Origin of the sequence: Nocardioides caricicola (assembly GCF_039541135.1) — a bacterium.
GTDB lineage: Bacteria > Actinomycetota > Actinomycetes > Propionibacteriales > Nocardioidaceae > Nocardioides > Nocardioides caricicola.
The window spans coordinates 56549-281462 of sequence record NZ_BAABFQ010000003.1; the positions used below are offsets into that span (position 1 = coordinate 56549).

Annotated in this window: 230 protein-coding genes, 1 tRNA gene and 1 pseudogene (2 of these 232 cut by a window edge); 131 read left to right on the forward strand and 101 right to left on the reverse strand. The window is 71.5% G+C overall.

Features of this window, described 5'->3' with window-relative positions; translation table 11 throughout:
* From ABD875_RS01945 to ABD875_RS01985, 9 genes are all read right to left on the reverse strand, one after another.
* Nucleotides 1–392 carry the 5' portion of a sugar ABC transporter ATP-binding protein gene (locus ABD875_RS01945; RefSeq protein WP_345170783.1) on the reverse strand. It extends 1114 nt beyond the left edge of the window, so the window shows 392 of its 1506 coding nt (coding positions 1–392); it begins with the start codon at nt 390–392; its stop codon lies beyond the left edge, outside the window.
* Between the two features lie 29 nt (nt 393–421).
* Complete coding sequence (locus tag ABD875_RS01950) at nt 422–1444, reverse strand: ABC transporter permease subunit (RefSeq protein ID WP_345170784.1); 1023 nt, start codon at nt 1442–1444, stop codon at nt 422–424.
* Nucleotides 1441–2490 carry an ABC transporter permease gene (locus ABD875_RS01955; RefSeq protein WP_345170785.1) on the reverse strand — a complete coding sequence of 350 codons (1050 nt, stop codon included), beginning with the start codon at nt 2488–2490 and terminating at the stop codon, nt 1441–1443. Before ABD875_RS01955 ends, ABD875_RS01950 begins: the two co-directional genes overlap by 4 nt.
* Nucleotides 2487–4088 (reverse strand): sugar ABC transporter ATP-binding protein, encoded by a 1602-nt coding sequence (locus ABD875_RS01960; RefSeq protein ID WP_345170786.1) that lies wholly within the window; start codon nt 4086–4088, stop codon nt 2487–2489. Before ABD875_RS01960 ends, ABD875_RS01955 begins: the two co-directional genes overlap by 4 nt.
* An 84-nt stretch (nt 4089–4172) precedes the next feature.
* Nucleotides 4173–5156, reverse strand: coding sequence for an ABC transporter substrate-binding protein (locus ABD875_RS01965; protein ID WP_345170787.1), 984 nt, complete (start codon nt 5154–5156; stop codon nt 4173–4175).
* A gap of 494 nt (nt 5157–5650) precedes the next feature.
* Nucleotides 5651–6922 carry an SIR2 family protein gene (locus tag ABD875_RS01970; protein ID WP_345170788.1) on the reverse strand — a complete coding sequence of 424 codons (1272 nt, stop codon included), beginning with the start codon at nt 6920–6922 and terminating at the stop codon, nt 5651–5653.
* Between the two features lie 21 nt (nt 6923–6943).
* On the reverse strand, nt 6944–9289 hold the full coding sequence (locus ABD875_RS01975) for a lysylphosphatidylglycerol synthase domain-containing protein (protein ID WP_345170789.1): 2346 nt from the start codon (nt 9287–9289) through the stop codon (nt 6944–6946).
* Nucleotides 9282–11336 (reverse strand): phage holin family protein, encoded by a 2055-nt coding sequence (locus tag ABD875_RS01980; RefSeq protein ID WP_345170791.1) that lies wholly within the window; start codon nt 11334–11336, stop codon nt 9282–9284. Before ABD875_RS01980 ends, ABD875_RS01975 begins: the two co-directional genes overlap by 8 nt.
* Nucleotides 11337–11409: 73 nt before the next feature.
* Entirely contained in the window at nt 11410–11970 is a 561-nt protein-coding gene (locus ABD875_RS01985; RefSeq protein ID WP_345170792.1) for a P-loop NTPase family protein, read from the reverse strand.
* A gap of 47 nt (nt 11971–12017) precedes the next feature.
* On the opposite strand from ABD875_RS01985, the gene ABD875_RS01990 reads away from it, so the two are divergent.
* Together ABD875_RS01990 and ABD875_RS01995 are read left to right on the forward strand one after the other, a co-directional pair.
* Nucleotides 12018–12815: a spermidine synthase gene (locus ABD875_RS01990; RefSeq protein WP_345170793.1), complete on the forward strand. Its 798-nt coding sequence runs from the start codon at nt 12018–12020 to the stop codon at nt 12813–12815.
* A gap of 1 nt (nt 12816) precedes the next feature.
* On the forward strand, nt 12817–13956 hold the full coding sequence (locus tag ABD875_RS01995) for a DUF4185 domain-containing protein (RefSeq protein WP_345170794.1): 1140 nt from the start codon (nt 12817–12819) through the stop codon (nt 13954–13956).
* A 122-nt stretch (nt 13957–14078) separates the two neighbouring features.
* Here ABD875_RS01995 and ABD875_RS02000 read toward each other — a convergent pair whose 3' ends face one another.
* Genes ABD875_RS02000 through ABD875_RS02010 form a run of 3 tightly spaced genes read right to left on the reverse strand, consistent with a single transcriptional unit; the run spans nt 14079 to nt 17934 of the window.
* Complete coding sequence (locus tag ABD875_RS02000) at nt 14079–15638, reverse strand: long-chain-fatty-acid--CoA ligase (RefSeq protein ID WP_345172650.1); 1560 nt, start codon at nt 15636–15638, stop codon at nt 14079–14081.
* Entirely contained in the window at nt 15638–16738 is a 1101-nt protein-coding gene (locus ABD875_RS02005; protein ID WP_345170795.1) for an acyl-CoA dehydrogenase family protein, read from the reverse strand. Before ABD875_RS02005 ends, ABD875_RS02000 begins: the two co-directional genes overlap by 1 nt.
* 5 nt (nt 16739–16743) lie before the next feature.
* Nucleotides 16744–17934, reverse strand: coding sequence for an acyl-CoA dehydrogenase family protein (locus ABD875_RS02010; protein ID WP_345170796.1), 1191 nt, complete (start codon nt 17932–17934; stop codon nt 16744–16746).
* 111 nt (nt 17935–18045) lie between these two features.
* Between ABD875_RS02010 and ABD875_RS02015 the strand changes: the two genes are divergently transcribed.
* The 4 genes from ABD875_RS02015 to ABD875_RS02030 all read left to right on the forward strand — a co-directional run bounded on the left by ABD875_RS02015 (nt 18046) and on the right by ABD875_RS02030 (nt 21545).
* The gene (locus ABD875_RS02015; protein ID WP_345170797.1) at nt 18046–19215 is read left to right on the forward strand and encodes a 3-ketosteroid-9-alpha-monooxygenase, oxygenase component; all 1170 of its coding nucleotides are present in this window, start codon (nt 18046–18048) and stop codon (nt 19213–19215) included.
* On the forward strand, nt 19215–19508 hold the full coding sequence (locus ABD875_RS02020; protein WP_345170798.1) for a hypothetical protein: 294 nt from the start codon (nt 19215–19217) through the stop codon (nt 19506–19508). The genes ABD875_RS02015 and ABD875_RS02020 overlap by 1 nt, the downstream gene beginning before the upstream one ends.
* Nucleotides 19509–19512: 4 nt before the next feature.
* On the forward strand, nt 19513–20610 hold the full coding sequence (locus tag ABD875_RS02025) for a 2Fe-2S iron-sulfur cluster-binding protein (RefSeq protein ID WP_345170799.1): 1098 nt from the start codon (nt 19513–19515) through the stop codon (nt 20608–20610).
* Between the two features lie 245 nt (nt 20611–20855).
* Nucleotides 20856–21545, forward strand: coding sequence for a hypothetical protein (locus tag ABD875_RS02030; protein WP_345170800.1), 690 nt, complete (start codon nt 20856–20858; stop codon nt 21543–21545).
* A 60-nt stretch (nt 21546–21605) separates the two neighbouring features.
* Here ABD875_RS02030 and ABD875_RS02035 read toward each other — a convergent pair whose 3' ends face one another.
* The 4 genes from ABD875_RS02035 to ABD875_RS02050 all read right to left on the reverse strand — a co-directional run bounded on the left by ABD875_RS02035 (nt 21606) and on the right by ABD875_RS02050 (nt 24708).
* The gene (locus tag ABD875_RS02035; protein ID WP_345170801.1) at nt 21606–22958 is read right to left on the reverse strand and encodes a DUF2252 domain-containing protein; all 1353 of its coding nucleotides are present in this window, start codon (nt 22956–22958) and stop codon (nt 21606–21608) included.
* 102 nt (nt 22959–23060) lie between these two features.
* A complete protein-coding gene (locus ABD875_RS02040; RefSeq protein ID WP_345170802.1) occupies nt 23061–23357 on the reverse strand; it encodes a hypothetical protein in 297 nt (98 codons plus the stop codon).
* Nucleotides 23354–24025, reverse strand: a complete 672-nt coding sequence (locus ABD875_RS02045; protein ID WP_345170803.1) for an MBL fold metallo-hydrolase — start codon at nt 24023–24025, stop codon at nt 23354–23356. The genes ABD875_RS02040 and ABD875_RS02045 overlap by 4 nt, the downstream gene beginning before the upstream one ends.
* On the reverse strand, nt 24025–24708 hold the full coding sequence (locus ABD875_RS02050; RefSeq protein WP_345170804.1) for a maleylpyruvate isomerase N-terminal domain-containing protein: 684 nt from the start codon (nt 24706–24708) through the stop codon (nt 24025–24027). Before ABD875_RS02050 ends, ABD875_RS02045 begins: the two co-directional genes overlap by 1 nt.
* A 134-nt stretch (nt 24709–24842) precedes the next feature.
* Here ABD875_RS02050 and uvrA point away from each other — a divergent pair, with 134 nt between their 5' ends.
* The 3 genes from uvrA to ABD875_RS02065 all read left to right on the forward strand — a co-directional run bounded on the left by uvrA (nt 24843) and on the right by ABD875_RS02065 (nt 28902).
* Complete coding sequence (uvrA, locus tag ABD875_RS02055) at nt 24843–27890, forward strand: excinuclease ABC subunit UvrA (protein ID WP_345170805.1); 3048 nt, start codon at nt 24843–24845, stop codon at nt 27888–27890.
* Nucleotides 27891–27983: 93 nt separating this feature from the next.
* Nucleotides 27984–28412, forward strand: coding sequence for a Rieske (2Fe-2S) protein (locus ABD875_RS02060; protein ID WP_345170806.1), 429 nt, complete (start codon nt 27984–27986; stop codon nt 28410–28412).
* A 4-nt stretch (nt 28413–28416) separates the two neighbouring features.
* On the forward strand, nt 28417–28902 hold the full coding sequence (locus ABD875_RS02065) for a Rieske (2Fe-2S) protein (RefSeq protein WP_345170807.1): 486 nt from the start codon (nt 28417–28419) through the stop codon (nt 28900–28902).
* On the opposite strand, the gene ABD875_RS02070 is transcribed toward ABD875_RS02065, so the two are convergent.
* On the reverse strand, nt 28869–30161 hold the full coding sequence (locus tag ABD875_RS02070) for a tetratricopeptide repeat protein (protein ID WP_345170808.1): 1293 nt from the start codon (nt 30159–30161) through the stop codon (nt 28869–28871). The two genes, ABD875_RS02065 and ABD875_RS02070, sit on opposite strands and share 34 nt — an antisense overlap.
* Before the next feature lie 71 nt (nt 30162–30232).
* Here ABD875_RS02070 and uvrC point away from each other — a divergent pair, with 71 nt between their 5' ends.
* The 9 genes from uvrC to ABD875_RS02115 all read left to right on the forward strand — a co-directional run bounded on the left by uvrC (nt 30233) and on the right by ABD875_RS02115 (nt 38861).
* Nucleotides 30233–32206, forward strand: coding sequence for an excinuclease ABC subunit UvrC (gene uvrC / locus ABD875_RS02075; protein ID WP_345170809.1), 1974 nt, complete (start codon nt 30233–30235; stop codon nt 32204–32206).
* Nucleotides 32203–33072, forward strand: a complete 870-nt coding sequence (rapZ, locus tag ABD875_RS02080; RefSeq protein WP_345170810.1) for an RNase adapter RapZ — start codon at nt 32203–32205, stop codon at nt 33070–33072. The genes uvrC and rapZ overlap by 4 nt, the downstream gene beginning before the upstream one ends.
* A complete protein-coding gene (locus ABD875_RS02085) occupies nt 33065–34051 on the forward strand; it encodes a gluconeogenesis factor YvcK family protein (protein ID WP_345170811.1) in 987 nt (328 codons plus the stop codon). The genes rapZ and ABD875_RS02085 overlap by 8 nt, the downstream gene beginning before the upstream one ends.
* 21 nt (nt 34052–34072) lie before the next feature.
* Nucleotides 34073–35059, forward strand: a complete 987-nt coding sequence (gene whiA / locus ABD875_RS02090; RefSeq protein ID WP_345170812.1) for a DNA-binding protein WhiA — start codon at nt 34073–34075, stop codon at nt 35057–35059.
* A 142-nt stretch (nt 35060–35201) separates the two neighbouring features.
* Nucleotides 35202–36200 (forward strand): type I glyceraldehyde-3-phosphate dehydrogenase, encoded by a 999-nt coding sequence (gap, locus tag ABD875_RS02095; RefSeq protein ID WP_345170813.1) that lies wholly within the window; start codon nt 35202–35204, stop codon nt 36198–36200.
* Between the two features lie 14 nt (nt 36201–36214).
* A complete protein-coding gene (locus tag ABD875_RS02100; protein WP_345170814.1) occupies nt 36215–37414 on the forward strand; it encodes a phosphoglycerate kinase in 1200 nt (399 codons plus the stop codon).
* Between the two features lie 4 nt (nt 37415–37418).
* Nucleotides 37419–38213, forward strand: coding sequence for a triose-phosphate isomerase (gene tpiA, locus ABD875_RS02105; protein WP_345170815.1), 795 nt, complete (start codon nt 37419–37421; stop codon nt 38211–38213).
* A gap of 30 nt (nt 38214–38243) precedes the next feature.
* Nucleotides 38244–38474: a preprotein translocase subunit SecG gene (secG, locus tag ABD875_RS02110; RefSeq protein WP_345170816.1), complete on the forward strand. Its 231-nt coding sequence runs from the start codon at nt 38244–38246 to the stop codon at nt 38472–38474.
* Between the two features lie 27 nt (nt 38475–38501).
* The gene (locus tag ABD875_RS02115) at nt 38502–38861 is read left to right on the forward strand and encodes an RNA polymerase-binding protein RbpA (protein WP_345170817.1); all 360 of its coding nucleotides are present in this window, start codon (nt 38502–38504) and stop codon (nt 38859–38861) included.
* A 126-nt stretch (nt 38862–38987) separates the two neighbouring features.
* Here the strand turns inward: ABD875_RS02115 and ABD875_RS02120 are convergent, their stop codons facing one another.
* The 8 genes from ABD875_RS02120 to tkt all read right to left on the reverse strand — a co-directional run bounded on the left by ABD875_RS02120 (nt 38988) and on the right by tkt (nt 48717).
* Nucleotides 38988–39929: a methyl-accepting chemotaxis protein gene (locus tag ABD875_RS02120; RefSeq protein ID WP_345170818.1), complete on the reverse strand. Its 942-nt coding sequence runs from the start codon at nt 39927–39929 to the stop codon at nt 38988–38990.
* Nucleotides 39926–40459: a PAS domain-containing protein gene (locus tag ABD875_RS02125; protein ID WP_345170819.1), complete on the reverse strand. Its 534-nt coding sequence runs from the start codon at nt 40457–40459 to the stop codon at nt 39926–39928. The genes ABD875_RS02120 and ABD875_RS02125 overlap by 4 nt, the downstream gene beginning before the upstream one ends.
* Before the next feature lie 68 nt (nt 40460–40527).
* Nucleotides 40528–41250 (reverse strand): 6-phosphogluconolactonase, encoded by a 723-nt coding sequence (gene pgl, locus ABD875_RS02130; RefSeq protein ID WP_345170820.1) that lies wholly within the window; start codon nt 41248–41250, stop codon nt 40528–40530.
* Nucleotides 41247–42161: a glucose-6-phosphate dehydrogenase assembly protein OpcA gene (locus ABD875_RS02135; RefSeq protein ID WP_345170821.1), complete on the reverse strand. Its 915-nt coding sequence runs from the start codon at nt 42159–42161 to the stop codon at nt 41247–41249. The genes pgl and ABD875_RS02135 overlap by 4 nt, the downstream gene beginning before the upstream one ends.
* 70 nt (nt 42162–42231) lie before the next feature.
* A complete protein-coding gene (gene zwf / locus ABD875_RS02140) occupies nt 42232–43770 on the reverse strand; it encodes a glucose-6-phosphate dehydrogenase (RefSeq protein ID WP_345170822.1) in 1539 nt (512 codons plus the stop codon).
* A complete protein-coding gene (gene pgi / locus ABD875_RS02145) occupies nt 43767–45422 on the reverse strand; it encodes a glucose-6-phosphate isomerase (protein ID WP_345170823.1) in 1656 nt (551 codons plus the stop codon). Before pgi ends, zwf begins: the two co-directional genes overlap by 4 nt.
* Nucleotides 45419–46525 (reverse strand): transaldolase, encoded by a 1107-nt coding sequence (gene tal, locus ABD875_RS02150; protein ID WP_345170824.1) that lies wholly within the window; start codon nt 46523–46525, stop codon nt 45419–45421. Before tal ends, pgi begins: the two co-directional genes overlap by 4 nt.
* An 11-nt stretch (nt 46526–46536) precedes the next feature.
* On the reverse strand, nt 46537–48717 hold the full coding sequence (gene tkt, locus ABD875_RS02155; RefSeq protein ID WP_379187326.1) for a transketolase: 2181 nt from the start codon (nt 48715–48717) through the stop codon (nt 46537–46539).
* A 32-nt stretch (nt 48718–48749) separates the two neighbouring features.
* Here tkt and ABD875_RS02160 point away from each other — a divergent pair, with 32 nt between their 5' ends.
* On the forward strand, nt 48750–49694 hold the full coding sequence (locus ABD875_RS02160; RefSeq protein WP_345170826.1) for a heme o synthase: 945 nt from the start codon (nt 48750–48752) through the stop codon (nt 49692–49694).
* Nucleotides 49695–49922: 228 nt separating this feature from the next.
* Here ABD875_RS02160 and ABD875_RS02165 read toward each other — a convergent pair whose 3' ends face one another.
* The 3 genes from ABD875_RS02165 to ABD875_RS02175 are packed head-to-tail and all read right to left on the reverse strand — an operon-like array spanning nt 49923 to nt 52413.
* A complete protein-coding gene (locus tag ABD875_RS02165; RefSeq protein ID WP_345170827.1) occupies nt 49923–50804 on the reverse strand; it encodes a COX15/CtaA family protein in 882 nt (293 codons plus the stop codon).
* Entirely contained in the window at nt 50795–51565 is a 771-nt protein-coding gene (locus tag ABD875_RS02170; protein ID WP_345170828.1) for an ABC transporter permease, read from the reverse strand. Before ABD875_RS02170 ends, ABD875_RS02165 begins: the two co-directional genes overlap by 10 nt.
* Complete coding sequence (locus ABD875_RS02175; RefSeq protein ID WP_425576162.1) at nt 51562–52413, reverse strand: ABC transporter ATP-binding protein; 852 nt, start codon at nt 52411–52413, stop codon at nt 51562–51564. Before ABD875_RS02175 ends, ABD875_RS02170 begins: the two co-directional genes overlap by 4 nt.
* A 105-nt stretch (nt 52414–52518) precedes the next feature.
* On the opposite strand from ABD875_RS02175, the gene ABD875_RS02180 reads away from it, so the two are divergent.
* The 8 genes from ABD875_RS02180 to ABD875_RS02215 all read left to right on the forward strand — a co-directional run bounded on the left by ABD875_RS02180 (nt 52519) and on the right by ABD875_RS02215 (nt 59067).
* Nucleotides 52519–53196: a helix-turn-helix transcriptional regulator gene (locus tag ABD875_RS02180; protein ID WP_345170829.1), complete on the forward strand. Its 678-nt coding sequence runs from the start codon at nt 52519–52521 to the stop codon at nt 53194–53196.
* On the forward strand, nt 53193–54611 hold the full coding sequence (sufB, locus tag ABD875_RS02185) for a Fe-S cluster assembly protein SufB (RefSeq protein ID WP_345170830.1): 1419 nt from the start codon (nt 53193–53195) through the stop codon (nt 54609–54611). The genes ABD875_RS02180 and sufB overlap by 4 nt, the downstream gene beginning before the upstream one ends.
* Nucleotides 54612–54723: 112 nt before the next feature.
* Entirely contained in the window at nt 54724–55896 is a 1173-nt protein-coding gene (gene sufD / locus ABD875_RS02190; protein WP_345170831.1) for a Fe-S cluster assembly protein SufD, read from the forward strand.
* Nucleotides 55896–56231, forward strand: coding sequence for a non-heme iron oxygenase ferredoxin subunit (locus ABD875_RS02195; RefSeq protein WP_345170832.1), 336 nt, complete (start codon nt 55896–55898; stop codon nt 56229–56231). Before sufD ends, ABD875_RS02195 begins: the two co-directional genes overlap by 1 nt.
* Nucleotides 56228–56998 (forward strand): Fe-S cluster assembly ATPase SufC, encoded by a 771-nt coding sequence (gene sufC, locus ABD875_RS02200; RefSeq protein ID WP_345170833.1) that lies wholly within the window; start codon nt 56228–56230, stop codon nt 56996–56998. The genes ABD875_RS02195 and sufC overlap by 4 nt, the downstream gene beginning before the upstream one ends.
* Before the next feature lies 1 nt (nt 56999).
* On the forward strand, nt 57000–58250 hold the full coding sequence (locus tag ABD875_RS02205; RefSeq protein ID WP_345170834.1) for a cysteine desulfurase: 1251 nt from the start codon (nt 57000–57002) through the stop codon (nt 58248–58250).
* Nucleotides 58251–58253: 3 nt separating this feature from the next.
* A complete protein-coding gene (gene sufU / locus ABD875_RS02210; RefSeq protein WP_345170835.1) occupies nt 58254–58709 on the forward strand; it encodes a Fe-S cluster assembly sulfur transfer protein SufU in 456 nt (151 codons plus the stop codon).
* On the forward strand, nt 58702–59067 hold the full coding sequence (locus tag ABD875_RS02215; RefSeq protein ID WP_345170836.1) for a metal-sulfur cluster assembly factor: 366 nt from the start codon (nt 58702–58704) through the stop codon (nt 59065–59067). Before sufU ends, ABD875_RS02215 begins: the two co-directional genes overlap by 8 nt.
* A gap of 3 nt (nt 59068–59070) precedes the next feature.
* On the opposite strand, the gene ABD875_RS02220 is transcribed toward ABD875_RS02215, so the two are convergent.
* On the reverse strand, nt 59071–59577 hold the full coding sequence (locus tag ABD875_RS02220; RefSeq protein WP_345170837.1) for a hypothetical protein: 507 nt from the start codon (nt 59575–59577) through the stop codon (nt 59071–59073).
* Nucleotides 59578–59658: 81 nt separating this feature from the next.
* Here ABD875_RS02220 and ABD875_RS02225 point away from each other — a divergent pair, with 81 nt between their 5' ends.
* From ABD875_RS02225 to ABD875_RS02245, 5 genes are read left to right on the forward strand one after another with little or no spacing between them, the layout of a single operon-like run.
* Nucleotides 59659–60264, forward strand: coding sequence for an acVLRF1 family peptidyl-tRNA hydrolase (locus ABD875_RS02225; protein WP_345170838.1), 606 nt, complete (start codon nt 59659–59661; stop codon nt 60262–60264).
* Between the two features lie 36 nt (nt 60265–60300).
* Entirely contained in the window at nt 60301–60828 is a 528-nt protein-coding gene (locus tag ABD875_RS02230) for a hypothetical protein (RefSeq protein WP_345170839.1), read from the forward strand.
* A gap of 23 nt (nt 60829–60851) precedes the next feature.
* Entirely contained in the window at nt 60852–61760 is a 909-nt protein-coding gene (locus tag ABD875_RS02235) for an ABC transporter ATP-binding protein (protein ID WP_345170840.1), read from the forward strand.
* Entirely contained in the window at nt 61757–63328 is a 1572-nt protein-coding gene (locus ABD875_RS02240; protein WP_345170841.1) for an ABC transporter permease, read from the forward strand. The genes ABD875_RS02235 and ABD875_RS02240 overlap by 4 nt, the downstream gene beginning before the upstream one ends.
* 10 nt (nt 63329–63338) lie before the next feature.
* The gene (locus ABD875_RS02245) at nt 63339–64247 is read left to right on the forward strand and encodes a phosphotransferase (protein ID WP_345170842.1); all 909 of its coding nucleotides are present in this window, start codon (nt 63339–63341) and stop codon (nt 64245–64247) included.
* A gap of 158 nt (nt 64248–64405) precedes the next feature.
* On the opposite strand, the gene ypfJ is transcribed toward ABD875_RS02245, so the two are convergent.
* Nucleotides 64406–65311 (reverse strand): KPN_02809 family neutral zinc metallopeptidase, encoded by a 906-nt coding sequence (ypfJ, locus tag ABD875_RS02250; protein ID WP_345170843.1) that lies wholly within the window; start codon nt 65309–65311, stop codon nt 64406–64408.
* A gap of 54 nt (nt 65312–65365) precedes the next feature.
* Here ypfJ and ABD875_RS02255 point away from each other — a divergent pair, with 54 nt between their 5' ends.
* Both ABD875_RS02255 and ABD875_RS22585 read left to right on the forward strand, forming a co-directional pair.
* On the forward strand, nt 65366–66964 hold the full coding sequence (locus ABD875_RS02255; protein WP_345170844.1) for an ABC-F family ATP-binding cassette domain-containing protein: 1599 nt from the start codon (nt 65366–65368) through the stop codon (nt 66962–66964).
* Nucleotides 66965–66981: 17 nt separating this feature from the next.
* Nucleotides 66982–67416: a TY-Chap domain-containing protein gene (locus ABD875_RS22585; RefSeq protein ID WP_379187333.1), complete on the forward strand. Its 435-nt coding sequence runs from the start codon at nt 66982–66984 to the stop codon at nt 67414–67416.
* A gap of 394 nt (nt 67417–67810) precedes the next feature.
* On the opposite strand, the gene ABD875_RS02265 is transcribed toward ABD875_RS22585, so the two are convergent.
* From ABD875_RS02265 to ABD875_RS02280, 4 genes are read right to left on the reverse strand one after another with little or no spacing between them, the layout of a single operon-like run.
* Entirely contained in the window at nt 67811–68230 is a 420-nt protein-coding gene (locus tag ABD875_RS02265; RefSeq protein WP_345170846.1) for a hypothetical protein, read from the reverse strand.
* On the reverse strand, nt 68220–68561 hold the full coding sequence (locus tag ABD875_RS02270) for a hypothetical protein (RefSeq protein WP_345170847.1): 342 nt from the start codon (nt 68559–68561) through the stop codon (nt 68220–68222). The genes ABD875_RS02265 and ABD875_RS02270 overlap by 11 nt, the downstream gene beginning before the upstream one ends.
* A 9-nt stretch (nt 68562–68570) precedes the next feature.
* The gene (locus ABD875_RS02275) at nt 68571–69791 is read right to left on the reverse strand and encodes a WXG100 family type VII secretion target (protein ID WP_345170848.1); all 1221 of its coding nucleotides are present in this window, start codon (nt 69789–69791) and stop codon (nt 68571–68573) included.
* The gene (locus ABD875_RS02280) at nt 69788–70066 is read right to left on the reverse strand and encodes a hypothetical protein (protein WP_345170849.1); all 279 of its coding nucleotides are present in this window, start codon (nt 70064–70066) and stop codon (nt 69788–69790) included. Before ABD875_RS02280 ends, ABD875_RS02275 begins: the two co-directional genes overlap by 4 nt.
* 116 nt (nt 70067–70182) lie before the next feature.
* On the opposite strand from ABD875_RS02280, the gene ABD875_RS02285 reads away from it, so the two are divergent.
* The 4 genes from ABD875_RS02285 to ABD875_RS02300 are packed head-to-tail and all read left to right on the forward strand — an operon-like array spanning nt 70183 to nt 74346.
* Nucleotides 70183–70968 (forward strand): enoyl-CoA hydratase/isomerase family protein, encoded by a 786-nt coding sequence (locus ABD875_RS02285; RefSeq protein WP_345170850.1) that lies wholly within the window; start codon nt 70183–70185, stop codon nt 70966–70968.
* Between the two features lie 9 nt (nt 70969–70977).
* Entirely contained in the window at nt 70978–72855 is a 1878-nt protein-coding gene (locus ABD875_RS02290) for an ABC transporter ATP-binding protein (protein WP_345170851.1), read from the forward strand.
* 2 nt (nt 72856–72857) lie between these two features.
* Nucleotides 72858–73589 (forward strand): class I SAM-dependent methyltransferase, encoded by a 732-nt coding sequence (locus ABD875_RS02295; RefSeq protein ID WP_345170852.1) that lies wholly within the window; start codon nt 72858–72860, stop codon nt 73587–73589.
* A 10-nt stretch (nt 73590–73599) separates the two neighbouring features.
* A complete protein-coding gene (locus ABD875_RS02300) occupies nt 73600–74346 on the forward strand; it encodes an SDR family oxidoreductase (RefSeq protein ID WP_345170853.1) in 747 nt (248 codons plus the stop codon).
* Here ABD875_RS02300 and ABD875_RS02305 read toward each other — a convergent pair.
* Nucleotides 74232–75200 (reverse strand): SURF1 family cytochrome oxidase biogenesis protein, encoded by a 969-nt coding sequence (locus tag ABD875_RS02305; RefSeq protein WP_345170854.1) that lies wholly within the window; start codon nt 75198–75200, stop codon nt 74232–74234. The genes ABD875_RS02300 and ABD875_RS02305 overlap by 115 nt on opposite strands.
* 43 nt (nt 75201–75243) lie before the next feature.
* Between ABD875_RS02305 and moaA the strand changes: the two genes are divergently transcribed.
* The gene (moaA, locus tag ABD875_RS02310; RefSeq protein WP_345170855.1) at nt 75244–76236 is read left to right on the forward strand and encodes a GTP 3',8-cyclase MoaA; all 993 of its coding nucleotides are present in this window, start codon (nt 75244–75246) and stop codon (nt 76234–76236) included.
* Between the two features lie 21 nt (nt 76237–76257).
* On the opposite strand, the gene ABD875_RS02315 is transcribed toward moaA, so the two are convergent.
* Nucleotides 76258–76464, reverse strand: a complete 207-nt coding sequence (locus ABD875_RS02315; RefSeq protein ID WP_345170856.1) for an acetone carboxylase — start codon at nt 76462–76464, stop codon at nt 76258–76260.
* Nucleotides 76465–76602: 138 nt separating this feature from the next.
* Nucleotides 76603–76923: a DUF3099 domain-containing protein gene (locus tag ABD875_RS02320; RefSeq protein ID WP_345170857.1), complete on the reverse strand. Its 321-nt coding sequence runs from the start codon at nt 76921–76923 to the stop codon at nt 76603–76605.
* 54 nt (nt 76924–76977) lie between these two features.
* Here ABD875_RS02320 and ABD875_RS02325 point away from each other — a divergent pair, with 54 nt between their 5' ends.
* From ABD875_RS02325 to ABD875_RS02350, 6 genes are all read left to right on the forward strand, one after another.
* The gene (locus ABD875_RS02325) at nt 76978–77190 is read left to right on the forward strand and encodes a dodecin (RefSeq protein ID WP_345170858.1); all 213 of its coding nucleotides are present in this window, start codon (nt 76978–76980) and stop codon (nt 77188–77190) included.
* Between the two features lie 51 nt (nt 77191–77241).
* Nucleotides 77242–77964: a 3-oxoacyl-ACP reductase FabG gene (gene fabG, locus ABD875_RS02330; RefSeq protein WP_345172654.1), complete on the forward strand. Its 723-nt coding sequence runs from the start codon at nt 77242–77244 to the stop codon at nt 77962–77964.
* 2 nt (nt 77965–77966) lie between these two features.
* Complete coding sequence (fabI, locus tag ABD875_RS02335; RefSeq protein ID WP_345170859.1) at nt 77967–78737, forward strand: enoyl-ACP reductase FabI; 771 nt, start codon at nt 77967–77969, stop codon at nt 78735–78737.
* A gap of 43 nt (nt 78738–78780) precedes the next feature.
* Entirely contained in the window at nt 78781–79284 is a 504-nt protein-coding gene (locus tag ABD875_RS02340; RefSeq protein WP_345170860.1) for a SixA phosphatase family protein, read from the forward strand.
* A gap of 68 nt (nt 79285–79352) precedes the next feature.
* Nucleotides 79353–79949 (forward strand): hypothetical protein, encoded by a 597-nt coding sequence (locus ABD875_RS02345; RefSeq protein WP_345170861.1) that lies wholly within the window; start codon nt 79353–79355, stop codon nt 79947–79949.
* Complete coding sequence (locus ABD875_RS02350; protein ID WP_345170862.1) at nt 79937–80461, forward strand: RNA polymerase sigma factor; 525 nt, start codon at nt 79937–79939, stop codon at nt 80459–80461. The genes ABD875_RS02345 and ABD875_RS02350 overlap by 13 nt, the downstream gene beginning before the upstream one ends.
* Here the strand turns inward: ABD875_RS02350 and serB are convergent.
* Entirely contained in the window at nt 80439–81653 is a 1215-nt protein-coding gene (gene serB / locus ABD875_RS02355; RefSeq protein WP_345170863.1) for a phosphoserine phosphatase SerB, read from the reverse strand. The two genes, ABD875_RS02350 and serB, sit on opposite strands and share 23 nt — an antisense overlap.
* Nucleotides 81654–81687: 34 nt before the next feature.
* Nucleotides 81688–82434 carry a hypothetical protein gene (locus ABD875_RS02360; protein ID WP_345170864.1) on the reverse strand — a complete coding sequence of 249 codons (747 nt, stop codon included), beginning with the start codon at nt 82432–82434 and terminating at the stop codon, nt 81688–81690.
* Nucleotides 82435–82487: 53 nt separating this feature from the next.
* On the opposite strand from ABD875_RS02360, the gene ABD875_RS02365 reads away from it, so the two are divergent.
* From ABD875_RS02365 to ABD875_RS02380, 4 genes are read left to right on the forward strand one after another with little or no spacing between them, the layout of a single operon-like run.
* Entirely contained in the window at nt 82488–83282 is a 795-nt protein-coding gene (locus ABD875_RS02365; protein WP_345170865.1) for an ABC transporter ATP-binding protein, read from the forward strand.
* A gap of 9 nt (nt 83283–83291) precedes the next feature.
* A complete protein-coding gene (locus ABD875_RS02370) occupies nt 83292–83756 on the forward strand; it encodes an NfeD family protein (RefSeq protein WP_345170866.1) in 465 nt (154 codons plus the stop codon).
* Between the two features lie 9 nt (nt 83757–83765).
* Nucleotides 83766–84902 carry an SPFH domain-containing protein gene (locus tag ABD875_RS02375; RefSeq protein WP_345170867.1) on the forward strand — a complete coding sequence of 379 codons (1137 nt, stop codon included), beginning with the start codon at nt 83766–83768 and terminating at the stop codon, nt 84900–84902.
* Nucleotides 84899–85663 carry a sulfite exporter TauE/SafE family protein gene (locus ABD875_RS02380; RefSeq protein ID WP_345170868.1) on the forward strand — a complete coding sequence of 255 codons (765 nt, stop codon included), beginning with the start codon at nt 84899–84901 and terminating at the stop codon, nt 85661–85663. The genes ABD875_RS02375 and ABD875_RS02380 overlap by 4 nt, the downstream gene beginning before the upstream one ends.
* 139 nt (nt 85664–85802) lie before the next feature.
* On the opposite strand, the gene ABD875_RS02385 is transcribed toward ABD875_RS02380, so the two are convergent.
* Nucleotides 85803–86165 (reverse strand): DUF4267 domain-containing protein, encoded by a 363-nt coding sequence (locus ABD875_RS02385; RefSeq protein ID WP_345170869.1) that lies wholly within the window; start codon nt 86163–86165, stop codon nt 85803–85805.
* Nucleotides 86166–86202: 37 nt separating this feature from the next.
* Between ABD875_RS02385 and ABD875_RS02390 the strand changes: the two genes are divergently transcribed.
* The gene (locus tag ABD875_RS02390; RefSeq protein WP_345170870.1) at nt 86203–86862 is read left to right on the forward strand and encodes a nitroreductase family protein; all 660 of its coding nucleotides are present in this window, start codon (nt 86203–86205) and stop codon (nt 86860–86862) included.
* On the opposite strand, the gene ABD875_RS02395 is transcribed toward ABD875_RS02390, so the two are convergent.
* From ABD875_RS02395 to ABD875_RS02435, 9 genes are all read right to left on the reverse strand, one after another.
* Nucleotides 86852–88048 carry an acetate/propionate family kinase gene (locus ABD875_RS02395; protein ID WP_345170871.1) on the reverse strand — a complete coding sequence of 399 codons (1197 nt, stop codon included), beginning with the start codon at nt 88046–88048 and terminating at the stop codon, nt 86852–86854. The genes ABD875_RS02390 and ABD875_RS02395 overlap by 11 nt on opposite strands.
* Nucleotides 88045–90135 carry a phosphate acetyltransferase gene (pta, locus tag ABD875_RS02400; RefSeq protein ID WP_345170872.1) on the reverse strand — a complete coding sequence of 697 codons (2091 nt, stop codon included), beginning with the start codon at nt 90133–90135 and terminating at the stop codon, nt 88045–88047. The genes ABD875_RS02395 and pta overlap by 4 nt, the downstream gene beginning before the upstream one ends.
* 241 nt (nt 90136–90376) lie before the next feature.
* Nucleotides 90377–91339 carry an alpha/beta hydrolase gene (locus ABD875_RS02405; RefSeq protein ID WP_345170873.1) on the reverse strand — a complete coding sequence of 321 codons (963 nt, stop codon included), beginning with the start codon at nt 91337–91339 and terminating at the stop codon, nt 90377–90379.
* Nucleotides 91336–92004, reverse strand: a complete 669-nt coding sequence (locus ABD875_RS02410; RefSeq protein WP_345170874.1) for a glycerophosphodiester phosphodiesterase — start codon at nt 92002–92004, stop codon at nt 91336–91338. The genes ABD875_RS02405 and ABD875_RS02410 overlap by 4 nt, the downstream gene beginning before the upstream one ends.
* Complete coding sequence (locus ABD875_RS02415) at nt 92001–92720, reverse strand: gamma-glutamyl-gamma-aminobutyrate hydrolase family protein (protein ID WP_345170875.1); 720 nt, start codon at nt 92718–92720, stop codon at nt 92001–92003. The genes ABD875_RS02410 and ABD875_RS02415 overlap by 4 nt, the downstream gene beginning before the upstream one ends.
* Entirely contained in the window at nt 92717–93496 is a 780-nt protein-coding gene (locus ABD875_RS02420; protein ID WP_345170876.1) for a 3-oxoacyl-ACP reductase, read from the reverse strand. Before ABD875_RS02420 ends, ABD875_RS02415 begins: the two co-directional genes overlap by 4 nt.
* Nucleotides 93497–93543: 47 nt before the next feature.
* A complete protein-coding gene (locus ABD875_RS02425) occupies nt 93544–94902 on the reverse strand; it encodes an aldehyde dehydrogenase family protein (RefSeq protein ID WP_345170877.1) in 1359 nt (452 codons plus the stop codon).
* Nucleotides 94903–96267 carry a glutamine synthetase family protein gene (locus tag ABD875_RS02430; RefSeq protein WP_345170878.1) on the reverse strand — a complete coding sequence of 455 codons (1365 nt, stop codon included), beginning with the start codon at nt 96265–96267 and terminating at the stop codon, nt 94903–94905.
* Nucleotides 96268–96275: 8 nt separating this feature from the next.
* Nucleotides 96276–97010: a FadR/GntR family transcriptional regulator gene (locus ABD875_RS02435; RefSeq protein WP_345170879.1), complete on the reverse strand. Its 735-nt coding sequence runs from the start codon at nt 97008–97010 to the stop codon at nt 96276–96278.
* 147 nt (nt 97011–97157) lie between these two features.
* Between ABD875_RS02435 and ABD875_RS02440 the strand changes: the two genes are divergently transcribed.
* Genes ABD875_RS02440 through ABD875_RS02460 form a run of 5 tightly spaced genes read left to right on the forward strand, consistent with a single transcriptional unit; the run spans nt 97158 to nt 102864 of the window.
* A complete protein-coding gene (locus ABD875_RS02440; protein ID WP_345170880.1) occupies nt 97158–98732 on the forward strand; it encodes an amino acid permease in 1575 nt (524 codons plus the stop codon).
* 3 nt (nt 98733–98735) lie between these two features.
* Nucleotides 98736–99641 carry a phosphotransferase gene (locus ABD875_RS02445; RefSeq protein ID WP_345170881.1) on the forward strand — a complete coding sequence of 302 codons (906 nt, stop codon included), beginning with the start codon at nt 98736–98738 and terminating at the stop codon, nt 99639–99641.
* Nucleotides 99634–102012, forward strand: a complete 2379-nt coding sequence (locus tag ABD875_RS02450; protein ID WP_345170882.1) for a GcvT family protein — start codon at nt 99634–99636, stop codon at nt 102010–102012. Before ABD875_RS02445 ends, ABD875_RS02450 begins: the two co-directional genes overlap by 8 nt.
* A 51-nt stretch (nt 102013–102063) precedes the next feature.
* Nucleotides 102064–102540, forward strand: a complete 477-nt coding sequence (locus tag ABD875_RS02455; protein ID WP_345170883.1) for a hypothetical protein — start codon at nt 102064–102066, stop codon at nt 102538–102540.
* A 27-nt stretch (nt 102541–102567) separates the two neighbouring features.
* Complete coding sequence (locus tag ABD875_RS02460) at nt 102568–102864, forward strand: hypothetical protein (protein WP_345170884.1); 297 nt, start codon at nt 102568–102570, stop codon at nt 102862–102864.
* Here ABD875_RS02460 and ABD875_RS02465 read toward each other — a convergent pair whose 3' ends face one another.
* Nucleotides 102865–103947: a serine hydrolase domain-containing protein gene (locus ABD875_RS02465; protein WP_345170885.1), complete on the reverse strand. Its 1083-nt coding sequence runs from the start codon at nt 103945–103947 to the stop codon at nt 102865–102867.
* A gap of 47 nt (nt 103948–103994) precedes the next feature.
* Here ABD875_RS02465 and ABD875_RS02470 point away from each other — a divergent pair, with 47 nt between their 5' ends.
* The 3 genes from ABD875_RS02470 to ABD875_RS02480 all read left to right on the forward strand — a co-directional run bounded on the left by ABD875_RS02470 (nt 103995) and on the right by ABD875_RS02480 (nt 106689).
* On the forward strand, nt 103995–104825 hold the full coding sequence (locus tag ABD875_RS02470; RefSeq protein ID WP_345170886.1) for an SMP-30/gluconolactonase/LRE family protein: 831 nt from the start codon (nt 103995–103997) through the stop codon (nt 104823–104825).
* A 207-nt stretch (nt 104826–105032) separates the two neighbouring features.
* The gene (locus ABD875_RS02475; protein ID WP_345170887.1) at nt 105033–106088 is read left to right on the forward strand and encodes a hypothetical protein; all 1056 of its coding nucleotides are present in this window, start codon (nt 105033–105035) and stop codon (nt 106086–106088) included.
* Nucleotides 106081–106689 (forward strand): class F sortase, encoded by a 609-nt coding sequence (locus ABD875_RS02480; RefSeq protein WP_345170888.1) that lies wholly within the window; start codon nt 106081–106083, stop codon nt 106687–106689. The genes ABD875_RS02475 and ABD875_RS02480 overlap by 8 nt, the downstream gene beginning before the upstream one ends.
* On the opposite strand, the gene ABD875_RS02485 is transcribed toward ABD875_RS02480, so the two are convergent.
* The 6 genes from ABD875_RS02485 to ABD875_RS02510 all read right to left on the reverse strand — a co-directional run bounded on the left by ABD875_RS02485 (nt 106670) and on the right by ABD875_RS02510 (nt 114326).
* A complete protein-coding gene (locus tag ABD875_RS02485) occupies nt 106670–108007 on the reverse strand; it encodes a chitosanase (RefSeq protein ID WP_345170889.1) in 1338 nt (445 codons plus the stop codon). The two genes, ABD875_RS02480 and ABD875_RS02485, sit on opposite strands and share 20 nt — an antisense overlap.
* 265 nt (nt 108008–108272) lie before the next feature.
* Nucleotides 108273–109169 (reverse strand): carbohydrate ABC transporter permease, encoded by an 897-nt coding sequence (locus ABD875_RS02490; RefSeq protein ID WP_345170890.1) that lies wholly within the window; start codon nt 109167–109169, stop codon nt 108273–108275.
* Entirely contained in the window at nt 109166–110056 is an 891-nt protein-coding gene (locus tag ABD875_RS02495) for a carbohydrate ABC transporter permease (RefSeq protein WP_345170891.1), read from the reverse strand. The genes ABD875_RS02490 and ABD875_RS02495 overlap by 4 nt, the downstream gene beginning before the upstream one ends.
* A gap of 74 nt (nt 110057–110130) precedes the next feature.
* A complete protein-coding gene (locus tag ABD875_RS02500) occupies nt 110131–111507 on the reverse strand; it encodes an ABC transporter substrate-binding protein (RefSeq protein WP_345170892.1) in 1377 nt (458 codons plus the stop codon).
* A 55-nt stretch (nt 111508–111562) separates the two neighbouring features.
* Nucleotides 111563–113200 carry a glycoside hydrolase family 13 protein gene (locus ABD875_RS02505; RefSeq protein ID WP_345170893.1) on the reverse strand — a complete coding sequence of 546 codons (1638 nt, stop codon included), beginning with the start codon at nt 113198–113200 and terminating at the stop codon, nt 111563–111565.
* Between the two features lie 103 nt (nt 113201–113303).
* Nucleotides 113304–114326: a LacI family DNA-binding transcriptional regulator gene (locus ABD875_RS02510; RefSeq protein ID WP_345170894.1), complete on the reverse strand. Its 1023-nt coding sequence runs from the start codon at nt 114324–114326 to the stop codon at nt 113304–113306.
* A 146-nt stretch (nt 114327–114472) separates the two neighbouring features.
* Here ABD875_RS02510 and ABD875_RS02515 point away from each other — a divergent pair, with 146 nt between their 5' ends.
* The gene (locus ABD875_RS02515; protein ID WP_345170895.1) at nt 114473–115546 is read left to right on the forward strand and encodes a PP2C family protein-serine/threonine phosphatase; all 1074 of its coding nucleotides are present in this window, start codon (nt 114473–114475) and stop codon (nt 115544–115546) included.
* Here the strand turns inward: ABD875_RS02515 and ABD875_RS02520 are convergent.
* The gene (locus tag ABD875_RS02520; RefSeq protein ID WP_345170896.1) at nt 115489–116118 is read right to left on the reverse strand and encodes a DUF2238 domain-containing protein; all 630 of its coding nucleotides are present in this window, start codon (nt 116116–116118) and stop codon (nt 115489–115491) included. The two genes, ABD875_RS02515 and ABD875_RS02520, sit on opposite strands and share 58 nt — an antisense overlap.
* Nucleotides 116119–116217: 99 nt before the next feature.
* Between ABD875_RS02520 and ABD875_RS02525 the strand changes: the two genes are divergently transcribed.
* On the forward strand, nt 116218–117342 hold the full coding sequence (locus ABD875_RS02525; protein WP_345170898.1) for an LLM class flavin-dependent oxidoreductase: 1125 nt from the start codon (nt 116218–116220) through the stop codon (nt 117340–117342).
* On the forward strand, nt 117339–117935 hold the full coding sequence (locus ABD875_RS02530; protein WP_345170899.1) for an FMN reductase: 597 nt from the start codon (nt 117339–117341) through the stop codon (nt 117933–117935). The genes ABD875_RS02525 and ABD875_RS02530 overlap by 4 nt, the downstream gene beginning before the upstream one ends.
* Here ABD875_RS02530 and ABD875_RS02535 read toward each other — a convergent pair.
* The 3 genes from ABD875_RS02535 to ABD875_RS02545 are packed head-to-tail and all read right to left on the reverse strand — an operon-like array spanning nt 117932 to nt 120778.
* Nucleotides 117932–118960, reverse strand: a complete 1029-nt coding sequence (locus tag ABD875_RS02535) for an amidohydrolase family protein (RefSeq protein WP_345170900.1) — start codon at nt 118958–118960, stop codon at nt 117932–117934. The two genes, ABD875_RS02530 and ABD875_RS02535, sit on opposite strands and share 4 nt — an antisense overlap.
* Nucleotide 118961: 1 nt before the next feature.
* A complete protein-coding gene (locus ABD875_RS02540; RefSeq protein WP_345170901.1) occupies nt 118962–120251 on the reverse strand; it encodes a type I glutamate--ammonia ligase in 1290 nt (429 codons plus the stop codon).
* Nucleotides 120251–120778, reverse strand: a complete 528-nt coding sequence (locus tag ABD875_RS02545) for a YbhB/YbcL family Raf kinase inhibitor-like protein (RefSeq protein WP_345170902.1) — start codon at nt 120776–120778, stop codon at nt 120251–120253. The genes ABD875_RS02540 and ABD875_RS02545 overlap by 1 nt, the downstream gene beginning before the upstream one ends.
* Before the next feature lie 70 nt (nt 120779–120848).
* On the opposite strand from ABD875_RS02545, the gene cobA reads away from it, so the two are divergent.
* A complete protein-coding gene (cobA, locus tag ABD875_RS02550) occupies nt 120849–122072 on the forward strand; it encodes a uroporphyrinogen-III C-methyltransferase (RefSeq protein WP_345170903.1) in 1224 nt (407 codons plus the stop codon).
* Entirely contained in the window at nt 122069–122869 is an 801-nt protein-coding gene (locus tag ABD875_RS02555; protein WP_345170904.1) for a TrmH family RNA methyltransferase, read from the forward strand. The genes cobA and ABD875_RS02555 overlap by 4 nt, the downstream gene beginning before the upstream one ends.
* Before the next feature lie 88 nt (nt 122870–122957).
* On the opposite strand, the gene ABD875_RS02560 is transcribed toward ABD875_RS02555, so the two are convergent.
* Together ABD875_RS02560 and def are read right to left on the reverse strand one after the other, a co-directional pair.
* Entirely contained in the window at nt 122958–123461 is a 504-nt protein-coding gene (locus tag ABD875_RS02560; protein ID WP_345170905.1) for a GNAT family N-acetyltransferase, read from the reverse strand.
* Nucleotides 123458–124042: a peptide deformylase gene (gene def, locus ABD875_RS02565; RefSeq protein WP_345170906.1), complete on the reverse strand. Its 585-nt coding sequence runs from the start codon at nt 124040–124042 to the stop codon at nt 123458–123460. Before def ends, ABD875_RS02560 begins: the two co-directional genes overlap by 4 nt.
* A 75-nt stretch (nt 124043–124117) precedes the next feature.
* Between def and ABD875_RS02570 the strand changes: the two genes are divergently transcribed.
* Both ABD875_RS02570 and ABD875_RS02575 read left to right on the forward strand, forming a co-directional pair.
* Nucleotides 124118–125461: an acyl-CoA dehydrogenase family protein gene (locus tag ABD875_RS02570; protein WP_345170907.1), complete on the forward strand. Its 1344-nt coding sequence runs from the start codon at nt 124118–124120 to the stop codon at nt 125459–125461.
* Nucleotides 125461–126678 carry an acyl-CoA dehydrogenase family protein gene (locus ABD875_RS02575; protein WP_345170908.1) on the forward strand — a complete coding sequence of 406 codons (1218 nt, stop codon included), beginning with the start codon at nt 125461–125463 and terminating at the stop codon, nt 126676–126678. Before ABD875_RS02570 ends, ABD875_RS02575 begins: the two co-directional genes overlap by 1 nt.
* A 55-nt stretch (nt 126679–126733) precedes the next feature.
* Here the strand turns inward: ABD875_RS02575 and ABD875_RS02580 are convergent, their stop codons facing one another.
* The 4 genes and pseudogenes from ABD875_RS02580 to galK form a co-directional block, all read right to left on the reverse strand.
* The gene (locus ABD875_RS02580; RefSeq protein ID WP_345170909.1) at nt 126734–127567 is read right to left on the reverse strand and encodes an LLM class flavin-dependent oxidoreductase; all 834 of its coding nucleotides are present in this window, start codon (nt 127565–127567) and stop codon (nt 126734–126736) included.
* Nucleotides 127568–127630: 63 nt separating this feature from the next.
* Nucleotides 127631–128029 (reverse strand): annotated as a pseudogene (locus tag ABD875_RS02585) (AAA family ATPase); the annotation flags it as partial.
* Nucleotides 128026–128469, reverse strand: coding sequence for a hypothetical protein (locus ABD875_RS02590; protein ID WP_345170910.1), 444 nt, complete (start codon nt 128467–128469; stop codon nt 128026–128028). The pseudogene ABD875_RS02585 and the gene ABD875_RS02590, both read right to left, overlap by 4 nt.
* A 26-nt stretch (nt 128470–128495) precedes the next feature.
* Nucleotides 128496–129680 (reverse strand): galactokinase, encoded by a 1185-nt coding sequence (galK, locus tag ABD875_RS02595; protein ID WP_345170911.1) that lies wholly within the window; start codon nt 129678–129680, stop codon nt 128496–128498.
* 20 nt (nt 129681–129700) lie between these two features.
* On the opposite strand from galK, the gene ABD875_RS02600 reads away from it, so the two are divergent.
* On the forward strand, nt 129701–131137 hold the full coding sequence (locus ABD875_RS02600) for a GuaB1 family IMP dehydrogenase-related protein (protein WP_345170912.1): 1437 nt from the start codon (nt 129701–129703) through the stop codon (nt 131135–131137).
* Between the two features lies 1 nt (nt 131138).
* Here the strand turns inward: ABD875_RS02600 and ABD875_RS02605 are convergent, their stop codons facing one another.
* Genes ABD875_RS02605 through ABD875_RS02620 form a run of 4 tightly spaced genes read right to left on the reverse strand, consistent with a single transcriptional unit; the run spans nt 131139 to nt 133333 of the window.
* Nucleotides 131139–131732, reverse strand: coding sequence for a LysR family substrate-binding domain-containing protein (locus ABD875_RS02605; RefSeq protein ID WP_345170913.1), 594 nt, complete (start codon nt 131730–131732; stop codon nt 131139–131141).
* A 9-nt stretch (nt 131733–131741) separates the two neighbouring features.
* On the reverse strand, nt 131742–132005 hold the full coding sequence (locus ABD875_RS02610) for a GlsB/YeaQ/YmgE family stress response membrane protein (RefSeq protein ID WP_345170914.1): 264 nt from the start codon (nt 132003–132005) through the stop codon (nt 131742–131744).
* 20 nt (nt 132006–132025) lie between these two features.
* Nucleotides 132026–132721 (reverse strand): FAD-binding oxidoreductase, encoded by a 696-nt coding sequence (locus ABD875_RS02615; RefSeq protein ID WP_345170915.1) that lies wholly within the window; start codon nt 132719–132721, stop codon nt 132026–132028.
* Nucleotides 132722–133333 carry a sulfite oxidase-like oxidoreductase gene (locus ABD875_RS02620; RefSeq protein ID WP_345170916.1) on the reverse strand — a complete coding sequence of 204 codons (612 nt, stop codon included), beginning with the start codon at nt 133331–133333 and terminating at the stop codon, nt 132722–132724.
* A gap of 83 nt (nt 133334–133416) precedes the next feature.
* Here ABD875_RS02620 and fadD1 point away from each other — a divergent pair, with 83 nt between their 5' ends.
* Nucleotides 133417–135006 (forward strand): fatty-acid--CoA ligase FadD1, encoded by a 1590-nt coding sequence (gene fadD1, locus ABD875_RS02625; RefSeq protein WP_345170917.1) that lies wholly within the window; start codon nt 133417–133419, stop codon nt 135004–135006.
* 153 nt (nt 135007–135159) lie between these two features.
* A complete protein-coding gene (locus ABD875_RS02630) occupies nt 135160–136506 on the forward strand; it encodes an LCP family protein (protein ID WP_345170918.1) in 1347 nt (448 codons plus the stop codon).
* A 13-nt stretch (nt 136507–136519) separates the two neighbouring features.
* Here the strand turns inward: ABD875_RS02630 and ABD875_RS02635 are convergent, their stop codons facing one another.
* Nucleotides 136520–138205, reverse strand: coding sequence for a CHAP domain-containing protein (locus ABD875_RS02635; protein ID WP_345170919.1), 1686 nt, complete (start codon nt 138203–138205; stop codon nt 136520–136522).
* Between the two features lie 185 nt (nt 138206–138390).
* On the opposite strand from ABD875_RS02635, the gene ABD875_RS02640 reads away from it, so the two are divergent.
* The gene (locus ABD875_RS02640; RefSeq protein WP_345170920.1) at nt 138391–138567 is read left to right on the forward strand and encodes a hypothetical protein; all 177 of its coding nucleotides are present in this window, start codon (nt 138391–138393) and stop codon (nt 138565–138567) included.
* Nucleotides 138568–138636: 69 nt separating this feature from the next.
* On the opposite strand, the gene ABD875_RS02645 is transcribed toward ABD875_RS02640, so the two are convergent.
* Nucleotides 138637–138725: transfer RNA gene (locus tag ABD875_RS02645), tRNA-Leu, on the reverse strand.
* A gap of 102 nt (nt 138726–138827) precedes the next feature.
* On the opposite strand from ABD875_RS02645, the gene ABD875_RS02650 reads away from it, so the two are divergent.
* The gene (locus tag ABD875_RS02650; protein WP_345170922.1) at nt 138828–140138 is read left to right on the forward strand and encodes a M20/M25/M40 family metallo-hydrolase; all 1311 of its coding nucleotides are present in this window, start codon (nt 138828–138830) and stop codon (nt 140136–140138) included.
* Here the strand turns inward: ABD875_RS02650 and ABD875_RS02655 are convergent.
* The 4 genes from ABD875_RS02655 to ABD875_RS02670 all read right to left on the reverse strand — a co-directional run bounded on the left by ABD875_RS02655 (nt 140135) and on the right by ABD875_RS02670 (nt 141813).
* Nucleotides 140135–140299, reverse strand: a complete 165-nt coding sequence (locus ABD875_RS02655) for a hypothetical protein (protein ID WP_345170923.1) — start codon at nt 140297–140299, stop codon at nt 140135–140137. The genes ABD875_RS02650 and ABD875_RS02655 overlap by 4 nt on opposite strands.
* Nucleotides 140300–140305: 6 nt before the next feature.
* Entirely contained in the window at nt 140306–140521 is a 216-nt protein-coding gene (locus ABD875_RS02660; RefSeq protein ID WP_345170924.1) for a hypothetical protein, read from the reverse strand.
* Nucleotides 140522–140625: 104 nt separating this feature from the next.
* Nucleotides 140626–140853, reverse strand: coding sequence for a DUF5703 family protein (locus ABD875_RS02665; protein WP_345170925.1), 228 nt, complete (start codon nt 140851–140853; stop codon nt 140626–140628).
* 12 nt (nt 140854–140865) lie between these two features.
* Nucleotides 140866–141813 carry an aldo/keto reductase gene (locus ABD875_RS02670; RefSeq protein WP_345170926.1) on the reverse strand — a complete coding sequence of 316 codons (948 nt, stop codon included), beginning with the start codon at nt 141811–141813 and terminating at the stop codon, nt 140866–140868.
* A 74-nt stretch (nt 141814–141887) separates the two neighbouring features.
* Between ABD875_RS02670 and ABD875_RS02675 the strand changes: the two genes are divergently transcribed.
* The gene (locus ABD875_RS02675; protein WP_345170927.1) at nt 141888–142712 is read left to right on the forward strand and encodes an undecaprenyl-diphosphate phosphatase; all 825 of its coding nucleotides are present in this window, start codon (nt 141888–141890) and stop codon (nt 142710–142712) included.
* A 78-nt stretch (nt 142713–142790) separates the two neighbouring features.
* Here the strand turns inward: ABD875_RS02675 and corA are convergent, their stop codons facing one another.
* Nucleotides 142791–143762 carry a magnesium/cobalt transporter CorA gene (corA, locus tag ABD875_RS02680; RefSeq protein WP_345170928.1) on the reverse strand — a complete coding sequence of 324 codons (972 nt, stop codon included), beginning with the start codon at nt 143760–143762 and terminating at the stop codon, nt 142791–142793.
* A 32-nt stretch (nt 143763–143794) separates the two neighbouring features.
* Between corA and ABD875_RS02685 the strand changes: the two genes are divergently transcribed.
* From ABD875_RS02685 to ABD875_RS02705, 5 genes are read left to right on the forward strand one after another with little or no spacing between them, the layout of a single operon-like run.
* A complete protein-coding gene (locus ABD875_RS02685) occupies nt 143795–144538 on the forward strand; it encodes a histidine phosphatase family protein (RefSeq protein ID WP_345170930.1) in 744 nt (247 codons plus the stop codon).
* Nucleotides 144539–144548: 10 nt separating this feature from the next.
* Nucleotides 144549–145124, forward strand: coding sequence for a DUF3090 domain-containing protein (locus ABD875_RS02690; protein ID WP_345170932.1), 576 nt, complete (start codon nt 144549–144551; stop codon nt 145122–145124).
* A complete protein-coding gene (locus ABD875_RS02695) occupies nt 145121–145894 on the forward strand; it encodes an SCO1664 family protein (protein WP_345170934.1) in 774 nt (257 codons plus the stop codon). The genes ABD875_RS02690 and ABD875_RS02695 overlap by 4 nt, the downstream gene beginning before the upstream one ends.
* 24 nt (nt 145895–145918) lie before the next feature.
* Nucleotides 145919–147157 carry a cysteine--1-D-myo-inosityl 2-amino-2-deoxy-alpha-D-glucopyranoside ligase gene (gene mshC / locus ABD875_RS02700; RefSeq protein ID WP_345170936.1) on the forward strand — a complete coding sequence of 413 codons (1239 nt, stop codon included), beginning with the start codon at nt 145919–145921 and terminating at the stop codon, nt 147155–147157.
* A gap of 24 nt (nt 147158–147181) precedes the next feature.
* A complete protein-coding gene (locus tag ABD875_RS02705; RefSeq protein WP_345170938.1) occupies nt 147182–147688 on the forward strand; it encodes a hypothetical protein in 507 nt (168 codons plus the stop codon).
* Between the two features lie 130 nt (nt 147689–147818).
* On the opposite strand, the gene ABD875_RS02710 is transcribed toward ABD875_RS02705, so the two are convergent.
* Complete coding sequence (locus tag ABD875_RS02710) at nt 147819–148667, reverse strand: PAC2 family protein (RefSeq protein ID WP_345170940.1); 849 nt, start codon at nt 148665–148667, stop codon at nt 147819–147821.
* Between the two features lie 136 nt (nt 148668–148803).
* Between ABD875_RS02710 and metH the strand changes: the two genes are divergently transcribed.
* From metH to ABD875_RS02735, 5 genes are all read left to right on the forward strand, one after another.
* Nucleotides 148804–152535, forward strand: a complete 3732-nt coding sequence (metH, locus tag ABD875_RS02715; RefSeq protein ID WP_425576164.1) for a methionine synthase — start codon at nt 148804–148806, stop codon at nt 152533–152535.
* On the forward strand, nt 152528–153205 hold the full coding sequence (locus tag ABD875_RS02720; RefSeq protein WP_345170942.1) for an HAD family hydrolase: 678 nt from the start codon (nt 152528–152530) through the stop codon (nt 153203–153205). The genes metH and ABD875_RS02720 overlap by 8 nt, the downstream gene beginning before the upstream one ends.
* 124 nt (nt 153206–153329) lie before the next feature.
* Nucleotides 153330–153755, forward strand: a complete 426-nt coding sequence (locus ABD875_RS02725; protein ID WP_345170944.1) for a hypothetical protein — start codon at nt 153330–153332, stop codon at nt 153753–153755.
* 45 nt (nt 153756–153800) lie between these two features.
* Nucleotides 153801–155156 carry a sensor histidine kinase gene (locus tag ABD875_RS02730; protein ID WP_345172658.1) on the forward strand — a complete coding sequence of 452 codons (1356 nt, stop codon included), beginning with the start codon at nt 153801–153803 and terminating at the stop codon, nt 155154–155156.
* Nucleotides 155153–155779 (forward strand): response regulator, encoded by a 627-nt coding sequence (locus ABD875_RS02735; RefSeq protein WP_345170946.1) that lies wholly within the window; start codon nt 155153–155155, stop codon nt 155777–155779. Before ABD875_RS02730 ends, ABD875_RS02735 begins: the two co-directional genes overlap by 4 nt.
* An 87-nt stretch (nt 155780–155866) precedes the next feature.
* Here the strand turns inward: ABD875_RS02735 and ABD875_RS02740 are convergent, their stop codons facing one another.
* Entirely contained in the window at nt 155867–156697 is an 831-nt protein-coding gene (locus ABD875_RS02740; protein ID WP_345170948.1) for a RecB family exonuclease, read from the reverse strand.
* Between the two features lie 60 nt (nt 156698–156757).
* Here ABD875_RS02740 and ABD875_RS02745 point away from each other — a divergent pair, with 60 nt between their 5' ends.
* The 3 genes from ABD875_RS02745 (at nt 156758) to arc (ending at nt 160805) form a co-directional block, all read left to right on the forward strand.
* Complete coding sequence (locus tag ABD875_RS02745) at nt 156758–157894, forward strand: site-2 protease family protein (protein ID WP_345170950.1); 1137 nt, start codon at nt 156758–156760, stop codon at nt 157892–157894.
* 9 nt (nt 157895–157903) lie between these two features.
* A complete protein-coding gene (locus tag ABD875_RS02750; protein ID WP_345170952.1) occupies nt 157904–158866 on the forward strand; it encodes a tRNA (adenine-N1)-methyltransferase in 963 nt (320 codons plus the stop codon).
* 184 nt (nt 158867–159050) lie between these two features.
* A complete protein-coding gene (gene arc / locus ABD875_RS02755) occupies nt 159051–160805 on the forward strand; it encodes a proteasome ATPase (protein WP_345170954.1) in 1755 nt (584 codons plus the stop codon).
* Nucleotides 160806–160910: 105 nt separating this feature from the next.
* On the opposite strand, the gene ABD875_RS02760 is transcribed toward arc, so the two are convergent.
* A complete protein-coding gene (locus ABD875_RS02760; RefSeq protein WP_345170956.1) occupies nt 160911–161978 on the reverse strand; it encodes a class I SAM-dependent methyltransferase in 1068 nt (355 codons plus the stop codon).
* 128 nt (nt 161979–162106) lie between these two features.
* Here ABD875_RS02760 and ABD875_RS02765 point away from each other — a divergent pair, with 128 nt between their 5' ends.
* Entirely contained in the window at nt 162107–162817 is a 711-nt protein-coding gene (locus tag ABD875_RS02765) for a PIG-L deacetylase family protein (protein ID WP_345170958.1), read from the forward strand.
* Nucleotides 162818–162848: 31 nt separating this feature from the next.
* Entirely contained in the window at nt 162849–165674 is a 2826-nt protein-coding gene (locus ABD875_RS02770; RefSeq protein WP_345170960.1) for an ATP-binding protein, read from the forward strand.
* On the opposite strand, the gene ABD875_RS02775 is transcribed toward ABD875_RS02770, so the two are convergent.
* Together ABD875_RS02775 and ABD875_RS02780 are read right to left on the reverse strand one after the other, a co-directional pair.
* Entirely contained in the window at nt 165671–166138 is a 468-nt protein-coding gene (locus ABD875_RS02775) for an aminoacyl-tRNA deacylase (protein WP_345170962.1), read from the reverse strand. The two genes, ABD875_RS02770 and ABD875_RS02775, sit on opposite strands and share 4 nt — an antisense overlap.
* Entirely contained in the window at nt 166135–166767 is a 633-nt protein-coding gene (locus ABD875_RS02780; protein WP_345170964.1) for a class I SAM-dependent methyltransferase, read from the reverse strand. Before ABD875_RS02780 ends, ABD875_RS02775 begins: the two co-directional genes overlap by 4 nt.
* A 43-nt stretch (nt 166768–166810) precedes the next feature.
* On the opposite strand from ABD875_RS02780, the gene dop reads away from it, so the two are divergent.
* The 14 genes from dop to ABD875_RS02850 all read left to right on the forward strand — a co-directional run bounded on the left by dop (nt 166811) and on the right by ABD875_RS02850 (nt 181142).
* A complete protein-coding gene (gene dop / locus ABD875_RS02785) occupies nt 166811–168319 on the forward strand; it encodes a depupylase/deamidase Dop (protein WP_345170965.1) in 1509 nt (502 codons plus the stop codon).
* A 17-nt stretch (nt 168320–168336) separates the two neighbouring features.
* Nucleotides 168337–168534 (forward strand): ubiquitin-like protein Pup, encoded by a 198-nt coding sequence (locus tag ABD875_RS02790; protein WP_243057638.1) that lies wholly within the window; start codon nt 168337–168339, stop codon nt 168532–168534.
* Nucleotides 168535–168537: 3 nt separating this feature from the next.
* Nucleotides 168538–169383 carry a proteasome subunit beta gene (prcB, locus tag ABD875_RS02795; RefSeq protein ID WP_345170968.1) on the forward strand — a complete coding sequence of 282 codons (846 nt, stop codon included), beginning with the start codon at nt 168538–168540 and terminating at the stop codon, nt 169381–169383.
* Nucleotides 169380–170156: a proteasome subunit alpha gene (gene prcA, locus ABD875_RS02800; protein WP_345170969.1), complete on the forward strand. Its 777-nt coding sequence runs from the start codon at nt 169380–169382 to the stop codon at nt 170154–170156. Before prcB ends, prcA begins: the two co-directional genes overlap by 4 nt.
* Nucleotides 170157–170333: 177 nt before the next feature.
* Nucleotides 170334–171299, forward strand: a complete 966-nt coding sequence (locus ABD875_RS02805) for a hypothetical protein (RefSeq protein WP_345170971.1) — start codon at nt 170334–170336, stop codon at nt 171297–171299.
* A gap of 84 nt (nt 171300–171383) precedes the next feature.
* A complete protein-coding gene (gene pafA, locus ABD875_RS02810; RefSeq protein WP_345170973.1) occupies nt 171384–172745 on the forward strand; it encodes a Pup--protein ligase in 1362 nt (453 codons plus the stop codon).
* A 157-nt stretch (nt 172746–172902) separates the two neighbouring features.
* On the forward strand, nt 172903–173847 hold the full coding sequence (locus tag ABD875_RS02815; RefSeq protein ID WP_345170975.1) for an FKBP-type peptidyl-prolyl cis-trans isomerase: 945 nt from the start codon (nt 172903–172905) through the stop codon (nt 173845–173847).
* Between the two features lie 40 nt (nt 173848–173887).
* The gene (locus ABD875_RS02820) at nt 173888–174859 is read left to right on the forward strand and encodes a helix-turn-helix transcriptional regulator (protein ID WP_345170977.1); all 972 of its coding nucleotides are present in this window, start codon (nt 173888–173890) and stop codon (nt 174857–174859) included.
* Nucleotides 174856–175845, forward strand: coding sequence for a helix-turn-helix transcriptional regulator (locus ABD875_RS02825; protein WP_345170979.1), 990 nt, complete (start codon nt 174856–174858; stop codon nt 175843–175845). Before ABD875_RS02820 ends, ABD875_RS02825 begins: the two co-directional genes overlap by 4 nt.
* A gap of 56 nt (nt 175846–175901) precedes the next feature.
* Nucleotides 175902–176177: a Sec-independent protein translocase subunit TatA gene (tatA, locus tag ABD875_RS02830; RefSeq protein WP_345170981.1), complete on the forward strand. Its 276-nt coding sequence runs from the start codon at nt 175902–175904 to the stop codon at nt 176175–176177.
* A gap of 33 nt (nt 176178–176210) precedes the next feature.
* Nucleotides 176211–177047 carry a twin-arginine translocase subunit TatC gene (gene tatC, locus ABD875_RS02835; RefSeq protein WP_345170983.1) on the forward strand — a complete coding sequence of 279 codons (837 nt, stop codon included), beginning with the start codon at nt 176211–176213 and terminating at the stop codon, nt 177045–177047.
* 10 nt (nt 177048–177057) lie between these two features.
* Nucleotides 177058–177444, forward strand: a complete 387-nt coding sequence (locus ABD875_RS02840; protein ID WP_345170985.1) for a hypothetical protein — start codon at nt 177058–177060, stop codon at nt 177442–177444.
* Between the two features lie 10 nt (nt 177445–177454).
* On the forward strand, nt 177455–178321 hold the full coding sequence (locus tag ABD875_RS02845; RefSeq protein ID WP_345170987.1) for a diacylglycerol kinase: 867 nt from the start codon (nt 177455–177457) through the stop codon (nt 178319–178321).
* A gap of 10 nt (nt 178322–178331) precedes the next feature.
* Entirely contained in the window at nt 178332–181142 is a 2811-nt protein-coding gene (locus tag ABD875_RS02850) for a DEAD/DEAH box helicase (RefSeq protein ID WP_345170989.1), read from the forward strand.
* Here ABD875_RS02850 and ABD875_RS02855 read toward each other — a convergent pair.
* Nucleotides 181121–181807 carry an SDR family oxidoreductase gene (locus tag ABD875_RS02855; RefSeq protein WP_345170991.1) on the reverse strand — a complete coding sequence of 229 codons (687 nt, stop codon included), beginning with the start codon at nt 181805–181807 and terminating at the stop codon, nt 181121–181123. The two genes, ABD875_RS02850 and ABD875_RS02855, sit on opposite strands and share 22 nt — an antisense overlap.
* A gap of 44 nt (nt 181808–181851) precedes the next feature.
* On the opposite strand from ABD875_RS02855, the gene ABD875_RS02860 reads away from it, so the two are divergent.
* Entirely contained in the window at nt 181852–182985 is a 1134-nt protein-coding gene (locus ABD875_RS02860; protein ID WP_345170993.1) for an FAD-dependent oxidoreductase, read from the forward strand.
* On the opposite strand, the gene ABD875_RS02865 is transcribed toward ABD875_RS02860, so the two are convergent.
* Nucleotides 182982–183908 (reverse strand): 5'-3' exonuclease, encoded by a 927-nt coding sequence (locus tag ABD875_RS02865; RefSeq protein ID WP_345170995.1) that lies wholly within the window; start codon nt 183906–183908, stop codon nt 182982–182984. The genes ABD875_RS02860 and ABD875_RS02865 overlap by 4 nt on opposite strands.
* Before the next feature lie 37 nt (nt 183909–183945).
* On the opposite strand from ABD875_RS02865, the gene ABD875_RS02870 reads away from it, so the two are divergent.
* Nucleotides 183946–184398 carry an Lrp/AsnC family transcriptional regulator gene (locus ABD875_RS02870; RefSeq protein ID WP_345170997.1) on the forward strand — a complete coding sequence of 151 codons (453 nt, stop codon included), beginning with the start codon at nt 183946–183948 and terminating at the stop codon, nt 184396–184398.
* 107 nt (nt 184399–184505) lie between these two features.
* Here the strand turns inward: ABD875_RS02870 and ABD875_RS02875 are convergent, their stop codons facing one another.
* Nucleotides 184506–185984: a KamA family radical SAM protein gene (locus ABD875_RS02875; protein ID WP_345170999.1), complete on the reverse strand. Its 1479-nt coding sequence runs from the start codon at nt 185982–185984 to the stop codon at nt 184506–184508.
* A 72-nt stretch (nt 185985–186056) separates the two neighbouring features.
* Here ABD875_RS02875 and kdd point away from each other — a divergent pair, with 72 nt between their 5' ends.
* The 7 genes from kdd (at nt 186057) to ABD875_RS02910 (ending at nt 192969) form a co-directional block, all read left to right on the forward strand.
* The gene (gene kdd, locus ABD875_RS02880; RefSeq protein ID WP_345171001.1) at nt 186057–187103 is read left to right on the forward strand and encodes an L-erythro-3,5-diaminohexanoate dehydrogenase; all 1047 of its coding nucleotides are present in this window, start codon (nt 186057–186059) and stop codon (nt 187101–187103) included.
* Nucleotides 187100–188668, forward strand: coding sequence for a lysine 5,6-aminomutase subunit alpha (gene kamD, locus ABD875_RS02885; protein ID WP_345171003.1), 1569 nt, complete (start codon nt 187100–187102; stop codon nt 188666–188668). The genes kdd and kamD overlap by 4 nt, the downstream gene beginning before the upstream one ends.
* A complete protein-coding gene (gene kamE, locus ABD875_RS02890) occupies nt 188665–189405 on the forward strand; it encodes a lysine 5,6-aminomutase subunit beta (protein WP_345171005.1) in 741 nt (246 codons plus the stop codon). The genes kamD and kamE overlap by 4 nt, the downstream gene beginning before the upstream one ends.
* A complete protein-coding gene (gene kal / locus ABD875_RS02895; RefSeq protein WP_345171007.1) occupies nt 189405–189791 on the forward strand; it encodes a 3-aminobutyryl-CoA ammonia lyase in 387 nt (128 codons plus the stop codon). Before kamE ends, kal begins: the two co-directional genes overlap by 1 nt.
* Nucleotides 189792–190184: 393 nt before the next feature.
* Entirely contained in the window at nt 190185–191759 is a 1575-nt protein-coding gene (gene lnt / locus ABD875_RS02900; protein WP_345171010.1) for an apolipoprotein N-acyltransferase, read from the forward strand.
* Nucleotides 191756–192499: a polyprenol monophosphomannose synthase gene (locus ABD875_RS02905; RefSeq protein ID WP_345171012.1), complete on the forward strand. Its 744-nt coding sequence runs from the start codon at nt 191756–191758 to the stop codon at nt 192497–192499. The genes lnt and ABD875_RS02905 overlap by 4 nt, the downstream gene beginning before the upstream one ends.
* Nucleotides 192484–192969, forward strand: a complete 486-nt coding sequence (locus tag ABD875_RS02910) for an FxsA family protein (RefSeq protein ID WP_345171013.1) — start codon at nt 192484–192486, stop codon at nt 192967–192969. Before ABD875_RS02905 ends, ABD875_RS02910 begins: the two co-directional genes overlap by 16 nt.
* Before the next feature lie 12 nt (nt 192970–192981).
* Here ABD875_RS02910 and ABD875_RS02915 read toward each other — a convergent pair whose 3' ends face one another.
* From ABD875_RS02915 to ABD875_RS02925, 3 genes are all read right to left on the reverse strand, one after another.
* The gene (locus tag ABD875_RS02915; protein WP_345171015.1) at nt 192982–193368 is read right to left on the reverse strand and encodes an RNA polymerase-binding protein RbpA; all 387 of its coding nucleotides are present in this window, start codon (nt 193366–193368) and stop codon (nt 192982–192984) included.
* A gap of 186 nt (nt 193369–193554) precedes the next feature.
* Complete coding sequence (locus ABD875_RS02920) at nt 193555–194910, reverse strand: MFS transporter (protein WP_345171018.1); 1356 nt, start codon at nt 194908–194910, stop codon at nt 193555–193557.
* Nucleotides 194907–195707 carry a glycerophosphodiester phosphodiesterase family protein gene (locus ABD875_RS02925; RefSeq protein ID WP_345171019.1) on the reverse strand — a complete coding sequence of 267 codons (801 nt, stop codon included), beginning with the start codon at nt 195705–195707 and terminating at the stop codon, nt 194907–194909. The genes ABD875_RS02920 and ABD875_RS02925 overlap by 4 nt, the downstream gene beginning before the upstream one ends.
* Before the next feature lie 35 nt (nt 195708–195742).
* Between ABD875_RS02925 and ABD875_RS02930 the strand changes: the two genes are divergently transcribed.
* Nucleotides 195743–196015, forward strand: a complete 273-nt coding sequence (locus tag ABD875_RS02930) for a zf-TFIIB domain-containing protein (protein WP_345171021.1) — start codon at nt 195743–195745, stop codon at nt 196013–196015.
* A 134-nt stretch (nt 196016–196149) separates the two neighbouring features.
* Here ABD875_RS02930 and ABD875_RS02935 read toward each other — a convergent pair whose 3' ends face one another.
* Nucleotides 196150–197676 (reverse strand): UDP-N-acetylglucosamine 1-carboxyvinyltransferase, encoded by a 1527-nt coding sequence (locus ABD875_RS02935; protein ID WP_345171022.1) that lies wholly within the window; start codon nt 197674–197676, stop codon nt 196150–196152.
* Between the two features lie 70 nt (nt 197677–197746).
* On the opposite strand from ABD875_RS02935, the gene ABD875_RS02940 reads away from it, so the two are divergent.
* Nucleotides 197747–198763 carry a zinc-dependent alcohol dehydrogenase family protein gene (locus ABD875_RS02940; protein ID WP_345171024.1) on the forward strand — a complete coding sequence of 339 codons (1017 nt, stop codon included), beginning with the start codon at nt 197747–197749 and terminating at the stop codon, nt 198761–198763.
* Nucleotides 198764–198787: 24 nt separating this feature from the next.
* Here ABD875_RS02940 and ABD875_RS02945 read toward each other — a convergent pair whose 3' ends face one another.
* On the reverse strand, nt 198788–199192 hold the full coding sequence (locus tag ABD875_RS02945; protein WP_345171025.1) for a hypothetical protein: 405 nt from the start codon (nt 199190–199192) through the stop codon (nt 198788–198790).
* A gap of 571 nt (nt 199193–199763) precedes the next feature.
* Here ABD875_RS02945 and ABD875_RS02950 point away from each other — a divergent pair.
* On the forward strand, nt 199764–200126 hold the full coding sequence (locus ABD875_RS02950; RefSeq protein ID WP_345171027.1) for a hypothetical protein: 363 nt from the start codon (nt 199764–199766) through the stop codon (nt 200124–200126).
* 12 nt (nt 200127–200138) lie between these two features.
* Here the strand turns inward: ABD875_RS02950 and ABD875_RS02955 are convergent, their stop codons facing one another.
* On the reverse strand, nt 200139–200270 hold the full coding sequence (locus ABD875_RS02955; protein ID WP_345171029.1) for a hypothetical protein: 132 nt from the start codon (nt 200268–200270) through the stop codon (nt 200139–200141).
* A gap of 114 nt (nt 200271–200384) precedes the next feature.
* Here ABD875_RS02955 and ABD875_RS02960 point away from each other — a divergent pair, with 114 nt between their 5' ends.
* The 4 genes from ABD875_RS02960 to ABD875_RS02975 are packed head-to-tail and all read left to right on the forward strand — an operon-like array spanning nt 200385 to nt 203880.
* Nucleotides 200385–200834: a helix-turn-helix transcriptional regulator gene (locus tag ABD875_RS02960; RefSeq protein ID WP_379187375.1), complete on the forward strand. Its 450-nt coding sequence runs from the start codon at nt 200385–200387 to the stop codon at nt 200832–200834.
* Between the two features lie 5 nt (nt 200835–200839).
* Complete coding sequence (locus ABD875_RS02965) at nt 200840–201250, forward strand: VOC family protein (RefSeq protein WP_345171031.1); 411 nt, start codon at nt 200840–200842, stop codon at nt 201248–201250.
* 10 nt (nt 201251–201260) lie between these two features.
* Nucleotides 201261–201488, forward strand: coding sequence for a hypothetical protein (locus ABD875_RS02970; protein WP_345172662.1), 228 nt, complete (start codon nt 201261–201263; stop codon nt 201486–201488).
* 31 nt (nt 201489–201519) lie between these two features.
* Nucleotides 201520–203880 carry an ATP-binding cassette domain-containing protein gene (locus ABD875_RS02975; protein ID WP_345171033.1) on the forward strand — a complete coding sequence of 787 codons (2361 nt, stop codon included), beginning with the start codon at nt 201520–201522 and terminating at the stop codon, nt 203878–203880.
* Here the strand turns inward: ABD875_RS02975 and ABD875_RS02980 are convergent.
* Together ABD875_RS02980 and ABD875_RS02985 are read right to left on the reverse strand one after the other, a co-directional pair.
* Nucleotides 203843–204019 (reverse strand): hypothetical protein, encoded by a 177-nt coding sequence (locus ABD875_RS02980; protein ID WP_345171036.1) that lies wholly within the window; start codon nt 204017–204019, stop codon nt 203843–203845. The genes ABD875_RS02975 and ABD875_RS02980 overlap by 38 nt on opposite strands.
* 226 nt (nt 204020–204245) lie before the next feature.
* Nucleotides 204246–205883: a metallopeptidase domain-containing protein gene (locus tag ABD875_RS02985; RefSeq protein WP_345171038.1), complete on the reverse strand. Its 1638-nt coding sequence runs from the start codon at nt 205881–205883 to the stop codon at nt 204246–204248.
* 201 nt (nt 205884–206084) lie between these two features.
* Here ABD875_RS02985 and ABD875_RS02990 point away from each other — a divergent pair, with 201 nt between their 5' ends.
* Nucleotides 206085–206591 carry a VOC family protein gene (locus ABD875_RS02990; protein WP_345171040.1) on the forward strand — a complete coding sequence of 169 codons (507 nt, stop codon included), beginning with the start codon at nt 206085–206087 and terminating at the stop codon, nt 206589–206591.
* A gap of 198 nt (nt 206592–206789) precedes the next feature.
* On the opposite strand, the gene ABD875_RS02995 is transcribed toward ABD875_RS02990, so the two are convergent.
* Nucleotides 206790–207659, reverse strand: a complete 870-nt coding sequence (locus ABD875_RS02995) for an LLM class F420-dependent oxidoreductase (RefSeq protein WP_345171042.1) — start codon at nt 207657–207659, stop codon at nt 206790–206792.
* Between the two features lie 10 nt (nt 207660–207669).
* Nucleotides 207670–208389 carry a M50 family metallopeptidase gene (locus tag ABD875_RS03000; RefSeq protein ID WP_345171044.1) on the reverse strand — a complete coding sequence of 240 codons (720 nt, stop codon included), beginning with the start codon at nt 208387–208389 and terminating at the stop codon, nt 207670–207672.
* A 55-nt stretch (nt 208390–208444) separates the two neighbouring features.
* On the opposite strand from ABD875_RS03000, the gene ABD875_RS03005 reads away from it, so the two are divergent.
* The 5 genes from ABD875_RS03005 to ABD875_RS03025 are packed head-to-tail and all read left to right on the forward strand — an operon-like array spanning nt 208445 to nt 211689.
* Nucleotides 208445–208657, forward strand: coding sequence for a hypothetical protein (locus ABD875_RS03005; RefSeq protein ID WP_345171046.1), 213 nt, complete (start codon nt 208445–208447; stop codon nt 208655–208657).
* Nucleotides 208654–209088, forward strand: a complete 435-nt coding sequence (locus ABD875_RS03010) for a hypothetical protein (protein ID WP_345171048.1) — start codon at nt 208654–208656, stop codon at nt 209086–209088. The genes ABD875_RS03005 and ABD875_RS03010 overlap by 4 nt, the downstream gene beginning before the upstream one ends.
* Nucleotides 209089–209114: 26 nt before the next feature.
* The gene (locus tag ABD875_RS03015) at nt 209115–209951 is read left to right on the forward strand and encodes an aldo/keto reductase (RefSeq protein ID WP_345171050.1); all 837 of its coding nucleotides are present in this window, start codon (nt 209115–209117) and stop codon (nt 209949–209951) included.
* Nucleotides 209948–210991 carry an alanine racemase gene (locus tag ABD875_RS03020; RefSeq protein WP_345171052.1) on the forward strand — a complete coding sequence of 348 codons (1044 nt, stop codon included), beginning with the start codon at nt 209948–209950 and terminating at the stop codon, nt 210989–210991. Before ABD875_RS03015 ends, ABD875_RS03020 begins: the two co-directional genes overlap by 4 nt.
* Before the next feature lie 23 nt (nt 210992–211014).
* Complete coding sequence (locus ABD875_RS03025) at nt 211015–211689, forward strand: peptidylprolyl isomerase (protein WP_345171054.1); 675 nt, start codon at nt 211015–211017, stop codon at nt 211687–211689.
* On the opposite strand, the gene ABD875_RS03030 is transcribed toward ABD875_RS03025, so the two are convergent.
* Nucleotides 211690–212562 (reverse strand): oxidoreductase, encoded by an 873-nt coding sequence (locus tag ABD875_RS03030; protein ID WP_345171056.1) that lies wholly within the window; start codon nt 212560–212562, stop codon nt 211690–211692.
* Complete coding sequence (locus ABD875_RS03035) at nt 212562–213005, reverse strand: OsmC family protein (RefSeq protein WP_345171058.1); 444 nt, start codon at nt 213003–213005, stop codon at nt 212562–212564. The genes ABD875_RS03030 and ABD875_RS03035 overlap by 1 nt, the downstream gene beginning before the upstream one ends.
* 108 nt (nt 213006–213113) lie before the next feature.
* Between ABD875_RS03035 and ABD875_RS03040 the strand changes: the two genes are divergently transcribed.
* The 6 genes from ABD875_RS03040 (at nt 213114) to ABD875_RS03065 (ending at nt 217329) form a co-directional block, all read left to right on the forward strand.
* Entirely contained in the window at nt 213114–213398 is a 285-nt protein-coding gene (locus tag ABD875_RS03040) for a Fe-S cluster assembly protein HesB (RefSeq protein ID WP_345171060.1), read from the forward strand.
* Nucleotides 213399–213446: 48 nt separating this feature from the next.
* Nucleotides 213447–214442: an NADP-dependent oxidoreductase gene (locus ABD875_RS03045; protein WP_345171062.1), complete on the forward strand. Its 996-nt coding sequence runs from the start codon at nt 213447–213449 to the stop codon at nt 214440–214442.
* Between the two features lie 396 nt (nt 214443–214838).
* The gene (locus ABD875_RS03050; RefSeq protein WP_345171064.1) at nt 214839–215153 is read left to right on the forward strand and encodes a zinc metalloprotease; all 315 of its coding nucleotides are present in this window, start codon (nt 214839–214841) and stop codon (nt 215151–215153) included.
* Nucleotides 215154–215165: 12 nt separating this feature from the next.
* Nucleotides 215166–215831: a hypothetical protein gene (locus ABD875_RS03055; protein WP_345171066.1), complete on the forward strand. Its 666-nt coding sequence runs from the start codon at nt 215166–215168 to the stop codon at nt 215829–215831.
* A 213-nt stretch (nt 215832–216044) separates the two neighbouring features.
* A complete protein-coding gene (locus ABD875_RS03060) occupies nt 216045–216524 on the forward strand; it encodes a SigE family RNA polymerase sigma factor (RefSeq protein WP_345172664.1) in 480 nt (159 codons plus the stop codon).
* 22 nt (nt 216525–216546) lie between these two features.
* Nucleotides 216547–217329 carry a hypothetical protein gene (locus ABD875_RS03065; protein ID WP_345171068.1) on the forward strand — a complete coding sequence of 261 codons (783 nt, stop codon included), beginning with the start codon at nt 216547–216549 and terminating at the stop codon, nt 217327–217329.
* Here ABD875_RS03065 and ABD875_RS03070 read toward each other — a convergent pair.
* The 3 genes from ABD875_RS03070 to ABD875_RS03080 form a co-directional block, all read right to left on the reverse strand.
* On the reverse strand, nt 217319–217687 hold the full coding sequence (locus ABD875_RS03070) for a hypothetical protein (protein ID WP_345171070.1): 369 nt from the start codon (nt 217685–217687) through the stop codon (nt 217319–217321). The genes ABD875_RS03065 and ABD875_RS03070 overlap by 11 nt on opposite strands.
* Before the next feature lie 360 nt (nt 217688–218047).
* Nucleotides 218048–218554, reverse strand: a complete 507-nt coding sequence (locus ABD875_RS03075) for an RNA polymerase sigma factor (protein WP_345171072.1) — start codon at nt 218552–218554, stop codon at nt 218048–218050.
* A complete protein-coding gene (locus ABD875_RS03080; protein WP_345171074.1) occupies nt 218551–219804 on the reverse strand; it encodes a YncE family protein in 1254 nt (417 codons plus the stop codon). The genes ABD875_RS03075 and ABD875_RS03080 overlap by 4 nt, the downstream gene beginning before the upstream one ends.
* Nucleotides 219805–219880: 76 nt before the next feature.
* On the opposite strand from ABD875_RS03080, the gene ABD875_RS03085 reads away from it, so the two are divergent.
* Nucleotides 219881–220417: a hypothetical protein gene (locus ABD875_RS03085; protein ID WP_345171077.1), complete on the forward strand. Its 537-nt coding sequence runs from the start codon at nt 219881–219883 to the stop codon at nt 220415–220417.
* A gap of 21 nt (nt 220418–220438) precedes the next feature.
* Here the strand turns inward: ABD875_RS03085 and ABD875_RS03090 are convergent, their stop codons facing one another.
* Nucleotides 220439–222127, reverse strand: a complete 1689-nt coding sequence (locus ABD875_RS03090) for an aminotransferase class V-fold PLP-dependent enzyme (RefSeq protein ID WP_345171079.1) — start codon at nt 222125–222127, stop codon at nt 220439–220441.
* Nucleotides 222128–222160: 33 nt separating this feature from the next.
* Between ABD875_RS03090 and pepN the strand changes: the two genes are divergently transcribed.
* On the forward strand, nt 222161–224608 hold the full coding sequence (gene pepN / locus ABD875_RS03095; RefSeq protein WP_345171082.1) for an aminopeptidase N: 2448 nt from the start codon (nt 222161–222163) through the stop codon (nt 224606–224608).
* Nucleotides 224605–224914, forward strand: partial view of a formate dehydrogenase accessory sulfurtransferase FdhD gene (locus ABD875_RS03100; protein ID WP_345171084.1) — the 5' portion only. Its footprint extends 518 nt past the window's final position; only the first 310 of its 828 coding nucleotides appear in the window; it begins with the start codon at nt 224605–224607; its stop codon lies beyond the right edge, outside the window. The genes pepN and ABD875_RS03100 overlap by 4 nt, the downstream gene beginning before the upstream one ends.

Below are 224914 nucleotides of genomic sequence, written 5' to 3' on the forward strand. Positions count from 1 at the left end.
AGACCGAGGTCTGCGAGCACCGCGTGGGCGCGTTCGCGCATCTCCTTCCAGTCGATCAGCCCGAACCGTCGCGGCTCGGCCCCGAGCGCGATGTTCTCCGCCACCGAGATGTTCGGCAGCAGGTCGATCTCCTGGTACACCGCGCGCACGCCGGCCTCCTGCGCGTCGTGCGGCGAGCCGAAGTCCATGACCTCGCCGTCCAGCCGGAGCTCGCCGTCCGAGAGCCGCAGCGCGCCGGTGATCGCCTTGATCAACGTCGACTTGCCCGCGCCGTTCTCGCCCATCAGCGAGTGGACCTCGCCCGGGAACAGCCGGAAGTCGACGCCGTCCAGCGCCGCGTCGGCACCGAAGTACACGGTCGCGCCGGTGAGCTCGAGCAGCGGACGTTCCACTCGGCCATTATCGCCGCCTCGCGGCGTGGCTATCTTCGACGCTCCGAACGGACGACGATCACCCGCTGCACGACGATGAACATCAGGAGCATCAGCCCGATGATGATCCGGGTCCACGACTGCTCCGCACCCTGGTAGGCGATGATCGTGTTGATCGTGCCGAAGACCAGCACGCCGATCACCGAGCCGAGCACGTAACCGGTCCCGCCGGTGAGCAGGGTGCCGCCGATGACGACCGCCGCGATCACGTCGAGCTCGGTGCCGATGCCGTTGCGCGGGTAGCCGGCGCCGGAGTACGCCGTCAGCACCAGGCCGGCGAGACCACCGCACACCCCGCTGATCACGTAGACCAGGACCTTCGTCCGGGCGACGTTGAGACCCATCAGCCGCGCCGACTGCTCGTTGCCGCCCACGGCGTACACCGTCCGGCCGAACCGGGTGTACTGCATGACGAACGCGCCGATGGCGGCGACCGACAGCGCGAGGATCCCGGTCGGGGTGATGTACCAGTCCCCGAGTCGCCAGCGCGTGGTCTGCAGCCACAGCACCGACTCGTTCTCCACGCGGATCGAGGACAGGCTGACCACGAACGCGAGGCCCCGGGCGAGGAACAGCCCGGCCAGCGAGGCGATGAACGGCTGCACGTCGAAGTACTGCACGAGCACACCGATGAGCAGCCCGATCGCGGCGCCGCCGAGCAGGATCACCGGGATCACCACGGCCGCCGAGTAGCCCTCGCCGAGCAGCTTGGCGCACGAGATGCCGGTGAACGCCATCACCGACCCGACGGACAGGTCGATGCCGCCGGTCACGATCACGAACGTCATGCCGACCGCGAGGATCAGGAGGTAGGCGTAGTTCAGGAGCAGCGCGGACATGTTGAGCGGCGTCAGGAAGTTGCCGAAGTGCACCTCCGCGCCGATCAGCAGCGCCACGAAGATGATCAGCGCCGCGAAGGTCGGCATCATCGAGGAGTGCCGGTCCAGGAACGTCCGCGTGTACGCCGCCGCGCGGGCACGTGGCGCGGCCGCCGCCGTGGTGGTGGTGCTCATGCCGTGACCTCCGCATCGCTTCGGACCTCGGGGGCTTCGCTTCTGCGGATCCCGCTGGTGAGTGTTCGGCCCCACTGGTGGACGCGGGGTGACTGGATGAGCACCACGATGACGACGACGATCGCGAAGAACACCGGGCTCTGCGCGGACGAGACACCGAGGAACAGGATCGTCGAGTCCAGGGTCTGGATGATCAGGACGCCGACCACCGTGCCGGCGATCGAGAACTTGCCGCCCATCAGTGACGTCCCGCCCAGCACGACGGCGAGGATCGCGTACAGCTCGATCAGGTCTCCGGCGGCGTTGGCGTCGGCGGCGCGGATGTTCGAGCTGTAGATGATGCCCGCGATGCCGGCCAGGGTCCCGCTGGCGACGTACGCGCCGAGGATGATGCCGCGCGAGCGCACGCCGGCAAGCCGGCTGGCCTCCGGGTTGATGCCGACCGCCTCGGTGAGGACGCCGAGCGCGGTGCGCCGCTCGATCACCGCGATCGCGGCCACGGCAGCCAGCCAGATGAACATGGCGAAGGGGAGGGCGAACAGGTAGCCGGTCGCCACGAAGTTCAGCGGCTCGCTGTTGACCGTGGTGATGAAGCCGTCGGTGATCAGGAGCGCGACGCCCCGGCCGGCGAGCATCAGCACGAGTGTCGCGATGATCGGTTGGATGTCGAGCACCGCGACGAGGAAGCCGTTCCACAGCCCTAGGACCAACGACACCCCGATCCCGGCGAGGATCGCGATGAGCACGGTGCCGGTGCTGCCGGGGCTGCTGGATCCGTCGATGATCGTCAGCGTCACCGCGCCGGACACCGCCATCACGGCGCCGACGGACAGGTCGATGCCGCGGGTCGCGATCACGAGGGTCATGCCGAGCGCGACGAGCATCAGTGGCGCGCTGTTGCGCAGGATGTCGATGAGCGCGCCGTAGAGCTCGCCGTCGCGGACGGTGACCTTGATGAACTGGGGTCGGGCCACGGTGTTGATGACGATCAGCGCGACCAGCGCGAACAGCGGCCAGAACAGCCGGTGCTTCATCAGCCTCGTCACGCGACGCTCCCTTCGCTCTGGGCCCCGGCAGGGGCATCCGCCTGGCCGTCATCCTGGCCCGTCATCGGGTCGTCGCCCTGGTTGGCCATGTAGTCGATCAGTCCGTCGACGTCGACGTCGTTGGAGTCGAGGACGCCGATCTGGCGCCGGTCCCTCATCACGACGACACGCTGGGCCAATCGAAGCACCTCTTCGAGCTCGGAGGAGATGAAGATGACGGAGAGTCCCTGGCTGGACAGCTCGGCCACCTTGCGCTGGATGTCGGCCTTCGCGCCGACGTCGATGCCGCGGGTCGGCTCGTCGAGGATGATCAGCTCGGGTGCGGTCGCCAGCCACCGGGCGAGCAGCACCTTCTGCTGGTTGCCGCCCGAGAGGGTACCGGCCAGCCGGTTCGGGTCGGCCGGACGCACGCCCAGGGCCGCGATGTACTCCGCGACCACGGCGTCGTGCTCGGCGCTGCGCATCTTGCGCAGCCAGCCGCGCCGGGCCTGGATGCCCAGCACGATGTTCTCGCCGACGGTGAGGTCGGCGATGATGCCCTCCTCACGGCGGTTCTCGGACGAGAACGCGATGCGGCGGTCGATGGAGTGCCGCGGTGAGGCCAGCTTGGCGGGCTCGCCGCGCAGCTCGAACTGGCCGACGTCGGGCCGGTCGGCGCCGTAGATCAGCCGGACGAGCTCGGTGCGGCCCGAGCCGAGGAGGCCTGCGATGCCGACGACCTCCCCGTCGTACACGTCGATGTCGGCGGGGGAGAGGACGCCGCGCTTGCCGATGCCGGAGGCCCGGAGCAACGGCGCCGCGGTGCGGTCGATGGTGCGCTCCGCGCTGGTGGCGATGTCGTCGAGCTCCTCGAGCACCTTGCCGATCATCTTGGTGACCAGGTCGGAGCGCGGGAGGTCCTGGGCGAGGTACTCGCCGACGAGCTGGCCGTTGCGCAGCACGGTGATCCGGTCGGAGATGTCGTAGACCTGCTCCAGGAAGTGGCTGATGAAGATGATCGCCACGCCCTTGGCGCGCAGGTCCCGGACCACCGAGAACAGCTGCTCGACCTCGTCGCGGTCGAGGCTCGAGGTCGGCTCGTCGAGGATGAGGACCCGCGAGTCGAGCACCATGGCCCGGCTGATCGCGACCAGCTGCTGGACCGCGATCGAGTGGCTGGAGAGCAGCGTGTGGGTGTCCAGGTGGACGCCGAGGTCACTGAGGTAGCGCGCGGCCTCGCGGTGCGTCGCCCGCCAGTCGATGCCGCGCAGGCTGCGCGGCTCGTGCCCGAGCATCACGTTCTCCCCGACCGAGAGGTTCGGGCAGAGGTTGACCTCCTGGTAGACCGTGGAGATCCCGGCGGCCTGGGCGTCGGCGGTGGACCCGAAGACGCGCTCCTCGCCGGCGACGCAGATCGTGCCGCTGTCGACGGAGTAGACGCCCGTGAGCGCCTTGATCAGCGTCGACTTCCCGGCGCCGTTCTCGCCCATGATCGAGTGGACCTCGCCGGCGCGCAGCGTGAAGTCCACGTGGTCGAGCGCCAGGACGCCCGGGAACTGGATGGTGATACCGCGCATCTCGACGAGCGGTTCGGTGTCGGCATGCAGGTGCGTGGACATGGACGTCGGCGACCCTTCTGGGGAGTGCCGGCCCGCCGGAGCCTCGGATCGGCTCCGGCGGACCAGACTCGACTGGTGGTGGGATCAGTACGGACGCGAGTCGATGACCTCGGCGGCCTGCTCCTGCGTGAAGCTCTGGTCCTCGACGTACACCGTCTTCTCGACCTCCTCGCCGGCCAGGACGTCCTTGACCAGCTCGGCGGCGAGGTCACCGAGGAGCGGGTTGCACTCGACGATGAAGTTGATCTTGCCGTCGACGAGCGCCTGCATGCCGTCCTTGACCGCGTCGATCGACACGATCTTGATGTCCTCGCCCGGGACGCCGCCGGCCGCCTCGATCGCCTCGATGGCGCCGAGGGCCATGTCGTCGTTGTGGGCGTACACGAGGTCGATGCCGTCGACGCCGTACTTCTGGAGGAAGCCCTCCATGACCGTCTTGCCGCCGTCACGGGTGAACTCGCCGGTCTGGGAGTCGATCTTCTCGATCGACGATCCCGCGATCGCCTCGTCGAAGCCCTCCGCGCGGTCGTTGGCCGGCGCGGACCCGGTCGTGCCCTCGAGCACGACCATCTTGGTCGGCTCGGAGCCGAACTCGGCGGCCGCCCACTCGCCGGCCATGACGCCTTCCTTCTTGAAGTCCAGGCCGACCCAGCTCTCGTAGAGGTCCTCGGAGGCGGTGACCGTCCGGTCCTCCAGGATCACCGGGATGTCGGCGTCCGCGGCCTCCTGCAGCACGTCGTCCCAGCCGTCCTCGACGATCGGCGCGATCACGATCGCGTCGACGCCCTGGCTGATGAAGCTGCGGACAGCGCTGATCTGGGCCGCGGGGTCGTTGTCCGCGGCGTTGAAGACCAGCTCGAAGCCGTTCTCCTCGGAGAACGCCTCCTTCATGGACTCGGTGTTCGCGCTGCGCCAGCCGGACTCGGAGCCCGTCTGGGCGAAGCCGACCTTGATCGTGTCGCCGCCACCGTCGGCGCTGCCGCCGTCGGAGTCGGATGAGCCACAGCCGGTCGCGAAGAGTGCGAGGGCACCCAGCACGGCGACTCCGGTACGGAACTTCGTCTTCACTCCAAAACCTCCTGGTTGAGCCGGCCGAAGCCGACTGAGTATGGGTGATCCGGCGCTCCCGGGACTGCGCTGTTGCCGCGAATGTTAGCCCTCACATTCGGGGATCTGGCGAGAGGTTAGCGATAACATTCTGGTAACGCAATCGTTCTCAGGCGGGCAATTTCCGGACGATTTCGACCAGCGGCGTTGCGCAGCCGTTAACGATCACAATTTGGAACGAGACAATCGCGGGCGGGCGTCACCGGGCGGCGATCTGCGGACCGGGCTCCCCGGCAGGCTCAGATCCCGTGTCGTCGTCCTCGGCGGTCTCGTCGTCGTCGGCCCCTGTCGGTTTCCCCGGTGCACCGGGGAAACCCGCACTTCTCGGGCAAAGCAACGGCCGAGAAGTACTAGGAAAGCCTGAGGAGCGTGGCCCGTGGGGCTGGTGGGACGACGCGCCGGGGCCCCCGACCAGCAGAGCCAGCAGAGTCATCCAGGGCGCAGGACGCCCGCGATCAGACGGTCGGCGCGTAGATGCAGGCGAGCTCGCGGAACAGGTCCGACCAGCCCGCCGCCACCTCGCTGGCGCCCAGGGAGAGCAGCGTGAGCCGGTCGGCGGCGCGCACGGGCGCCTGGGCGAGCGCGATCACCGGAGCGCGCAGGTCCTCGCGGCGCATCGTCGACAGCAGTGCCTCGGCGACCGGCTCGCCGTCGTTCCCGGCGGCCAGGTCGGCGATCACGAGGTCGGCCCGGTCGTCGCGCAGCCAGGCGGCGGCCTCGGCGGCCGAGCCGACCTGCACCATCCGGGTGCTGCCGCCGGCGCGACCTGCCGCCTCGGCGAGCACGCTCCGGCCGAACGCGACGTCCTCGGCGCTGGAGTCGACCCACAGCACCGTCCGGCCGGCCAGGGCGGCGCCGATCTGGGCGCGCGGGTTGCTGGCATCGTGGATGGCCTCCAGCACCCGGTCGAACCCGGACCAGTCGGTGCCGCCGGCGGTGTCGTACGAGATCGTCCCGAGGCCCTCGTGACTGTGCAGGTAGCGCGCCTGGTGCGGTGCGACGTCGGGCAGCACGGCGTACGCGACCGGCGGGTCCTCGTCGCGCTGGTCGATCATCGCGAGCACCTCGGAGCGCAGCTCGTTGAGGTAGGCGTCGGTGAACGAGACGCCCAGGAACAGCACGGTGCTGGTCGCGAACAGCGAGCGCAGGAACGTCATGTACGCCGGGCTGGAGTAGAGCCGCTCGCGGTAGCCGCGCTGCGTGAAGACGACCGAGCTGCCGAGCGGCCCGACCTCGCCGTGCAGCTTGACGACGGGTGCGCCCGGGGCGTCGGGGGTCCAGTACCGCGGCTCCCACCAGCGGTGCGGCGGGTCGCGCAGGATCTGCTGGTAGGCGTCCGGCCCGGGCACCTGGCCGACGAGGAACGGGTCGAAGTTCGTCGTGAGGATCGCGTCGAAGGGGATCCCGGCGAGCAGCCGCATCCGGTCGGCGATCGCCTCCGGCTTCCCCTGCTCGGCGAGGATGTCGGCCAGGGCCGCGTCGAAGTCGGCGCCCATCGCCGTCTGCAGGATCTGCGCGGCCGCCTCGAGGTCGCGCGAGCCGCCGTTCTCGACCAGCGCCGACAGCCAGGCGGCGGTGTCGGCGTCGAGGGCGGCCTGCGCCGCGAGGCCGCGCAGCAGCATCTTCCACGCCGGGACGGCGGGCGCGGCGAACCCGGCTCCGACGAAGGCGACGCAGCGTCCCGCCACGATCTGGTCGACGAGGTGTGGGGGGACCGTGACAGTCATGCGCCGACCGTAGTGGTCGGATCAGTCGATGTAGTCGTTCTTCCGCAACCAGCGCAGCGCCCAGCCGCCGTAGATCGGGGGCAGGTACGACGTGGCGATCCGCTGGGTGACGGCGATCGCGAACGCCGGCCCGCTCGGCACGCCGACCGCGACCAGGCCGGCGGTGAGGGCCGCCTCGCCGACGCCGACGTTGCCGGGGACCGGCACCAGCGCCGAGAACAGCGCGGCCGCGCCGACCACGAACACGCACTCGCCGTAGCTCACCCCGGGCGCGAGTCCGGCGACCATGCAGGCCAGCGCGATCGCGGTGATCAGCAGGGAGGCGAGGTTGGTGCCGAACATCAGCAACGCCCGGGCCGGGCTGGCGGTGACCACCCGCATCGAGTCCCGGGTGCTGCGTACGGCGCCGAGGACCTTCTGTCGCAGCTTCGGGACCAGTGCGACCACGAGCACCGACAGCCCGACGGCGACCACGAGGATCAGCACCAGCTGGCTGAGGTCGTCGGGTCCGCTGAGCTCGACGCTCGGCACCCGGTCGACGAGCAGCAGGCCGAGCAGGACGACGAGCACGTTGCACAGCGATGCCGCGGCGGCGTCCAGCGCGACCGCGGTCACCGCGACCGCCGGGCCCTCGCCGTACCTGCGGAGGATCGAGGTGTTGAGCGCGAGCCGGCCGACCGAGGCCGAGACCGCCAGGCCGAGGGTCTTGATGCCGTACTGCAGCTGCACCATCGGCCACAGCGGCAGCCGGCTGGTCACCGCCGACATCGTCGAGATCGCGTCGACCACCGAGGTGGCCTGGGCGATCACGAGGCCGAGGATGATCCAGCCCCACTCGGCGCTCTGCCAGGTGTCGAGGACCGTCTGCCAGTCGAGGCCGATGAGCGTGCTGAGCAGGGCGTACGCCGCCACCAGGATCAGGGTGGTCTGGGCGAGGTCGCGCCAGGAGACCCGGACCAGCGGTGCCGGCGGCGGGACCGGCACGCCGGTGCGGTCGGCGATCGCGGCGCACACCGCGGGGATGGTCTCCTTCACGCCCGGTTCGGGGCGCACCTCGCGGGGGAGCACCGCCCGCTGGAGGTACGGCAGGGCGGCGGCGACCCGGTCGGCGCCCAGCTCGGCGAGCGCGGCGTCGGTGGACCGGTCCGCCCCGACCCGGACCGCGAGCGCGATCAGCAGGATCGCGACCTCGCGGGCGCGCTCGTTGTCGGTCGCCGCGACCCGGCCCTCGGCGAAGTCGGAGAGCACCGGCGAGCCGTCCGCGTCGATCCCGATCCGGTCCAGGATCAGCCGGCCGTGGACCAGTGCGGCGCCGTGGAGGCGGCCGACCGCGGCCCAGATGGCACGCAGCGTGGCGTCGTCGATGTCGGTGGCGCCGGCCAGCGACGCCGGCGGCTCGTGCAGGACCAGCAGCGCGTCGCCGTTCGCCTCGGCCGCCGCCACGAGCCCGGGAACCGCCACCCCGGCCCGACCGGCGAGCAGCGTCACCAGCGCCTCGTGCTCCACCAGCTGCAGGCGGGTGGAGTCGGGGGCGGACTGGTCGCGGTAGACCAGGCTCCGCCACCAGCGCTCGGCGCGGTGGGCGTCGGTCGCGTCGCGGCCGTAGACCTTGACGACGACCCGGCCACCGGAGGCCGCGGAGGTGCCGTGGAGGACGCGGGTGCCCCAGGTCTGCCGCTCGTCGAAGCGCAGGCCGTCGACCGGCACGTCCAGGTCGGCCAGGCTGCGGCGCACCTGCGCGAGGTCGGGGTGCCCGGCGGGCGACCCGATCAGCACCAGCGCGATCCCGGCGGCGGCCATGCCGATGCCGAGCGCCCCGATCACGTCGGTCGGACCGCCGGTGCCGATGATCCAGGCGGCGATGCACTGGACCGCGACGATCAGCGCGGTGAGCCGGCGGTAGGCCAGCACCAGCCACGGTCGCAACGCGAAGAGGACGGCCGTGGTGGCCGCGACCCGGACGGTCGGGAACGAGTCGGGGGAGGCCGAGCGGACCGGCCCCGGCGCGAGGTCCGGCCAGCCGGCGCCGACCAGGAACGACGTGACCAGGACGCCGACCACGCCGGTCGCGGCGGCGACGACAAGCGTCACCGGGAGCCGCTTGCGGTGGCGGCTGGACGCGAGCGCGAGCACGACGGCGACCCCGGCGTACAGCGCGCCGAGGGCGTACGCCGCGTCGAACAGGTTCGTGACCCAGTCGGGGACGTGGGCCGCGACCCGGCGTACGGCCGTGTCGAGGGGGCCGTCGCCGTCGGCGGCCGCGACCGTGCTGACCAGCACGACGAGCAGGCCGACGACCGCGGTGGTGAGGTCGACCGGGCGCCGTGAGGAGCCGGTGTCGTTGACGAAGAAGCGGTGGTCAGCCATCGGCACGCTCCCCGAGGCCGGTGCGGTGGCCGAGCTGTTCGAGCCAGCCGACCATCACCCGGTGCAGCGCGTCGGCGCCGACGACCATCTCGTCGGGCAGCGCCAGGTCCACCGGGTGCACGACCATGCCGCGATCCTGCCAGCCGCCGAGCCCGCCGTGGCAGCTGACCAGACCCTCGAACGCCGCGACCTCGCCGAGGTCGTCGATGAGGCTGTTCACGTAGATGTCGGGCGCCTCCGCCATGGTCGCGGCGCGCAGCAGGAACTCCGCGGCGTGGGGGCCGAACCGCGCGAGCGGGTCGACTCCGGTGACGACCCCCTCGCGCAGCCGGTGCTCCCCGGCCGGGCCGAGCGCGACCGGGCCGTGCTCGTCGGTCTCGACGCAGACGAACCCGACCCCGGGGTGCGCCACCAGGCCGGGCAGCAGCGCCGGCCAGCGGTCGGTGAGCTCCTCGAGCGTCAACCGGTGCTGCTCGCCGGCGACCCAGACGAGGCCGAGGTTGCCCGAGCCGAAGACCAGGAACTTGTCGCCGGAGCCGGGCACCTCGGTGTCGATGGCGTCGATGGTGAGCCGCGTCGACGTCCGCGCCAGGGCGCGGCCGAGGACGGTGTCGGTGCCGGCGGAGCCGGCGACCAGAGAGTTCAGGGCGCCGCTGCCCTCGTCGTTCTCCGAGGCGGCGAGTGCGGCGGACTCCGAGAGCCGGGCGACCAGCGTCGCGAGGTCCTCGCCGTACCGGTCCGCGAAGATCTCGCCCTGGCTCTGCCCGTGGTCCGACAGCACCACCAGGTGGTACTTCCGGGGCGCGACCGCGGCGACCGCCTCGAGCTGCGCGAGCACGGCGTCGATCCCGGCGAGTGCGTCCAGGGACTCCGGCTGGCTGATCCCGGCGTGGTGGGCGACGGCGTCGTAGTCCACGTAGTCGACGTACACCACGCGCCGGCCCCGCAGCATCGAGTCGGCGACCAGCGTGGTGTTGAGGTCGCGCAGCACGCCGGTGAGCGCCGCGCGCTCGAACGCGAACGCCCAGCCCCGGTGCACGCGGGGACGCACGTTGCGGCGTGTCGCGCGCGAGGCCTGGAACCGCTCGCGAGCCACCTCGCTCAACGTCCGCGACATGCTGCGGGTGAACCCGGCCGGGCGGCTGACGTACTGCGTCACGACCCGGCGCGCCTGCCTGGTCTCGCCGGTGCGGTCGACGGCGCTCATCGTCGCGTACGCCGTGGGCGCGTCGCCGGTGAAGAGGTTGCTCACCGAGACGCCGTCGTCGACGAGCAGCCCGCGGCCGTCGGTGTGCAGCGCCTCGATGACCGCGGCGTCGCCGGGCTTGTTGGCGACCAGCACCCGCCCGGTGGCCCGGTCGACCCAGCGGAACGCCGGGATCCCGTCGATCGTGCCGTGCAGCAGGCCCATCTGGCTGGCGGGCGTCGTGGCCGGGAGCTTCGGGCGCCACTCGGCCATCGCGTGGCTGCCCTCGCGGATCCAGCGGGAGAGCGTGGGCAGGGTGCCGGCGCGCACGCACCACTCGAGGACCGGGTACGGCACCCCGTCGGCCTGGACGAACACGATCCCCGGCACGTCCGGGTCGTCGAGCTCGACGACCTGGCGGCGCGCCCGCCGCAGCAGGGACGCGGTCGCGGCGTCGTCGGTCCCGGCGGTCGCGACCCAGACGAACAGTGTCGAGACCGCGGACACGATCCAGGACGCGGCGAGCGCCCACCAGATGCCGGCGTCGCCGAGGTCACCCTGCGGGGCGTAGACGACGACCCAGATCGCGAGCGCCTGCCCGAACAGCCCGACGAGCAGGGCCCCGACCCAGCCCACCCACACCGCGCCCTCGACCAGGACCACGCGGAGCACGGCGCCGCAGACCGCCACCAGCGCCGCGACGACCAGGGCCTCCTCGAACCCGTCGACGTCGAAGCCGGGCAGCACCCAGGACGCGATCACCAGGCCGAGCGCCGCCCCGACGAGGCCGAGCAGGGCACGGCCGAGGTCACCCCAGCGCAGGCGTCGGCCGCGGGGTCTCGCCGGAGCAGGACGAACCATGCGGCGACCGTAGTGCTGCCAGGCCCTCGCCGCGCCCACCCGGACCGGGTGAACCGAGGTGATCCTGCCGAGGTCACGCCAGCGGCGCGACGACCTCCGTGAGCCACCGTTCGGACTCGCGGGAGCTGGCCAGCCGCACGATCGGGAGGTCCGGCCGCTCGGCGGCGACCACGGGGATCCGCTGGTCGTAGAGGTTCCGGGTGCCGATCGCCCAGCGCACGATGTGCTCGGGGTCGGTGAAGAACGTGTGCAGCGGGCCCTCGCGGTTGCCGTTCCACAGCTCCTCGCGGCGCACCCGCCGGCGCACGGTGCGGCGTACGACGCGGGTGAGCGTGACCGGGAACGGCGGGTCGACCCAGACCAGCAGGTCGGCGCGCGCCTGGATCAGCGGGCGGGCGTAGTCGTACTGCCACTCGCACACCCAGCGGTCGCTGGCGACCAGCCGGTCGACGTCGGCCTCGAACGTCGGCATCTTCGTCCAGCCGGGCCCGTGGAACAGCGCGTCCATCTCGGTGTGCGGCAGGTCGAGCAGCGCCGCGAGCCGGCGGGCGAGCGTGCTCTTGCCGGACCCGCTCACGCCCGCGATCGCGACCCGCGACGGACGGGCGGGCAGGGGGTCGGTCGCCGAGAGCACCGCGGAATGCTACGTCCTCGGCGGCCGACAGGTGGCAGGCTCTCCCCGTGGCCCGCGCGCAGTCCTGCGAGATCGTGCCCGGGGACCGGCCCGGGACGTTCGTGCTGCGCCTCGACGGGATGAACCAGTCGCACGTCGACCTGGCTCACCCGACTCGCCTCGAGTTCGAGTACGTCCGCCGGATCGCCGACGTGCTCGACCTCGCCGAGGCGCCGGGCGCGCCGCTGCGGGTGGTGCACGTCGGCGGAGCGGCGATGACGCTGCCGCGCTACGTCGCGGCCACCCGGCCGCACTCCGCGCAGGTCGTGCTCGAGCCCGCGGCCGAGGTCACCGAGCAGGTCCGCGCGGAGCTGCCGCTGCCGCAGCGCAGCGGGATCAAGGTCCGCCCGGTCGGGGGCCGGGCGGGCATCGCCGAGCTGCGCGACGGTCACGCCCGCGTGGTGGTGCTCGACGCGTTCGCGGGCGGCCGCGTGCCCGGCGAGCTGGTCACGGCCGAGTTCTTCGCCGACGTCGCCCGCGTGCTCGACCCGGACGGGCTGTTCGTCCTCAACCTGACCGACCGCTCGCCGTTCGGCTGGACCCGGCGGGCGCTCGCCGCGCTGCGGCTGTCGTTCCCCGAGCTCCTGCTCAGCGCCGAGCCGGCCACGCTGCGCGCCAGGCGGCTCGGGAACCTCGTGGTGGTCGCCTCGCGCGCCGCCGTGCCGCTCGCCGGGCTGCGGGCGCGCTCGGCGAAGGCGGCCGCGCCGTACCGCGTGCTCGACGCGGCCCAGATGCGCGACGGCTTCGGAGGTGGCACCCCGTTCACCGTCGTCGACACCGACCCGTCCCCGCCGCCCGAGGTCTGACATGCGGTACGTCGGCCTGGTCCTGCTCGCGGCGCTGGCGCTGGGCGCGTGCGGGACTGAGGAGCGCCCCGACTCCGCGGCGCCGGCGTACCGCATCGAGCCGAGCTGCCCGCACACGGCGCAGCACCTGCAGGGCCTGACCGTCGACCAGCTGAACCGGATCGTCGCCTCCGCCGACCTGCCGGCGTGGAAGGCGGCCGACATCGGCTCGAGCGCCGAGCTGCGCGACGGCCGGATGGTGTGGGTGTTCGGCGACACCATCCGGGCCGAGGGCTTCTCTCCGCGCCTGGTCGCGAACTCGATGCTGGTCTCCGACGGCGCCTGCGTCGCGCAGCTGCGCACCGCCGACGACGGTCCGGTGATCCCCGACATCGGGCCGGACGAGGTGCACTGGCCGATGTCGGTGGTGGCGATGCCGCCGTCGCAGCAGTACGCCGGCCTGGGGATCGACGAGGTCCTCGTGGTGATGACCGCGCGCACGCAGCGCGGCACCGACAACCTCGACTTCCAGTACCTCGGCACGTCCGCGGCGGTGTTCACGCTGCAGGACGGCGGCTCACCGCAGCTGATGGAGGTCGTCGAGGTCACCCCGGACGACGAGGCGCTCGACCAGGTCAACTGGGGCGCCGCCGCGACCGTGTTCGGGCCGTGGTTCTACGTGTTCGGGACCCGCGCCACCGGACAGGAGTTCGGCCGCGAGCTGTACGTCGGCCGTTCAGCGGTCTCCGACCCCGCCAACCGCAGCCGGTGGGAGTTCTGGGACGGCCAGGCCTGGCAGGGCGAGCAGAGCCGCGCCGCTGCCGTGCTGCCGGCCCGCGGCGGCGTGTCCCAGACGCTGTCGGTCGACCACCTCGACGGGCAGTGGGTCGCGGTGTCGAAGCGGGACGGCGACCTCGGCGACTTCGTCTACGTCTGGACCGCGCCGGAGCCTTACGGCCCCTGGACCCCGAAGAAGGGCATCGCCGCTCCGGCCGGGTTCGACACCGGTGAGCTCAAGTACGCACCGCTCGCGCACCCCGAGGTGCCGCTCGCCAACGGCAAGCTGCTGGTCTCGATCTCGCGCAACACCACCGACCCGCAGCAGCTGTTCGAGGATCCGGAGGTCGGGCTGCCGGAGTTCGCCGAGGTGGAGCGACCGTAGGGGCTGGGGCGCTGTCGCAGGTTCACCATGGTGCCCTGGTGAACCGTCACCTCCCATGGCGTGCAGGCCATGGGAAGCGCAGGTTCGCCCGCATCCCCTGGTGAACCTGGGACGACCTCAGCTCACCCCGAGTACGCCGTCCCGCGCGGCTCGCGCGTCCACAGCACCCCGTCACCGGCGACCGGGCCCTCGGCGGCGAGGGACCGCTTGAGCACCTTGTTGGTGGCGGTGCGCGGCAGCGTGTCGACGACCCGGACGTAGCGCGGCCAGGCCTTGGGGGACAGGTCGGGCTGGTCGGCGAGGAAGACCTCGAGACCGGCGGGGTCCAGGGACCCACGGACCACGAGCGCGGCCATCACCTGGTCGCCGACCGACTCGTCGGGCACGGCGTACACCGCGGCCTCGTCGACCGCAGGATGGCGTAGCAGGATCCGCTCGATCGGGGCGGCGCCGAGGTTCTCGCCGTCGACACGCAGCCAGTCCGCGGTGCGACCGGCGAAGTACACGAAGCCGTCGGCGTCGCGGTAGGCGAGGTCGCCGGACCAGTACATCCCGCCGCGCATCCGCTCGGACTCGGCGTCGGGATCGTTGTAGTAGCCGGCGAACGCGCCGGCCCCGGTCGTGTTCACGAGCTCGCCGGTCGCCTCGTCGCCGTTGAGCAGGGCGCCCGACGGGGAGAACACGGCGTCCGGCGTCTCCTGCATGGTCTGGGGGTCCAGGACCTTGACCCCGTCGACGGGTCGGCCGAGCGAGCCGGGCGGCATCCCCGGCACCCGCTGCACGATGACGGCGTTCTCGGTCGAGGAGTAGGAGTCGACGACCACGCAGCCGAAGCGGCGTCCGAACGCCTCGATGTCGCGCTCGTTTGCCTCGTTGCCGAACACCAGTCGCAGCGGGTTGTCGGCGTCGTCGGGGCGCTCGGGCGTGGCCATCACGTAGGTCAACGGCTTGCCGACGTAGTTCGCGTACGTCGCGCCGTAGCGGCGCACGTCGGGCAGGAAGCCGGAGGCCGAGAACCTCGGCGCCAGCGCGATCGCAGCGCCCGCGGCGAGCGCCGGACCCCAGCCGGCCATGATCGCGTTGGAGTGGAACATCGGCATCGACAGGTAGGCGACGTCGTCGGCCCCGAGCCCGAAGCGCTCCGAGAGGAACTGTCCCGGGTGCGCGACCTTCGCCTGGGTGACGTTCACGGCCTTGGGCTCGCCCGAGGTGCCGGACGTGAAGATCAGCATCAGCAGGTCGTCCGGCTCGACCTCGACGTCGGGGATCCCGGCCGCGCGGTGCTCGGCCACCAGTCCGGCCCAGTCGGGGGAGTCGATCGGGATCACGGGCACGTCGACCTCGGACAGCAGGTCGGCGTGCGTGCTGTCGGTGACGACCACCTGCACGTCGGCGCGGCGTACGTCGGCCGCGAGCGCCGCGCCGCGCCGGGTCGGGTTGAGGCCGACCACCACCTGGCCGCCCAGGGCGGCGCCCCCGAGTAGGAACGCGAAGTCCGGGACGTTCTCGAGCAGCACCCCCACGTGCGGCGGCCGGTCGGGGTCGAGGAGGGTCCCGAGCAGGGCCGAGCGGACGCACGACTCCTGGACCACCTCGGCCCAGGTCCAGGCGGCGCGCTCGAACAGCAGCCCCCGGGTGTCGTCGTCGGCCCGCGCGAGCAGCTGCTCGCGCACGGTCGGCATCATGCGGGCTCGGCGGCCAGGATCCGTCCGACGTTCAGCGCCTGCTCGGTCGCGCCACCGTTGAGGAACTCGAAGCGCTTGCCGCTGGTGAAGTAGCGGTGCGCCTCGCCGTCGAGGTCGATGCCGACGCCGCCGTGCACGTGCACCGTGGTGTGCGCGAGCCGGTGGCCGGCGTCGGCCGCCCACAGCTTGGCGATCGCGACCTCGCTGTCGGCCGGCAGTCCCTCGTCGAGCCGCCACGCGGCCTGCCACAGCGTGAGCCGCTGCCCGAGCACGTCGATGTAGCCGTCGGCGAGCCGCTGCGAGACCGCCTGGAACGTGCCGATCGGGCGTCCGAACTGCTCGCGGGTCTTCGCGTACGACGACGTCAGGCGCAGCGCCCCCTCGGTGATGCCGAGCTGCTCGGCCGCGCCGCACAGCACCAACAGCTGGCGCAGCCGCGCGTCGGCGCCGGCGAGCTCGCGGTCGGGACCGAGCCGGGCGCCGTCGAGGTCGAGCCGGGCCACGCCGTCGCCGTCGGAGTACGTCTGGGTGACGACCGTGACGCCTTCGTCGCCGGGCTCGACGAGGAAGACGCTGACGCCCGCGGGGGTCTCGGCCGGCACCAGGAACAGGTCGGCGTACGGGCCGGCCGGGACGACGGCCTTGCTCCCGGTCAGCCGGAAGCCGTCGCCGTCGGGCGTGGCGACCGTGGTGGGCCGCACCGGGGCCCACGCGCGGTCCTCCGCGACCGCGGCGGTCAGGACGGTCGCGCCGGAGGCCGCGCCCGGCAACCACCGCTGCTTCTGCTCGTCCGAGCCGAGCTCGGCGATCACGCGGGCCGCGGGGCCGTGGAACGCCAGTGGCACAGGTGCGACGGTGCGGCCGACCTCGACCAGCACCCGGCACAGCTCGATGAGGCCGAGGCCGGCGCCGTCGTACTGCTCGGGAAGCGCCAGTCCGAGCAGCCCGGAGGAGCCGAGCTCGGCCCACAGGTCGCGGTCGAACCGGTCGCCCGCGGCCTCGACGGCCTTGAGCCGGTCGTTGGTCACGCGGTCCGCGAGGATGCTCGCGGCCAGCTCGGCCGCCTCGTCCTGTTCCTGGGTGAACCGGAAGTCCATGTCGTTCAGCTCCTCTTCGCCGCGGGGAGGCCGAGGCCGACGTACCCGATGATGTCGCGCTGGATCTCGTTGGTGCCGCCGCCGAACGTCATCACGAGGGCGGAGCGGTAGAAGCGCTCGAGGCGGCCCTGGAGGACCGCGCCCTCCGACGCGCCGGTGATGCCGGCGGTGGGGCCGACGATCTCCATGAGCGAGCGGTACACCTCGGTGGCCAGCTCGGAGCCGTAGATCTTCGTCGCCGATGCCTCGGCCGGGGACAGCGCGACGCCGGCGTCCGCGTCGGCGGCGAGCTTCCAGTTGATCAGCCGCAGGGCCTCGGTGCGCGCGTGCGCCCGGCCGAGCGCGATCTGCACCCACTCGGCGTCGATCACCCGCTGGCCGTCCGGGTTCTTGGTCTCCTGCGCCCAGCGGCGGACCATGTCGATCGAGTACGTCAGCGGCGCGGCGGAGGTGAGCGCGACCCGCTCGTGGTTGAGCTGGTTCGTCATCAACGCCCAGCCGCCGTTGAGCTCGCCGACCAGGTTGGACGCCGGCACCCGCACGTTCTCGTAGTACGTCGCACTCGTGCTCACGCCCGCGACGGTGTGCACCGGCGTGTAGGAGAACCCGGGGGCGTCCGCCGGCACCAGGATCATCGAGAGGCCCTTGTGGCGCGGCAGGTCCGGGTCGGTGCGGCAGGCCATCCAGATCCAGTCGGCGTACTGGATGAGCGACGTCCACATCTTCTGGCCGTTGATGACCCACTCGTCACCCTCGCGGACCGCGCGGGTCTTGAGCGAAGCCAGGTCGGTGCCGGAACCCGGCTCGGAGTAGCCGATCGAGAAGTGCAGCTCGCCCTTGAGGATCCGCGGCAGGAAGTAGTCCTTCTGCTCGTCGCTGCCGTAGCGCATGATCGTCGGCCCGACCGTGTTGAGCGTCAGGTAGGGGATCGGCACGCCGGCGACGGCGGCCACGTCGGTGAAGATCAGCTGCTCCACCATCGAGCGGTTCTGCCCGCCGTACTCCGTCGGCCAGCCGATGCCCAGCCAGCCATCGGTCCCGAGCTGGCGGATCACGGACTTGTACACCGCGTCGTCACCGAACTCGCCGGTCGCCGCGGCCAGACCGGCCTTCACCTCGGGCGTGACCAGCGCGGCGAAGTACTCCCGCAGCTCCTCGCGCAGCTTCTCCTGCTCCGGTGTCAGGGCGATGTGCATGGGGCACTCTGCTTTCGTTGGGCTTTCGTTGGCTTGGTCTCGCGTGCTGGAATCCCGGCCACGAAAACTATAACCTGTTCTCGTTTTGGTCCACCGACGCTGGAGGCAGTGATGAGCGACACCCAGGTTCGAGCTCTCGACCAGGGGACCGCGCCCGAGCGGTTCGCCCGGGGGTGGCACTGCATCGGGATGGCCGACTCCTTCCGCGACGGCAAGCCGCACGGCATCACGGCGTTCGGCGGCAAGCTCGTCGTCTGGGCGGACACCCAGGGCGAGCTCAACGTGCTCGACGGCTACTGCCGGCACATGGGCGGCGACCTGACCCAGGGCGAGGTGAAGGGCGACGAGATCGCCTGCCCGTTCCACGACTGGCGCTGGGGCGGCGACGGCAAGTGCAAGCAGATCCCGTACGCCCGGCGGGTCCCGCTGCGGGCGCGCACCCAGCGCTACGAGACCGCGATCGTCAACGACCAGCTGCTGATCTGGCACGACGTCGAGGGCTCCAAGGCCGACTACGACATCCTGCCTCCGCAGCTGCCCGGGCTCGCCGAGGGCGAGTACACCGACTGGGTCTGGGTCTCCGAGGAGATCGAGGGGTCGAACTGCCGCGAGCTGATCGACAACGTGGTCGACATGGCCCACTTCTACTACGTGCACTTCGCGTTCCCGACCAGCTTCCGCAACGTCTTCGAGGGCACCCAGGCGACCCAGTTCATGGAGTCGAAGGGCCGCCCCGACAAGACCGGCGGGTACGGCGACGCCGAGCTGTTCCTCAAGTCGGAGGCCACGTACTACGGGCCGTCGTACATGATCAACTGGCTCGACACCGACTACAAGGGCTTCAACACCGAGGTCGTGCTGGTGAACTGCCACGTGCCGACCGGCCCGGACTCCTTCCGGCTGCAGTACGGCATCACCGTGAAGCGGCCGGAGGGGCTCGACGAGAAGACCGCGAACTTCATCGCGAAGAAGTACGCCGACATGTTCGGCAGCGGCTTCCTGCAGGACGTGCACATCTGGAAGAACAAGGTGCCGGTCCAGAACCCGCTGCTGTGCGAGGAGGACGGGCCCGTCTACCAGCTGCGCCGGTGGTACGAGCAGTTCTACGTCGACCAGGCCGACGTGGTCCCGGAGATGGTGGACCGCTTCGAGTTCGAGGTCGACACCACCAAGGCCAACGAGTTCTGGCAGGAGGAGGTCGCGGACAACCTGCGCAAGAAGGCCGAGGAGGACGCGTCGGACGACGCGACCGAGACTCCGCAGATGATGTCGGGGACCTGATGGCCTCGTTCGTCCCGACCAGCGCCGACACGCTCGAGGACCAGCGGCTCTACACCTCCGCTCGGCTGGTGGAGGTCGCCTGCCTGGACTGCCTCGCGAAGGTCGGCGTGAAGAAGAACAGCGAGCACCACACGTCGATCCAGTGGACCGGCGAGGCCCGGCAGGCGTGCCCGGAGCTGGGTCGCCGCGGCAACGGCAGGGAGAGCCACCCGGCCTGCCCGCGGCTCATGGCGAGCATCGAGGCCGCCGTACGAGAGGGTCAGGTGTCCATCGGAGCCGAGGACGGTTACTGAGCAGATGTCGGAAGACAGCTATGAGCTCAAGGTCGTGGACGTGGTCGAGGAGACCGCGGACGCGCACTCGATCTCCTTCGAGGTGCCCGCGGGCGCCGAGGAGCAGTTCGCGTACAAGCCGGGGCAGTTCCTGACCCTCGCCGTGCCCTCCGACCAGACGGGCGTGGCCGCGCGCTGCTACTCGTTGTCGAGCAGCCCGGTCGGGGGAGGTCCGCTCACGATCACCGTGAAGCGGACCGCCGAGGGCTACGCGTCGAACTGGGTGTGCGACAACGTCCGCGAGGGCGACTCGGTGCGGGTGCTGCCGCCGAGCGGGATCTTCACGCCGGCGTCGTTGAGCGCGGACCTGCTGCTGTTCGCCGGAGGCAGCGGGATCACGCCGATCATCTCGATCACGCGCACCGCGCTCCAGCAGGGGACCGGACGGATCGTGCTGTTCTACGCGAACCGCGACGAGAGGTCCGTGATCTTCGCCGCCGAGCTCACCCGGCTCGCCGCCGAGAACCCGGACCGGCTGGTCGTCGTGCACTGGCTCGAGTCGGTGCAGGGGCTGCCGAGCCAGGACCAGATGAAGGCGTTCGCCTCGAGCTTCACGTCGTACGACGCGTTCGTGTGCGGGCCCGCGCCCTTCATGAAGATGACGATCGCCGCGCTCAAGGAGCTGGAGTTCCCGCGCGAGCGGCGCCACCAGGAGAAGTTCGTCTCCCTCGGCGGCAACCCCTTCGGCGACCTGCACGACAAGGAGGTCGCCGAGCACGAGATCGAGGACGCCGAGCGCGACCTGGAGGACACCGATCCCGCGCCGGGCTCGGACCAGCCCCAGGGCCCGGTCCGGCTCGAGGTCGAGCTCGACGGTGAGAACTACGCCTTCGACGACTGGGCGCCGGGCACCAAGATGCTCGACCACCTCGAGTCGAAGGGCGTGAAGGCGCCGTACTCCTGCCGTGAGGGGGAGTGCTCGGCTTGCGCGATCCGACTGCTCGAGGGCGAGGTGAAGATGCTCCACAACGACGTCCTGGACGCCGACGACCTCGAGGAGGGCATCCGGCTCGGGTGCCAGTCGGTGCCGGTGACCGACGTCGTGAAGGTGACCTACCACTGACCGTGCGCGAGGCGCGGATCCGAATTAAAGAGGTCTCTGGTCCAGACCAGCGCATGTTTATGGGTCACGATGGTGAGAAGCAGAGCGCCAGCGGGGAGGGTCCCGGGCAACGAGGTTGCACGTGAGTCGAGCCTGCCGGTGATCAACCCAGGTCCCCCAATCGCCGACGATGCACATGTCGGAACGAAGGCGGAGCGATGATTCTCGGATTGTGCTTGATCAGCATGGCCCTCCTGGGGTGGGCCGTGGCTGTCGTGGCGACCCGTCCGGCCGGGCGGGACGACGACCGGCGACTGCGCCAGGTCTACCGCAACCCCGAGCTGGCCAACCTGCTCGACGTCGAGAACCTCCTGCGCGCTGAAGGCGTCCCCGCCGAGACCGTCACCCGGGTGATGCGCCGCGCCCAGCGGCGCCGGCTCAGTGCGCGGACCATGTGGCGCTGGATCGACGCGCACAGTGCGGGGCGGCTGGTCGCGGTGGTCGACGCCGGGCTGTCCGAGGACACGCTGCTGGACCACCTCGACGCGGGCACCGCGCCCGAGTGGCGCTCGATCAGCGTGTTCGCCGATCTCTCGACCGAGACCCTGCCCGCGGGCATGCCGCTCGACGAGCTGGTCGACCTCGACGCCGTTCCCGCCTTCGAGGACCTGACGTTCCCGGGCCTCGACGACTGGACGACGCAGCCCGACGAGGAGCTGGCCGGCTTCGACGCCCTGCCGCCGATCGCCGACCCCGGGTTCGGGCCGTTCACCCCGGACGAGGCGCTGCGCGAGGCCGCCCGGGCGCGCGCGGAGGACACCGAGCAGCCCGAGCAGCCCGAGCAGCCCGAGCACGCCGACGAGGGCGAGCGCGCGGTCGCGCCACCCGAGGCCGAGCAGACCACCACCGACCGCAAGGACCAGGAGGGAGGGGGCGGCTGGCCCGCAGTCGCCTGACTCCGTGCGCGTCGGCCCGCCACCCGTTCTGCCGGGGGCGGGTCGACATGTGTCCGGGGCCTACTCCGTCTCGAAGATCGCCTCGACCCGTCCGTCCTCGATCGCCTGGACGAGCGCATGATGGTCGGCGACGGTCTGGGTGGCGTAGCGCGCCGCGAACTCGCCGATCGCGTCGTCGAAGCGCGCCGAGGAGCCGAGGTAGCCGGCGATCGCCGACGCCGAGCCGCTGTTGGCGTGCGCGCGGGCGAGCGCCTTGCCGCAGAACTCGGCGTACCGGGTCATCCGGAGGACGTCGCCGGTGAGCGTGACCGAGAGCTTCATGTCGCGCAGCTGGCGGATGTAGAAGTGCCGGCCGTTCGGACCGGTGCCCCAGCCGAGGAACAGGTCGCTGGCCGGCTGCATGAGGCGCTGGCCGACCACGACGCGGTGGCCCTCGTTGACCTGGACCGGGATCGTGGACGCGTCCTCGGCGTACGGCGCCAGCACGGAGCGGCTCGCCTCCTTCACCTGCAGCAGCAACGGCCGGTCCGCGTTGTCGCGCAGGAGCACCACGAAGCAGCGGGTGCCGACGCTGCCGACCCCGACGACCTTGACCGCGACGTCCTCGACCTCGTAGCGGTCGAAGAGCACCCGGCGGTCGTCGTCGAGGGAGGCCCGGTACGACGCCACGAACGGGCCGACGGTCTCCGGCGTCACCTCGTCGAGGTGGAAGATCAGCGGCGGCTGGTCCTTGATGCCGCGCCCGCCGCCAGCGTCGCGGATCAGCTTGGGGAACAGGTCCTCGGCCACCCGCCGGCGGGCCTTCTTCAACAGGTCCGTCCGGGCGGAGCGGGCCGCCTTGTCGGGCGCATCCGCGATCAGCCGCTCCAGGTCGATCCGGTCGTACCAGATCTCGAGCGGTGACATCGCCGCCATCTCGGTGATCCGCTCCCGGTAGGACCGCACCGCCGTGACCGCGATCGCGCGCGCCTGGTCGTCGTCCAGGCGCACGTCCTGCGAGGCGACCACGAAGCTGGCGGCGAGCCGCTTCACGTCCCACTCCCACGGCCCGGGCATCGTCTCGTCGAAGTCGTTGAGGCCGAAGACCACGTGCCGCTCCGGGGTGGCGAAGAGCCCGAAGTTCATCAGGTGGCAGTCGCCGGACGCCTGGACCCGCAGCCCCGTGGTGGGTACGGCGCCCAGGTCGGCCGCCATCACCGACGCCGAGCCGCGCAGGAACGCGAACGGGCTGGCCGCCATCCGGCCGAACCGGATCGGGACCAGGTCGGGGAGCCGGTCGGCGTTCGCGGCGTTGAGGACCCCGACCGGGTCGGGGCGGTCGGGCGCCGGCGTCCAGTCGCCGTGGCTGCTGCGGCTGATGGCCGAGCGCCTCGACCGGCCGTCCGCGCGCTCCTCGTCGGTCGTCGTCCTCATGTCCGCATCCTCGTCCCACGAGGTCGCCGGTGCCGCCGAATGGTCACAAACCGCACGTCCGGGGCCTGGAATCATGCGGTTGGTGACCATTCCGCGCGGTCGTCAGCCGCGGTCGGCCTCCGCCAGCCGCAGCCCGAGCCGCACCGCCCAGGCGATGATCGGCACCAGGATCACAAGGAACCCCGCGCCGGCGAGCGCCGCGCCGGCGAGGCTGAGGCGCAGGTCGCCCTCGGTGCCGGGCCACCCCATGTGCCAGTCCGCGTCCGAGCTGCCGTCGGACCGGTAGCCGAACCAGGTGTCCGGGGTGTGCGGGAACTGCCAGAAGAAGACCGCGGCCCCCACGGCCAGCAGGCCGAGACCGACGAGGAACAGCAGCTGGACGACGCGCCGTTCGCTCACCAGCCCCGCTCCCGCCACTCGGCCAGCGACGGCCGCTCGGCGCCGAGCGTCGAGTCGTTGCCGTGCCCGGGGTAGAACCAGGTGTCGTCGGGGAGCCGGTCGAAGATCTTCGTCGAGACCTCGTCGATGAGCTGGGCGAACGCGGCGGCGTCGCCGAACGTGTTGCCGACGCCGCCGGGGAAGAGCGAGTCGCCGGTCCACAGGTGCGGGTGGCCGTCGGGGTCGTCGTACAGCAGCGCGATCGAGCCGGGGGTGTGGCCGGCGATCGGGATCACCTCGAGCGTGCAGGAGCCGACCGACACGGTGTCCCCGGCGCCCAGCGGGCGCGCGACGGGGACGCCGGTCTGCTCGGTGATCGCCTCCGCGTCCGGTACGCCGGCGACGACCGCCGCGCCGGTCGCCGCGACCACGTCGGCGAGCGCGCGGTGGTGGTCCCAGTGCTGGTGGGTCGTGATCACCGAGCTGAGGCCGGCGTCGCCGATGAGCGGCAGCAGCGTGGCCGACGCGTCGGCGGCGTCGATCAGGACCTGCTCGCCGGTGTCGCGGCACCTCAGCAGGTAGCAGTTGTTCGACATCTGGTCGTCGACGGCCACCTTGGTGATCGTCAGGTGCGCGAGGTCGCGCACGTCCGCGGGGCCGCCGGGGGAGACCTCTCCGGTGTAGCTCATCAGATCGCTCCGATCGTCGGTACGTCGCCGTCATCGCTGTGCAGGCCCGCGCCGCCGCCGCGTCCGGTGACCCACCAGCCCAGGTCCGCGACGGCACCGCGCACGGTCGGACCGCCGCTGCCGGACTCCCAGCGGCGGTCGAGGTCGGTGGGTACGGCGACGAACGCCGCCTGGCCCGGGCGCTCGACCGCGCTGTCCAGGAGCGACGCGCTGAAGTCGGCGCTCCAGTCCGCGTGCGTGTAGCCGGCGTCGAGGTCGGCGTGGTGGATCTCCACCTCACGCAGCCGCATCGTCGGCACCATCGCAGCGGGGAACCGGCGACCGCCGGGGGTCCGCTCGAGCTCGGCGTCCCAGGCATCCTCGGGAACCGAGGCGATCGCGTCGGTCAGCGACGTGCACGCCGCCAGCAGCCGGTCCCGGACGACCGCGGGCTCCTGGCCGGCCAGGTCGTCGATGTCGCCGTCGCGGGCCTCGTCGGAGGCGTACATCGTGGCCGGCTCTCCGTCGGCGAGCCCGGCCAGCGCTCCGGCGAGCCCCTCGGCGTTCAGCGCGAGGTGGGACAGCACGTGGGCGCGGGTCCAGCCGGGCAGGCGGCTGGGCTCGGCGTACTGAGCGTCGCTCAACCCGTCGGCGGTGCGCACGAGGCGTCGGGTCGCTTCGGTGAGATCCAGGGGCTCGGCCATGCGTCCATCCTGCCGGATCGGGCACTGTCGGTGGTGCGTGAGATCGTGGGGAACACGGGCGCGCGATGGTTGGTTGTGACTGGTCTGCGCCGGTTACGATGGCGAACACCTGTTCGAAACGAGGGGACTACGCAGTGGCGGACCAGCTCATCATCCGAGGCGCTCGGGAGCACAACCTCAAGGACGTGTCGCTGGACCTTCCACGGGACTCCCTGATCGTGTTCACCGGCCTCTCGGGCTCCGGGAAGTCCTCGCTCGCCTTCGACACGATCTTCGCGGAGGGCCAGCGCCGCTACGTCGAGTCGCTGTCGGCGTACGCCCGCCAGTTCCTCGGCCAGATGGACAAGCCCGACGTCGACTTCATCGAGGGCCTCTCGCCCGCGGTGTCGATCGACCAGAAGTCCACGTCGAAGAACCCGCGCTCGACGGTCGGCACCATCACCGAGGTCTACGACTACCTCCGCCTGCTCTACGCACGCGCCGGCCGCCCGCACTGCCCCACGTGCGGCGCCCCGATCGAGCGCCAGACGCCCCAGCAGATCGTCGACAAGGTGCTCTCGCTCGAGGAGGGTCGGCGCTTCCAGGTGCTGGCGCCGGTGATCCGCGGCCGCAAGGGGGAGTACGTCGAGCTCTTCAAGCAGCTCCAGACCCAGGGCTTCTCCCGCGCCCGGGTCAACGGCGAGACCTACTCGCTGGACGAGCCGCCCAAGCTCGACAAGCAGAAGAAGCACACCATCGAGGTCGTGGTCGACCGGCTCGCGGTCAAGGAGTCCTCGAAGCGGCGGCTCACCGACTCCGTTGAGACCGCGCTGCAGCTCGCCGGCGGGCTGGTGCTGTTCGACTTCGTCGACCTCGACGCCAAGGACCCGGCTCGCGAGATGAAGTTCAGCGAGAAGATGGCGTGCCCCAACGACCACACCATCGACACCGACGAGCTCGAGCCGCGCTCGTTCTCGTTCAACTCGCCGTTCGGCGCCTGCCCGACCTGCCATGGCCTGGGGACCCGCCTCGAGGTCGACCCCGAGCTCGTGGTGCCGAACCCGCAGGCGACGCTCGGCGAGGGCGCGATCCAGCCCTGGAGCCAGGCACACGTCGCGGACTACTTCCTCCGCCTGATGGGCGCGCTCGGCGACGAGCTCGGCTTCGACCTGAACACCCCGTGGGAGGACCTCCCGGCCAAGGGCCAGAAGGCGATCCTCAACGGCCACCCGACCAAGGTCCACGTGGTCACCCGCAACCGGTACGGCCGCCAGCGTGCCTACTACGCCGAGTTCGAGGGCGTCAGCGCCTACATCGCGCGCCGGCACCACGAGGCGGAGTCCGACACCAGCCGCGAGCGGTTCGAGGGCTTCATGCGCGAGGTGCCGTGCCCCGCCTGCGGCGGCAGCCGCCTCAAGCCCGTGTCGATGTCGGTCACGCTCGGTGCGTCGCTGCAGGACGGCGGCAAGAACATCGCCGAGGTCTGCGCGATGCCGATCAACGAGACCGCCGACTACCTGCGCAACCTCGACCTGTCCGCCCGGGAGCGCCAGATCGGCGAGCGGGTCCTGAAGGAGATCCAGGAGCGGCTGAACTTCTTGCTCGACGTCGGTCTCGACTACCTCTCGCTGGACCGGCCGTCCGGGTCCCTGTCCGGCGGCGAGGCGCAGCGGATCCGGCTGGCCACCCAGATCGGCGCCGGCCTGGTGGGCGTGCTCTACGTCCTCGATGAGCCCTCGATCGGGCTCCACCAGCGCGACAACCACCGCCTGATCGAGACCCTGGTCCGGCTCAAGGACCTCGGCAACACGCTGATCGTCGTCGAGCACGACGAGGACACCATCCGCGTGGCCGACTGGGTGGTCGACATCGGCCCCGGCGCCGGCGAGCACGGCGGCCAGGTCGTCCACAGCGGCAGCGTCGAGGGCCTGCTGAGCCACCGCGACTCGATGACCGGGCAGTACCTCTCCGGGCGCCGGGAGATCGCGGTGCCGGAGATCCGCCGTCCGCGCACCAAGGGCCGTGAGCTCACCGTGCACGGCGCGCGCGAGAACAATCTCAAGAACGTCGACGTCTCGTTCCCGCTGGGCATGTTCGTCGCGGTCACCGGGGTGTCCGGCTCGGGCAAGTCCACGCTGGTCAACGACATCCTCTACACGTCGCTGGCCAAGCAGATCTACAACGCCCGCGCCGTCCCGGGCCGGCACCAGAAGATCACCGGTCTCGAGCACGTCGACAAGGTCATCCACGTCGACCAGTCGCCGATCGGGCGCACCCCGCGGTCGAACCCCGCCACCTACACCGGCGTCTTCGACCACATCCGCAAGCTCTTCGCCTCCACTCCTGAGGCGAAGATGCGCGGCTACCTCCAGGGCCGGTTCTCGTTCAACGTCAAGGGCGGGCGCTGCGAGGCGTGCTCCGGTGACGGCACGATCAAGATCGAGATGAACTTCCTCCCCGACGTCTACGTCCCGTGCGAGGTGTGCCACGGGGCGCGCTACAACCGCGAGACCCTCGAGGTGCACTACAAGGGCAAGACCATCGCCGAGGTGCTGGACATGCCGATCGAGGAGGCCGCCGAGTTCTTCGCCGCGGTCCCGGCGATCGCGCGGCACATGAAGACGCTGGTCGAGGTCGGCCTCGGCTACGTCCGGCTGGGTCAGCCCGCGACCACCCTGTCCGGAGGTGAGGCCCAGCGGGTCAAGCTCTCCTCGGAGCTGCAGAAGCGGTCGACGGGTCGCACCGTGTACGTCCTCGACGAGCCGACCACCGGCCTGCACTTCGAGGACATCCGCAAGCTGCTGCTGGTGCTCGGCCGGCTGGTCGACCAGGGCAACACCGTCCTCGTGATCGAGCACAACCTCGACGTCATCAAGACCGCCGACTGGCTGGTCGACATGGGGCCGGAAGGTGGCTCGCGCGGCGGCACCGTGGTCGCCGAGGGCACGCCGGAGACGGTCGCGGCCACGCCCGCCAGCTACACCGGTCAGTTCCTCGCGCCGTTGCTGGAGGGTCGGGCGGCACGGCAGTCGGCACCGAAGTCCGCCGCGAAGGCGGCTGCCGCGAAGGCTCCGGCGAAGAAGGCCGCAGCGAAGAAGGCCGCGGCGAAGAAGGCTCCGGCGAAGAAGGCGGCGGCGAAGAAGGCGGCGACCACGAAGGCCGTGAGCAAGAAGTCGGCGACCAAGACGGTGTCAGCGCGCTGACTCTCGCAGCGAACTCACATCCGGTCGAACCAGGACGGCTGCTCATCCGTTTGTAGGGTGAATGTTCAAGGACCCCTGCTGAGAGGAAGCACCGTGAGCCGCGACGGCATCACCAGGAGGAACGCCCTGACCGGGGCCGCGACCGCCGGAGTGGCCCTGCCACTGCTCGCCGCCTGCGGAGGCGGTGACGACGACACCACGGCGAACGACCCGGGGGCCAGCGCGGGGACACCGGGGGAGGTGCTCGCCTCGACCTCCGAGATCCCGGTCGGCGGCGGGGAGATCTTCGAGGACCAGAGCGTGGTCGTGACCCAGCCGACCGAGGGTGAGTTCAAGTGCTTCTCGGCGATCTGCACCCACCAGGGCTGCCTGGTCTCGAGCGTCAAGGACGGCGCGATCAACTGCACGTGCCACGGCAGCTCGTTCTCGATCGAGGACGGCTCCGTGCTCGGCGGCCCGGCGCCGTCGGCGCTCTCGAGCGTCGACGTGACCGTCGAGGGCGACGACATCTCGATCGCCTGACGCGATGACGACCCGGGCCAGCAGAAGGGCGACGCTCGCCGGCGCCGCCGGAGTGCCGCTGCTCGCGGCGTGCGGCGGCGAGAGCGATCCGCCGGCATCGACCCCGACCGCGAGCAGCTCGCCCGAGCCCACGGCGCCCACATCGCCCACGTCGTCGGCACCCGAGCCCACGAAGAGCCAGCGGCCGGTCGAGTCGCTGGTCGCGGTCTCGGAGGTGCCGGTCGGGGGTGGCCGGGTCCTGCCGGACGAGGAGCTCGTGGTCACGCAGCCGTCGGAGGGCGTGTTCCGCGCGTTCTCGGCGATCTGCACCCACCGGGGCTGCGTGGTGTCGCAGGTCTCAGGCGGTGCGATCGGCTGTCCGTGCCACGGCAGCCGGTTCTCGATCGAGGACGGAGCGGTGCTCGCCGGACCGGCGAGCCAGGCGCTGCGGTCGGTCGCGGTGGAGGCGACCGGTGGTCAGGTGATCCGCGCGGCCGGCCGGCACTCCTGACGCCACCGCTCGTCGCGCGGCGAGCGGCGCCGGTCGATCCGCTCGTCCAGCACGGCGCGGGCCTCGTCGAAGCGATCCGCCCGCAGCAGGGCCGCGATCCGGGCCTCCTCGACGATCTCGCGCTGCGCGTCCGACCCGCCGAGACGGCGCACCCGCGGCATGAGCACCGCCAGGGCGTCCGCGGCTGCCGAACAGCTCCCGGCCGCCATCAGCCCGAGCGCCGAGGCCAGGGGTGCGACCACCTCCCGCTGGGTGGGGTGCGGCTGCCTCCCCGCCCACGCCTCGAGCCGCGCGAGAGCGGCCCGGTCGTCGGTGGCGAGGAGCGCGATGGCGGCGTGCAGCGCCAGGAACGGCGTGGCCGGCCGCTCGAGCGTGTCCACCCCGGCCAGGTCCGCCACGGCGGCCATGGCCGGGACCGCGTCTGCGTCCGGCGTGATCGCCCAGCGGAACAGCAGCGACCCGCTGTCGACCAGGGCACGGCACCCGAGCCCGTGCTCGGGCCGCAGCTGCGCGTCGTAGCGCCGGCGTACCGCGGCGAGGTCCCCGAGCGAGAGCTCGTGCAGCGCGGCGTGCCACGAGAAGTGACTGAGGCTCTCGATCGACGCGCCGTCGCCGGTCACCCAGCCGTCCATCCACGCGAGCCCGGCCTCGTGGTCGCCGGTCTCGTAGTGCGCGTGCGCACGTGCGTGCGCGGAGTGCCCGGCCCCGGGCTCCTCGGCCAGTGACCGGCAGGAGAGCTCCATCGCCTCGTCGAACCGGCCCTGCTCCTGACGGACGAACGCGAGCAGCCCGGTGAACCACCAGTCGTCGCCGTACGCCGGGACCGCCCGTTCGACGATCGCCCACGCCTCTTCGGGCACCTCGGTCACACCGGCGAACGCGATCGTGGGGACCGCCGTCGAGAGCAGCACGGCGTCGCGGGGGTACTCCCGCAGGTGCTGCACCAGCCGCTGCGAGTCCCCGCGCAGGTGAGCGGCGACGGCCAGGACGTGGCTGCGCTCCCGCTCGGTGGACCGGGCCGAGTGCTGCAGCGCGTCGCGCATCCGGCCCTGGATGTCCACCGCCGCGCAGAGCTCGTGGCCGAGCAGTGCCAGCGTGGCGTGGCCGAGCGCGAACGTGGGGTCGAGCGCGACCGAGGACGCGACGGCCTGCTCGGCGCCGGCGCGCAGCCGCAGCAGGTCGGTGACGCCGCGGTTGTAGGCGGCTCCGGCGGCAGGACTGCAGGTGAGCGCGTAGCCGTACGGGTCGCGACAAGACATGTAAACACACTAGATCACTCGACAATGCCCGTGGTGGATCTGGTGTCGGTGCCGGACCGTAGGGTTGTGGCGTGCCATCGCCCGCGTCGTACCGGCCCGAACCGGGGTCGATCCCGACCCAGCCGGGTGTCTACCGGTTCCGCGACCCGAAGGGCCGTGTCGTCTACGTCGGCAAGGCCAAGAACCTCCGCGCGCGGCTCTCGTCGTACTTCCAGGACCTCGGCAACCTGCACGCCCGCACAGCCACGATGGTGACGACCGCGGCGAGTGTCGAGTGGACGGTGGTGAAGACCGAGGTCGAGGCGCTCCAGCTGGAGTACTCCTGGATCAAGGAGTTCGACCCGCGCTTCAACGTGAAGTACCGCGACGACAAGTCCTACCCCTGGCTGGCGGTGACGGTCGGCGAGGAGTACCCGCGGGTCATGGTCGGACGCGGCGCCAAGCGGAAGGGCACCCGCTACTTCGGTCCGTACAGCCACGCGTGGGCGATCCGCGAGACCGTCGACCTGCTGCTCCGGGTCTTCCCGATGCGCTCGTGCAGCAACGGCGTTTTCAAGCGCTCGGCGCAGATCGGTCGGCCCTGCCTGCTCGGCTACATCGACAAGTGCTCGGCACCCTGCGTCGGGAAGGTGTCGGCCGACGAGCACCGCGCGATCGTCGACGACTTCTGTGACTTCATGGCCGGGCAGACCACGGCGTTCGTGCGGCGCATCGAGAAGGAGATGTACGCCGCGTCCGACGCCCTCGACTTCGAGAAGGCGGCGCGGCTGCGCGACGACCTCGGCGCGCTGAACAAGGCGCTCGAGAAGCAGGCGGTGGTGCTCGGCGACGGCACCGACGCCGACGTGATCGCGCTGGCCGAGGACCCGCTCGAGGTCGCGGTGCAGATCTTCTACGTGCGCGGTGGCCGGATCCGCGGCCAGCGCGGCTGGGTCGCCGACCGGGTCGACGAGGGCGACACCGCTCAGCTCGTCGACGACTTCCTGCTCCAGCTGTACGCCGGCGCCGGTCCCGACGAGATCCCGCGGGAGATCCTCGTCCCGGCGCTTCCACCGGACCATGCGACGTACGAGCACCTCCTCAGCGACCTGCGCGGCTCGAAGGTCGCGATCCGCATCCCGCAGCGCGGGGACAAGCGCGCCCTGCAGGAGACCGTGGCCCAGAACGCCAAGCAGTCGCTGATGCTCCACAAGACCAAGCGGGCCAGCGACCTCACCACCCGCAACCAGGCGCTGGAGGAGATCCAGGAGGCGCTCGGGCTCGACGAGGTGCCGCTGCGCATCGAGTGCTACGACGTGTCGAACCTCCAGGGCACCGAGGTCGTCGCCTCGATGGTGGTCTTCGAGGACGGCCTGGCGCGCAAGAGCGAGTACCGGCGCTTCGTGATCCGTGGCGTGGAGGGCCAGAACGACGTCGCCTCGATGCACGAGGTGATCACCCGCCGGTTCCGCCGGTTGCTGGACGAGCAGGGCGCGAGCGAGTCCGTCGTGACCGAGAACGGCCCGATGCTGGTCGACCCCGAGACGGGCCGCCCCCGGAAGTTCGCCTACGCACCCGGGCTGGTCGTCGTCGACGGCGGCCCGCCGCAGGTCGCGGCCGCCCAGCGCGCGCTGGCCGAGCTCGGCATCGTCGACATCCCCGTGTGCGGCCTCGCGAAGCGGCTCGAGGAGGTCTGGCTTCCCGACCAGGAGGACCCGGTCATCCTGGCCCGGTCGAGCGAGGGCCTCTACCTGCTGCAGCGGATCCGCGACGAGGCGCACCGGTTCGCGATCACCCACCACCGGTCGCGCCGGTCCAAGACCATGGTCGAGAGCCTGCTCGACGACATCCCCGGGCTCGGCGAGGTGCGCCGCAAGACCCTGCTCAAGCACTTCGGGTCCTTGAAGAAGCTCCGGGCGGCGACCGTCGAGGAGCTCGCCCAGGTTCCCGGGATCGGGCCGGCCACCGCGACCGCGATCAAGGATGCGGTCGCGCAGGAGAAGAGCAAGACTGGCCCCGCCATCGTCAGCATCAACACCGCCACCGGCGAGATCGAGGAATCATGAGTGGGGAGCGTCACGGGGAGCTCGTGGTCGTCACCGGCATGACCGGAGCCGGGCGGAGCACGGCCGCCAAGGAGCTGGAGGACCTCGGCTTCTACGTCGTCGACAACATGCCGCCGAGCCTGCTGCGCGAGGTCGTGCGGCTGGTCGACGAGAGCCGCGGGACCGAGCAGCCGATCGCGGTCGTCGTCGACGTGCGCTCGGGGTCGTTCTTCCAGTCCCTCCAGGCCAACCTCGCCCAGGGCGCGACCGGCCGGCACGCCACGCTGCTGTTCCTGGACTGCGCCGACGACGTCCTCGTCCGACGCCAGGACGCCGCCCGGCGCCCGCACCCGCTGCAGGGCAGCGGCCGCCTCCTCGACGGGCTGATCCGCGAGCGCGAGGTGCTCGCCGACCTGCGCAGCGACGCCGACCTCGTCATCGACACGTCGTCGCTGAACGTGCACCAGCTCACCGACAAGATCGCCGAGGCCTTCGGCACGCCGGACGCCATGCGCCTCAAGGTCACGGTCACCAGCTTCGGGTTCAAGTACGGCATCCCGGTCGACGCGGACTTCGTCGCCGACATGCGCTTCCTGCCGAACCCGTTCTGGATCCCGGAGCTCAAGCCCCACACCGGCCGCGACCGCGACGTGGCGACGTACGTCATGGAGCAGGTGGGTGCGGCCGAGTTCCTCGACGGGTACGTCCCGGTCCTGGAGGGCGTCGCCGAGGGCTACCTGCGCGAGGGCAAGCGGTTCATGACCGTCGCGGTCGGCTGCACCGGCGGCAAGCACCGCAGCGTTGCGATGACCGAGGAGATCGCACGACGGCTCCTGGCGTCGGGGTACGACGTCCAGGCGACCCACCGGGACCTGGGGCGTGAGTGAGGCCCTGAGGCCCTCGGACCGCGCCCAGTCCGTCGTCGCGTTCGGCGGTGGACACGGGCTGGCGGCCTCGCTGGGGGCACTGCGCCTGCTCGTCCACGACCTCGAGGTCGACGACCTCACGGCCGTCGTGACCGTCGCCGACAACGGTGGCTCGTCCGGCCGGCTGCGCACGGAGTTCGGCGTGCTGCCGCCCGGCGACCTGCGGATGGCGCTGGCGGCGCTGTGCGGCGACCACCAGTGGGGAGACACCTGGGCGCGAGTGCTGCAGCACCGGTTCGCGGGCCAGGGTGAGATCCGCGGGCACACGATCGGCAACCTGTTGATCGTGGGGCTGTGGGAGCAGCTCGGTGACCCGGTCGCCGCGCTCGACTGGGTGGGGCGGCTCCTGGGCACCAGCGGCCGGGTGCTGCCGATGGCCCTCACCCCGATCGACATCACCGCCCAGGTGCGCGGCGTGGACCCGGCCGATCCCGATGCGCTGACGGCGGTGCGCGGGCAGGTCGAGGTGGCGACGACCGACGGCATCATCACCTCGATCGCGCTGGAGCCCGCCGACCCGGCGCCGTGCCCGGAGGCGATCGACGCCGTCCACGCCGCGGACTGGGTCGTGCTCGGCCCGGGGTCGTGGTTCACGTCGGTGATCCCGCACCTCATGGTTCCGGCGCTCCGGGAGGCGATCGTCACCAGCGACGCCCGCGTGGTGGTGACCCTCAACCTCGAGGAGCAGGCGGGGGAGACGCCGGGCTTCGGTGCGGCCGACCACCTCGCCGTGCTCGCCGAGCACGCACCCGACCTGCGGGTGCACACCGTGCTCGCCGACACCGAGAGCGCTCGCGACGGGCTGGAGGAGCTGCGCAGCCTCGCGCGGGCGCTCGGTGCCGAGCTGGTCCTGGCCGACGTGGCACGAGGGGACGGCACTCCCCGGCACGACCCGGTGAAGCTCGCGGCGGCGTACTCCTCCATCATGGGCGGTCGTTGACGAGCGTGAAAGGATCGGCGCATGGCGATGACAGCACAGGTGAAGGCAGAGCTGTCGAGCACCCAGATCACCAAGACGTGCTGCCGCAAGGCTGAGGTGGCCACGATGCTGCGGTTCGCCGGTGGCCTGCACATCGTGAGCGGCAAGATCGTCGTGGAGGCGGAGTTCGACACCGGTGCCGCGGCCCGTCGGCTGCGCACCAACATCGCCGAGGTCTACGGCCACCAGTCCGACGTCGTGATGGTGCAGGGCAACGGGATCCGCAAGGGCAGCCGCTACATCGTCCGCGTGGTCAAGGACGGCGAGGCCCTGGCCCGGCAGACCGGTCTGCTCGACCAGCGCGGCCGTCCGGTGCGCGGCCTCCCGCCCGCCGTCGTGTCCGGTGGCGGTTGCGACGCCGTGGCCGCCTGGCGCGGCGCGTTCCTCGCGCACGGCTCGCTGACCGAGCCGGGCCGCTCGTCGGCGCTGGAGGTCACCTGTCCCGGTCCCGAGGCCGCGCTCGCCCTCGTCGGTGTCGCACGCCGGCTGGGCATCCACGCCAAGGCCCGCGAGGTCCGGGGCGTCGACCGGGTCGTGATCCGCGACGGCGACGCGATCGGCCAGCTGCTCACCCGGCTCGGCGCGCACGAGTCGCTGATGGCCTGGGAGGAGCGGCGGATGCGCCGCGAGGTCCGCGCCACGGCGAACCGGCTCGCGAACTTCGACGACGCCAACCTGCGGCGCTCGGCCCGCGCCGCGGTCGCCGCCGGCGCCCGCGTCGACCGAGCCATGGAGATCCTCGGCGAGGACGTGCCCGACCACCTGCGGATGGCCGGCGAGCTCCGGCTCGAGCACAAGCAGGCCTCGCTCGAGGAGCTCGGCCAGCTGCACGACCCGGTGCTCACCAAGGACGCGATCGCCGGTCGCATCCGGCGCTTGCTCGCCATGGCCGACAAGCGCGCCGAGGAGCTGGGCATCCCGGACACCGAGGCCTCACTGACCCCGGAGATGCTCGCCGACGAGGGCTGACCGGGAGGACATAGGTCCTCTTCTGGCAGTCGTTCGTCGGTTACCCGTACGTAGGCCGGGATGCGGGGTGAGTCTGCGCCCGGTGGGCTATAGGGTCGACACGTTCCCCAAGCAGATCCGATCGAGAAGCATGGAGCCAGCTGTGACTGTTCGAGTAGGTATCAACGGATTCGGCCGGATCGGCCGCAACTTCTACCGCGCGGTCCGCGCTTCGGGCCTCGACATCGAGATCGTCGCCGTCAACGACCTGACGGACAACAAGGCTCTCGCGCCGCTGCTCAAGTTCGACTCGATCCTCGGTCGCCTGGACGCCGACGTCACGCACACCGAGGACGAGATCCGCGTGGGTGACAAGGTCGTGAAGACCTTCGCCGAGCGCGACCCCGCCAACCTCAAGTGGGCCGACCTGGGTGTCGACGTGGTCGTCGAGTCGACCGGCTTCTTCACCGACGCCACCAAGGCCCGCGCGCACGTCGACAACGGCGGCGCCAAGAAGGTCATCATCTCCGCGCCGGCGTCCAACGAGGACGTCACCGTGGTCATGGGCGTCAACCACACGTCGTACGACCCGTCCGCGCACACCGTGATCTCGAACGCGTCGTGCACCACCAACTGCCTGGCGCCGATGGCGAAGGCGCTGCACGAGGGCCTGGGCATCAACAAGGGCCTGATGACCACGATCCACGCCTACACCGCGGACCAGAACCTCCAGGACAACATCCACAAGGACCCGCGTCGCGCCCGCGCCGCGGCCCTGAACATGGTCCCGACCTCGACCGGCGCCGCGAAGGCGATCGGCCTGGTGCTGCCCGAGCTCAAGGGCAAGCTCGACGGCTACGCCATGCGGGTCCCGACCCCGACCGGCTCCGCCACCGACCTCACCTTCGAGGCGTCGCGCGAGACGTCGGTCGACGAGGTCAACGAGATCGTCAAGGCCGCCGCCGACGGCAAGTTCCTCAAGTACTCGACCGACCCGCTGGTGTCCACCGACATCGTCACCGACCCGGCGTCCTGCATCTTCGACGCCCCGCTCACCAAGGTGATCGGCAACCAGGTCAAGGTGCTCGGCTGGTACGACAACGAGTGGGGCTACTCCAACCGCCTCGCGGACCTGATCGTCTACATCGGCGAGACCCTCTGATCGTCGACCCGAAGATGAGTGAGTACGCCGGCCTGGGGGACGTCGCCGGGAAGCGCGTCCTGGTCCGTTCCGACCTGAACGTGCCGCTCGACGGCACCACGATCACCGACGACAAGCGGATCCGGGCGAGTGTCCCGACCATCCAGGCGCTGGCCGACGCCGGCGCCCGGGTGGTCGTCACCGCCCACCTCGGCCGCCCGAAGGGCGCGCCCGAGGACCGCTACTCCCTCCGGCCGGTGGCTGCTCGCCTCGGTGAGCTGCTCGGCACGGACGTCGCGTTCGCGACCGACACGGTCGGCGAGAGCGCGCGGGAGACCGTGGCGGGACTGGCCGACGGCCAGGTCGCGGTGCTGGAGAACGTCCGGTTCAACCCGGGGGAGACCAGCAAGGACGAGGCGGAGCGGGGCGCGTTCGCCGACCAGCTCGCCGAGCTCGCTGACGCGTTCGTCTCCGACGGCTTCGGCGTGGTCCACCGCAAGCAGGCGTCGGTGTACGACGTCGCCCAGCGGCTCCCGCACGCGATGGGTGGCCTGGTGTCGGCGGAGATCGACGTGCTCCGCCGGCTCACCGAGTCACCGGAGCGCCCGTACGTCGTCGTGCTCGGCGGGTCGAAGGTGTCCGACAAGCTCGGCGTGATCGACAACCTGCTCGGCAAGGCCGACAAGCTGCTGATCGGTGGCGGCATGGTGTTCACGTTCCTCAAGGCCCAGGGCCACGAGGTCGGCAAGAGCCTCCTCGAGGAGGACCAGCTCGACACCTGCCGCAGCTACCTGCAGCGGGCCGAGGAGTCCGGCGTCGAGATCGTGCTGCCCACCGACATCGTGGTGGACACCGAGTTCCCGTCGGGCGACCGGACCCCGCAGCCCCGCGTCGTACCGGCTGACGGCATCCCGGCCGACAGCCTCGGTCTGGACATCGGTCCGGACTCGGGTGCGGCGTTCGCTGCCGCACTCGCCGACGCCAAGACCGTGTTCTGGAACGGCCCGATGGGCGTGTTCGAGGTCGACGAGTTCGCCGGTGGCACGCGCGCCGTGGCGGAGGCGTTGACGAAGGTCGACGGCCTCTCGGTCGTCGGCGGCGGTGACTCCGCCGCCGCGACCGTGCGCCTCGGGTTCGCGGAGTCGTCATTCGGTCACATCTCGACCGGCGGCGGCGCGAGCCTGGAGTACCTCGAGGGCAAGGAGCTCCCGGGCATCAAGGTCTTGGAGGACTGACTGCATGGCGTCGTCTCGCACCCCGCTGATGGCGGGCAACTGGAAGATGAACCTGAACCACCAGGAAGCGGTGGTGCTGACCCAGAAGCTCGCGTTCACCCTGTCGGACAAGAAGCACGACTACGCCAAGGCCGAGGTCGTCGTGCTGCCGCCGTTCACGGACCTGCGCTCGGTGCAGACCCTGGTGGACGGCGACCGCCTCTCGCTCAAGTACGGCGCCCAGGACGTCTCCGAGCACGACGCCGGCGCCTACACCGGCGAGATCTCGGCGAGCATGCTCGCCAAGCTCGGCTGCTCGTACGTCGTCGTGGGTCACAGCGAGCGCCGGCAGTACCACGGTGAGACCGACGCGGTCGTGAACACCAAGGCGCACAAGGCGCTCGCGGCCGGCATGACGCCGATCGTGTGCGTCGGCGAGGGCCTGGAGATCCGGCAGGCCGGCACCCACGTCCCGCACTGCGTCGAGCAGGTCGTGGGCTCGCTCGCGGGCTTCACCGCCGAGCAGGTGGGCGGGCTCGTCATCGCGTACGAGCCCGTGTGGGCGATCGGCACCGGCGAGGTCGCGACTCCCGACGACGCGCAGGAGGTCTGCGCGGCGATCCGGGCCTGGGTCCGCGAGACGCACGGCGACGCCGCGGCGGACGCCGTACGCATCCAGTACGGCGGCTCGGTGAAGGCGTCCAACGTCGCCGGGATCATGGCGCAGCCCGACGTCGACGGGTGTCTCGTCGGGGGCGCGAGCCTGCAGGTGGACGAGTTCGGCGGCATTTGCCGGTTCTACGACATGCCGATCATCTGATCCGCACGCGACTGACGTAGGCTTCCGGCTGTGGAACTGCTCTTCACCATCGTGCTCATGATCACCAGTGGTCTGATGATCCTTCTCGTGCTCCTGCACAAGGGCCGCGGCGGCGGCCTCTCGGACATGTTCGGGGGTGGCGTCTCCAGCTCGCTCGGCGGTTCGTCCGTCGCGGAGCGGAACCTCGACCGGCTCACGGTCGGCATCGGCGTCATCTGGTTTGCCTGCGTGATCGCCCTCGGGCTTCTTCTCGCGTACTGACAAGTCTTTTCGAAAGGGAACCGTTCGGTGGCTGGTGGAGGAAACGCTATTCGGGGTAGCCGGGTCGGTGCCGGCCCGATGGGCGAGGCGGAGCGCGGCGAGGCCGCACCGCGCCAGGCGGTGACGTACTTCTGCGCCCACGAGCACCGCTCGGTGATCGCGTTCTCGATCGAGGCCACCGTGCCGGAGTCGTGGGACTGCCCGAAGTGCGGTCTCCCGGCGAGCATGGACTCGGACAACCCGCCGCCGGCGCCGAAGATCGAGCCGTACAAGACGCACCTCGCCTACGTGAAGGAGCGCCGCTCCGACCAGGAGGCGGCCGACATCCTCGACGAGGCGCTGCAGCTGCTCCGCTCGCGCCGCAAGTCCGGCGACATCATCTTCTGACGTCGGACCGAGACCTCTGAGGCCTCGATCGAGGATTCTGGTCGTCGCGTTGACCGGAAGTCACGATTCGACTGACCGGAAGTCACGATTCGACTGACCGGAAGTCACGATTCGACGTGGTGTGGCTCAGCCCTCGCGCATCTCGGCCAGGAGGTCGGTGACCTCGACGCGCAGCCGCTCGGCCATCTCGGCGAGGCCCTGGCTGTCGATGGTGGGGTCGTGCACGCCGTCGACCGCGATGGTGACCGCGTCGACCATCGGGGACATCTCCTCGACGGTCGCCTCGACCGATGACATCGCGGCGCCGCTGGCGCCGGCGACCTCCTGCATCGTGTCGACCTGCCGGGTGATCCGCTCGGTCGAGTCGGCCGTCGAGTCGGCGAGCGACTTCACCTCCGACGCCACCACGGCGAACCCGAGGCCCGCGTCCCCGGCACGGGCCGCCTCGATCGTGGCGTTGAGGGCGAGCAGGCGGGTCTGCTTGGCGATCGCGGAGATGACCTGCACGACCTCGTGGATCTGCTGGGCGGCGTCGCGGACCTCGCGGACGGCGGCACCCGCTGTCTCGGCCTCGGTGCCCGCCCGGTGGGCCGCGTCGGCGAGACCCGACGAGGTCGCGCTCAGCTCGGAGGCGGCTGCCGCCATCTGCTCGGCGACGGCGCCGACGGTCTGCTCGAGACGCTCGGCGAGCTGGCACCGGCGCGCCGCAGCGGCCTCGAGGTCGGACTGGGCCTCCGCCATCGCGTCCGTCGCGCCGTTGATCGCCTCGGCACCGGAGCGGAACACCCCCGTCGTGCCGGCGAGCAGGAACCGCCGGTGGAACCGTCCTTCGGCGGCGGCCTGCAGCGAGGCGCTGGACTCGCGCACGTAGCCGTCGGTGCGGTCCAGCATCTTGTTGACCGCCCGGCGCACGTCGAGGACGTCGGCCAGGTGCTCGGTGCCGGGCACGTTGGCGACCCGCACCTCCAGATCGCCCTCGGCGGCGGCGTTGCAGACGCGGAGCAGCTCCGCGAACGCGGCTGCGTACGCGTCGTGGTCGGTACCGGGTGCCGCGGAGCGGCGGATCATGCCGCGACGCCGTTCGTGAGGTCCCAGATGAAGCGCTCGTAGGTGAGGCCCTGCTCGTCGAGGATCCGCTGCAGCAGCGTCACGCCGGCCTCGGCGGCGTCGCCGGCGCGGGTGTGCCGCGCCTCCTCGTCGAGGAGCCGGCGATAGAGCGGGCGCAGCTGTGCGACGACCGCCGCGTCGGCCTTGCGCCGGCTCGAGTGATAGCCCACGACCCGGCCAGTGGCGTCGAAGCTGGGCGTCACGTGCGCGAGCACCCAGTAGTGGGCGCCGTCGGCGGCGAGGTTGACGACGTACGCGAAGATCTCGTGCCCGCGCGTCACCGTCGACCAGAGCAGGTGGAAGACGCCGCGCGGCATCTCCGGGTGCCGGATCACGTTGTGCGGCTGGCCGAGCAGGTCCACCTCGGTCATCGCGCAGATGTCGCAGAAGACGTCGTTCGCGTAGGTGATCCTGCCCTTGAGGTCGGTCTTGGTGACGATCACGTCGTCGATGCCGAGATGCCGCTCCACACCGGTCGGTTCAGGCTTCATGCCCCCTGGATCGGACCGGCTGGTACGTACCTGAGATCCCGGGACGAAGTCGGGACCAAAGTCCCTGTCTAGAGCTGCGAGGCGGCCTCGCGGTCGAGGAACCAGATCGTCTCCTCGCGGCCGCTCACTCCGGCGGCGGGGATCTCGTGCACGTCCGCGCCGCCGAGCGCGGAGGCGACGGCCGGCGCCTTGCCGGACCCGGCGACCAGGAACCACACCGACCGGGAACGGTTCAGCGCCGCGAGGGTGAGGCTGATCCGCTCCGGCGGCGGCTTCGGCGACCCGGTCACGCCGACCGCGACCTCGTCGGTCACGTCGAGCTGCGGGAAGCCGGGGAACAGCGAGGCGATGTGCCCGTCCGGACCGATGCCGAGCATCATCACGTCGAACTCGCCGCTGCCGTGCTCGCGCAGGGTGGCGGCGTACGCCGCGGCGCCCGCGTCCACGTCGGCCGCGTCCGCCGTCGACGGCATCGGGTGGATCTGGGTGGCGCCGACCGCGTCCAGGAAGGCCGCACGGGCCTGGCCGACGTTGCGGTCGGGCGAGTCGGGCGCCACGAACCGCTCGTCGCCGAACCAGACGACCACCTTGCTCCAGTCGACCTCGGAGGCCGCGGAGAGCCGGGCGAGCTCGCGGTGGATGTCCTCGGCGATCGTCCCGCCGGTCAGCGAGATCTGCGGCACCCGTCCAGCGGACTGGATGTCGGCCAGCCGGGTGAGCAGCTCACCGGCCACCGCGGTCGCCAGGGCGGAGGAGGTCTCGTGGACCTCGACCCGGGGCTCGGTGCTCACTTCTTCTTCCCTTCCATCGCCACCAGTCGGCGAGTGGTCTCGGCGTACACGTCGTCCTCGTCCAGGCGACGCAGCTCCTCGGCGAGCAGCTCGGGCAGGTCGCGCCGCTTGAGCGCGACCGGACGGTCCGGGCGGTCGGGGACGGAGAACACCGCGAGCTTCCCGTCGGGGCGTGAGATCCGCGCGTCTCCCTGGTTGGTGTGCAGCACCACCTCGGTGATGCCGGGCCCCTGGGAGTTCTTGCGCTCCACCGGGATCCTGAGCCGGTCGACCAGCCACGCGGCCAGCAGGTCCGCGCTGGGGCTGATCCGCTCGGCCGTGACCGACGCGCTGGTCACCTTCACCGGGCGCTGGTCGAGGATCGCCGCGAGCAGCGCCCGCCACGGCGTGAGCCGTGTCCAGGCGAGGTCGGTGTTGCCGGGCGTGTACACCCGGCACTGGTGGTGGATCGCCGTGGTCTTGCCGCGCGTGGCGCTCGCCGCGTCAGTGATGCGGCGCTGGGCGAGGCGCCCGAGCGGGTCGCCGGCCGGGTCCTCGGGCGGGTGGTTGGGCCACCAGATCGCGACGGGGGAGTCCGGCAGCAGCAGGGGGAGCACGACGCTCTCGGCGTGCTTGACCACCTCGCCGCTCAGGCGGATGACCGCGGTCTCGCCGCTCCAGCCGGACCCGGTGCCGACCTGGGCGTTGATCTGCGCGGCACCGCGGCCGTCACCGAGGACCACGCCGAGCACGCGGGCGGGGTGCTCGTGCGAGGCTGCCCGGGCGGCCTTCATGGCGTCGTCGGCGTCATCCTCGTCGACGACGATGATCAGCGTCATCACCATGCCCATCGCGGGTGAGCCGGCCCGGGCGCGGGCCCGGGTGAACTCGGCCGCGATCTGGGAGGCGTTGGTGTCCAGCAGCTCGATCATGTCGAGGTCCCCTCAACGGTGCGGGTCGGAGAAGAGCAGCGGGGGAGACTCGAAGTCTCGAGGGGTGCCATCACGGCCGCCTCCAGGTCCGGCCGTCACGGGCCAGCATCTCGTCGGCCGACGCCGGCCCCCAGCCGCCGGAGGGGTACGGGTCCGGCTTGCTCTTGCCCTTGGCGTCCTGTTTCGCCCAGTGGGCCAGGATCGGGTCGAGGATCTTCCAGGACAGCTCGACCTCCTCGTGCCGCGGGAACAGCGGCGGGTCGCCGAGCAGGACGTCCAGGATCAGCCGCTCGTAGGCCTCAGGCGACTCCTCGGTGAACGAGCCGCCGTAGACGAAGTCCATGTTCACGTCGCGGATCTCCATCTGCGTCCCGGGCACCTTCGACCCGAACCGCAGGGTGACGCCCTCGTCGGGCTGGACCCGGATCACGAGCGCGTTCTGGGTGAGCTCCTCGACCGAGGACGCGGCGAAGGGCTGGTGGGGCGCACGCTTGAACACCAGGGCCACCTCGGTGACCCGGCGGCCGAGCCGCTTGCCGGTGCGCAGGTAGAACGGCACGCCCGCCCAGCGCCGCGTCGCGACGTTGAGTGTGACCGCGGCGTACGTCTCGGTGGTCGAGGACTTCTTGATGCCGTCCTCGTCCAGGAAGCCGCCGACCTTCTCACCGCCGGCCCAGCCGGCGGCGTACTGCCCGCGGGCGGTGGTCTTGTCGAGCCGTGCCGGGAGCTGGACGCTGGCGAGGACCTTCTCCTTCTCGATGCGCACGTTCTCGGCGTCGAAGGAGACCGGCTCCTCCATCGCGACCAGGCACATCAGCTGGAGGAGGTGGTTCTGGATGACGTCGCGGGCGGCCCCGATGCCGTCGTAGTAGCCGGCGCGGCCACCGATGCCGACGTCCTCGGCCATCGTGATCTGCACGTGGTCGACGTAGGTGTTGTTCCAGATCGGCTCGAACATCTCGTTCGCGAAGCGCAGCGCCAGGATGTTCTGCACCGTCTCCTTGCCGAGGTAGTGGTCGATCCGGAACACCGATCCGGGCGGGAAGACCTCGCCCAGCGTGGTGTTCAGCTCGCGGGCCGACTCGAGGTCGTGACCGAACGGCTTCTCCACGACGACCCGGCGCCACGAGCCCTCGCGCGGCGTCGAGAGCCCGTGCTCCTGGAGCTGGTGGACGACGTTGCCGAAGAACCCGGGCGGGATGGCGAGGTAGAACGCGTGGTTGCCGCCGGTGCCGCGCTCCTCGTCGAGCTCCTCGATCGTCCGGCGCAGCTGGTCGAACGCGTGGTCGTCGTCGAAGTCGCCGGGGACGAAGCGGAAGCCCTCCGCGAGCTGCTTCCACACCTCTTCGCGGAACTCGGTGCGGGCGTGGGCCTTCACCGAGTCGTGGACGATCTGGGCGAAGTCCTGGTCAGCCCAGTCGCGGCGGGCGAAGCCGACCAGGCTGAAGCCTGGCGGCAGCAGGCCGCGGTTCGCGAGGTCGTAGATCGCCGGCATGATCTTCTTGCGCGACAGGTCTCCGGTCACGCCGAACAGCACCATGCCGCAGGGGCCGGCGATGCGCGGCAGCCGCCGGTCGCGGGGATCACGTAGCGGGTTGGGGTGGGTCATCGGGTCCGCTGCTCCTGGTAGTAGGCGATCAGTGCCCGGGTCGACGGGTCCTGGGCGGCCAGCGCGTCCTCGTCCCCGGCGATCGCGGGCCCGACCTTCTGGGCCAGCTGCTTGCCGAGCTCGACGCCCCACTGGTCGAAGCTGTCGATGCCCCAGACGACGCCCTGCACGAACGTCAGGTGCTCGTACAGCGCCACCAGCTGACCGAGCACCGACGGCGACAGCTCGGGCGCCATGATCGAGGTGGTCGGCCGGTTGCCGGGGAACACCCGGGCCGGCACCACGGCCTCGTCGGTGCCCTCGGCGCGCACCTCCTCGGCCGTCTTGCCGAACGCCAGCGCGCTGGTCTGCGCGAGGAAGTTGGCGAGGAAGAGCTCGTGGACGTCGGTGGCGCCGTCCTTCAGGTCGTACGGCGGGTTCGCCACCGCGATGAAGTCGGCCGGGATGAGCCGGGTGCCCTGGTGGATCAGCTGGTAGAACGCGTGCTGCCCGTTGGTGCCGGGCTCGCCCCAGAAGATCTCACCGGTTCCGGTGGTGACCGGCGAGCCGTCCCACCGCACGCCCTTGCCGTTGGACTCCATGGTCAGCTGCTGGAGGTACGCCGGGAACCGGTGCAGCAGCTGGGCGTAGGGGAGGACCGCGTGGCTCTCGGCGCCCAGGAAGTTCGTGTACCAGACGTTCAGCAGACCCATCAGCAGCGGCACGTTGCGCGCTGCCTCGGTCGTGCGGAAGTGCTCGTCGATCGCGTGGAAGCCCGCCAGCAGCTCGCCGAACCGCTCCGGCCCGATCGCGACCACGAGCGAGGTCCCGATCGCCGAGTCCATCGAGTACCGGCCGCCGACCCAGTCCCAGAATCCGAACGCGTTGGCCGGGTCGATCCCGAACTCCGCGACCTTGTCGAGCGCCGTGGACACCGCGACGAAGTGCCGCGCCACGGCGTCGGCGGCGTCGTGCCCGGCGAGGCCGTCGAGCAGCCAGGCCTTGCAGAGCCGGGCGTTCGTCAGCGTCTCCAGGGTGCCGAACGTCTTGCTGGACACGATGAACAGCGTGGTCGCGGGGTCCAGGCCGGCCAGCGTGGTCGCGGCGTCGGTCGGGTCGATGTTGCTGATGAAGCGGCACTCGAGCCCGTCCTGGCGGTACGGCGTGAGCGCTTCGTAGGCCATCACCGGCCCGAGGTCGGAGCCGCCGATGCCGATGTTCACGACCGTGTGGATCCGCTGCCCCGTGACCCCGGTCCAGGCGCCGGTGCGGACCTTCTCGGCGAACGCGTAGACGCGCTCCAGCACGTCGTGCACGTCGGTCACGACGTCTTGACCGTCGACCTCGAGCGACGCGTCGCGTGGCAGCCGGAGCGCGGTGTGCAGCACCGCGCGGTCCTCGGTGACGTTGATGTGCTCACCGCGGAACATCGCGTCCCGGCGGGCCTCGACGCCGACCTCGTCGGCGAGCGCGAGCAGCGCGTCGAGCACCTCGCCGTCCAGCAACGACTTCGACAGGTCGACGTGGAGGTCCGCGGCGCTGAAGGTCAGCCGCGCGACCCGGTCGGGGTCGTCGGCGAACCACCGCCGCAGGTCGGGCGCGAAGCCCTCGGCGAGGGCGCGCAGCCGCGCCCACGCCGCCGTCGATACGGGGTCGACGGGTGAGTCCGTCACTGCTTGGCCGCCGCCATCTGGCCCTCGACGGTCTCGAGCAGCTCGACCCAGGACTTCTTGAACTTGTCGACGCCCTCGGTCTCGAGGACCACGAGCACGTCCTCGAAGTCGACGCCGACCGCGGCCAGCTGGTCGAACACGGCCTGCGCCTCGGCGACCTTGCCGGTCACCTGGTCGCCCTTCAGCTCGCCGTGGTCGGCGAACGCCTCGAGGGTCTTCTCGGGCATCGTGTTCACGGTGTCCGCGACGACCAGGTCGGAGACGTAGAGGGTGTCGGAGTAGTCCGGGTTCTTCACGCCGGTGGAGGCCCAGAGCGGGCGCTGGGCGTGCGCGCCGGCCTCGGCGAGCACCCGCCAGCGGTCGCTGGCGTGCACCTCCTCGAACGCGCCGTACGCCAGGCGGGCGTTGGCGACCGCGGCCTTGCCGCGCAGCCCGAGCGCCTCGTCGGTGCCGATCGCCTCGAGCCGGGGGTCGATCTCGGTGTCCACGCGCGAGACGAAGAACGACGCCACCGACTGGATCGTGCTGAGGTCCAGGCCGGCGTCGCGCGCCGCCTCGAGGCCGGAGAGGTAGGCGTCCATGACCTCGCGGTAGCGCTGGGTGCCGAAGATCAGCGTCACGTTCACGCTGATGCCCTGCGCGATCGCTGCGGTGATCGCGGGCAGGCCCTCCTTGGTGGCGGGGATCTTGATCAGCACGTTCGGCCGGTCGACCGCTGTCCAGAGCGCCTGCGCCGAGCCGATGGTGCCCTCGGTGTCGTTGGCCAGGGTCGGCTCGACCTCGATCGACACGCGGCCGTCGGACGTCGTGGACTCGAAGACGGGCTTCATGATGTCGCAGGCGTTGCGGACGTCCTCGGTGGTGAGCTCGAAGACGACGCGGTCGACGTCCTCGCCCTTGTCGACGAGCTGGCGGACCTGCTCGTCGTAGCGCTCGCCGTTCGCGATCGCCGAGGCGAAGATCGTCGGGTTCGTGGTCACGCCGACGACGTGCTTGGTCGCGATCAGGTCGGCGAGGTTGCCGGTCTCGATGCGCTCGCGCGACAGGTCGTCGAGCCAGATCGAGACACCTGCGTCGGACAGGGCCTTCAGTCGGTCACTCATGGAGTTCCTCTCTAGCTGGTGGCTGCGGCGATCGAGTCGTGCGCGGCCGCGACGACGGCCTCGGCGGTGATGCCGTACTCCTGGTAGATCCGGGCGAAGTCGGCGGAGGCGCCGTACTTGTCGATGGAGACGATCCGGCCGTGGTCGCCGACGTACTCGCGCCAGCCCTGCTTCACGCCCGCCTCGACCGAGACCCGGGCCTTGACGATCGGCGGGATCACGGTGTCGCGGTACGACTGGTCCTGGGCCTCGAACCACTCGAGGCACGGCATCGACACGACGCGCGCCTTCACGCCGGCCTCGGCGAGCTGCTTGCGCGCCTCCACGGCGACCTGGACCTCCGAGCCGGTGGCCATCAGGACGACGTCGGGGCGGCCGCCCTCGGCGTCGATCAGCACGTAGCCACCGCGGTGGACATCGCTGGTCTCCGCGAAGCCCTCGGCCCCGCGCGGGAAGACCGGCACGTTCTGCCGGGTCAGCGCGAGCGCCGCCGGGCGGTCGGTGTGGAGCAGGAGCGCGTGCCAGCAGGCCGCGGTCTCGTTGGCGTCGGCGGGGCGGATGACGTCGAGGCCGGGCATCGCGCGCAGCGCGGCGAGGTGCTCGATCGGCTGGTGGGTCGGGCCGTCCTCGCCGAGGCCGATCGAGTCGTGGGTCCAGACGTAGGTGACGGGCAGCTGGCTCAGCGCCGCCACGCGGACGGCACCGCGCATGTAGTCGGAGAACGTGAGGAACGTCCCGCCGAACACGCGGGTGAGCTCCTGCGAGGCGATGCCGTTCATGATCGCGCCCATGCCGTGCTCGCGGATGCCGAAGTGCAGCACGCGGCCCTGGAAGGGGTCGGCCGGCCACTCCTCGACGCCGCCGCCTGCGGGGAGGAACGACGGGACGCCCTTGATCGTGGTGTTGTTGGAGCCGGCGAGGTCGGCGGACCCGCCCCACAGCTCGGGCATCAGCGGCGCGATCGCGTTGATCACCTGGCCGGACGCCGAGCGGGTGGCCACGCCCTTCTCGCTCGCCTCGAAGACCGGCAGCGCATCGCCGAGGCCCTCGGGCAGCGTGCGCGCCTTCAGCCGGTGCAGCAAGGTGGCGCGCTCGGGGTTGGCGGTGGCCCAGGCGTCGTACTCCTTGTCCCAGGCGGCGCCCCACTCGGCACCACGCTCGGCGAGGGCCCGGGTGTGCGCGATGACGTCGTCCGGCACCTCGAAGGTCTGGTCCGGGTCCCACCCGAGGACCTTCTTGGTCGCCGCGACCTCCTCGGCCCCGAGGGCGCTGCCGTGCGCCGCCTCGGTGCCCTGCGCGTTCGGCGCGGGCCAGGCGATGACCGTGTCGAGCACGATGAGCGACGGCTTGTCGGTCACCGCGCCGGCCGCCGTGACGGCGTCGTACAGCGCGGGGACGTCCTCGACGTACTCCGTGCCGCCGTTGGTCCAGTCGACCGTCTGCACGTGCCAGCCGTAGGCCTCGTAGCGCGCGGCGACGTCCTCGGTGAACGCGATGTCGGTGTCGCCCTCGATGGAGATCCGGTTGCGGTCGTAGATGACCGTGAGGTTGCCGAGCTGCTGGGTGCCCGCGATGGAGCTCGCCTCGCCGCTCACGCCCTCCTGGAGGTCGCCGTCGGAGGCGAGGACGTAGACGTGGTGGTCGAAGAGGCTCGAGCCGGGCGCGGCGTCGGGGTCGAGGAGCCCGTGCACCCGCCGGGCGGACATCGCCATGCCGACGGCGTTCGCGACGCCCTGGCCGAGCGGACCGGTCGTGACCTCGACGCCGGCGGTGTGGTGGAGCTCGGGGTGGCCCGGGGTCTTCGAGCCCCACGTCCGCAGCGCCTTCAGGTCGTCGAGCTCGAGGCCGAAGCCGCCGAGGTAGAGCTGCGTGTAGAGCGTGATGCTCGAGTGCCCGCAGGAGAGCACGAAGCGGTCGCGGGCGATCCACCGCGGGTCGGCGGGGTCGTGGCGCATGACCTTCTGGAACAGCAGGTACGCCGCCGGGGCCAGGCTCATCGCCGTTCCGGGGTGCCCGTTCCCGACCTTCTGGACGGCGTCCATGGCGAGGACTCGGGCCGTGTCCACCGCCTTCTGGTCGAGCTCGGTCCAGTCCAGCGCAGAGGTCTTGCTCACAGGGTTCCTTTCGGGTGGATCAGGCGATGCCGAGCCTACCCACCTCTGGCGATAGACTCGGCATCGTCCACCGGCCATGAACCGGTACCCACTCGCGCTCGAGGAACCTCGTGACCTACGTCGGCCAGTCGGCTTCTGCTGCCCAGCAGCCCGCGGCCGAACGAGCGACCGTCAAGGACGTCGTCGCCGCGTACGTCGGCCTCACCAAGCCGCGGGTCATCGAGCTGCTGCTCCTGACGACCGTCCCGGTGATGTTCTTCGCCGCCGGCGGGGTCCCGGACCTCGGCCTGGTGGTCGCGACCGTGCTCGGCGGGACGTTCTCCGCGGGCTCGGCGTCGGTCTTCAACTGCGTCTACGACCGCGACATCGACGAGCAGATGCGGCGTACCCGCCGCCGGGCGATCCCGCGGCACATCGTGTCGCCGCGCGCCGCGCTGGTCTTCGGCTTCGCGCTGGGGATCCTCTCGACGGTGATCCTCTACGTCTGGGTCAACCCGCTCTCCGCACTCCTGGCGGTCGCCGCGAACGCGTTCTACGTCTTCGTCTACACGATGCTGCTCAAGCGTCGTACGACCCAGAACATCGTCTGGGGCGGGCTCGCGGGCTGCTTCCCGGCGCTGATCGGCTGGACGGCGGTCACCGGTTCGCTCTCGTGGGTGCCCGTGGTGCTGTTCATGGTGGTGTTCTTCTGGACGCCGCCGCACACGTGGGCGCTCGCGCTGCGCTACCGCGAGGACTACGCGAACGTCGATGTCCCGATGCTGCCGGTCGTGAAGCCGGCCGCCGAGGTCGGCAAGCAGATCGTGATCTACAGCTGGGTGATGGTCGCGACCTCGCTGCTGCTCTGGCCGGTCGCCGACACGAGCCTGTTCTACCCGGCCGCCGCGGTGGTCCTGGGCGCCGTGTTCCTCATCGAGGCGCACCGGATGTGGAACCGCGCGAAGGGCACCGAGAACCTCGCCGTGATCCAGCCGATGCGGCTGTTCCACTCCTCGAACCTCTACCTCTCGCTGCTGTTCGTCGCGGTCGCGATCGACCCGCTGCTCAAGCGCTGAGAAAAAAAGTTCGCCGGTCGGTGCAACCGATCGGCCCGTCGCCGCGTCTGAAGGATGACGGCGGCCAGCCCGTCCACGGGGGTATGGGCGGCCGCCGTCTCTCTTTGTCCCGGGTGCGGCGGTCGCAGGTTCACCAAGGGATGCAGGCGAGCCGGCACTTCCCACGGCGTGCAGACCCTGGGAAGTGCGGGTTCAGCACCATCCCATGGTGAACCTGCCGCGGCCCGCTCAGCGCGCAGGCTCGCGGACCTGGATCAGCGCCCAGGCCACCGTGGCCGCCACGAGCGCGGCGCCGAGCATGTGGAACCCGACCAGCACGACCGGCAGGTCGGTGAAGTACTGCACGAAGCCGATCAGGCCCTGCGCCAGCTCGACGACGAGCAGCACCCACACGGCGCGAATCGTCGCGGCTGGCTGCCGGGTGGCCATCGCCGCGAGCAGCAGCCCGATGGTGAGGCCGAGGAGCAGGAACACCAGGTCGGCGTGCACCTGGCTCCACTGGAGCGGGTCGAGGCCGTTGCGCTTGGCGTCCGCGTCACCCGCGTGCGGGCCCGATCCGGTGACGATCGTGCCGACGTACAGGACTGCCCAGGCGGAGACGAACGTCGCCCAGCCCAGGACGACGAGCGGTCCGCGAGGGGCTTCACCGGGTGCCGGGCGGTCGATCCGCTGGAGGAACAGCATCGAGACGCAGATGATGGCCATCGAGGACAGCAGGTGGAACGAGACGACCCACGGGTTCAGGTCGGTGAGGACCGTGATGCCACCGATGATCGCCTGCGCGGGGATGCCCAGACCCATCACGAACGCGATCGTGCGCAGGTCGCGCCGGCCGGACTGCCACGCCGCGAGGAACGTCCCGACCGCGACCGCCACCAGGACGTAGGTCAGCAGCCGGTTGCCGAACTCGATCGCCGCATTCACGCTGTAGGCGCCGTGCGGGGTGAACGACTCCTCGGTGCACCGCGGCCAGGTCGGGCAGCCGAGCCCCGACCCGGTCAGGCGGACGACGCCGCCGGTGACGACGATGCCGATGTTCGCGACGATCGAGGCCCAGGCCCAGCCCCGGATCCACTCGTGCTGGCGCCGCAGCCGCTCCGTCACTCCCACTTGAAGGTCCTCGCCGTCAGGGTGGTGCCGACGACCGCCCAGGCCGCCAGGACGCCGAGGTCGCGCCAGGCGACCTCGCCGTCGATGAACGCCGTGCGCATCGCCTCGCCGAGGGCGCCCGACGGGAGCCACCGGACGATCGGCCCGAACGCGCCGTACGCGCCCAGAGGGAGCACGACGGCGCCGCCGGCCATCAGCAGCAGGTAGATGAGGTTCGCGACCGCGAGGGTCGCCTCCGCGCGGAAGACGCCGGCGACGAAGAGCCCCAGGGAGGCGAACGCCGCGGTCCCGAACGCGATCGCCAGCGCGACGCCGAGCACCTCGGGCTCGGGGGTCCAGCCCAGCAGCTGGCCGACGGCACCGATGACGATCACCTGCAGCAGCTGCACCAGCAGCAGGGCGCCGACCTTGCCGGCCAGCAGCCCGGAGCGCGGCAGCGGCGAGGCGCCGAGGCGCTTGATCACGCCGTAGCGGCGCTCGAAGCCGGTCGCGATCGCGAGCGAGGTGAACGACGTGGACATCACGGCCAGCGCGATGACCCCCGGCGTGAAGATGTCGACCAGCGGCTGGTCGGTGTCCAGGTCGAGCGAGAGGTGCTCGCCCGCGGTCACCCCGCCGATCAGCACGATCACGGGGATCACCACGGCGAGCAGCAGCTGCTCGCCGTTGCGCAGCATCAGCCGCGACTCCATGCGCGCCTGCGCGAGCACCTGGCGCGAGAGCGGCGCGGCGCCGGGCTTCGGGGTGAAGGTCTCGCTCACTGCTGGAGCTCCCGTCCGGTGAGCTCGAGGAAGACGTCCTCGAGCGTGCGCGAGCCGAAGCTGATCGACCGCACGCCCACGCCGTGGTCGGTGCTCCACCGGTCCACCGAGGCGCGCAGCGCGGCCTCGGCGTCGGCCGGGAGCTCCTGGTCGACGACGAGCCGCACGGTCGCCGAGGTGCCGCGCGTCAGCTCCTCGGGCGTGCCCGAGGCGATCAGCCGGCCGTGGTCGATGATGTGGATCTGGTCGGCGAGGCGTTCGGCCTCCTCCATGTAGTGGGTCGTGAGCACCACGGTGACGCCGTCGTGGCGGAGCTCCTCGAGGAGCTCCCACGTGGTCCGGCGCGCGGCCGGGTCCATGCCGGCGGTCGGCTCGTCGACGAACACGATCTCCGGCCGCCCGACCAGTGCCATCGCCAGGCCGAGCCGCTGCTGCTGGCCACCGGAGAGGCGGCGGTACGGCGTCTTGCCGCAGTCGCCGAGACCCAGGCGCTCGGCGAGCATGTCCGTGTCCAGCGGGTTCGCGTGCAGCTGCGCGACGTGCTCGAGCATCTCCATCGCGCGCACCCCGCTCCAGGCGCCGCCGGACTGCAGCATCACGCCGATGCGGGGGAGCAGCGCGCGGCGGTCGCGGGTCGGGTCCAGCCCGAGCACCCGGACCGTGCCCTGCTGGGGCTTGCGGTAGCCCTCGCAGGTCTCGAGGGTGGTGGTCTTGCCGGCGCCGTTGGGGCCGAGCACGGCGGTGATCGTGGCGCGCTCGACGGTTAGGGACAGACCGTCGACGGCGAGCTTGTCGCCGTACCTCATCACCAACCCGTCGACGGACACGGCAGGGGAGGCGTCGGGCACGCCCGTCAGTGTAGGGAGGAGCCGCGTGTGGCCCGGCTCACGCCCCGATCCGGGTAAGGGTTGCCTTCCTTGAACGGTCCGGATCAATAACGGCACACTGGTGTTGTGGAATTCGCCGAGGTGCACGACCAGACCACGCGTCAGCGTGTGGCCCGGTCGATCCTCGTCAACGGCCCGTCCACCGCGGCGGCGCTCGCCGAGCGTCTCGACCTGACGCCCGCGGCGGTCCGCCGGCACCTCGACCAGCTGCTCGAGGACGGGGCCGTGGAGGCCCGGGAGCCGCGGAGCCAGGCACACCGTGGTCGCGGACGTCCCGCCAAGGTCTTCGCGCTGACCGAGTTCGGTCGCGACGGCTTCGACCAGCAGTACGACGACCTCGCCGCCCAGGCGCTCCGCTTCCTGGCGGAGACCGGGGGCGAGGAGGCGGTCCGGGAATTCGCAGCCCGCCGGGCGGCGTTCATCGGAGAGAGGTTCGAGAGCGTCCGCGCGGAGCACCCCGAGCTCGGGGCAGCGGAGGTCCTGGCCAGGATCTTCAGCGACGAGGGGTACGCCGCGTCCGTTCGCGACCTCCCTGTCGTCGGCGAGCAGCTGTGCCAGCAGCACTGCCCGGTCGCCCACGTCGCCCACGAGTTCCCCCAGCTGTGCGAGGCCGAGACCGAGGCGATCAGCAAGGTCCTCGGCCGCCACGTCCAGCGGCTGGCCACGATCGCCCACGGCGACGGGGTCTGCACCACCTGCATTCCGAGCACACCCATCGAGAAGAAGGAGCGGGTCAGCTCATGACCTCCATCGAAGAGCTCAACCCGGAGCTTCAGGGCATCGGTCGGTACGACTTCGGCTGGGCCGACACGGACGTCGCCGGTGCGACCGCGAAGCGTGGTCTCAACGAGGACGTCGTCCGCGACATCTCCTCGAAGAAGAGCGAGCCGCAATGGATGCTCGACCTGCGCCTGAAGGGGCTCAAGCTCTTCGGCCGCAAGCCGATGCCGAACTGGGGCTCGGACCTGTCGGGGATCGACTTCGACAACATCAAGTACTTCGTCCGCTCGAGCGAGAAGCAGGCGACCTCGTGGGAGGACCTTCCCGAGGACATCAAGAACACCTACGACAAGCTCGGCATCCCGGAGGCGGAGAAGCAGCGCCTGGTCGCCGGTGTCGCCGCGCAGTACGAGTCCGAGGTCGTCTACCACTCGATCCGTGAGGACCTCGAGGAGAAGGGCGTCCTCTTCCTCGACACCGACACCGCGCTCAAGGAGCAGCCGGAGCTGTTCCAGGAGTACTTCGGCACCGTGATCCCGGTCGGCGACAACAAGTTCGCCGCGCTGAACACCGCGGTGTGGTCGGGCGGCTCGTTCATCTACGTGCCGAAGGGTGTCCACGTCGACATCCCGCTGCAGGCGTACTTCCGGATCAACACCGAGAACATGGGCCAGTTCGAGCGGACCCTGATCATCGTCGACGAGGGTGCCTACGTGCACTACGTCGAGGGCTGCACGGCGCCGATCTACAGCTCGGACTCGCTGCACTCCGCGGTCGTCGAGATCATCGTGAAGAAGGGCGGCCGGTGCCGCTACACGACGATCCAGAACTGGTCGAACAACGTGTACAACCTGGTCACCAAGCGCGCGGTCTGCGAGGCCGGCGCGACCATGGAGTGGGTCGACGGCAACATCGGCTCGAAGGTCACGATGAAGTACCCCGCCGTCTACCTCATGGGCGAGCACGCCAAGGGCGAGACGCTGTCGATCGCGTTCGCCGGCGAGGGCCAGCACCAGGACGCCGGCGCCAAGATGGTGCACGCGGCCCCGCACACCTCGTCCTCGATCCTGTCGAAGTCCGTCGCCCGCGGCGGCGGGCGGACGTCGTACCGCGGCCTGATCCAGGTCAACGAGGGAGCCCACGGCTCGAAGTCGAACGTGCTCTGCGACGCGCTCCTCGTCGACCAGATCTCGCGCTCGGACACCTACCCCTACGTCGACATCCGCGAGGACGACGTGTCGATGGGCCACGAGGCGAGCGTGTCGAAGGTCTCCGACGACCAGCTCTTCTACCTCATGTCGCGCGGCATGGAGGAGGACGAGGCGATGGCGATGATCGTCCGTGGCTTCGTCGAGCCGATCGCGAAGGAGCTCCCGATGGAGTACGCGCTCGAGCTCAACCGGCTCATCGAGCTCCAGATGGAGGGGGCAGTGGGCTAGCGCGTCGTCGCTTCGCTCCGCCGCGCCGGCCCCCTCTCTCGATTCGCGGGGAACTCGCTTCTCCGCCTTCCGCACGTAGTTTTAGAAAGTAGACGTAGTAGTGACTTCGACTGTGACTGACAACGCGCTCGAGAGCGCGGCGTCCGCCCTGGAGCTCGGCGCGGGTTTCAGCCACCTGAACCCGCCCCCGTCGTACGACCTGGCGGACCACCCGCTCCCCAACGGGCGCGAGGAGATCTGGCGCTTCACGCCGCTCAAGCGGCTGCGCGGGATCCTCGACGGCGAGGCGTCCACCGCCGCGCTGACGTGGGAGACCACGCTGCCCGCCGGCGTGACGCTGACCGAGATCTCCGACGCCGAGGCGCGCGAGATCGGCGAGCTCGCCCCGAACGACCGTCCGTCGGCCCTGGCCGCGGCGAACGCGAAGGCGCTGCTGCTCGACGTCCCGGCGGACGCCGAGATCTCCGAGCCGATCGTGCTGCGGCTGCGCGGCGACTCGGTCGAGGACCTCGTGTGGGGCCGGCTCATCGTGCGGGTCGGGCGGCACGCCCAGGCAACCGTCGCGATCGTGCACACCGGCTCGGCCCGCTACGCCGCGATCACGACCGTGCTCGTCGGTGACGGCGCGGCCGCGAACGTGCTGTCGCTGCAGGACTGGGACGACGACGCGGTGCACCTCGGTCGCGACGCCATCCGGGTCGGCCGCGACGCCACGGTCAAGCACACGTCGGTCAGCTTCGGCGGCGACGTCGTCCGGATGCACGCCAACGTCGAGTACGCCGGCCCCGGCGGCGAGGCCGAGCTCCTCGGGCTGTACTTCGCCGACGCCGGCCAGCACCTCGAGCACCGCCTGTTCGCCGACCACACGGCCCCGAAGACCAAGAGCCACGTGGTCTACAAGGGCGCGCTGCAGGGCGAGGGTGCGCACACCGTCTGGATCGGCAACGTGCTGATCCGCAAGGTCGCCGAGGGCATCGAGACCTACGAGGAGAACCGCAACCTGGTCCTCTCCGACGGCTGCCAGGCCGACTCGGTGCCGAACCTCGAGATCGAGACCGGTGAGATCGAGGGCGCGGGCCACGCGTCCGCGACCGCCCGCTTCGACGACGAGCAGCTGTTCTACCTGCGTTCGCGCGGCGTCTCGGAGAAGGAGGCGCGCCGCCTGGTCGTGCACGGCTTCTTCAACGACCTGATCCGCAAGGTCGGCATCCCGATGATCGAGGAGCAGCTGCTCTCGACCGTCGAGGTCGAGCTCGCGAAGAACGTCCTGAAGGACCTCGACTGATGGGCTTCGAGCGGGCCTGCGCGGTCTCCGACGTGCCCGCCGACGAGGCGCTCGGCGTCACGGTCGGCGAGTACGACGTGGCGATCGCGGGTCACGACGGCGAGTACTTCGCCCTCCAGGACCTCTGCTCCCACGCTGCCGTCGCGCTGAGCGAGGGCGAGGTCGAGGACTGCACCGTCGAGTGCTGGCTGCACGGCTCGCGCTTCGACCTCCGGACCGGCAAGCCGACCGGCCTGCCGGCCACCGAACCGGTCGCCACCTTCCCCCTGGAAGTGCGCGGCGACGACATCTACGTAGACATCACCACCACGCTGAACGGAGTCACCCCATCATGAGCAAGCTGGAGATCAAGGACCTGCAGGTCTCGGTCGACACCGAGGACGGTCCCAAGGAGATCCTCAAGGGCGTGACGCTGACCATCGAGGACGGCGAGACGCACGCGATCATGGGCCCGAACGGCTCGGGGAAGTCGACCCTGGCGTACTCCATCGCGGGTCACCCCAAGTACACGATCACCGGTGGCTCGGTGAAGCTCGACGGCGAGGACGTCCTCGAGATGTCGGTCGACGAGCGGGCCCGCGCCGGCCTGTTCCTCGCGATGCAGTACCCCGTCGAGGTCCCCGGCGTCTCGGTGTCGAACTTCCTGCGCACGGCGAAGACCGCGCTCGACGGTGAGGCCCCGAAGCTGCGCACCTGGGTCAAGGACGTCAACGCCGCGCTCGAGCAGATGAACCTCGACCCGACGTTCGGCACCCGCTCGGTCAACGAGGGGTTCTCCGGCGGTGAGAAGAAGCGCCACGAGATCGCCCAGCTCGAGCTGCTCGACCCGAAGGTCGCGATCCTCGACGAGACCGACTCCGGCCTCGACATCGACGCGCTCAAGGTCGTCTCGGACGGCGTGAACCGGTTCCGTGCCCGCGAGGGCAAGGGCGTCCTGCTGATCACGCACTACACCCGGATCCTGCGCTACATCCAGCCCGACCGCGTCCACGTGTTCGTCAACGGCAAGGTCGCCGAGTCCGGCGGCCCCGAGCTCGCGGAAGAGCTCGAGGCCAACGGCTACGAGCGCTTCCTCCCGTCGACCACGCAGGCGGCGGTCTGACATGACCACGCTGCAGCTGCCCGGACTGCTCCCCGAGCTGGAGGTGATCCGCGCCGACTTCCCGATCCTGTCGCGGACCGCCCCGGGCGGCCTGCCGCTGGTGTACCTCGACAGCGCGAACACCTCGCAGAAGCCGCAGGTCGTCATCGACACGATGGTCGACCACCTCGAGCGGCACAACGCGAACGTCGCGCGCGCGATGCACCTGCTGGGCGCCGAGGCCACCGAGGCGTTCGAGGGCGCCCGCGACAAGGTCGCGACGTTCCTGAACGCGCCCTCGCGCAACGAGGTGGTGTTCACGAAGAACGCCACGGAGGCGCTGAACCTGCTGGCCCGCACGATCGAGCTCGGCCCCGGCGACAACGTCGTCATCACCGAGATGGAGCACCACTCGAACATCGTGTCCTGGCAGCTCGCCTGCGAGCGGTCCGGGGCGGAGCTGCGGTGGTTCGGACTGACCGACGACGGCCGGCTCGACCTGTCGAACGCCGACCAGCTGGTCGACGAGAACACCAAGGTGGTCTCGTTCACCTGGGTCTCCAACATGCTCGGCACGATCAACCCGGTCACCGACCTGGTCGCGCGGGCCAAGGCGGTTGGCGCCTACTCGGTGATCGACGCCTCCCAGGCGGCTCCGCAGCTGCCGGTCGACGTCGCCGCCACCGGCTGCGACTTCCTGGTGTTCACCGGCCACAAGGTCGTCGGGCCGACCGGTATCGGCGTGCTGTGGGGACGCGAGGAGCTGCTCAACGAGCTCCCGCCCTTCCACGGCGGCGGCGAGATGATCGAGACCGTCACGATGGCCCGGTCGACGTACGCCAAGGCGCCGCACCGCTTCGAGGCGGGTACGCCGCCGATCGTCGAGGCGGTCGGTCTCGGTGCGGCCGTGGACTACCTCTCCCACGTCGGCATGGACGCGATCCACCGGCACGAGCAGGCGATCACGGCCTACGCGCTCGAGGGCCTGGCCACCATCCCCGGCCTGACCGTGCTCGGCCCGCTCGACGCCGCGTCGCGCGGGGGAGCGATCTCGTTCGAGCTCGAAGGCGTGCACCCGCACGACATCGCGCAGGTGCTGGACTCGCGCGGCATCGCCGTGCGCGCCGGGCACCACTGCGCGAAGCCCGCGCACGCCCGGTTCGGGGTGCAGAGCTCGACGCGGATGTCGTCGTACCTCTACACGACGCCCGCGGAGATCGACGCGATGGTCGAGGGCCTGGAATACACCCGCTCGTACTTCAAGTTGGGTTGATTGATGACACAAGAGCTCGACGCGCTGTACCAGGAGATCATCCTGGACCACTACAAGAACCCCCACAACAAGGGCCTGCGCGACCCCTTCGAGGCCGAGGTGCACCACGTGAACCCGACCTGTGGTGACGAGGTGACGCTGCGCGTCCACGTCGCCGACGGCAAGGTCGCGGACGTGTCGTACGACGCCGTCGGATGCTCGATCTCGCAGGCCTCGGCGTCGGTGCTCACCGACCTCGTCATCGGCAAGCCCGTGGACGAGGCGATGTCGATCCACGAGGAGTTCCTGACCCTGATGCAGGGCAAGGGCACGGTGGAGCCCGACGAGGACGTGCTCGAGGACGGCATCGCGTTCGCGGGCGTGGCCAAGTTCCCGGCCCGCGTGAAGTGCGCACTACTGTCGTGGATGGCCTGGAAGGACGCCACGGCCCGATCTCTGGAGGAGACCTCTCATGGCTGACCACAGCGACCTGCCCGACGTGCCCGAGGCCACCGGTGGCGGCGTGTCCACGGTCTCGATCGAGGACGTCACCGAGGCGATGAAGGACGTCGTCGACCCCGAGCTCGGCATCAACGTCGTCGACCTCGGCCTGGTGTACGGCGTGCACGTCGACGAGAGCTCGAACTGTGTGATCGACATGACGCTGACCTCCGCGGCCTGCCCGCTGACCGACGTGATCCAGGACCAGACCAACGGCGCTCTCGAGGGCCTGGTCAACGACGTCGCGATCAACTGGGTCTGGATGCCGCCGTGGGGCCCCGACAAGATCACCCCCGACGGCCGCGAGCAGCTGCGCGCCCTCGGCTTCAACGTCTGAGGGTCAGTCCGAGCACTTCGGGCCGACGTCGGCCACGGCCCGGTAGGTGAAGTCCCTGCCGTCGCCGCGGACGACGATCTCTGCCGTCGCCGTGCGGCACGAGCCGTACACGCGGAAGTCGAACGGGAAGTTGAGCAGCTCGTCGCTGCCGTCGCGCGAGAACGTGCCGTACCGCTCGCCGTAGTTGTCGCTCTGGTCGAGCACCACGGAGTACGACACGATCCTCGCGGCTGTCGCGGGGGAGTCGTAGCTCTCGGGAACGACGCAGTAGGTGCGGTCGCCGAGGTCGGTGACACCGAGCTCGGCCTTCAGCCTCGGCGCTCCCGCCTCGACCGCCCGGAACGCGACGTACTGCTGCTGCGCCGGGTCCGCCTCGCCGCAGGTGACGCCGAAGGGCACCGGCGTGCTCGTGGCCGTGTTCGGGGCCGTCGAAGGAGCGTCCCCGTCGCCGGAGCAGGCGCCGAGCGCGAGGGTCGCCACGGCCGCGGCGAGGATCGGGGTGGGCTTCACGCGGCCCTTCTACCCGCTGCCCGCGGTGCATACGCCTGACCAGAAGTCTCGATTCGACGGGGAGGCCGCTAGCGTCGGGGCATGCCCGTGTTCGTTCCAGCTGAGCGGTTCGAGCGGTGGGTCGTGAACTTCCAGGGACGGCACGGGGAGACCGGGCTGGGTGTGGTCGACGGCGCGCTGACGGGCTCGGCTGCGGACGGGTCGACGTTCAGCGCCTGGCTGCCGTTCGACCGACGGTACGACGGCCTCCCGGACCCGGCGGCGTTCCGGGAGCGGATGATCGTCCCCGACGACTGGGGCGTGCTGCTGGTGCGCAAGGGCGGGTTCGCGGTGGCGCGGCTCGCGGGCACGCGCACGGCCGAGAGCAAGGTCGGCCAGCGTCACGTGCAGGGGCGGACCAAGGCGGGCGGACAGAGCCAGCAGCGGTTCGCCCGGCGACGCGACAACCAGGCGCGGCAGGCCTACGAGGCCGCCGCCGACCACGCCGCCAGGATCCTGGCGGGCCTCAGCGGTCCGCTGGTCACCGGAGGAGACCACGCGGCGGTCGACGAGGTGCTGACCGACGCCCGGCTGAGGCACGCGCGGCCGGCCGGCCTCTGGCTCGCCGTGCCTGACCCGAGGCGAGGCGTCCTCGAGGAGGCCGTGCGGGACGCGTGCTCCGCGCTCGTGGACGTCCACAACGCCTAGTCGCAACCGAACCGTCGCAGGAGACGTCACCCCACCATGACCATCACGAATCTCGGCGTGACGACGGCGCTCATGTGCGCCCTGACCCTGTCCGGCTGCTCCGGCAGCGACGACTCCCACGCGGACCAGGACGCAAGCCCCATCCCGGCCGAGTCGCCGACGACGACCACGGAGCTGCTCAGCTACACCAAGGGCGGGTCCCCGGGTGTGGAGGTCCAGAGCAGCGCCGACGCCCAGGAGCTCGCGGGTGCGCCCGCGGACTTCCAGGAGTTCGTCGGCACGCTGGCCGACGACCTCGCCCAGGAGTCGACCTGCGAGGACGGCTTCGTCGGCGTGACCGTCCAGGTCGTGCGCACCGACGGCTTCGCGCGCGGCGGCGTGAACGACTGCGGCGGGTACGCCGCGCTGTGGGTGAAGGTCGACGGGACCTGGCAGGAGGTCGCGGGCAGCCAGGACGTGTGGGAGTGCGTCGTGCTCGAGGACCACGCGATCCCGAGCGACGTCGCGGGAACCGAGTGCTACGACCCGGAGACCAACGACGTGCGCACCTACGAGCAAGCCTGACCGCGGAGTACTACCGTCGAGATGTGACCGACGAACACGTGATCGACATCCGTGGACTGGTGAAGCGGTTCGGCAGCTTCCGGGCCCTCGACGGCCTCGACCTCGACGTCGGGCCGGGTGAGGTGCATGGCTTCCTGGGGCCGAACGGCGCCGGCAAGTCGACCACCATCCGTGTCCTCCTCGGCCTGCTCCGCAGCGACGGCGGCGAGGTACGGCTCTTCGGCGGCGACCCGTGGAGCCAGGCCGCCGAGCTGCACCGGCGGCTCGCCTACGTCCCCGGTGACGTGAACCTGTGGCCGAACCTCACCGGCGGCGAGGTCATCGACCTGCTCGGCAGCCTCCGGGGCGGGACGGCAGACGCTCGTCGTGCGGAGCTCATCGACGCCTTCGAGCTCGACCCGACCAAGAAGGGTCGCGCCTACTCGAAGGGCAACCGGCAGAAGGTCGCGCTCGTCGCGGCGCTCGCCTCCGACGTCGACCTGCTCGTGCTCGACGAGCCGACATCCGGCCTGGACCCGCTGATGGAGGAGGTCTTCCAGCGGTACGTCGACGAGTTCCGGGACCGCGGCCACGCGGTGCTTCTCAGCAGCCACATCCTCGCCGAGGTCGAGCAGCTCTGCGACCGGGTCAGCATCATTCGCGCCGGCCAGGTCGTCGAGTCCGGGACGCTCGCGGACCTGCGGCACCTGACCCGTACCTCCATCTCCGCCGAGCTCGAGAGGGCACCCAGCGGACTCGACGCGCTGGAGGGGATCCACGACCTGGTCATCGAGGGCACCCGGGTGCGGTTCCAGGTAGACACCGCGCGCCTCGACCCGGCTCTGCAGGCGATCCTTCCGGCCGGCGTCCGCAGTCTCACGAGCCAGCCGCCGACGCTCGAGGAGCTGTTCCTCCGCCACTACGGCGACAACCTCGAGTCAACGCCGGCATGACCGGCACCGGCACGTTCCTCTGGACGTTCCTCAAGCGCGACACGTGGATGCTGCTGTGGTGGATCCTCGGCGCCGCCGGGCTCTACATCGTCACCTGCTACTCGATCGACCAGCTGTACACCACGCAGCAGCAGTACGACGAGGCGGCCGCGAGCATGGAGAACAACGCCGCGTTCATCGCGATGGCCGGCCCGCCGCGGGCGCTCGACACGCTCGGCGGGCAGACCGCCTGGCAGAGCACCGCGTTCGGCGCGATCCTCGTCGGTTTGATGAGCATGTTCGTCATCGGCCGGCACACCCGCGCCGAAGAGGAGAGCGGTCGCGACGAGCTGCTCCGGGCGTCGGCCGTGAGCCGCTACGCGCCGACCACCGCGGCCGTCCTGGTCGCGGCCGTCGCGAACCTGCTCGTCGGGCTGCTCGTCTCGGTCTCGCTGACGGCGTACGGTCTGGCCGCCGCCGACTCCTTCGGTCTCGGTCTCGGCGCGACCGCGGTCGGCTGGTTCTTCACCGCCACCGCGCTGATCGCGATGCAGCTCACCGCGAGCACCCGGTCCGCGTACGGCATCGCCGGCCTGGTGATCTCCGGGTCCTACCTGCTCCGCGCGGTCGGCGACGTGGGGAACGGCGTGCTGAGCTGGTGCTCCCCGATCGGGTGGTACCAGGCGATGCACCAGTTCTCCGGCCTGCGCTGGTGGCCGCTGGTACTGCTCCTCGGGGGCGCCGGCGTCGCTCTCGCCGCGGCGTACGCGCTGTTCGGCCGTCGCGACTACGGGTCCGGCATCATCGCCACGCGGCCCGGTCGGCCGCGCGCCCGCCGGGGGCTGCTCACGGGCGAGGGGCTCGCGTGGTCGCTGCAGCGCGGTGCCGTCCTCGGTTGGGCCGGCGGGCTGTTCTTCGGTGGCCTCGCGTACGGCGCAATCGGCGACGACGTGAAGGCGCTGATCGGCGACTCCCAGACCTCGCAAGACCTCTTCGTGCAGGCCGGCGACGACCTGGTGACCGGGTTCTACGGCACGTCGATCCTGATGCTCGCCGTGATCTGTGCGGGCTTCACGATCGCCTCGGCGCTGCGACCGCGCGCCGAGGAGGAGAACGGCCACCTCGAGGTCGCGCTGGCCACCGCGCTCCCGAGGACCCGGTGGCTGCTCGGCCACGTGCTGGCGACCGTCGTCGGCACCGTCGTGGTGCTGGCGGTGGCCGGGCTGGGGCTCGGCGCCGGTTACCTGCTCGTCACCGGCGACGGCGACGTGGCGTGGTCGTTCACCTGGCCGTCCCTGCAGTACGTCGGGCCGGTGCTGGTGCTGAGCGGCTTCGCCCGACTGCTGTTCGGCCTGGTGCCGAGGTGGACGGCGCTCGCCTGGGTGCCGCTGGCGTTCTCGGCCGTGGTGATGTTGTTCGGCGAGCTGTTCCAGATGCCGCAGTGGCTGATGGACGTGTCACCCTTCGAGCACCTGCCGATGGTGCCGGCCGAGGACTTCGCCTGGGAACCGGTGATCGCACTGGTCGCGGTCGCGCTCGCCCTGAGTGTCGCGGGCCAGATCGCGTTCCGCAGGCGCGACGTGCACTAGCGTGCGAGCCATGTGGCAGCCCGAACCCGGGTGGCTGGCGCTCCCGGCAGGCTCGAGTGCCTCCACCGTCGGAGTCTGGCGCACCTCGCTCGGCGATCAGCCCGTGGTCGTGAAGCGGCTCGCCGCGCCCCTCGAGGACGACCAGGCCGAGCTCAGCCAGCCCCGTCACTTCGCCTACTGGCGCCGATCCGCCGAGGTCCTGCTCAGCGGGATCGTCGCCGAGACCCCTGGCCTGCGCGCGCCCACGGGTGCAGCCGTGGACGAGGACGTCGAGGGCATCACGCTGACTGAGGAGTGGGTCGAGGACGCCGCCACCAGCGGGCTGTTCGTCGCCCACGCCCTCGGCCGCTTCGCCGGCGCCCAGCTGACGCCGATGCCGTGGCTCGCGCGCAACCAGCTCCGCGACCGGATGGACCGCGTCGAACGGCGCGGTGGCTGGCCGACCCTGGCCCGGACGACCGTCGCAGACGTCGCCGACGTCCTGTGGAGCCGGCGTACCGAGATGCTGGCCCGCGCCGACGCGCTGGTGCAGGTCCCGCAGCACGGCGACCCGACGCCGGCGAACCTGCGCGGCCGCGACGGTGACGACGTCATCGCCGTCGACTGGGCGATGCTCGGGACCGGTCCGGTCGGGGCGGACCTGGGCTACTACGCGCTGGCCGCGCGCGAGGAGCTCGAGCCGCTGCTCGACGCCTACCTGATGGGACTCCCGGACGGGGTGGCCACCCGCGACGAGGTCACGCTCGGCGCGCGGATCACTGCGGTCTACACAGTGCTCAACCGGGCGGAGTGGGCGCTGGCGCGGGTCGCCGGGGGAGAGGGTGCCCTGGCCGGGAAGTACCGGCACCCGTCGGTCGCCCCGCACCTGCGGGCGCTGCAGCGGCAGTTCCCGCACCTCGAGGCGCTGCTCGGGCTCTAGCCGGTGCCCGGATCGAGCCCGCGGCGCATGGTCGCGAACCCGACTCACGGCCGCGCCACGACGGCGACGGTGCGAGCCGGGCCTCAGGAATGGTCACCAACCGCAGGTGGGAGCGTGTCCGATCTGCGGTTGGTGACCATTCCGTGCATGCCCAGCGCCTAGACCGAGCCCGCGGCGAAGGTGTCGCAGTCGCGCAGCGAGCGGTTCTCGTAGCCGGTCCGGAACCACGCCACCCGCTGCTCCGCCGACCCGTGTGTGAACGAGTCGGGGTCCACAGACCCGCCGCCGGACGACTGGATCCGGTCGTCGCCGACCGCCTCCGCCGCCTCGATCGCCTGCTCGATGTCCTCCTGGGTGAGCTGGGTGATGAGCACGTTGCCGTCCTCGTCCTCCGTCGTGGTCGCGGCGCGGGCCCACATGCCGGCGTAGCAGTCGGCCTGCAGCTCGAGCCGGACGGCGTCGCTCTGCGGGCCCTGCTGGGTCTTCACGCGGCCCATCGTCCCCATGAGGTTCTGGATGTGGTGGCCGTACTCGTGGGCGAGCACGTACGGCTCGACGAACCCGCCGTCGGGGCCGCCGAGCTGGCGCTCGAGGACCTCGTCGAAGAACGTCGTGTCGAGGTAGATCGTCTGGTCGGCCGGGCAGTAGAACGGCCCGACGTCGGCGGAGGCCTGCCCGCACCCGGTCTGGACGCCGCCGGTGAACGTCCGCAGCTCCTGCTCGGGCTCGAACTCGGGCAGGGTGTCGGACCAGAAGTCGTAGAGCGAGTTCTCCACCGCGACCCGCGCGCAGTCGACGTCGTCGTTCGCGTCCGCGCCGGTCTTGCAGTGCTCGTAGCGGTCGGTGTCGGACATCCGCGAGGTGTCGAAGGCCCCGCCGGAGTCCCCGCCGCCGAGGAACATCGACGCCACCACGATCACGACGACGATGATCAGGCCGGTGATGCCGCCGCCTGCGGCGAGCCCGCCGGGGATGGGCATGCCCGATCCACCACCGCGGGCCCCCGAGCGGCCCGCGTCGCCCATCCGTCGGGTGTTGAGCCGCGCCTTGGGGTTGAACCGCATGCATCCCTCCTCGATGTCAGAGAGGACGCTACCCACCCCTACGATTGCCCAGTCATGATCACCGCTCAGCAGCTCGAGGTCCGCGCCGGCGCCCGCCTCCTCATGGAGAACGTCAGCTTTCGGGTCGCAGCCGGTGACAAGGTCGGCCTGGTCGGCCGCAACGGCGCCGGGAAGACCACGCTCACCAAGATCCTCGCCGGCGAGGCACTGCCCGCGTCGGGCACGGTCCAGGCCACCGGAGAGGTCGGCTACCTCCCGCAGGACCCGCGGATCGGCAACCCCGAGGTGATCGCCCGCGACCGGATCCTCTCCGCGCGCGGCCTCGACGACGTCGTACGACGCCTCCGCCAGGCCGAGACGGAGATGGGCAGCGACGACCTGGCGGTCCGGGACAAGGCGATGCGCCGCTACGAGCGCGCCGACTCCGAGCTGCACGCGAGCGGCGGGTACGCCGCGGAGTCCGAGGCCGCGACGATCGCGCACAGCCTCGGGATCGAGGACCGCATCCTCGCCCAGCCGCTCAAGACACTGTCCGGCGGCCAGCGACGACGCGTCGAGCTGGCCCGGATCCTGTTCTCGGGCGCGGAGACGTTGCTGCTCGACGAGCCGACCAACCACCTCGACGCCGACTCGATCGTGTGGCTGCGCGCGTTCCTGAAGGCGCACAAGGGCGGGCTGATCGTGATCAGCCACGACAACGAGCTGCTCGAGGCGACCGTCAACCGGGTCCTGCATCTCGACGCCAACCGTGCCGAGATCGACGTCTACAACATGGGCTGGAAGGCGTACCTCACCCAGCGCGAGACCGACGAGAAGCGCCGCAAGCGTGAGCGGATGAACGCCGAGAACAAGGCCAAGACGCTCACCGACCAGGCCAACCGGATGCGGGCGAAGGCCAGCAAGGCCCAGGCCGCGCAGTCGATGCTCAAGCGCGCCGAGAAGCTGGTCGCCGGCATCGAGGCCGAGCGCCAGTCCGACAAGGTCGCCCGGATCAAGTTCCCCGCGCCGGCGCCATGCGGCAAGACCCCGCTCACCGCGGAGGAGCTGTCCAAGTCGTACGGCTCGCTCGAGGTCTTCACCGACGTCGACCTCGCGATCGACAAGGGCTCGCGCGTCGTGATCCTCGGCCTCAACGGCGCGGGCAAGACGACCCTGATGCGGATCCTGGCGGGTGTCGACCAGCCGGACACCGGGAAGGTCGTCCCGGGCCACGGGCTGAAGATCGGCTACTACGCCCAGGAGCACGAGACCCTGGACGTCACGCGCACCGTGCTCGAGAACATGCAGAGCGCCGCGCCGCAGCTCACCGACACCGAGGCCCGCTCGGTGCTGGGGTCGTTCCTGTTCTCCGGCGAGGACGCCCACAAGCCCGCGAAGGTGCTGTCCGGCGGCGAGAAGACCCGGCTCGCGCTGGCGTCCCTGGTCGTCTCCAGCGCGAACGTGCTGCTGCTGGACGAGCCCACCAACAACCTCGACCCGGCGTCTCGCGAGGAGGTGCTGGCCGCGATCCGCACCTACGAGGGCGCGATCATCCTCATCACCCACGACGAGGGCGCGGTGCACGCGCTCGAGCCGGACCGCGTGCTGATCCTCCCCGACGGCGTCGAGGACCTCTGGAACGCCGAGTACGCCGACCTGGTGTCGCTGGCCTGACGGGTACGGTCAGGCACGTGGACGACGTCGAAGGCTCCCTCAGGGAGGAGATCGCCGCACTCGGCGAACGCGAGAGCGTGGTCCTCGGCGAGCCGGCGGGCGAGCCCGGCCCGCCGCGGGGCCTGCTCCGCCGCCGTACGCCGCCACCTCCGACGCGCTACGTGCAGTACCTCCGTCATGACGGCACGTTGTTCGGCGAGTGCGTCGGCTCGTGCGACCACTTCGGCGGCACCTGGCCGGTGACCGACGAGCAGCACGCCGCCCTGCGCGAGCTCGGCTGGCTCGCGCCCGGCGATGACGACCCGACCGAGACCGATCCCGGTGTCGGGAACTACTGGTGGACCGACCCGTCGGGCTCGGACGTCGCCACGGCGGCACGGCTGGGGGCCGGCGCGCTCGAGGTGCTCGGTGTCGAGCCAGCGACACTGACGTACGTGAGGAACCGCCGGTAGACCTCGGTGTTCGTGGCCGGCTCGAACGCCCCCGCCGCCAGCAGGTGCACGCCGAGGGGACCGTCGATCGCGGTGAGCAGGACGCCGTCTCCGCTGATCTGCCAGGCGAAGTCGGCGCCGAGGGTGGCCAGGACCTCGCGGCGTACGTCGACGTCCGTGCCGAGGAGCGCGGCGACCAGGTCTCCATCCATCGGCAGCGGGCTCGGCGCCTGGGCGTGCTTGCGGGGCCGGAGCCGGGTCAACCGGACCAGTGCGGCGGGGACCAGGTTCGGCGCCTCCTGCACCTCCTCGTGGACCCCGTCGTGGACGCCGAGCAGCAGCGTGCAGGAGTCGGAGCCAACGGTCAGCCGGTGGGTCAGCCGGGTGTCACGGCCGGCGACGACGAGGTCGAGGATCATGAGGGCCGCCAGGACGCCGCCGCGCGACCCATGGTGTCGCTGAGGTCGAGGTAGCGCGACGTCGGCACCGTCGCGGTGAGGGTGTGGCCGACGTCGTCGACCGCCGTGAACCACTGCTCCATGGTCAGTGCCTCGCCCGTCGGACCCACGTGGTGGGCGAGCCGCCGCCCGCCCGGGTGGCCGGCCACGGCGACCCGTTCGAGGTCGATCACGAGGTAGCGATCGAGCGTCCGCCCGAGCACCACGTCGGTGCCGGCCTGCCACTCGGAGAACGACAGTCCGCCGCAGGCGACGCTCGTCACGACGAGGTTGGCGCGGAACCCGCCGTGCTCGGGCTCCGCGGCGACGAGACGGGTGCCGACGGCCGGCTCCGTCACCACCTCCCAGCCGTCGGGAGCCGTCAGCTCAGACGACACGGGCGTCGCTCCGGCGGCGGTACCACTGCGGCTGCAGGGCCGAGGGAACGGGGAGCGGGAGCATCGTCCATGCCGCGATGAGCAGCAGCCCGGCCAGGACGGCGAGGCCGAGGACCACGGCCGCGGCCTCGGCGTCCTCGAGGAGGACCAGGAGACCGCCGAGCACCAGGACCACCGCGATCAGCGGACGGACGACGAGGACGGCCCGCCGGGTGAGCGCGCCCGCGCCGGGGTCGGCCCAGGCGCGGGCGAGGGACGAGCGGCCCCGCCGCTGCCAGACGTTGTGCCCGGCGAGGGCCAGCCCGCCGAGGATCATCACCAGCGCTGCCACGTCGCCTCCTCAGTCCCAGAACGTCACGGCGTCCGCGACGTTCCCGGCGGTGTCACCCGTCCAGTCTGCGGCCGCGCTGCCGGCGTCCCCGATGAAGTCCACGGCGGCGTCGGTCGCGTCGCCGACACCGCCCATGACCGCCTGACCGAACTCGCTGCCCACGAAGCCTCCGGCCGCGCCGCCGATGAGGCCACCGGCGACGCCGCCGATCGCGGTGCCGAGGCCGGGACAGATGGCGGTGCCGATGGCGCCACCGAGGTAGGCGCCGCCCTGCGCCCCGGCCCAGGCGCCGGCCGCCGTCGATACGCCCACGGTCGTCGCCCGGGCTCCGCGCTCCGCGTCGCTCAGGGACGGGTCGTCGGCGTCTGCCTGCCACTGGTTCCAGCCCGCGAAGCCGGCGGTCGCGACGGAGCCGAACCGGCCCGCCCAGCGGCCGGCGTTCGTCCACGCGTTGCGGGCGCCGGCTTGGTACGGCCCGGCGTGGAAGCTGCGACCGGGGGTGAGACCGGCCCGGAAGCGGTCGGCGAAGGTGAGCCCCCGGGTCGTGCCGAACGCGCCGTTGATCCGCGGCTGGAAGCGGCCGTACCGAGCGGAGACCATGTAGGTGCTGGCCGCACCGAAGGTGAGCCCGCCCAGGCCGAGCAGGTAGGAGCCGATGTCGTCGCCGTCGGCGAAGTCGGACGGCAGCAGCCCGAGCCGCTCCAGCAGGTTCTCGACGAAGCCGTCGCCGGTCGAGGCGGAGATCCGGTCGCCGAGCCGTGAGTGCGCCTCGCTCTCCTTGGTACGGGCACCTGCGGCGATCTCGACGGCCTCGTTCCACGCCGCGACCCGGTCGTTGAACGCGTCGACCTGCCCTTGGCTCATCGCGTCCGGAGGCGTCGGCGCGATGACGTCCGTCCCGTTCACCGCGATGCCGCCGGCCGCGGCGCTCGCGCGAGCCGAAGCCATCCGGTCCTGCACCACGGTGAGCTCGCCCGCGAAGTCGGTGAGCGCGTCCTCGATGACCTCGACCCGGTCGGACAGCGTCTGCAGGTCGTCGATCAGGGCGTCGACCCTCGTCTCGAACGCGGCGCCCGCCTGGCCGCTCCAGGACCCGGCCGCCTGGGACCGGGCGCTGCGGGCCGAGGTCTCGGCGTCGGCGATCGCGGTGCGGACCCCGGCAGCGCTGGACGCCGCGGCCGTGCACGCCGCGGGATCGCCGTGCACGCGGGTGTCGAGGACGTCGCTCACGGGGTGAACTCCCCGGCGACGGCGCCGTCGGTGGCGACGAACATGGCGCTGACCGCGCCGGTGCTCTCCGCCAGGGACCCGAGCTCGCTGCCCAGGCCGGCGACCGCCGTCGCGAGCGAGGTCAGGGCGGCCGCGAGCTCGCTGGTGGACACGCCGGCGTCGGGGGCGACGTCGAGGTCGGGGGCGTGGCCGAACAGGTCGCTGCCGGCGGCATCGAGCGTCGCCCCGACCTGGGTCAGGTCCTCCGGCTCGATCCGGAGCTCTGCGTGCGACACGTCCACCCCTCGCGTGGTCCGACACCTCGTCTCGTGGTGAGACCTCTACCCGGGCGCTCACCGCGTCGAAACCACCCTCTGCGCGCGGTGTCCGTCCCGGGTTCTAGGGTTCGGCCATGGACGCCCAGACCCTCGAGACCGCCGGACTGCAGTACGACGTGGCCGGCCCGATCGCCACGATCACGCTCGACCGCCCCGCCGTGCGCAACGCCCAGACACCGGCCATGTGGCGCGCGCTGGCTGCGCTGGGGACCGAGATCCCCGACGACGTCCGCGTCGTGGTGGTCAAGGGCGCCGGCTCGACCTTCTCGGCCGGTCTCGACCGCGCCATGCTCGACCCGGCCACCACCGGTGAGGAGTCGGTGGCCGGCCTGCTCGGGCGCAGCGACGAGGAGATCTCCGCGGCCATCGACGACTTCCAGCAGGGGTTCACGTTCCTGCGCGACCCGCGCTTCGTGTCGGTCGCTGCGGTCCAGGGCTACGCGATCGGTGCCGGGTTCCAGCTGGCGCTGTCGTGCGACCTGCGGATCGTCGCCGACGACGTGCAGTTCTCGATGAAGGAGTCCGCGCTGGGCCTGGTCCCGGACCTCACGGGAACAAAGCCGCTGGTCGAGTGCGTTGGCTATGCCAGGGCGCTGGAGATCTGCGCGACCGCCCGGATGGTCGGGGCCGACGAGGCCGTGGGCATCGGGCTCGCGCTCACCGCCGTACCGGCCGACCAGCTCGAGGCGACGGTGGCCGACCTCGCAGCGGCCCTGACCGCGCCGCTGCCCGGCGCGGTCCGCGAGACCAAGGCGCTGCTGCAGGGAGCCTCCGACCGGAGCCTCGACGAGCAGCGTCGGCTGGAGCGGGAGGCGCAGATCCGCCGGTTCCGGGAGCTCGCGGCACTGATGGGACAGTAGGGAGACCGGATGTCGGGGATGCAAGGAGCGGGCGCCGCGTGGCGCCACCTGCGCTCGGACCGCAGCGTGGTCCACAACCGGATCGAGCCCGGCACGGTCCGTCGCGTCCTCGGCTTCGCCCGGCCGCACCGGCGGCTGATCTCGTTCTTCCTGGTCCTCACGGTCATCGACGCCGGCCTGGTGGTCGTGTCGCCGCTGCTCGCGCAGCGCATCATCGACGACGGCATCATCGGCGAGGACCGCCAGCTGATCGTGGTGCTCGCGCTCGCCATGGCGGGGGTGGCGCTCGTCAGCGCGCTGCTGTCGGTGGGCGTGGGCTGGCTCTCCTCGCGGATCGGCGAGGGGCTCATCTTCGACCTCCGCACCCAGGTCTTCGGCCACGTGCAGCGCCAGTCGCTCGCGTTCTTCACCCGCACCCAGACCGGTGCGCTCGTGTCCCGGCTCAACAACGACGTCATCGGCGCCCAGCGGGCGTTCACCTCGACCCTGTCCAGCACGGTCGCCAGCACGATCTCGGTGCTCGTGGTCGGCGTCGCGATGGTGGCGCTGAGCTGGCAGGTCACCCTGCTCTGCCTGGCGATCTTCCCGCTGATGCTGCTCAGCTCGCGCTGGGTGAGCGCGCGGCTGGCCGGCCTCACACGCGAGCAGATGGACGGCAACGCCGACATGGGCAACGCGATGACCGAGCGGTTCAACGTCGGCGGCGCAATGCTGCTGAAGCTGTTCGGTCGCCGCGCCGACGAGGACGCGCTGTTCGCCACGAAGGCCGCGACCGTGCGCGACCTCGGGGTGCGCATCTCGCTGCTCACCCGCATCTTCGCGGCCACGATGATGATGGTCCCGGCGCTCGCCACCGCCCTGGTGTACGGCGTCGGCGGGTTGCTGGTCATCGACGACGCCCTCACCGTCGGCACCCTGGTCGCGCTCGCGACGCTGCTGCTGCGGCTGCTCGGCCCGCTCCAGAGCCTGTCCAACGTCCGCATCGACGTGATGACCGCGTTGGTCAGCTTCGAGCGGGTCTTCGAGGTGCTCGACCTGCCCTCGCTGATCCAGGAGAAGCCCGACGCCGTCGCCGTGCCACCCCACGCGTCGCGGCTCGAGTTCGACCACGTCGCGTTCAGCTACCCCCGGGCCGACGAGATCTCCCTCGCCTCGCTCGAGACGGTCGCGCGGGTCGAGTCCCGCGACTCCGGGCCGGTGCTGACCGACATCAGCTTCACCGCCGAGCCCGGCCAGATGGTCGCGCTGGTGGGACCGTCCGGCGCCGGCAAGACGACGATCACCCACCTGGTGGCCCGGTTGTACGACGTGAGCGGCGGCGCGGTCCGCGTCGGCGGCCGCGACGTACGCGACGTGACGCTGCAGTCCCTGGAGGACGCCGTCGGCTACGTCACCCAGGACGCGCACATGTTCCACGACACCATCCGGGCGAACCTGCTCTACGCGCGCCCGGGCGCGAGCGACCAGGAGATCTGGGCCGCGCTCGACGCCGCGCAGATCGCCCCGTTGCTGCGCAACCTGCCCGACGGGCTGGACACCGTGGTCGGCGACCGCGGCTACCGCCTGTCCGGGGGCGAGCGGCAGCGGCTCGCGATCGCCCGGCTGCTGCTCAAGGCACCGGCGATCGTCGTGCTCGACGAGGCCACCGCCCACCTCGACAGCGAGTCCGAGGCCGCGGTCCAGCGCGCGCTCGACGCCGCCCTCGAGGGGCGCACGTCCCTGGTCATCGCGCACCGGCTCTCGACGGTCCGCGACGCCGACCAGATCCTCGTGATCGACGACGGCCGGGTCGTGCAGCGCGGCACGCACGCGAGCCTGCTGGCCGAGGGCGGGCTGTACGCCGACCTCTACCGCACCCAGTTCGTGGTGGACCAGGCCCCGGTCTGAGCATGGACCGCTCGCAGAGCTTCGGGGACGCCGCGGAGGACTACCATCGGTTCCGGCCGGGCTACCCGGCCGAGGTCGCCGACCTCGTGCTCGGCCACGCGGTGGGCCCGGTCCGGCGCGCTCTCGAGATCGGCGCGGGCACCGGCAAGGCGACCCGGCTGTTCGCCGGGCGCGGGGTGCACGTGACCGCGGTCGAGCCCGATCCCGGGATGCGGGACGTGCTCGAGGCCGAGACGGCGGACCTCCCGGTGACGGTGCTGCCTGCCACGTTCGAGGACGTCGACCCCGGGGCGGTCGGCCCGGTCGACCTCTGCTTCGCGGCCGCGGCGTTCCACTGGACCGATCCCGCGACCCGCTGGCAGCGCGTGGCGGCGTTGCTGCGCCCGGGCGGTGTCGTGGCGGTGTTCGGCGCGCGGACCGAGCTCGCCGATCCCGGGCTCGCCGCCGCGGTCGCCGCGGTCGAGGCGGAGATCGACGCGGAGGTCCCGGGCCTGGAGGCGGCGTACGCCGGACCGGGTGACCTGCCCGAGTTCGAGGCCGTCGACCTCACCGTGGTGCCGCGGCGCTCGACGTACGACGCCGACGCGTACGTCCGCCACCTCGCGACCGTGTCGGCGTACCTCGTCCTGGACCCGGCCGAGCGCGACGAGGCCCTGAACCAGGTGCGGGCCCTGCTGCCCGCCCGCCTGGAGCTCGTCCAGGACGTGCGCATCCAGCTGGCCAGGCGCGCCTAGGGTTGGCGGCATGGACCTCGACCTGACCGACCGCGTCTTCCTCGTGACCGGTGGCGCCCGCGGGCTCGGGCGCGCGACCGCCGACGTGCTCGTGGCCGAGGGCGCCCGGGTGGTGCTCTCCGGCCGGACGGAGGAGACCCTCGACCCGGCACGCGGCGAGTCCGTCGAGACCGTGGTCGCCGACAACGCCGACCCGGCGACACCGGGCCGGCTGATCGCGGCGGCCCAGGACCGGTGGGGTCGTCTCGACGGGGCGCTGATCAGCGTCGGCGGACCACCTCCCGGCTCCGTGGCCGGCACCACCGACGAGCAGTGGACGGCGGCCTTCGAATCGGTCTTCCTCGGTGCGGTGCGGCTCGGCCGTGAGATCGGGGCCGCCCTGCCGGCAGGTGGGGCGATCGCGTACGTCCTCTCGTCGAGCGTGCGCGCCCCGCTCGCCAACCTGGCGATCTCGAACGGGCTCCGACCGGGCCTGGCCATGGTCGCGAAGACCCTCGCCGACGAGCTCGGCCCGGCGGGCGTGCGGGTGAACGGCCTGCTGCCGGGCCGCATCGGCACCGAACGGGTGGCCGAGCTGGACGCGTCGACCGGCGACGAGGCGGCCGCGCGGGAGGCGGCGACGCGGACGATCCCGCTCAGGCGCTACGGCGAGCCGGCGGAGTTCGGCCGGGTGGCGGCGTTCCTGCTGTCGCCGGCCTCGTCGTTCGTCTCGGGCTCGATGCTGCCCGTCGACGGCGGCATGCTGCGCGCCCTCTGATCCCGCTCCGCCTGGTACGCCGCCTGGTAGGCCGCGCGCACCTTCTGCTTGTGCGCGTTCTTCGCCGCGCGCCGCTGCTTGCGCTCGGAGACGACCCGGTCGGGCTCGTCCGAGGTCTCGTCGGTGCGGCGCCCGGTGCGCCACTCGTCGAACGCGAGGTAGCAGAACCCGAAGACCGCGAGAATGCCGAAGAACCACCACTGCAGGCCGTAGAAGAAGTGCGGCCCGTTGTTCAGCTCGGGCAACTCGACCGGCTCGAGGTCCGCCGCGGGTTCGCCGTCCTCGGTCTTGAGCTGGACGAAGCCGCCGTACACGGGCTCCCCGATGGCCTCGCCGATCTCGCTGCTGGAGATGGCGCGGGTCGAGTGGTCGTCGACGGCGGTGCTGTCGCCGGTCGCGTCGGCGCGGACCCAGCCCTCGACGGTGACCTCACCCTCGGGCGGCTCGGGCAGGTCGGTGGGGCTGGTGCCCTGGTTCTCCGACGGCATCCAGCCGCGATCCACGAGCAGCGCGGTCCCGTTCGCGGTGACCAGCGGGACGACGGCGTCCACGCCCGACTGCCCGTCGCGGGTGCGGTAGCGCACGACCACGGTGTTCGGGACGTCGTACGTGCCGGTGGCGGTCACGAGCCGCCACTCGTCGTCCTCGGCGACGCCCCCGCCGGGGGAGAGCACCTCGTCGACCGGCGTGGCGGCGCGATCCTCGTTCGCCCGGATGACGGCGTTGCTGTCCTTCTTGTCCTCCAGGCGACCGAACTGCCACTCGCCGAGCCACCAGCTGGCGTAGCAGAGCAGGCCGACGACCAGCGCGAAGAGCACCCACCGCCGGCTCAGCAGGAACCTGAACGAACGCACGCCACAGGCTATCCGCCGCCCACCGTCGGCCTAGACTGCAGGGGTGCAGACGAGGAAGCTCGAGGACCGCTACGGCCGGGTCGCCACCGACCTCCGGGTGTCGCTGACCGACCGCTGCAACCTGCGCTGCTCCTACTGCATGCCCGCCGAGGGTCTCGACTGGCTGCCCGACGACACCGTGCTGAGCGACGACGAGGTGGTCCGGCTGGTCCGGATCGGGGTCGAGCTGCTCGGCGTCCGCGAGGTGCGGTTCACCGGCGGTGAGCCGCTGGTGCGCCGTGGTCTCGTCGACATCGTGCGGCGTACCAGCGCCCTCGGTGTCGAGACGTCGCTGACCACGAACGCGCTCGGGCTGGCCCGGATGGCGCACGCCCTCGCGGAGGCCGGGCTCGACCGGGTGAACGTCAGCCTGGACAGCATCCGCCGGGAGTCGTTCAAGGAGATCACCCGGCGCGACCGGCTCGCCGACGTGATCGCAGGGCTCGCGGCCGCCCAGGAGGCCGGTCTCGGTCCGGTGAAGGTGAACGCCGTCCTGATGCGCGGCATCAACGACGGCCAGGCGCCCGAGCTGCTGCGCTGGGCGATCGGCGAGGGCTACGAGCTGCGCTTCATCGAGCAGATGCCGCTGGACGCGCAGCACCGGTGGAGTCGCGACGGGATGATCACCGCGGACGAGATCTTCGCCCACCTCGAGCGCGAGTTCACGCTCTCGCCGGCCGAGGAGCCTCGGGGCAGCGCGCCCGCCGAGCTGTTCCTGGTCGACGGGGGACCGGCGACGGTCGGCGTGATCGCCAGCGTGACGCGGCCGTTCTGCGGCGACTGCGACCGGGTCCGGCTGACCGCCGACGGCCAGGTCCGCAACTGCCTGTTCGCCCGCGAGGAGTCCGACCTGCGCGCCGCACTGCGTTCCGGTGCCACAGACGACGAGATCGCCGGGCGCTGGGTCACCGCGATGGCCGGCAAGCGCGCCGGCCACGGCATCGACGACCCGACGTTCCTCCAGCCCGACCGCCCGATGTCGGCGATCGGCGGCTGAGCGGGGGATCGACCCCAGGGCTCAGGCGTGCGGTACGACGTCCTTCAGGAACTGCCGCGCGCCGAGGAAGTCCGACAGCGACTGCTTGTGCTCGTCGCACGCCAGCCAGACCTTGCGGCGGTCGGGGGTGTGCACCTTGGGGTTGTTCCAGAGCAGCTCCCACGCCGCCGGCGTGGTGCAGCCCTTGGCCGAGCAGACCTCGACCTCCGGGCCTTCGTTCTCGGTCATGCGGACCTTCCTGGAGTGCACGTGTCGCGACATGCGTGGTGCCGGACAGCCACGGGGGAAGCCGTCCGGCACCACGGCGTACCGGAACGGGGGAGACCCGGCACGCGCGGCGATTCTGTCACGGGCCCTGATCGTGGCCTAGGAGCCCGGTGGACGCTCGCCGGCGGTTCCCGGGCCGAGCATCCGGCCCGCCGCGCCCTCCTGGAGGTCGAACCCGTCGTCCTTGGACGCGACCGCGTTGGCCATGACGACGGCGACGTACGGCAGCAGGACCGCGGCGGCGACGAGGGACCACCGCAGCCAGCCCGAGGCGACGATCGCGCCCAGGAAGCACGCCGTCCGGATGACCATCGAGAAGAGGTAGCGCCGCTGGCGCGCCCAGATCTCGTCCTGCCGGTTGGAGGACGCCGTGGTGATCCGCACCGCCTCGTCGCGGTCGCGACGCAGGTCCCGGGCCATTGGTCCATCGTACGTCGCTAGGGTGAGCCCTCCACGACCGGATCAGGAGACATCATGACCAACCGCACCTACCGCGTCACGGAGATCGTCGGCACCTCGCCCGAGGGCATCGACGCCGCCATCCGCAACGGCGTCGAGCGCGCCGGCAAGACGCTCCGCCACCTCGACTGGTTCGAGGTCACCCAGGTCCGTGGCCAGATCAAGGACGGCGCGGTCGAGCACTTCCAGGTGGGCATGAAGGTCGGGTTCCGGCTCGAGGACGACTGAGCCTTTTCGGCGTACTGAGGGGTAATCGCTAGCGTCGCGGACGTGAGCCCCGTGGACACCACAGCACCCGAGCCCAGGTCGGTCCTCGTGACCGGCGGCAACCGCGGCATCGGCCGCGCGATCGCCGAGGCGTTCATCGCCAACGGCGACCAGGTCGCGGTCACCACGCGCAGCGGTGGGGCGCCCGACGGAGCGCTCGACGTCCGGTGCGACATCACCGACCCGGCGCAGGTCGACGCGGCGTTCGCCGAGATCGAGGCCGCGCACGGTCCGGTCGAGGTCCTGGTGGCGAACGCCGGCATCACCGCCGACACGCTGCTGCTGCGGATGTCGGACGACGATTGGTCGTCGGTGATCGACACCAACCTCACCGGCTCCTTCCGGCTCGCCAAGCGGGCCTCGAAGGGGATGCTGCGCCTGAAGCGCGGCCGGATCGTCTTCATCTCGTCGGTCGTCGGCCTGCTCGGCTCGGCGGGCCAGGTCAACTACGCCGCCTCCAAGGCCGGCCTGGTGGGCATGGCCCGGTCGATCGCACGCGAGCTCGGCTCCCGGTCGATCACCGCGAACGTCGTCGCACCCGGCTTCATCGAGACCGACATGACCGGGGTGCTCACCGACGACCAGAAGGCCGCGATCCTCGCGCAGGTCCCGCTCGGGCGGTACGGCGCGGTGGAGGAGATCGCGGAGACGGTGCTGTGGCTGACCGGCCCCGGCGCGGCGTACGTCACCGGGGCCGTGATCCCGGTCGACGGTGGACTCGGAATGGGGCACTGATCATGGGCATTCTCGACGGCAAGCGGATCCTCGTCGCTGGCGTGACGATGGACAGCTCGATCGGCTTCGCGACCGCGAAGGTCGCGCAGGAGCAGGGCGCGACCGTGCTGATCTCCAACTTCGGGCGGGCGCTCGGCATCACCCGCCGGATCGCCAAGCGGCTGCCGGTCGAGCCGCCGGTGCTCGAGCTCGACGTCACCGACGACGACCACCTGGCCGGCCTCGAGGCGCAGGTGCGCGAGCACGTCGATGGTCTCGACGGGGTCGTCCACTCCATCGCGTACGGCAACCCCGAGACGCTGCTCGGCGGCAAGTTCCTGACCGGGCCGTGGCCGGACGTCGCGCAGGCGGTGCAGGTGTCGGCGTACTCCCTCAAGTCGCTCGCCGAGGCCTGCCGGCCGCTGATGGGTCCCGGCGGCTCGATCGTCGGGCTGACGTTCGACGCGACGGTCGCGTGGCCCGCGTACGACTGGATGGGTGTGGCGAAGGCCGCGCTGGAGTCGACCTCGCGCTACCTCGCCCGCGACCTCGGTCCGCACGGCATCCGGTCGAACCTGGTCTCCGCCGGGCCGCTCAAGACGCTCGCTGCCAAGGCGATCCCCGGCTTCGAGGACCTGGACACGATGTGGAGCGACCGCGCGCCGCTGGGCTGGGACAACGCCGACCACGAACCGACCGCGAAGGCGGTCTGCGCCCTGCTGTCGGACCTGTTCCCGGCGACCACCGGCGAGATCGTCCACGTCGACGGCGGGCTCCACGCGATGGGTGCCTGACCCGGGTCCTGACAGCGCGCCCGGAGGCTGGGACCATGTGCCGGTGAGCAGACTCGTGGTGATGCGGCACGCGAAGGCCGAGCAGGCCGGGCCCACCGACTTCGACCGCCCGCTGGCGCCGCGTGGCCACCGCGACGCTGCCGACGCCGGAGCCTGGTTCGCGCGGCAGGGCCTGGTGCCCGACCACGCGCTCGTCTCCGCCGCCCTGCGCACGCGCGAGACCTGGGAGTCGGTGGCCGAGGGCGCCTCGTGGACGCTGGAGCCCGACCTCGACCGGAGTCTGTACGCCGCCGGGCCGGAGACCGCCCTCGACCTGATCCGGCTCGTCCCGGACTCCGTCTCGACGCTCGTCGTGATCGGCCACAACCCCACGATGGCGTCGCTGGCCCAGCTGCTCGACGACGGCGACGCGGACGCCGAGCTGACCCAGCAGCTGTTCAGCGGCTACCCGACCAGCGCCGCGGCCGTGTTCGAGCACGACGGGCCGTGGACCGACCTCCGCGAGGGTGGAGCCCGGTTGGTGGCCTTCCACGTCGGCCGGGAGTGAGCTGGACGCTTCCCCGCGTGCCGGACATGTAGGGGGTGTCAGCGCCACCTCCCGAGAGGAAGTCCGCCATGGATCTCGACCAGCTGCTCGACGAGTCCGCACCGCCCGTCACGCCGCCGACCCCGCACCTGGAGCGGGAGCTGCACGCGCTGGTCGCCGCGACCGAGCCGGAGAACCGCCGCTGGCCCCGCCGCGTGACGGTGGCCGCCGGCGTGGCCGCCGGGGTCATGGGCCTGGGCGCCGCGGCGACCGCTGCTGGCGTCCTGCCGGGCTGGCCGTCGTTCTCGACGTCGTCCGGGCAGACCTGCACTGTCGAGGTGTGGGCCGAGGAGCTCGCCCCCGGTGACGGCGAGCCGGTCTCCGCCACGTTCACCGAGGCGGAGCGCGCGGCGACGTTGACGGCCGCCCGCGCCTACCTCGCCGACTTCGACTACGCCGCGGTCGACCGCGCCCAGGCGATCGCCTGGTGGCAGGACGAGGAGCGCCGGGTGCGCGCGGCCCAGGACGACCCGGCGGAGCGTCAGCCCCGGCTGACCGGTGACGACCTGGAGGTCACCGCGGTGTCGCGGTGGGTGATCGACCGCCTCCGGTCCCACCTGGCCGGCCAGGGCCTGGACGTGCGGGCGGTCATGGTCGGCACCAGCACGACCGGGTGCATGCTGTGACGCCGCGCGACCGGGCCGCGGTGCGCGACGCGCTGCGGAGCACGTCGCCTGACCTGCTCGCCTACCTCGAGCGACGCGTCAGCGTCCGCGAGGACGCCGCCGACCTCCTCGGCGAGGTCCTGCTCCAGGCCTGGCGGCGGCACACCAGCCTCCCCGCCGAGCCGACGCGCCAGCGGATGTGGCTGTTCACCATCGCCGCCCACGTGCTCGCCAACCACCGCCGCTCGATCCGCCGGCGCACCTCGCTCGCCGAGCGGCTGCGCGCCGAGGTCGCCACGACGCCGCCGGCGTCGGACCCGGCCGAACGGCACGCCGTCCGCGACGCCGTCCTGCGCCTGCACGACGCGCAGCGCGAGCTGGTCATGCTCATCCACTGGGACGGCTTCACGATCGTCGAGGCCGCGGAGCTGCTCGGCCTCAACGCCTCCACCGCGAGGAGTCGGTACGCCGCCGCGCGCGAGACGCTCAAGCGGGCCTTGGAGGAGCCCCTCAGACAGGCGGCCGAGGCGTGACGATGCCGGCCTCGGCGTCGGCGGCCTCGATCTCCTCGCGGGAGATGCCGAGCAGGTACATGATCGCGTCGAGGTAGGGCACGTTCACCGACGTGTCCGCGGCGTCGCGGACCAGCGGCTTGGCGTTGTAGGCGATGCCGAGACCCGCAGCGTTGAGCATGTCGAGGTCGTTGGCGCCGTCCCCGATGGCGATGACCGCAGCCTCGGCCACCCCGATCTCGGCCGCGAACTCGCGCAGCGCGGCCGCCTTGCCGGCCCGGTCCACGACCGGCCCGACGATCCGGCCCGTGAGCCGGCCGTCGACGATCTCGAGCTCGTTGGCGCGGGCGAAGTGGATGCCGAGGTCCGCGGCCAGCCGGTCGGTGATCTGGCTGAAGCCGCCGGAGACGATCGCGAACCGGTAGCCGAGGCGGCGCAGCGTCCGGACCATGGTGCGCGCACCCGGGGCGAGCACGATGGCGTCGTACACCTCGTCGAGCGCGGACGCCGGCACCCCTTCGAGCAGGGTGACCCGGCGGCGCAGCGACTCCTCGAAGTCGATCTCGCCGCGCATCGCCGCCTCGGTGATCTCGGCGACCTCGGGCTCGAAGCCGGCGTGCGCGGCGAGCATCTCGATGACCTCGCCCTGGATCAGCGTGGAGTCGACGTCCATGACGATCAGCCGGGTGCCGCGGCGCATCAGGGAGGCGGGTTGGACGGCGATGTCGATGGCCTGCCGGGACGCCTCGGCGGCCAGGACCGTGCGCAGCGCCTCGGTCGACGCCCCCGAGACGTGCAGGTCGATGGCGGTGATGGGGTAGCGCGCCATCCGCTCGATGCGGTCGATGTTGGCGCCGGCATCGGCGATCCGTCCGGCCACCGCGGCCATCGCGGCGGCGTTCAGCGGGCTGCCGATGACGGTGACGTGCGAGCGACCCGCGCCGCGCGCCTTGTTGTCACCGACGCCCTGCTCGACGTCGACGCTCATCCCGAGCGCCGACGCGGTGGACTGCACGGCCTCGATGATCCGCGGCACGTGTCGGGGAGCGGTCACGAGGACGCCGAGGATCAGCTTGCCGCGCAGCACGATCTGCTCGATGTCCAGCACCTCGACGCCGGCGCTCGACAGTGCGCCGAACACGGCCGACGTCACGCCCGGGCGGTCGCTGCCGGTCAGCGTGATGAGCAGGGTCTCGGGCTTGGCGGGAGTCATGACACCCGGAAGGCTAGTCGTGCGGCGCCCGAGGTCATGCCGGAGGCCACACCTCGGGCGAGCACGCAGCGGTCAGGGCGCGGCGCCCCGCGCGGTCCAGCGGCGTCAGCGCGGACCGCCTCCGCTCGATCTCGTACGACGACAGCGCGCCGCCGTCGTCCTCCAGTGCGAGCGCGACGATCTCGGTGGCCTGCAGGCCGCGCGCGGCCAGCTCGACACACCGGCCCGGGACGCCCGGCGGCGCCGCGAGCGGCTCGCGGTGGCGCAGGTTCATCAGCCGGTCGGCGACCTCGGGCCGCCACTGCGCGACGTCGAGCCCGGCCAGGGCGTTGGCCGACTCGACCAGGGCGGAGCGGAGCTCCCGGTCGGCCTCGCCGACGTCCGGCAGCTGACGACGCTCGGCGGGGATCGCCCGCCACGCGATCGCCGCCCCGGTGCGCTGCGGCACCAGGCCGAGACCGGTCCCGGCGACGACCACCGCCTCGCCCTCCTCGAGCGCCTCCGCGTTGAACTCCCGGGGACCTCCCAGGCCGAGCGGGTCACCCTCGGCCGGGAACGCCGCACCCACGTACGACGCACCCAGGGACCGCAGCCGGGCCAGTCCCGCGACCAGTGTCTCGGTGCCCTCCGCGCCCGGCAGCCCGGCGACGACGTGGGTCGCGTCCGGCCCCAGGACGGCGTCGAGCAGGAGGTCGGTGACGACGTGTCCGCGCAGCCAGGACGTGCCCCACCAGGCGAGGCGGGCAGCGGCGGGGAGGTGGCCCGAGGCGAGGTCCGTCACGGCGGGTGAGGATACGCCGAAGGCGACGATCACCGTCTCGATAGGGTGACCGCATGAGCGCCGTGATCGACTTCGCCGAGGTGACCATCCGGCGCGGTCAGGCCACGCTGCTGGACCGGGTGAGCTGGCGGGTCGGGCCCGACGACCGGTGGGTGATCCTCGGCCCGAACGGCGCCGGGAAGACCACGCTGCTGCAGGTCGCCTCCGCGCAGATCCACCCGACCTCGGGTGTCGCAGGCATCCTGGACGAGGTGCTCGGCACCGTCGACGTCTTCGACCTCCGCCCTCGCATCGGCGTCACCAGCGCCGCGCTGGCCGAGCGGATCCCGCGCAGCGAGCGGGTCCACGACGTCGTCGTGTCGGCGTCGTACGGCGTGGTCGGGCGCTGGCGCGAGGCGTACGACGACCTCGACCACGAGCGCGCCTCCCAACTGCTGACCGAGGTCGGCGCGCTCCACCTCGCCGACCGGACGTTCGGCACCCTCAGCGAGGGCGAGCGCAAGCGGGTCCAGATCGCCCGCGCGCTGATGGCGGACCCGGAGCTGTTGCTGCTCGACGAGCCCGCGGCCGGGCTCGACCTCGGCGGCCGCGAGGACCTCGTCTCCACGATGTCGGTGCTGGCGCAGGATCCCGCGTCGCCGGCCACCGTGCTGGTGTCCCACCACGTCGAGGAGATCCCGCCGGGGTTCACGCACGCGCTGCTGCTCCGCAAGGGCGCCGTGGTGGCCGCCGGGCCCATCGACGAGGTCATCACCGAGACCAACCTCTCCGCGACGTTCGCGATGCCGCTGCGCCTCGACCACGAGGACGGACGCTGGAGCGCCCGTCGGCGAACACGGCACCGCTAGGGTCGTGGCATGGACTGGCTGAGCGAGCACGCCTGGGCGGTGTGGCTGGGTCTGGCTGCGCTGCTCGGCATGGCCGAGCTGGTCAGCCTGGACCTCGTCCTCGCGATGCTGGCCGTGGGCGCGCTGGCCGGCGCCGTGAGTGCGGCCCTGGGCGCCGGCGTGCCGGTCCAGGTGATCATCGCCGGGCTCACGGCGGTCGCGATGCTCTGGCTCGTGCGCCCGTCACTGGTCGCGCGGCTGCACCAGGGACCCGACCTGGTGCTCGGCACCGGCAAGCTCGTCGGCCAGCGGGCCGTCGTCACGCGGCGGATCACCGGCCTGGAGGCCGGGCAGATCAAGCTCGGCGGCGAGACCTGGACGGCCGCGCCGTACGACGAGCACGAGGCGATCGAGGTCGGCGCGACCGTGGAGGTCTTCGAGATCCGCGGCGCGACCGCGTACGTCCACCCCCTGCCCGAGCTCGGCCAGAGTTAGGAGATTCCCGTGCCCCTGGTGCTACTGATCCTGGCGGTCCTGCTGCTGCTGTTCGTGGTGGTGCTGCTCGCGAAGACCGTGCGGATCATCCCGCAGGCGCGGGCGGGCGTCGTCGAGCGCTTCGGCAAGTACCTCAAGACGCTCCCGGCCGGCCTCAACATCGTCGTGCCGTTCGTGGACAAGGTCCGCTACCTCATCGACCTGCGTGAGCAGGTCGTCAGCTTCCCGCCGCAGCCGGTGATCACCGAGGACAACCTCGTGGTCTCCATCGACACCGTCATCTACTTCCAGGTGACCGACCCGATCGCGGCGACGTACGAGATCGCCAACTACATCCAGGCCGTCGAGCAGCTCACGATGACCACGCTGCGCAACATCGTCGGCGGCATGGACCTCGAGCAGACGCTGACCAGCCGCGAGGAGATCAACAACGGCCTGCGCGGCGTGCTCGACGAGGCGACCGGCAAGTGGGGCATCCGCGTCAACCGCGTCGAGATCAAGGGCATCGACCCGCCGCCGTCGATCAAGGACGCGATGGAGAAGCAGATGCGCGCCGACCGTGACAAGCGCGCGCTGATCCTGACGGCCGAGGGCCAGCGGCAGTCGGCGATCCTCACCGCGGAGGGCAACAAGCAGTCCGCGATCCTGAACGCCGAGGGACAGCGCGAGTCGCAGATCCTGAGCGCCCAGGGTGACCGGGAGGCCGCGATCCTGCGGGCCCAGGGTGAGGGACAGGCCATTCAGACCGTCTTCCAGGCGATCCACGACGGCCAGCCGGACCAGTCGCTGCTGGCGTACCAGTACCTCCAGATGATGCCGAAGATCGCCGAGGGCGACGCGAACAAGGTCTGGATCGTGCCCAGCGAGATCGGCAAGGCGCTCGAGGGCCTGGGGTCGACGATGACCAACCTGCAGGGCATCCCGAAGGAGGTCGACGGCCCGCTCAAGCGTGTGGACATGGGCCCGTCCGAGCCGCAGGAGCCGAAGACCGACTCCGAGCTGCGCCAGACCAGTGCCGCGGTCGAAGCGGCGATCGCCGAGGCGGCGGACGCGGCCAACCCGGGCAGGACCACCAAGGCGACGAGCACGCCGCCCACCGGGACCGATCCCGCGATCGACCCGGGCGAGGTGCCTCCCGCTCAGTGAGTGTCTTCGAAGTCGTCGCGATCCTGCTCGCCGGGGTCGCGGCGGGCACCATCAACACCGTGGTGGGGTCGGGAACGCTGATCACGTTCCCGACCCTGCTGGCGTTCGGCGTACCCCCGGTCACCGCGAACGTGTCCAACACCGTCGGCCTCGTCCCCGGGTCGGTGTCCGGGGCGATCGGCTACCGCCGGGAGCTGTCGGGGCAGCGGTCGCGGGTGCTGCGGCTGAGCGTCGCCTCGCTGCTGGGCGGCGCAGCGGGCGCCGTCCTGCTGCTGGTCCTGCCCGACGACGCGTTCGCCGCGATCGTCCCGGCGCTGATCGTGCTGGGCCTCGTGCTGGTCGTGTTCCAGCCGCGGATCTCGGGCTGGGTGGCAAGACGGCACGACGCGACCGGCGGCATGCCGTACCACGGCACCTGGTGGGTGTGGCCGGGCGTCGCGGTCACCGGTGTGTACGGCGGCTACTTCGGCGCGGCCCAGGGCGTGCTGCTGATGGCGGTGCTCGGCACCGGCGTCGACGAGGACCTGCAGCGGCTGAACGCGGTGAAGAACGTCCTCGCGGCGATCGTCAACGCGGTCGCCGGCGTGATCTTCATCGTGGTCGCCGACGTCGACTGGTGGATCGTGCTCCTGATCGGCGTCGGGTCCGTCATCGGCGGGCAGATCGGCGCGACCGTCGGGCGCCGGCTGCCCAGCACCGTGCTGCGCGTGGTGATCGTGCTGGTCGGGCTCGTGGCGCTGACGGTGTTCCTGCTGAGCTGAGTCGCTCGCTCGGGCGTCGTCCCAGGTTCACCAGGGGATGACGTCGAACCGGCACTTCCCATGGCCTGCACGCCGTGGGAGGTGCAGGTTCACCTGGATACCATGGTGAACCTGCGACAGCTGCAGCCGAGCTGCCCCGCTACTTCGAGCGCTTGACCAGAGCCAGCAGCCCGGAGCCGATGGCGCCGACGGCAGGGCCGAGGAGCGTGTAGGCGGTCTTCTTCGAGACCGAGCCGTCCTTGAGCGCCAGGTAGGCCGTCGCGGCGTCCGCGGCGTCGACCGCCACGCCCACGGCGATGACGCCCCGGCGGGTGCGACCACCGGCGAACAGGGTGATCAGGCCGAGGGCGATCTCGCGCGCACCGAAGAGCCGGACGACGTACGGCACCTGCGGGTTGGACACCGCGTCGAGCTGCAAGGTCTTGGTCGCGGAGTCGGGCTTGGCGAGCGCCAGGGCGCCGACGGCGATGCGGCCGATGGACAGTCCGAGGACAGGGTTCATGGGCTGGAGGCTATCGGTCTCGTGGGAGGCTCGGGACATGGATCTGTACGACGTCATGCGCACGACCCCCGCGGTCCGCGAGTTCACCGGCGACCCGCTGCCCGACGAGACCCTGCACCGGATCCTCGACCACGCCCGGTTCGCGCCCAGCGGCGGCAACCGGCAGGGGACCCGGGTGATCGTCGTCCGGGACCAGGCGACCCGGCAGCGGCTGGCCGAGCTGAACCTGCCGGCGGCCCGGCGCTACGTCGCGCAGATCAAGGCGGGCCAGAGCCCGTTCAACCCGCTGGAGCCGCCGATCCCGACGCCGGAGGAGATCGCGGCGACCGACGTCGGCGAGCGGTTCACCAGTCCGGTGCTGACCGCCGGCGCCGTGCTGGTCGTCTGCGTGGACCTCTCGGTCGTGGCGGCGATGGACCAGGACCTCGATCGGATCGGGCTCATCAGCGGCGCGTCGGTCTACCCGCTGGTGTGGAACGTGCTGCTCGCGGCCCGCAACGAGGGCTTCGGCGGCACGATCACGACGATGGCGGTCGCGGAGGAGCCGGCCGTCAAGGAGCTGCTCGGGATCCCCGAGCAGTACGCCGTCGCCGCCGTGCTGCCGCTGGGCAAGCCGGCCCAGGAGGTGACGAAGCTGCGCCGCAACGCCGTCGAGGAGTTCGTCACGCGCGAGCGCTTCGACGGGCCTACCTTCTGACGACCTCGAGCGCCTCGCGGGCGATCTGCCACTCCTCGTTGGTGGGCACGACGAACACCGCGACCTCGCTGTCGTCGGTCGAGATGCGGAACGGGCCCTCGGCCTCGGCCCGGTTCGCCTCCACGTCGATGCGGATGCCGAGCCGCTCGAGTCCCGCGAGCGTCCGCTCGCGCACGTTCGCGGCGCGCTCACCGATCCCGGCGGTGAACGCGATCGCGTCGACCTCGCCGAGCGCGGCGTAGTAGGCGCCGACGTACTTGCGCAGCCGGTAGCAGTACACCTCGAACGTCAAGGCCGCCCGCGCCGCACCCGCGGCGAGGTCGCGCTCGAGCTCGCGGAAGTCGCTGTGGCCGGAGAGCCCCTTGATCCCGGACTCCCGGTTCAGCGCCCGGTCGATCTCGTCGAGCGACCAGCCGAGCTCCCGGTGCAGGTGCGCGTGGAGGGCTGGGTCGAGGTCGCCGGACCGGGTGCCCATCACGAGCCCCTCGAGCGGCGTCATCCCCATCGACGTGTCGACCGAGCGGCCACCCGCGACCGCAGACGCGGAGGCGCCGTTGCCGAGGTGCAGCACGATCACGTTCACCGACTCCGCCGGCCGGCCGAGCAGCCGGGCGGTCTCGCCCGCCACGAACTTGTGGGACGTCCCGTGGAAGCCGTAGCGGCGGATGCCGTGCTCCTCGCGCCAGTCCAGCGGCACCGCATAGGTGTACGCCGCCTCCGGCATCGTCTGGTGGAACGCGGTGTCGAACACCGCGACCTGCGGCACGTCCGCGAACAGCTTGCGAGCGACCGCGAGCCCCTCCAGGTTGGCCGGGTTGTGCAACGGCGCCAGCGGCACCAGCTCCTCGACGGCGCTCACCAGCTCGTCGTCCACCAGCGTCGGTGCCGAGAAGCGCTCCCCGCCGTGCACGACCCGGTGCCCGACCGCGGCGAGCGCGCTGGCGTCCAGGGCGGGTCCGTGCTCGTCGAACGCCTTCAGCGCGGCCTCCAGCGCGGCCTCGTGGGAGGGGAGCGCGAGCTCGCTGCGGTGCTTCTCGCCGTCGGGGCCGGTGTGGGTCAGGATCCCGTCGTCGCCGCCGACCCGCTCCGCGACGCCCACCGCCTGCGTCTCACCGGTCTCACCGTCGACGAGGCTGTACTTCAACGATGACGAGCCGGCGTTGACGACCAGGACCAGGCTGCTCATGCGCCGGCCTCCTTCAGCTGCTGGGCCTGGATCGCGGTGATCGCGACCGTGTTGACGATGTCGCGGACGGTGGCACCGCGCGAGAGGTCGTTGACGGGCTTGCGCAGCCCCTGGAGGACCGGGCCGATCGCCACCGCGCCCGCGGAGCGCTGGACGGCCTTGTAGGTGTTGTTGCCGGTGTTGAGGTCGGGGAAGACGAACACGGTCGCCCGGCCGGCCACGGGGGAGTCCGGCAGCTTGGTGCGCGCGACCGCGGGGTCGATCGCCGCGTCGTACTGGATCGGGCCCTCGACCAGCAGGTGCGGCGCCCGTGCGTGGACCAGCTCGGTCGCAGCCGAGACCTTCTCGACGTCGCTGCCGGTGCCGGAGGTGCCCGTGGAGTACGACAGCATCGCGACCCGGGGCTCGACGCCGAACGCGGCCGCGGTGGCGGCGGACGAGATCGCGATGTCCGCGAGCTGCTCGGCCGTGGGGTCCGGGTTGACCGCGCAGTCGCCGTACACGAGCACCTGGTGCTGCAGGCACATGAAGAAGACCGACGAGACCACCGAGACGCCCGGGAGGGTCTTCACGACCTCGAGCGAGGGGCGGATGGTGTGCGCCGTCGTGTGCGCCGCTCCGGAAACCATGCCGTCGGCCTCGCCGAGCTCGACCATGAGCGTGCCGAAGTACGACACGTCGCGCACCACGTCGTGGGCGTACGCCCGCTCGGTGCCCTTGTGCTTGCGGCGCTGGTAGTACTCCTCGGCGAACCGCTCGGTGAGCTCGCTGTCGGCCGGGTCGACGAGGTTCGCCGCGGACACGTCGACCCCGAGGCCGGCTGCCTGGGCATTGATCCGGATCGGGTCGCCGAGGAGCGTCAGGTCGGCGACGCCGCGGCGGAGCAGGATGTCGGCGGCCTGGAGGACGCGGTCGTCGTCTCCTTCAGGCAGCACGATGTGCTGGCGGTCGGACGCGGCCGTGTGGAGCAGCTGGTGCTCGAACATCAGCGGCGTGACCGCGGTCGTGTGCGAGACGTCGAGGAGGTCGAGGAGCGCGTCGCCGCCGATGTGCTCGGCGAACAGCGCGAGCGCCGCGGTGATCTTGCGCGGTGACATCGACGTGAGCCGGCCGCGGATCGCGGTGAGCGCCGACGAGGTCTCGTGCGTGCCCAGGTCGGTGGCGATGATCGGCAGGGTCGTGCCGGTGCCCTCGAGCAGGCGCGTCACCTGTGGGGGCAGCTCGATGCCGCCGTTGAGGATGATCCCGGTGACCTGCGGGAAGCTCGCCGAGTGGTGCGCCATGAGCACGCCGAGCACGACCTCCGGACGGTCCCCGGCGGTCACCACGGCGGCGCCCTCGAAGAGCCGGTCGAGGACGTTCGGCATCGTCATGCCGGCGACCAGCACGCCCATCGCCTCCCGGTCGAGCAGGGCCGGGTCGCCGATCAGCAGGCGTCCGTCGATCAACGGGACCATGTCGGCGAGCAACGGCGCGGACAGGAGCGGCACCTCCGGCAGCGCGTACGCCGGCACGCCCGGACGGGTCAGCGCCTCCACCACGGCGCCGAGGTCGGGATGGGTGACCCGGTTGGCGGCCACGGCGAACAGCGTCGCGTGGTTCTCCGCGATCGTTCCCGCGGCGATGTCGACGAGCGTGGCGAGCTCGGCCGGGGTCCGGCCGGCGCTGTTGAGGACCAGCAGTACCGGCGCGCTGAGGTTGGCCGCGATCCGGGCGTTGTAGGCGGCCTCGGTGGGCGTGCCGACGTCGGTGTAGTCGGAGCCGACGATGACCACGGCGTCCGCCCGGTCCGCGACCCGGTGGTATCGCTCGACGATCGTGTCGAGTGCTGCGACCGGGTCGGCGTGCACGTCGTCGTAGGTGACGCCGGTGCACTCGTCGTAGGGGAGCGAGGTGGCTTCGTGGGCGATCAGCAGGTCCAGGACGAAGTCCCGCTCACCGCGGGCGGTCTGGCTGTCGCGCCGCACGATCGGCCGGAACACCTCGACGCGCTCCACGCGACGCGACAGGGCATCGAGCACACCGAGGGCGACGGCGGACTTCCCGGCCGAACCCTCCAGGGAGGCGACGTACACGCTCGTCCGCATGGGTCGAGCCTAGAGGTCGGGTGCGTGGACTTCGGGACCGAGTGGGGTAACCCATCCGTCCGTCTCGCCGGTGCCGGAACCGCCCCACTCGTCGCACGTCCACCCCGACGGCCGCGCTCCGACGCGGACCCCGCTCGGTCCGCCCGCACAGGAACGCGGCGGTGCGACGGTCACTTGTTCGGCGCCGTCCACGTCGGTGAACGTCCCGCACGGTGACGTCGCCCGATGGGTCCGCCGCCCGTCAGCCCACATACGTTGTCAGCCAGCGGTCGAGCTCGGCGTACGCCTTCTTGCGCGGGCCTTCCCGAGACAGCACGACGTCGTGGCGCGCGCCCTCGATGGCGACATAGGTGACGTGGCTGCCGAGCGCGGTCGCCCACTGCCGGATCTGGGGGACCTCGAGCACGATGTCGTAGTCGTGCGCCTCCTGGCCCATCGCCTTGGGCCACTTGGTCCCGGTCGATGAGAGCACGAGAACCGGGCAGCCGACCTCGAGGCCCCGGTGCAGCTCGTCGTGCCCGAGGCGGATCGCGCGCAGCCACCCGAACGTGACGGGGAACGAGTCGAGCGGCTTCCAGTCGGTGTTGAACATCCACTCACCGTCGTGGTCGACGTGCAGGCTGCGGCCGTAGACGCCGTCGACGGTCCGGGGGATCTGCCGGGTCGGCTGCCGGGCGCCGACCTGCTTGATCACCGAGGTGCCGAGCCCCTGGACCAGGCGGCCGCCCTGCATGTCGAGCCACGGCGAGTTCAGGGCCATCCCGGCGATCCGTGGCTTGCGCTCGTTCGCCCACAGCGACGCGATCAGCCCGCCGGTCGAGTGAGCACTCAGCACGACGTGGTCGTGCCGGTCGCGCTCGGTGACCCGGTCGAAGGCTGCGTCGATGTCGGGGAAGTGTTGGCGCAGGTCGGTGACGTAGTTCGGCGTCTGGTGCGGGCGCAGCGAACGGCCGTACTTGCGCAGGTCGACGGCGTAGAAGTCGTAGCCGCGCTCGTTCCACCACTCGGCGTACGGGGTCTGGAAGAAGTAGTCGCAGAAGCCGTGGACGTGCAGCACGGCCTTGGAGGTCGGCTGCGCCGCGCGGCGTACGACGAGTGTCGCGACGACCGGCCCTTCCTCGTCGGGAGGCAACGAGATCGTCTCGGCCAGGTAGGGCTCGCCCAGGACATCCGGGACGAGCTCGTCGAAGGCTCCGGTCCTCATGGCGAAAGTCTGTCAGTTCGACGGAGCCTGAGGGCGATCTCGGGCTGGTTCGTGGTCACGAGCCACGCGCGGCCGGGGCGCGTCCAGTAGGCGAGGGCGTGCGGCGTGTCGACCGTCCAGACGACCAGCGGCAGCCGGTGCCGGCGGGCGAAGCGGCGCACGCGGATCCGGGCCAGCCAGTGGTGCGCGACGACGACGTTGGCACCCGAGAGGTGGTAGCGCACGCCGGGGAACAGCTCCGTGCTGAGGATCCGGAGGCTGTCCCAGAGGCGAGAACGGCGCACGCCGCGGCCGAGCGAGAGCCCGACCTCGAGGGGATGGCCCTCGGCGTCGGCCCAGTCGCGGACCGCGCGGACGGCGTCGTCGTGCAGCGTCGTCACCAGCAGGTCGTCGGTGCCGAGGCGCTCGACGGCGCGTGCGACGACCGGCACCTCGTCGCCCTCGAACTTGAGGTCGAGGTGGGCCTTGGCGCGACCGGCGAGCAGGTCGAGCGCCTCGTCGTACGTCAGGACGCCGGCAGGCGCTTCGTCGACCGGGTCGTGGTGCAGGATCAGCGCGCCGTCCGCGCAGCGCTGGACGTCGAACTCTACGTAGTCGGCGCCCAGCGCGATCGCGGCCTCGATGTCGGCCGTCGTCAGGCAGCGATGGGCGGAGACCAGGGTCATCGTGCGGCGTACGACGCTGCCGCGCGGACCAGGCCCGCGAGCAGGCCGACGTCCGCCGCGGTCTCGGGGTGCCACTGCACCCCGACGCAGAACCGTTCGCCTGGCCCGTCGTGACTGAGCTCCATGGCCTCAAGCGTGCCATCCGCGGCGTGCGCGGAGGCGATGAAGCCGGGGTGTGTCCGCACCGACTGGTGGTGGTGGCAGCGCACGGAGAGCCGCTCGCCGACCAGATCGGCCAGTCGGGTCCCCGCCACCGTGGCCACCGCGATCTCCCCGAACGCGTCGGCGCCGGGGGAGTGGTCCTCGTGGTGGACGAGGTCGGGCACGTGCTGGTCGAGCACGCCGCCCGCGCGCACGGCCATCACCTGCATGCCACGACAGACGCCGAGCACCGGAAGGCCGGTCGCGTCCGCGGCGTCGAGCAGCGCGGTCTCCCACGCGTCCCGGTCCGGCCGCCAGCTCGCGGTCCGCGGGTGGGCGTCCGCGCCGTACCGCCCCGGGTCGACGTCCGCCCCGCCACTGATCACCAACCCGTCGAGGCGGGCGGCGAGCACCGCCGCGCCGTCCGGGTCGGACGGCGGCAGCAGCACCGGCACGCCACCCGCGGCCTCGACGGCGGCGGCGTACTGCGCCGGCAGGACGTCGGCACGCTGGCGCCACACCCCCCAGGCCGCCTCCTCGCGGTAGGTGGTGAGTCCGATCAGCGGAGCGCTCACAGCGGCGTGACGTACGCCCCGGAGATGCCGCCGTCGACGAGGAACGTGTTGGCGGTCATGAAGGACGAGTCGTCGGACGCCAGGAACAGGACAGCGGCCGCCATCTCCTCGGGCTCGCCGAAGCGGCCCATCGGCACGTGCACGAGGCGCCGCGCCGCGCGCTCCTCGTCCTTGGCGAACAGCTCCTGGAGCAGCGGGGTGTTCACCGGGCCGGGGCACAGCGCGTTGACGCGCACGCCCTGGCGGGCGAACTGCACGCCGAGCTCGCGCGACATCGAGAGCACACCGCCCTTGGAGGCGGAGTAGGAGATCTGCGACGTCGCGGCGCCCATGACCGCGACGAACGACGCGGTGTTGATGATCGAGCCCTTGCCCTGCTCGAGCATGTAGGGCAGCGCGGCCTTGCAGCACAGGTACACCGACGTCAGGTTGACCTCCTGCACCTTGCGCCAGGCGTCCAGGTCGGTGTCGAGGATCGAGTCGTCCTCCGGCGGGCTGATGCCGGCGTTGTTGAACGCGATGTCGACCGAGCCGTAGGTGTCCTTGGCGGTCTTGAACAGCGCGTCGACCTCGTCCTTCGAGGTCACGTCGACGTGCACGTACGTCGCGACGTCCGCTCCGCCGAGCTCCTCGACCAGCTCCGCGCCCCGGGCGTCGTCGATGTCGCCGATCACGACCTTCGCGCCCTCGGCGGCGAAGCGCCGTACGGTCGCCAGGCCGATGCCCGAGCAGCCGCCGGTGATGACCGCGACCCGGTCCTGGATGCGTCCTGCCACGTTGGTGCCTCTCTTGTTCGGTACTTCTCAGGTGTTCCGCGGGTCGGTCAGTGAGCGAAGAACACGTTCTTCAGCTCGGAGAACGACTGCGGCGCGTCGGGGCCGAGCTCGCGGCCGAGGCCGGACTGCTTGTAGCCGCCGAACGGCGTCCAGTAGCGGACCGACGAGTGCGAGTTCACGCTCAGGTTCCCGGCCTCGACGGCGCGGGCGACGCGCAGCCCGCGGCCGAGGTCGTTGGTGAAGATCGAGCCCGACAGGCCGTACTCGGTGTCGTTGGCGAGCTCCACGGCGTGCGCCTCGTCGTCGAACGGCATCACCGCGACCACCGGTCCGAACACCTCCTCACGCCAGATCCGGGTGGCCGGGTCGTCGACCGTGACGACCGACGGCGGCACCCAGAACCCGTCGCCGCCGGGTGTCGAGCCCGCGAACGCCACCTCGACCTCGTCGAGGTACGCCGTCACGCTCGCCTTCTGCTGGGCGGAGATCAACGGGCCCATCTCCGACGCCTCGTCGCTCGGGTCGAGCACGCGGAGCCCGGTCACCGCCGGCTCCAGCTTCGACACGAACTCGTCGTACGCCGACCGCTCGACGAGGATGCGCGACCGGGCACAGCAGTCCTGGCCGGCGTTGTCGAAGACGGCGTACGGCGCGCTCGCGGCCGCGGCGTCGATGTCGGCGTCGGCGAACACGATGTTCGCGCTCTTGCCGCCGAGCTCGAGCGTCACCCGCTTCACCTGGTCGGCGCAGCCGCGCATGATCCGCTTGCCGACCTCGGTCGAGCCGGTGAAGCACACCTTCCGCACCAGCGGGTGCGTCACGAACCGCTCACCGACGACCGACCCCTTGCCCGGGACCACCGTCAGCACGTGCTCGGGCAGCCCGGCCTCGAGCGCGAGCTCCCCGAGGCGGATCGCGGTCAGCGGCGTCAGCTCGGCGGGCTTGAGCACGACGGTGTTGCCGGCCGCCAGCGCGGGTGCGAAACCCCATCCCGCGATGGGCATGGGGAAGTTCCAGGGGACGATGATCCCGACCACGCCGAGCGGCTCGTAGAACGTCACGTCCATGCCGCCGGCGACCGGGATCTGCCGGCCGAACAGGCGCTCAGGAGCGCCGGCGTAGTAGTTCAGGCAGTCCCGGACGTTGCCGGCCTCCCAGCGCGCGTTGCCCCAGGTGTGGCCGGCGTTGCGCACCTCGAGCTCGGCGAGCTCGTCGACGTGCGCGTCGACGACCGCGGCGAAGCGGCGCAGGACGGCCGCTCGCTCGCCCGGTGGCATCGCCCGCCAGGCCGGGAACGCCGCGTGGGCGGCCTCGATCGCGGCGTCCGCCTCGGCCAGGCCCGCTTCCGGGACCTCGGCGACGGGCAGGGCGGTTGCGGGGTTGACGACGGTGAAGACCTCGGTCACTTACAGCCTCTCGAATCCGCGGTGGAGCTCCCAGTCGGTCACGGCGGCGTTGTACGCCGCCAGCTCGACGTCGGCCATGTTGGCGTAGTGGTCGACGACCTCGTCGCCCAGGGTCGCCCGCGCGATCGCCGACGAGGAGAACGCCTCGCGGGCCTCCTGCATCGTGTGCGGGACCTTCGGCCGGCCGGAGGTGTAGGCGTTGCCCTCCAGCGGCGGCTCGAGCTCGAGCTCGTTCTCGATGCCGTGGAGCCCACCGGCCACCATCGCGGCCAGCGCGAGGTAGGGGTTCACGTCCGCGCCCGGGATCCGGTTCTCCATCCGTGCGCCGGCGCCGTGCCCCACCAGGCGCACCGCGCAGGTGCGGTTGTCGAGACCCCACGCGATCGTGGTCGGCGCGAACGACCCGTCGGCGAAGCGCTTGTAGGAGTTGATGTTCGGGGCGTAGAGCAGCGTGAAGTCCGCGACCGTCGCGAGGATGCCGGCGACGAACTGGTCGTAGAGCGGCGTGCGGGCGCCGTCCTTCCAGAAGAGCAGCTCACCGTCCTGGCCGCGCAGCGACAGGTGGATGTGGCAGGAGCTGCCCTCGCGCTCGTTGTACTTCGCCATGAACGTGATCGCCTTGCCCTGGTGGGCGGCGATCTCCTTGGCGACGTTCTTGTAGACCGCGTGGTTGTCGGCGGTGGTCAGCGCATCGGCGTACAGGAACCCGACCTCGTGCTGGCCGAAGTTGCACTCGCCCTTCGCGCCCTCGACGTCGAGCCCGGCCGCGTACATCGTGTTGCGGATCTCCCGCAGCAGCGGCTCGACCCGGGAGGTCCCGAGGATCGAGTAGTCGACGTTGTACTGGTTGACCGGCCGCAGGTCGCGGTAGCCGGCGTCGTGGGCGGCCTCGTACGTCGTGTCGAACGCGATGAACTCCAGCTCCGTGCCTGCCAGCGCCTGCCAGCCGCGCTCGGCGACCCGGTCGAGCTGCGAGGTCAGGATCGTCCGCGGCGACTGGACGACGGGAGAGTGGTCGGGCCAGACCAGGTCGCACTGCACCATCGCGGTCGCGGGCAGGTGGGACAGCAGCCGGATCGTGCGCTCGTCGAGCACGAACTCCATGTCGCCGTAGCCCTTCTCCCAGGAGGAGATCGCGTAGCCGTCGACCGTGTTCATCTCGACGTCGACGGCGAGCAGGTAGTTGCAGCCCTCGGTGCCGTGCGGCACGACGACGTCCTTGAAGTACTGGCCGTGCAGGCGCTTGCCCTGGAGACGGCCCTGCATGTCGGTGAACGCGACGATGACCGTGTCGACCTTCGCGGTCCCGATCAGGTCGAGCAGCCGTTCCATGGTCAGGTGGCGGTTGTTGCGCAGCTCGGTCACCCGTTCTCCTATCCCAGCAGGCCGCGCAGGAGCGCGGCCGTGTCGTCGCAGTGCTCTTCCATGACGGTGCGGGCCCGCGCCGGCCGGCCGGTGAGGATCGCCTTCACCAAGGCGGCGTGCTGGCGGTCCGAGTGGGCGATGTTGGTGCCGAGCACCGGGATCGCGAGCAGCATCTCGTGCAGCGTGGCCTGCACAGAGGTGACCGCCTCGACGGTCCGTGCCGAGCCCGAGAGCGACGCCACGGTGAGGTGGAACCGCGAGTCGGCCTGCCGGTGCTCGGCCGGCTTGCGTGCGGCTGCGACGGCCGCGTGCGCGGCCTCCAGCTGCTCGCGCCCGTCGTCGTCCAGAGTCGCGCCAGCGGCGAGGTACGCCGCTCCAGGCTCCACGATCCGGCGGAACTCCAGCGCGTCGAGCCACTCCGCACGCCGCTCTGCGGAGATCCGCGCGGCCGCCCGCGCCGAGGGGGAGCGCGGCTTCAGCGTCACGATCGTGCCGCCGTTGCGCCCGCGTGTCGTCTCCACCAGCCCGGCCTCGCGGAGCGCCGCGATCGCCTCACGCAGCGTCGGCCGGGAGACGCCGAGCATCACCGCCAGGTCACGCTCGGCCGGAAGCGTCGTGCCGAGCGGGTAGACGCCGAGCCGGATCGCGGTGGCCAGCTGCTCCACGCACGCCTCGAACGCGTGGTGTCCCCGCACCGGGCGCAGCACCGCCTCCGGGAGGCGATGGTCGGGGGAAGCGGTCACGGGCCCATCCTTCGGACGCGACCGACCGGGTGTCAATCGCTAATGGTCTGAGTTCATACCATTTTTCTCGGCGAGTATTTACAGCCCGGCAGGGCGGGTCTAGCGTCCGGTTCACATTCGCACGATCGCCCCCGGAAGGTGTGACGCATGCCCGAAGCACACGAGCCCATCCCGGCTCATCTCAGCGCGGACGAGCAGCATCTGGCGAAACTCGGGTACAAGCAGGAGCTCTCCCGGACCTGGTCCGGATTCTCGAACTTCGCGATCTCGTTCTCGATCATCTCGATCCTCGCCGGCTGCCTGACGACGTACGGCGCAGGAATCGCGAACGGCGGCCCGGTCTCGATCTCGTGGTCCTGGCCGATCATCTCGATCTTCATCCTGATCATCGGTTTCACCATGTCGGAGCTGGTCTCCGCGATGCCGACCTCCGGTGGCATCTACTACTGGTCATCGAAGCTGGGTGGACCCGCAGCGGGCTTCTTCACCGGCTGGCTGAACCTGATCGGCCTGATCGCCGTCACCGCCTCGGTGGCCTACGGATGCGCGACCTTCTTCAACCTCACGTTCCTGGCGTGGGGCTGGATGGACGAGTTCTCGCTGAACGCCGTCTTCGTCACCTTCCTGGTGATCCTCGCGCTGATCACGCTGATCAACATCTTCTCCAGCCACCTGCTGGCGCTCATCAACAACGTGTCGGTGTGGTGGCACGTGGTCGGTGCAGCGGTGCTCGTCGCCGTGCTGATCTTCGTCCCGGACAACCACCTGAGCGTGTCGCAGGTGTTCACCGACCGGGTGAACCTCTCCGGGTGGGACGACGGGTCGACGAGCAGCTTCGTGTACTTCTTCGTGATCATCCCGTTCGGGTTCATCCTCACGCAGTACACGATCACCGGGTTCGACGCCTCGGTGCACCTGTCCGAGGAGACCCAGGGCGCCGCGAAGACGGCCGCGCGGGGTCTCTGGCAGTCCATCTTCTACTCCGCCGTCGGCGGCTACATCCTGCTCCTGGCGGTCACCTTCGCGATCCCCCAGGTGGACGGGCAGCCGGACTACGCGAACATCCCCGCGGGCGGCGTGGCCTACATCTTCGACGCGGCTCTCGGGGCCAACCTGGCCGGGCTGCTGCTGTTCATCTCGTCGTCGGCACAGCTCTTCTGCGCGACCGCCTGCCTGACCTCGACGTCGCGCATGATGTTCGCCTTCAGCCGCGACCGCGCCGTCCCCGGCTCACGCCTCTGGTCGCAGGTCAACGCGCAGCGGACGCCCGCCAACGCCGTGATCTTCGCGGCGATCCTCGGCGCGATCATCACGTTGCCGGCGTTGAAGTCCGTCAACGGCATCCCGACGGCCTTCTACGCCGTCACCTCGGTCTCGGTCATCGGTCTCTACTTCTCCTTCGCGATCCCGATCTACCTGCGGTGGCGGGCCGGCGACGCGTTCGAGGTCGGCAGCTGGAACAACGGCAGCAAGTACAAGTGGATGAACCTGATCGCGGTGATCGAGATCGCCGTGGTCGGCGTGATGCTGATGCTCCCGACGTCGCCGTTCGGCGCACCGTGGCGCGAGGAGTTCGACTGGGCGGCGGTGAACTACGCCCCGATCATGGTGCTCGGCGTGCTCCTCCTCCTCACCATCTGGTGGTTCGCGTCCGCACGCACCTGGTTCAAGGGACCGGTCAAGACGATCGATCCGGCGGTCGTCGAGGCGTTCGACGACTGACGGGTGACGGACGCGCCTGCCCTGGACCGCCTCGCCTGCCTGGCGGGGCGGTCCTGGCGCGTCGACGACCTGCCCGGTGGTCTCACCAACCGCAACTACCGCGTTCGCACCGACGACGGCGAGCTCGACGTGGTGGTCCGCTGGGCGCTCGGCGACGCGACGCTGCTCGGGATCGACCGTGACGCCGAGGCCGCGAACACCGCGATCGCCGGCGCGGCCGGGGTCGGTGCCGAGGTCCTGGAGTACCGGCCCGAGCTGTCCCTGCTGGTGATCACCTACCTCCAGGGAGCGTCCCTCGAGGACACCGACTTCGCCGATCCCGGGGTCCTCACCCGGGCGGCCGACGCGAGCCGCCGGCTGCACCAGGGTCCGCGGTTCACGAACGACTTCGACATGTTCAGCAGGCAGGCGTCGTACCTGCGCACCGTGCGGGCGAACGGCTATCCGCTGCCGGCCGGCTACGACGACCACGCCGACGCGTGGAACGACGTCCGGCAGGCCCTCCAGGCGTCGCCGCGCCGGACGGTGCCCTGCAACAACGACCTGCTCGCCGCGAACTTCATCGACGACGGGGAGCGGGTCTGGCTGATCGACTACGAGTACTCCGGCAACAACGACCCGTGCTTCGAGCTCGGCAACACCTCCACCGAGTGCGGCTTCTCGGCCGAGCAGGTCGACGCGTACGTCGAGGCCTACTTCGGCATCCCGACCCGTGCGGACCTCGCACGGGTGCGGCTGCAGGCTCTCTGCAGCGAGTACGGATGGTCGCTGTGGGGCTTCATCCAGGCGGCGGCCAGCCCGATCGAGTACGACTTCACCGGCTGGGGCACCGAGCGGTTCGAGAAGGCCGTGGCGACCTTCCGGGGGCCGGGATTCCGGCGGCTGCTGGAGGACGTCGTCGATGGCTGACCTCCCTTCCCGCGCCCAGGTCGTGATCGTCGGGGGCGGCGTGATCGGTACGTCGGTGGCGTACCACCTCACCAAGCTCGGGTGGACCGACGTGCTGCTGCTCGAGCAGGGCACGCTGTCGTGCGGGACGACCTGGCACGCGGCCGGGTTGGTCGGCCCGCTGCGGGCGTCGGAGAGCGGCACCCGGCTCGTGCAGTACTCCGCGGAGCTGTACGCCTCGCTCGAGGCCGAGACCGGCCTGTCGACCGGCTACAACAACGTGGGCGGCGTCGTCGTCGCTCGGACCGAGGAGCGGATGGTGCAGCTGCGGCGTACCGCCGCGAACGCTGTCGCCTACGACCTCCCGTGCGAGCTGGTGTCCCCCGAGCGGGCGCAGGAGCTGTGGCCGCCGATGCGCGTCGACGACCTGCTCGGCGCGATCTGGCTGCCCGGTGACGGCAAGGTCAACCCGACCGACCTCACCCAGTCGCTGGCGAAGGGGGCGCGGCAGCGCGGCGCCCGGATCGCCGAGCGCGTGCGGGTCACCGGCTTCACGACCGCCGCGGGACGGGTGACCGGTGTCGACACCGTCCAGGGCCACGTCGAGGCCGAGGTCGTGGTGAACTGCGCGGGCCAGTGGGCCAAGGCGCTGGGGGACCTGGTGGGTGTGACCGTGCCGCTGCACTCGGCCGAGCACTTCTACGTCGTGACCGAGCAGGTCGCCGGCACCCGCCCGGACCTGCCGATCATGCGCGACCCGGACGGCTGGACCTACTTCAAGGAGGAAACCGGCGGCCTCGTGGTCGGCGGCTTCGAGCCCGAGGCCAAGCCGTGGCGCTCGCCCGACGACCTGCCGTACCCCTTCGAGTTCCAACTCCTGGAGGAGGACTGGGACCACTTCTCGGTGCTGATGGACCAGGCGCTGCTGAGGATTCCCGCTCTGGAGGAGACGGGGATCCGGAAGTTCTACAACGGACCGGAGTCGTTCACGCCCGACAACCAGTTCCTGCTCGGTGAGGCGCCCGAGCTGGCGGGCTTCTTCGTCGGTGCCGGCTTCAACTCCGTCGGCATCGCGTCCGCGGGCGGCGCGGGACGGGCGCTGGCCGAGTGGATCGTCGCCGGGGAGCCGCAGGACGACCTCGTCGGCGTGGACGTGCGCCGGTTCGCGCCGTTCCACAACGACAACCGTTGGCTCCGCGCCCGGGTCGCGGAGGTGCTCGGCCTGCACTACGCCGTCCCGTGGCCCAACCGCGAGCTGGAGTCCGCGCGGCCGCAGCGCACCTCGCCGTTGCACGGACGGCTCGCCGCGGCCGGCGCGGTGTTCGGCTCCCGGATGGGCTGGGAGCGGCCGAACGTCTTCGGCGCCGGGCTGGAGTACTCCTGGGACAAGCCGTCCTGGCTGCCGTGGTCGGCCGCCGAGCAGGTCGCGTGCCGCACCGACGTCGCGGTGTTCGACCAGACGTCCTTCTCCAAGTACGTCGTGTCCGGGCCGTCCGCCCTCGCCGGACTCCAGTGGGTGTGCGCGGCGGACGTCGACGTGGAGGTCGGCGGCTGCGTCTACACGCCCTTCCTCAACGAGCGCGGGACCTACGAGGCCGACCTCACGGTCACCAGGACCGGCGCCGACTCGTTCCTGCTCGTCTCGAGCTCGGCGACGACGATCCGCGACCTCGACTGGCTCGCCCGGCACGGCGTCCCGGCAGTCGACGTCACCGAGGAGCACGCCGTCCTCGGCGTGATGGGGCCGCGGTCGCGCGCGCTCCTGGCCTCGCTGTCTCCGGACGACTGGGAGGACTTCGCGTTCGCCACCTCGCGGGAGGTGACCGTCGCCGGCGTCCGGCTTCGCGCCACCCGGATGACGTACGTCGGCGAGCTCGGGTGGGAGCTGATGGTGCCGGTGGCGGACGCCCCTGCGGTCTACGACGCGCTCGACGGGACCGACGCCGGCTACTACGCGATCGAGTCGCTGCGGCTGGAGAAGGGCTACCGCGCCTTCGGCCGGGAGCTGACCCCGGACTACGGCCCGGTCGAGGCGGGACTGGTGTTCGCGACCGCGCTGGACCGTGGCAAGGACTTCCTCGGCAGAAGGGCGCTGCTCGAGCACCGCGAGGCGCTGCGCGCCGGCGGACCGCGCCGACGGCTGGTCTCCCTGGTCGTGGAGTCGCCCGACCCGATGCTCTGGGGCGGCGAGCTGGTCGTGCGCGACGGCGCGCCCGTCGGCCAGGTCACCAGCGCGGCGTGGGGCGAGACCGTCGGGTCCTGCGTCGCGCTCGCCTACCTGCGCCACGACGGCCCGGTCACGGCGGACTGGCTGGCCGCCGGCGGCTTCGAGGTCGACGTCGCGGGGGAGCGGTACGCCGCTCGCGCGTCGCTCAAGGCGCCGCTCGCCTGACCCGAGCCCGGTGTCGCGCCCGGTGTCGGTGGGCGTCCCTACGGTGGGCGCATGACCCCATCGCAGCACGACTTCGACTTCATCTTCGGGCGCTGGACGGTCCGCAACCGCAAGCTGCGCGACGTCACCGACCCGGCGTGCACCGAGTGGGTCGAGTTCGACGCGTCCAGCGAGGTGGGGCCGATCCTGGGCGGGATCGGGCACACCGACGAGATGACGGTGCCGGAGCCCGCGGACGGTCCGCCGTTCGTGGGCTTCACGCTGCGCCTGTTCGACCCGGCCGAGGAGACCTGGCGGATCTGGTGGAGCTCGAGCCGCTTCCCCGGCGTGCTCGACACCCCCGTCGTCGGCCGGTTCGCGGACGGGCACGGGGTCTTCGAGTCCTCCGACACGATCGGCGGTCGACCGGCACAGGTCCGCTTCGAGTGGCGTGCGGACCCCGATCGGCCGCACTGGCAGCAGTCGTTTTCCTACGACGGCGGTGCATCGTGGACGATGACCTGGGAGATGCAGTTCACCAGGGCCTGACCGGGCCCGTGACCACGGGAGTGCGCCATGGTGGCGAGCCGTTCCGCCCGCCAGCGCAAGGCGGCGGTGGAGGCCGGTCCGCTGTCGACGGTCAGGATCGACCTCGACAGCGCGGAGCAGTTCGCCTACAAGGTCACCTGCACCACGTGCACCGCCAAGGGCCACCGGAAGTGGTCGACGTACCGCGCGGGCGCCGACAACGGCTACCTGGCGGCGATGGACCGGTGGATCTTCCACCTCGTCGAGAAGCACCCCGGCGCCGAGGCGCCGTGCTTGGCGTACCTCGAGGCCGCGCAGCAGCGCCTGCACGAGCGGCGCTCGTAGTCAGAGCGGCGGCAGCCCGAGCACCTCGCGCACCGCGCCTTCGAGGCGGTCGCCCCGGTCGTGGGTGCCCACGTGGCCGGTGAGGAACGCGGCGGCGTACCGCCCGGTCTCGCACCACCAGCCGAAGCTGCCGCCGGTGCCGCCCATGCCGTAGCCGTCGGGGTCGAGATCGACGCCGAGGCCCCACTCGCGGTCGCCGCCACCGACCACGAGGTCCGGTTCCGGCCCGGAGCCCCGGGTCAGCTCCTGCATCACCTCGGGGCCCAGCAGCCGGCCGTGGGCGAGCGCGACGTAGAGCTCGGCGACCGCCCGGGCCGTGCCGTGGCCGTTCACGGCCGGGACCTCGGCACGCCGCCAGCGCTCGCCGTTGACGACCTCGGGGTCGCGGACGCCGGGTGGGTTGCTGATCGCCGGCTGGTAGAGCGGGGGATAGCCCTGTTGCGAGGCCTCGAAGTCGTCACCGAAGCCGGTGAGATCAGCGACCCGCGCGAGCTCTGCGTCTCCCAGTCCGATGTGGAAGTCGATGCCGTTCGGGCCGCACACCTCCTCGCGGAGGAAGCGGCCCAGCGTGCGCCCGTCGACCGCGCGCACGACCTGGCCGAGCGGGTGCCCGTAGAACAGGGCGGACTCGCCCTGCGCGGTGCCCGGCGGCCACGACGGCTGCTGCTCGGCGAGCAGCGAGCACATCAGGTCCCAGTCGTAGAACGCCTCGGTCGGCGCCGCGGCGTCCAGTGCGACCAGGCCGGACCGGTGCGACAGCGCCTCGCGCACGCTCGTCTCGGTCGTGAGCTCGGGCCAGTACCGCTGCAGCGGGTCGTCGAGACCGACGCGCCCGCGGTCGACGAGGGTGAGCACCGCGAGCGCGGCGAACGGCTTGGTCACCGAGTACGGCATCACCAGCGTGTCCCGCTCCCACGACCGCGTGTGCGTGGCGTCGGCGTACCCGCCCCAGAGGTCGACCAGCCACGCGCCGTCGTGCCAGACCGCGAACGCCGCGCCCGTCCCCGGCTGCTCGGCGAGCACCTCGGCGAACACGTCCCGGACGCCCGCGAACGGCGCGGCCGCAGAGCCCTGGATCTCCACGTGGGTCCTCCCGATGAGTTGCGGCCGCCAGTCTGGTCCATCTCGGCATGACGGCACACGTGCTTTACGACGGGCTGGCCATGGGCGAGTCGCCCCGTTGGCACGACGGCGCTCTGTGGGTCTGTGACTGGCTGGCCGGTGAGGTGCGCACGATCGACGACGCCGGCCGCAGCAGCGTCGTGCGCCGGATCGAGGGCCTGCCGTTCTCGGTCGACTGGCTGCCCGACGGCCGGGAGGTCTACACGACGAACACCGGGGTGGTCGTCGGGGTGGTCGCCGGGGTGGACCTCGCGCCGTACGGCGGGAGTGGGCGGCCCTGGAACGAGATCGTGGTGGATCCCGCGGGACGCGTGTACGTGAACATGCCCGGCTCGATGCCGGGGGAGGAGCCGCGGCCCGGGATCGCGGCCGTGATCACCCCCGACGGTGTGACCCGGGACGTGGCCGAGGACCTGTGGTTCCCGAACGGCATGGCGGTCACGCCCGACGGCCTCACGCTGATCGTCGCGGAGTCGCACGCGCAGCGGCTGACCGCGTTCACGATCACCGACGACGGCTCGCTCACGGACCGACGGGTGTGGGCGGAGCTCGGGCCCGGTGCGGCGCCGGACGGCATCTGCCTCGATGCGAACGGAGCGGTCTGGTACGCCGACGTCCCGAACCGGCACTGCCGTCGCGTCGCCGAGGGCGGGCAGGTGCTCGACACCGTCGAGGTCGACCGCGGCTGCTTCGCGTGCATGCTCGGAGGCCCCGACGGCCGCACGCTGTTCATCGTGGCCACCGACTGGGAGCGGCTCGACTGGCAGCGCGGCGGTGGCGACCGGACCGGACAGGTACTGACGTTCCGTGCCTCGTCGCCTCGGGCGGGCCGCCCTTAGGGTGCAGCGGTCCAGCCGACGGACCTCGATGCAAGGGATGTCCAACGAACCTCCGGGGTCGGGGTTACGTGTGATCTCGCGGTGGTCCAGACCGGCGTGAGAAGCCGCCTCCGACGGGCAACACAGAGGTCATCACACAGTGCGCGACGGATGTGGGGACGGACGTCGGTCACTCGGAACCATGACCACGAACGGAGTGTGTTGAGCATGTCTCGGACTCAGTACGGACTCGCGATCGCCTCGGCGGCGACGCTCGCCTCGCTCTCCTGCGGGGCACTGATGGGCGCAGCGGTCGCTGACCCCGGCGGCGTTCCGCACCAGGGTGACCATGGCAAGCACCTGGGCCAGGTCAAGCACGGTGACAAGGACGACAAGGACGACAAGGGCGACAAGGGCCCCAAGAAGGACAAGGGCGGCCAGGGACACGGCCAGGGACACGGCCACGCGAACGGCCACGCCCACGCCCCCGGCCAGCAGGCCTCGCCCGGCAACCAGGGCAACGGGAACGGCCAGGGCAACGGCAACGGTCAGGGCAACGGCCAGGGCAACCAGGGCGGCGACCTCAGCGACCCGCCGGGCAACAACGGCACGGTGAAGATCGCCGCACCGACCGACGCGGTCGGCCACCCGAGCAACAACCCGCACCCGGGCTGCACGGTCGTCGTGGAGTGGTTCGGCTTCGACGCCGGCGACGACGTCGTCTCGACGGTGAGCTTCGCCCCGCAGGCGCCGACGTCCGACGCGACCATCGGCGGTGCCAGCCCGTCGTCGGTCTTCGTCGGTGGTGACGCCGCATCCGGCGGCACCGACCTCGACGGCCGCCAGGCCTACACGCTCACGTTCACCGGCGAGCCGCACCCCAAGCAGGGTTACCACGTGAAGCTCACGGTCGCGACGCCGCACTCCCTCGGCAACGACACGAAGTCCAAGGTCTTCTGGGTCGAGCCGTGCGCAACCACGCCGACCGCGAAGACGCCGGGCACCACCTCGCACGCGGCTCCTCCGGCACCCCCGAAGACGACCTCGCAGCAGGGTGCGAGCAGCTACTCCATCTCGGTCCCGGGCTCGACGACCACGACCACCACGACCACGAACTCCGAGCGGGAGGACAGCGACACCCCGGTCCCGACCGCGGTCGACGCGGGCGACGGGTCCCAGGTGCTCCCGGAGTGGGCGCGCTCGCCGCTGCCGCTCGCGGTCGTAGGCGGCGGGCTCGTCCTGGTGGCGGCGGCGCTCGCGCGTCGCAGCCGGGCCGGTGCCTGACGCGCGTTCGCTCGCGCTCGCGGCCGCCGGCTCCCTGCTGGCGGCCGCGGGAGCGGTGGTGTGGCTGACCAACGGCGACGCCGTGTCGATGACGGCCGACCCCGCCGCGCGAGCGACGACCCCACCCCCGATCGGCACGACTGCGCTGCCGGTCCGTGCTGAGCCGGAGCCGGGCTCGCCGCGGCGGGTGCTGATCCCGGCCCTCGACGTCAGCGCGCCCGTCGTACCCGTCAAGGCACCGGACCGCACGCTCGTGCCGCCGGCCGACCCCAGCCGGCTCGGCTGGTGGGCCGACGGCGCCAAGCCGGGCGCGGGCGAGGGCAGCGCGCTCATCGCCGGGCACACCGTCCACACGGGCGGTGGGGCGCTGGACGACCTCGAGGAGCTCGACGCCGGCGACGAGGTCGTGGTGCGCACGGACCAGGGACGGGTGCGCTACGTCGTCGACCGGGTCCGGATCTACTCCAAGGGCCGGATCGCCGACGACGCCACGCAGCTCTTCAGCCAGGACTCACCCGGGCGGCTGGTGCTGATCACGTGCGAGGACTGGGACGGCTCGCGCTACCTCAGCAACGTCGTGGTCACCGCGACGCCCGCTTGATGTGGAAGCGGTCGCCGTACACGTGCCAGGTGAGCGGCGGCCGGAGCGTGAGGTTGCGTTCCCGGAGGAAGCGTCGTTGGGCGGTGTCGATCCGTGAGGTGTCCTCGTGCGCGGACTCCTGCTTCATCACGCGGGTGCGGGCGTCGAGGAACGCGTCCAGGAAGGCGACCTCCGATCCGCCCTCGGCGGGTGTCCGGGCGTGGCGCAGCGCGGCCCGCCTGATCCCGCCGAAGCTGGACGCGTCACCGCCGGGTCCGTGCATGACGATCGCGTCGTAGTAGACGAACTGGCCGAGCGTGCGCAGCCCGTCCTGCTTCGCCCGGCGTACAGCAGGGTCGAAGTACACCCGGTCCCGCTCGGCGTCCTGGGCCCGCCGGAAGGCCGCGTCCCGCGCGGCCGTGTGCCAGGCGCGGACGAACGCGCGGCCGAGTCCCCGGTGGGAGTCGGTGCCGTTCACGCGTTCCAGCGCCGGGATGAAGCGCGCGAGCGGGTTGTCGGGCCGGGCGTCGGTGTAGCGGCGTACGACGACGAGCATGTCGCCGGTGCCGGAGCAGAAGCCGATGATCCCGCCGGTGTAGCCGCGACCGTCACCGATGTCCTCCAGGTAGGTGTACTGCCGGCGCCACCGCAGCGTGGAGTTCTCCGCGCTCGAGACCAGCTGCATGGCGATGTCCTTGCGGTCCGGCCGGTCCAGGCCTGGTGCGACGCGCGCCGACCTCAGGTCGAGGGAGTCGGACCAGTACGGCAGGTCCGCGCCCGCGTCCACGACGTCCTGGGCGGTCGTGCCGTCGACCCGGTCGTCGTGCGCGATGTCGAAGGCGGTGTCGACCGAGACCGGCAGGTCCGCCTCACGGGGGTCGGTGGTGAGGCGCGGGCCGTGGGAGGTGACCATCACGGTCTGCCCGTCGCTCGCGGGCACGAGGACGAAGATCCCGCCCGGATCCTCCTGGGGGTCGTTGAGGTTCCAGCGCAGCGTGCCGCGCGATGTCTCGTCGCAGCCTTGGGAGTAGAGACCCTCGGTCCTGTCGCAGTCGGTCAGATCCGGCCGCGCGAGCGTGCCGATCGTGACCGTCACGGAGTCGCCGTAGTCGGTCTCAGTCCGGCCGTAGCGCAGGTCGGCGCCGACCGCGTCGTCGTCGAACCCGTCGAACCAGTCAGCGGTCGCGGTCGTGGCCAGCTCCGGGGTGCCGACGTGCTCCGCCGCGACGTACGCGAGCGCCTGCGGCGTGATCGCGGCCCGGTCGTCGTCGCAGCCGGTGACGAGGCCGGTGACGAGGGCGCCGGCGAGCAGCAGGATCCCGAGACCGGCGCGGAGCATGTCGTCACGGTAGCCCGCGGCCGTCGAGGTGCTGGTCGAGGGCGCGGAATGGTCACCAACCGCAGGTGGGAGCGCTCCAGATCTGCGGTTGGTGACCATTCCGCGCGTCGGTCCGCCACGTCGGTCTGCCCGTCGGCCGCCGGCTGGCCGGAGCCGACTCCCCGTGAACGGCGGAGCCCCGAGGGCCATCGAATGGTCACCAACCGCAGGTGGGAGCGCTCCAGATCTGCGGTTGGTGACCATTCCTGCGGGGTCGCGCCCGCGCTCAGCCCTTCACCGCGCCGTCCAGCCCGCCGCGCAGGAACAGCCGCTGGAACACCAGGAAGAACGCGATCGGCAGCGCGCAGGAGATCAGCAGCGCCGCCATCATCACGTCGAGCTCGGTCACGCCGGCGAGCCGCGGCAGCCGGACCGAGAGCGGCTGCTTGGCGGGGTCGGGCAGGACGACCAGCGGCCAGATGAAGTCCTTCCAGGCCGCGAGCACCGCGAAGACCGAGACCACCCCGAGGACCGGCCGCGACATCGGGAGCACGACGTACCAGAACAGCCGGAAGTCGCCGCAGCCGTCGACCCGCGCCGCCTGGATGACCTCGCGCGGGAGGTTGTCGAAGAACCGCTTCACGAGCGCGATGTTGAACGCGCTGGCTCCGGCCGGCAGGAACGCGCCCCAGTACGTGTTCACGAGGTTCCAGTGCGTGAACGGCATGTCGAGGACCGTCAGGTAGAGCGGCACCAGCAGCACGACGGCCGGGACGAACATGGTCGCGAGCACCAGCCCGTACAGCACCCGGCCGTAGCGCGGTCGCAGGATCGACAGCGCGTAGCCACCGGTCACGGCGACGAGCATCTGCACCGCCCACGAGCCGAACGCGATGACGACCGTGTTCCAGAAGTAGAGCTTCAGGTCGATGTCGACCCACGCGGTGCGCAGGTTCGCCCAGTCGACACCGTTGGGCCAGAGCTCGAGCGGGTGGCGCAGCGTGTCCTGCGTCGGCGTGATCGCAGACTTCGCCAGCCACAGGATCGGCCCGAGGCAGACCAGCACCAAGAACAGCAGGACCAGGCCGTTGAGCAGCGTCCGGCCGACCTTGAACAGCGGGCGGCCGCGCTCGTACTCCGACGTGATCCCGCGCGACTCCGCGGCACTCCTCCGGGCGCTCACTCGGACCACCGCCGGGTCAGCCGGAAGTACACCAGCGACAGCAGCGCCAGGGTGAGGGCGAGCATCAGGCTCAGCGCGGTCGCCTTGCCGTAGTCGCCGCCCGTCGTGTTCTGGAACGCGTAGCGGTAGACGAGCAGCAGCACGGTCAGCGTGGAGTTGTTCGGCCCGCCGTCGGTGAAGAGGTACGGCTCGAGGAACACCTGCGCCGTCCCGATGATCTGCAGGATCAGCGTGATCAGCATGATCCCGCGCAGGTGCGGCAACGTGACGTGCCAGACCTTGCCGAGTACGCCGGCGCCGTCGACCTCCGCGGCGTCGTACTGCTCGGGCGGCACCGACACGAGCGCGGCGAGGTAGATGATCACCGTGCCGCCGGCGGCCGCCCAGGTCGCCTCGATGACCAGTGACGGCATCGCCCAGGCGGGATCCTCGAGCCAGGGCACCGGCCCGAGCCCGACCTTGCCGAGGATCGAGTTGAACACGCCGGTCGGCTCGGCGTCGTAGAAGAACCGCCACAGCAGCACGGCGACTGCGGGCGGGATCACGACGGGGAGGTAGGCCAGGAGCGAGTACAGCCCGCGGGCGCGGCGTACGTCGCTCATGATCACGGCGAGGATCAACGGCACCGGGTAGCCGAACACCAGCGCGAGCAGCGCGAACCACAGCGTGTTCTGCACAGCCGTCGACAGCAGCGGGTCCTCGAGGACCGCGCGGAAGTTGTCGAGGCCGACGAACTCGGGGTCGGTGACCAGGTTCGTCTGCTGGACGCTCATGATCACCGACCGGACGATCGGCCACCACGAGAAGAGCCCGAAGACCAGCAGCATCGGCAGCAGGAAGACCAGCGTGCTGGCCGACCCACGGGCACGGGTCAGGAGCGAGGACATGAAGACCTTTCGGGACACAGGGGTCGAGGCCGGCCGGCGCGCTCGAGGATGACGCGCCGGCCGGCCCCCACCGGTCAGGAGTCGAGCAGTGCCTGGGCCTGGCCCTGCGCGTCGGCGAGGAGCGCGGCGATGTCCGCGTTCTCGTCGGTGAGCACCTTCTGCACGACGGCGTCGAGGATCGCGTACAGCTCCTGGGTGTGGCTGGACGGCTCCGGGATCAGGTTCTGGTCGAAGATGCCCTCGCGGAACGACGACATCTGGTCCTGGGGGACGTTCACGTACGGCGCGATCGCGTCCTGCACGCCCTGCCAGGTCGGCTCGTCGAAGATCGGCAGCGTCGGGGTCCCGATCGGCTGGTCGCTCTCGGCCAGCACCTTCGCGTCGGCCTCGGCGGCGGCGGGGTCGTAGTTCTTCTTCTCGCGGTAGAAGTCGTTCCACAGCACGGCCGCGGCCTGCTCCTCGTCGCTGGCCTTGGCGCTGACCGCCGCGACGGAGCCGCCGCCGAGGACTCCGGCGTCCGGGCTGTCCGAGAGCGGCAGCACGGCGAGGCCGTAGCTGTCCGGGTCGACCTGGTTGGTCGTGACCAGCGCGTTGTAGACGTCCGAGCCGGACATGTACATGCCGACCTTGCCGGCGGCGAACGCCTCGTTGATCGTGCCCCACTCGAAGTTCGTGTTCTTGCCCATCGAGTCGTCCTCCCACCGCATGTCGTGCAGCATCTGCAGACCCTCGGCGGTGGCCGGGTTGTCGACGGTCGCGGTGGTGCCGTCCTCCGACTGCAGGCGGCCGCCGAGCGTGTAGGTCAGCGTGGTCAGCATCCAGCCGCCGGTGTTGTTGGCGCTCATCTGGACGTAGCCGGCCTGGCCGGTGGCCTCCGCGATCGCGTCGGCGTCCTCACGTACCTCGTCCCACGTGGTCGGCGGCGAGTCCGGGTCCAGCCCGGCCTCCTCGAACAGGTGGCGGTTGTAGTGCAGGCCGACGCCGTACACGTCGGTCGGGAGGCCGTAGATCTTGCCGTCCGTGCCGGTCGCGGCGGCGAGCACGCTGGGGTTGAACTCGTCGGCGTACGGCAGCTCGTTGACGTACTCGGTCACGTCGGCGATCTGCTGCCGCTCGGCAAGGCCCTTGGTGTCGGTGAACGGCACCCGGAACGTCGTCGGCAGGGTGTCGCCCGCGAGCTGGGTGGAGAACGTCTCGGCGCTCCACTCCCACTCGACCGGCTCGACGACGATGTCGGGGTTCGCCTTCATGAACTCCTCGGCGAGCTTGTTGACGGCGTCGATGGTGCCCTGCTCGTCGCCGGGCCGCCAGCCCTCGACGGTGATGGACACCTTGCCGTCGTTCTCGCTGTCGTCTCCGTCGCTGCCGCACGCGGCCGCGAGCACCGAGACGGAGGCGAGGGATGCGATGGTCGCCAGCGCGGTCAGGCCGCGCCGCCGGTGGTTCCTCATGGTTGCTCCTAGGTGGTGTTGCGGTTCGGGTCGGGTGCCTGGACCCCGGGTCGTGTCAGGTGAGCTGCAGCCAGGCGCTGGCGTCGGCGGGCAGGCGTCCTCCTTCCAGCGGCACGCTGGCGAGCCAGGTCTGCGCGGGAGACGGCAGGTCGAGCGGACCGTCCGAGAAGTTGGTGACGTGCACGAAGCCCTCACCCCGGCGGAAGGCGATGGCCTCCGGGCCGAGGTCGAGCCACTCGAGGCCGCCGTCGCCGAGCTCCGGGCGCTCGTGGCGCAGCCGGAGCGCGGCGCGGTAGAGCGCCAGCATCGAGCCGGAGTCGGCGGACTGCGCCGCGGCGGTGAGCCCGGCCCAGTCGCCGGGCTGGGGGAGCCAGGTGTCGACGGGTACGCCGCTGAAGCCGTACGGCGGTGTCGTCCCCGACCACGGGAAGGGCACGCGACAGCCGTCGCGACCGGGGTCGACCCCGCCGGAGCGGGCGTGCATCGGGTCGTCGATCCGGTCGAGCGGGATATCTGCCTCCGGCAGCCCGAGCTCCTCGCCCTGGAAGAGGTAGTAGGCGCCCGGCAGCGCCATCGCGAGCAGTGCCGCCGCGCGCGCCCGCCGGGTGCCGAGCGCGAGGTCGGTCGGCGTGCCGAAGCGCTTGGTCTCGAACGCGAACGCCGTGTCCTCACGCCCGTAGCGCGTCACGGGCCGGGTGACGTCGTGGTTCGACAGCACCCAGGTGGCAGGCGCCCCGACCCGGTCGTGCACCTCGAGCGTCTGCCGGATCGACTGGTCGAGGGCCTTCGCGTCCCACGGCGAGGCCATGAAGTCGAAGTTGAACGCCGAGTGCAGCACCCCCGGGCGCAGGTAGCGCGCGAAGCGCTCCGCGTCCGGCAGCCAGATCTCGCCGATCAGCACCCGGTCGGGCCCGTAGGACTCGGCGATCCGGCGCCAGCCGCGGTAGATGCCCTGCAGGTCCTCGCGGTCGACGTACGGGTGCTCTCCCGGGTCGTGCGGCGGGTCGACCTCGGGCAGGTCGGCATCCTTGGCGAGCAGGGCGGCGGAGTCGATCCGGATGCCCGCGACGCCGCGGTCGAACCAGAACCGCAGGATGTCCTCGTGCTCGGCGACCACGTCGGGGTGGCCCCAGTTCAGGTCCGGCTGGCCGGGGGAGAACAGGTGGAGGTACCACTGCTCGGGTCCGTCCGGGCCGACCACCCGCGACCAGGCCGGGCCCCCGAACTCCGAGACCCAGCCGTTGGGTGCGCGCTCGCCGTCCGCACCGCCGCCGTCGCGGAACCAGAACCGCTCCCGCTCCGGCGAGCCCGGCCCGGCGGCCAGCGCTGCCTGGAACCACGCGTGCCGCTCCGACACGTGGTTGGGGACCACGTCGATGATCGTGCGGATCCCGAGCGCGAGCGCGTCGGCGATCAGGCCCTCGGCCTCGGCGAGGTCGCCGAAGGCCGGCTCGATGGCGCGGTAGTCGGCGACGTCGTAGCCGCCGTCGGCCATCGGCGAGGGGTACCACGGGGTGAACCAGAGGGCGTCGACCCCGAGGTCGGCCAGGTAGGGGAGCCGGGCCCGGACGCCGGCGAGGTCACCGGTGCCGTCGCCGCTGGCGTCGGCGAAGCTGCGCGGGTAGACCTGGTAGATCGCGGCGCTCCGCCACCAGTCGGCGTCCCGCCGAGGGTCGTGCTGGTCGGTGCTCACGCGTGCAGGCCTCGTTCCCGGTTGCGGTGACCGTCACGGGGGTGACGGCGCCGGGAACGCTAAGAGCGCTTGCAGTGCACTGCAAGAACCTGACAGTGAGTAATTATCTTGCAGATCTTGCACCGGCAGACGCCGCGTTTGCAGGACGCGTGGACCGCCTGACGACCAGCTCGGGCTCGAAGAGCAGCTCGTCGGCGGGCGCCTCCTCGCCACGGATCTGGGCCAGCAGCGCAGCCACCGCGGCGCGGCCCATCGCCTCGATGGGCTGGCGGACGGTCGTCAGCGGCGGCTCCACCGAGGACATGAACGCGGAGTCGTCGTACCCGACGACCGACACGTCCTCGGGCACCCGCAGGCCGGAGCGGCGCACGGCCCGGATCGCGCCCAGTGCCAGCGGGTCGCTGGCGCAGACGAGCGCGGTCGCGCCGCGACCGACCAGCGTGGACGCCGTGGCCTGGCCGCTCTGCAGGGAGAACTGGCTGTGCCCCACCATCGCGTCCGGGAGGTCGAGGAGCGCCCGTGCGGCGGCGAGCTTGCGCACCGACGGCTCGTGGTCGCGCGGGCCGAGGACCAGGCCGATCCGCTCGTGCCCGAGCGCCTGGAGGTGCTCCAGCGCCTGCTCCATCGCGCTCGCGTCGTCGCAGACCACGCTCGGGAACGGGAGCCGGTCGATGCCGGCGTTGAGCAGCACCACGGGGAGCTTGCGCCGGGCGAGCCGGTCGTAGTGCGCGTGGTCGGCCTCGGTCTGGCTGTACTGGCCGCCCGCGAAGATGATGCCGGCGACCTGCTGCTGCTCGAGCAGCATGTCGACGTACCCGGCCTCCGCGCCGGCCTCGTTGATCTGCGTGCACAGCACCGGCGTCAGCCCGTTCTGCGACAGCAGCGCGCCCACCACCTCGGCGAGCGCCGGGAAGATCGGGTTCGACAGCTCCGGGAGCACCAGGCCCACCAGGCGGGCCCGCTCGCCCCGGAGCTTGGTCGGCCGCTCGTAGCCGAGCACGTCGAGCGCCGTCAGCACGGTCTCCCGGGTCGCCTCCGAGACCCCGGGCTTGCTGTTCAGCACCCGGCTCACCGTCGCCTCGCTGACGCCGGCCCGGGCGGCCACCTCGGCCAGTCGTCGGGTCATGGCGGCAATCTAGCCGACTCAGACGTGCAAGAAGCCGACAAATCCGAGCAGGCGGCCGTCAGGATGGCTGCAAGCCGGGCCGGGATCACCGGCGGCCGTTACCGAACCGTGTCCTGATCTGCCGTGGCCCTGGATAGTCTCCCCGGGTGGCGCGAGGGTTCTTGGGCGATCGCGCGGCCGCGTGGCGTACCGGGAGCCGGGAGAGCCAGGCGTTCGCGTTGGGCCTGCTGCTGGTCGGGGTGACGCTGTCGCTCGCGGTCTCCCTCGGCAACTACGACCTGATGCCGCTGACGGCGTACTTCGTCTGGCTGCTGATCGGGATGCTGCTGCTCCGGTTCGTGCCGCTGCTCGTGCTGAGCGGCTGGACGCTCGCCTGCGCTGTCGGTGCGTCCCTCGCCGACGGCCCGCTCACGGTGGTCCGCATCGTCGCGATCCTCTCGATGGTGGTCGGTGTCGCACTGCTGCTCTACCAGTCGCGCCGCCAGCGCAGCGGGCTGCCCGGGTCCCTGGGCGAGGCGATGCTCGCGGACCTGCGCGACCGGCTCCAAGCCCAGGGGCGGGTTCCCGCGCTGCCCGAGAGCTGGCAGTGCCAGACGGCGATGCTCGCCGCCCACGGCGCGGGGTACGCCGGGGACTTCCTCGTGGCCGACCTCGACGAGGACCGGCGCCACCTCGAGATGATCCTGGTCGACGTGTGCGGCAAGGGCGTCGACGCGGCGACCCAGGCCCTGCAGTTCGCCGGCGCCTTGGGCGGGCTGATCGGTGCGCTGCCCCCGGTCGCGCTGATGGAGGCCGCGAACGGCTTCCTGCTGCGGCAGTTCTCCGACGACTCGTTCGCCACGGCGGTCCACGTGTTCCTCGACCTCGAGACCGGCGGCTACTCGATCGTCAGCGCCGGCCACCCGCCGGCCCTGCACTGGTCGACGGACGCGGGGACGTGGCAGATCGACAACGCCCGCGGCACCGCGCTCGGCATCATGAACCGCCCCGAGCTGCACGCCAGCACCGGCGTGCTGGCGCCCGGTGAGGCGCTGCTGTTCTACACCGACGGCGTGGTGGAGTCGCGCAGCGCGGACCTGGACGAGGGCATCGAGTGGCTGCGTCGTACCGCCGAGCGCGCGATCGGCGACGGCTTCCCGGGCGCGGCCCGCCGGATCGTGCGTCAGGTCCCGCGGGGCGATGACGACCGGGCAGTGCTGATCCTGTCCCGCGACGACTGAACCCGGGCGACCACCAGCCCGGCGACGAGCGCACCGAGCGTGCCGAGCGTCTCGTCGCCGAGCGTGTCCTCGTACGCCGTCTCGATCTCGGTGCCGTGGCGGATGAACGTCCACCACTCGCCGAGCTCCCAGCCGATCGCCAGGATCGCTCCCAGCCCGCAGACCACCAGCACGACGGCCCACCGGGGGCGCACGGGGCCGCAGATGAGCAGCCCGATGCCGGTCAGCAGCAGGAACCAGTTGAAGAAGTGGTTGAAGTCGTCCCACCACACCAGCGAGTCGTAGAGATCCAGGCTGTTGCCGGTCACGTCGACGAGGAACGGCAGCATGATCAGCGTGAACGCGCCGTACGGCGCAGTGCTCCAGAGCCCGGCGGGGCGCGGCGTACGCCGCCGGGCCGCCAGCCACCAGATCGCCGGCGCAAGCAGCATCAGCAGGGGATAGGCGATCAGCCGCGCGCCGAACGCCTTGTCGGCGAACCGCTCGATGCCGGGCGCCCACTCCGCGACGGCCAGCTGGCCCACGGTGAGCGCGATCACGAGGACGGGGACCCACCACGGCACGCGCTTCACGCGAGGATGGTGGCAGGAATAGCCGGGACGTGCGCACGGTTGTGCGGGTCGTACGGAATTCAACTAACGCGACAACGTAGCGAAGGACAGTGAGCGGACATGCAGATCGGCATCTTCACCGTCGGTGATGTGACGCCGGACCCGACCACCGGGCGTACTCCCTCGGAGCACGAGCGGATCAAGGCGACGGTCGAGATCGCGAAGAAGGCCGAGGAGATCGGCCTGGACGTGTTCGCGACCGGCGAGCACCACAACCCGCCGTTCATCGCGTCCAACCCGACCGCGACGCTGGCCTACATCGGCGCCCAGACCGAGAACATCATCCTGTCGACCGCGACCACCCTGATCACGACCACCGACCCGGTGCTGATCGCGGAGGACTACGCGAAGATCCAGCACCTGACCGACGGCCGCGTCGACCTGATGATGGGTCGCGGCAACACCGGTCCGGTCTACCCGTGGTTCGGCAAGGACATCCGCGAGGGCATCAACCTCGCCATCGAGAACTACGCGCTGCTGCGCCGGCTCTGGACCGAGGACGTCGTGAACTGGGAGGGCCGGTTCCGTACGCCGCTGCAGGGCTACACCTCGACCCCGCGGCCGCTGGACGGCGTCGCGCCGTTCGTGTGGCACGGCTCGATCCGCAGCCCCGAGATCGCCGAGCAGGCGGCGTACTACGGCGACGGGTTCTTCCACAACCACATCTTCTGGCCGGCCGGGCACACCAAGCAGATGGTCGACCTCTACCGGCGCCGCTTCGAGCACTACGGCCACGGCCCGGCGGACACCGCGATCGTCGGTCTCGGCGGCCAGTTCTTCATGCGGAAGAACAGCCAGGACGCGATCGACGAGTTCCGCCCGTACTTCGACAACGCGCCGGTCTACGGCCACGGCCCGTCCCTGGAGGACTTCTCCGAGGCGACGCCGCTGACCGTGGGCTCGCCGCAGCAGGTCCTGGAGCGGACGCTGTCGTTCCGTGACTACGCGGGCCACTACCAGCGTCAGCTGTTCCTGGTCGACCACGCCGGGCTCCCGCTCAAGACCGTGCTCGAGCAGCTCGACCTGCTCGGCGAGATCCTCCCGGAGATGCGCAAGGGCTTCGCCGAGGGCCGCCCCGCTCACATCCCCGAGGCCCCCACCCACGCGTCCCTGGTCGCCGCCGCCGGCGGCGCCAAGGACACCACCATCCACGCCGTCGACGACGTGACAGGAGTATCCGTATGACCCGCATCGCCGTCATCAGTGCCGGCCTCAGCGTCCCGTCCTCGACCCGGCTGCTCGCCGACCGGCTGGCCGAGGCCACCGTCGCCGCGATCCAGCACCCGGTCGAGGTCGACGTGGTCGAGCTGCGCCCGCTGGCCCACCCGCTCGCCGACCACCTGCTCACCGGCTTCCCTTCCGGTGAGCTCGCCGAGGCGATCGAGACGGTCCGGCTGGCGGACGCGCTGATCGTGGTGACGCCGGTGTTCTCCGCGTCGTACTCGGGTCTGTTCAAGACGTTCTTCGACGTCCTCGAGACCGACACGCTCGCCGGCGTCCCGGTGCTGATCGCCGCGACCGCCGGCACCGCCCGGCACTCGCTGGTGCTCGAGCACGCGCTCCGTCCGCTGTTCAGCTACCTGCACGCGGTCGTCGTCCCGACCGGGGTCTTCGCGGCCAGCGAGGACTTCGGCGAGGCGGGCCTCCAGACCCGCATCGACCGGGCCGCCGGCGAGCTGGCGACGCTGCTCGGCGGCGCGCCGCGCCAGCGGGCCCGCACGGTGGAGGACGAGTTCGCGGACCCGACGCCGTTCGAGGATCTGCTCCGCGGCGCTTAGAGCCCGTAGATGCGGCGCGCGTTGCCGGCGGCGATCATGTCGGCGACGCGCGCTGCGTCGTCCTCGGGCCAGTCCGCGAGGGCGGCGGCCATCGCGCGCCGCCACAGGTGCGCGCCCAGGTAGTGGAGCTCGGGAAGCCCGTAGGCGTCGGAGGAGTACAGCTGCTTGCCGAACGGCGCCAGCTCCATGGCCTCGCCGACCAGCTGCACCGACCGGTCACCGAGGTGGTTGACGGCGAGCCCGACGTCGAACGAGACGTGCTCGAAGGCCTGCGCGAGGTAGCCGGCGTTGCGGTGGTACGGGTAGCAGTGCAGGAGCAGGATCGGCACGTCGACCGCTCGGATCAGCGGCAGCAGGTGCAGCGGGTCGGCGCTGCGCAGGTCGAGGTCGCGGTCACCGAGGCCCGTGTGCACCTGGATCGGCAGCCCGCGCTCGGCCGCCTCGTGCACGCCGAACGCGACCAGGACGGGGTCGACGACCCGGCTGCCCGACGCTCGCGCGGCCGCCGCGACGTCCGCGTCCCCGGGCCGCGACCAGTCGATGTCGAGACCGCAGCGGTACGCCGCGATCGTCTTGGTGGCCACGACGTCGGCGGCCGCGAGCCGCTCGCGGAACGCCCCGGGCACGTCGGTCTCCCCGAGCACCTGCTCGAGGGCCAGCTCGAGGCGCAGCACCTCCGAGCGAGGCTCGGGGTCGGTGACGAGGCCAGGGGTGAGGCCGGTGTCCACGATCCAGTGGGCGACACCGGCGGCGTCGAGGAACGTCGCCACGAGCTCGTCGTACGGCGTCGCCGCGCGCGCCTCCCAGTAGGCGTCCGCGGAAGCGTGGGGCTCGAGGCCGAGCAGCGGTGCGCACCAGCGTCGTACCGCCATGCCCAGCGGTAGGTCGAAGCCGGACGTCACCGGGCCCGTCGAACCCTCGTTGAGTGCCTGCTCGAACGACGCCCGGTCGCCGGGCTCGGTGAACCAGCCGTGCACGTGGTGGTCGACGAGCCGCACGGTCCGGAGGTGCTCGTCGAGGGACACCTCAGCAGCTCCAGGCCAGGCGCAGCGCCTCGGCGGTCTCGGCGAGCGGCAGTGACCCGAACACCTCGACCTCGCGACGTCGCACCGCGGCGACCCCCGCGACGACCGGCGCACCCAGCACGTCGCGGGCGAGCTCCGACGCCTCTAGGGCGTCGACGGCCTCGGCCTGGGTCGCCGGCAGCTGCGGCAGCTCCCGGCCGGACTCGCTGGGGTGGACGTCCACGGCGGCGTCGAGAGCCAGCTCGTGCCGCACGCCGTGCGCGGCGCTGCCGAGGAGGGCCGCGACCGCGAGGTAGGGGTTCGCGCTCGGGTCGACGACCTTCAGCTCCAGGTTCGCGCCGTGCGCGCTGTCCGGGCCGCCCGCGACGAGCCGGACCGCGGCCTCGCGGTTCTCCAGCCCCCAGCAGACCGCCGCACCCGCCCAGTTGCCGGGCACGAGCCTGCGGAGCGAGAGCGCCGAACCGGCGTACACGGCGAGGAGACCGGGGAGCGCGGCGAGGATCCCCGCGACCGCGGCCTCGCCGGTCGGGGTCAGGCCGTGTGGGCCGGGGCCGTCGCCGAGGACGGGTCGGCCGTCCGCGCCGGTGAGCGAGAGGTGGAGGTGCGCGCCGTTGCCCGCCTCGCCGGCGAACGGCAGCGGCGAGAACGACACCTGGAGCCCGTGCCGGGCCGCGACCCGGCCGAGCAGGATGCGGGCGAGGAGCACGTCGTCGGCGGCAGTCACCGGGTCGCTCGGCGACAGCGAGACCTCGAGCTGGTCCTGGCCGTACTCCATGTGCAGCTGCTCGATGCCGAGGCCGGCGCGCTCCGCGGCGACCGTGAGGTCGACGAGCAGCGCCGACCGCTCGAGCGAGGTGCGCACGCCGTACGGCGCCCAGGGCCCCGTCGAGGCGTGCCCGCCGTCGGCGGAGAGCAGCGTGCACTCGAGCTCGGCGCCGACGCGCGCCTCGAGCCCGGCGCTCCGGGCGGCGGCGACGGCGCGCTCCAGGACGCCGCGCCCGCACATCGGCGAGCGCTCACCGCCTTGGAGGTAGAGGTCGCCGGGCGCCCACCCGACGCCGTCCTCCACGGTGCGCACCTGCCCGCGGTCGATCCGGATCCGGTTGTCGCCGACCACGCCCAGCTCGGGCGTGAACGCGATCGAGCCGTCGACGCAGAACACGCTCCACGACGGCGAGGCGCCCATGCCGACGGTGTGGAACGCGTCGAGACGCGCGGCCGGGACGTACTTCGCCCGGGCCACGCCCGCCATGTCGACGATCGAGCCGCCGACGACCGCCAGGTCGGCCACTAGTGCTGGTAGGTGCCGTGCAGGATCGCGCGGCCGGCGGTCTTGAAGGCCAGGTTGAAGGACACGACGGCGGGCGACGCGTCGGAGTCGACGCCGAGCGACTCCTCCTTCACGGCATGGACGACGAAGAAGTAGCGGTGCACCTGGTCGCCCTCCGGAGGAGCGGCGCCCATGAACGCCTTCGGACCGCCGTCGTTGCGGCACATGAACGCGTTGCCGGGCAGGCTCGCGCCCTCCGCGCCGGCGCCGGCGTCCAGGGAGGTCACGTCGGCCGGGAGGTCGACGAGCACCCAGTGCCAGAAGCCGCTCGGCGTCGGTGCGTCGGGGTCGAAGCAGGTGACGGTGAAGCTCTTGGTGCCCTCCGGGGCACCGGACCAGGACAGCTGAGGTGAGGTGTTCCCGAGCGCCGCGACCTGGTCGTCCTTCAGCGGCTGGCCGTCGGACACGTCCGCGCTGGTCACCGTGAACGAGGGCACGGCGGGGAGCAGGTCGTACGGGTTGGGAGTCACCGGACGGTCGAGTGTCATGGCTCCCAACGTAGTCCGGTGGGTGAGCCCGCGTCACCGACCCGAGGTGCGTGCCCGGGATGATGTGCGGATGGACGAGTTCCCGACGTACCCCTCCGGCCTGCGACTCACCGGCCGGCGCGTCGTCATGGTCGGCGGTGGCCACGTGGCGCAGCGCCGGGTCCCGCAGCTCATCGCCGTCGGCGCCGACGTGCACGTGGTCTCGCCCGAGGTGACGCCCGCGATCGAGGGCATGGCCGGCGCGGGTGAGGTGACCTGGCACCGGCGCGGGTTCGAGGACGCCGACCTGGACGGCACCTGGTACGTCATCGCCGCGACCGACGACGACGCCGTGAACGAGCAGGTCTCCGCGTCCGCCGAGTCCCGCCGGATCTTCTGCGTGCGCTCCGACGACGCCACCCGCGCGACCGCGTGGACGCCGGCGGTCGGCCGGCACGACGGCGTCACGGTCGGCGTGCTGAGCCAGCGGGAGCCGCGTCGTTCCGCCGCGGTGCGCGACGAGATCCTGGAGAGCCTGCGCGAGGGCACCCTGGCCGCGCGGCACCAGCGCGACCGGACGCCGGGCGTCGTGCTCGTCGGCGGGGGACCGGGCCACCCGGACCTGATCTCCGTGGCCGGGCGCAAGGCGCTGATGGACGCCGACGTGGTGGTCGCCGACCGGCTGGCGCCGCGGGAGCTGCTGGGCGACCTGCCGGCCGACATCGAGCTGATCGACGTGGCCAAGCTGCCGCGCGGCCGGTCGGCGCTGCAGGAGGAGATCAACCGGGTCATCGTCGAGCGGGCGCTGGCCGGCAAGCAGGTGGTGCGCTTCAAGGGCGGCGACAACTTCGTGTTCGGCCGCGGCTACGAGGAGGTCATCGCCTGCCGCGAGGCCGGCGTACCGGTCACGGTCATCCCCGGACTGACCAGCCCGGTCGCCGTACCCGCCGTGGCCGGGATCCCCGTGACCCACCGTGGCGTCGCGCACGAGTTCACCGTGATCTCCGGCCACCTGCCTCCGGGGCACCCGGAGTCGCTCACGAACTGGTCGGCCGTCGCCGCCCAGACCGGCACCGTGGTGCTGATGATGGCGGTGGAGAACGCGCCCGCGATCGCGGCGGCGCTGATGGCGGGTGGCCGGCCGGCCTCGACCCCGGTCGCGGTCGTCTGCGACGGGACGATGCCGGGGGAGCGGACCGTGCTCGCGACGCTCGAAGAGCTGGAGACGGCGCTCGTCGAGAACGGCGTGCGGCCGCCCGCGATCATCGTGGTCGGCGAGGTCGTCGCGGTCGCGCACCCCACGGCGTTCTCGTGAACCTGGTCCCGCTCGAGGACCCGGCCGACCCGCGGCTCGCGGACTACCGCGACCTGCGCGACGTCCAGCTGCGCAAGAGCCTCGAGACCGAGCACGGGATGTTCCTGGCCGAGGGCGAGAAGGTGATCCGTCGCGCGGTGTCCGCCGGGTTCGCGCCCCGCTCCTTCCTCATGGCGCCGCGCTGGGTCGACGGCCTGGCCGACGTCCTCTCGGCGACGGACGCGCCCTGCTACGTGCTCCCCGAGGAGCTGGCGTCCGAGGTCGCCGGTTTCCACGTGCACCGCGGCGCCCTGGCCTCGCTCAACCGCACGCCGCTCCCGCCGGTCGCCGAGGTGCTGGCCGGCGCGCGGTCCGTGCTGGTGCTGGAGGACCTCGTCGACCACACGAACGTCGGGGCCGTCTTCCGCTCCGGAGCCGCCCTCGGCTTCGACGCCGTGCTGCTCGCGCCGCGCTGTGCCGACCCGCTCTACCGCCGCTCGATCAAGGTCGCGATGGGCGCGGTGTTCACGCTGCCGTGGACCCGCCTGCCCGACTGGGCCGACGCCCTGCCCTCGCTGTCGGCCCTCGGGTTCACGACGGTCGCCCTGACCCTCGCCGACGACGCGACGCCCATCGAGGACGCGGTCGCCGGGCTCGACCGGGTCGCGCTGGTGCTCGGCTCGGAGGGCCACGGCCTCTCCGGGCGCTGGGAGCAGAGCGCGGACCGGCGCGCGATCATCCCGATGCGGGAGGGGATCGACTCCCTCAACGTCGCCGCCGCGTCCGCGGTCGCCTGCTACGTCACCGCGCGCCGCTGACCCCTGCGGTGCGCGGAATGGTCACCAACCGCACGTTGGGAGCGCTCCGATCTGCGGTTGGTGACCATTCCGTGCGCTGAGCAGCCGCTCAGACGGCCATCTCGAAGATCAGCTCGAGGCCGTCCTCGTCGTCCCACTGCTCGCCGTTGCGGACGAACGGGTACTGCCCGACCAGGGCCAGCGACGCCTCGTTCTCGGGGGAGACGGTCGCGCGCAGGGTCCGCACGGACGGCTCGCTGCGCGCGTGCTCGATGGCCAGCTCGAGGGCAGCGCGGGCATAGCCCCGCCGGCGGTACGCCGGATCGACGGCGTACCCGACCTCCACCATGCCGTCGGCGTCCGGAGCGCCGTGGAAGCCGGACTGACCGACCGCGACATCGAGCGCGTCGTCCCACAGGACGCCCGTGATCCAGGGCAGGTCGTCCGGCGTCTCGACCGCCTGCCGGGCGCGGTACTGCCAGACCCACGAGCAGTCCTCGGACACGAACCACTCCGTCAGCGGCACCGGCGAGTGTGCGTTCGCGACCGCGAGGTCACCGGCGGCGAGACCGGCGAGGGCCTCGGGGGAGAGCCTGACGATCCGGACGGTCACGCGGGCCACTCGGGCGGGTACTGGTCCGCGGTCTTCTCCTGGAGCTTCTGCAGCTTCTTGCGCTGCTTGGTGGGCAGCCGGTCGCCGAACACGGTGCCGAGGGTGTGGTCGGTCTCGTGCTGCAGGCAGCGCGCCAGCAGGCCGTCGCCCGCGAACGACACCGGCTCGCCGTCGAGACCGGTGCCGGTCACGCTCGCGTAGTCGGGCCGCGCGCACTCGATGAACGCGCCGGGGAACGACAGGCAGCCCTCATCGCCGTCGTCGAGGTGCCGGTCCTTGCCCTCCGGCAGGGTCAGGACGGGGTTGCACACGACGCCGACGGTCCGCTCACCGGACTCGTCGGGGCAGTCGAAGACGAACATCGCGACGTCCTCGCCGATCTGGCACGCGGCCAGCCCGACGCCGTCCGCGGCGTACATCGTCGCGACCATGTCGGCGGCGAGCGCGCGCAGCGCGTCGTCGTACGTCGTCACCCGCTGCTGCGGGCGGTGCATCACCGGCGTCCCCCAGCGGGTCATCGGTCGCACCGTGCCGCCCGTGGGCAGCGGGCCGTGTGGGGCGTGGTCGGGCTCATCGGGCATGGCGCGATCCTAGAAGGCAGTCGCTGTGACCGGTCCCACGGAGTCAATGTTGTAACTCGGAGTTACAGTTTGGGCATGGCTCAGACAAGACACGGGTTGGCCTCGACCGAACGCCGCGACCCGATCGGGTACGCCGTCGCGGCACTCAACCGGCTCGCGCAGAGCGACGTCCTCGACCGGCTGCGCGCGCGCAAGCAGACCGAGCAGGCCGTGTACGTCGCCACGCGCAGCGGGTTCAAGGCGATCACCGCGGCCGGCCGGACGTTCGCCCGGTCGGGCGCTGCGGGGGAGCCGGGCACCCGGCCCCAGCCCGCGCGCACCTCGGGCGTCTTCGACCTCACCCCGACCGAGGACGAGCAGATGCTCGTCGACGTCGTGACCGAGCTGGCCCACGAGGTGCTCCGACCGGCCGCCGCGGAGGCCGACGAGGCCTGCGCCGTGCCGGAGCCGGTGCAGAAGGCCGCGCTCGAGGTCGGGCTGCCGGTCCTCGGCGTCCCCGAGGCGCTCGGCGGCATCTCCGAGGAGCGCTCGGCGATGGCCGGGACGCTGGTCGCCGAGGCACTGTCGAAGGGCGACATGGGGCTGGCGGTCGCACTGCTCGCCCCCGGCTCCGTCGCCACGGCGCTGAGCCTGTGGGGCACCGATGCCCAGCAGCAGACCTACCTGCCGGCGTTCACCGGTGACGACGTCGCGGCCGCCGCGCTCGCGCTCGCCGAGCCCGCCGTCCTCTTCGACGCCATGTCGCCCGGGACGACCGCGGAGCGCACCGCCGACGGCTACGTCCTGAACGGCGTGAAGTCCGCCGTACCGCGGGGCGACCAGGCCGAGCTCTTCGTCGTCGGCGCCCAGCTCGACGGGCAGCCGGTGCTGTTCCTCGTCGAGTCCGGTTCCGCCGGGCTCACCGTCGCGGCCGACCCCTCGATGGGTGTCCGCGCCGCCGGGCTGAGCCGGCTCGAGCTCGACGGCGTCACGGTGCCGGCCGATGCGGTGCTGGGCGCGACCGACGGCACGACGTACGCCGAGTGCGTGCGGCTGTCCCGGCTCGCCTGGTGCGCGCTGGCCGTCGGCACGGGACAGGCGGTGCTCGACTACGTGACGCCGTACGTCAAGGAGCGCCAGGCGTTCGGTGAGCCGATCGCCCACCGTCAGTCGGTGGCGTTCATGGTCGCCGACATGGCGACCGAGCTGCAGGCGATGCGCCTGCTGACCTGGAAGGCGGCGTCTCGCGCGGCGGCCGGCAAGGACTTCTCCCGCGAGGTCGCGCTGGCGCGCTCGGTGTGCGCCGAGAAGGGCATGCGGATCGGCCTCGACGGCGTCCAGCTGCTCGGTGGCCACGGGTTCGTCAAGGAGCACCCGGTCGAGCGGTGGTACCGCGACCTCCGGGCAATCGGTCTCATGGAAGGTGCGGTGCTGGTCTGATGGCGATCTACCTGGACGACCCGAAGAAGTTCAAGGGCCTGGTCGGGCAGGCCCACCAGCTCGCGATGAACGCGCTGCGGCCGATCTCGCGCAAGTACGACAAGGCCGAGCACGCCTACCCGCAGGAGCTCGACATGCTCGCCGCGATGATCGACGGCGTGTCCGAGTCGGGCGCGAGCCAGGGAGCGGGCGCCGCCGGCGTGAAGCGCGACACGGCGGCCGAGGACGACGGCACGGTCAAGAACGGCACCAACCTCGCCTCGGTGATGTCGATCGCCGAGATGTGCTGGGGCGACGTCGGGCTGCTGCTCTCGATGCCGCGCCAGGGTCTGGGCAACTCCGCGATCGCCTCCGTCGCCGACGCGGAGCAGCAGGAGCGCTTCGCCGGTGCCTGGGCGGCGATGGCGATCACCGAGCCCGGCACGGGATCGGACTCCGCCAACATCACCACGACCGCGGTGCTGGACGGTGACGAGTACGTCATCAACGGCGAGAAGATCTTCGTGACCTCCGGCGAGCGCGCCGACGCGGTCGTCGTGTGGGCCACCCTCGACCGGTCGCTGGGCCGCGCCGCGATCAAGTCGTTCGTCGTCCCGAAGGGCACGCCCGGGATGACCGTCGAGCGCCTCGAGCACAAGCTCGGGATCAAGGCGTCCGACACCGCCACGATCATCTTCGACAACTGCCGGGTCCCGGCGGCGAACCTGCTGGGCTCACCGGAGATCGACACCAAGCAGGGCTTCGCGGGTGCGATGGCGACGTTCGACAACACGCGCCCGCTGGTCGCCGCCATGGCGGTGGGCTGCGCGCGCGCCGCGCTCGACCTCACCCGCGAGCTCCTGGAGCAGGCCGGCGTCGAGGTCGACTACGACCGTCCCGCACTGACGCAGTCGGCGGCCGCGGCGAAGTTCCTGCAGATGGAGGCCGACTGGGAGGCCGCGCACCTGCTGATGCTCCAGGCCGCCTGGCTGGCCGACAACCGCAAGCCCAACTCGCTGGAGGCCTCGATGGCCAAGGCGAAGGCCGGCCGAGTCGGCTCCGACATCACGCTCTCGTGCGTGGAGCTCGCCGGCACGCTCGGGTACGCCGAGGGCGAGCTGCTCGAGAAGTGGGCCCGTGACTCCAAGATCCTCGACATCTTCGAGGGCACCCAGCAGGTGCAGCAGCTGATCATCGCCCGGAGGGTGCTCGGCCTGAGCAGCTCCGAGCTCAAGTGAGCAGCGGCCCGGCGAGCCGCGAGCCGAGACGCGTCGGAACCCAGTACCTGACGGGCTACACCAGGACGGGCGCCAGCCGTGCCAGGTCGTCGGGGCGCCTGAGGTCGGGCGGGGCCAGGAACACCGCGTCGACGCCCTGTGCCGCGAGCGCGCCGTAGCGGCTCCGCGTGCCGTCCTCGACGTCGAGGACGGTGATCTTCACGTCGGTGCCCGCGACGGCGGCGAGAGCCCGGTCGACGTACCGCGTGCTGACGTTCACGGCGTCGGCCATCCGCGCGCCGATCGACAGGGTCCGGGCGCCGGCACCGCCGAGGATGATCGGGATGTCGTGCACGGGGCGGGGGTAGCAGGTCGTCTCGGGCAGGTCGCCCTTCGCCTTCGTGCCCGGGGCCCAGAGATCCCGCATCGTCGTGATCGCGGACTCGACGGCATCGAGCCGGGCGGCGGGCGGCGGGAAGGGCAGGCCGTACGCCGCGTGCTCCCGCTGCCACCAGCCGGCGCCGAGTCCCACGAAGGCGCGGCCGCCGCTGAGCGCATCGAGCGTGGCGGCGGCCTTCGCGGTCACGCCTGCCGGCCGGAACGTCACCGGCGTGACGAGGGTGCCGAGCTCGAGGCCGGTGTCGAGGCCCGCCAGCAGGCCGAGGGTCACCCAGGGCTCGGGGATCGGCTCCCACGCGCGCTCGACCTGCGGGATCTGGATCAGGTGGTCCATCAGCGCGATCCCCGCGAAGCCCACCTCGTCGGCGGCGAGGACGATCCCGGTCAGCCACGGCACCGGGTCCTCGCCCCACGGGAACCTGCTCACCTGCAGCACGAACCGGAGTCCCTGGGAGCTCCGCCGCTCGAGGGTCGTGTGCCCCAGGACGCGCTCCTGAGCGTGCTCAGGCACACGACCCGTCTCGACGCGGTGCACCACGTCCCAGCCGGTGAGCTCGACCGCCTGCACCCCCTCCAGCTGCCTCGCCAGCGCGGTGGCCGGGACCGGCCGGCTCCGCTCGCGGTTGCGCGCCCGGCATACCTCGGCGGGTGTGTCGAGGAGGACGACGACCGCCGGCAGACCGGCCGCACGGGCCGCCGTCAGCCAGCGGTCGCGGCGTACGTCGTCGAGGCCGAGCGTGTCGACGACCGTGGTCAGGCCGCGGCCGAGCCGGGCGTCGACGATCCGCTCCAGCAGCGCGAACGCGTCGCCGGACGCCTCCAGGTCGTGCGGACCGCGGCCGACCGCGCCACGCAGCGCGTCGGAGGAGACGACCTCGGCCGGCGAGTAGCGGCCGGCCGCCCACGTGGACTTGCCCGAACCGGACGCGCCGACGAGGACGACCAGCGCGGGGTCGGGAAGCGGCTCGCTCAGCCCTGCCCCGGTGACTTCTTGGCGGGGGCCTTCTTGGCCGGCGCCTTCTTCGCTGGGGCCTTCTTCGCCGGCAGCTTCGCGCTCGGCGTCGTCGCCTTCTTCGCGGGCGCCTTCTTCGCGGGGGCCTTCTTCGGCGGCGCCTTCTTGGCCGGCGCCTTCTTCGCGACCACCCGGGCGACGTCGATCGGCGTCACCTCCGCGGTCCTTTCGACCGGCGGGGGAGCCTGGGTCACCGGCGGCACCGGACGCCGGTTGGACGCCCCGGTGACCTTGTCGGACGCCGTCTTGGCCACCGAGCCGGCGACCATCTTGCCGACCGCCAGCGCGCCCTTGGCCTGCTCAGCCGCCTTGCCAGCGGCACCTGCCGGATCCTTGATCACACCCTTCACGGTGCCGACGACGGTGTCCTGGATCTTCTGAAGCGGGCTCTTCTGGGCCATGGACCGATTCAAGCACGCCCTGCCAGCTACGACACCAGGGCAGCCGCGGGACCGGGCTCCGCCCGCAGGTGCTGAGGCGCGCGGAAGCCGGCGCCGGCGAAGGCGAGGTCGATCGCCTGCACGACGGCGTCGAGCCGGTCGACGGGGACCAGCGCGATGGACGAGCCGCCGAAGCCCCCACCGGTCATCCGAGCGCCGATCGCCCCGGCCTCGACCGCGGTGGTGACCGCGACGTCGAGCTCGTCGCACGAGATCTCGAAGTCGTCACGCATCGACACGTGCGACTCGCGCATCAGGGTGCCGACGGCTGCCCAGTCGTGCTCGGCCAGCGCGTCGCCGGCGGCAGCCACCCGCTGGTTCTCGGTGACGACGTGCGTCGCGCGGCTGCGGATCCGCTCGTCGGTGATCGAGGAGACGTCCTCGAGGCTCGCCTGCCGCAGGGACCTCAGCCCGAGCTCGGCGGCGGCCTGCTCGCAGTCGGCGCGGCGGGCGGCGTACCCGCCGTCGACCAGCGCGTGCGACACCCGGGTGTCGGTGACCAGCAGCGCGAGCGATGCCTGCTCCAGCGGGAGGGCCACCGCGCGCGTGCTGTGGTCGTCGAAGTCGATCAGCAGAGCGGCCCCGTCGGCGGCCAGCAGCGAGATCGTCTGGTCCATCCCGCCGGTGGGCGCGCCGGCCACCTCGGTCTCGGCGCGGACACAGGCGTCGACGAGGCGGCGGCGTACGTCGTCGTCGAGCTCGACACCGGTCAGGCCGCACACCGCGACCGCGACGGAGCACTCCAGCGCGGCCGAGCTGGACAGGCCGGCTCCGGTCGGCACGGTGCCGTGCACGAGCACGTCCATGCCCGGCACGTCGAAGCCGTCCTCGCGCATCGCCCAGAGCACGCCCGCGACGTAGGTCGCCCAGCCGCTGACCTCGCCGGGTCCGAGCGCGTCGACGCTGCCACTCCACGCGGACTCCTGCTCCGCGCTGGCGATCCGGACCTGGCCGTCCGTCCGGGGCGCGACCGCGGCGTACGTCGCGTGCGGCAGGGCGAGCGGCAGCACCAGGCCGCGGTTGTAGTCGGTGTGCTCGCCGATCAGGTTGACCCGGCCGGGCGCGCGGGCGACCAGGGTGGGCTCGGCGCCGTACGCCTCCGCGAACGCCGTGCGGACCTCGTCCGCCAGCTCTGCAGGGACCCCGGGATGAACGAACGACGTGGCAGACACAGGACGTAGACTCGCACGACGTGCAGTTCCTCAACGCGAACGTCCCGGCCCACGACCTGACCTACGACGACGTCTTCATGGTGCCGCGGCACTCCGAGGTCGCCAGCAGGTACGACGTCGACCTGGCCACCGCCGACGGCACCGGGGCCACGATCCCGCTCGTCGTGGCGAACATGACCGCGATCGCCGGCAAGCGGATGGCCGAGACCATCGCTCGCCGCGGGGGCCTGGCCGTGATCCCGCAGGACATCCCGACCTCCGTGGTCGCCGAGGTCGTGCAGTTCGTGAAGTCGCGACACCTCGTCTTCGACACCCCCATCGAGCTGACCCCGCACCAGACCGTCGCCGAGGCCCTGTCGCTGATCCCCAAGCGGGCCCACCGGGCCGCGGTCGTGGTCTCCGAGGGGCGTCCGGTCGGCGTGGTCTCCGAGGCGGACTGCGTGGAGGTCGACCGGTTCGCCCAGGTCCAGCACGTCATGCGGCCGCCCGCCGTCGTGCTCGCGGCCGACGCCGACCCGCGCGCGGCGTTCGACGCCCTGGACCGTGCGCACGCCCAGGTGGCCGTCGCGGTCGACGCCGACGGCGCGCTCGTCGGGGTGCTGACCCGCACGGGCGCGCTGCGCGCGACGCTGTACCAGCCGGCCGTGGACGCGACGGGTGGCCTGCGAGTCGCGGCCGCCGTCGGGGTGAACGGCGAGGTCGGGACCCGCGCCAAGGAGCTGCTCGACGCCGGTGTCGACTGCCTGGTCGTCGACACGGCGCACGGTGACCAGGAGCGGATGATCGAGGCGCTCGGCGTCGTCCGCGGCCTCGACCCGCAGGTCCCGGTCGCCGCCGGCAACATCGTCTCCGCGGAGGGCACCCGCGCGCTCATCGAGGCCGGGGCCGACATCGTCAAGGTCGGGGTCGGCCCGGGCGCGATGTGCACGACCCGGATGATGACCGGCGTCGGCCGTCCGCAGTTCTCCGCGGTGCTCGAGTGCGCCGAGGCGGCGGCGGCGCTCGGCAAGCACGTGTGGGCCGACGGGGGAGTCCGGCACCCGCGCGACGTCGCCCTCGCGCTCGCCGCGGGCGCGTCGGCGGTGATGATCGGGTCGTGGTTCGCGGGCACGCACGAATCGCCCGGCGACCTGATGCTCGACGCCGACGGCCGCGCCTACAAGGTGTCGTTCGGTATGGCCTCGGCCCGCGCGGTCGCGAACCGGACGAGCGCCGAGTCGGCGTACGACCGGGCGCGCAAGGGTCTCTACGAGGAGGGCATCTCCTCGTCGCGGATGTACCTCGACCCCGCCCGACCGGGCGTCGAGGACCTCGTCGACCAGATCTGCTCGGGCGTCCGCTCCGCGTGCACGTACGCCGGCGCCCGCTCGCTGGCCGAGCTGCGTGAGCGCGCCGTGGTCGGCGTCCAGTCTGCGGCCGGGTTCCACGAGGGCCGGCCGCTGTCGACGAGCTGGTAGCTCAGGAGCGCGAGCTGCGCTCCGAGCGGCCGCGCACGATCCCGATGAACCGCTGCACCCAGGGGTCCTCGTTGTCGATGCGCCAGGCGAGGCCGATGGTGGTCGGCTCCAGGTCGGTGACGACCCGGTAGGTGACGTCCTTGCGGTTGTGCAGCCGCGCGATCGACATGGGGACGATTGCGACGCCCGTGCCCGAGGCGACCACCTCGACCGCGTCCTTGACCGACATCTCCGGCCAGGCCAGCTGGTCGGCGTCCGGCGTCCAGCCCGATCGGTGCGGGAGCACGAGCTGCTCGTCGGCGAGGTCCGTGAGCGCCACCTCGTCGGTGAGCGTGAGCAGGTGCTCGACGCCCATCACCGCGACGGGGAGCTCCTCGTAGAGCGGGATGCAGTGCAGGCCGTCCCGGTCGATCGGCAGCCGGACCAGCGCCATGTCGAGGCGGCCCTCCCGGATGCCGACCTCCTGGTCCTCCTCGGTGACGGGAACCAGCTCGAGCGGGTCGCGCGCGAAGCGCTCGCGCCAGATGCGCGCCCACTTGTCCGGGGTCGCCCCGGTGACGAACCCGACGTCGAAGTGCCCGTAGGCACTACTCATGGGCCGAGCTCACGCTGCCGTGGAGCGGGCCGCGTACCAACGCCACCCGGCGGTCACGATGATCGCGCCGACCAGGGAGCCGATGATGCCCGATGCGCGGAGGTCCAGACCGTCCCCGCTCAGCAGGCTGATCAGCAGCCCGCCGACGAACGAGCCGACCAGGCCCGCGACGATCGCCAGCGTCCAGTCGATGCCCTTCCCGCCCTTGCCGAGGATGAGCTGTGCGCCGGCACCGATGACCATGCCGAACAGGATGATTCCCAGGATGAGCATGTCGTGATCCTAGGGGTAGGTCAGCCGGTCTCGCCGAACTGCTCCACCCGGATCGCGTCCGTGTCGAGCCCGGTGTCCTCCAGCAGCCGGGTCGCGAACGACGCGAACCCGACCGATCCGCACACGTAGGCGCGCTCCGCGCCCGCGACGTACGGCGCGAGCTCGTCGGGGTACGGCGGCGCGGCGACGCGGCCGTCGAGGTTCTCCCGGGTCAGCGCGATGAACGCGCCGTACCGCTGCAGCTCGGCGGCGTACGGGAGCTCGTCCCAGGTGCGGGCGACGACCACGATGCGCAGCTTGTCCTGGAGGCCGAGCCGCCGGGCGTAGCGGGCCATCGCGACGAGCGGCACGACGCCGGAGCCTCCACCGATGCAGACCGCGGGCACGTCGCCCTCCCAGACGAACCAGCCGCCGATCGGGCCGCGCAGCTCGAGCACGTCGCCGACCTCGGCGACGTCGTGGAGGAAGCCGGAGACCTCGCCGCCGGGCAGGCACTCGACCATCAGCTCGAGCAGCGGGTCGTCGGGGTCGGACGCGACGGAGTAGGAGCGCTGGGCCGTGTAGCCGTCGGGCGCACGCAGCCGCACGACGTAGTGCTGGCCGGGCAGGTGGTCGACCCGGTCGTCGACGTGGAGACGCAGCCGCACCAGGCGGTCGGTGGGGTGCTCGATCTCGATGATCGTGCCCGTGGTCCAACCGCCGGCCGGGGCGGCCACCTACGGATCCCCTTGGTAGCGCTGCTCGAGCCAGGGGTCACCCCGGTCGTGGTAGCCGTTCTGCTCCCAGAAGCCGGGCCGGTCGCGCTCCATGAGCTCGAGCCGGGTCACCCACTTCGCGGACTTCCAGAAGTACAGGTGCGGCACCAGCAGCCGGACGGGGCCGCCGTGACCGGTGGGCAGCGGCTTGCCGTCGACGGACCACACGACCCACGCCTTGCCCCCGGTGACGTCCTCCAGGGGCAGGTTGGTCGTGTAGCCGGTCGTCGAGTGCGCCATCACGAACTTCGCTGCGTCCGTCGGCCGGGCGGCGTCGAGGAGCGTGTCGACGCTGACGCCGGTGAACGTCATGTCGAACTTCGACCACGTGGTCACGCAGTGGATGTCGCCGACGTACGACGAGCCCGGCATCGCCTGGACGTCGGACCAGGTCCAGGACTGCGGGCTCTCGACCGCGCCGTCGACGGTCATCCGCCAGGCGTCGAGGTCGAGCCGGGGCGTCGCCTCCGCGGTGAGCGTCGGCCACGCGCTGCCGGCGTCGTACTGACCGGGCGGCAGCCGGTCGGGGCGGGACGGTCGGCGCCGGCCGAGGAAGCCGCGAGTCACTGGCACGGGACAAGTATGACGGAGATTCATACTGGAACACGTTCTAGAAATGCCGTAGGTTGACGCGCGTCAACTATGAGGGAGGCGACGTGGCCGAGACCGTCCAGCAGCTGCTGCGCGAGCGCGCGGAGGACGACAACACCGGGGTCAGGTACGGCGATCAGAGCTGGACCTGGCGCGAGCACGTGGCCGAGTCCTCTGCCGTCGCCGCGGCGTTGATCGGCCTGGCCGACCCGGATCGGCCCCTGCACGTCGGCACCCTTCTCGGGAACACTCCCGACATGCTGCGCGCGATGGCGGCGGGGGCGCTCGGCGGCTACACGCTGTGCGGGATCAACAACACCCGGCGCGGCGACGGCCTGCTCGCCGACATCCGGCGGGCCGAGTGCCAGCTCCTGGTCACCGACGCGGAGCACCGTCCGCTGCTCGACGGCCTCGATCTGGCCAGCGTCCGGGTCCTCGACACCTCGACCGACGAGTGGGCCCAGCTGGTCGCCGAGGCGGGCGAGCTGACGCCGTACCGCGAGGTCGAGGCGATGGACACGTTCATGATGATCTTCACCTCGGGCACCAGCGGCGACCCGAAGGCCGTGCAGGTCAACCACCTGATGGTGCTGTTCTCCGGCCTCAACCTCCAGGGCCGCTTCGGCCTCGGCGCCGACGACGTCTGCTACGTCGCGATGCCGCTCTTCCACTCGAACGCGGTCGTCGCGGGCTGGAGCCCCGCGGTCTGCGGCGGGTCGACGATCGTTCCGGCCAAGTTCAGCGCCTCGGGGTTCCTCGCCGACGTCCGGAAGTACGGCGTCACCTACATGAACTACGTCGGCAAGCCGCTGGCCTACGTGCTCGCCACCCCCGAGCAGCCCGACGACGCCGACAACACGCTGCGCGTGGCGTTCGGCAATGAGGCGAGCGACCGCGACATCGACGAGTTCAGCCGGCGGTTCGGCTGCGACGTCTGGGACGGCTTCGGCTCGACCGAGCTCGCGGTGATCATCACGCGTGAGCCGGGCACGCCCAAGGGCTCGATCGGCAAGGGCTTCGACGGCGTCGCGATCTACGACCCGGAGACCGTGACCGAGTGCGCGGTCGCGGTCTTCGACGAGAACGGCGCGCTCGCGAACGCCGACCAGGCGGTGGGCGAGCTCGTCAACACCCAGGGCGCCGGGTACTTCAACGGCTACTACAACGACGACGCCGCCAACGACGAGCGAATGCGGCACGGCATGTACTGGTCCGGCGACCTCGCCTACCGCGACGCCGACGGCTGGATCTACCTCGCCGGCCGGACCGCCGACTGGATGCGCGTGGACGGCGAGAACCTTGCCGCCGCCCCGATCGAGCGGATCCTGCAGCGGCTCGACGCGGTCAACCGGGTCGCGGTCTACGCCGTGCCGGACGAGAACGTCGGCGACCAGGTGATGGCCGCGATCGTGCTCCAGGACGACGCGACACTCACCCCGGCCGAGCTCGAGGAGTTCCTCGCCGCCCAGCCCGACCTGTCCGCCAAGGCCTGGCCGCGGTTCGTCCGGCTGGCGCCGGACCTCCCGAGCACCGCAACCAACAAGGTGCTGAAGCGTGAGCTCGCTGCCGAGGGCCCCACGCCCGGCAACGGCGTGCTCTGGACCCGCGCGGCACGCGGGACGGCGTACTCGCCAGAAGCCACGATTCCCGCCTGACTAGGGGTAGCCTCACCCCCGATATCGACGGGGAAGGGTGCGCACATGTCGACGTCGGTGCAGACGGCTGCGCCCCCAGCGCGCCCTCGGCACCGTGCACCCAAGCCCGTCCGGACGTTCCGGCGAGCGAGGACGCTCGCAGGTGCGCTCGGGGTGACCGTGCTCGGCGCGGTCCTGCCGGGCGCGGGCTACCTGTGGACCCGGCGCCGGCTCGGCTGGCTGGTGCTGCTGCCGTTCCTCGCCGCGGCAGGCCTGGCGGCGTACTACTTCGCGGACGTGCAGCACGCCGCCGAGCTCGCCTTCGACCCCGCCCGGCTCCGGGTGACGGCGGTGGTCCTCGGCGTCGGGTACGTCGTGTGGGCCTTCACCGTCGTGACGACCTACGCCATGGCGCGCCCGCCCGGGATGAACCGGCTCGAGAAGAGCCTGGGCGTGCTCGTGGTGACCCTGCTCTGCATCCTGGTCGCCGTGCCGGCCGTGAAGAGCGTGCGGATCTCGACGTCGCAGGCCGACTTCGTCGCCACGGTGTTCGACGACGAGCAGACCCAGACCATCCCCACCGGGGTGACCGAGGAGGACCCCTGGGCGGGCCAGGACCGCGTGAACGTGCTGCTGCTCGGGGGCGACGGCGGCGTCGGCCGGACCGGTATCCGCACCGACACGATGATCCTGCTCAGCATGGACACCCAGACCGGCAAGTCGGTGATGTTCAGCCTGCCGCGCAACATGATGAACGCGCAGTTCCCGGAGGACAGCCCGCTGCACGACGTGTTCCCGTACGGCTTCAGCGGTGAGGGCGACCCGGGCACCTGGATGCTGAACGCCGTCTACAAGACCGTGCCGGAGCTCTACCCGGGCATCCTGGGCAAGTCCGAGAACGAGGGCGCCGACGCGATCAAGCAGGCCGTGGCCGGGAGCCTGGGGACGAACGTCGACTACTACCTGCTGATCAACCTGATGGGCTTTCAGCAGCTCGTCGACGCGATCGGCGGCGTGACGGTCAACGTCAACGAGCCGGTCGCGATCAACGGCAACACCGACCTGGGCATCCCGCCGACCGGCTACATCGAGCCGGGTCCCGACCAGCACCTCGACGGCTTCCACGCGCTGTGGTTCTCGCGCGGCCGGTGGGGCTCCGACGACTACGAGCGGATGCTGCGGCAGCGCTGCATGGTCGACGCGATCATCGACGAGGCCGACCCGCTCAACGTGCTGCGCCGCTACGAGGACCTCGCCAAGGCGGGGGAGGAGATCCTCCGCACCGACATCCCGCGCAAGCTGATGCCGGCGTTCGTCGACCTCGCGCTGAAGGTCAAGGAGAAGAAGGTGAAGTCGGTCGCCTTCGTCAGCTCCGACAAGTTCTTCTCCGGCGACCCGGACTTCACCTGGATGCAGTCCGTGGTTGCCAAGGCGCTCGGGCCGAAGCAGGGCGGCCGGAAGGACGACCCGGGCACCGCGGTGAAGACCGAGGACGCCTGCGGCTACCACCCGGAGGCCTGAGCCCGGCGGCGCCTCAGCCGATCCGGACCTGCCGGGTGTAGACCCCGCGGTTGACCGCATCGGTGCCGTCGTACCGGACGGTCAGCGTGCGCACGCCCTCGGTGAGGCCGACCAGCGTGACCCGCGCCCGGCCCTTGGTGAGCTCGACCGTCTGGACCGTGCCGCCGTAGCGGATCACGACCGGGCCGGTGACCTCGTCGAGCCCGGAGGCGGTGACGGTGACCACGACGCGCAGCCGGTGCCGCTTGGCGACGGTCTCGACCGAGATCTTCGGGTCGGTCTTGATCCGCGGCGTCGTCGGCGTGGTCACGGAGGTCTCGGTGTAGCCCGGGCGGGTCAGCGTGAGCCGCGCGGAGAGCTTCGAGCCGAGGTCGACGTTGGTGATCCGGTAGTCGGCACCGGTCGCGACCGGGATGCCGTTGCGCAGCCACTCGACCGTGACGTCCGCGTCGGCCGGCGTGAACACACCCGGGTCGACGGTGAGCACCTCGTTGAGCTCGGGGGTGCCGAGCAGGTGCGGAGCGGTGACGATCGCGAAGGTGCCCGGAGCGACCGGCGCGGTCGGGGCGCTGGCGGCGCGGACCGGGTCGTAGCCGGGACGGCGCCCGATGACCTCGGCGGTGATGACACGCGAGACCAGGTCCGGGCCGAGCGCGAGCGAGGTGCCGGTGGCGCCGGCGATCGCCTGGCCGTCGGCGTACCACTGCACGTCGAGCGTGGGCTCCGGGACCCACGTTCCCGTGTCCACCTGGAGGGTGGAGTCGACCTTGACGGTGCCGGAGATCGTGGGTGCGGTCGTGTTGCGCAGCTGGCCCGGCAGCACGGCCTCGGTCGGGGCGGAGACCGCGGAGCGCGTGGGGTAGCCGAGCTGGGTGGCGGTGGTCCTGACCGTCAGCCGCTGACCGAGCCGGGCGCGGTTGAGCTGCAGGGTGGCGCCGTCGGCCTTGCGCAGCGGCGTTCCGTCGGCGAACCACTGGTAGGAGATGTTCACCGACGACGGCCGCCAGCTGCCGGGCGTCGCGGTGAGCGCCGCGCCGACCTTGGCGATGCCGGTGATCACCGGTGCCTCGGTGTTGGTGAGGGGCTTGTCGTTGAAGTGGACGAACCCGGTGGGCCAGTTGCCGCTGCTACGGGTCACCACGGCCCAGGAGAAGTCGCCGCCCCAGCTGTCCTGGCTGATGATGATCTCGTCGGGGGAGACGACCTCCTCGACGTACGCGACGTGGCCAGCGGACCCGGCCGGGCCGTGGTTGGCCTTCCACCACGCGACCGCGCCGATGCGCGGGGTGTCGTCGGTGATGCTCGCCATCGACGTGCCCCAGTAGGTCGCGTTGCCGCCACCGGACCAGGGCCGCTCGTTGGGCATCCCGCTGCGCACCATCCGGTACGCCGCGTAGTTGGTGCAGTTGTGGCCGGAGTACATCCGCCAGTACATCTTGTCGCTCGCCTGCGCGTAGCCGGCGTTGCCGTAGCCCGCCTCGCGGCAGGCGGCGTAGCCCATGCAGAGGTACGAGCTGCGCTTGAAGACCGCCGACGGCTCCCGCTTGACGTAGGTCTTGCCGGGCCGGGGCTTCTCGTCGGCCGCAGCACCGGGCGCGGCCGCGCTCGCCGGGGCCGGAGCCGTCGCCAGGAGACCCACGACCAGCAGCCCCGAGAGGGCGCTGGTGAGGGAGGCGAGGACACGGTTCCGCGACGGCACGGGTGGGAGTCTAGGGACAATTGAACGTTCGTGGGATAGTTGTGACAGAAAATGTCAAACATTTCCCTCGGCGTGTCGCGAACTAATTACACCGGTGTCATTCCCGTGTCGCAGGTGTCTTCGGCTGGCGGGGTCGTCACCATGAGGCCTGGAGGCGGCGAATTCTCGACGCGAGGGAGACGGACATGGCGGACAACAGCGGGGCTGCAGCCGGCGGGGCGATCTACGGGTTCGGGCTCTTCGGCGCCTGGGTGTACTTCTGGCAGCAGGCCGACGGGTTCTGGGACCACGTGGTCGGCATCCTCGAGGGCGTCGTCTGGCCGGCGATCATGGTCTACGACCTGTTCTCGTACCTGAACTGACCCGGCGTCCGGCACCTGGCTGCTGGAACGAGAAAGACCCCCTCGAGAGGGGGCCTTCTGGGGTGTTGCTGGTGTCCGAGGGGGGACTTGAACCCCCACGCCCTAATACGGGCACTAGCACCTCAAGCTAGCGCGTCTGCCAATTCCGCCACCCGGACGAGTGCGGTGGAACACTAGCAAAGGGTTGGCCGAACCTCCGCATCGGGAGGGGTCTTGCGGCCGGACCTGGCCTTTGCGGGATCCGGTGACATGCTGGGCACATGAGCGAGGCCCACCCGCACGCGCAGCCCGACGCCGAGGTCGTCGAGCTGTGCCGCGAGCTGATCCGGATCGACACGTCCAACTACGGCGACCAGGACGGCCCCGGTGAGCGCAAGGCGGCGGAGTACGTCGCCACCCTCCTCGACGAGGTCGGGATCGAGTCCCGGCTCTACGAGTCGGAGCCCGGCCGCACCTCGGTGGTGGCGCAGTGGGGTGGTCGCGAGGGCGACGGGCTGCTGCTGCACGGCCACCTGGACGTCGTACCGGCCGCCGCCGAGGACTGGCAGGTCGACCCGTTCTCCGGTGAGGTCCAGGACGGCTACGTGTGGGGCCGCGGCGCGGTCGACATGAAGGACTTCGACGCGATGCTGCTGTCGGTCGTGCGCGACCGGCAGCGGACCGGCCGGGTGCCGGAGCGGCCGATCACGCTCTGCTTCACCGCCGACGAGGAGGCCGGCGGCCACAAGGGCGCGCAGGTGCTCGTGGAGCAGCACGCCGAGGAGCTCGAGGGCTGCACCGAGGCGGTCGGCGAGGTGGGTGGCTTCAGCGCCACCGTCCGCGGCCGCCGGATGTATCTCATCGAGGCGGCCGAGAAGGGCATGGCGTGGGTCCGGCTCACCGCCCGCGGCCGCGCCGGGCACGGCTCGATGATCAACGACGACAACGCGGTGTCGACGCTGGCCGCCGCCGTCGCCCGCATCGGGGCCCACGACTGGCCGGTCCGGCTGACACCGACGATGCGCACGCTGCTCGCCTCGGTGGGTGAGCTGGCCGGCGAGGAGGCGACGCCGGAGAACGCCGAGGCACTGGTCACCGAGTTCGGCGGCGCCGCCCGGATGATGGGCGCGGTCATCCGCAACACCTGCAACCCGACCATGCTCGGCGCGGGCTACAAGGTGAACGTGATCCCCACCGAGGCCACCGCCCACGTCGACGGCCGCTTCCTGCCGGGCTACGAGGACGAGTTCTTCGCGACTCTGGCCGAGCTCGTCGGTGACGACATCGAGATGGACTACGTGTCCAACCAGCCGCCCTGGGAGACGCCGTACGACGGCGAGCTGGTCGACTCGATGACACGCGCCATCCTCGCCGAGGACCCCGACGGCATCGTCGCGCCGTACCTGATGAGCGGCGGCACCGACGCCAAGCACTTCCGCAAGCTCGGCATGCGCTCCTACGGCTTCGCACCGCTGCGGCTGCCTGCCGACCTCGACTTCACCGCGCTGTTCCACGGCGTCGACGAGCGGGTCCCGGTCGACGCCCTCGAGTTCGGCGCGCGGGTCTTCGACCGGTTCCTCGACCGGGTCTAGCGGGTCAGCCCGCCGATTCCGGCGACCGGCCGGTCGCCTCGCGGGCACGTCCAGACCGCGCGGCCGTCGACGACCTTGGCCGCCATCGGGTGGTTGTCCGGGTGCTCGGGGCACCGCGGCCAGTTGCTCGGCAGGTGGTGGGCCGGCAGCTCCTCGACCATGAACTCCTACACCTGCTCGGCGAGCATCGCGACCTGCTCCGCCTCGGGCAGGGCGGTGTCGACCCAGATGCCCATCCCCGAGCCGCCGGCCGACCACAAGGTGGCTGACTCCGCCGTCGGATGGTCCTGCCAGTCCGCTGCCTCGACCCGCGGCGTCGGCATGCCGGTCTGGTCGAGGTCGCGGGCGATCGGTGCGAACGCGCGGCCGAGGTGGAGGCTCATCTCTCGCTCATCGGGCGCGGCGTGCACGGAATGGTCACCAACCGCATGTTGGGAGCGCTCCGATCTGCGGTTGGTGACCATTCCGCATCATCGGAGGCCACCGGCTACAGGTAGAAGCTCGGCCGCAGCTGCCGGATGATCTTGCGCCGCAGGATGACCCGGCGGGTGCCGTCGGGGCCGATCCGCACCCGGTCCAGCTCCCAGCCGCCGTGCTCGGCGCGCTCGACGAGCAGCTTGGTGACGACGCTGCGCGGGTACTCGCGCGAGAACGTCACCTTCTCGAACTCCCACTCCACTCCACGAGCGGGTGGGCGGCGGGTGGCACGGCTCATCGGCGGTTCCCTTCAGTCGGCCGACACGTCGTCGAGGGCGGCGTTGATCTCCTCGGGCAGGCTGAGCTCCTCGACCCCGAGCGCGGCCTTGAGCTGGGCGGCGGTGCGGGCGCCGAGGATCGGCGCGGTGACCCCGGGCCGGTCGCGGACCCAGGTGAGCGCGACCTCGAGCGCGGACCAGCCGAGGCCGTCCGCGGCCCGGGCGACCGCCTCGACGATGCCCGAGGCGCGCTCGTCGAGGTAGGGGCTGACGAAGTTCGCGAAGTGCGAGGACGCCGCGCGCGAGTCCGACGGGGTCCCGGTGCGGTACTTCCCGGTCAGCACCCCGCGCCCGAGCGGGGACCAAGGGAGCACCCCGAGGCCGAGCGCGGCGGCGGCGGGCAGCACCTCGTGCTCCACGGCGCGGTTGAGCAGGGAGTACTCCACCTGGGTGCACGCCAGGGGCGTGCGGCCGGGCACCGCCCGCTGCCAGGTAGCGGCCTGAGCGGTCTGCCACCCGGTGTAGTTCGAGATGCCGACGTACGACGCCCGCCCGCTCTGGACGGCGGTGTCGAGCGCGGCGAGGGTCTCCTCGATCGGCGTCTCGTCGGTCCAGATGTGCACCTGCCACAGATCGACGTGGTCGACACCGAGGCGGCGCAGCGACGCGTCGAGCGTGCTGAGCAGGTGGCCGCGCGAGGTGTTGTACGAGCGCCCGCCCCGCACCGCGCTGATCCCGGCCTTGGTCGCGAGCACGATGTCGTCACGCGCCACGACGTCACCGATCAGGGTGCCGATCAGCTCCTCCGACGCGCCGTTGCCGTACCCGGCCGCGGTGTCGACGAGGGTCCCGCCGGCTTCTGCGAACGAGACCAGCTGGTCCCGTGCCTCGTGCTCGTCGGTGTCACGCCCCCAGGTCATCGTGCCGAGACCGAGGCGGGACACCGTGAGGCCGGTGCTGCCGACACGCCGTTGCTGCATGGCGACAAGGTAGTCGGCGACACCACACCGGGTCGTCGAGGCGCGCTGGGAGTCCGACCGTAGAGTGACCGACCGTGGTGGACTACCTGCAGGCCGTCGTGCTCGGCATCATCCAGGGCCTGACCGAGTTCCTCCCGATCTCCAGCAGCGCTCACCTGCGGATCCTGCCCGAGACGTTCGGCTGGGGAGACCCGGGCGCCGCGTTCACGGCGGTGATCCAGATCGGCACCGAGCTCGCGGTGCTGCTGTACTTCCGCAAGGACATCTGGCGGATCGCCTCGATGTGGCTGAAGTCCCTGGTGCGCCCGGAGTACCGCGGCCACATCGACGCCCGGATGGGCTGGTTCGTCATCATCGGCTCGCTGCCGATCGTCGTCCTCGGCATCGCGCTGAAGGACTTCATCGAGGAGGACTTCCGCAGCCTCTGGATCATCGGCGTGACGCTGATCGTCGGCGGCATCGTCCTCGGCATCGCCGACCGGGTCGGGCGGACCGAGAAGACGCTCAAGAGCTTCACGCTGCGCGACGCGATCCTCATGGGTCTCGCGCAGGCGTGCGCGCTGATCCCGGGCGTGTCGCGCTCGGGTGCCACGCTCTCGATGGGCCGGTTCCTCGGCTACGAGCGCGAGACCGCCACCCGCTACGCCTTCCTGCTGGCGATCCCGGCCGTCATCGGTGCGGGCGTGTTCGAGCTCAAGGAGGTGCCGAACGGCGACAACCTCTACGGCTGGGGCCCGACCATCGTCGCGACCGTGGTGTCGTTCCTCATCGGGTACGCCGCGATCGCGTGGCTGCTGCGCTTCGTCTCGACGCACTCGTTCACGCCGTTCGTGCTCTACCGCATCGCGCTCGGCGCCGGCACCCTGCTGCTCGTCGCCACCGGCGTGATCGCCGCGTAGGGCTCCACCGCCCGCCGGCCACGATGCCCATCAGCTGCAGCGAGTGCGCCCAGCCCGGTCTTCGGGTCGGTCTGGCCGTCAGAGCCAGCCGGACTTCTTGAACACCACCCACAGCCCACCGGCCACGATGCCCATCAGCAGCAGCGAGAACGGGTAGCCGTAGGTCCACCCGAGCTCCGGCATGTGCTCGAAGTTCATGCCGTAGATCCCGGCGATCAGGGTCGGGACCACGATGATCGCGGCACCGGCCGAGATCTTGCGCATGTCGTCGTTCTGCTGGACCGAGATCTGCGCGACATGGGCGTCGAAGGCGGTGGAGAGCAGGCCGTCGAGTGAGTCGACGGTCTCCGCGACCCGAGCCAGGTGGTCGGCCACGTCCCGGAAGAACGGCGCGGCGTCCTGGTGCACGCCCGCCACGGTGCCGGCGACGAACCTGCCCAGCGGCTCACGCAGCGGCATCACCGCACGGCGCACCTCGGCGATCTCTCGCTTGAGGGTGTAGATGCGGGCAGAGTCGTTGGTCCGGTCGGGAGAGAAGACCGAGGTCTCGATCTCGTCCACGTCGATGACCAGCTCGTCGGCGACGGCGAGGTAGCCGTCGACCACCCGGTCGAAGATGGAGTAGAGCACCCCACCCGGACCGTGCCGCAGGACCTTGGGGGTCGACTCCAGCTGGGTCCGGGCGCTGTGCAGCTCGTTGCCCTGCCCGTGCCGGACCGTGACGACGAAGTCGTGGCCGGCGAAGATCGAGATCTCGCCCGTCTCGACGGCGTCCTGCTCGTCGACGTACCAGAGCGTCTTGAGCACCAGGAAGAACATGTGCTCGTAGCGCTCGAGCTTCGGCCGCTGGTGCGCCTTGACGGCGTCCTCGACCGCGAGCGGGTGCAGGCCGAAGACGTCCGCGACCTCCGCGATCTCCTGCTGCGACGGGTCGGACAGGCCGACCCAGACGAAGTCACCGGGCTCGCTGGTCTGAGTCCGCAGCGACCTGCAGTCGCCGCCGGCCTCGACGCGCGAGCCGTCCCGGTACAGCGCGGAGTCGACGATCACGGGCTCACCGTAGTCCCACTACAGTCCAGCGCATGGCAACCGTGATCCTGGTCCGACACGGCCGGACCACGGCCAACGCCGCCGGCACCCTCGCCGGCCGGCTTCCCGGTGTGAAGCTCGACGAGACCGGGCTGGCCCAGGCGGTCCGCGCAGGGGAGCGGCTCGTGCCGGTCCCGCTGGCCGCCGTCGTGAGCAGCCCGCTCGAGCGCTGCAAGCAGACCGCGCGCGAGATCGTCCGGCCTCGCAGTGAGCGGATCGCGGTCGGGACGGACCGCGGGATCACCGAGTGCGACTACGGCGACTGGCAGGGCCGGCCGCTCAAGGAGCTCGGCAAGGAGAAGCTCTGGTCGACGGTCCAGGCGCAGCCGTCCGCGGCGACGTTCCCCGGCGGGGAGTCGATGACCGCGATGCAGGCCCGCGCGGTCTCCGCCGTACGTCGTCGCGACGCCGCGGTCGAGGAGGAGCACGGTCCCGGGGCGGTCTGGGTCGCGGTCAGCCACGGCGACATCATCAAGTCGGTGCTCGCCGACGCGCTCGGCATGCACCTCGACCTGTTCCAGCGGCTGAACGTGGACCCGGCGTCGATCTCGATCATCCGCTACACCGCATCGCGGCCGTACGTCCTCGCGACCAACACCCACGCCGGCGACCTGTCGTGGCTGGCGCCGCCTCCGGCGAAGAAGCGGTCCCGCGGCCGTACGTCCACCTCCGCCGCCGGCCCCGCCGCCGTCGACGCCGTGGTCGGCGGCGGAGCCGGTCCATCGGCGACCGCCTAGGGTGAGTGGCATGCCGATCGTTCACGGATTCGACCCGCCGGAGCGGTTCGTCACGGGCACCGTCGGGCCGCCCGGACAGCGCACGTTCTTCCTCCAGGCCCGCACCGGCGTGCGCGTGGTCAGCGTCTCGGTGGAGAAGGAGCAGGTGCAGGTCCTCGCGGCGCGGATCGACGAGCTGCTGGACGAGGTGATGACGAGCGGACAGACCGACGCGATGATCCCAGCGGTCGCGCCGCTCGGGCTCGAGGACGCCGATCCGCTCGAGCAGCCGATCGAGGAGGAGTTCCGCGCCGGGACCATGACGCTGTCGTGGGACCCCGACGACGAGCGCGTGGTCATCGAGGTGTTCCCGTACACCGAGGCCGCCGTCGTCAGCCCCGAGCAGATCGACGAGGAGTTCGAGGAGCCGGAGCCCGACGAGGTGCTGCTGGTGCGGCTCCCGGCCGGCCCCGCGCGGGCGTTCGTGAAGCGCGCCGCGCAGGTCCTCGACGCCGGTCGCCCGAGCTGCCCGTTCTGCGGCGGCCCGATCGACCCCGACGGGCACCTCTGCGTGCGAGCCAACGGCTTCCGGCGCCGCGATCCGTGACCGCCGACCGCTCCATCGACCTGGTGGAGGGCGAGCTCGTCCTCCACGGCCGGATCATGCCCGCGTCGAACGCGACGTTCATCGGTGAGATCGACGGCCTCCAGGTCGTCTACAAGCCGGTCGCGGGGGAGCGGCCGCTGTGGGACTTCCCGGACGGGACCCTCGCCGACCGCGAGCGTGCGGCGTACCTCGTCTCCGAGGCGTCCGGCTGGGACGTCGTGCCCGAGACGTGGCTGCGCGGCGGGCCGCACGGGCCGGGCATGGTGCAGCGCTGGCAGGAGCCGGCCGAGGACGACGTCGCGGTGACGCTGGTCGCCGAGGGCGAGGTGCCGGACGGGTGGCGCCACGTGTTCGACGGGTACGACGCCCACGACCAGCCGGTGTCGCTGATCCACGAGGACTCCGCACCGTTGCGCCGGATGGCGGTGCTCGACGTCGTCATCAACAACGCCGACCGCAAGGGCGGGCACGTGCTTGCGATGACCGGTGGCCACCGGTACGGCGTCGACCACGGCGTCACGTTCCACTCCGACCACAAGCTCCGCACCGTGCTGTGGGGCTGGCTGGGGGAGTCGCTGACCACCGAGGAGGTCGCCGTCGTCCGCTCGATCGCCGCGGAGGCGCGCGGGGCGCTGGGCGACGCGCTGGCCGGGCACCTCACCGACGCGGAGATCGAGGCACTCGTGCGCCGGTGCACCCGGCTGGCCGACCGGGCCGAGATGCCCGCGCCGCGCGGCGAGTGGCCGGCGGTCCCGTGGCCCCCGTTCTGAGGACCGCCCACTAGGCTCTCGACCATGCGAGCCTGGCCCTCCCCGGAGATCCCGACCCTTCCCGTCACCGGGCCCGCCGTGGTGCTGCACGACACTCCCTCCGGTGGTCCGGTCACGACCGCACCGGACGGGCCGGCGCGGCTCTACGTCTGCGGGATCACGCCGTACGACGCGACCCACCTGGGGCACGCCGCGACGTACGTCGCCTTCGACCTGTTGAACCGCGCCTGGCGCAACGCCGGCCACGACGTCACCTACGTGCAGAACGTGACCGACGTCGACGACCCGCTGCTGGAGCGCGCAGAGAAGGTCCACGTCGACTGGGTGGAGCTCGCCGAGCGCGAGACCGAGCTGTTCCGCCAGGACATGACCGCGCTGCGGGTGCTCCCGCCGGCGCACTACGTCGGCGCGGTCGAGTCGATCCCGCTGGTGATCGAGCTGATCCAGCGGCTCGAGGCCGCGGGGTCGGTCTACCGGGTCGAGGACGACCTGTACTTCTCCGTGACCGCGGACCCGGCGTTCGGCGCCGAGTCGGGGTGGAACCGCGAGCAGATGCTCGAGATCTTCCCGGAGCGCGGCGGCGACCCGGACCGTGCCGGCAAGAAGGACCCCCTGGACTGTGTCGTGTGGCGCGGCCGGCGTGAGGGCGAGCCGTCGTGGGAGAGCCCCTGGGGCGAGGGCCGCCCGGGCTGGCACATCGAGTGCGCGGCGATCGCCATGCACCACCTCGGCGGCGCCTTCGACGTGCAGGGCGGCGGGAGCGACCTGGTGTTCCCGCACCACGAGATGTGCGCCGGCCACGCCCAGGTCGCCGAGCCGGGCACGCCGTTCGCGAAGGTCTACAGCCACGGCGGGATGGTCGGGTACGACGGCGAGAAGATGTCGAAGTCACGCGGCAACCTGGTCTTCGTGTCCGCGCTGCGCAACAGCGACGTCGACCCGATGGCCATCCGGCTCGCGCTGCTGCGCCACCACTACCGGGCCGACTGGGAGTGGACGGACGCGGAGCTGTGGGCCGCCGTCGACGATGTCGACCGGTGGCGCCGTGCACTCGCGGTCGGAGCCGGGGCCCCCGCGCTCCCGGTCGCCGAGGCCGTCCTCGCCGCCCTGGCCGCCGACCTCGACGCCCCGACCGCGGTCGCCGCGGTGGACGCATGGGTGGACGCGACGCTCGGCACCGACGGCCTCGCCGACACCAGCGACCCGGACGCAGCCGTCACGATGATGGCCGTCCTCGACGCCGCCCTCGGGCTCGCGCTCTAGCCGATGCGCGGACATCCGCGGAGGGTGGACGAGGCGGCTGTCGGGCTGTCCACGGTCCGGATCCGCACCCGGATCTCGGCGTACGTGTACGGCAACATCCTGGTGCTGACCGCGATCGCGACCTGCACGCCGCACATGGTCGAGACCGGCTTCGCCGCCCTCGCGGTCGCGGCGACCACGGTCACGACGTACATCGCGCACGTCTTCGCGCACTTCGTCGCCGAGCAGGTGGGTCACGGCGCCGGGGAGCACGAGAGCGACCAGGACGAGCTGCGCGACGCGCTCCCGATCATCTCGTCGGGCTCCGTGCCGACGCTGATCTTCCTGATCCCGCCGCTCTTCGACACCGAGGGCACCGCACTGTGGACGCTGCTCGCCGCCGGTGTCGTGCTGCTCAGGCTCGCGAGCATGGGCGCGCTGGTCGCGCACCTGAACGGCGAGCTGCCCTCCGCCCGGGCCCACTGGTGGGGGATCGGCGTCGCCTTCGTCGGGCTCGTGATCGTGGTGCTGAAGGTGTGGATCGCGCACTGACGCGCTCAACCATCCGGTTGCGCTCGGCGCGCGGAATGGTCACCAACCGCACGTTCTGGCCCCCACATCGTGCGGTTGGTGACCATTCCGCGCGGTCATCAACCGACCGACGACCCGACCGAGCGACCGGTCAGCCGTCCTCCTGGCGGCGCTTGAGGTACCGCTCGAACTCCCGCGCGATCGCCTCACCCGACGCCTCGGGCAGGTCGGTGGTGTCGCGGGTCTCCTCGAGCGCGCGGACGTAGTCGGCGACGTCCTCGTCCTCCTCGGCGAGCTCGTCGACGCCGCGCTCCCAGGCGCGGGCGTCCTCGGGCAGGTCGCCGAGCGGGATGCTGGTCTGCAGCAGGTCCTCGAGCTGGCCGATCAGCGCCAGGGTCGCCTTCGGGCACGGCGGCTGCGCGACGTAGTGGGGGACCGCGGCCCAGTACGACACCGCGGGGATGTCGAGCAGCGAGCACGCGTCCTGGAAGACGCCGACGATGCCGGTGGGGCCTTCGTACGTCGACAGCTCGAGCTTGAGCCGGTCCACGAGCTCGGGCTCGGTGGCGGTCCCGGTCACCGGGATCGGGCGCGTGTGAGGGGTGTCGGCGAGCAGCGCGCCGAGAGTGATCACCAGCTCACCGCCGAGGTCGTCGCAGGCCGCGAGCAGCTCGGCGCAGAACTGCCGCCAGCGCATGTTCGGCTCGATGCCGCGCACGAGGATGACGTCGCGGTCGAGGTCGGGGGGAGAGGCGATCGCGATCTGGGTGCTCGGCCAGGTGATCCGGCGGTGGCCGTTGTCGTCGGTGCCGACCATCGGGCGGTTCACCTGGAAGTCGTAGAAGTCCTCGGGATCGACCGCGCCGACGACCCGCGCGCCCCAGACCCGGATCAGGTGGTCGACCACCGAGCTGGCGGCGTCCGCGGCGTCGTTCCAACCCTCGAACGCGGCGATGACGACGGGCTCCACCAGGTCAGGGACGTCCTCCAGCTCGATCACTCCCTCAGCCTAGTCCGGCGCTGGGATTTCTCCCCGTGGGACGCTCGGTGTCACGATCTGGGAAACCGGTCCAGCAATTGGACGCAGTTCTTACGCTGGACAGGTCGCCCACCCGGGGTGACCCGAGAGGAGTCGTGTGTCCCCCTCGCCCGATCTGCGCCCCGACCTCACCGACGAGCTGACCCGTTCCCTGGAGGAGCGGATCATGGTGCTCGACGGCGCGATGGGCACCGCGATCCAGCGCGACCGGCCCGACGAGGCCGGCTACCGCGGTGAGCGGTTCGCGGACTGGCCGAGCGACCTCGTCGGCAACAACGACCTGCTCACGCTGACCCAGCCGGAGATCATCGCCGGCATCCACCGCGAGTACCTCGAGGCCGGCGCCGACATCATCGAGACGAACACGTTCAACGCGAACGCGATCTCGCTGGCCGACTACGGCATGCAGGACCTCGCCTACGAGCTCAACTACGAGGCCGCCCGGCTCGCGCGCCGGGAGGCCGACCGGGCCAGCACTCCCGAGCGGCCGCGGTACGTCGGCGGCGCGCTCGGTCCGACCACGCGGACCGCGTCCATCTCCCCGGACGTCAACGACCCGGCCGCCCGCAACGTGTCGTACGACCAGCTGGTCGCGGCGTACCTCGAGGCGGCCCGCGGCCTCGTGGACGGCGGCGCAGACCTGCTGTTCATCGAGACGATCTTCGACACCCTCAACGCCAAGGCCGCGATCTTCGCCGTCGAGACGCTGTTCGAGGAGTACGGCCGCCGCTGGCCGGTGATCGTCTCCGGCACGATCACCGACGCCTCCGGGCGCACCCTGTCGGGCCAGGTCACCGAGGCGTTCTGGGACTCCGTGCGGCACGTCCGCCCGCTGCTCGTCGGCCTGAACTGCGCGCTCGGCGCCAAGGAGATGCGGCCGTACATCGCCGAGCTCTCGCGCATCGCCGACACGTTCGTGTCCTGCTACCCGAACGCCGGCCTCCCCAACGCGTTCGGCGAGTACGACGAGGCCCCGGAGGAGACCGCGGCGATCATCGCCGAGTTCGCGCAGAGCGGCTTCGTGAACCTCGTCGGCGGCTGCTGCGGCACCACGCCCGACCACATCGCCGCCATCGGGCGGGCCGTCGAGGGCGCCGAGCGGCGCGCGGTCCCCGAGGTCCGGGACGCGATGCGGCTGTCGGGGCTGGAGCCGTTCACGGTCGACGAGGACAGCCTGTTCGTGAACGTCGGCGAGCGCACCAACATCACCGGGTCCGCACGGTTCCGCAACCTCATCAAGGCCGGCGACTACGACACGGCGCTCACGGTCGCCGCCCAGCAGGTCGAGAACGGCGCGCAGGTCATCGACGTCAACATGGACGAGGGCATGATCGACGGCGTCGCGGCGATGGACCGGTTCCTGAAGCTGGTCGCCAGCGAGCCTGACATCTCCCGCGTCCCGGTGATGGTCGACTCCTCGAAGTGGGAGGTCATCGAGGCCGGCCTGAAGAACGTCCAGGGCAAGCCGATCGTCAACTCGATCTCCATGAAGGAGGGCGAGGAGAAGTTCCGCGAGCAGGCGCGCCTGTGTCGCAAGTACGGCGCGGCCGCGGTCGTGATGGCGTTCGACGAGGACGGCCAGGCCGACAACCTGGAGCGCCGGATCGCGATCTGCGAGCGGGCCTACCGGATCCTCGTCGACGAGGTCGGGTTCCCGCCCGAGGACATCATCTTCGACCCGAACGTGTTCGCCGTCGCGACCGGCATCGAGGAGCACGCGTCGTACGGACGCGACTTCATCGAGGCGACCCGCTGGATCAAGCAGAACCTCCCGGGCGCCAAGGTGTCCGGAGGCATCTCGAACGTGAGCTTCTCGTTCCGCGGCAACAACCCGGTCCGCGAGGCGATCCACGCGGTGTTCCTGTTCCACGCCATCGAGGCCGGGCTCGACATGGGCATCGTCAACGCCGGCGCCCTGATCCCGTACACCGAGGTCGAGCCGGAGCTGCGCGAGCGGATCGAGGACGTCGTCCTCAACCGGCGCCCCGACGCGGCCGAACGGCTGCTCGAGATCGCCGAGGAGCACAACCGGGCCGGCGAGGTCGTCGAGGCCGAGGCGGAGGAGTGGCGCTCGCTGCCCGTCGGCGAGCGGATCACGCACGCCCTAGTCAAGGGCATCGACGCGCACGTCGAGGCCGACACCGAGGAGCTGCGCCGGGAGATCGCCGGCCGCGGTGGCCGCCCGATCGAGGTGATCGAGGGACCGCTGATGGACGGCATGAACGTCGTCGGCGACCTGTTCGGCGCCGGCAAGATGTTCCTGCCCCAGGTCGTGAAGTCCGCGCGGGTGATGAAGAAGGCGGTCGCCTACCTGATCCCGTTCATCGAGCAGGAGAAGGTCGACAACCCCGAGTACGCCACCGCCAAGGACACCAACGGCACGATCGTGATGGCGACCGTCAAGGGCGACGTCCACGACATCGGCAAGAACATCGTCGGCGTGGTGCTGCAGTGCAACAACTTCGAGGTGATCGACCTCGGCGTGATGGTGCCGGCGCAGAAGATCCTGGACACCGCCGCCGAGATCGGAGCAGACGCCATCGGCCTGTCCGGGCTGATCACCCCGTCGCTCGACGAGATGGTGAACGTCGCCTCCGAGATGCAGCGCCAGGGCTTCGAGATCCCGCTGCTCATCGGCGGGGCCACCACCTCGCGGGCGCACACCGCGGTGAAGGTCGACGGCAAGTACGACGCCCCGGTGGTGTGGGTCAAGGACGCCTCGCGGTCCGTCCCGGTCCTGGCGACCCTCCTGAACGACGCGCAGCGGCCGAAGCTGCTCGCCGAGGTCAAGGCCGACTACGACTCGCTGCGCGAGCGGCACGCCGCCAAGCACGACCGGCCGATGCTGTCGTACGAGCAGGCGCGTGCGAACCGGACGACCGTCGAGTGGGACGGCTACGTCCCGCCGGCGCCGAAAACTCCCGGCACCCACGTCCTGTCCGGCTACGACCTGGCAGAGCTGCGCGACTACATCGACTGGCAGCCGTTCTTCAACGCCTGGGAGATGAAGGGCAAGTTCCCCGACATCCTCAACAACCCGGCCACCAGCGAGGCCGCGCGCCCGTTGTTCGACGACGCGCAGCGGATGCTGGACCGGATCATCGAGGAGAAGTGGCTGACCGCGAACGCGGTCTTCGGCTTCTTCCCGGCCAACGCCGTCGGTGACGACATCGAGGTGTACGCCGACGACGCGCGCACCGAGGTGCTCACGACGCTCCGCCACCTGCGCCAGCAGGGGGAGCACCGCGACGGCGTGCCCAACCGGTCCCTGGCCGACTACGTGGCGCCCCGCGACAGCGGGCTCGCGGACCACGTCGGCGCCTTCGCCGTGACCGCCGGACTGGGCGCCGAGGACCGCATCCTGGCGTTCAAGGCGGAGCACGACGACTACTCGGCGATCATGCTCGAGGCCCTGGCCGACCGGCTCGCGGAGGCGTTCGCCGAGCGGCTCCACCAGCGGGTCCGCACCGAGTTCTGGGGCTACCAGCCCGACGAGGAGCTCGACAACGACGCACTGATCGCGGAGAAGTACCGCGGCATCCGGCCCGCCCCCGGCTACCCGGCCTGTCCCGAGCACACCGAGAAGCTCACCCTGTGGGAGCTGCTCGACGTCCAGGGCTCGACGGGCATCGAGCTCACCGAGAGCATGGCGATGTGGCCCGGCGCCGCGGTGTCGGGCTGGTACTTCTCCCACCCGCAGTCCCAGTACTTCGTCGTCGGCCGGCTCGGCCGCGACCAGGTCGCCGACTACGCCGAGCGCAAGGGCTGGAGCCTCGCCGAGGCCGAGCGCTGGCTCTCACCCAACCTCGGCTACGACCCCGATGACTGAGCCGTCCGAGGGCCTGCCGAAGGCCGTCCTCTGGGACATGGACGGCACGCTCGTCGACACCGAGCCGTACTGGATCGCCACGGAGTTCGAGCTCGCGGAGCGGTACGGCGGCACCTGGAGCGAGGCGCACGCGCTGAACCTAGTCGGCAACGAGCTCACCGTGTCGGCGGCGTACATCCGCGAGCACATGGGGATCGACCTGGAGGTCGACGAGATCGTCCAGGCCCTGCTCGACGGCGTCGTCCAGAAGGTGGCGGAGAACGTGCCGTGGCGACCCGGGGCCGTCGATCTCGTCCAGCGCACCCGGGACGCAGGGATCCCGTGCGCGCTGGTCACGATGTCGTACGACCGTTTCGTCGCGCCGATCCTTGCCCAGCTGCCACCCGAGACGTTCCGCGTCGTCGTCACCGGCGACCGTGTGGCGCAGGGCAAGCCGCACCCGGAGCCGTACCTCACCGCCGCCGCCGCGCTCGGCCTCGACCCGGCGGAGTGCCTGGCGATCGAGGACTCCAACACCGGCGCGAAGTCCGCGGAGGCCGCAGGCTGCCTGGTCCTGGTGGTGGAGAACCACGTGCCGGTGATCCCGACCGAGCGGCGGGTCTTCGCCGACACCCTCGACGGCATCGACCTGGCCGCGGTCTGGGCCGAGCAGGACCGGTCGACGGACTAGGACGTGTGGACCGGAGGTACTAGGACCACCGGACAATGGTGGCCCGCCCTTGCCATGGCCCAAGATTGAGTCATCAAGGGGGAGCAAGTTCCACCTGGATGTTCTCAGGAAGCGGTATTCACTCATGTTCGTCCGACGCGGCCCCGCCATCGTGCTCAGTCTTGTACTGGGTGCAGCGGCCCTCGCCAGTGCTCCTGCTCTGGCGAGTGATGGCGGGGCGGCGAAGGACAACGGACCTGCGACCGAGCGCGACTCCTGCGGACCGGGCACCTCGACCCGAGCCAAGCTCAAGGTCGACGTGGCCGACGGCAACAGCTCCCGCCTCGTCGTCACCGGGGCGGTCTGGAGCGACGACGCCGACGTCTGGACCTGGCGCATCAAGCACAACGGCTACGTCAGCGACGACGGCCGTGCGCGGGGCAGCGAGGAGACCGACCTCAGCTTCCGCGTGATCCGGACCATGATCAACTGGGACGGCACCGACGACGTGGTCTTCCGCGCCGAGAACCTGCGCACCGGCGAGGTCTGCCGGGCGGCCCTCCCGTACTGAGGCCCTATCCTGTCCGGACCAGAGCGAAAGGTCCGACGGTTGAAGGTGCTCCGTAGCCCGGTAGCAGTGTTCCTGGTCGTCGGGATCCTCACGGCAGCAGGCATCATCGTCGGCACCAACATCCTCGCCGACCGCGCCGCCGCGGACGAGGCGATCGCTGAAGCGCGCGCCACGACCCAGCTGCTCGCGCAGTCGGTCGTCGCGCCGGAGTTCCCGGCCGAGCTCATCCACCTGCGCGAGAAGAACCTCGAGCGGTTCGGGCGCCCGCTCGACCGCTTCGACCAAGAGGTCTCCGACCGATTGCTCAACACCGACCGGCCGTTTCGCATCAACGTGTGGTCGGAGGACGGCCGGCTCATCTACTCGAGTCAGCTCGACGTGCTCCAGGACACCCTGGCCGGCCACGAACGGCTCGAGCTCGACGACGCGCAGCGCAAGGTCCTGGCCGAGGGTGGCGTCGGGTCCGAGATCGCCGACCCGAGCCGGCCCGAGGACCTCGCCGCGGCCGAGGGCACCGGCGGGATGGTCCGGATCTACACCCGGTTCGTGACCACCGCAGGCAAGTCGTCCGACCCGGCGAAGCAGGAGGACGCCGGGAAGCCGGTGCTGTTCGAGGCGTACTTCCCGGTCGCCGACCTCACCGACCGGCAGACCCAGATCTTCTCGTCGTTCCGCTGGATCACCGCGGCCGCGGTCGGCCTGCTCATGCTGCTGGCGACGGTCCTGCTGATCGGGCTGACCCGGCAGCTGCGCCGGGCGTCTGCCGAGCGTGAGCGGCTGTTGCGCTCCGCCATCGACGCCTCCGACGCCGAACGTCGGCGGATCGCCCGCGACCTCCATGACAGCGTGGTCCAGGACCTCGCCGGCTCGGCGTTCGCCGTCAGCGCGATCGCGCGCAACCCGACGACGCCAGAGGAGTCACGCGAAACGCTCGATGACGCCGGCACCTCCTTGCGGACCAGCCTGAAGTCGCTGCGCTCGCTGCTCGCCGAGATCCACCCGCCGGACCTGCACGCCGTCGGCCTGCCCGCGGCCCTCTCCGACCTGATCGCCCCGGCCGGCACCGCCGGCATCCAGGCGTCGGTCAGCGTGGAGGGCGCGGAGACGATGGCCGACGACAAGGCCGCATTGGTGTGGCGGGTAGCCCAGGAGGCGGTACGCAACGCGATCCGGCACTCCGGAGCCTCGACCCTGGCCGTCACCGTCAACGCGGACGGGCGGCGGCTGACCCTCGAGGTCGTCGACGACGGGGTCGGGTTCGACCCGGCCGCGGTCGCCGACCCCCACAGCTACGGGTTGCGCGGCCTGCGCAGCCTGGTCGTCGACAGCGGCGGCACCCTGGAGGTGCGTTCTGCCCCTGGAGAAGGAACGACCGTGCGCATGGAGGTGGATGCCCAATGACCCCGACACCGATCCGAGTGGTCCTGGTCGACGATCACGCGGTGATCCGCACCGGCCTCGAGCAGCTGCTCGGCAGCACCGACGACATCGAGGTGGTCGGGGCCGCCGCGAACGGCGCCGAGGCGCTCGAGGTCGTACGCCGGATCCGTCCCGACGTGGTCCTCATGGATCTCCAGATGCCCGAGGTCGACGGCGTCGCCGCGACCCGGTCGATCATGAGCGAGGACCTCGGCGTCGACGTCCTGGTGCTGACCTCGTTCTCCGACAGCGAGCGGATCATCGCCGCGCTCGACGCCGGAGCGGTCGGCTACCTGCTCAAGGATGCCGACCCGGAGGACGTCCTGCAGGGCATCCGCGCGGTCAGCCGGGGCGAGTCCCCGATCCATCCCAAGGCCGCCCGCGCGCTGCTCGGCGTCCGCGCCGGGTCCAGCCAGGTGCAGCTCACCAGTCGTGAGACCGAGGTGCTCACGCTCGTGCGCGAGGGCCTGGCGAACAAGCAGATCGCCCGCCGTCTCGACATCAGCGAGCGCACGGTGAAGGCGCACCTGACGTCGGCGTTCGCCCGCATCGGCGTCTCCGACCGCACCCAGGCCGCGCTCTGGGCCGAGCGCAACGGTCTCTGACCGCCCCGACCTGGCACGGAATGGTCACCAACCGCACGTTGGGAGCCTTCCCACCTGCGGTTGGTGACCATTCCGTGCGCTGAGCGGCTACTCCGGCAGCGGCGGGGGAGTGCCGCCCCAGGCCGGGCAGATCGCCTGGTGGGCGCACCAGTCGCACTGGCGTCCGGGGCTCGGGCGCCAGTCGCCTTCGTCGGCCGCGAGCCGGATCGCCCGCCAGATCGCCTCGACCTTGCGCTCGGTGGCCAGCAGGTCGCGCTCGTCGGGGACGTAGCGCAGGATCTCGCCGTTGCCGAGGTACACCAGCTGCAGCATCGCGGGCACGACCCCACGGGTGCGCCAGATCACCAGCGCGTAGAACTTCATCTGGAACAGCGCCTTGGCCTCGAACATCTCGCCGGGCGAGCGGCCGGTCTTGTAGTCCACCACCCGGATCGCGCCGTCGGGCGCCACGTCGATGCGGTCGACGAAGCCACGCAGCAGGAGCTTGGACTCGAGGAGCGTCTCGACGTACAGCTCGCGCTCGGCCGGCTCGAGGCGACTCGGGTCCTCGAGCGTGAAGTAGCGGTCCAGCACCTCGCGGCACGACGCCAGCCACTCGTCGGTCGCGGGCATCGCCGCGAGCTCCGGCACCTGCTCGACCAGCACGTCCCACGCAGGCGCGAGCATGCCGCCGGCCCGCTCCGGAGTGCGCTCGGCCGCCGGTAGGTCGAAGAGGTCCTCCAACACCTTGTGGACGACCGTCCCGCGCACGGCGTCCGGGGACGGAGGCTCGGGCAGCCGGTCGATGGTGCGGTAGCGGTAGAGCAGCGGGCAGCTGAGGAAGTCGCCCGCCCGGCTCGGGGAGAGCGCGCCCAGCACGTCGACGCCGTCGACGGGGGTGCCGAGGCGCTCGGCCGGGGACTCCTGCTGCACGCTCACGCCTTCACCCTAGGCGAGCGCACGGACAGCGTTCCGCAGGCCGTCGGCTAGCCTCGAACCGTGCCCGAACAACCGACCCGGCCTCGCCCCGCGGGCACGATCAAGATCGGCACGATCGCCGGCAGCGACGTCCTCGTGTCGTCGTCGTGGTTCCTCGTCGCCGGCCTGATCGCGATCATCATCGCGCCGGCCGTGGAGAACGCCCAGCCGGGGCTCGGTGCGTGGAAGTACCTCGCCGGCTTCGCGTTCGCGGTGATCCTCTACCTCTCCGTGCTGCTCCACGAGGCGTCCCACGCGATCATGGCGCGGCGCTACGGCTTCCCGGTCTCGTCGATCACGCTGCACTTCCTCGGCGGCATGACCGCCATCGAGGGGGAGGCGCGGACAGCGCGCCAGGAGTTCTTCATCGCCGTCGTCGGGCCGCTGACGTCGATCGCAGTCGGCCTGCTCGCCCTGCTCGTGCGGCCGTTCACCCCCGACGGGCTGCTGCTGATGGCGGTGGACGGCCTCGCCGGCGCCAACCTCCTCGTCGGCGCCCTCAACCTCGTGCCCGGCCTGCCGCTCGACGGCGGCCGGGTCCTCAAGTCGCTGGTCTGGAAGGTCGGCGGGGACCCCCACCGAGGGACGCTCGTCGCCGGCTGGGGCGGCCGGGTGACCGCCGTCGCGGTGATGGCGTGGCCGCTGCTCCAGGGCCGGCTGCTGGACGACGAGCCGGACATCCTCGACTTCGCGCTGGCGTTCATCGTGGCGGCCTTCCTCTGGTCGGGCTCCACGGCGGCGATGGCGTCGGCCCGGATGCGGCGCCGGCTGCCGGACCTCGTGGCCCGCCGCCTGGTCCGCCCCGCGCTCGCCGTACCCGGGGACCTGCCGCTCGCGGAGGCGGTACGTCGGGCGCAGGAAGCCGGCGCCGGGAGCATCGTGACCGCGACGTCGGCGGGGGAGCCGGTCGGGATCGTGAACGAGGCCGCGCTCGCGGCGATGCCGGAGGACCGCCGGCCGTGGGTGCAGGTGTCGTCGGTCGCGCGGACGCTGGAAACGGGGCTGCGGCTGCCGGCCGACATCCACGGCGACGACCTGGTGATGGCGATCAGCCGCACGCCGGCGACGGAGTACCTCCTCGTCGAGGCCGACGGCTCGGTGCTCGGGGTGCTCTCGACGGCCGACGTGGATAGGGCGTTCCGCGGGGCCGACCACTAGAGTTCCGGGGTGTCTGAGAGCCCCGAGGTAGCCCCCGATGTCCCCGCCGAGGCCTGGTCCGGTGTCCACCGGGGCCCGCTCCGTCCCGGCGAGTGGATCCGGCTGGTCGACCAGAAGGGGCGGCGCCACAACTTCGAGCTGGTGCCCGGCAAGCGCTTCTTCTCCAACCGCGGACACATCGAGCACGACGAGCTGATCGGCCGCGAGGAGGGCTTCACCGTCACCTCGTCGGCCGGGGGCGAGTACCTCTGCTTCCGCCCGCTGCTCTCGGAGTTCGTCGTCTCGATGCCGCGCGGCGCCGCGGTCGTCTACCCCAAGGACGCCGCACAGATCGTCGCGCTCGCCGACATCTTCCCCGGCGCGCACGTCGTCGAGGCGGGCGTCGGCTCCGGCGCCCTCACCTGCTCGCTGCTGCGCGCTGTCGGGCCCTACGGCCGGGTGTCGTCGTACGAGCGCCGCGAGGAGTTCGCCGAGGTCGCACGCAAGAACGTCCACCAGTTCTTCGGCGCCCCCGAGGGCGAGACCCATCCCGCGTGGCAGCTGACCCTCGGCGACCTCGCCGAGGCGCTGCCCGCGTCCGGCGAGCGCGCCGACCGCGTCATCCTCGACATGCTCGCGCCCTGGGACTGCCTCGACGCCACGGCCGACGCCCTGCGCCCCGGTGGCATCGTCTGCGCGTACGTCGCGACGACCACGCAGCTGTCGAAGTTCGTAGAGACCGTCCGCGTCCACGGCGGCTTCACCGAGCCGCAGGCCTGGGAGTCCCTGGTGCGCGACTGGCACGTCGAGGGTCTCGCCGTCCGCCCCGGCCACAAGATGATCGGCCACACCGCGTTCCTGGTCACCGCACGCCGGATGGCCCCCGGCCAGAAGCCGCCGCTCAAGAAGCGCCGGCCGGCTCCCGGCGCCTACGGACCCGACTACACCGGTCCGCGGCCGGCGGGGATCCCGGTCGACGAGGTGGCCGAGTAGCTCAACTGCGTGGTTGCGGACCTGGTGCGGAATGGTCACCAACCGCATGAATTCCGGGCTCCGGCATGCGGTTGGTGACCATTCCGTGCAGGTCCGTGCGTCCAAATCGTGATCAACACCGCGAAATGAGCCCTTCCCTCCCCGGGTCTCGCGGGTAGGGTCGATCGGACAGGAGGTGGCGCTGATGTCGACATCGGAAGGCGTGTCCGGCTCGGGGGGTCGCAGCCCCGAGGAGCTCGCGAGCCAGGTCCGACTCCTGGAGGCCGAGGTCTCAGACCTCCGCCGCCGGTTGAGTGACGGGCCTCCGGGTTCGCGCGGTCTCGAGCTCCGGCTGGCAGACGCCCAGCGCTCGCTGGCCGGCCTGACGTCGCAGAACGAGCGCCTGGCGCAGACCCTGCGCGAGGCGCGCGACCAGATCCTCAAGCTCAAGGAGGAGGTCGACCGGCTGGCCCAGCCGCCGGCCGGCTTCGGCACGTTCCTCGCCCGCAACGACGACGAGTCGATCGACGTGTTCACCGGTGGCCGCAAGCTCCGCGTGAACGTCAGCCCCAATGTCGACGTCGACGGGCTGCAGCGTGGCCAGGAGGTCATGCTCAACGAGGCCCTCAACGTCGTGGCGGCGCTCGAGTTCGAGCAGGTCGGCGAGGTCGTGATGTTCAAGGAGCTGCTCGCCGACGGCGAGCGCGCCCTGGTCATCGCGAACGCCGACGAGGAGCGCGTCGTCCGTATCGCCGAGCCCCTGCTCGGCGACACGATCCGTGCCGGCGACTCGCTGCTGCTGGACTCCCGCGCCGGCTACGTCTACGAGAAGGTCCCGAAGTCCGAGGTCGAGGAGCTCGTCCTCGAAGAGGTCCCGGACATCGCCTACGAGTCCATCGGCGGCCTGAGTGGCCAGATCGAGCAGATCCGCGACGCCGTGGAGCTGCCGTACCTCCACCCCGAGCTCTTCAAGGAGCACCAGCTCAAGCCCCCGAAGGGCGTGCTCCTCTACGGTCCTCCCGGCTGTGGCAAGACGCTGATCGCCAAGGCGGTCGCGAACTCCCTGGCGAAGAAGGTCAGCGAGAAGACCGGCCAGGAGGGGAAGTCCTACTTCCTCAACATCAAGGGACCCGAGCTCCTCAACAAGTACGTCGGCGAGACCGAGCGTCACATCCGTCTTGTGTTCCAGCGGGCGCGCGAGAAGGCCAGCGGCGGTACGCCGGTCATCGTGTTCTTCGACGAGATGGACTCCCTGTTCCGCACCCGCGGCTCCGGTGTCTCCTCCGACGTCGAGAACACCATCGTCCCGCAGCTGCTGAGCGAGATCGACGGCGTCGAGCTGCTCGAGAACGTCCTCGTGATCGGCGCGTCCAACCGCGAGGACATGATCGACCCCGCGATCCTGCGGCCCGGCCGGCTGGACGTGAAGATCAAGATCGAGCGTCCGGACGCCGAGTCGGCGCGCGACATCTTCAGCAAGTACCTCACCACCTCGCTGCCGCTGCACGCCGACGACGTCGCCGAGTTCGGTGGTGACCGGGAGGCGACCGTCGCCGGAATGATCCGGGCCACGGTCGAGCGGATGTACACCGAGACGGAGGAGAACCGCTTCCTCGAGGTCACCTACGCCAACGGCGACAAGGAGGTCCTGTACTTCAAGGACTTCAACTCGGGCGCGATGATCCAGAACATCGTCGACCGCGCCAAGAAGATGGCGATCAAGGACTTCCTCGACCACGACCAGCACGGCCTGCGGGTCTCGCACCTGCTCCAGGCGTGCGTGGACGAGTTCAAGGAGAACGAGGACCTCCCGAACACCACGAACCCCGACGACTGGGCCCGCATCTCCGGCAAGAAGGGCGAGCGGATCGTGTTCATCCGCACGCTCATCACCGGCAAGCAGGGCACCGAGCCGGGCCGATCCATCGACACGGTCTCGAACACCGGTCAGTACCTCTGACCCCGGGTCCCACACGGGGCTCGAGGGGCACGGTTTGGTCACCAACCGCACGTGGGAGCGTGCCCAACCTGCGGTTGGTGACCATTCCGCAACCCTGCGCCCGACTCAGGGCCGTGCCTCGATCACGAGGTTGCCGACCGACGCGGCCGCGACCCGCGCCGAGGAGAAGCCCGCCTCGACGAACGCCGCGGTGAGCTTGGCGGGGCCGGCCTGGGCGCCGAGCGCGGCGCCGCCGTCGGCGATGCTGTGCGGCACGCACAGGCACGAGCTCGCCGCGTAGAACGGCAGGGCGACCGGGTTGAGGAGGTTGTCCTCGAGCCGGTCCTCGGCGTACGGCTCGACCGCGAAGGCGACACCGCCGGGCGCCAGGAGGGACCGGGCGTGCGCGAGCACGCCCACCGGGTCGCCCATGTCGTGGACGGCGTCGAAGAAGCAGACGAGGTCGAAGGCGCCGTCGTACGCCGACGCGTCACCGACCTCGAACCGCACCCGGTCGGCCACGCCGGCGCCCTGGGCCGCGACCCGGGCCCGGCGCACGGACTCCTCGTGGGAGTCGATGCCGACGAACGTCGACCGCGGGAACGCCTCGGCCATCAGGATGGTCGCGGTGCCGAGGCCGCAGCCGACGTCGGCGACCCGGATGCCGCGCTCCAGCCGCTCGACGAGGCCGTCGACGCCCGGCAGCCACTCGGCGACCAGGGAGTTGCGGTACGCCACGCTGTAGAAGCGGTCGACACCGGTGTAGAGCCGCGGGTCGTGGTCGTGCCAGGCGACGCCGTCCCCGGTCACGTAGGCGTTCGCCAGCTTGTCGGTCGCCGCCCACACCGCCGCGATCACCTCGTACGTCGCTGCCGCGAAGGCCGGGCCGGTCTCGTCGGCCAGGACCATGGCGGCCTCGGCGGTGAGCGAGAACGAGGCGGTGGCGGCGTCGTACTGCACGTAGCCGGCGGCGGCCTGGGCGCTGAGCCACTCGCGCAGGTACCGCTCGGCGAGCCCGGAGCGCTCGGCGAGCTGCGCGCTGGTGACGGCGTCGACCGACGCCAGGGTGCGCCACAGGCCGAGCCGGTCGCCGAGGTACACGAGCACGGCGTTGTAGGCGGCGGCCTGGTCGACGGCGACCTTGCCGTAGAACTCCTCGACGGCGGTCGGGTCGATCTCGGTCTGGATGGTCATGGGGATCCTCTCGGTGGTCCGGCGCCGGGGTGGCGCCGTGGTCCACCGACGTTCCCGCGGCGGGCTGTCGCGCGACTGTCACCGCGACGTGACAGGGCGATGACAGCGGATCCGGGCACGCTGTCCCCATGATCGAACTCAGCGACCTCGGCACCGTGCTCACCGTGTGGGCCCATCCCGACGACGAGACGTACCTGGTCGGCGGCCTGGCCGCGGTCCGGCTGGACTCGGGCGCCCGGACGGTCTGCGTCACCGCCACCCGGGGCGAGGCGGCCGACCCGGATGCCTCGCCGGGGGAGCGGGTGGCGCTCGGCGCCCTGCGTACCCGCGAGCTGGACCGGGCCCTGGCGCTGCTCGGCGTGCACGAGCACCACTGGTTGGACTACCCGGACGGCCGGTGCGCGGAGGTCGACCCGGGCGAGGCCGCCGCCCGGCTGGCCTGCGTTCTGGACGACGTCCGGCCCGACACGGTCATCACGTTCGGCCCCGACGGGTTCACCGGCCACCCGGACCACCGGGCCGTCAGCGGCTGGGTCGACCGCGCGCTGACGCTCTCGTCGCTGCGACCGCTGCTGCTGCACCCGGTCGCGGTCGAGCCGGCGGTCGACCCCGCGCTCGACGAGGACTTCGGGGTGTTCGAGCTCGGCCGGCCCCGCATCTGCACCTCGGACGAGCTGGCCCTGAGCGTGCCGCTGGCGGGAGCGGCGCTGGACCGCAAGGTCGAGGCGCTGCTCGCCCAGGAGTCCCAGACCGCCGGGCTGGTCTCGGCGGTCGGCCACGAGCGGTTCCGGGCCTGGGTCGCGACCGAGCGCTTCGCCGTACCTCTGCAAACCGCGTGACGGCCACGCCGTGCTGCGGCACAGTGCGAGCATGCTCGCCGTCGACCTGCTGGGGCCGCTCGCGCTCCGGGTCGACGGCGCGCCGGTCGCCGTCCCGGGCCGGCAGCGCCGGGTGCTGCTCGCGCTGCTGGCTCTGGCCGGCGGCCGGCCGGTCGGCGTCGGGCGGCTGATCGACGCACTGTGGGAGGACGCGCCGCCGGAGAACGCCGAGCAGGCGCTCTACAACCACGTGTCCCGGCTGCGCGGGCACCTGCGTCCCCACGGCGACCGGCTCGAACGGGTCGCGGCGGGCTACCGGTTGCGGCTGGAGCCCGGCGAGCTCGACGTCGACTTCGTCCGCGGCCTCGCCGGCTCCGACCCGGCCGGGGCGCTGGCCCAGTGGCGTGGTGCGGCCCTCGAGGAGTTCCGCAGCGTGCCCGACCTGGAGATCGAGTCTGTCGCCCTGGACGAGCTCCGGTTGCGCCTCGTCGACGACGTGCTCGAGCAGCGCCTCGTCGCAGGCGACGGCTCGGTGACGGCCGACGCCCGGGCGGCCGCAGCCGCAGCGCCGCTGCGGGAGCGGACGGCGCAGCTGCTGGTCCGGGCGCTCGCCGCCGACGGGCGCGCCGCGGAGGCGCTGGCCGAGGCGGCGACTTACCGCCGTCGCCTTGCCGACGAGACCGGGCTGGACCCCAGCCCCGAGCTGGCCGTCCTGGAGCAACAGGTCGCGGCCGGGCCGCTCCGGCACCGGGTCGCCCGCCCGACCGGGCCGCTCGTCGGGCGCACCCTTGAGCGCGAGGACGTGCTGCGCCTGCTGGCCGACAACGCGACGGTCACCGTCACCGGGCCCGGCGGTGTCGGCAAGACCCGCCTCGCCCTCGAGATCGCGGCCGAGCTCAGTGCGTCGGGCGAGGAGGACGTCGCGGTCGTGGCGCTCGCGGCCGTCGACCGGGCCGACCGGCTCTGCCAGGCGATCGCCTCGACCCTGGGGCTCCGGACGAGCGGCCACGTGGCCGCCGCCGACGTCGCCGCGGCGCTGGCGCACCGGCGCCTGCTGCTGGTGCTGGACAACTGCGAGCACCTCGCCGACGGCTGTCGCGACGTGGTGGCGACGGTACGGCAGGCCGCGCCCGGCGTCCGGGTGCTCGCCACCTCGCGGGTGACCCTCCACGTGCCGGGGGAGTACGTCGTGCGGCTCCAGCCGTTCTCGGTGCCCCGCGACGTCGGCGACCTGGCCTCGCTGCGCCGGCAGCCGGCGGTCCGGGCGTTCGTCGAGCACGCCCGGCGCCGGCTCCCGGACTTCGACGTCCAGGAGGCGGACGCCGCAGACGTCGTCGAGGTGCTCCGGCGCCTCGACGGACTGCCCTTGGGGATCGAGCTGGCCGCCCGCCAGGTGAGCGTCATGCCGGTCCGGGAGGTACGCCGGCGCCTCGACCGGGCCCTCGACCTCGCGACCGGCCGCGCCGGCGCGGACGACGCGCGGCAGCGCACCCTGCGGGCCACGATCGACTCGTCGTACCAGCTGCTCGCACCGGCCGAGCGGGCGCTCCTGCTCGCCCTGGCGCCGTTCCCCGGTGGCGTCGACCTGGCGACCGTCGAATCGATCGCGCCGGGGCCGGACGACCCCGTCGACCTGCTGCACCGGCTGGTGGACGCCTCGCTCCTCAGCGCCGATCCCGTGTGGGGGCGGTACCGCCTGCTGTACACGGTCCGCGGGTTCCTCCTCGACGAGCTCGCCGGCACCGGTGGGCTGGACGCCGCGCAGGAGGTTTTCGTCGCGCGCTGCGTCGCGCTGGCCGAGGAGCTCGGCGACGCGGCGATCGGGCCCGACGAGGTGGCCGCGGACCGTCGGCTGCGCACCGAGCTCGACAACCTGCGCGCCGCCTGGGACCTCGCCGCCGCCCGCGGTGACCACGATGCGCGGATCCAGATGACGACGGCGCTCGGTGACGCGATGACGTGGCGCGACCTCCGCGAGCTCTGGGCCTGGGCGCGGGAGCTGGCCGGGGACCCGGCGATCGCGGCTCATCCGCGGCTCGCCGAGGTGCTCGGGACCGCCGCCGAGGCGGCGCGGCTCGTCGGCGACCTCGACGAGGCGGCCCGCCTGGCCGACGCGACCATGGCCGCGGTCGGTCCGGACGCCGGGGCGGCCTACCTCGCCTGGTCGGTGCGCGGGTCGGTGGCGCACTTCCGCGGCGACTTCACCGCCGCCCGCGACCACTGGGTCCGCGCCGGCGAGAGCCGCGGCCGGACCGCGGGCGCCTGGCTCGCCTCGGCCGCCCTCGCGTCGTCGTACGGCGGTGACGGGGCGACCGCGCGGACGCTCCTCGACCGCGCGCACGCCGCCGACGAGCGCACCCGGTGCCCGTCCCAGATCGCGTTCGCGACGTACGTCGAGGGCGAGCTGCGGGTGACGCGCGAGCCCGAGGAGTCGATCCCGTTCTACGTCGAGGCGATCGCGACCGCACGGGGCTGCGGTGCGCGTTTCGTCGAGGGCGTCGCGGGCGTCGCGCTCGCGTCGGCGCGGGAACGTGCGGGGGACGTCTCGGGCGCCGCGGCCCAGTACGCCGAGCTCCTGACCTCGTGGCAGCGCAGCGGGCACTCCACCCAGCTGTGGACGACCGCGCGCAACGCCGCCGGGCTGCTGGCTCGCGCCGGCCGTCGGCACACGGCGGCGCTGGCCCTGGTCTGCGCCGACCTGCAGCCGGGCGCGGCCGCGGTCAGTCCGGCGATCGCGCGGCACAGCGGCCGGCAGTTCGTGCCGCTGACCGACCTCGTGGCCGCCGAGGAGGTCGCCGGTCTCCGCGCCGAGGTCGCCCGGCTGTCGCCGGCTGGTGTGCTCGACCTGCTGCGGCAGGAGCTGGCCGGGATCGGCTAGGGGTCGCTCACCTCGGTGACGTCGGCGACCGTCGCACCCAGCGCCGCGACCAGCTCGCCGGAGTCGACGGTGAACGCGACGCCGTGCGCGCCGGCGCCGATGCTGACCCGGCCGCCGATCGACGCGTCCGCGATCACCGGCAGCGGCGTACTGCTGCCCAGTGGCGTGATCGTCCCGCGCACGTAGCCGGTGACGTCGTACGCCGCGTCCGCGCTCGGCATCGACAGCCGGTTCACGCCCAGCAGCGCCCGCAGCTTCGGCCAGGCGATCTCGCGGTCGCCGGGCACCAGCACGAAGCGGTGGTCGCCCTCGGACACGCGCACCACCATGGTCTTCAGGAGCTGGTGCGGCTCGATCCCGCGCGCTGCGGCCGCCTCCTCGAGCGAGCGGACCGGGCCGTGCCGGGTGACGGTGTGGGCCAGGCCGAGCTCCCGCGCGGCCGCCACCGCGCGCTCCTCGCTCACGCGGCCTCCACCGCGCGGTAGACGCCGCGGTAGACGTAGCCCCACGGGTGGCTCAGCGCCGGACCGGGCAGGTACTCGGCCCGCAGGGCGACCTCGGTGAGACCGGCGGCCTCGACCAGCGCGGGGACGTCCCTGCTGAGGTGGCAGCCCCCTGCGACCGTGCGCTGCAGGGGGTCGAGACGGCGCTGCCAGCGGGCGACGCGCTCGTCGGAGGAGAGTCCGTGCTCGAGGAGGTGCAGCGTGCCGCCCGGTGCCAGGACCCGGCGCACCTCGGCGAGGGCGAGGGCAGGGTCCGGGATCGTGCAGAGCGTGAACGTGGTCAGCACGGCGTCGTACCGGCCGTCCGGGGCGGACAGCCGCTGACCGTCCAGGCCGACGCGCTCGACCGGCACCCGGGCGCGCTCGCGCCGGCCCGCGGACATGGTCCAGCCGACGTCCGACGGCTCGACGGCGTCGACGGCGGTGACCTCGGGCGGGTAGAGGTCGGTGTTGAGCCCGCTGCCGTACCCGAGCTCGAGCACGCGCCCCGACAGCCCGGCCACGGCGGCGGTCCGCAGCCGCATCACCGGGGCCGTCGACAGGCTGCGGTCGGCCAGGTGCGGCACGACGCGATCGGTCCACATGCCCATGGGTCGAGGCTACTGCGCTGACCGCTCGCGTACGCTCGGGAACATGAGTGTGCGGCGGGTGATGGGGACCGAAGTGGAGTACGGCATCGCCGTGCAGGGCCAGCCGCTGGCCAACCCGATGGTCGCCTCCTCGCAGGTCGTCAACGCGTACGCGTCGGCGACCGTGAAGGCGCGCCGCGCGCGCTGGGACTTCGAGGAGGAGTCACCGCTGCGCGACGCCCGCGGCTTCGACATGTCGCGCCAGGTCGCCGACCCGACCCAGCTGACCGACGAGGACCTCGGGCTCGCGAACGTGATCCTCACCAACGGCGCGCGGCTGTACGTCGACCACGCCCACCCGGAGTACTCCACGCCGGAGGTCACCAACCCGCTCGACATCGTGCGGTGGGACAAGGCGGGGGAGCAGGTGATGCTCGACGCGCAGCGCCGGGCCAGCCAGCTGCCGGGCGGCGCCCCGATCGCGCTGTACAAGAACAACACCGACAACAAGGGCGCGTCGTACGGCGCCCACGAGAACTACCTGATGCGGCGCTCGACGCCGTTCGGCGACATCGTGCGGCACCTGACGCCGTTCTTCGTCAGCCGGCAGGTCGTCTGCGGGGCCGGCCGGGTCGGGATCGGGCAGGACGGGCGCGAGCACGGCTTCCAGGTCAGCCAGCGCGCCGACTTCTTCGAGGTCGAGGTCGGGCTGGAGACGACGCTCAAGCGTCCGATCATCAACACCCGCGACGAGCCGCACGCGGACCCGGAGCGGTACCGGCGCCTGCACGTGATCATCGGCGACGCGAACCTGGCCGAGGTGTCGACGTACCTCAAGGTCGGCACGACCGCCCTGGTGCTCGCGATGATCGAGGAGCGCTTCATCACCGGGGACCTCAGCATCGAGGGCCCCGTGGCCGGACTGCGCGCGATCTCGCACGATCCCACGCTCCGGCAGACCGTCACGCTGCACGACGGCCGGAAGCTGACCGCCATCCAGCTGCAGCTGGAGTACCTCGACCTCGCGCGGAAGTTCGTCGAAGACCGGTACGGCGCCGACGCGGACGCCCAGACGGTCGACGTGCTGGCCCGGTGGGAGTCGGTCCTCGACCGGCTCGAGCGGGACCCGATGCTCTGCGCCGGCGAGCTCGACTGGGTGGCGAAGCTGAAGCTGCTCGAGCAGTACCGCCAGCGCGACGGCCTGTCGTGGGACGACGCGAAGCTGCAGCTGATCGACCTGCAGTACTCCGACATCCGCCCCGAGAAGGGCCTCTACCACCGGCTGGTCGCCGGCGGCCGGATCGAGCGGCTGCTCGACGACGCCGCGATCGAGGACGCCATGCACGACCCGCCGGAGGACACCCGGGCCTACTTCCGCGGCCGCTGCCTCGAGAAGTACGCCGAGCACGTCGCCGCCGCCTCCTGGGACTCGGTGATCTTCGACCTGCCCGGGCGGGAGTCGCTGCAGCGGGTCCCGACGATCGACCCGCTGCGCGGCAGCAAGGCGCACGTCGGCGAGCTGCTGGACCGCAGTGAGACGGCGGAGGCCCTTTTCACCGCTCTCACCCGGTGAGTGGCTAGGGTCGTCCCATGGCACAGGAGCAGAAGCAGCCGCGCAAGGGCTCGGAGACCGAGGAGGCCGTCGAGACGGCCCCCGAGACCGACGTCGCCGAGCGCAAGGAAGCGCTCGACAGCGACATCGACGACATCCTCGACGAGATCGACGACGTGCTCGAGACCAACGCCGAGGACTTCGTGAAGTCGTTCATCCAGAAGGGCGGGGAGTAGGCCTTGGGCGACCCGCGACTCCCGGCCGCTTTCCTGCAGCCGGGCACCTCGTCGTTCAGCGACTTCCTCGCCGAGCAGGCGCCCGACCTGCTGCCGGGGCGCCGCGCCGTTCCCCAGGGCCACGCGGGCGACCTGGCGCCGCACGGCACCACGATCGTCGCGGCGACGTTCCCCGGCGGTGTGGTGATGGCCGGTGACCGGCGCGCCACGATGGGCAACATCATCGCCCAGCGCGACATCGAGAAGGTCTTCCCGGCCGACGAGTACTCCGCGGTCGGCATCGCCGGCACCGCCGGGCTCGCGGTGGAGATGGTGCGGCTGTTCCAGACCGAGCTCGAGCACTACGAGAAGATCGAGGGCACCACGCTCTCGATGGACGGCAAGGCCAACCGGCTCGCGACGCTGATCCGCTCGAACCTGGGCATGGCGATGCAGGGCCTGGCCGTCGTACCCCTGTTCGCGGGGTTCGACCTCACGACCGACCAGGGCCGGATCTTCAGCTACGACGTGACCGGCGGCCGCTACGAGGAGACCGCGTTCCACTCGGTCGGCTCCGGCTCGCTGTTCGCCCGCGGGTCGTTGAAGAAGCTCTACCGCGAGGACCTCGACGCGACCGGCTGCGTGACCGCGGTCGTGCAGGCGCTGTACGACGCCGCCGACGACGACTCGGCGACCGGGGGACCGGACCTGACCCGGCGGATCTTCCCCGTCGTGCAGGTGATCACCGCCGACGGCGGTCGCCGGATGCCCGACGCCGAGGTCGCCGCGATCGCCGACATCGTGATCGCCGGCCGGATGCAGCGCCCCGACGGCCCGGCCGCGCCGCTGACCGGAGGTGACGCGCGATGAGCATGCCGTTCTACGTCTCGCCCGAGCAGCTGATGAAGGACCGGGCGGACTTCGCCCGCAAGGGGATCGCCCGGGGCCGGTCGGTGGTGGCCGTGCAGTATGCCGACGGCGTGCTGTTCGTCTCCGAGAACCCGTCCCAGGCGCTGCACAAGGTCTCCGAGATCTACGACCGGATCGCGTTCGCCGCGGTCGGCCGCTACAACGAGTTCGAGAACCTGCGCATCGCCGGAGTCCGTCTCGCCGACATGCGCGGCTACGCCTACGACCGGCGCGACGTCACCGGCCGCGGTCTCGCGAACGCCTACGCCCAGACCCTCGGCACGATCTTCTCCAGTGGCGGCGAGAAGCCGTACGAGGTCGAGCTGTTCGTCGCCGAGATCGGCGACTCGCCCGCCGACGACCAGCTCTACCGGTTGACGTACGACGGCCAGGTCGCCGACGAGCACGGCTACGCCGTGATGGGCGGCGCCGCGGACGTCGTCGCCACGCACCTGGAGGAGCACTACACCGAGGGCGCGACGCTCGAGGCGGCGGTCCGGCTCGCGGTCTCCGCGCTCGGCCACTCCGAGTCCGACGACCGGGTCATCCCCGTCGAGGACCTCGAGGTCGCCGTCCTGGACCGCACCCGCACCCAGCCCCGCAAGTTCAGCCGGCTCAGCCCGGCCCGGCTCCAGGCGCTGCTCGGTGAGCGCGGCGCGTCGACGTCGGCCCCCGATGTCGCCGACGCCGCTGCCCCGCCGTCCGCCGAACCGCCCATCGCGCCGCCCGGCTGAGGCTGGCTGCGCCGACTGTCTGACGTTGCACGGAATGGTCACCAACCGCACCCGGGAGCGCTCCCGTCCTGCGGTTGGTGACCATTCCGCGTCAACAGGTCGGTTCCGAGACGTCCCCATCCACAGCCCAGCCTGGCGCCATTTCGTCGCGGCCGGATCGGACGCAGGGTCTGGGGCATGGAAACGCATGCCGACGACCCGTTCCGGGGCGAGATCCGACTGGCCAGCCATCGACGAGTCAGCCATGGTCTTGGTCTGCGGATCCGGAGCGACCTCTCTGCCGACGAGGAGTTCGAACGCGAGCTTCGCGCGTACCTCCTCGTCCTCCCACCGTCCGCGGTGTTCACGCACCTCACTGCCGCGCGGCTGCTGGGCTGGCAGCTGCCGAAGCTTCCCGAGCAGGTCCCGGTGTTCGTCGCCGTCGACCAAGAAGCGCCCCGACCGCGACGGCACGGACTCATCGTGTCCCGCCTCGTCCGCGAGCGGCGGCCCGTCCGCCGCGTCGGACTGCCGGTCGAAGCCGCGGAGGAGGTTCTCCTTCGATCCGCCCGGGACCTGGGCCTCCTGGACCTGGTCGTTCTCGTCGACTCGGCGCTGCGGTGCGGTGACCTCGACCCGCGCCGCATGGAGGAACTTCTGGCGAGCGGGCGCCCCGGCGTCCGGATGCTCCGCGAGGCATGGCGTCGCGCTACCGGACGCGCCGAGTCTGGCGGAGAGACGCTGCTGCAGCAGTTCCACGTCGTGATGGAGGTCCCGTTCACGGCACAGGCCGAGATCCACGACGACCGCGGGCGGTTCCTGGGCCGAGCGGACCTCCTGGTCGCGGGCACGACGATGCTTCACGAGTACGACGGCGCCCACCACCGCGACCAACGGCAACACCGTTCCGACCTACGTCGAGATCGCCGCCTCACCAATGCCGACTACACCCGGCGCGGGTTCGTCCTGGACGACCTGATCAACCACGCCGGCGTGGTGATGCACGAGATCGACCGTGCGCTGGGTCGTCCGCACGACCTTCGCCGCCTCTGGCGCTGGCAGGCTCTCGTCGCCAACTCGCTGTACTCAGAGACCGGCCGGGAGCGGATGATGAACCGCTGGCGACGGCAGAACGGAATCATCGATTGGTCACGAACCGCATGATCGGGCGCCGATTTCCTGCGGTTGGTGACCAAACCGCGACCTCAGTAGCCGCGCGGGCGACCAACCTGCGCCTAGTCTGAGGACGTGGACCGGCGGATCTTCGGCATCGAGAACGAGTACGGCGTGACGTGCACGTTCAAAGGCCAGCGACGCCTGAGCCCGGACGAGGTGGCGCGCTACCTGTTCCGCAAGGTGGTCAGCTGGGGTCGCAGCAGCAACGTCTTCCTGCGCAACGGCGCCCGGCTGTACCTCGACGTCGGCAGCCATCCGGAGTACGCCACGCCCGAGTGCGACGACGTCGTCGAACTGGTGACGCACGACAAGGCGGGGGAGAGGGTCCTCGAGGGACTGCTCCTGGACGCCGAGCAGCGGCTGCACGACGAGGGCATCGCCGGCGAGATCTACCTGTTCAAGAACAACACCGACTCTGCGGGCAACTCCTATGGCTGCCACGAGAACTACCTCGTCGGCCGGGCGGGGGAGTTCTCCCGGCTCGCCGACGTGCTGATCCCGTTCCTGGTGACCCGACAGATCATCGTCGGCGCGGGCAAGATCACCCAGACGCCGCGGGGTGCCAGCTACAGCGTCTCCCAGCGCGCCGAGCACATCTGGGAGGGCGTCTCCAGCGCCACCACCCGCAGCCGGCCGATCATCAACACCCGCGACGAGCCGCACGCCGACGCGGAGAAGTACCGCCGCCTGCACGTGATCGTCGGCGACAGCAACATGAGCGAGACGACCACGATGCTCAAGGTCGCCAGCTGCGACCTGGTGCTGCGGATGATCGAGGAGGGCGTGGTGATGCGCGACCTCACGATGGAGAACCCGATCCGCGCGATCCGCGAGATCTCCCACGACGTCACCGGCCGCCGCAAGATCCGGCTCGCGAACGGCCGCGAGGCCAGCGCGCTCGACATCCAGCAGGAGTACCTCCAGAAGGCGCGTGACTTCGTCGACCGCCGCGAGATCAGTACGCCGACCATCGAGGCCGCCCTCGACCTGTGGGAGCGCGGGCTGAAGGCCGTCGAGGCCGACGACCTGAGCCTGGTCGACCGCGAGATCGACTGGGTCATCAAGTGGAAGCTGATCGAGCAGTACCGCGCCAAGCACGGGCTGCCCCTCGGCCACCCGCGGATCGCGCAGCTGGACCTCGCCTACCACGACATCCACCGCGGCCGGGGGCTGTACTACCTGCTCGAGAAGCGCGGCATGGTCGCCCGGGTCACCACCGACCTGAAGATCTTCGAGGCGAAGTCGGTCCCGCCCCAGACCACGCGCGCCCGGCTGCGTGGCGAATTCATCCGCAAGGCGCAGGAACGCCGGCGCGACTTCACCGTCGACTGGGTGCACCTCAAGCTCAACGACCAGGCCCAGCGCACCGTGCTGTGCAAGGACCCGTTCCGGGCCCACGACGAACGGGTGCAGCGCCTGATCGACGGCATGTGACCCCCACGGAATGGTCACCAACCGCATGCCGGCAGGCTGCGGACATGCGGTTGGTGACCATTCCGTGACCCGACAGGGCCCACCTCACAGCGCGCACTCAGGCACGCCGGATAGTGTGGCCGCGCTGTCCCAGCACCCGACTGTGAAGGTTGAACCTGTGTCTCGACGTCTCCGACGCCTCCCGCTGCTCCTCGTCCCCGCGCTGCTCGCGACCTCCCTGGCCGCCTGCGGCAGCGACTCGGGCGGCGCCAGCGACTCCTCCGGCAGTGACGACGCGCTGCACGGCATCGTCATCACCGGTGACATCGGGTCGGCGCCGGAGGTCGAGTGGAACGGCGAGCTCGAGACCGACGAGACCGAGACCACGGTCGTGACCGAGGGCGACGGCGACGAGGTCGTCGAGGGCGACCAGGTCCAGGCCAACCTGTGGGTCGGCAACGGCACGACGCAGGAGCAGGCCTACAGCACATACGACGAGGGCGGTACCGCGGAGACCGTGCGCGCCAGCGAGGACCTGAGCCCGGTCTTCAAGGAGGCCGTGCTCGGCCAGACGCTCGGCTCCCGGGTGGCGGTGACCACGACCGCCGCGGAGGCGTTCGGCGAGGCCGGCAACCCGAACATGGGCATCGGCAACAAGGACACCGTCCTGATCATCGTCGACCTCATGGAGATCTACGAGCCGCCGACACCGAAGGACGTCCCGGCCTCGGAGATGCCAAAGGTCGTGGAGGAGAAGGGCAAGCCGGTCGGCCTCGACTTCACCGGCCTCCCGGAGCCCAAGGCCGACGACGACCTCAAGCGCACGGTCATCGAGGAGGGTGACGGCGAGGAGGTCACCACCGAGATGACCATCAAGGTCAACTACCTCGGCTCGACGTACAAGGCCAAGGAGCCGTTCGACGAGAGCTACAGCGCCGAGCCGGTCGAGTTCGCGCTCACCGGGGTCGTCCAGGGCTGGACCTACGGCCTCGAGGGCGTCAAGGTCGGCAGCCGCGTGCTGCTGGCGATCCCGCCGGCGCTCGGGTACGGCGCCACCGAGCAGGAGAACATCCCGGCGAACAGCACGCTGTACTTCGTCGTCGACGTCATCTCCGCCAAGTAGCAACGCAGAACACCTAGCAAGAAGCACGGGGATCAGCAGCATGGCGGTGCAGAAGAGTGAGCGCCTGCTCAACCTGCTCATCATGCTGCTGGTCCAGCGCCACTACGTCTCGAAGGACCGGATCCGCGCGATCCTCTACCCGGACTCCAGCTCCGAGGCCTTCGAGAAGATGTTCGAGCGCGACAAGGAGGAGCTGCGCAGCCTCGGCGTGCCGATCGAGGTGGGCAACATGGACGCCTACTTCGACGACGAGCCGGGCTACCGGATCCGTCCCGACGAGTTCGCGCTCCCGGACATCTCCCTGACCGCGGACGAGGCCCAGGTGATCGGCCTCGCGACCCGGGTCTGGGAGCACGCCCGCCTCGCCGAGGCCACCACCGAGGCGGTGCGCAAGCTGACCGCGCTCGGCGTCCCGCTCGACGTCAGCGCCCTCGACATCGCCCAGCCCCGGCTGAGCGCGGACGAGCCGTCGTTCGATGTCTTCTGGGAGGCCACCCAGGAGCGCACGCCGGTCGAGTTCCAGTACCGCCGCGCCGGCGCCACCACCACCTCCACGCGGCACCTCCAGCCCTGGGGCGTGGTCCGCTACTCCGGCCGCTGGTACGTCGTCGGCCTCGACACCGACCGCGGCGAGGAGCGGGTGTTCCGGCTGTCGCGGGTCCAGGGCGAGGCGCGCAAGGTCGGCCAGCCCGGCTCGTACGACGTACCGCCCGGCACCGATGTCCGCGCCACGACCCTCCGCCTCGCCCCGTCGCCGCCCACCGGGCGCGCCGTGGTGCTGGTCCGCGCCGGCGCCGGCCTGGCCCTGCGCCGCGATGCCGAGTCCGTCGAGCCGGGCGTGCCCGGCCCCGACGAGCTCACCGCATGGGACCGGGTCGTGATCAACCGCGGCGGCCCCGGCGCAGCCGACGAGCTGCTCGGCTACGGGGCCGACGTCTACGTCGAGGAGCCCGCGTCGCTGCGTCAGCACGTCGTCGAGCGGCTCTCCCAGGTCATGGAGGGCGCCTCGTGAGCGCGGCCGCGTCGTCCGGGGCGAAGGACCAGGTCGCCCGGCTGCTGACGCTGGTCCCGTTCCTGCACGCGCACGGTCAGGTCCGCGTCGACGACGCCGCCGCGGCGCTGGGCATCGAGCCCGAGCAGCTGCTCAGCGACCTGAAGGTGCTGCTCATGTGCGGGCTGCCGGGCGGCTATCCCGACGACCTCATCGACGTCGACCTCGACGCGCTCGAGGGTCCGGAGGCCGATGGTGTCATCCGGGTGTCGAACGCCGACTACCTCGCTCGACCGCTGCGCCTCACCCCGACCGAGGCGACCGCGATCATCGTCGCGCTGCGCGCCCTGCGCAGCGGGGCGACCGACGAGACCCGCGAGGTCGTCGACCGCGCGCTGTCGAAGCTCGAGGCGGCCGCTGCGGGTGGCGTCACGCCACCGCAGATCGACCCCGGGGACGACTCGGTCGACGCGGAGCGCGCCCGGCTCGCCGCCCGGCTGCAGGACGCGGCCGACCGTGGCGTGCAGGTGGCGATCACCTACTTCGTGCCGTCGCGCGACGACGAGTCGGAGCGGGTCGTCGACCCCCGCGGGCTGGTCACCGCGCACGGCTTCACCTACCTCGACGCGTGGTGTCACAGCGCCGAGGCCCCGCGGCTGTTCCGGCTCGACCGGATCCGCAGCGCCGAGGTCACCGACCAGCCGGTCGTGACCAGCGCCGAAGGGCCCCGCGACCTGGCCGACGGGCTGTTCACGCAGGCGGACGAGACCACGCTCGTCACCCTCCGTCTCGAGCGCGACGCCCGCTGGATCGTCGAGTACTACCCGGTCGAGGAGGTCCGCTCCCGTCGCGGCGGGGTGCTCGAGGTGGACCTGCGGATCGCCGACGAGCGGTGGCTGCAGCGGCTGCTGCTGCGCCTCGCGCCGCACGCGCGGGTGATCAGTCCACCCGAGTACGACGAGATGTTCACCTCGGCGGTCCGGGACACGCTCCGGCTCTACCGGTGACGCGGCGTACTATGGACACGCCCCTACAGACAGATGAGGTCACGATGCTCTACCCCATGATCGGAATGCCCCAGGGAGCCGAATGGCTGGTGATCCTGGCCATCGTGATCCTGGTCTTCGGTGCGGCCAAGCTGCCCGACCTGGCTCGGGGGACCGGCCAGGCGCTGCGGATCTTCAAGTCCGAGACCAAGGGTCTGCGCGACGACGACGAGAAGGACGCGCAGTCGACGCCGCCGCCGGCCCCGCCGGTCACCGGTGAGCTGCCGCCCGCGACGCCGCCGCAGCAGACGAGCCCGGTCGAGGACCACCAGACCGACAAGCACAACGGCTGAGCCCGCCGGGCCAGTCCGCTCCTCCTGCCGAACGTGGCGATTCGAGGTCTTCTCCGGCTGTTCTCCGGCGCCCCCGTCCATCCGGTCGGCGCCGACGGCCGGATGGCGCTGTCCGACCACCTGCGTGAGCTGCGCGCCCGGATCCTGAAGATCGCGCTCACCATCACGGTGGCGCTGATCGTCGCGCTGTTCTTCTTCGACCAGCTGTTCGACTTCGTCTACGGCCCGTACGAGCAGGCTCAGGAGCAGCTGCCCGAGGGCGCCAGCTTCGCGACCACCAGCGGCGCCGGCGGCGGCCTGACGCTCTACCTGAAGCTCTGCGGGTTCGCGGCGCTGGTCGGCACCAGCCCGATCTGGCTCTACCAGATCTGGGCATTCATCATGCCCGGCCTGCACCCCAGCGAGAAGCGCTGGACGGCGATCTTCGTCGCCGTCGCCACGCCGCTGTTCGGGGTCGGCCTGCTGCTCGGCTTCGTCACCCTGCCCAAGGGCCTCGAGGTGCTGATCGGGCTCAACCCCGACGGCGTCACCAACCTCGTCGACTTCAACGAGTACCTCACGTTCTTCACCCGCACCCTGCTCGTCTTCGGCATCGCCTTCGAGATCCCGGTCTTCGTGTTCATGCTGAACCGCGCCGGCGTCGTCTCCGGCAAGACGCTGGCCCGCTACCGCGCCTGGACGATCATCGGCATCTTCCTGTTCGCCGCGGTCGCGACGCCGTCGACGGACCCGTTCACGATGACGTTCATGGCGGTCCCGATGGTGGTCCTCTACTTCATCTCCGAGGTGATGGCCCGCATCCACGACCGCCGCAAGGTGGAGCGGAACCCGTTCGCCGGCCTCAGCCCCGACGAGGCGTCCCCGCTGTGATGCCGCTGTGATGCCCGTCGACCCGTTCGACCTCCCGGAGTGGCTCGGCGAGAGCGACGTCGAGTGGACCGCCGAGGGCGGCCTGCGGACCGGCCACTACGTCCCCGGCACCCTGAGCGCCGAGGGCCACGGACACGTCGCCTGCGACCTGCTCGCGATCGACGAGGCCTGGCCCGCCCCCGTGGCCGACGACCAGGTCCGCCACGACGCGCACCAGGCGTGGCGGCACGGCCAGGTGCTGCTCGTCGAGGTGGGGGAGCGGCTCACCCTCGCCGTGCCGGGCACCCGGTTCACCGCCGACCTCGTGCTGGACGCGATGGCCCGGCTCGCCAAGGCCGTCGGCGCCTCGGCCGACCACTACTCCGTCCGCCTGCGCATCGGCACCACGAAGCCCTAGTGTTCGCCGCGTGACGATCGCGCTGCTGACCAACCCCACCGCCGGCAAGGGCAGGGGTGCGCACGCGCGCGACACCGCCCTGGCCCGGCTCCGGGCCGCGGGCCGCGACGTCACGAGCATGGAGGGCCGCGACGCCGACGAGGCGCTCGACCTGGCCCGCCAGGCGGTCGCCGACGGCGTGGAGGCGCTGGTGGCGGTGGGCGGGGACGGGATGGTCCACCTGGCCGTCCAGGCCGTCGCCGGGACCGGCGTCCCGCTGGGCATCGTCCCCTGCGGGACCGGCAACGACGTCGCGCGCTACTTCGACCTGCCCCGCAAGGACCCCGCCGCCGCAGCCGACCGGGTCCTCGCCGGCGAGCAGCGGGTGATCGACCTCGCGCGCAGCGGGACCAAGTACTTCGTCACCGTGCTCGCCGCGGGCTTCGACGCGATCGTGAACGAGCGCGCCAACCGGATGACGTGGCCCAGGGGGCAGATGCGCTACAACATCGCCACGCTCGCCGAGCTCCGCACGTTCGAGCCGCTCCCGTACACCCTCGACCTCGACGGCGAGACGGTGTCGCTCGACGCGATGCTGGTCGCGGTCGGCAACGGCCCGTCGTTCGGCGGCGGGCTACGGATCACCGAGGGCGCCCTCCTCGACGACGGGCTGCTGGACGTGGTCATCATCAAGCCGATGAGCAAGCCCGCCCTGATCAAGACCTATCCCAAGCTCTTCAAGGGCACCCACGTCACGCACCCGCAGTACCAGCACCACCGGGTCCGCAGCGTCACGGTGGCGGCTCCCGGGATCGTGTCGTACGCCGACGGCGAGCGGTTCGGCGCGCTGCCCCTCACGGTGGAGTGCGCTCCCGGGGCGCTCACGGTCCTCACGTAGGTTTGTGTCCATGAGCACCGCGGACGAGCAGGACCTGTCCCCGTCCGAGCGGTACGCCGACTTCCGGAAGGGCCGCAAGCACCCCGTGCTGCGGGGGTTCCGGAGCCTCTACGACTTCCCGCTCGACGACTTCCAGGTCCGTGGCTGCGAGGCCATCGAGGAGGGCCGCGGCGTCCTCGTGGCCGCCCCGACCGGATCCGGCAAGACCATCGTCGGCGAGTTCGCCGTCCACCTCGCGCTCGAGACCGGGCGCAAGTGCTTCTACACGACGCCGATCAAGGCGCTGTCCAACCAGAAGTACAACGACCTGGTCGCGCGCTACGGACCCGAGAAGGTCGGCCTGCTGACCGGCGACAACGTCGTGAACGGCGAGGCGCCGATCGTGGTCATGACCACCGAGGTGCTGCGCAACATGCTGTACGCCGGCTCGCGCACCCTGCTCGGGCTGGGCTTCGTCGTCATGGACGAGGTGCACTACCTCGCCGACCGCTCCCGGGGCGCGGTGTGGGAGGAGGTCATCATCCACCTGTCCGAGTCGGTGTCGGTGATCTCGCTGTCGGCCACCGTCTCCAACGCCGAGGAGTTCGGCGAGTGGCTCGCGACCGTCCGCGGCGACACCGACACCATCGTCGAGGAGCGCCGTCCGGTCCCGCTGTACCAGCACGTGATGGTCGGCCGCCGGCTGCTCGACCTGTTCGCCTCGTCCGACGTCGACGCGGCCGCCGGCTTCGTCAAGGAGGGCGCCCCGGTCAACGACGAGCTGATCAAGATCGCCCGCGACGACTGGGCGAGCACTCGGATGCGCGACCGGCGCTCGCCGCGCGACCGCAACCGGCGGGCCACCAACAAGTACAACGTCGGCAACGGCCGGCGCGTGTGGATTCCGAGCCGCGTCGACGTGATCGACCGGCTCGACCGCGAGGGCCTGCTCCCGGCGATCGTGTTCATCTTCAGCCGCGTGGGCTGCGATGCGGCGGTCACCCAGTGCCTCAACGCGAACGTCCGGCTGACCACGCCCGAGGAGCGCGACGAGATCTACGCGTTCGTCCAGGACGCCTGCAAGTCGCTCCCCGCGGCCGACCTCGAGGTCCTCGGCTACCACGACTTCCTCGACGGGATGACCCGCGGCGTCGCGGCCCACCACGCCGGGATGCTGCCCAAGTTCAAGGAGTGCGTGGAGGCGCTGTTCGTCCGCGGACTCTGCAAGGTCGTGTTCGCGACCGAGACCCTCGCGCTCGGCATCAACATGCCGGCGCGCACCGTGGTGATCGAGAAGCTCGACAAGTGGAACGGCGAGACGCACGCCTCGATCACGCCGGGGGAGTACACCCAGCTCACCGGCCGTGCCGGGCGCCGCGGTCTCGACGTCGAGGGCCACGGGGTCGTCCTCTGGCAACCGGGCATCAACCCGCGCGAGGTGGCCGGCCTCGCCTCCACCCGGACCTACCCGCTGCGCTCGTCGTTCCGCCCGTCGTACAACATGGCGGTCAACCTGGTGCACCAGTTCGGCCGGTCGACCTCGCGCGAGCTCCTGGAGCAGTCGTTCGCCCAGTTCCAGGCCGACAAGGCCGTCGTCGGGCTCGCCCGCCAGCTCCGCAAGAGCGAGGAGGCGCTGGCCGGCTACCGCGAGGCCGCGACCTGCCACCTCGGCGACTTCATGGAGTACGCCGATCTCCGCCGACGCATCAACGAGGCCGAGAAGGGCGCCAGCCGCGCGCGCCGGGCCGACCGCCGCGAGGAGGCGCTGGAGTCGCTGCGTCACCTCAAGCCGGGCGACGTGATCCAGGTGCCGACCGGCAAGTTCGCCGGGTACGCCGTCGTGATCGACCCGGCCTGGTCACCGGACGGTCCGCGGCCCTACGTCGTGACCGCGGACCGGCAGGCGCGGCGGCTCGCGATGATCGACTTCCCCGAGCCGGTGGTGGCGCTGGGCAAGCTGCGGATCCCCAAGAACTTCAACGGCCGCAACCCCCAGATGCGCCGGGACCTGGCCTCCGCGCTGCGGTCGCGCACCCACGACCTGGCGCCCCCTCCGCCCGGCACGTCGAAGCAGCCCGCCCGCCGGGACCCGGCGCGGACGCACGCCGACGACGTCGTCGCCGGGCTCCGCGCGGAGCTGAAGGCGCACCCCTGCCACGACTGCCCGGAGCGCGAGGACCACGCGCGGTGGGCGGAGCGGTACTTCAAGCTCGACCGCGACGCCCAGACGCTCAAGCGGCGGGTCGAGCAGCGGACCAACACCGTCGCGCGGCAGTTCGACCGGGTCTGCGAGGTGCTGACCGCGCTGGACTACCTCGACGGCGACTCCGTCACCGAGCGGGGCGGGCGGCTGCGCCGGATCTACTCCGAGCTCGACCTGGTGGCGGCCGAGTCGATGCGGCTCGGGCTGTGGGACGACCTGTCGCCGTCCGGGCTGGCCGCGGCGCTCTCCACGCTCGTCTACGAGTCCCGCCGGCCCGACGACGCGTCCGCGCCGCGGATCCCGGGCGGCGAGGGCGTGCGCGACGTCATCGCCGAGATGGTCCGGCTCTGGGGCAGCCTCGACGCGCTCGAGCGGGACCACAAGCTCGACTTCCTGCGCCAGCCCGACCTCGGCTTCGCCTGGGTGGCGTACCGCTGGGCCGAGGGCGACGACCTCAACAGCGTCCTGGACGCCAGCGACATGGCGGCCGGTGACTTCGTGCGCAACACCAAGCAGCTCATCGACCTCGCCGGGCAGGTCGCGGACGCCGCGGGCGACTCGCCGCTGCGCGAGACCGCGCGCGAGGTCGTGAAGCGGCTGCGCCGGGGCGCGGTGGTCTACTCGGCGCTGGAGGACTGACCTGCAGACTGGCCCGGGGACTGAACGGCGTCCTCGACCGGCTGGTCGCCGTTGACGAGGTTCCACTGCTTCCCGACCGTGGTCGGCACGTCCAGGACGGCGGCGACCACCGCCGCCACGTCCGCGCGGGTGACGTCGCCGCGCGCGACGTCCGGGCCGAGAGCAACCTTCCCGGTGGCCGGGTCGTCGGTGAGCCGTCCGGGCCGGATGATCGTCCACGCCAGCCCGCTGTCACGCAGCGCCGCGTCGGCGTCGCGCTTGGCCTCGACGTAGGCGCGCCAGACGTCGCCGGTGTCGGCGGGCAGCGGGTCGTCGACGTTGATCGCGGAGATCTGGACGAACCGGTCGATGCCGGCCTGCTTCGCGCCGTCGATCGACTTGAGGGAGCCCTCGAGGTCGACGGTCCGCTTGCGCTCGATGTTGCCGTCCGGGCCGCCGCCGGCGGCGAACACGACCGCCCCGCAGCCCTCGAACGCGGCCGCGAACGCGCTGGCGTCCTGCTTCTCGATGTCGAGGAGGCGGACCTCCGCGCCACGTTCCTCGAGCTCGGCGCGGTACTCCTCCTTCCGCACCAGCGCCACCGCGTCGTGGTCGGCGCGGCGAAGCACGTGGATGAGCTGACGGGCCACCTGGCCGTGGCCCCCGACGATCGCTACTCGAGTCATGCAATCCACCGTACGGACGCGCCCTGACGGCGTACCGTCCCTCCATGGGAGACCTCGAGACCGACCTCCTCGTCATCGGCGCCGGGCCCTACGCGTACGCCGCGGCGGCCTACGCCGGCGACCGGGGCATCGCCACGACCGTCGTCGGCAAGCCGCTGTCCTTCTGGCGCGAGCAGATGCCGGCCGACATGTACCTGCGCTCCGGCCCCGACTGGTACCTCGACGCCAACCGCGAGCACACGTTCGAGGCGTACTTCGAGGACCGTGGCCTGGACCCCGCCGACCACGACCCGATCCCGATCGGGGTCTGGCTGGACCACGCGGACTGGTTCGCGGCGCAGAAGGGGCTGGAGGTCGACCAGCGCCTGGTCTCCGACGTCACCCAGCCGGACGGCAGGTTCGTCGCGGCGATGGAGGACGGCAGCTCCATCTCGGCCGCCAAGGTCCTCGCCGCGCCGGGGGTCGGGTTCTTCGCGCAGCTGCCCGACTGGCACGTGCGCGTCCCGGAGGACCGCCGTACCCACACCGTCGAGCGGGTCGGCTTCGACGACCTCGCGGGCGCCCGGGTCGCCGTGATCGGCGGCCGGCAGAGCGCCTACGAGTGGGCCGCGCTGCTCTGCGACCACGGCGCCGAGAAGGTCGACGTCGTGCACCGGCACCCGAAGCCGGCGTTCGAGAAGGTCAGCTGGGGCTTCGTCGACGCCTACGTCGACCAGACGCTCGCGCACCGCGGGTGGTGGCGCGGCCTCGCGCCCGAGCAGCGCACCGGCATCGCCCAGGAGTTCTGGGAGGTCGGTCGGCTGACGCTGGAGCACTGGCTGGTCCCGCGGCTGCGGCCCGACGTCGTGACGACCCACGCGGAGTGCTCGGTGACCGAGGTGACGGGGGAGGGGCCGGTAACGCTCACGCTCTCGGACGGGTCGGAGCTCGCGGTCGACCACGTCGTGTTCGCGTCCGGCTACAAGCCGGACATCGACCGGGTGCCGTACCTCGCCGGCGTCCGCGAGCAGGTTGCGGCGACCGACGGCTTCCCGGACCTGTCCGAGGGGTTCGAGACCAGCCTGCCGGGCCTCTACACGGTCGGCTTCCTCGCGACCCGCGACTTCGGGCCGTTCTACGGCTTCACGAAGGGCTGCCCGTCGGCGGCGAAGATCGTGGTCGACGAGATGCTGCGCTAGGAGCAGATCACTTCCGTGAGCCGCTGCACCGGGCTCTCGATCCCGAAGCGGTGGCCGAGCTCGGCGACCTTGGCCAGGTCACGCGGCTCACGCGGGAGGCGCGTGTCAGGTGAGCCGAGGTCGATGTCGCGCGCGACGGCGACCACGGTCGGCGCGACCTCGAGGTACGCCGCGGCAGCCTTGATCTTCCCGCGCGGGCCTGGCCCCAGGTCGGCGTCCGGGTCGAGCGAGGCCGCGATGATGCCGTCCATGTCGCCGAAGCGGCCGAGCAGCGTGGCGGCGGTCTTCTCGCCGATCCCGGCGACCCCCGGCAACCCGTCCGACGCGTCGCCGCGCAGCGTCGCGAAGTCGGCGTACTGACGGGCGTCGATGCCGTACTTCTCCCGCACCCAGTCGTTGGTCACCCGCTCGTGCTTGCCGACTCCGCGGGCGATGTAGAGCACCCGCACGTCGCGCTCGTCGTCGACCAGCTGGAACAGGTCGCGGTCGCCCGTCACGATGTCGACCGGCTGCTGCGCCTGCGCCGCGAACGAGCCGATCACGTCGTCGGCCTCGTAGCCGTCCTTGCCCACCACGCAGATCCCGAACGCCTCCAGCACGTCGAGGATGATCGGGATCTGCACCTCGAGCGGGTGCGGGACCTCCTCGACGTCCGGCGCGTCCGCGCGCTCCTGGACCACCCGGTGGCCCTTGTACGACGGCAGCAGGTCAACGCGCCACTGCGGGCGCCAGTCGTTGTCCCAGCAGCAGACCAGGTCGGTGGGCCGGTAGTCGGCGACCAGCCGGGAGATGAAGTCGAGCAGCCCGCGCACCGCGTTCACCGGCGTACCGTCGGGGCCCTTGATCTCCGGCACGCCGAAGAACGCGCGGAAGTACATCGAGGCGGTGTCGAGAAGCATCAGGCGTCCGGGCGGCTGTGTCACGAGCCGCATCCTGCCACGCAACGCTAATGTCTCCTCCGTGACTCAGTCCGAACTCGAAGGCACCGACCGGAAGATCCTCGAGCTGCTCGCCCACGACGGCCGGATGTCGTTCACCGACCTCGGCAAGGCGACCGGGCTGTCCACCTCGGCGGTCCACCAGCGCGTGAAGCGGCTCGAGTCGCGCGGGCTGATCACCGGGTACGGCGCCACCATCGACCACGAGCAGCTCGGTCTGCCGCTGACGGCGTTCATCTCGATCCGCCCGATCGACCCGTCGCAGCCCGACGACTCGCCCGAGCGGGTGCGCGAGATCCCCGAGATCGAGTCCTGCTGGTCGGTCGCGGGCGACGAGTCCTACATCCTCAAGGTGCGGGTGGCCTCGCCGCTCGCGCTCGAGGACCTGCTGGCCCGGATCCGCGCCGCGGCCAACGTCTCCACGCGCACGACCATCGTGCTGTCGACGCCGTACGAGGGCCGGCCGGTCAGCTGACGCTCGTCAACCGGATGGTTGCGGACATGATGCGGAATGGTCACCAACCGCATCATTTCGGGCCGCAGACGTGCGGTTGGTGACCATTCCGCACGTCCCGGCGCCGATCACCAGGCCTGCAGGGCCGCCGTCCGCCGCGACGCCTCGGCCACCTCGGCGGCCTTGAGCGCGGAGTTGTCGAGGTCGGAGTGCTCGGCCCACCAGCGCTGCCCGGACTCCGGGAGGGTGTGGATCGGGTCGTAGTACTCGTAGGTCCGCGACAGCGCGTCGGCCGACTCGGCCTCGATCGAGGTGCGGTAGTTCTTCGTCCAGTAGGAGATGCCGCGCTCGCGGTCGTAGTCGGCGAGCTGGTGCACCCAGCGCTTGCCGACGAACGGCACGTCGCAGACGATCCGCGGCGTCGCGAAGCCCGGCAGGTAGCCCATGATGTGGTGCTGCAGCCGCTGCGCGTCGGCGACCGAGACCCGCCAGTGCTCCGAGAACGGGATCATGTCGCACATGTAGAAGTAGTACGGCATGATCTGCGCGCCATCGAGCAGCCGGAAGCACAGGTCGAGCAGCGCGTGCGGGTCGGCGTTGACGCCGTTGAGCAGCACGCCCTGGTTGCGTACGTCGCGCACGCCCGCCTCGAGCATCGCCCGGGCGGCGTCGGCCACGAGCGGGGTGATCGAGTTCGCGTGGTTGGCGTGGGTGTGGATCGCGAGCGAGACGCCGCGCGAGCGGGCGACGCCAGCGACCCGCGTCATGCCCTCGACGACGTCGTCCTGCAGCCAGTGCTGGGGGAGTCCGACCAGCGCCTTGGTGGCGAGACGGATGTCGCGGATGTTCTCCACCTCGAGCACCGACATGAGGAACGCCTCGAGCCGGGGCCACGGCATGTTCGCGACGTCGCCGCCCGAGACGACCACGTCGCGCACCTGCGGCGTACGGCGCAGGTAGTCGAGCATGTCGCCGAGCCGGTCGTTCGGCTTGCCGACGAACTTGAGCTTGTCGATGACCGCGGTCGAGTTGCCGACCAGGTCCATGCGGGTGCAGTGGCCGCAGTACTGCGGGCAGGTCGGGAGCAGCTCGGCGAGCACCTTGGTGGGGTAGCGGTGCGTCAGCCCCTCGGCCACCCACATGTCGTGCTCGTGCAGGGAGTCACGCGTCGCGTGCGGGTGCGAGGACCAGTCCGTGCGCCGGTCGGAGAACACCGGGATCATGTAGTGACGGACCGGGTCGGCGTAGAACGCCTCGGTCAGCGAGCCCGGACCGGAGGGACCGCCTTGATCCATGGCGTGAGGGACCATCGTGTTCATCATCTGCGGCGGCACCAGCATCGACATGGTGGCGCGCTCGGCCTGGTCGCGCTCGAGGTCGGCGTAGAACCGCTCGTCGACCAGGTCTCCGAGCAGCTCGCGCAGCTGCTTGACGTTCTTGATGCAGTGCGCCCGCTGCCACTGCACGGACGCCCACTCCTCGGCGGTGACGTCCTTCCAGCCCGGGAACCGGGTCCAGTCGGGCTCGACCAGCTCGGCCCGCGAGTACGGGTACGGCTGACCGGTCTCACCCTCGACAAGGGCAGCGATGGAGGTCTCGATGCTCATTCCTCCACTGTAGGCGGCGATTCTCCGGCTTGTCGAATGCCACGCCGCAGATTCTTTCGTTAGGATGCGATTGTGCGAGACATTCACAGCGACCCGATCGGCCTGCACCGCGTCCTCGACGACGCCCAACGCCTCCCGCAGGCCGCGGACCGTCTCGACACCCGCCGCGAGCTGTGGCCCGACGAGGTCCGGATCCGGGTGGAGCGCCTCAACCTCGACGCGGCGTCGTACCGCCAGCTCGAGCGCAAGCACGGGGGAGCGGGCCAGGTGGATGGACCGGCGATCCGGGCCGAGGTCCTCGAGATCGTCAGCACCCGCGGCAAGATGCAGAACCCCGAGACCGGATCCGGCGGCATGCTCGTCGGCACCGTCGAGGAGGTCGGTCCCGACTCGCCGCTGGGACTGGAGGTCGGTGACCGCGTGGCGACGCTGGTCTCGCTCACGCTCACGCCGCTGGTCATCGAGGACGGCCTGGCGCGCTGGGACGGCCTGGGGGAGCAGGTCCCGTGCGACGGGTACGCCGTGCTGTTCGGCCGCTCCATCGCCGCGGTGCTGCCCGACGACCTGCCCGCCGAGCTGAGCCTGGCGGTCATGGACGTCTGCGGCGCCCCGGCCCTCACCGCGCGCGTCGTGGAGCAGTATGCCGACCCGGTCGTCGCCGTGATCGGCGGCGCCGGCAAGTCCGGCTCCCTGAGCCTCGCGGCCGCGCGGGCAGCCGGCGCGAAGCACACGATCGGCGTCGTGCCGCACGAGGCCGAGGCCGCGCTCCTGCGCGAGGCGGGCATCGCCGACGAGGTCGTCATCGCCGACGCCCGCAACCCGATCGGGCTCCGCGACGCCGTCACGGCGGCCGGTGGCCCCGCCGACGTCACCGTCGTCTGCGTCGACGTCCCCGGCTGCGAGGGCGGCGCGATCCTCGCCACCGCCGACCGCGGCACCGTCATCTTCTTCTCCATGGCCACGTCGTTCTCCGCCGCGGCCCTGGGCGCCGAGGGCCTGGCCGCCGACGTCACCATGCTCGTCGGCACCGGATACACGCCCGGCCACGCGGCGTACTCCCTCGAGCTCCTGCGCGACAGCGACGGCGTACGCCGCCTGTTCGAGAGGCGGCTCGGATGAGCACCGGCAAGCTCGACCTCGACCCTCAGACCGTCAAGCAGGCGCGGGCGCTGGCCCGCAAGGCCGGTCGCCCGATCGTCACGCTGGCGAAGAAGCACACGACCGTCGCCGTCGAGCGCGCCACGCTGCGGCTCGCCGGCCTCGAGGGCGCCGACGCCGAGGGCACGCCCTGGGTCAACCGGCTTCTCGACGTCGTGCGCGCCGACACCGGCCTCGAGCACGGCGTCGCGCTGCCGGTCTGGGACGCGCTGCTGCGGGGCGAGGCCGACGACCTGTCGACGCTGGCGCAGAAGGCGTCCGCCGGCTCGGTGACGTTCCGCCTCCCCGAGGGCAAGGACGCCGAGCGCGCCCGCAAGGCCTCGGCCCGCCAGGTCGGCCGCGGCATCAAGCGGATCGACGCCCGCCGGGTCGAGCGAGACCGGATGATCAAGCGGTACGGCGACGCACCGCGCCAGCCGTGGATCTACCTGATCGTCGCGACCGGCGACATCTACGAGGACATCCCGCAGGCCCAGCAGGCCGCGCGCGAGGGCGCCGACGTGATCGCGGTGATCCGCTCGACCGGCCAGAGCCTGCTGGACTTCGTCCCCGAGGGCGCGACCCGCGAGGGCTTCGCCGGGACCTACGCCACCCAGGAGAACTTCCGGCTGATGCGCGCCGCGCTGGACGAGTCCAGCAAGGAGCTCGGCCGCTACGTCCGGCTGACCAACTACGCCTCCGGGCTCTGCATGCCCGAGATCGCTGCGCTGGCGGGCATGGAACGTCTCGACATGATGCTCAACGACTCGATGTACGGGATCCTGTTCCGCGACATCAACCCGATCCGCACGTTCGTCGACCAGCGGTTCAGCCGCCAGGTCCACGCCCGCGCCGGGATCATCATCAACACCGGCGAGGACAACTACCTCACGACCGCCGACGCGGTCGAGGCGGCGCACACGGTCACGACCAGCCAGCTGCTCAACGAGTACTTCGCCAAGGAGGCCGGGCTCGAGGACTGGCAGCTCGGTCTCGGGCACGCGTTCGAGATCGACCCCGCCGTCCCTGACTCGTTCCGCCTCGAGCTCGCGCACGCGATGCTGGCCCGCGACCTGTTCCCGAAGGCGCCGCTGAAGTGGATGCCGCCGACGCGGCACATGACCGGCGACGTGTTCCAGGGCTACCTGCTCGACGGGTTCTTCAACCTGGTCGGCGCGCTCACCGGGCAGGGCATCCTGCTCGTCGGGATGATGACCGAGGCCGTCGTGACGCCGTGGCTGTCCGACCGCGACCTCGCCCTGCAGAACGTCCGCTACGTGATGAACGCGGCCGGCAACCTGCACGAGGACTTCCGCCCCGCCCCGGACGGCTTCATCGCCAACCGGGCGCGGCAGGTCCTCGGGGAGTCGATCGACCTCCTCGACCAGATCCTCGACCACGAGCACGGCCTGCTGGACGCGATCGCGGACGGCACGTTCGGACTGATGAAGCGGCCCCAGGACGCCGGCAAGGGACTGGACGGGGTGGCGAAGAAGTCGAGCGCCTACTACAACCCCGCCAGCGAGATCCTCGAGGACAAGGCATGAGCGACATCATCCGGCCGTACGGCGACACCACCGGCGACGGCATGGTGCAGGTGAGCTTCACGCTCCCGATCCCGCACTCCAAGGTCGCCGAGGGCGCGGCCGCCCAGCTCGCCAACAAGATGGGCATCGACCCCGCGATGGTCGTGCATGCCAAGCCGATGGGGCCGGACTTCACGTTCTTCGTCGTCTACGGGCGGGTCAACCACCTCGTCGACGTCTCCCAGGTCGAGGTCGTCGAGCGCGACTACCCGCTGCTCACCCCCAAGGAGGCGAACGCCGCCATCAAGCGGGCGCTGCGCCGCCGGCTCACGGTGGTCGGCGCCTGCATCGGCACCGACGCGCACACGGTCGGCATCGACGCGATCCTCAACATCAAGGGCTTCGCGGGCGAGAAGGGCCTCGAGTACTACCGCGAGCTCAAGGTCGTGAACCTCGGCGCCCAGGTGTCGGTGCCCCAGCTCGTCGAGCGCGCGCGGGCCGAGAAGGCCGACGCCGTGCTCGTCTCCCAGGTCGTCACCCAGCGCGACGCGCACCTGCTCAACACCCGCGAGATGTCGGCGGCGTTCCGGGAGTCCTACCCGGCCGACAAGCGCCCGTTGCTGATCGTCGGTGGGCCCCGCTTCGACGAGGGCGCCGCCGCGGACCTCGGCGTCGACCGGGTCTTCGGCCGCGGCACGACCCCCGGCGAGGTCGCGTCGTACCTCGTCCACCAGCTCGTCGAGAGGAAGGCTTCGTGATGGCAGCCGAGGTCGGAACCGTGGTCACGCACCGGCGCTACGTGCCGTACTCCCACGCCCACTACGCCGGCAACCTGGTCGACGGCGCCTACAGCCTGGGGCTCTTCGGCGACGTCGCCACCGAGATGTGCATCCGCACCGACGGCGACGAGGGCCTGTTCGCGTCGTACTCCGACGTCCAGTTCCGGGCGCCGGTCCGCGCCGGCGACGTGCTGGAGATCCGGTGCGAGCTGACCCGGGTCGGCACCCGCTCGCGGGTCATGGACTTCGCGGTGTACGTCGTCGCGCGGGGCGCTGCGACCGACGAGCGGCCCGGCGCCGCCGAGGTCCTGGCCGAGCCGATCCTGGCCACGTCCGCCACCGGGACGGTCGTCGTCCCGGCCTGAGCCGGGCCACCCCGTCGGCGCGTCTCGCACGACACGCCGCCGTCGCGCGAATTTTACGCGTCGTCTCCGGCGAGGACGGTCCCCGTGACCTGCGACGATGCGCGTTTGCGCAGGTCACGAGGCGCTTGACAGCCGACCTCCGCACGTTTCACCCTGTCCCGTCTGCTCACGCAGATCGAGGGCTGCGACCGATGTCCGATCCGCACCTCGGCGGGTGTACGCCACCACCCGGCCGGCGTGTTCTCGGCCACGGAACGCACCACGAGAGCTGACACGGAAAGGGTTCGCGTCCCCTAGACAACAGCCCGGTCCCGGCAACCAGCCGGTCCCGAGCTGGCACGAAGGGCGCGGACCCTTCCGCGTTCTCCACCGCCCGACCGGTATTTTCAACACGTGCCGCTCCGTCTCCTCCTCGCCCTCGCCTCCGGCGTGCTGCTGGCCCTCGCGTTCGAGCCGGTGGCGGCCCCGATGGTGATCCCGTTCGCGGTGGCCGGCTTCGTGCTCTGCTGCCGCGGGCAGCGGTTCCGCGCCGGGCTGCTCACCGGGCTGGCCTTCGGGATCGGCTTCGAGTTCGTGCTGCTCTTCTGGATGCGCACCGTCGGCCCCGACGCCTGGATCGGGCTCTCGCTCTGGCAGTCGCTGTTCTTCGCGGTCCTGGGCGCGGTCACCGCCGTGCTGACCCGCCACCGGCTCTGGCCGCTGTGGGTCGCCGCGGCCTGGGTGACGACCGAGCTCACCTACACCAGCTGGCCGTTCAGCGGCATGCCCTGGGGCCGCCTCGGCTTCGCGGTCGCCGACACGCCGTTGGCCGACGCACTGCCGTGGATCGGCAGCACGCTGGTCAGCTTCCTGCTGGCGCTGAGCGGCACCGTGCTCGCCTGGATCGTCGTCGCGCGCGAGCGCGAGCGCTGGATCGCGGCGGCCGTCCTGGGAGCGCTGGCGGTCGTGGCCCTGGTGCCCGCGCTGGTCCCGTGGGACGGCGACCGGTCGGGTGAGATCACCGTCGCCGCGATCCAGGGCGACGTGCCCGGCAACGGCGACAACATCCTGTACGACCACCGCCAGGTCACGCAGAACCTCGTCGACGTCACGGGCCGGCTGGCCGACGACGTCGAGGCCGGCGACGAGGAGCTGCCGGACTTCGTGCTCTGGCCCGAGAACTCCACGGCCGTCGACCCGTTCCGCGACGCCCAGATCAACGCCAACATCCGGTCCGCCAGCGCAGCGATCGGCGTACCGATCCTGGTCGGGGCGATCGTGGACGCAGGGCCCGACCACGTCCTGAACCAGGGCATCGTCTGGGACCCGGTCACCGGCGCGGGGGAGCGCTACACCAAGCACCACCCGGTCGTCTTCGGCGAGTACATCCCGTTCCGCCGCTACCTCGACAGCCTGCAGATCGGTCGCCTCACGATGGTCGGGCGCGACATGCTGGCCGGCACCCGCGAGGAGCCGCTGCGGATCGCCGGCACCGAGATCGCCGACTCCATCTGCTTCGACGTCGCCTACGACGACGCCATCTACGCCCAGGTCCGCAACGGCGCCGAGCTGCTGACCGTGCAGACCAGCAACGCGACGTTCATCCACACCGACCAGATCGACCAGCAGTTCGCGATCACCCGGCTGCGCGCCATCGAGACCGGGCGCTGGCTCGTGGTCGCGTCGACGAACGGCATCTCGGGCGTGATCGCACCGGACGGCAGCGTGGTCGCCGCGGCCGAGCCGCGCACCCAGGCGGCTCTGGTGGAGACCGTCGGGCTGTCGACCAGCATCACGCCGGCGGTCCGGCTGGGCGCGTGGCCCGGGCGGTTCCTCATCGCGCTCGCCGCCGTTGGCCTCCTCGTCACCCTGCTGTCGTCCGGCGTCCCGTATGGTCGGCGCCGGAACCGGCACCAGGCCGAGGACGACGGCCGGCCCGGCGCCGAGGTCCCCCTGGTCGCCACGGCGAACGAAGGGACGAACGGGTGAGCTTGGGACGGGTGGTCGTCGTGATCCCGACCTACAACGAGGCGAGTAACCTCGAGTGGATCGTGGGTCGGCTGCGCGCCGCGCAGCCCGACGTCGACGTCCTCGTCGTGGACGACGGCTCTCCCGACGGCACCGGCGCGATCGCCGACCGGCTCGCTGCCGCCGACTCCGCCGTCTCGGTGCTGCACCGGACCGCCAAGGCCGGCCTCGGGGCGGCGTACCTGCACGGCTTCCAGGTCGCGCTCGACGCGGGGTACGACGTGATCGGCGAGATGGACGCAGACGGCTCGCACCAGCCCGAGCAGCTCGGCCGGCTGCTGGACGCACTCGGCAGCGCCGACCTCGTGATCGGGTCGCGCTGGGTGCCCGGCGGGTCGGTGGTCAACTGGCCGCGCCGGCGCGAGGCGCTCTCGCGCGGCGGCAACCTCTATGTCCGGATGCTGCTCGGGATCAAGGTCCGCGACGCGACCGCCGGCTACCGGCTGTTCCGGCGCACCACCCTGGAGAAGATCGACCTGGCCTCGGTGGAGTCGACCGGCTACGTCTTCCAGACCGACATGGTCGCGCGCACCCTCGCGGCCGGGCTCACGGTCCGGGAGGTGCCGATCGAGTTCGTCGAGCGGGTCCGCGGCGACTCCAAGATGAGCGGAGCGGTCGCGACCGAGTCGCTCAAGCGGATCACCGCGTGGGGGCTGCGTGAACGCGCCGCCCAGGTGCGCCGGGCGTGGGGGCGACGCTGATGGCGCGCCGGCGCCGGTCGCTGCTGCCGGCCCTGCTGTTCACGGTGTTCATCATCGTGCCGATCATCGAGATCTACGTGATCATCCAGGTCGGCCAGGTGATCGGCGCCTGGTGGACGGTGGTGCTGCTCGTGGTCGACAGCATCTTCGGCTCGTGGCTGATCAAGCACGAGGGCGGACGCGCCTGGCGCGGGCTGCGCGAGGCGATCGAGGATGGGCGGATGCCCGCGACCGAGCTCGCCGACGGTGCGCTGATCCTGGTCGGCGGCACCCTGATGCTGGCCCCGGGCTTCGTCACCGACGGGTTCGGCATCCTGCTGATCCTGCCGTTCACCCGGCCGCTGTTCCGGCGGCTGCTGGCCGCGGTCGTCGCGAGCCGGATCACGGTCCTGGACGTGAATCGCCCCGGACCTCAGGGCCCTGGTCAGGGCCCGGTGGTCCGGGGCGAGGTCATCGACGAGGAGGAGTGACGCCGTCGGGCGTCAGGAGACCTTCTTCGCCTTCTTCTGGTTCGCGCGGTGCAGGTGCGCGGGACCGATCTCGCCGCCGCGCAGCAGCTCGAGGCGCTCCTTGAGGATGTCCTCGAGCTCCTTCTCCGAGCGCCGCTCCAGCAGCATGTCCCAGTGGGTGCGAGCCGGCTTCTCGGCCTTCACCTCGGGCACGATGCCCGAGACGCTCAGCGCCTCGGCGCCGCAGCGCGGGCACTCCCACACCGCCGGGACGTCGGCCTCGACCGACATCGTGATCTCGAACTCGTGTGCCTGCGGACAGCGGTAACCAACCTGCTGACGAGCGGCGAACTCGATGCCGCGCTCGTCCTCAAAACTCTGGCCCCCGAGCCGCGCTCCACGCAGTGTGCGCTCTGCCATGAGCCACCTCCCGAATCTGTTCCCCCGGATAGTCGGACCTGCAGCGCACGAACATCGAGAACATGTGCGCTGGAATCAAGACGACGTCTACCCGTCTTGATGACGTCTCAACCTGTTCAACGGTACTGGCGGGGACAAGATTCCGAGAATCGCCAACGTGGGTCACACCACAGTCTCAGGAGACTCTCAGACCACGCTCGGCAACGGGTTCCCGGCCTCCTCGATGCCGCGCCGGGCGTCGACCCTCAGCAGGAGCACGATCCCGACCACGAACAGCAGCATCAGCGCCAGCAGCGCCGGCCGGTAGGAGTCGGCCCACTGGTGGACCAGGCCGAACACCAGCGTGCCGATCCAGCTCGTCCCGCGCTCGCACGCCTGGTACAGCGAGAAGTACTCCGCCTCGCGGCCGCGGGGGATGAGCTGGCTGTAGAACGACCGGGACAGCGCCTGGGTGCCGCCCAGCACCACCCCGATGGCCACCGCGAGGAGCAGGAACAGGGGGAGGTTCTCGTTCGGGACCAGCCAGCCCCCGACGACCACGACCAGCCAGATGAACAGCCCGGCGAGGATCACCCGGTAGGCGCCACGGACCTGGGCGACCCGGCCGAACAGCAGGGCGCCGCCGATGCCGACGAACTGGACCACCAGGAACGCCAGCAGCACGGTGCTCTTCTCGAACCCGAGCTCCTTCTCGCCGTACACGGAGGCCGCGTAGATCACGGTCTGGATGCCGTCGTTGTAGAAGAGGTAGGCGACCAGGAACGTCAGCGTGACCGGGTAGCGCCGCAGGTCCTTGAGCGTGCGCCAGAGCTGGCCGAAGCTGGCCTGCACCAGTCCGCCCTGCTCCGTGACCGGGTTCACCGGCGGGCGCGAGCGGATGCCGCGCACCGGGATGATCGTGAACACCGCCCACCAGATGCCGGCGGACAGCAGGCTGATCCTCACCGCGAGCTCGGTGTTGTCGCTCATCACGGTGAGCAGCACGAAGTTCGCCGCCAGCAGCAGGCCGCCACCGAGGTAGCCGAGCGCCCAGCCGCGCGAGGACACCCGGTCCCGGTCGTCGGGGTCGGCGACCTCGACCAGCAGGGCGTCGTACACGACCAGGCTGGCGCCGAGGCAGAGCGTGGCGAGCACCAGCAGCACCGCCCCGAGCTGCCAGTTCGACCCGGCGACCAGGAACATCAGCGCGGCCATCAGGCTGCCCGCCCAGGCGAAGCCACCGAGCAGGCGGGGCTTGCGACCGCTGCGGTCGGCGACGGCGCCGACGATCGGGAGCACCAGCGCGGACAGGATCGTCGAGGCGGTGACGAGGTAGAAGACCAGCGAGCCGGCCGAGACGTCGAGACCGAGCACGTGCAGGTCGGTCGTGCACTTGTAGCCGGCGTCCTCGTCGGTCGAGCGGCCGCAGGCGGCCTGCTCGGCGACGGCGGTGAGGTACGGCGCGAACAGCACCGCCGCGGTCGTGGTGACGAAGGCGCTGTTGGCCCAGTCGTACCAGTACCAGGCCTTCTGCTCGTGGACCTGCTCCGTGGTGGCCGTCATCGCCCACCCCTCCACTGACCGCGCTCGACCAGCACGTCCTTGAGCAGGTCGGTGCGGTCGGTGAACAGCCCGTCGACGCCCCGCTCGAGCAGCTCCCGCATCTCGGCGGGGTCGTCGATCGTCCAGACGTGCACGTGCCGCCCGGCCGCGTGCGCCCGCCGTACGAACCCCGGGGTGACGACCCGCACCCGCCCGCGCCGGTGCGGGACCTGGTAGGCCTGGAACCGGCCGAAGCGCCCGAACCAGGCGGGCAGCAGCCGGCAGAGCGCGACCTCGTACGGCGCCGCCGACGTGGGGACCCGGCCGCTGGTGTGGGCGCGAAAGCGGCGCAGCCGGCGCGCCGAGAAGGACCCGACCAGCACCCGGTCCCACGCCTGGCGGGCCGCGACGAAGTCGGCGAGCGCGCGGACCGCGCCGTCGGACTTGAGGTCGATGTTGAAGCGCGCGTCCGGGAACGCGTCGAACAGCTCGGCGAGCGACGGGACGGCCTCGCGGCCGCCGACCAGCGCGCCGCGCACCTCGGCGTGGCTGAGCCGTGCGATCTCGCCGGCGCGGTCGGTCACGCGGTCCAGGACGGAGTCGTGGAACGCGAGCAGCACCCCGTCGCGGGTCACGTGCACGTCGGTCTCGAGGTAGTCGTAGCCGAGCTCCACGGCGTGCCGGAACGCCGCCAGCGTGTTCTCCAGGCCCTCGATCTCCGGGTGGTACGCGCCGCCGCGGTGGGCGTAGGCGAGGACGGAGCCGGGTCGGTCGAGCAGCGTGTCCAGAAAGGGGAACCCGGTCCGCGGCGAGGTCACTGGTGCAGTATCAACCACGCCGGTAGCGTCGAAGCATGGAGACCATGTCCTGTCCTGCTTGTGGCGCCGAGATGGCCACCCGCCCGCTCGCGGCCTCCCTGGGGGAGGGGTCCGTCAGCCAGTGTCCCGACGGCCACGGGGTGTTCCTCGCCCGTGCCGACCTGGGTGACCTGATCGAGGCCGAGAACGACTGGCACCGCCACGCCGGCCAGCACACCGCGCCGATGCCGCGGATCACCGCCGACATGACCGCCCCGCCCGCCGCCAAGGCCCCGCCGCGGGCGTGGGTGGAGACCCTGTTCGAGTAGCGGACGCGGGCCGGCCGGGCTGCTGGTGCCATGCTGCGGTTTGGTCACCAACCGCATGATTTCGGGCCTCAGGGCCCCGGTTGGTGACCAAACCGCAGGCCGATAATCGGACGCGCCCGCTCGGACCGGTGCGCTCAGATGTCGCGGAACGTCTCGATCGAGGCGCCGAGCTGGTTCAGCCGCTCGGCGAGGTCCTCGTAGCCGCGGTGGATGACGTACGTCGAGCGCAGCACGGAGGTGCCCTTGGAGGCGAGCATCGCCAGCAGGATCACCACGGCGGGGCGCAGCGCCGGCGGGCAGACCAGCTCGGTGCCGGTGAACGACACCGGGCCCTCGATCATCACGCGGTGCGGGTCGAGCAGCTTGACCTTGGCACCGAGCTTGTTCAGGTCGGTGAGGTAGATCGCGCGGTTCTCGTAGACCCAGTCGTGCAGCAGCGTCTGGCCCTCGGCGACCGCGGCGATCACCGCGAAGAACGGCAGGTTGTCGATGTTGAGGCCCGGGAACGGCATCGGGTGGATCTTGTCCAGCGGCGCGTGCAGCTTCGACGGTCGCGTGGTGAGGTCCACCAGGCGGGTGTGGCCGTTGAGGGCGACGTACTCGTCCGAGCGGTCGTACTGGAAGCCCATCTCCTCGAGCAGCGCGAGCTCGATCTCGAGGAACTCGATCGGCACCCGGCGGATCGTGATCGACGACTGGGTGACGATCGCGGCCGCCAGCAGCGACATCGCCTCGATCGGGTCCTCGCTCGGCGCGTAGTCCACGTCGACGTCGATGTCCGCGCAGCCGGTCACCGTGAGCGTGGTGGTGCCGACGCCCTCGACGGTGACGCCGAGCCGCTGCAGGTAGAAGCACAGGTCCTGGACCATGTAGTTCGACGAGGCGTTGCGGATCACCGTGGTGCCCGGGTGCAGCGCGGCGGCCATCAGCGCGTTCTCGGTGACGGTGTCGCCGCGCTCGGTGAGCACGATCGGCCGGCCCGGCTCGATCGCCCGGTTGACCTGCGCGTGGTAGCTGCCGTCGGTGGCCTTCACCTCGAGCCCGAACGGGCGGAGCGCGGCCATGTGCGGCTCCACGGTGCGGGTGCCGAGGTCGCAGCCACCGGCGTACGGCAGCTCGAAGACGTCGGCGCGGTGCAGCAGCGGGCCGAGGAACATGATGATCGAGCGGGTACGGCGGGCCGCCTCGGCGTCGACGTGGTCGAGGTCGAGCTCCTTCGGCGGGATGATCTCGAGGTCGTTGTCGTCGTTGAGCCACCGGCACTGCACACCGAGGCTGGTGAGCACCTCGAGGAGGCGGTTGACCTCCTCGATGCGCGCGACCTTGCGCAGGGTGGTGCGGCCGCGGTTGAGCAGGGTGGCGCACAGCAGGGCGACGCCGGCGTTCTTGGAGGTCTTGACGTCGATCTCGCCCGACAGCGTGGTCGGGCCGTTGACGCGCAGGTGGGTGGGACCGGCGCCGAGAGCGACGATCTCTGAGTCCAGAGCGGCACCGATCCGGGCGATCATCTCCAGCGAGAGGTTCTGGTGACCCTTCTCGATCCGGTTGATCGCGCTCTGGCTGGTGCCCAGGAGATCCGCGAGCTGGTGCTGGGTGAGCCCGCGGTGCTTGCGGGCGTCGCGAATGAGGTTCCCGATGCGATTCTTGTATCCCTCAGTCATACCGCCACGGTAACTCACATATGAGATAAAGCAACTTCGCCCGGGCGGGGTGTCGTGCCAGGATGGCGCCATGCGCGCAACGACGATCCACGGTACCCGCGACATCCGCGTCTCCGAGGTCCCGGACCCGGTCATCACCGCTCCGACCGACGCGATCGTGAAGGTTGTCGCCGGCTGCATCTGTGGCTCGGACCTGTGGCCGTATCGCGGCGAGAACCCGATCACTGCGGGGGACACGATCGGCCACGAGTGCGTCGGGATCGTCGAGGAGGTCGGCGCCGAGGTGCGCTCGTTCCGGCCCGGCGACTTCGTCGTCGTCCCGTTCGACCACTGCGACAACACCTGCCGGCACTGCCAGAACGGTGCCCAGAACGCCTGCGACAACCTCGGGTTCACCGCCAGCGGCCAGGCTGAGTACACCCGCGTGAACCAGGCCGACGGCAGCCTGGTGAAGACCGACGGCGTGCCCGACGCGTCCCTGCTGGCCTCGGTCCTGACGATCTCCGACGTGATGCCGACCGGCTGGCACGCCGCGGTCTCCGCAGGCGTACGGCCGGGCGGTACGGCGGTCGTGGTCGGCGACGGCGCGGTCGGGCTGTGCGGGGTGCTCGCCGCCTCGATGCTCGGCGCCGAGACGATCGTGGCCATGTCGCGGCACGAGCCGCGCCAGCAGGTCGCGCGGAGGTTCGGCGCCACCCACGTCGTCGCCGAGCGCGGCGAGGCCGGTGTCGAGGCGGTGCTCGAGCTCACCGGGGGAGTGGGGGCCGACGCCGTGCTCGAGTGCGTCGGGACCGACGCCTCCATGGACACGGCGTTCCGGGTGGCCCGCCCGGGCTCGACGGTCGGGATGGTCGGCGTGCCGCACGGCGTGGAGCTCCCGCTGCGCCGGATGTTCACCCAGAACATCGGGCTGGCCGGCGGGATGGCGCCGACGCGCAAGTACATGCCCGAACTGCTGGCGAAGGTGCTCGACGGCAGCATCGAGCCCGGCCTGGTGTTCGACAGCACGCTCCCGCTGGAGCAGGTCGCCGACGGCTACCGCGCGATGGACGAGCGCCGGGCGATCAAGGTCCTGATCGAGCCCTGAGCGAGCCCTGAGGGTGGTAGGGGCTCAGTCGCGGCTGCCGGCGGCGTACATCCCGGTGCCGGCGAGCAGCACGGCGCCGGCGATGACCTCGGACAGGAACACGACCTGCGGGTTGTCGAGGAAGACGCCGAAGAGCACGAGCAGGATGCCGCAGATGCCGAGCAGGCCGAGCACCGGCTGCTTCGGGAGTGCCGTGCGCAGCGCCAGCGCGCAGACGACGACGATGGTGGCGATGAACCCGTCGCGGTAGCCGGCCCACATGCCCACGGCGTCGATCGGGTAGAGCATCCAGGTCGCGAGGATGAGGCCGATCCCGGCCGACAGCACCAGCACCCAGCCCAGCGGGCCGACGACGTGCACGGGCTCGGCGGGGGTGATCGTGGTCGAGGTCGCCGGGAGGTGGGAGCCGGTCTTCACGGGAGTCGCCATGAGCGGAATCGTAGTGGGTCCGCGCCGCCGCTGGGCGCACGGGACGGAGGCCGGGTAGCGGGTAGGTCGACGGTCGCCCGGAACAGCCCGTGCTCAAGCGGGTTGGCGACCGTCGACCCAGTCGGCTGAAGCGTGGATCACGCTTCTTCCGACGCTCCGGATGGGGGTCGGTGAGGTGCGAGTGGTGTCAGACGGCGACCAGGTCGGCCGACCGAGCCGGCATGCGTGCCGGCACACAGTCGCAGGTGTCTCCGCACGCAAGGTAGGTGTGGAGGGCATGCCCGCACTGTGGGCATGGCATGTCGTGCGACAAGTGCACCGTGTTCGTCTGGACGGTGTCCCACATGGCTCTACCTCCTCTCGCGCCTCGGATGAAGCCCCCCATGCGGTTCGGTCATCGCTCGACGAGCGGTCCGAACCTCGCTTGTGACGGTAGGGACGCCAGCGACCGTTGGGGTGCGAACCGGCACGAATGACCCGCCCGGGGCATGGGGGAGTAGCCCGATCGGGCCAGGGGGTCGCGTGTGCCCGTTCGTCGGACGGGGCTCGGGTGCCTTGCCATGCTGTGCGGGTGCATCCGACGACCCGGCTCGCGGCCGGACTCCTGAGCTGTGTGCTCCTCGTGGCGCTGCCGACCGGCTGCTCCGACGACGGCTGCTCCGGCCGGGCCTATCACCCCGACCTCGGCGCGGACGGCTCGGAGACGCCCATCCAGGCGCTCGACGTCTGGCTCAGCACGCACGAGGGGCTCTCCGAGCCTCCCGTCGAGGACTGGGTCGTGCAGGACTCCGGGGACCCCGCCGCCACCGAGGTGGAGATCACCAACGAGTCCGGCGACGGCTGGTACGTCACCGTGGCGCGCACCGACCAGGGTGGCTGGGTCGTGAGTGCCGCGACCGACGACGCCGAGGGCTGCGCGGACGAGCTGGACTGACCGGCGCGTCGGTCAGGACGCCTGGAGCGGGTGGCAGTCGCAGGTGTCGCCGCAGGGCAGGTAGGTGTGCGGCGCGTGCCCGCAGTGCAGGCAGGGCAGGTCGTGCGTCAGGTGCACCACGTTGTCCGTGACGGTGTCCCACATGGTGCTCCTCCTTCGGTTGCTGTCACTTCCGGTCCTGCCAGACAGGAGTGCTGTCCGGCGTGATGAATACATCGGCAGGGAGAGCGGCGACTTGAGTCATGGCACGATCCAGCTGTGAGCACCACGCCAGCCTCGGAGCAGCGCCGACGCGAGCTGGTGCTGCTGCGCCGGGTGCGCGACCGGATGGACCGCGAGTACGCGCAGCCGCTCGACGTCGAGGCGCTCGCGCGCGGGGTGCACCTCTCGGCCGGCCACCTGAGCCGCGCGTTCAAGGCGGCGTACGGCGAGTCGCCGTACAGCTACCTGATGACCCGGCGCATCGAGCGGGCGATGGCGCTGCTGCGCCGCGGCGACCTGAGCGTCACCGACGTGTGCTTCGAGGTCGGCTGCCAGTCGCTGGGGACGTTCAGCACCCGGTTCACCGAGCTGGTCGGCATGCCGCCGAGCGAGTACAAGCGCCAGGCCCAGCAGGGCGCACCCGGACTGCCGCAGTGCGTCGTCAAGCAGGTCACGAGACCGGTCAGGAATCGAGAAGCGCCCGCCGGCGACCCGCTACTAGCGTGAGCCGCATGAACCTCACCATCCACACCGCCGCACTCCCGCACGAGGATCCCGAGGCGTCGCTCGCGTTCTACCGCGACGCGCTGGGCTTCGAGGTCCGCACCGACGTCGGCAGCGGCACGATGCGCTGGATCACCGTGGGACCGCCGAACCAGCCCGAGACGTGCATCCTGCTCGGCCCGCCGGCTCCCGACCCCGGCGTGACCGACGCCGAGCGCGCGCTGATCGCCGACATGATGGCCAAGGGCACCTACGGCTGGATCATGCTCGCCAGCGACGACCTCGACGCGACGTTCGACAAGGTCCAGGCCACGAACGCGGAGGTCGTCCAGGAGCCGACGGACCAGCCGTACGGCATCCGCGACTGCGCCTTCCGCGACCCGGCCGGCAACATGGTCCGCATCCAGCAGGCGGGCTGACGTGAAGACGATGACGTGCCGCCAGATGGGCGGCCCCTGCGACCAGGCCTTCCAGGGCGAGAAGGCCGACGACGTGATCAACCAGCAGGACCAGCACCTCAAGGACATGGTCGCCGCCGGCGACGAGACGCACGTGCCGGCCAACAACGACATGCGCGGCCGCTGGAAGCACCCCATCAAGGGGATGGGCTGGTACAAGGACACCAAGAAGGCGTTCGCCGCGCTTCCCGACGACTAGCCAGAAGATCGGACATGGAGACAATTCCCGCATGACGACGCACGCCGCCGACAGCCATGACCTGATCCGCGTGCAGGGCGCCCGCGTGAACAACCTGCAGGACGTCAGTGTCGAGATCCCCAAACGCCGGCTGACGGTGTTCACCGGGGTGTCGGGGTCCGGCAAGAGCTCGCTGGTGTTCGGCACGATCGCGGCGGAGTCGCAGCGGTTGATCAACGAGACCTACAGCGCGTTCGTCCAGGGCTTCATGCCCTCGCTGGCCCGCCCCGAGGTCGACCACCTCGAGGGGCTCACGACGGCGATCATCGTCGACCAGGAGCGGATGGGCGCGAACCCGCGCTCGACGGTGGGCACCGCGACCGACGCCAACGCGATGCTCCGGATCCTCTTCAGCCGCCTCGGCGACCCCTACGTCGGTCCGCCCACGGCGTACTCGTTCAACGTCCCGACCCGCAAGGCCAGCGGGATGATGACGACCGAGAAGGGTGGCCGCACCGAGCGGAAGGTCGCCAAGCAGGAGGTCTACCTCGGCGGCATGTGCCCGCGCTGCGAGGGCATGGGCAAGGTCAACGACATCGACCTGACGGCTCTGTACGACGCGGAGAAGTCGCTCAACGAGGGCGCGCTGACGGTGCCCGGCTACTCCATGGACGGGTGGTACGGCCGGCTCTTCGAGGGCATGGGCCTACCGATGGACAAGCCGATCAAGTCCTTCACCAAGAAGCAGCTCGAGACGATGCTGTGGTCGGAGCCGACCAAGATCAAGGTCGAGGGCGTCAACCTCACGTTCACCGGCATGATCCCGCAGATCCAGAAGTCCATGCTGTCCAAGGACCCGGAGGCGATGCAGCCGCACATCCGGCGCTTCGTCGAGCGGGCGGTGACCTTCCAGGTCTGCCCGGACTGCGACGGCACCCGGCTCACGCCGGAGGCGCGCGCGTCCAAGATCCACGGCAAGTCGATCGCCGACCTGTGCGCGATGCAGATCAGCGACCTCGCCGACTGGGTCCGCGGGCTCGACGAGCCGTCGGTGGCGCCGCTGCTCAAGGGGCTGCTGCACCTGCTCGACTCGTTCTCCGAGATCGGCCTGGGCTACCTGTCGCTCGACCGGCCGGCGGGGACTCTGTCCGGGGGAGAGGCACAGCGCACCAAGATGATCCGGCACCTCGGCTCGTCGCTCACCGACGTGACGTACGTCTTCGACGAGCCCACGATCGGCCTCCACCCGCACGACATCGAGCGGATGAACCAGCTGTTGCTCCAGCTGCGCGACAAGGGCAACACCGTGCTGGTCGTCGAGCACAAGCCGGAGACGATCGCGATCGCCGACCATGTGATCGACATCGGCCCGGCCGCGGGCGCCGGGGGAGGCACGATCTGCTTCGAGGGGGAGCTCGCGGGGCTGCGCAAGAGCGGCACGATCACCGGACAGCACCTCGACGACCGCGCCTCGCTCAAGGAGACCCTCCGAACGGCGACCGGGCAGATCGAGGTCCGCGGCGCCAGTACGCACAACCTGCGCGACGTCGACGTGGACGTCCCGCTCGGCGTCCTCACCGTCGTCACCGGCGTCGCGGGCTCGGGCAAGAGCTCGCTGATCCACGGCTCGCTCGCCGGCCGCGACGAGGTCATCGTCATCGACCAGGGCGCGATCAAGGGCTCACGGCGCAGCAACCCGGCGACGTACACCGGACTCCTCGAGCCGATCCGCAAGGCGTTTGCGAAGGCCAACGGTGTGAAGCCGGCGCTGTTCAGCGCGAACTCCGAGGGCGCCTGCTCGACCTGCAACGGCGCGGGCGTGATCTTCACCGAGCTCGGCCCGATGGCGACCGTGGAGTCGCCGTGCGAGGAGTGCGAGGGCCGGCGCTTCAACGCCGAGGTGCTCACGCACACGCTGGGCGGCAAGGACATCGCCGAGGTGCACGAGATGTCGGTGACCGAGGCGCTCGGGCACTTCAGCGACGGCGAGGCGAAGGTCCCCGCGGCCGTGAAGATCCTGGAGCGGCTCGTCGACGTCGGGCTCGGCTACATCACGCTCGGCCAGCCGCTGACGACGCTCTCGGGCGGCGAGCGGCAGCGCCTCAAGCTCTGCGTGCAGATGGGCGAGAAGGGCGACGTCTACATCCTCGACGAGCCGACGACCGGGCTCCACCTCGCCGACGTCGAGAACCTGCTCGGCCTCCTGGACCGCCTGGTCGACGCCGGCAAGTCGGTCATCGTCATCGAGCACCACCAGGCCGTGATGGCGCACGCCGACTGGATCATCGACCTCGGCCCGGGCGCCGGCCACGACGGCGGGAAGGTCGTGTTCGAGGGAACGCCGGCTCAGCTGGTCGCGGCGAAGAAGAAGACGCTCACCGGGCAGCACCTGGCGGCGTACGTCGCCGGATGATCCGCATCGCGGCGAACAGCGTCACGAACAGCGCCAGGCCGACCATGACCCAGTCGCCGTCGGCGATGTTGAGCCCGAGGAAGTAGAGCCCGAGCAGCAGCACGATGACCCAGCCCCACGGCACCTCTCTCTGGCTCATGCGGTGAAACTACACCGGTGTCGGGAGCCGGTCGGCATGCGGAATGGTCACCAACCGCATCCCTGGAGCGCTCCCACGTGCGGTTCGTGACCATTCGTCGCGCAGCACACACCCTCCGGCACGCTCCGCCACACCGCCGATAACTGACATTATGTCATGTAGTGGAACCGGAAGTTCGCCCCAGAGACCGACCGGAGGCCCGCCCTCTGCTCCATGCTGGACCCACCTAGCGGCGCGGCCGCGGCACCCGGACCGTCACCGTCCGGCTCGCCGCTGCCGGCGTGCCGGCCTCGACCCGGAACGTCGCCGACTGACGCAGCCGGACCGTCGCCCGCGCGATGCCATCGGCCGCCGTCGTCGCGCTGCGCACCGTCCGCCACCCGTCGGCGCTCCAGCGCTGGAAGCTGACCAGGCTGCCCGGCACGGCCACCTCCGTCTCCGACCGCACCGAGGCGGTGAGCGTGACCCAGCCGTTGCGGTGGACCCGGTTCGGTCCGCTGAGCGTGACCGTACGGACCGGGTCCGGAACGGGCGCCGACGCTCCCCCGGCGATCGTGACGACCGCGCCGTCGGCGTCCTGGCTGACGGTGGTGACCGACAGGGTCCCGGTCCCGGTCGTGAACGTCATACCGGGTCGCAGCGCGCGGTCGTAGTCGTAGGCGTCGGACGCCTGCGGCGTCGCGTCGAGGTGGTAGCTGCCGTGGTCGCGGTACGCCGACGGGTCCTCGCGGTACAGCAGCACGCCCATCGAGGGCTTCCACGCGTTCACCGTCGCGACCGCGTCGCGCCCGGTGGCCGTGCGGTACTCGACGTAGTACGTCTCGCCGTTGGTGTCGGTGAGCCGGAGACCCCGGCCCGCCGCGGTGGCGTCCGACAGCGGCGGGATCGTGACGGTCGCGGGTCCCACGACCGGACGGATCGCGGCCGGGTCCAGGCCGAGGTCGTCGAGGTGCGGGGTGTTGAGGTTGCCCTCGCCGTACGTCTCCCCCGAGTAGCCCATCACGTCGAGGAGGTCCTCGTAGCGCCACCGGGCGCAGCTCGCGCCGTAGCCGCTGCCGTCCCACACCCCGTCCTGGGCACCGCTGCAGCGCAGCGCGCTCGCGTGCGCCAGGCCGAGGTTGTGACCGAGCTCGTGCGCGTACAGGGACTGGTTGCTGTCGGAGACGAACGTCGCGTTCCAGGCGGCGTCCAGCGCGCCGAGCGTGCCGTAGCCGTAGTCGCATCCGTCGGACTCCGACGAGCCGGGCGGCGCGACGAGCATGAGGTAGCGGCCCGGGCCGACCACGTCGACGCCCTGGTCCGCGAACCGCTCGATCGCCTCGTTCCACATCGCCGAGGTCTCGCCGCACGGGTGCTCGGAGACGTACTTCCCGACGGTCCCGCCGAACTCGAACTGCACGAGGCCGCCGGTCTGGCTGGCCCAGTAGCTGCTGGCGTCGGCGAGGTCGGCCTGGACCGACTGGACGGAGTTCGTGTTGTCCTCGAGCGTGAAGCCGTCCGGCGACACGATCGCGACGTACACCGAGCGCTCGAGGTCCGCAGGAGCCGGTACGACGCGCGCCGCCCGCACGGTCCTGGCGGCGACCGCCTGGCCGTCGCTCACCTCGGCGGCCACCTGCTGGCCGGGCACCAGGTCGAGGTCCGCGGCGATCGGCAGGAAGCCGTCGGTGGTGGCGAGCAGCAGCTCGGTGTCGTCCACTCCCCTGGCCCCGTGCGGCGCCTCGCGGACGACCTCGGTGACGGTGCCGGTGACGGTCGTGAAACCCGGGATGCGATTTTCGTCGGTCGCCTGGGCAGCGGCGGAGAGCCCCACCGGCGCGCCGAGCGCGACCGTGAGTGCAGCAGCGACGAGTGCGCGCGTCACCAGGGCTCCATTCCGTTGGCTGCGTCCGAGGTCTCCGGACGTGTCGCCACTCCGTTGGCGACCAGTTGCTGTCTGACCTCATCGGCAACGGCGCTGCGAACCTGTGCCGAAACGCGCCCGTTCCTCCCGCTCCGGGCCGACACGGACCGACACCGGACGCGGGCGCTGGCGCGCCGGTCAGCCGCGGGCTACGGTCGCGCCATGAGCGCTCCCGATGCCGCCGCCCTCGCCGCGATCGACGCCGAGCGGACCCGGATCCGCGACACCTACCTGGTGCCCGAGGAGTCCCGGCCGGCGTCGTCGGCGCGCGGCGTCCACCACGTCGCCATCGTGGTCGCCGACGTCGAGACGACCGTGCGCTTCTACCAGGAGCTGCTGGAGTTCCCGCTGACCGAGCTCTTCGAGAACCGGGACTACCCCGGCTCGAACCACTTCTTCTTCGACATCGGCAACGGCAACCTCATCGCCTTCTTCGACTTCCCCGGCCTCGGCGTCGGGCCGTACGCCGAGGTGCTCGGCGGCCTGCACCACCTGGCGATCTCGGTCGAGCCCGAGAAGTGGGAGCACCTCAAGAGCAAGCTCGACGCCGCCGGCGTGGAGTACCTGCACGAGAGCGGTACGTCGATCTACTTCCGCGACCCCGACGGCACCCGGGTCGAGCTGATCTCCGACCCGCTCGGCGAGATGTACGGCACCAAGGTTCTCTGACCATTCGTGCGGCCCGGTGGTGCGGAATGGTCACCAACCGCGTGTTTCGTTGCCCGGAACGTGCGGTTGGTGACCATTCCGTGCACGCGGCCGGGGCGAGACGGGCCCGGCGAGGCGTCGGTCCGTTGAGCGCGACGAATGGTCACCAACCGCAGCCGGGAGCGTTCCCAATCTGCGGTTGGTGACCATTCCGCGTCCCTAGAGGTCCGCCAGCCGCGGCAGCACCCGGTCGCAGACGTCGTGCGTCCAGCCGGCCGGGTCGTCGACCATCGGCGCCAGCGTGATCAGCTCGATCCCGACCGCGGCGAACTCCGCCATCGACGCCACGAAGGCGTCGGTGTCCTCCAGCGGGTCGGTCGTCACGATCATCGTCTTCTCGATCGTGTCGTAGTCGCGGCCCACGTCGTCGCAGTGCCGGCGCAGCACGTCCAGCTTGTGCCGGATGGTCTCCGGGCTCTCGCCGAACACGTTGCAGGCGTCGGCGTGCTGCGCGACCAGGCGCAGCGTCTTCCGCTCACCACTCCCCCCGATCAGGATCGGGGGGTGCGGCCGCTGCACCGGCGGCGGGACGTTGACGGTCTCGGCGAGCCGGTAGTGACGGCCGGCGTACGGGCCCTCCTCGTCCGACCACATCTGCTTCACGACCTCCAGCGTCTCCTCGAGCCGCTCGAACCGTTCGCTCATCGGCGGGAACGGCACGCCGAGTCCCTCGTGCTCACGGTCGTACCAGGCCGCGCCGATGCCGAGCATCGCGCGGCCCTGCGACAGGACGTCGAGAGTCGTCACGATCTTGGCGAGCAGGCCCGGATGGCGGTACGTCGCGCCGGTCACGAGCAGGCCGAGCCGGACGTTCGAGGTCTGGGCGGCGAGGTAGCCCAGGGTCGTGTAGCCCTCCAGCATCGGCTCGGCCGGGCCGCCGAGGTCCTCCATCTGGAAGTAGTGGTCCATCACGGTGAACCACGCGGCGCCGCCCTGGTCCGCCGCCCGGGCGGTCGCGGTCAGCCGGTCGAGGAGCGTGGACTCCCAGTCGGGGTGGGTGAAGTTCGCGTAGTGGATGCCGATGCGCACGCGTTCGACCCTACGCGGCGGCCCACAACCACCGGCCGCCCACGACCAGGCACCCGGCGGTGACCAGCAGGAAGATCCCGACCCACACCAGGCCGGGCACGTGCGTGAGCCGAGCCAGCTGGTCCGCGTCCGACGTCCGGGCGCCACCGGTCCGGCGCAGCGACTGCAGCTCGAGCACCGGTCGCGGCGCCGCGATCAGCAGGAACCACGTCCCGGCGTACGCCGCCAGCGACTGCACCGCCGCGCTCCCCCACCAGCTGACCGCGAACACCGCGGCACCGGCCACGCCCACGGCGTACAACCCGTAGAAGTTGCGGATCTGCACGAGCAGCAGCGCCAACAGGAGCACGGCCAGCCACAGCACCGCGAGCGCGTGCTCCCGGTGCAGGAGGTGCGCCGCGCCGAGGCCGAGCAGCGCCGGCCCGACGTACCCGGCGAATGCCGTGGCCACCATGCCCAGCCCGGTCGGACGGCCCCGCGACACGGTCACGCCGGAGGTGTCGGAGTGCAGCCGGATCCCGGCCAGCCGGCGCCCGCTCAGCAGCGCGGCGACACCGTGCGCGCCCTCGTGGGCGATCGTGACGACGTGGCGCCCGACCCGCCACGTCCACGGCAGCACGACGACCAGGGCGGCGACCACCGCGGTCAGCACCACCTCCTGCTGCGACGGCGGCGGCTGGGTGCCGGTGACGTCGTCCCAGATGGAGGACAGGACGTCGGTGGCGCTCACGAGCGAAGCCTGCCCGACGCGCGTGCATCGTCGGGTGACCGGGTACGCCCCCGTCATGACTGACGAGAAGATGGAAGCCATCCAGAACGTGGTCGACCGCGTGACCTCCTGGCAGGACGGCGCACCCGAGGGGACCGTCGAGGCCGAGCTGCGCAAGGGGTTCGGCGAGGTCGGCGTGGAGGTGTCGGACGACGACACCCGCAAGCTGGCCGACGCGATCGAGTCCGAGCACGGAGCCGTGTCGGCCGAGCGCGTCCTCGCCGGATGACCGGTCCGGACGACGCCCACCAGAGGCCGGCCGGGGTCTCCGACGCGACCGTCGAGGCGCTCGGCCGGCTCTCCGAGGCGCTGGAGGCCGTCGAGGTCGCCCGCGGTCACCTCTATGCGTTCCACCGGCTCTCGGGCACGGCCGACCTCACGCTGGGCGACGCGGTCGCGAAGCTCCGGCACGCCGGCCACACCGACCTCGCCGACCGCATCGCGCGGGAGCTCGTCGGCCGCAACGTGCTGGCCGGGCGCTGGACGTTCCAGGTCGTCGAGGAGTACGACGACGGCTACTACGCCGACTTCCGCGAGCTCGAGCAGCTCGCCCGCGACGAGCTCGTCGAGGGCCGGCGCCACCTGTACGAGGCCGAGATGAAGGAGGACCGGCGTACCCCCGGCGAGGACGGGCACGCCGCGAAGCCCGCCGATATCTGAGCGGGACGCCTGGGTACGTTGGGCCCATGGCGATCCCGACCCACCTCCTCAACGACGGCACCGAGCTTCCCGCGATCGGGTTCGGCACCTACCCCCTGCGTGGCGACGACGGCGTCGCGGCGATCCAGAGCGCGATCGAGAGCGGCTACCGCCTGATCGACACTGCGGTGAACTACGAGAACGAGACCGAGGTCGGCGAGGCGATCCGCCGCGCCGGCGTCGACCGCGACGCGCTGGTCGTCGCCAGCAAGATCCCCGGCCGCCACCACGCGTACGACGACGCGATCGCCAGCGTCCACGGCTCGCTCGAGCGCCTCGGTGTCGAGCGCATCGACCTCCAGCTCATCCACTGGCCGAACCCGTCGGTCGGGCAGTACGTCGAGGCGTGGCGTGCCCTGGTCGACCTGCAGAAGCAGGGCCTGGTCCGCTCCATCGGCGTCTCCAACTTCAGCGCGGAGCACCTCGAGACGATCATCGACGACAGCGGCGTGACCCCGGCGGTCAACCAGATCGAGCTGCACCCCTACTTCCCGCAGTCGGTGATGCGCGACGTCAACGAGAAGTACGGCATCCGCACCGAGTCGTGGAGTCCGCTGGGCAAGCGCCAGGCGCCGTTCACCGAGGCGCCGGTCGCCCAGGCCGCGGACCGCCTCGGCGTCACGCCCGGGCAGGTGATCCTGCGCTGGCAGGTCCAGCTCGGCTCGGTCCCGATCCCGAAGTCCGCGACCCCCGAGCGGCAGCGGCAGAACCTCGACGTGTTCGGCTTCGAGCTCACCGACGACGAGGTCAGCGCCATCACCGCGCTCGGCCGTCCCGACGGCCGCCTCTTCGGCGGTGACCCGGACACCCACGAGGAGATGTGAGCACGCCGCCGACGCCGTACCTCCGCGTCGACGTCGCCCGGCTCAGGTCGAACATCGAGAGCGCGGCCGCGCGCGCGGCCGCGGCGGGAGTGACGCTGCGACCGCACGTGAAGACCCACAAGTGCCTCGAGATCGCGCGGATGCAGGTCGAGGCCGGCGCGTCCGGCATCACGGTCGCGACCATCGGCGAGGCCGAGGTCTTCGCCGAGGCCGGGTTCGACGACGTGTTCATCGCCTACCCACTGTGGGTCGACGACGCCGCAGCCGAGCGGCTGCGCACCCTCGCCGACCGGGCCCGCGTCACGATCGGCGTGGACTCCCCCGCGGGTGCCGCGAACGCCGGCCGGAGGCTCGGGGACCGCGTGTCGGCGCTGGTCGAGGTCGACTCCGGCCACCACCGCAGCGGCGGGCCGCCGGAGCGGGCCGCCGACGTCGCGCGGGCCGGGGTCGAGGTCCGCGGCGTGTTCACCTTCCCGGGTCACAGCTACGCGCCGGGCGGGCGGGCCGCGGCCGCCCAGGACGAGGCGCGCGCCCTGACCGTCGCCGCCGGCGCGCTGCGCGCGGCCGGCATCGAGCCCCGCGTCGTCAGCGGCGGGTCGACCCCGAGCCTCGCCGCGTCCGACACCGATGTGCTGACCGAGCTCCGGCCGGGCGTGTACGTCGTCAACGACGCCCAGCAGTGGGAGCTCGGCACCGTCGGCCCCGAGCACGTCGCGCTGACCTGCCGCGCCACGGTGGTCAGCCACGCGGGCGGCCGGCTGGTGCTCGACAGCGGCAGCAAGGTCCTGGGTGCGGACCGGGCGACCTACGCCAGCGGCCACGGCCGGCTCCTCGAGCACCCCGAGGCGCGCGTCGTGCAGCTCTCCGAGCACCACGCCGTGGTCGACCTCGCCGGCGCCCCGCTGCCTGCGCTCGGCAGCCAGGTCGACGTCGTCCCGAACCACGTCTGCAACGCCGTGAACCTGGTCGACGACCTCTGGGCGGACGGCGGCGACGGCCTCGTGCGGTGGCCGGTGGCCGGGCGCGGGCGCAACTCCTGAGCCCGCTCCCCTACGATCTCCGCATGCTCGTGCGCACCCCGCTGCTCGCCCTGACCACCGTGCTCGCCCTCGCCGGCTGCTCCGGCAGCGACGAGTCGTCGGACGCCTCGGCGAGCGACCCCGCGCCCACGACCGGTATCGACTGTGTCTACCCCAGCGACAACCAGGGCGCCGCCAAGGACGTGGACCCGCCCGCAGAGCTCGCCCCGGAGACCGGCACCGTCGAGGTCACGCTGGCGACGTCCGCGGGCGACATCGGCCTGGAGCTGGATGCCGACGCAGCTCCCTGCACGGTCCACTCGTTCGTGTCCCTCGCCGAGCAGGGCTACTTCGACGACACCACGTGCCACCGGCTGACCACGCCGGAGTCCGGGATCTCGGTGCTCCAGTGCGGCGACCCGACCGGCACCGGCGGAGGCGGCCCGGGGTACTCGTTCGAGGACGAGCTCACCGGCGACGAGACCTACCCCGCCGGCACGCTCGCGATGGCGAACGCCGGCCCGGACACCAACGGCTCGCAGTTCTTCATCGTGTACGGCGACACCGAGCTGCGTCCGGACTACACCGTGTTCGGCTCCGTGGACGAGGACGGCCTGGCGGTCGTCGAGGAGATCGGCGCGGCCGGCACCGACACTGGTGCGCCGGACGGCGCGCCGGCCACCCCCGTCGAGATCGAGTCGGCGACCGTCGTCGACTGACTAGAGCGGGAACGTCGTCCCGGTCAGCTCCTCCGAGCGCTCCCACAGCCCGCGCGCCAGGCCGGCGTCGCGGGCCGTGGCGCTCCGGTCCACCTCGGTCGGCCAGCCGCGCATCTCGAGGAAGCCGTCCGGGCCGATGTAGGTGTTCCCGGGCAGGTCCGTCGTCGCGGCGTACAGCGTCGTCAGGGCGCCCCGCTCGACCGGCATGCCGGCGAGCTTGTGGCCCCACGAGCCGACCCAGGTCTTGAACCGGTTGCCGGTGTTGCCGGTGATCGCGGTCGCCGTGGAGCCCGGGTGGGCGCCCACCGCGCGGACCGGCGAGCCGGCCGCCCGCAGCCGGCGGTCGAGCTCGAGCAGGAACAGCAGGTTGGCGAGCTTGGAGGCGCGGTAGGCCGCGAACGGCTTGTACGGCCGGCGCTCCCAGTGCAGGTCGTCGAGGTCAACCTCGCCGCGGGCGTGCGCGTCGGACGAGACCACCACGACCCGGTCCGTGATCGACGGCAGCAGCAGGTTCGTGAGGGCGAAGTGGCCCAGGTGGTTGGTGCCGAGCTGGGTCTCGAACCCGTCGACGGTGCGGCCGTACGGCACCGCCATCACCCCGGCGTTGTTCACGAGCACGTCGAGCGTCCCCACGCCGTCGGCGAACTCGCGGACCGACGACAGGTCCGCGATGTCGAGCCGGCGCACCTCGACCGCGCCGCTCATCGAGCGCGCCGCAGCCGTGCCCTTCTCGGTGTTGCGCACCGCGAGCACGACGTCAGCTCCGGCGGCCGCCAGCGCCCGGGCGGTCTCGAGCCCGAGACCACTGCTCGCGCCGGTGACCACGAACCGGCGTCCGTCCTGGCGGGCCGGAGCCCAACCGCGGTTGCCCATCAGGCCTCGACGTACTCGACCGGGCCGCCGACCTGGACCGTGCGGCTGACCGTGCAGAGCCGGTCCCGGGACTGCGCGATCGACCGCGGCAGCACCTCGCGGGCCCGGTCGCCGTCCTCGCCCTCGGGGAACCGGACCTCGAACGTCACCTTGAGGTCGACCATCCGGTTGCCGTGCTCGTCGCGGATCTTGTTGCCCTCGGCCCGGACGTCGAACGACGTCGCCTCGGCCCGCTTGCCGGTGATCAGGTCGACGTCGATCGCGCTGCAGCCCGCGATCGCCGCGAGCAGCAGCTCGACCGGCGTGAAGTCCGGGTCACCACCCGAGCCGATCGGGAGCACGCCCCCGCGCCGGTTCGTCGCCTTGTAGCGGCCCTCCCCCATCTTGGTGAGGTCGACCTGGCGCAAGGTGTCGGGCGTCTCCGGGCTGGTGGGGATCGTCATGCGCACAGCGTGCCAGACGGCCGACACGCCCGGGATCGGCTCCCGGTTGTCTCGATCCACTCGATTTGTCACGGTGGAAGGGACAACGGACAGCTACGGAAGGCGAGCATGCTCACCCTCACCGAGAACGCCAGTGCCATCGTCAACGAGATCACCTCGCAGCCCGGGGTCGCCGAGACTGCGGGGCTCCGCATCACCGCAGAGCCGGGCCCGGAGCCCGCGTTCGCGATCTCCGCGGCCAACGAGGCCGGACCCGGCGACCAGGTCGTCGAGCAGTCGGGCGCGACCGTGTACGTCGAGTCGTCGGCGGCCGAGCTCCTCGACGACAAGATCCTCGACGCCGCCGTGGACCCCACCGGCAAGGTCGAGTTCGCGCTCGCCTTGCAGGGCTGAGGCCCGGGGCCGACCAGGCGGTTCGGGAGGCTTTGGCAGGATCGCGGCATGACGACCGCACGCGAGATCCACCTGGCCTCCCGACCGCAGGGGTGGCCGACGCCCGAGAACTTCCGGAGCATCGAGACCACCCTTCCCGACCCGGGACCGGACGAAGTCCTCGTGCGGAACACGTTCATGTCGGTCGATCCCTACATGCGCGGCCGGATGAACGACGTGAAGTCCTACGTGCCACCGTTCGAGCTCGACGCGGTGATGGACGGCGGCGCGGTCGGCGAGGTCGTCGCGTCCGGCAGCCCCGACCTCGCGGTCGGCGATACCGTCCTGCACCAGGCCGGGTGGCGCACGCACGCGCTCCTCCCCGCTAGGGCCGTCCGGCGGGTCGACGTCTCACAGGTGCCGGCCTCGGCGTACCTCGGCGCCCTCGGGATGCCCGGGATGACGGCGTACGTCGGCCTCACCCGGATCGCTGAGATGAAGGAGGGCGACACCGTCTTCATCTCCGGCGCGGCCGGCGCGGTCGGCTCCGCCGCCGGGCAGATGGCCAGGCAGCTCGGTGCCGCGAAGGTGATCGGCTCCGCCGGTGGTCCGGAGAAGTGCGCGTGGCTGACCGACGAGCTCGGCTTCGACGTCGCCCTCGACTACAAGGCCGCTCCGATCGGCAAGCAGCTGCGCGAGCACTCCCCCGTCGACGTGTACTTCGACAACGTCGGCGGCGACCACCTCGAGGCCGCGATCTTCGCGATGGCCGACTTCGGGCGCATCACCGCTTGCGGCGCGATCGCCGAGTACAACGCCGCGGCGCCGTCGCCCGGCCCGCGGAACATGATGATGTTCGTCAGCAAGCGGCTCACCCTGCGCGGCTTCATCGTCACCGACCACGGTGACGTGGCGTCGGAGTTCTACCGGACCGCCGGCGCCTGGGTCGCCGATGGCTCGCTGCGCTGGCGCGAGACGGTCGTCGACGGCATCGACAACGCCGTCGACGCGTTCCTGGGCCTACACCGTGGCGACAACACCGGCAAGATGCTGGTGCGCCTGTAGTCGGACGTCGCGGGCATCTGTGGCATTTCCGACGCCTCACGACATCACTCCTTGAGCAACCAGCGGTGGCCCGCGGGTGCTCCGAGCGAAGCCATCCGGGTTTCGCCCTGCTGCACATCTCAAGGAGTACGCGTGAGACAACATCTCTACCCAGTGGCCGTACTGGTCCTGGCCTCGGCGATATCGATGCCGCTGGCCAGGGCCGAGTTCGGATCCACCGCCGCAGGTTCCTCGCCCGCGAACCAGGTCAGCCTGGCCGACAACTAGCATCACCGTGTCGACTTCTTCGACACCACGACCGACGTCGGTAACGCGATCCAGTGGGCGCTCAACAACCAGTTCCCCCGCTTCGACTTCACCTGGCAGTACGTCGACGGGAGCGGCTACGACGTGCGCGTGAGCGACTCCGGCTACGGCGACAACGGCGCGATCGCCTGGGTGAACTGCCCGAGCGGAGCAACGGAGACGGGAAGCAACCCGAACCGAACGTGCTACGGGCAACGGCTCAACTGGAACACCTACTCGGGCTACGCGTCCACGTGGAACACGACGTACGGAGCTCGATACGTCGCCTGCCGCGAGCTCGGACACACCATCGGGCTCCGCCACACAGCGCAGACCGGATCATGCCTGCGCTCGCAGACGCCGAACAGCGCGACCACCAACACCTACTCGGGCCAGGACGTCACCCAGGTCCTCAACCACTACTGAAGGAGAGACACCATGAATCATCCCTATCTCCTCCGCAACGTGGCGGTGACCCTGGTGGCCGGGGGCATGGTCGCGACGAGCTGGACCATCGCCGCCAGCCACGAGAGCAGCAGTGATGCTCCGACGGTGGTCGACCCCTGGAGCCTCCTGGCCGTGGAAGGCGTCGAGTCGGAGCGCTACGCCAGCCTCGACTCGATGGTCGACTCCGGCAACGTCTCGATTCTCGGGACGGTGCGGTCGGTGTCGGCCGGGCGCGCGTACTCGGACTCCGAGGACGGCGAGACGCAGACGCTGCAGCTGGTGGACGTCGAGGTCGCCGTCGACGATGTCCTCGCCGGTTCCCCGACCGGGACCCTGGTGACGGTCGAGTTCGGGCCCTACCCGCTCGAGGATCTCGACACCAGCATCGCCGGTCTCCAGGCGCTGTTGGGCGAGCAGTCTGTGTACGTGCTGCGCCGCAAGGGTTCGGGCGCCCCCACCGAAGGGGTCGCGCCCGATCGTGCCGAGTACGCCCGCGGCGTCTACCGGACGGTGAGCAGCCAGGGCCTTCTCGACGACCAGGACGGGACGACGACAGCCCCGCTCGCCGACATCCATCTCCAGGAGAACGCGTTCCTCTCAGACCTGGTCGACCGACCGTTCGACGAGGCGGTCGCCGCAGTCGACCACGCCGGCTGACGAGCAGTCCGTGCGCGCCGTCGTCGACCGTGGCCGGTTCGGCGACGGCGCGTGCAGCGATCAGGAACAGCCATCAGGAACGGTGTCGCGCGTGACTGCGTCGAACAGGTGGGAACCATTTGGCGAGAACGTGGCTACTAGTAGGCATGAGCGGATTCGTGGACCGAAGGAGGTGCCGACATCGCTTCTCGTGACGACCTCGACTCCTTTCTGATCTCGCGCCAGTCCGCCTTGCTGCGTTACGGCTACGTCCTCACCGGCGACTCCTCCGCGGCCCAGGACCTCGTCCAGAGCGCGTTCGTCGAGGTGTACCGGCGGTGGCGCACCATCGATCCGTCCGGTGCCGAGGCCTACACGCGACGCGTGATGACCCGTCAGGCCTGGCGTGCGGCGAAGGCACACCGGCCGACGACTCCCCTGGAGTCGATCGAGCTCGCATCGGCGCCGGCACCCGACGTCGAGGGTGCGCACGACGTGCGGCTGGCGGTGCGTCGGCTCAGCCCCGACCGACGCATGGACATCGTGCTCAGGTACTGGCTCGGGCTCACCGAACGTCAGACCGCATCAGCCCTGGGCTGCTCGGTCGGAACCGTCAAGAGCCGCACCAGCCGCGCCATGAGCGACCTCAGGGGCCTTCTCGACCACCCGAGAGACCATGCCGACCTTCCCACCAGCCGACACGCCGAGCAGTGACTCAGGCCGCTAGGAGCAGACCATGAACGATCTCGAGCACGACCTCGCGCGGCACTTCGACGATCTCGCCGCGGATGCACCTGACGCCGACCCGAGCGCGGTGGCCAACGCCCGAACCAGCGGTGAGCGCCTTCGGAGACGTCGAGCCCTGGGCATCGGTTCCGGTGCCCTGGCGCTCGGGCTGGGGACGATGCTCGTGCTGACCCAGCTGTCGGGAGACGTCTCGTCCGATGACTCACTTCGTAGCGACCCGCTCCCGACAACCGCCGTCGAGTCCTCGCCCGGCGCGAAGGCCGCCGCAGCCGGCACCGCGTGGGACCGCCTCGCACCGAGCGGGGGCGCGCTCGAGGTCGAGCGGTACGCCACCATCGTCGAGCTCTTCGGGGCCGCACCGCTCGTGGTGCACGGCAGCGTGAGTGCCGTCGAGCTCGGGCCGGTCATCGACGACCCGCAGAGTGACGAGGCCTACCGCGACATCTTCCTGACGCTGACGCCGAGCGACTCCGGGGAAGCGGCCACCCCCGCTCCGGTGACGGTGCAGCTCGGTCCGTTCTTCGGGAGGGAGGCCAGCGACTGGGTCACGTCCATGTCGAGCGGCCCCGGCGCGGTGATCGGCGACGAGACCCTCTGGGCGCTGCGGGCACGAGCTGACGGTCCGACGTACCGGCCCCTGACCAGCGACAGCGTGTTCGTCAGGACGGGAGACCGTGTGCTGACGCCACTGGCCGCCGGAACGTCGATCGAGCGGCAGTCCCGCTCCACCTCCTGGACACAGCTGCTCCAGGCCGCCGGCATCACGGAGTGACGAACCCGACGCCGCAGCACAGGTACGTCCGCTCCCCCATCGACCAGCGCCAGGGAAGACTGACCGCCGAGATGGGCGCACCGGCCTCCCGGTCGATCATGGCGCCGATGGCGAACGGGTTGCATCCGGAGAAGAAGTTCCCCGCCTCCAGGTAGCGAAGCAGCGCGGTCGCCAGCTGCGCCTCGCCGACACTCAGGTCGGCGGTGTCCGATGACACGACGTCGACGATGACGATGCCGACGCCACCGGGGCGCACGGCGGAACGGACGGCACGGACGTGTGCGTCGCTGATCCGCTCGGGCCCGTCGTCAGAGCCAGCGACGAAGCTCAGGTGCTGGTCGATCAGCTGGGTGAGCACGTTGCACGAGACGACGACATCGAATGTGTCCTCGGCTAGAGCCCCTGGAGCGAGCAGGTCGACGCTGTCCACGTGCACGGAGCCAGGGCCGATGCCATGGCGCCTGAGCGCTACATCGACCGCCCCAGGGGTCGATGTCCAGCAGGTGGAGCTCATGGCCGGCCGCGATCAGCGGGCGCACGTCGACGTCGTTGAGGTTTCCCGCCCCGAGAATCGCGATGGTCCCGGGTGGCCGGCCGTGGACCGCCGCCAGCACCAGGGCAGTGACCCGTGACCGATGACCGGCATAGTCGGACCACAGGTGCTCGCTCGCGCGGTTCAGCTCGACCTGGAGCTGCCTGCGTCGCACCAGCTCCACGCTCACGATGCACCGTCCGTCCCGGTGGCCGCCAAGCGCTCCCGAAGCCGCTCCCTGGCCCGGCGTACACGCATCGACGCCGCCTTCGGGGCGATCTCTCCCACCCGGAAGCCGGCGGCCAAGAGGCGGAGCACCTGCTGGTCACCGTTGCTGAGTGCCCGGATCGCCCGTTCGAGGTCGTACAGGCCGACCGCGGACCGCGCGGGGTCATGCGAGATGGCACTGTCTCGGAGCGCGGCAGCCGCCAGCGCCCCCACCAGCTTGCCGTCGGTGGCCAGGCGTCGCTCGGCGTTGCGGACGTGACCGATGGCGATGGCGTAGGTGAACGCTCGGAGCCTGCGCACCGAAACGTCGTCGACCGGTGCCGCCGGTCGCTTCCCCCACAGGGTCAGCAGCGTCTCGCTCGCCAGGTCGTCGGCCACGTCGGCCGGCAGTCGCGCACGGATGAAGCGCACGAGGCGCGCCCGGATCTCGGCGTAGAAGGCCTCCAGCGCCGCCCCGTCGGTCATCGCAGGGCTGCGACCAGGTCCTTGCGGACCACCCCGTTGCGCACCCGCTGCGGGTGGTCGCCCACCGGCACGGTCTTCACGATCTTCTCGGTGCGGTACGAGATCTTCGCGACCTCGTCGGTGCCGCTCCAGGAGATGTAGCAGTACTTGCCGTCCCAGCTCGGGGTGACCCAGTACGGCTTGCCGTCCGCCTTCTTCAGCAACGGCCCGCGACGGAGCGTGTCGGCGTCCACCACGGTCGCGTAGTCGGACATGGTGCCCGCCACACAGATCTTGGTGCCGTCCGGGTTCATCGCGATCCCGTGGTGCGCGGAGTCGAGGAGGTACTGCTCACGCGGCATGTCGGGCACCAGGTTCGGCAGCTGCTTGACCCGGGTGATCTTCCCCGTCGCGCGGTCCATCTGGACGAAGCCGTGCATGAAGGACAGCTGGAAGTAGACGCTCTGGTCGTCGGGTGACAGCGTCATCGGGCGTACGGCGGTGCTGGTGTCCTCCATGCCCGCCTCGTCGAGCGCGGCTCGCAGGTCGTAGGTGCGCAGCACCTCGAACGTCTCCGCGTCGACGATCTGGAAGCGGCGCTCCTGCTTGGTCGGGTCGAGCGCCGGGTCGTCGAGCGGGCTGTAGACCATGCCGATGCTCGCGTGGATGATCCGCTTGCCGCCGTCGATGTAGACGTTCTCGTGCGGCGAGCCGCCGGAAGGGAACCGGCCGACCTCCTTGCCGTCGCGGACCCGCAGCACGTGCACGACGTTCGCGGTCGAGGCGCTGACGACCACGTGCCGGCCGTCGGGCGAGATCGCCATGTGGTCGGACCTGACCCCGTCGACCTGGAAGCGCCAGACGATCTCCTTCGTCCTCAGGCTGATCGCCACGACGTCGGCGAACGACGGTCGCGAGACGACGAGCAGCCGCCCGTCGGGCGAGGAGTACATGTCGTCGACGTACTGGTCGTGGCCCTCGCCGATCAGCGCGCGGATCGCCAGGAAGTAGGCGAGGCGGTAGGGGTCGGTGGCGATCTCCTGGACCCGCTCGTCCTTGTCGGGGACGACGTCGATCCGTGCGAGCCGCTCGAAGGTGCCGGGTGCCAGGACGTCGGCGGTGCCGGCCCAGTTGTTGCCCACGAACACCACCCGGCGCAGGTCCGGACCGGGCGCCAGCACGGCGCGCTGGTCGCGGAGGTTCGGCCGGTCCGGGTCGGCGGCGGCAGGCCCGGCCGGTGCCATCGCCAGGGCCATGACGACGGCCAGCATGCTGATCAGGGTCCTCACACGTCGGGAACGAGTCGAGGGGGTTTGCGGTTACGCGCCCGGTGGCACGCTGCCGCCCATGAAGAGACTCGGACCGGTCGTCGTCGCGGCCGCCGCGCTGCTCCTGGTCGCGGCCCCCGCGCAGGCCCAGGAGGTCACCATCGCCGACCCCCAGGGCGACTCCCGGCCGGCGGCGCTGGACATCATCTCGGTGACGGCCCGCAACCTCGACAAGTCCGTGGTCGCCACGATGACGTTCCCGTCGACCACCGACAGCAGCGACATCATCGTGAGCGTCGACCCGCGGGGCGGCACCGGCGTACGGATGGTGAGCAGGTTCCAGCCGGCCGGCCTCGGCACCACCAAGAACTACGTGCTGCGCAAGGCGTTCCCGGACCGCGGTCACAGCAACAAGCGGGTCGCCTGTCGCGGCCTGAAGTTCCGCGAGGGCATGAGCGACGCCGGCCCGACCATCACGCTGCGGATGCCGTCGACGTGCCTGAACGACGGCAACTACGGTGCGCTCCGGTTCGCAGTGCTGATCGAGCGCGGACCCGGCGACGCCGACTGGGCGCCCGGCACGGGCGGGTCGACCGCCTGGGTCCCCCGCGGCTGACCGGCCCCGCCGGTCTCGGGATCAGTCCAGGCAGGAAGCCGGGAGGTCGAACCACCGCAGGTGCTCGAAGTCGGCGCTGACGTGGCCCGGGTGCGAGCTCAGGTCCGGCTCGGGCGCCGCGGCGAGGATCGCCGCGCCCTCGCGCAGGTGCACGGCGAGCAGGTCCTCTCCCCCGGTGGCCCGGTTCGACGGCATCGACACGCGGCCGCCGGCGTACGAGACGTCGCGCAGGCTCAGGCGCGGGGTGACCACGCCGTCGCGATGGCGCCAGAGGCCGGAGTCCGGCTCGAAGCGGTAGTCACCGAGCAGCTTCCAGCCGTCGCGCGCGACCAGGCGCACCGCCTCGATGAGGTAGTCGACGACCGCGTCGGAGACGAAGTAGTTGAAGTTGATCCGCACCCACCCGGGCTTGATGCCCTCACAGCCACCGGTGATCTCGCGCTCGAACTCGTGCGAGCGGTCGATGTCGATGCCGAGCAGCCGGTGGCCGTACGGGCCGGCGCACGAGCAGCCGCCGCGCGACTGGATGCCGAAGAGGTCGTTGAGCAGCGCGACCACGTAGTTGTGGTGGAGGTAGCGCCCGGACGGCGACCGGACGATGAACGAGACGATCGAGAGGCGCTCCGCGTCGAGGTTGCCGAGCAGCTCGATCCTCGGCTCCGCGCGCCACGCTCCGACCGCACGCCGCAGGTGCCGCTCCTCCTGCTCGCGGATCGTGTCGGTGCCGACAGCCTGCTTGAGCTGGAACACCAGGCCCGCGCGGATCGACTCGATGATGGCGGGCGTCCCGCCCTCCTCGCGGTGGGTCGGGTCGGCGAGGTAGGCGTGGTCGTCGTCGTTGACGTACGACACGGTGCCGCCGCCGGGCACGTCCGGCACCCGGTTGGCGAACAACTCGCGGCGCGCGGCCAGCACGCCCGGCGTCGATGGCCCGCCGATGAACTTGTGGGTCGAGAGGAACACCGCGTCCTTGTACGACAGCGGACGGCCCTCGACGGCACGCATCGTGATGTCGACGTACGGCGCCGCCGCGGCGAAGTCCCAGAAGCTGAGGGCGCCGTGCTCGTGCAGCAGCTCGGCGATCGCGGCCGTGTCGGACACGATGCCGGTGACGTTGGAAGCAGCCGAGAACGACCCGATCTTCAGCGGGCGGTCGGCGTACTTCTCCAGCTGCTCGGCGAGGTCGCCGAGGTCCACGCCGCCCTCGATGTCCTGGCGGATCGTCACGACGTCGGCGATCGACTCGCGCCACGGGAGCTCGTTGGAGTGGTGCTCGTAGGGGCCGATGAACACCACCGGGCGCTGCGCCGGCGGGATCCGCTCGGTCAGCGCGTGCGCGTCGTCGAGCACCGACGGGACCCGCAGGCCGAGCACCCCGATCAACTTCGCGATCGCACCCGTGCACCCCGATCCGGCGAACAGCACGACGGTGTCGTCGTCGCCGCCGAGCGCCTCGTGGATGATCGCGCGGGCGTCCTCGCGCAGCCGAGTCGTCTGGAGCCCGGTACCGCTGGACTCGGTGTGCGTGTTGGCGTAGCTCGGCAGCACCTCGTCGCGGATGAAGTCCTCGATGAAGCCCAGGGCGCGACCCGAGGCGGTGTAGTCGGCGTACGTCACCCGACGGGGCCCGTACGGCGTCTCCATGACGTGGTCCTCACCGATCACCGACTCGCGGATCAGGGCGAGGAGCGCCTGCTTCCCCTCCTCCACGTGCCCACGATAGGCCCGGATTAGGGTGGCCGCGTGACCAGCCCCTACCAGAGTCTCCAGCACACCGAGGCCCTCGCCAGGTTCGACCTCCTCACCGTCGAGGAGTACGACGTCCGCCTCGACCTGGCGAGCGACGAGAGCACCTTCGGCTCGGTGACCACGATCCGGTTCCGCAGCGCCGGCGGGCCGACGTTCGTCGACCTGAAGCCGGTCCGGGTCAACGAGATCCGGTTCAACGGCACGGTGCTGGACCCGGACCTGCTGGAGCGCGGGCGGCTGCCACTGGACACCCTCGCCGGGGACAACGAGCTGGTCGTGGACGCCGTGATGCCGTTCCGCAACGACGGCGAGGGGCTGCACCGCAGCGTCGACCCGGCCGACGGGAAGAGCTACGTCTACGGCATGTCGTTCATGGACGCCGCGCCCACGATCTTCGCGTGCTTCGACCAGCCCGACCTGAAGGCGCCGTACACGTTCCACGTGCGCGCACCCGAGGACTGGGTCGTGATTGGCAACGCGCCCGGGGCCAACCCCGAGAAGGGCGTCTGGGAGTTCGAGCGCACCCAGCCGCTGTCGACGTACTTCGTGACGCTGGTGGCCGGGCCGTACCACCTGATCCGCGACGAGCACGACGGGATCCCGCTGGGGCTGTCCGCGCGGAAGAGCATCGCGAAGGACCTCGACGCCGACGCGGACGAGCTGTTCACGATGACCAAGCAGTGCTTCGACGAGTTCCACCGGCTGTTCGGGATCCGCTACCCGTTCGGCGACTACCACCAGGCGTTCGTGCCGGAGTTCAACGCCGGCGCCATGGAGAACCCCGGCTGCGTCACGTTCCGGGACCCGCTCGTCTTCTCGTCCCGGGTCACCCGCGGGATGCGGATCGCCCGAGCGACGACGCTCGCCCACGAGATGGCGCACCAGTGGTTCGGCAACATCGTCACGCCGAAGTGGTGGGACGACCTGTGGCTCAACGAGTCGTTCGCCGAGTACATGGGGAACCGGGTCACCGCCGACGTCACGCAGTACGACGACGTCTGGTCCGACATGGCCTACGCCCGCCGGCAGTGGGGCCTGGTCGCCGACCAGCGCCCGAGCACGCACCCCGTCGCGGGCAACGGTGCCTTCGACGCGTCGGCGGCGCTGCAGGACTTCGACGGCATCTCCTACGCCAAGGGCTCTGCCGTGCTCAAGCAGCTCAACGCCTCGCTCGGCGACGAGGTCTTCTTCGCGGGCGCGATCGACCACTTCACGCGGGCCCGGTTCGGGAACGCGACCATGCACGACCTGTTCGAGAGCTGGGAGCGGGCCGGGGCGGGCGACCTGTCGTCGTTCACCTCCAACTGGCTCCGCACCGCCGGTCCCGACGCGCTGGTGCTGGACCGTGCCGCCGGCGTGATCCGGCGTACTCCCCCGGCCGACCACCCGGCCGAGCGGACCCACACGTTCCGCGCCGCCGTCGCGGTCGACGGGACCTGGGAGGACCGGACGGTCGAGGTCAGCGGCCCGGAGACGCCGTTCGTGGTACCCGAGGGCGCGCCGGTGGTCATCGACGCGTACGACGAGACCTGGGCCGTCGCCCAGGCCGACGCGACCACCGTGCGCTCGCTGGTGCCCCTGCTCGCCGACGTCAAGGACGCGCACCTGCGCGCGGGCGTGTGGAACAACGTCCGCAGCTCGCTGCACAACGCGGCGATCGACCCCGCGGACGTGCTCGACCTGGTCGTCGCCAGCCCGCCCGTCGAGGACCCCGAGGACACGATGCGCCGGACCTGGACGTGGGTGTTCTCCCGGGTCGTCCCGCTCGCACCGTCCGGCGCCGCCGCGCGGGTCCACGCGGCTGCGCTCGAGGCGATGGTCGCGGCCACGCCAGGCTCCGAGCGCCAGCTCGCCGCGCTCCGCGCGGCGATCCGCTCGGCCGACGACGAGGCGATCCTGCGCGGCTGGCTCGCCGTGCCCCCGGTCGGCATCGACATGGACCTCGACCTCCGCTGGAAGGTGCTGGTCCAGCTGGCCGCGATCGGCGCGGCCGACCGCGACGAGCTGCAGCGCGCGCTCGACGCGGAGCCGACCGCCCGCTCGCGTGTCGAGCACACGCTCGCGGTCGCGTCGCTGCCCGACGCCGAGGCGAAGGCCTGGGCGTGGGCGCGGTTCACCGGAGAGGTCAGCGTGCCCAACTACGAGCTCGAGGCCGCCGGCCTCGGCATGTGGCAGGGCGGCCAGGAGGACGTGACCGCGCCGTACGTCGACCGGTACTTCGCCGACCTGCCGGGGACGGTCGCCGTGCGCAGCGGCTGGGTGCTCGCCGACGCCGCCGAGTTCTTCTTCCCGCGCACCGTGCTGTCGGAGGACGTGCTCGTGCGGACCCGGGCGATGGCCGACGACGCGTCGCTGGACCTGTCGGTGCGCCGGCGCCTGGTGGACCAGGCCGACGACCTGGCGCGCAAGCTCGCCGTACGCAAGGCGTTCCCGCACTCGTGACGTCGGACCGTGCCCGTCGTCCCGGACCCACGGTCCGGGTGCGGGTGCACGAGATCACGCCTTCCGCGGCGCGCCGCCCGGAGGACCGGCTGGCCACCGAGGAGCCGCTGGAGATCCGGCTGGCGTGGCCGGGCGCGGCGGCGCGTCGGGTGTGGGTCACGATGCGGACGCCGGGGCACGACTTCGAGCTCGCGGCCGGGTGGCTCGTGCACGAGGGGCTGGCGTCCCCCGCCGCCATCCACGGCGTCGCGTACTGCACCGACGCGGACCTCACGCCCGAGCAGGAGTTCAACGTCGTCACGGTGA

What these genes read in the sequence shown, in the direction of transcription:
- ABD875_RS02135 (WP_345170821.1), bottom strand. Translation starts at nt 42,161, where the DNA reads ATGATCGAGCTGCTGGACACCAACGCCTCCCAGATCGCGGCCGAGTTC.
- ABD875_RS02770 (WP_345170960.1), top strand. Translation starts at nt 162,849, where the DNA reads ATGCTCGCCGTCGACCTGCTGGGGCCGCTCGCGCTCCGGGTCGACGGC.
- ABD875_RS03055 (WP_345171066.1), top strand. Translation starts at nt 215,166, where the DNA reads ATGAATCATCCCTATCTCCTCCGCAACGTGGCGGTGACCCTGGTGGCC.
- tkt (WP_379187326.1), bottom strand. Translation starts at nt 48,717, where the DNA reads ATGGCCGGTGGACGATGCCGAGTCTATCGCCAGAGGTGGGTAGGCTCG.
- ABD875_RS02760 (WP_345170956.1), bottom strand. Translation starts at nt 161,978, where the DNA reads ATGACCATCCAGACCGAGATCGACCCGACCGCCGTCGAGGAGTTCTAC.
- ABD875_RS02005 (WP_345170795.1), bottom strand. Translation starts at nt 16,738, where the DNA reads ATGGACTTCCGGTTCACCCAGGAACAGGACGAGGCGGCCGAGCTGGCC.
- ABD875_RS02735 (WP_345170946.1), top strand. Translation starts at nt 155,153, where the DNA reads ATGACCCCGACACCGATCCGAGTGGTCCTGGTCGACGATCACGCGGTG.
- ABD875_RS02475 (WP_345170887.1), top strand. Translation starts at nt 105,033, where the DNA reads ATGTCTCGGACTCAGTACGGACTCGCGATCGCCTCGGCGGCGACGCTC.
- ABD875_RS01980 (WP_345170791.1), bottom strand. Translation starts at nt 11,336, where the DNA reads ATGGTTCGTCCTGCTCCGGCGAGACCCCGCGGCCGACGCCTGCGCTGG.
- ABD875_RS02545 (WP_345170902.1), bottom strand. Translation starts at nt 120,778, where the DNA reads ATGACACTCGACCGTCCGGTGACTCCCAACCCGTACGACCTGCTCCCC.
- ABD875_RS02390 (WP_345170870.1), top strand. Translation starts at nt 86,203, where the DNA reads ATGGATCTGTACGACGTCATGCGCACGACCCCCGCGGTCCGCGAGTTC.
- ABD875_RS03080 (WP_345171074.1), bottom strand. Translation starts at nt 219,804, where the DNA reads ATGCTGGCCGTCGTCATGGCCCTGGCGATGGCACCGGCCGGGCCTGCC.
- kamD (WP_345171003.1), top strand. Translation starts at nt 187,100, where the DNA reads ATGAGCACCGGCAAGCTCGACCTCGACCCTCAGACCGTCAAGCAGGCG.
- ABD875_RS02780 (WP_345170964.1), bottom strand. Translation starts at nt 166,767, where the DNA reads ATGGGCATGTGGACCGATCGCGTCGTGCCGCACCTGGCCGACCGCAGC.
- tal (WP_345170824.1), bottom strand. Translation starts at nt 46,525, where the DNA reads ATGAGTGACCGACTGAAGGCCCTGTCCGACGCAGGTGTCTCGATCTGG.
- ABD875_RS02495 (WP_345170891.1), bottom strand. Translation starts at nt 110,056, where the DNA reads ATGTCCTCGCTCCTGACCCGTGCCCGTGGGTCGGCCAGCACGCTGGTC.
- ABD875_RS02765 (WP_345170958.1), top strand. Translation starts at nt 162,107, where the DNA reads ATGATCGAACTCAGCGACCTCGGCACCGTGCTCACCGTGTGGGCCCAT.
- ABD875_RS02240 (WP_345170841.1), top strand. Translation starts at nt 61,757, where the DNA reads ATGACCGGCACCGGCACGTTCCTCTGGACGTTCCTCAAGCGCGACACG.
- ABD875_RS02570 (WP_345170907.1), top strand. Translation starts at nt 124,118, where the DNA reads ATGGCTCAGACAAGACACGGGTTGGCCTCGACCGAACGCCGCGACCCG.
- ABD875_RS02725 (WP_345170944.1), top strand. Translation starts at nt 153,330, where the DNA reads ATGTTCGTCCGACGCGGCCCCGCCATCGTGCTCAGTCTTGTACTGGGT.
- ABD875_RS02285 (WP_345170850.1), top strand. Translation starts at nt 70,183, where the DNA reads ATGGACGCCCAGACCCTCGAGACCGCCGGACTGCAGTACGACGTGGCC.
- ABD875_RS02980 (WP_345171036.1), bottom strand. Translation starts at nt 204,019, where the DNA reads ATGAGCCAGAGAGAGGTGCCGTGGGGCTGGGTCATCGTGCTGCTGCTC.
- ABD875_RS01950 (WP_345170784.1), bottom strand. Translation starts at nt 1,444, where the DNA reads ATGAGCACCACCACCACGGCGGCGGCCGCGCCACGTGCCCGCGCGGCG.
- ABD875_RS02860 (WP_345170993.1), top strand. Translation starts at nt 181,852, where the DNA reads ATGGGAGACCTCGAGACCGACCTCCTCGTCATCGGCGCCGGGCCCTAC.
- def (WP_345170906.1), bottom strand. Translation starts at nt 124,042, where the DNA reads ATGCCCGATGAGCCCGACCACGCCCCACACGGCCCGCTGCCCACGGGC.
- ABD875_RS02460 (WP_345170884.1), top strand. Translation starts at nt 102,568, where the DNA reads ATGGTGGCGAGCCGTTCCGCCCGCCAGCGCAAGGCGGCGGTGGAGGCC.
- ABD875_RS02820 (WP_345170977.1), top strand. Translation starts at nt 173,888, where the DNA reads ATGGCGGTGCAGAAGAGTGAGCGCCTGCTCAACCTGCTCATCATGCTG.
- ABD875_RS03045 (WP_345171062.1), top strand. Translation starts at nt 213,447, where the DNA reads ATGACGACCGCACGCGAGATCCACCTGGCCTCCCGACCGCAGGGGTGG.
- ABD875_RS02205 (WP_345170834.1), top strand. Translation starts at nt 57,000, where the DNA reads ATGACCACGCTGCAGCTGCCCGGACTGCTCCCCGAGCTGGAGGTGATC.
- ABD875_RS02590 (WP_345170910.1), bottom strand. Translation starts at nt 128,469, where the DNA reads ATGGCCCAGAAGAGCCCGCTTCAGAAGATCCAGGACACCGTCGTCGGC.
- ABD875_RS02025 (WP_345170799.1), top strand. Translation starts at nt 19,513, where the DNA reads ATGTCGGAAGACAGCTATGAGCTCAAGGTCGTGGACGTGGTCGAGGAG.
- ABD875_RS02655 (WP_345170923.1), bottom strand. Translation starts at nt 140,299, where the DNA reads ATGGTCGAGGAGCTGCCGGCCCACCACCTGCCGAGCAACTGGCCGCGG.
- ABD875_RS02805 (WP_345170971.1), top strand. Translation starts at nt 170,334, where the DNA reads ATGGAAACGCATGCCGACGACCCGTTCCGGGGCGAGATCCGACTGGCC.
- ABD875_RS02070 (WP_345170808.1), bottom strand. Translation starts at nt 30,161, where the DNA reads ATGTCTTGTCGCGACCCGTACGGCTACGCGCTCACCTGCAGTCCTGCC.
- ABD875_RS02940 (WP_345171024.1), top strand. Translation starts at nt 197,747, where the DNA reads ATGCGCGCAACGACGATCCACGGTACCCGCGACATCCGCGTCTCCGAG.
- ABD875_RS02935 (WP_345171022.1), bottom strand. Translation starts at nt 197,676, where the DNA reads ATGACTGAGGGATACAAGAATCGCATCGGGAACCTCATTCGCGACGCC.
- ABD875_RS02685 (WP_345170930.1), top strand. Translation starts at nt 143,795, where the DNA reads ATGGCAACCGTGATCCTGGTCCGACACGGCCGGACCACGGCCAACGCC.
- ABD875_RS02405 (WP_345170873.1), bottom strand. Translation starts at nt 91,339, where the DNA reads ATGAGGACCGGAGCCTTCGACGAGCTCGTCCCGGATGTCCTGGGCGAG.
- ABD875_RS02530 (WP_345170899.1), top strand. Translation starts at nt 117,339, where the DNA reads ATGACCCGCATCGCCGTCATCAGTGCCGGCCTCAGCGTCCCGTCCTCG.
- dop (WP_345170965.1), top strand. Translation starts at nt 166,811, where the DNA reads ATGAGTGTGCGGCGGGTGATGGGGACCGAAGTGGAGTACGGCATCGCC.
- ABD875_RS02470 (WP_345170886.1), top strand. Translation starts at nt 103,995, where the DNA reads ATGACGGCACACGTGCTTTACGACGGGCTGGCCATGGGCGAGTCGCCC.
- ABD875_RS03030 (WP_345171056.1), bottom strand. Translation starts at nt 212,562, where the DNA reads ATGGGCAACCGCGGTTGGGCTCCGGCCCGCCAGGACGGACGCCGGTTC.
- ABD875_RS02015 (WP_345170797.1), top strand. Translation starts at nt 18,046, where the DNA reads ATGAGCGACACCCAGGTTCGAGCTCTCGACCAGGGGACCGCGCCCGAG.
- ABD875_RS02945 (WP_345171025.1), bottom strand. Translation starts at nt 199,192, where the DNA reads ATGGCGACTCCCGTGAAGACCGGCTCCCACCTCCCGGCGACCTCGACC.
- ABD875_RS02215 (WP_345170836.1), top strand. Translation starts at nt 58,702, where the DNA reads ATGGCTGACCACAGCGACCTGCCCGACGTGCCCGAGGCCACCGGTGGC.
- kamE (WP_345171005.1), top strand. Translation starts at nt 188,665, where the DNA reads ATGAGCGACATCATCCGGCCGTACGGCGACACCACCGGCGACGGCATG.
- ABD875_RS02050 (WP_345170804.1), bottom strand. Translation starts at nt 24,708, where the DNA reads ATGGCCGAGCCCCTGGATCTCACCGAAGCGACCCGACGCCTCGTGCGC.
- pta (WP_345170872.1), bottom strand. Translation starts at nt 90,135, where the DNA reads ATGCGGACGAGCGTGTACGTCGCCTCCCTGGAGGGTTCGGCCGGGAAG.
- zwf (WP_345170822.1), bottom strand. Translation starts at nt 43,770, where the DNA reads ATGACCCACCCCAACCCGCTACGTGATCCCCGCGACCGGCGGCTGCCG.
- ABD875_RS02300 (WP_345170853.1), top strand. Translation starts at nt 73,600, where the DNA reads ATGGACCTCGACCTGACCGACCGCGTCTTCCTCGTGACCGGTGGCGCC.
- ABD875_RS02035 (WP_345170801.1), bottom strand. Translation starts at nt 22,958, where the DNA reads ATGAGGACGACGACCGACGAGGAGCGCGCGGACGGCCGGTCGAGGCGC.
- ABD875_RS02230 (WP_345170839.1), top strand. Translation starts at nt 60,301, where the DNA reads ATGACCATCACGAATCTCGGCGTGACGACGGCGCTCATGTGCGCCCTG.
- ABD875_RS02225 (WP_345170838.1), top strand. Translation starts at nt 59,659, where the DNA reads ATGCCCGTGTTCGTTCCAGCTGAGCGGTTCGAGCGGTGGGTCGTGAAC.
- ABD875_RS02525 (WP_345170898.1), top strand. Translation starts at nt 116,218, where the DNA reads ATGCAGATCGGCATCTTCACCGTCGGTGATGTGACGCCGGACCCGACC.
- ABD875_RS02315 (WP_345170856.1), bottom strand. Translation starts at nt 76,464, where the DNA reads ATGACCGAGAACGAAGGCCCGGAGGTCGAGGTCTGCTCGGCCAAGGGC.
- ABD875_RS02045 (WP_345170803.1), bottom strand. Translation starts at nt 24,025, where the DNA reads ATGAGCTACACCGGAGAGGTCTCCCCCGGCGGCCCCGCGGACGTGCGC.
- ABD875_RS02665 (WP_345170925.1), bottom strand. Translation starts at nt 140,853, where the DNA reads ATGAGCCGTGCCACCCGCCGCCCACCCGCTCGTGGAGTGGAGTGGGAG.
- ABD875_RS03065 (WP_345171068.1), top strand. Translation starts at nt 216,547, where the DNA reads ATGAACGATCTCGAGCACGACCTCGCGCGGCACTTCGACGATCTCGCC.
- ABD875_RS03040 (WP_345171060.1), top strand. Translation starts at nt 213,114, where the DNA reads ATGCTCACCCTCACCGAGAACGCCAGTGCCATCGTCAACGAGATCACC.
- ABD875_RS03005 (WP_345171046.1), top strand. Translation starts at nt 208,445, where the DNA reads ATGACTGACGAGAAGATGGAAGCCATCCAGAACGTGGTCGACCGCGTG.
- ABD875_RS01960 (WP_345170786.1), bottom strand. Translation starts at nt 4,088, where the DNA reads ATGTCCACGCACCTGCATGCCGACACCGAACCGCTCGTCGAGATGCGC.
- ABD875_RS02065 (WP_345170807.1), top strand. Translation starts at nt 28,417, where the DNA reads ATGACGACCCGGGCCAGCAGAAGGGCGACGCTCGCCGGCGCCGCCGGA.
- ABD875_RS02875 (WP_345170999.1), bottom strand. Translation starts at nt 185,984, where the DNA reads ATGAGCATCGAGACCTCCATCGCTGCCCTTGTCGAGGGTGAGACCGGT.
- prcA (WP_345170969.1), top strand. Translation starts at nt 169,380, where the DNA reads ATGAGCATGCCGTTCTACGTCTCGCCCGAGCAGCTGATGAAGGACCGG.
- ABD875_RS02575 (WP_345170908.1), top strand. Translation starts at nt 125,461, where the DNA reads ATGGCGATCTACCTGGACGACCCGAAGAAGTTCAAGGGCCTGGTCGGG.
- ypfJ (WP_345170843.1), bottom strand. Translation starts at nt 65,311, where the DNA reads ATGCGGTTCAACCCCAAGGCGCGGCTCAACACCCGACGGATGGGCGAC.
- sufU (WP_345170835.1), top strand. Translation starts at nt 58,254, where the DNA reads ATGACACAAGAGCTCGACGCGCTGTACCAGGAGATCATCCTGGACCAC.
- mshC (WP_345170936.1), top strand. Translation starts at nt 145,919, where the DNA reads ATGCGAGCCTGGCCCTCCCCGGAGATCCCGACCCTTCCCGTCACCGGG.
- ABD875_RS02990 (WP_345171040.1), top strand. Translation starts at nt 206,085, where the DNA reads ATGAGCGCTCCCGATGCCGCCGCCCTCGCCGCGATCGACGCCGAGCGG.
- ABD875_RS02365 (WP_345170865.1), top strand. Translation starts at nt 82,488, where the DNA reads ATGAGCGCCGTGATCGACTTCGCCGAGGTGACCATCCGGCGCGGTCAG.
- ABD875_RS02610 (WP_345170914.1), bottom strand. Translation starts at nt 132,005, where the DNA reads ATGCTCATCCTGGGAATCATCCTGTTCGGCATGGTCATCGGTGCCGGC.
- ABD875_RS02320 (WP_345170857.1), bottom strand. Translation starts at nt 76,923, where the DNA reads ATGGCCCGGGACCTGCGTCGCGACCGCGACGAGGCGGTGCGGATCACC.
- ABD875_RS02455 (WP_345170883.1), top strand. Translation starts at nt 102,064, where the DNA reads ATGACCCCATCGCAGCACGACTTCGACTTCATCTTCGGGCGCTGGACG.
- ABD875_RS02345 (WP_345170861.1), top strand. Translation starts at nt 79,353, where the DNA reads ATGGATCTCGACCAGCTGCTCGACGAGTCCGCACCGCCCGTCACGCCG.
- ABD875_RS02955 (WP_345171029.1), bottom strand. Translation starts at nt 200,270, where the DNA reads ATGTGGGACACCGTCACGGACAACGTGGTGCACCTGACGCACGACCTG.
- sufB (WP_345170830.1), top strand. Translation starts at nt 53,193, where the DNA reads ATGACCTCCATCGAAGAGCTCAACCCGGAGCTTCAGGGCATCGGTCGG.
- ABD875_RS03075 (WP_345171072.1), bottom strand. Translation starts at nt 218,554, where the DNA reads ATGACCGACGGGGCGGCGCTGGAGGCCTTCTACGCCGAGATCCGGGCG.
- ABD875_RS02100 (WP_345170814.1), top strand. Translation starts at nt 36,215, where the DNA reads ATGAGTGAGTACGCCGGCCTGGGGGACGTCGCCGGGAAGCGCGTCCTG.
- ABD875_RS01970 (WP_345170788.1), bottom strand. Translation starts at nt 6,922, where the DNA reads ATGACTGTCACGGTCCCCCCACACCTCGTCGACCAGATCGTGGCGGGA.
- ABD875_RS02670 (WP_345170926.1), bottom strand. Translation starts at nt 141,813, where the DNA reads ATGCAGCAACGGCGTGTCGGCAGCACCGGCCTCACGGTGTCCCGCCTC.
- cobA (WP_345170903.1), top strand. Translation starts at nt 120,849, where the DNA reads ATGGACGAGTTCCCGACGTACCCCTCCGGCCTGCGACTCACCGGCCGG.
- ABD875_RS03085 (WP_345171077.1), top strand. Translation starts at nt 219,881, where the DNA reads ATGAAGAGACTCGGACCGGTCGTCGTCGCGGCCGCCGCGCTGCTCCTG.
- ABD875_RS02120 (WP_345170818.1), bottom strand. Translation starts at nt 39,929, where the DNA reads ATGATCCGCCGCTCCGCGGCACCCGGTACCGACCACGACGCGTACGCA.
- ABD875_RS02295 (WP_345170852.1), top strand. Translation starts at nt 72,858, where the DNA reads ATGGACCGCTCGCAGAGCTTCGGGGACGCCGCGGAGGACTACCATCGG.
- ABD875_RS02395 (WP_345170871.1), bottom strand. Translation starts at nt 88,048, where the DNA reads ATGAGCAGCCTGGTCCTGGTCGTCAACGCCGGCTCGTCATCGTTGAAG.
- ABD875_RS02245 (WP_345170842.1), top strand. Translation starts at nt 63,339, where the DNA reads ATGTGGCAGCCCGAACCCGGGTGGCTGGCGCTCCCGGCAGGCTCGAGT.
- ABD875_RS02440 (WP_345170880.1), top strand. Translation starts at nt 97,158, where the DNA reads ATGCCCGAAGCACACGAGCCCATCCCGGCTCATCTCAGCGCGGACGAG.
- ABD875_RS02325 (WP_345170858.1), top strand. Translation starts at nt 76,978, where the DNA reads ATGACCAACCGCACCTACCGCGTCACGGAGATCGTCGGCACCTCGCCC.
- ABD875_RS02125 (WP_345170819.1), bottom strand. Translation starts at nt 40,459, where the DNA reads ATGAAGCCTGAACCGACCGGTGTGGAGCGGCATCTCGGCATCGACGAC.
- ABD875_RS02690 (WP_345170932.1), top strand. Translation starts at nt 144,549, where the DNA reads ATGCCGATCGTTCACGGATTCGACCCGCCGGAGCGGTTCGTCACGGGC.
- ABD875_RS02370 (WP_345170866.1), top strand. Translation starts at nt 83,292, where the DNA reads ATGGACTGGCTGAGCGAGCACGCCTGGGCGGTGTGGCTGGGTCTGGCT.
- ABD875_RS02255 (WP_345170844.1), top strand. Translation starts at nt 65,366, where the DNA reads ATGATCACCGCTCAGCAGCTCGAGGTCCGCGCCGGCGCCCGCCTCCTC.
- ABD875_RS02970 (WP_345172662.1), top strand. Translation starts at nt 201,261, where the DNA reads ATGACGTGCCGCCAGATGGGCGGCCCCTGCGACCAGGCCTTCCAGGGC.
- ABD875_RS02195 (WP_345170832.1), top strand. Translation starts at nt 55,896, where the DNA reads ATGGGCTTCGAGCGGGCCTGCGCGGTCTCCGACGTGCCCGCCGACGAG.
- fabI (WP_345170859.1), top strand. Translation starts at nt 77,967, where the DNA reads ATGGGCATTCTCGACGGCAAGCGGATCCTCGTCGCTGGCGTGACGATG.
- ABD875_RS02385 (WP_345170869.1), bottom strand. Translation starts at nt 86,165, where the DNA reads ATGAACCCTGTCCTCGGACTGTCCATCGGCCGCATCGCCGTCGGCGCC.
- ABD875_RS02010 (WP_345170796.1), bottom strand. Translation starts at nt 17,934, where the DNA reads ATGCACATCGCCCTGACACCGGAGCAGGAGAAGCTGCGCGAGGAGCTG.
- arc (WP_345170954.1), top strand. Translation starts at nt 159,051, where the DNA reads ATGTCGACATCGGAAGGCGTGTCCGGCTCGGGGGGTCGCAGCCCCGAG.
- ABD875_RS03025 (WP_345171054.1), top strand. Translation starts at nt 211,015, where the DNA reads ATGCTCGTGCGCACCCCGCTGCTCGCCCTGACCACCGTGCTCGCCCTC.
- ABD875_RS03015 (WP_345171050.1), top strand. Translation starts at nt 209,115, where the DNA reads ATGGCGATCCCGACCCACCTCCTCAACGACGGCACCGAGCTTCCCGCG.
- ABD875_RS02920 (WP_345171018.1), bottom strand. Translation starts at nt 194,910, where the DNA reads ATGACGGCCACCACGGAGCAGGTCCACGAGCAGAAGGCCTGGTACTGG.
- whiA (WP_345170812.1), top strand. Translation starts at nt 34,073, where the DNA reads ATGGCGATGACAGCACAGGTGAAGGCAGAGCTGTCGAGCACCCAGATC.
- rapZ (WP_345170810.1), top strand. Translation starts at nt 32,203, where the DNA reads ATGAGTGGGGAGCGTCACGGGGAGCTCGTGGTCGTCACCGGCATGACC.
- ABD875_RS02930 (WP_345171021.1), top strand. Translation starts at nt 195,743, where the DNA reads ATGGAGACCATGTCCTGTCCTGCTTGTGGCGCCGAGATGGCCACCCGC.
- serB (WP_345170863.1), bottom strand. Translation starts at nt 81,653, where the DNA reads ATGACTCCCGCCAAGCCCGAGACCCTGCTCATCACGCTGACCGGCAGC.
- ABD875_RS02000 (WP_345172650.1), bottom strand. Translation starts at nt 15,638, where the DNA reads ATGCCGACCGTGCGCGAGCAGCTGCTCGCGCGGGCCGACGACGACACC.
- sufC (WP_345170833.1), top strand. Translation starts at nt 56,228, where the DNA reads ATGAGCAAGCTGGAGATCAAGGACCTGCAGGTCTCGGTCGACACCGAG.
- ABD875_RS02500 (WP_345170892.1), bottom strand. Translation starts at nt 111,507, where the DNA reads ATGAGGAACCACCGGCGGCGCGGCCTGACCGCGCTGGCGACCATCGCA.
- ABD875_RS02855 (WP_345170991.1), bottom strand. Translation starts at nt 181,807, where the DNA reads ATGACTCGAGTAGCGATCGTCGGGGGCCACGGCCAGGTGGCCCGTCAG.
- tpiA (WP_345170815.1), top strand. Translation starts at nt 37,419, where the DNA reads ATGGCGTCGTCTCGCACCCCGCTGATGGCGGGCAACTGGAAGATGAAC.
- ABD875_RS02650 (WP_345170922.1), top strand. Translation starts at nt 138,828, where the DNA reads ATGAGCGAGGCCCACCCGCACGCGCAGCCCGACGCCGAGGTCGTCGAG.
- ABD875_RS02850 (WP_345170989.1), top strand. Translation starts at nt 178,332, where the DNA reads ATGAGCACCGCGGACGAGCAGGACCTGTCCCCGTCCGAGCGGTACGCC.
- ABD875_RS02975 (WP_345171033.1), top strand. Translation starts at nt 201,520, where the DNA reads ATGACGACGCACGCCGCCGACAGCCATGACCTGATCCGCGTGCAGGGC.
- ABD875_RS02840 (WP_345170985.1), top strand. Translation starts at nt 177,058, where the DNA reads ATGCCCGTCGACCCGTTCGACCTCCCGGAGTGGCTCGGCGAGAGCGAC.
- ABD875_RS03010 (WP_345171048.1), top strand. Translation starts at nt 208,654, where the DNA reads ATGACCGGTCCGGACGACGCCCACCAGAGGCCGGCCGGGGTCTCCGAC.
- kal (WP_345171007.1), top strand. Translation starts at nt 189,405, where the DNA reads ATGGCAGCCGAGGTCGGAACCGTGGTCACGCACCGGCGCTACGTGCCG.
- ABD875_RS03035 (WP_345171058.1), bottom strand. Translation starts at nt 213,005, where the DNA reads ATGACGATCCCCACCAGCCCGGAGACGCCCGACACCTTGCGCCAGGTC.
- ABD875_RS02450 (WP_345170882.1), top strand. Translation starts at nt 99,634, where the DNA reads ATGGCTGACCTCCCTTCCCGCGCCCAGGTCGTGATCGTCGGGGGCGGC.
- ABD875_RS02965 (WP_345171031.1), top strand. Translation starts at nt 200,840, where the DNA reads ATGAACCTCACCATCCACACCGCCGCACTCCCGCACGAGGATCCCGAG.
- ABD875_RS01995 (WP_345170794.1), top strand. Translation starts at nt 12,817, where the DNA reads ATGCGGTACGTCGGCCTGGTCCTGCTCGCGGCGCTGGCGCTGGGCGCG.
- ABD875_RS02640 (WP_345170920.1), top strand. Translation starts at nt 138,391, where the DNA reads ATGGCGGACAACAGCGGGGCTGCAGCCGGCGGGGCGATCTACGGGTTC.
- ABD875_RS02510 (WP_345170894.1), bottom strand. Translation starts at nt 114,326, where the DNA reads ATGACCCGACGACTGGCCGAGGTGGCCGCCCGGGCCGGCGTCAGCGAG.
- ABD875_RS02720 (WP_345170942.1), top strand. Translation starts at nt 152,528, where the DNA reads ATGACTGAGCCGTCCGAGGGCCTGCCGAAGGCCGTCCTCTGGGACATG.
- ABD875_RS02290 (WP_345170851.1), top strand. Translation starts at nt 70,978, where the DNA reads ATGTCGGGGATGCAAGGAGCGGGCGCCGCGTGGCGCCACCTGCGCTCG.
- ABD875_RS02605 (WP_345170913.1), bottom strand. Translation starts at nt 131,732, where the DNA reads ATGAGTAGTGCCTACGGGCACTTCGACGTCGGGTTCGTCACCGGGGCG.
- ABD875_RS02915 (WP_345171015.1), bottom strand. Translation starts at nt 193,368, where the DNA reads ATGGCAGAGCGCACACTGCGTGGAGCGCGGCTCGGGGGCCAGAGTTTT.
- ABD875_RS02790 (WP_243057638.1), top strand. Translation starts at nt 168,337, where the DNA reads ATGGCACAGGAGCAGAAGCAGCCGCGCAAGGGCTCGGAGACCGAGGAG.
- ABD875_RS02020 (WP_345170798.1), top strand. Translation starts at nt 19,215, where the DNA reads ATGGCCTCGTTCGTCCCGACCAGCGCCGACACGCTCGAGGACCAGCGG.
- ABD875_RS02660 (WP_345170924.1), bottom strand. Translation starts at nt 140,521, where the DNA reads ATGAGCCTCCACCTCGGCCGCGCGTTCGCACCGATCGCCCGCGACCTC.
- tatA (WP_345170981.1), top strand. Translation starts at nt 175,902, where the DNA reads ATGATCGGAATGCCCCAGGGAGCCGAATGGCTGGTGATCCTGGCCATC.
- ABD875_RS02410 (WP_345170874.1), bottom strand. Translation starts at nt 92,004, where the DNA reads ATGACCCTGGTCTCCGCCCATCGCTGCCTGACGACGGCCGACATCGAG.
- ABD875_RS02485 (WP_345170889.1), bottom strand. Translation starts at nt 108,007, where the DNA reads ATGCTCCGCGCCGGTCTCGGGATCCTGCTGCTCGCCGGCGCCCTCGTC.
- ABD875_RS01975 (WP_345170789.1), bottom strand. Translation starts at nt 9,289, where the DNA reads ATGGCTGACCACCGCTTCTTCGTCAACGACACCGGCTCCTCACGGCGC.